The 230,686-nt window shown below is 47.3% G+C and carries 191 protein-coding genes, 1 tRNA gene and 1 pseudogene (1 of these 193 cut by a window edge); 82 read left to right on the forward strand and 111 right to left on the reverse strand.

The window, feature by feature from the left end:
- Positions 1-261: 261 nt before the first annotated feature.
- From ACQY6I_RS13160 to ACQY6I_RS13185, 6 genes are read right to left on the reverse strand one after another with little or no spacing between them, the layout of a single operon-like run.
- Complete coding sequence (locus ACQY6I_RS13160; protein WP_428241951.1) at positions 262-1,770, reverse strand: ABC transporter substrate-binding protein; 1,509 nt, start codon at positions 1,768-1,770, stop codon at positions 262-264.
- Positions 1,771-1,795: 25 nt separating this feature from the next.
- Positions 1,796-2,773 (reverse strand): ABC transporter ATP-binding protein, encoded by a 978-nt coding sequence (locus tag ACQY6I_RS13165; protein ID WP_428241952.1) that lies wholly within the window; start codon positions 2,771-2,773, stop codon positions 1,796-1,798.
- Positions 2,763-3,755, reverse strand: a complete 993-nt coding sequence (locus ACQY6I_RS13170; RefSeq protein ID WP_428241953.1) for an ABC transporter ATP-binding protein — start codon at positions 3,753-3,755, stop codon at positions 2,763-2,765. Before ACQY6I_RS13170 ends, ACQY6I_RS13165 begins: the two co-directional genes overlap by 11 nt.
- Position 3,756: 1 nt before the next feature.
- The gene (locus tag ACQY6I_RS13175) at positions 3,757-4,638 is read right to left on the reverse strand and encodes an ABC transporter permease (protein ID WP_428241954.1); all 882 of its coding nucleotides are present in this window, start codon (positions 4,636-4,638) and stop codon (positions 3,757-3,759) included.
- Positions 4,635-5,573, reverse strand: a complete 939-nt coding sequence (locus ACQY6I_RS13180) for an ABC transporter permease (protein ID WP_428241955.1) — start codon at positions 5,571-5,573, stop codon at positions 4,635-4,637. Before ACQY6I_RS13180 ends, ACQY6I_RS13175 begins: the two co-directional genes overlap by 4 nt.
- Positions 5,574-5,611: 38 nt before the next feature.
- On the reverse strand, positions 5,612-6,520 hold the full coding sequence (locus ACQY6I_RS13185) for a proline iminopeptidase-family hydrolase (RefSeq protein WP_428241956.1): 909 nt from the start codon (positions 6,518-6,520) through the stop codon (positions 5,612-5,614).
- A gap of 291 nt (positions 6,521-6,811) precedes the next feature.
- Between ACQY6I_RS13185 and ACQY6I_RS13190 the strand changes: the two genes are divergently transcribed.
- Together ACQY6I_RS13190 and ACQY6I_RS13195 are read left to right on the forward strand one after the other, a co-directional pair.
- Positions 6,812-7,540, forward strand: coding sequence for a helix-turn-helix transcriptional regulator (locus ACQY6I_RS13190; RefSeq protein WP_428241957.1), 729 nt, complete (start codon positions 6,812-6,814; stop codon positions 7,538-7,540).
- Between the two features lie 94 nt (positions 7,541-7,634).
- Entirely contained in the window at positions 7,635-8,534 is a 900-nt protein-coding gene (locus tag ACQY6I_RS13195) for a proline iminopeptidase-family hydrolase (RefSeq protein WP_428241958.1), read from the forward strand.
- Positions 8,535-8,561: 27 nt separating this feature from the next.
- Here ACQY6I_RS13195 and zapE read toward each other — a convergent pair whose 3' ends face one another.
- Positions 8,562-9,650 carry a cell division protein ZapE gene (zapE, locus tag ACQY6I_RS13200; protein ID WP_428241959.1) on the reverse strand — a complete coding sequence of 363 codons (1,089 nt, stop codon included), beginning with the start codon at positions 9,648-9,650 and terminating at the stop codon, positions 8,562-8,564.
- Positions 9,651-9,788: 138 nt separating this feature from the next.
- Here zapE and ACQY6I_RS13205 point away from each other — a divergent pair, with 138 nt between their 5' ends.
- The 3 genes from ACQY6I_RS13205 to cysN all read left to right on the forward strand — a co-directional run bounded on the left by ACQY6I_RS13205 (position 9,789) and on the right by cysN (position 12,870).
- Positions 9,789-10,232 carry a YhcB family protein gene (locus tag ACQY6I_RS13205; RefSeq protein ID WP_428241960.1) on the forward strand — a complete coding sequence of 148 codons (444 nt, stop codon included), beginning with the start codon at positions 9,789-9,791 and terminating at the stop codon, positions 10,230-10,232.
- Between the two features lie 129 nt (positions 10,233-10,361).
- On the forward strand, positions 10,362-11,270 hold the full coding sequence (gene cysD, locus ACQY6I_RS13210; RefSeq protein ID WP_428241961.1) for a sulfate adenylyltransferase subunit CysD: 909 nt from the start codon (positions 10,362-10,364) through the stop codon (positions 11,268-11,270).
- Position 11,271: 1 nt separating this feature from the next.
- Complete coding sequence (gene cysN, locus ACQY6I_RS13215; protein ID WP_428241962.1) at positions 11,272-12,870, forward strand: sulfate adenylyltransferase subunit CysN; 1,599 nt, start codon at positions 11,272-11,274, stop codon at positions 12,868-12,870.
- A 63-nt stretch (positions 12,871-12,933) separates the two neighbouring features.
- On the opposite strand, the gene ACQY6I_RS13220 is transcribed toward cysN, so the two are convergent.
- On the reverse strand, positions 12,934-13,692 hold the full coding sequence (locus ACQY6I_RS13220; RefSeq protein WP_428241963.1) for a Nif3-like dinuclear metal center hexameric protein: 759 nt from the start codon (positions 13,690-13,692) through the stop codon (positions 12,934-12,936).
- Positions 13,693-13,770: 78 nt separating this feature from the next.
- Between ACQY6I_RS13220 and ACQY6I_RS13225 the strand changes: the two genes are divergently transcribed.
- The gene (locus ACQY6I_RS13225; RefSeq protein WP_428241964.1) at positions 13,771-14,877 is read left to right on the forward strand and encodes a S1C family serine protease; all 1,107 of its coding nucleotides are present in this window, start codon (positions 13,771-13,773) and stop codon (positions 14,875-14,877) included.
- A gap of 20 nt (positions 14,878-14,897) precedes the next feature.
- On the opposite strand, the gene hisC is transcribed toward ACQY6I_RS13225, so the two are convergent.
- The 5 genes from hisC to ACQY6I_RS13250 all read right to left on the reverse strand — a co-directional run bounded on the left by hisC (position 14,898) and on the right by ACQY6I_RS13250 (position 20,192).
- Positions 14,898-16,001: a histidinol-phosphate transaminase gene (hisC, locus tag ACQY6I_RS13230; protein ID WP_428241965.1), complete on the reverse strand. Its 1,104-nt coding sequence runs from the start codon at positions 15,999-16,001 to the stop codon at positions 14,898-14,900.
- Positions 15,991-17,316 (reverse strand): histidinol dehydrogenase, encoded by a 1,326-nt coding sequence (gene hisD, locus ACQY6I_RS13235; protein WP_428241966.1) that lies wholly within the window; start codon positions 17,314-17,316, stop codon positions 15,991-15,993. Before hisD ends, hisC begins: the two co-directional genes overlap by 11 nt.
- A gap of 17 nt (positions 17,317-17,333) precedes the next feature.
- On the reverse strand, positions 17,334-17,978 hold the full coding sequence (gene hisG / locus ACQY6I_RS13240) for an ATP phosphoribosyltransferase (protein WP_428241967.1): 645 nt from the start codon (positions 17,976-17,978) through the stop codon (positions 17,334-17,336).
- A gap of 15 nt (positions 17,979-17,993) precedes the next feature.
- Positions 17,994-19,256, reverse strand: coding sequence for a UDP-N-acetylglucosamine 1-carboxyvinyltransferase (murA, locus tag ACQY6I_RS13245; RefSeq protein WP_428241968.1), 1,263 nt, complete (start codon positions 19,254-19,256; stop codon positions 17,994-17,996).
- A gap of 234 nt (positions 19,257-19,490) precedes the next feature.
- Positions 19,491-20,192, reverse strand: coding sequence for an MlaC/ttg2D family ABC transporter substrate-binding protein (locus ACQY6I_RS13250; RefSeq protein ID WP_428241969.1), 702 nt, complete (start codon positions 20,190-20,192; stop codon positions 19,491-19,493).
- Positions 20,193-20,380: 188 nt separating this feature from the next.
- Between ACQY6I_RS13250 and ACQY6I_RS13255 the strand changes: the two genes are divergently transcribed.
- The 11 genes from ACQY6I_RS13255 (at position 20,381) to yjgA (ending at position 28,921) form a co-directional block, all read left to right on the forward strand.
- Positions 20,381-21,337 carry a calcium/sodium antiporter gene (locus tag ACQY6I_RS13255; RefSeq protein ID WP_428241970.1) on the forward strand — a complete coding sequence of 319 codons (957 nt, stop codon included), beginning with the start codon at positions 20,381-20,383 and terminating at the stop codon, positions 21,335-21,337.
- 13 nt (positions 21,338-21,350) lie between these two features.
- Complete coding sequence (gene lptC, locus ACQY6I_RS13260; RefSeq protein WP_428241971.1) at positions 21,351-21,914, forward strand: LPS export ABC transporter periplasmic protein LptC; 564 nt, start codon at positions 21,351-21,353, stop codon at positions 21,912-21,914.
- Positions 21,898-22,398 (forward strand): lipopolysaccharide transport periplasmic protein LptA, encoded by a 501-nt coding sequence (gene lptA, locus ACQY6I_RS13265; protein ID WP_428241972.1) that lies wholly within the window; start codon positions 21,898-21,900, stop codon positions 22,396-22,398. The genes lptC and lptA overlap by 17 nt, the downstream gene beginning before the upstream one ends.
- Positions 22,395-23,120, forward strand: a complete 726-nt coding sequence (gene lptB, locus ACQY6I_RS13270; protein WP_428241973.1) for an LPS export ABC transporter ATP-binding protein — start codon at positions 22,395-22,397, stop codon at positions 23,118-23,120. Before lptA ends, lptB begins: the two co-directional genes overlap by 4 nt.
- Positions 23,121-23,149: 29 nt before the next feature.
- The gene (locus ACQY6I_RS13275) at positions 23,150-24,685 is read left to right on the forward strand and encodes an RNA polymerase factor sigma-54 (protein WP_428241974.1); all 1,536 of its coding nucleotides are present in this window, start codon (positions 23,150-23,152) and stop codon (positions 24,683-24,685) included.
- A 189-nt stretch (positions 24,686-24,874) separates the two neighbouring features.
- Positions 24,875-25,174, forward strand: coding sequence for a ribosome hibernation-promoting factor, HPF/YfiA family (gene hpf, locus ACQY6I_RS13280; RefSeq protein WP_428241975.1), 300 nt, complete (start codon positions 24,875-24,877; stop codon positions 25,172-25,174).
- Between the two features lie 26 nt (positions 25,175-25,200).
- Complete coding sequence (gene ptsN, locus ACQY6I_RS13285; protein ID WP_428241976.1) at positions 25,201-25,644, forward strand: PTS IIA-like nitrogen regulatory protein PtsN; 444 nt, start codon at positions 25,201-25,203, stop codon at positions 25,642-25,644.
- A 137-nt stretch (positions 25,645-25,781) separates the two neighbouring features.
- A complete protein-coding gene (gene rapZ / locus ACQY6I_RS13290) occupies positions 25,782-26,642 on the forward strand; it encodes an RNase adapter RapZ (protein ID WP_428241977.1) in 861 nt (286 codons plus the stop codon).
- A gap of 19 nt (positions 26,643-26,661) precedes the next feature.
- A complete protein-coding gene (locus ACQY6I_RS13295) occupies positions 26,662-26,931 on the forward strand; it encodes an HPr family phosphocarrier protein (protein WP_428241978.1) in 270 nt (89 codons plus the stop codon).
- 89 nt (positions 26,932-27,020) lie between these two features.
- Positions 27,021-28,382 carry a magnesium transporter gene (mgtE, locus tag ACQY6I_RS13300; RefSeq protein ID WP_428241979.1) on the forward strand — a complete coding sequence of 454 codons (1,362 nt, stop codon included), beginning with the start codon at positions 27,021-27,023 and terminating at the stop codon, positions 28,380-28,382.
- An 11-nt stretch (positions 28,383-28,393) separates the two neighbouring features.
- Positions 28,394-28,921 carry a ribosome biogenesis factor YjgA gene (gene yjgA / locus ACQY6I_RS13305; RefSeq protein ID WP_428241980.1) on the forward strand — a complete coding sequence of 176 codons (528 nt, stop codon included), beginning with the start codon at positions 28,394-28,396 and terminating at the stop codon, positions 28,919-28,921.
- 9 nt (positions 28,922-28,930) lie between these two features.
- On the opposite strand, the gene ACQY6I_RS13310 is transcribed toward yjgA, so the two are convergent.
- The 18 genes from ACQY6I_RS13310 to ACQY6I_RS13395 form a co-directional block, all read right to left on the reverse strand.
- Positions 28,931-29,284: a hypothetical protein gene (locus ACQY6I_RS13310; protein WP_428241981.1), complete on the reverse strand. Its 354-nt coding sequence runs from the start codon at positions 29,282-29,284 to the stop codon at positions 28,931-28,933.
- Between the two features lie 133 nt (positions 29,285-29,417).
- A complete protein-coding gene (locus ACQY6I_RS13315) occupies positions 29,418-31,010 on the reverse strand; it encodes an ABC transporter ATP-binding protein (RefSeq protein ID WP_428241982.1) in 1,593 nt (530 codons plus the stop codon).
- Positions 31,010-32,026 carry an ABC transporter permease gene (locus ACQY6I_RS13320; RefSeq protein WP_428241983.1) on the reverse strand — a complete coding sequence of 339 codons (1,017 nt, stop codon included), beginning with the start codon at positions 32,024-32,026 and terminating at the stop codon, positions 31,010-31,012. The genes ACQY6I_RS13315 and ACQY6I_RS13320 overlap by 1 nt, the downstream gene beginning before the upstream one ends.
- Positions 32,023-33,114, reverse strand: coding sequence for a microcin C ABC transporter permease YejB (locus ACQY6I_RS13325; RefSeq protein ID WP_428241984.1), 1,092 nt, complete (start codon positions 33,112-33,114; stop codon positions 32,023-32,025). Before ACQY6I_RS13325 ends, ACQY6I_RS13320 begins: the two co-directional genes overlap by 4 nt.
- A gap of 12 nt (positions 33,115-33,126) precedes the next feature.
- Positions 33,127-34,932 carry an extracellular solute-binding protein gene (locus tag ACQY6I_RS13330; RefSeq protein ID WP_428241985.1) on the reverse strand — a complete coding sequence of 602 codons (1,806 nt, stop codon included), beginning with the start codon at positions 34,930-34,932 and terminating at the stop codon, positions 33,127-33,129.
- Between the two features lie 100 nt (positions 34,933-35,032).
- The gene (locus ACQY6I_RS13335; protein ID WP_428241986.1) at positions 35,033-35,782 is read right to left on the reverse strand and encodes a class I SAM-dependent methyltransferase; all 750 of its coding nucleotides are present in this window, start codon (positions 35,780-35,782) and stop codon (positions 35,033-35,035) included.
- Between the two features lie 25 nt (positions 35,783-35,807).
- Positions 35,808-36,077 (reverse strand): hypothetical protein, encoded by a 270-nt coding sequence (locus tag ACQY6I_RS13340; protein WP_428241987.1) that lies wholly within the window; start codon positions 36,075-36,077, stop codon positions 35,808-35,810.
- A 75-nt stretch (positions 36,078-36,152) separates the two neighbouring features.
- Entirely contained in the window at positions 36,153-36,962 is an 810-nt protein-coding gene (locus ACQY6I_RS13345) for an undecaprenyl-diphosphate phosphatase (RefSeq protein ID WP_428241988.1), read from the reverse strand.
- 10 nt (positions 36,963-36,972) lie between these two features.
- Positions 36,973-37,671 carry a tRNA (adenosine(37)-N6)-threonylcarbamoyltransferase complex dimerization subunit type 1 TsaB gene (gene tsaB, locus ACQY6I_RS13350; RefSeq protein WP_428241989.1) on the reverse strand — a complete coding sequence of 233 codons (699 nt, stop codon included), beginning with the start codon at positions 37,669-37,671 and terminating at the stop codon, positions 36,973-36,975.
- 87 nt (positions 37,672-37,758) lie between these two features.
- Entirely contained in the window at positions 37,759-38,460 is a 702-nt protein-coding gene (locus tag ACQY6I_RS13355; RefSeq protein WP_428241990.1) for a hypothetical protein, read from the reverse strand.
- Between the two features lie 1,480 nt (positions 38,461-39,940).
- Positions 39,941-40,594: an adenylate kinase gene (gene adk, locus ACQY6I_RS13360; RefSeq protein ID WP_428241991.1), complete on the reverse strand. Its 654-nt coding sequence runs from the start codon at positions 40,592-40,594 to the stop codon at positions 39,941-39,943.
- A gap of 266 nt (positions 40,595-40,860) precedes the next feature.
- Positions 40,861-42,738, reverse strand: a complete 1,878-nt coding sequence (gene gspD, locus ACQY6I_RS13365) for a type II secretion system secretin GspD (protein ID WP_428241992.1) — start codon at positions 42,736-42,738, stop codon at positions 40,861-40,863.
- A gap of 38 nt (positions 42,739-42,776) precedes the next feature.
- Positions 42,777-43,655: a type II secretion system protein N gene (locus tag ACQY6I_RS13370; RefSeq protein WP_428241993.1), complete on the reverse strand. Its 879-nt coding sequence runs from the start codon at positions 43,653-43,655 to the stop codon at positions 42,777-42,779.
- A 3-nt stretch (positions 43,656-43,658) separates the two neighbouring features.
- Positions 43,659-44,393 carry a type II secretion system protein N gene (gene gspN, locus ACQY6I_RS13375; RefSeq protein ID WP_428241994.1) on the reverse strand — a complete coding sequence of 245 codons (735 nt, stop codon included), beginning with the start codon at positions 44,391-44,393 and terminating at the stop codon, positions 43,659-43,661.
- A 193-nt stretch (positions 44,394-44,586) separates the two neighbouring features.
- Positions 44,587-46,242: a chaperonin GroEL gene (gene groL / locus ACQY6I_RS13380; RefSeq protein WP_428241995.1), complete on the reverse strand. Its 1,656-nt coding sequence runs from the start codon at positions 46,240-46,242 to the stop codon at positions 44,587-44,589.
- Between the two features lie 59 nt (positions 46,243-46,301).
- Positions 46,302-46,592: a co-chaperone GroES gene (gene groES / locus ACQY6I_RS13385; protein ID WP_044618524.1), complete on the reverse strand. Its 291-nt coding sequence runs from the start codon at positions 46,590-46,592 to the stop codon at positions 46,302-46,304.
- A 132-nt stretch (positions 46,593-46,724) separates the two neighbouring features.
- Positions 46,725-47,174 carry an FxsA family protein gene (locus tag ACQY6I_RS13390; protein ID WP_428241996.1) on the reverse strand — a complete coding sequence of 150 codons (450 nt, stop codon included), beginning with the start codon at positions 47,172-47,174 and terminating at the stop codon, positions 46,725-46,727.
- Positions 47,175-47,260: 86 nt separating this feature from the next.
- Positions 47,261-47,743 carry a YajQ family cyclic di-GMP-binding protein gene (locus ACQY6I_RS13395; protein WP_428241997.1) on the reverse strand — a complete coding sequence of 161 codons (483 nt, stop codon included), beginning with the start codon at positions 47,741-47,743 and terminating at the stop codon, positions 47,261-47,263.
- 93 nt (positions 47,744-47,836) lie between these two features.
- On the opposite strand from ACQY6I_RS13395, the gene ACQY6I_RS13400 reads away from it, so the two are divergent.
- From ACQY6I_RS13400 to ACQY6I_RS13410, 3 genes are all read left to right on the forward strand, one after another.
- Positions 47,837-48,832, forward strand: a complete 996-nt coding sequence (locus ACQY6I_RS13400) for a response regulator (protein WP_428241998.1) — start codon at positions 47,837-47,839, stop codon at positions 48,830-48,832.
- A gap of 111 nt (positions 48,833-48,943) precedes the next feature.
- The gene (locus tag ACQY6I_RS13405; protein WP_428241999.1) at positions 48,944-49,801 is read left to right on the forward strand and encodes a ketopantoate reductase family protein; all 858 of its coding nucleotides are present in this window, start codon (positions 48,944-48,946) and stop codon (positions 49,799-49,801) included.
- Positions 49,802-49,810: 9 nt separating this feature from the next.
- Positions 49,811-51,811 carry a sensor histidine kinase gene (locus tag ACQY6I_RS13410; RefSeq protein WP_428242000.1) on the forward strand — a complete coding sequence of 667 codons (2,001 nt, stop codon included), beginning with the start codon at positions 49,811-49,813 and terminating at the stop codon, positions 51,809-51,811.
- On the opposite strand, the gene murI is transcribed toward ACQY6I_RS13410, so the two are convergent.
- Positions 51,786-52,604, reverse strand: a complete 819-nt coding sequence (murI, locus tag ACQY6I_RS13415) for a glutamate racemase (protein ID WP_428242001.1) — start codon at positions 52,602-52,604, stop codon at positions 51,786-51,788. The genes ACQY6I_RS13410 and murI overlap by 26 nt on opposite strands.
- Before the next feature lie 628 nt (positions 52,605-53,232).
- Here murI and ACQY6I_RS13420 point away from each other — a divergent pair.
- The 12 genes from ACQY6I_RS13420 to argG all read left to right on the forward strand — a co-directional run bounded on the left by ACQY6I_RS13420 (position 53,233) and on the right by argG (position 71,332).
- Positions 53,233-53,439, forward strand: a complete 207-nt coding sequence (locus ACQY6I_RS13420) for a hypothetical protein (RefSeq protein WP_428242002.1) — start codon at positions 53,233-53,235, stop codon at positions 53,437-53,439.
- A 142-nt stretch (positions 53,440-53,581) separates the two neighbouring features.
- A complete protein-coding gene (gcvT, locus tag ACQY6I_RS13425) occupies positions 53,582-54,676 on the forward strand; it encodes a glycine cleavage system aminomethyltransferase GcvT (RefSeq protein WP_428242003.1) in 1,095 nt (364 codons plus the stop codon).
- A gap of 112 nt (positions 54,677-54,788) precedes the next feature.
- Positions 54,789-55,175, forward strand: coding sequence for a glycine cleavage system protein GcvH (gene gcvH / locus ACQY6I_RS13430; RefSeq protein ID WP_428242004.1), 387 nt, complete (start codon positions 54,789-54,791; stop codon positions 55,173-55,175).
- Between the two features lie 108 nt (positions 55,176-55,283).
- Positions 55,284-58,178 carry an aminomethyl-transferring glycine dehydrogenase gene (gcvP, locus tag ACQY6I_RS13435; RefSeq protein WP_428242005.1) on the forward strand — a complete coding sequence of 965 codons (2,895 nt, stop codon included), beginning with the start codon at positions 55,284-55,286 and terminating at the stop codon, positions 58,176-58,178.
- On the forward strand, positions 58,178-58,687 hold the full coding sequence (locus ACQY6I_RS13440) for a glycine cleavage system protein R (RefSeq protein WP_428242006.1): 510 nt from the start codon (positions 58,178-58,180) through the stop codon (positions 58,685-58,687). The genes gcvP and ACQY6I_RS13440 overlap by 1 nt, the downstream gene beginning before the upstream one ends.
- A gap of 194 nt (positions 58,688-58,881) precedes the next feature.
- Entirely contained in the window at positions 58,882-60,879 is a 1,998-nt protein-coding gene (asnB, locus tag ACQY6I_RS13445) for an asparagine synthase (glutamine-hydrolyzing) (RefSeq protein ID WP_428242007.1), read from the forward strand.
- Positions 60,880-60,892: 13 nt separating this feature from the next.
- On the forward strand, positions 60,893-61,144 hold the full coding sequence (locus tag ACQY6I_RS13450; protein WP_044618537.1) for an acyl carrier protein: 252 nt from the start codon (positions 60,893-60,895) through the stop codon (positions 61,142-61,144).
- On the forward strand, positions 61,141-62,193 hold the full coding sequence (locus ACQY6I_RS13455; RefSeq protein ID WP_428242008.1) for a hypothetical protein: 1,053 nt from the start codon (positions 61,141-61,143) through the stop codon (positions 62,191-62,193). The genes ACQY6I_RS13450 and ACQY6I_RS13455 overlap by 4 nt, the downstream gene beginning before the upstream one ends.
- A complete protein-coding gene (locus tag ACQY6I_RS13460) occupies positions 62,180-65,359 on the forward strand; it encodes a non-ribosomal peptide synthetase (RefSeq protein ID WP_428242009.1) in 3,180 nt (1,059 codons plus the stop codon). The genes ACQY6I_RS13455 and ACQY6I_RS13460 overlap by 14 nt, the downstream gene beginning before the upstream one ends.
- Positions 65,356-66,165, forward strand: coding sequence for an alpha/beta hydrolase-fold protein (locus ACQY6I_RS13465; protein WP_428242010.1), 810 nt, complete (start codon positions 65,356-65,358; stop codon positions 66,163-66,165). Before ACQY6I_RS13460 ends, ACQY6I_RS13465 begins: the two co-directional genes overlap by 4 nt.
- Before the next feature lie 18 nt (positions 66,166-66,183).
- On the forward strand, positions 66,184-69,867 hold the full coding sequence (locus ACQY6I_RS13470; protein WP_428242011.1) for a type I polyketide synthase: 3,684 nt from the start codon (positions 66,184-66,186) through the stop codon (positions 69,865-69,867).
- Between the two features lie 127 nt (positions 69,868-69,994).
- A complete protein-coding gene (gene argG, locus ACQY6I_RS13475; protein WP_428242012.1) occupies positions 69,995-71,332 on the forward strand; it encodes an argininosuccinate synthase in 1,338 nt (445 codons plus the stop codon).
- A 110-nt stretch (positions 71,333-71,442) separates the two neighbouring features.
- Here argG and dapA read toward each other — a convergent pair whose 3' ends face one another.
- Together dapA and ACQY6I_RS13485 are read right to left on the reverse strand one after the other, a co-directional pair.
- On the reverse strand, positions 71,443-72,315 hold the full coding sequence (dapA, locus tag ACQY6I_RS13480) for a 4-hydroxy-tetrahydrodipicolinate synthase (RefSeq protein ID WP_428242013.1): 873 nt from the start codon (positions 72,313-72,315) through the stop codon (positions 71,443-71,445).
- A 410-nt stretch (positions 72,316-72,725) separates the two neighbouring features.
- Positions 72,726-73,835: an ATP-NAD kinase family protein gene (locus ACQY6I_RS13485; protein WP_428242014.1), complete on the reverse strand. Its 1,110-nt coding sequence runs from the start codon at positions 73,833-73,835 to the stop codon at positions 72,726-72,728.
- A 229-nt stretch (positions 73,836-74,064) separates the two neighbouring features.
- On the opposite strand from ACQY6I_RS13485, the gene ACQY6I_RS13490 reads away from it, so the two are divergent.
- Positions 74,065-75,213 carry a glycerate kinase gene (locus ACQY6I_RS13490; RefSeq protein ID WP_428242015.1) on the forward strand — a complete coding sequence of 383 codons (1,149 nt, stop codon included), beginning with the start codon at positions 74,065-74,067 and terminating at the stop codon, positions 75,211-75,213.
- A gap of 2 nt (positions 75,214-75,215) precedes the next feature.
- Entirely contained in the window at positions 75,216-76,928 is a 1,713-nt protein-coding gene (locus tag ACQY6I_RS13495; RefSeq protein ID WP_428242016.1) for a sugar phosphorylase, read from the forward strand.
- A 122-nt stretch (positions 76,929-77,050) separates the two neighbouring features.
- On the opposite strand, the gene ACQY6I_RS13500 is transcribed toward ACQY6I_RS13495, so the two are convergent.
- The 6 genes from ACQY6I_RS13500 to ACQY6I_RS13525 form a co-directional block, all read right to left on the reverse strand.
- Positions 77,051-77,593, reverse strand: a complete 543-nt coding sequence (locus ACQY6I_RS13500) for a GNAT family N-acetyltransferase (protein ID WP_428242017.1) — start codon at positions 77,591-77,593, stop codon at positions 77,051-77,053.
- A gap of 221 nt (positions 77,594-77,814) precedes the next feature.
- Positions 77,815-78,336 carry an endonuclease V gene (locus tag ACQY6I_RS13505; protein ID WP_428242018.1) on the reverse strand — a complete coding sequence of 174 codons (522 nt, stop codon included), beginning with the start codon at positions 78,334-78,336 and terminating at the stop codon, positions 77,815-77,817.
- Positions 78,337-78,409: 73 nt separating this feature from the next.
- Positions 78,410-78,631, reverse strand: a complete 222-nt coding sequence (locus tag ACQY6I_RS13510) for a hypothetical protein (protein WP_428242019.1) — start codon at positions 78,629-78,631, stop codon at positions 78,410-78,412.
- Positions 78,632-78,962: 331 nt separating this feature from the next.
- Positions 78,963-79,247 carry a hypothetical protein gene (locus ACQY6I_RS13515; protein ID WP_428242020.1) on the reverse strand — a complete coding sequence of 95 codons (285 nt, stop codon included), beginning with the start codon at positions 79,245-79,247 and terminating at the stop codon, positions 78,963-78,965.
- Between the two features lie 96 nt (positions 79,248-79,343).
- Entirely contained in the window at positions 79,344-79,847 is a 504-nt protein-coding gene (locus ACQY6I_RS13520; RefSeq protein WP_428242021.1) for a GNAT family N-acetyltransferase, read from the reverse strand.
- An 85-nt stretch (positions 79,848-79,932) separates the two neighbouring features.
- Entirely contained in the window at positions 79,933-80,409 is a 477-nt protein-coding gene (locus ACQY6I_RS13525) for a macro domain-containing protein (RefSeq protein ID WP_428242022.1), read from the reverse strand.
- 191 nt (positions 80,410-80,600) lie between these two features.
- Between ACQY6I_RS13525 and ACQY6I_RS13530 the strand changes: the two genes are divergently transcribed.
- The gene (locus ACQY6I_RS13530) at positions 80,601-81,257 is read left to right on the forward strand and encodes a class I SAM-dependent methyltransferase (protein ID WP_428242023.1); all 657 of its coding nucleotides are present in this window, start codon (positions 80,601-80,603) and stop codon (positions 81,255-81,257) included.
- Between the two features lie 338 nt (positions 81,258-81,595).
- On the opposite strand, the gene ACQY6I_RS13535 is transcribed toward ACQY6I_RS13530, so the two are convergent.
- On the reverse strand, positions 81,596-81,916 hold the full coding sequence (locus ACQY6I_RS13535) for a hypothetical protein (RefSeq protein WP_428242024.1): 321 nt from the start codon (positions 81,914-81,916) through the stop codon (positions 81,596-81,598).
- Positions 81,917-82,151: 235 nt separating this feature from the next.
- Positions 82,152-83,474, reverse strand: a complete 1,323-nt coding sequence (locus tag ACQY6I_RS13540; protein ID WP_428242025.1) for a methyl-accepting chemotaxis protein — start codon at positions 83,472-83,474, stop codon at positions 82,152-82,154.
- Positions 83,475-84,520: 1,046 nt separating this feature from the next.
- Here ACQY6I_RS13540 and ACQY6I_RS13545 point away from each other — a divergent pair.
- The 4 genes from ACQY6I_RS13545 (at position 84,521) to ACQY6I_RS13560 (ending at position 87,772) form a co-directional block, all read left to right on the forward strand.
- On the forward strand, positions 84,521-85,207 hold the full coding sequence (locus ACQY6I_RS13545) for a hypothetical protein (RefSeq protein WP_428242026.1): 687 nt from the start codon (positions 84,521-84,523) through the stop codon (positions 85,205-85,207).
- Positions 85,208-85,614: 407 nt separating this feature from the next.
- Entirely contained in the window at positions 85,615-86,187 is a 573-nt protein-coding gene (locus ACQY6I_RS13550; RefSeq protein WP_428242027.1) for a YceI family protein, read from the forward strand.
- 100 nt (positions 86,188-86,287) lie between these two features.
- Positions 86,288-87,397 (forward strand): FAD-dependent oxidoreductase, encoded by a 1,110-nt coding sequence (locus ACQY6I_RS13555; protein ID WP_428242028.1) that lies wholly within the window; start codon positions 86,288-86,290, stop codon positions 87,395-87,397.
- Positions 87,398-87,490: 93 nt separating this feature from the next.
- Complete coding sequence (locus ACQY6I_RS13560; protein WP_428242029.1) at positions 87,491-87,772, forward strand: pyrimidine/purine nucleoside phosphorylase; 282 nt, start codon at positions 87,491-87,493, stop codon at positions 87,770-87,772.
- A 33-nt stretch (positions 87,773-87,805) separates the two neighbouring features.
- Here ACQY6I_RS13560 and ACQY6I_RS13565 read toward each other — a convergent pair whose 3' ends face one another.
- On the reverse strand, positions 87,806-88,621 hold the full coding sequence (locus tag ACQY6I_RS13565; protein WP_428242030.1) for a mechanosensitive ion channel family protein: 816 nt from the start codon (positions 88,619-88,621) through the stop codon (positions 87,806-87,808).
- A gap of 261 nt (positions 88,622-88,882) precedes the next feature.
- Here ACQY6I_RS13565 and ACQY6I_RS13570 point away from each other — a divergent pair, with 261 nt between their 5' ends.
- Positions 88,883-89,425 carry a YcbK family protein gene (locus ACQY6I_RS13570; RefSeq protein ID WP_428242031.1) on the forward strand — a complete coding sequence of 181 codons (543 nt, stop codon included), beginning with the start codon at positions 88,883-88,885 and terminating at the stop codon, positions 89,423-89,425.
- Between the two features lie 877 nt (positions 89,426-90,302).
- Here ACQY6I_RS13570 and ACQY6I_RS13575 read toward each other — a convergent pair.
- The 3 genes and pseudogenes from ACQY6I_RS13575 to ACQY6I_RS13585 form a co-directional block, all read right to left on the reverse strand.
- A pseudogene (locus tag ACQY6I_RS13575) lies at positions 90,303-91,594 on the reverse strand (ISNCY family transposase).
- 145 nt (positions 91,595-91,739) lie between these two features.
- Positions 91,740-92,480, reverse strand: coding sequence for a substrate-binding periplasmic protein (locus tag ACQY6I_RS13580; RefSeq protein ID WP_428242032.1), 741 nt, complete (start codon positions 92,478-92,480; stop codon positions 91,740-91,742).
- A gap of 875 nt (positions 92,481-93,355) precedes the next feature.
- Entirely contained in the window at positions 93,356-93,568 is a 213-nt protein-coding gene (locus ACQY6I_RS13585; RefSeq protein ID WP_428242033.1) for a hypothetical protein, read from the reverse strand.
- A 1,057-nt stretch (positions 93,569-94,625) separates the two neighbouring features.
- Here ACQY6I_RS13585 and ACQY6I_RS13590 point away from each other — a divergent pair.
- Together ACQY6I_RS13590 and ACQY6I_RS13595 are read left to right on the forward strand one after the other, a co-directional pair.
- The gene (locus tag ACQY6I_RS13590) at positions 94,626-95,237 is read left to right on the forward strand and encodes a sigma-70 family RNA polymerase sigma factor (RefSeq protein WP_428242034.1); all 612 of its coding nucleotides are present in this window, start codon (positions 94,626-94,628) and stop codon (positions 95,235-95,237) included.
- Complete coding sequence (locus ACQY6I_RS13595) at positions 95,222-95,944, forward strand: hypothetical protein (protein WP_428242035.1); 723 nt, start codon at positions 95,222-95,224, stop codon at positions 95,942-95,944. The genes ACQY6I_RS13590 and ACQY6I_RS13595 overlap by 16 nt, the downstream gene beginning before the upstream one ends.
- Before the next feature lie 162 nt (positions 95,945-96,106).
- On the opposite strand, the gene ACQY6I_RS13600 is transcribed toward ACQY6I_RS13595, so the two are convergent.
- From ACQY6I_RS13600 to ACQY6I_RS13630, 7 genes are all read right to left on the reverse strand, one after another.
- Positions 96,107-97,513 (reverse strand): FGGY-family carbohydrate kinase, encoded by a 1,407-nt coding sequence (locus tag ACQY6I_RS13600; RefSeq protein ID WP_428242036.1) that lies wholly within the window; start codon positions 97,511-97,513, stop codon positions 96,107-96,109.
- Entirely contained in the window at positions 97,510-97,836 is a 327-nt protein-coding gene (locus ACQY6I_RS13605) for an L-rhamnose mutarotase (protein WP_428242037.1), read from the reverse strand. The genes ACQY6I_RS13600 and ACQY6I_RS13605 overlap by 4 nt, the downstream gene beginning before the upstream one ends.
- Before the next feature lie 4 nt (positions 97,837-97,840).
- On the reverse strand, positions 97,841-98,845 hold the full coding sequence (locus ACQY6I_RS13610) for an ABC transporter permease (protein WP_428242038.1): 1,005 nt from the start codon (positions 98,843-98,845) through the stop codon (positions 97,841-97,843).
- Positions 98,846-98,851: 6 nt separating this feature from the next.
- Complete coding sequence (locus ACQY6I_RS13615; protein ID WP_428242039.1) at positions 98,852-99,847, reverse strand: ABC transporter permease; 996 nt, start codon at positions 99,845-99,847, stop codon at positions 98,852-98,854.
- On the reverse strand, positions 99,844-101,349 hold the full coding sequence (locus tag ACQY6I_RS13620) for a sugar ABC transporter ATP-binding protein (RefSeq protein ID WP_428242040.1): 1,506 nt from the start codon (positions 101,347-101,349) through the stop codon (positions 99,844-99,846). Before ACQY6I_RS13620 ends, ACQY6I_RS13615 begins: the two co-directional genes overlap by 4 nt.
- A gap of 136 nt (positions 101,350-101,485) precedes the next feature.
- Positions 101,486-102,478 carry a rhamnose ABC transporter substrate-binding protein gene (rhaS, locus tag ACQY6I_RS13625; RefSeq protein WP_428242041.1) on the reverse strand — a complete coding sequence of 331 codons (993 nt, stop codon included), beginning with the start codon at positions 102,476-102,478 and terminating at the stop codon, positions 101,486-101,488.
- 120 nt (positions 102,479-102,598) lie between these two features.
- On the reverse strand, positions 102,599-103,399 hold the full coding sequence (locus ACQY6I_RS13630; RefSeq protein ID WP_428242042.1) for a DeoR/GlpR family DNA-binding transcription regulator: 801 nt from the start codon (positions 103,397-103,399) through the stop codon (positions 102,599-102,601).
- Between the two features lie 337 nt (positions 103,400-103,736).
- On the opposite strand from ACQY6I_RS13630, the gene ACQY6I_RS13635 reads away from it, so the two are divergent.
- The 6 genes from ACQY6I_RS13635 (at position 103,737) to ACQY6I_RS13660 (ending at position 111,372) form a co-directional block, all read left to right on the forward strand.
- Positions 103,737-105,836 carry a bifunctional rhamnulose-1-phosphate aldolase/short-chain dehydrogenase gene (locus ACQY6I_RS13635; RefSeq protein WP_428242043.1) on the forward strand — a complete coding sequence of 700 codons (2,100 nt, stop codon included), beginning with the start codon at positions 103,737-103,739 and terminating at the stop codon, positions 105,834-105,836.
- Between the two features lie 19 nt (positions 105,837-105,855).
- Entirely contained in the window at positions 105,856-107,151 is a 1,296-nt protein-coding gene (rhaI, locus tag ACQY6I_RS13640) for an L-rhamnose catabolism isomerase (protein ID WP_428242044.1), read from the forward strand.
- Positions 107,152-107,359: 208 nt separating this feature from the next.
- Positions 107,360-109,084: a BNR repeat-containing protein gene (locus ACQY6I_RS13645; protein WP_428242045.1), complete on the forward strand. Its 1,725-nt coding sequence runs from the start codon at positions 107,360-107,362 to the stop codon at positions 109,082-109,084.
- A 254-nt stretch (positions 109,085-109,338) separates the two neighbouring features.
- Positions 109,339-109,599: a hypothetical protein gene (locus tag ACQY6I_RS13650; protein ID WP_428242046.1), complete on the forward strand. Its 261-nt coding sequence runs from the start codon at positions 109,339-109,341 to the stop codon at positions 109,597-109,599.
- A 113-nt stretch (positions 109,600-109,712) separates the two neighbouring features.
- A complete protein-coding gene (locus ACQY6I_RS13655) occupies positions 109,713-110,558 on the forward strand; it encodes a DUF692 domain-containing protein (protein ID WP_428242047.1) in 846 nt (281 codons plus the stop codon).
- 4 nt (positions 110,559-110,562) lie between these two features.
- A complete protein-coding gene (locus ACQY6I_RS13660) occupies positions 110,563-111,372 on the forward strand; it encodes a putative DNA-binding domain-containing protein (RefSeq protein ID WP_428242048.1) in 810 nt (269 codons plus the stop codon).
- On the opposite strand, the gene ACQY6I_RS13665 is transcribed toward ACQY6I_RS13660, so the two are convergent.
- Together ACQY6I_RS13665 and ACQY6I_RS13670 are read right to left on the reverse strand one after the other, a co-directional pair.
- Complete coding sequence (locus tag ACQY6I_RS13665) at positions 111,345-113,015, reverse strand: methyl-accepting chemotaxis protein (RefSeq protein ID WP_428242049.1); 1,671 nt, start codon at positions 113,013-113,015, stop codon at positions 111,345-111,347. The two genes, ACQY6I_RS13660 and ACQY6I_RS13665, sit on opposite strands and share 28 nt — an antisense overlap.
- A 90-nt stretch (positions 113,016-113,105) precedes the next feature.
- Complete coding sequence (locus ACQY6I_RS13670) at positions 113,106-114,218, reverse strand: AAA family ATPase (protein WP_428242050.1); 1,113 nt, start codon at positions 114,216-114,218, stop codon at positions 113,106-113,108.
- A 219-nt stretch (positions 114,219-114,437) separates the two neighbouring features.
- Between ACQY6I_RS13670 and ACQY6I_RS13675 the strand changes: the two genes are divergently transcribed.
- From ACQY6I_RS13675 to ACQY6I_RS13690, 4 genes are all read left to right on the forward strand, one after another.
- Positions 114,438-115,184 carry a bifunctional transcriptional activator/DNA repair enzyme AdaA gene (locus ACQY6I_RS13675; protein WP_428242051.1) on the forward strand — a complete coding sequence of 249 codons (747 nt, stop codon included), beginning with the start codon at positions 114,438-114,440 and terminating at the stop codon, positions 115,182-115,184.
- Complete coding sequence (locus tag ACQY6I_RS13680; protein WP_428242052.1) at positions 115,181-115,879, forward strand: 2OG-Fe(II) oxygenase; 699 nt, start codon at positions 115,181-115,183, stop codon at positions 115,877-115,879. The genes ACQY6I_RS13675 and ACQY6I_RS13680 overlap by 4 nt, the downstream gene beginning before the upstream one ends.
- Positions 115,869-116,771: a DNA-3-methyladenine glycosylase 2 gene (locus tag ACQY6I_RS13685; RefSeq protein ID WP_428242053.1), complete on the forward strand. Its 903-nt coding sequence runs from the start codon at positions 115,869-115,871 to the stop codon at positions 116,769-116,771. The genes ACQY6I_RS13680 and ACQY6I_RS13685 overlap by 11 nt, the downstream gene beginning before the upstream one ends.
- 342 nt (positions 116,772-117,113) lie before the next feature.
- Positions 117,114-118,700 carry a GLUG motif-containing protein gene (locus tag ACQY6I_RS13690; RefSeq protein ID WP_428242054.1) on the forward strand — a complete coding sequence of 529 codons (1,587 nt, stop codon included), beginning with the start codon at positions 117,114-117,116 and terminating at the stop codon, positions 118,698-118,700.
- 76 nt (positions 118,701-118,776) lie between these two features.
- Here ACQY6I_RS13690 and ACQY6I_RS13695 read toward each other — a convergent pair whose 3' ends face one another.
- Both ACQY6I_RS13695 and ACQY6I_RS13700 read right to left on the reverse strand, forming a co-directional pair.
- Positions 118,777-119,343: a GNAT family N-acetyltransferase gene (locus ACQY6I_RS13695; protein WP_428242055.1), complete on the reverse strand. Its 567-nt coding sequence runs from the start codon at positions 119,341-119,343 to the stop codon at positions 118,777-118,779.
- Positions 119,344-119,772: 429 nt separating this feature from the next.
- A complete protein-coding gene (locus tag ACQY6I_RS13700; protein WP_428242056.1) occupies positions 119,773-119,955 on the reverse strand; it encodes a hypothetical protein in 183 nt (60 codons plus the stop codon).
- Between the two features lie 174 nt (positions 119,956-120,129).
- Between ACQY6I_RS13700 and ACQY6I_RS13705 the strand changes: the two genes are divergently transcribed.
- Entirely contained in the window at positions 120,130-120,609 is a 480-nt protein-coding gene (locus ACQY6I_RS13705) for an AAA family ATPase (RefSeq protein ID WP_428242057.1), read from the forward strand.
- 454 nt (positions 120,610-121,063) lie between these two features.
- Here the strand turns inward: ACQY6I_RS13705 and ACQY6I_RS13710 are convergent, their stop codons facing one another.
- From ACQY6I_RS13710 to ACQY6I_RS13720, 3 genes are read right to left on the reverse strand one after another with little or no spacing between them, the layout of a single operon-like run.
- The gene (locus tag ACQY6I_RS13710; RefSeq protein WP_428242058.1) at positions 121,064-124,708 is read right to left on the reverse strand and encodes an ATP-binding protein; all 3,645 of its coding nucleotides are present in this window, start codon (positions 124,706-124,708) and stop codon (positions 121,064-121,066) included.
- Positions 124,709-124,711: 3 nt separating this feature from the next.
- A complete protein-coding gene (locus ACQY6I_RS13715; RefSeq protein WP_428242059.1) occupies positions 124,712-125,452 on the reverse strand; it encodes a DUF4194 domain-containing protein in 741 nt (246 codons plus the stop codon).
- Positions 125,453-125,458: 6 nt separating this feature from the next.
- Positions 125,459-126,904: a Wadjet anti-phage system protein JetA family protein gene (locus tag ACQY6I_RS13720; RefSeq protein ID WP_428242060.1), complete on the reverse strand. Its 1,446-nt coding sequence runs from the start codon at positions 126,902-126,904 to the stop codon at positions 125,459-125,461.
- Positions 126,905-127,055: 151 nt separating this feature from the next.
- Here ACQY6I_RS13720 and ACQY6I_RS13725 point away from each other — a divergent pair, with 151 nt between their 5' ends.
- Positions 127,056-127,997: a 2-hydroxyacid dehydrogenase gene (locus tag ACQY6I_RS13725; protein ID WP_428242061.1), complete on the forward strand. Its 942-nt coding sequence runs from the start codon at positions 127,056-127,058 to the stop codon at positions 127,995-127,997.
- 39 nt (positions 127,998-128,036) lie between these two features.
- Here ACQY6I_RS13725 and ACQY6I_RS13730 read toward each other — a convergent pair whose 3' ends face one another.
- Both ACQY6I_RS13730 and ACQY6I_RS13735 read right to left on the reverse strand, forming a co-directional pair.
- Positions 128,037-128,723, reverse strand: coding sequence for a glutathione S-transferase N-terminal domain-containing protein (locus ACQY6I_RS13730; RefSeq protein ID WP_428242062.1), 687 nt, complete (start codon positions 128,721-128,723; stop codon positions 128,037-128,039).
- An 81-nt stretch (positions 128,724-128,804) separates the two neighbouring features.
- Positions 128,805-129,113: a rhodanese-like domain-containing protein gene (locus ACQY6I_RS13735; protein WP_428242063.1), complete on the reverse strand. Its 309-nt coding sequence runs from the start codon at positions 129,111-129,113 to the stop codon at positions 128,805-128,807.
- Between the two features lie 165 nt (positions 129,114-129,278).
- Between ACQY6I_RS13735 and bcp the strand changes: the two genes are divergently transcribed.
- The 4 genes from bcp (at position 129,279) to ACQY6I_RS13755 (ending at position 134,249) form a co-directional block, all read left to right on the forward strand.
- Positions 129,279-129,755 (forward strand): thioredoxin-dependent thiol peroxidase, encoded by a 477-nt coding sequence (bcp, locus tag ACQY6I_RS13740; RefSeq protein WP_428242064.1) that lies wholly within the window; start codon positions 129,279-129,281, stop codon positions 129,753-129,755.
- Between the two features lie 20 nt (positions 129,756-129,775).
- Complete coding sequence (gene folE / locus ACQY6I_RS13745) at positions 129,776-130,339, forward strand: GTP cyclohydrolase I FolE (RefSeq protein ID WP_044618591.1); 564 nt, start codon at positions 129,776-129,778, stop codon at positions 130,337-130,339.
- Positions 130,336-130,695 (forward strand): dihydroneopterin triphosphate 2'-epimerase, encoded by a 360-nt coding sequence (folX, locus tag ACQY6I_RS13750; RefSeq protein WP_428242065.1) that lies wholly within the window; start codon positions 130,336-130,338, stop codon positions 130,693-130,695. The genes folE and folX overlap by 4 nt, the downstream gene beginning before the upstream one ends.
- Positions 130,696-131,006: 311 nt before the next feature.
- On the forward strand, positions 131,007-134,249 hold the full coding sequence (locus ACQY6I_RS13755; protein ID WP_428242066.1) for a carboxypeptidase regulatory-like domain-containing protein: 3,243 nt from the start codon (positions 131,007-131,009) through the stop codon (positions 134,247-134,249).
- Between the two features lie 110 nt (positions 134,250-134,359).
- Here the strand turns inward: ACQY6I_RS13755 and ACQY6I_RS13760 are convergent, their stop codons facing one another.
- From ACQY6I_RS13760 to ACQY6I_RS13770, 3 genes are all read right to left on the reverse strand, one after another.
- Positions 134,360-135,340 (reverse strand): GNAT family N-acetyltransferase, encoded by a 981-nt coding sequence (locus ACQY6I_RS13760; RefSeq protein WP_428242067.1) that lies wholly within the window; start codon positions 135,338-135,340, stop codon positions 134,360-134,362.
- Positions 135,341-135,687: 347 nt separating this feature from the next.
- Entirely contained in the window at positions 135,688-135,879 is a 192-nt protein-coding gene (locus ACQY6I_RS13765) for a hypothetical protein (protein WP_428242068.1), read from the reverse strand.
- A 349-nt stretch (positions 135,880-136,228) separates the two neighbouring features.
- Complete coding sequence (locus tag ACQY6I_RS13770) at positions 136,229-136,663, reverse strand: hypothetical protein (protein WP_428242069.1); 435 nt, start codon at positions 136,661-136,663, stop codon at positions 136,229-136,231.
- 592 nt (positions 136,664-137,255) lie between these two features.
- Between ACQY6I_RS13770 and ACQY6I_RS13775 the strand changes: the two genes are divergently transcribed.
- Both ACQY6I_RS13775 and ACQY6I_RS13780 read left to right on the forward strand, forming a co-directional pair.
- Entirely contained in the window at positions 137,256-138,245 is a 990-nt protein-coding gene (locus tag ACQY6I_RS13775) for a methyltransferase (protein WP_428242070.1), read from the forward strand.
- Positions 138,246-138,250: 5 nt separating this feature from the next.
- Positions 138,251-139,165: a LysR family transcriptional regulator gene (locus ACQY6I_RS13780; RefSeq protein WP_428242071.1), complete on the forward strand. Its 915-nt coding sequence runs from the start codon at positions 138,251-138,253 to the stop codon at positions 139,163-139,165.
- Between the two features lie 24 nt (positions 139,166-139,189).
- Here ACQY6I_RS13780 and ACQY6I_RS13785 read toward each other — a convergent pair whose 3' ends face one another.
- Entirely contained in the window at positions 139,190-140,044 is an 855-nt protein-coding gene (locus ACQY6I_RS13785; protein ID WP_428242072.1) for a tetratricopeptide repeat protein, read from the reverse strand.
- 152 nt (positions 140,045-140,196) lie between these two features.
- Between ACQY6I_RS13785 and ACQY6I_RS13790 the strand changes: the two genes are divergently transcribed.
- On the forward strand, positions 140,197-143,109 hold the full coding sequence (locus tag ACQY6I_RS13790) for an insulinase family protein (protein ID WP_428242073.1): 2,913 nt from the start codon (positions 140,197-140,199) through the stop codon (positions 143,107-143,109).
- A gap of 157 nt (positions 143,110-143,266) precedes the next feature.
- Here the strand turns inward: ACQY6I_RS13790 and ACQY6I_RS13795 are convergent, their stop codons facing one another.
- On the reverse strand, positions 143,267-144,274 hold the full coding sequence (locus tag ACQY6I_RS13795; RefSeq protein WP_428242074.1) for a hypothetical protein: 1,008 nt from the start codon (positions 144,272-144,274) through the stop codon (positions 143,267-143,269).
- 177 nt (positions 144,275-144,451) lie between these two features.
- Entirely contained in the window at positions 144,452-145,960 is a 1,509-nt protein-coding gene (locus ACQY6I_RS13800) for a fumarate hydratase (protein ID WP_428242075.1), read from the reverse strand.
- A 366-nt stretch (positions 145,961-146,326) separates the two neighbouring features.
- Between ACQY6I_RS13800 and ACQY6I_RS13805 the strand changes: the two genes are divergently transcribed.
- The gene (locus ACQY6I_RS13805) at positions 146,327-147,073 is read left to right on the forward strand and encodes an enoyl-CoA hydratase (RefSeq protein ID WP_428242076.1); all 747 of its coding nucleotides are present in this window, start codon (positions 146,327-146,329) and stop codon (positions 147,071-147,073) included.
- A 77-nt stretch (positions 147,074-147,150) separates the two neighbouring features.
- Here ACQY6I_RS13805 and sbcB read toward each other — a convergent pair whose 3' ends face one another.
- Positions 147,151-148,587, reverse strand: a complete 1,437-nt coding sequence (sbcB, locus tag ACQY6I_RS13810; RefSeq protein ID WP_428242077.1) for an exodeoxyribonuclease I — start codon at positions 148,585-148,587, stop codon at positions 147,151-147,153.
- Between the two features lie 248 nt (positions 148,588-148,835).
- Between sbcB and ACQY6I_RS13815 the strand changes: the two genes are divergently transcribed.
- The 4 genes from ACQY6I_RS13815 to ACQY6I_RS13830 all read left to right on the forward strand — a co-directional run bounded on the left by ACQY6I_RS13815 (position 148,836) and on the right by ACQY6I_RS13830 (position 152,326).
- The gene (locus ACQY6I_RS13815; RefSeq protein ID WP_428242078.1) at positions 148,836-151,547 is read left to right on the forward strand and encodes a DUF349 domain-containing protein; all 2,712 of its coding nucleotides are present in this window, start codon (positions 148,836-148,838) and stop codon (positions 151,545-151,547) included.
- A gap of 90 nt (positions 151,548-151,637) precedes the next feature.
- Positions 151,638-151,714 (forward strand) — tRNA-Met (locus ACQY6I_RS13820).
- Positions 151,715-151,757: 43 nt separating this feature from the next.
- Positions 151,758-152,039, forward strand: coding sequence for a hypothetical protein (locus ACQY6I_RS13825; protein ID WP_428242079.1), 282 nt, complete (start codon positions 151,758-151,760; stop codon positions 152,037-152,039).
- A gap of 35 nt (positions 152,040-152,074) precedes the next feature.
- Positions 152,075-152,326 (forward strand): hypothetical protein, encoded by a 252-nt coding sequence (locus ACQY6I_RS13830; protein ID WP_428242080.1) that lies wholly within the window; start codon positions 152,075-152,077, stop codon positions 152,324-152,326.
- Between the two features lie 740 nt (positions 152,327-153,066).
- Here the strand turns inward: ACQY6I_RS13830 and ACQY6I_RS13835 are convergent.
- Positions 153,067-153,954 (reverse strand): SDR family oxidoreductase, encoded by an 888-nt coding sequence (locus ACQY6I_RS13835; protein WP_428242081.1) that lies wholly within the window; start codon positions 153,952-153,954, stop codon positions 153,067-153,069.
- Positions 153,955-154,052: 98 nt separating this feature from the next.
- On the opposite strand from ACQY6I_RS13835, the gene ACQY6I_RS13840 reads away from it, so the two are divergent.
- Positions 154,053-154,871 carry a helix-turn-helix transcriptional regulator gene (locus ACQY6I_RS13840; RefSeq protein WP_428242082.1) on the forward strand — a complete coding sequence of 273 codons (819 nt, stop codon included), beginning with the start codon at positions 154,053-154,055 and terminating at the stop codon, positions 154,869-154,871.
- 147 nt (positions 154,872-155,018) lie between these two features.
- Here the strand turns inward: ACQY6I_RS13840 and ACQY6I_RS13845 are convergent, their stop codons facing one another.
- From ACQY6I_RS13845 to ACQY6I_RS13855, 3 genes are all read right to left on the reverse strand, one after another.
- Entirely contained in the window at positions 155,019-155,693 is a 675-nt protein-coding gene (locus tag ACQY6I_RS13845; protein ID WP_428242083.1) for a DUF2931 family protein, read from the reverse strand.
- 122 nt (positions 155,694-155,815) lie between these two features.
- Complete coding sequence (locus tag ACQY6I_RS13850) at positions 155,816-156,436, reverse strand: DUF2931 family protein (protein WP_428242084.1); 621 nt, start codon at positions 156,434-156,436, stop codon at positions 155,816-155,818.
- Positions 156,423-158,705, reverse strand: coding sequence for a T6SS phospholipase effector Tle1-like catalytic domain-containing protein (locus tag ACQY6I_RS13855; protein WP_428242085.1), 2,283 nt, complete (start codon positions 158,703-158,705; stop codon positions 156,423-156,425). Before ACQY6I_RS13855 ends, ACQY6I_RS13850 begins: the two co-directional genes overlap by 14 nt.
- 660 nt (positions 158,706-159,365) lie before the next feature.
- On the opposite strand from ACQY6I_RS13855, the gene ACQY6I_RS13860 reads away from it, so the two are divergent.
- From ACQY6I_RS13860 to ACQY6I_RS13895, 8 genes are all read left to right on the forward strand, one after another.
- Positions 159,366-160,871, forward strand: coding sequence for an alpha-N-arabinofuranosidase (locus ACQY6I_RS13860; RefSeq protein WP_428242086.1), 1,506 nt, complete (start codon positions 159,366-159,368; stop codon positions 160,869-160,871).
- 643 nt (positions 160,872-161,514) lie between these two features.
- Complete coding sequence (locus ACQY6I_RS13865) at positions 161,515-163,944, forward strand: aminotransferase class I/II-fold pyridoxal phosphate-dependent enzyme (RefSeq protein WP_428242087.1); 2,430 nt, start codon at positions 161,515-161,517, stop codon at positions 163,942-163,944.
- Positions 163,945-164,531: 587 nt separating this feature from the next.
- A complete protein-coding gene (locus ACQY6I_RS13870; protein ID WP_428242088.1) occupies positions 164,532-165,806 on the forward strand; it encodes an ATP-binding protein in 1,275 nt (424 codons plus the stop codon).
- A 184-nt stretch (positions 165,807-165,990) separates the two neighbouring features.
- Positions 165,991-166,926 carry an aminotransferase class IV gene (locus ACQY6I_RS13875; protein WP_428242089.1) on the forward strand — a complete coding sequence of 312 codons (936 nt, stop codon included), beginning with the start codon at positions 165,991-165,993 and terminating at the stop codon, positions 166,924-166,926.
- Positions 166,923-167,642, forward strand: coding sequence for a hypothetical protein (locus tag ACQY6I_RS13880; RefSeq protein WP_428242090.1), 720 nt, complete (start codon positions 166,923-166,925; stop codon positions 167,640-167,642). Before ACQY6I_RS13875 ends, ACQY6I_RS13880 begins: the two co-directional genes overlap by 4 nt.
- Positions 167,643-167,748: 106 nt before the next feature.
- A complete protein-coding gene (locus ACQY6I_RS13885; protein WP_428242091.1) occupies positions 167,749-168,573 on the forward strand; it encodes a helix-turn-helix domain-containing protein in 825 nt (274 codons plus the stop codon).
- A complete protein-coding gene (locus tag ACQY6I_RS13890) occupies positions 168,570-169,286 on the forward strand; it encodes an AzlC family ABC transporter permease (RefSeq protein ID WP_428242092.1) in 717 nt (238 codons plus the stop codon). The genes ACQY6I_RS13885 and ACQY6I_RS13890 overlap by 4 nt, the downstream gene beginning before the upstream one ends.
- The gene (locus ACQY6I_RS13895; RefSeq protein WP_428242093.1) at positions 169,279-169,593 is read left to right on the forward strand and encodes an AzlD domain-containing protein; all 315 of its coding nucleotides are present in this window, start codon (positions 169,279-169,281) and stop codon (positions 169,591-169,593) included. Before ACQY6I_RS13890 ends, ACQY6I_RS13895 begins: the two co-directional genes overlap by 8 nt.
- A 130-nt stretch (positions 169,594-169,723) precedes the next feature.
- Here ACQY6I_RS13895 and katG read toward each other — a convergent pair whose 3' ends face one another.
- The 4 genes from katG to ACQY6I_RS13915 form a co-directional block, all read right to left on the reverse strand.
- A complete protein-coding gene (gene katG, locus ACQY6I_RS13900; RefSeq protein ID WP_428242094.1) occupies positions 169,724-171,898 on the reverse strand; it encodes a catalase/peroxidase HPI in 2,175 nt (724 codons plus the stop codon).
- Between the two features lie 360 nt (positions 171,899-172,258).
- Positions 172,259-172,954 carry a class I SAM-dependent methyltransferase gene (locus tag ACQY6I_RS13905; protein WP_428242095.1) on the reverse strand — a complete coding sequence of 232 codons (696 nt, stop codon included), beginning with the start codon at positions 172,952-172,954 and terminating at the stop codon, positions 172,259-172,261.
- A gap of 972 nt (positions 172,955-173,926) precedes the next feature.
- Positions 173,927-174,136, reverse strand: a complete 210-nt coding sequence (locus tag ACQY6I_RS13910; protein WP_044618614.1) for a cold-shock protein — start codon at positions 174,134-174,136, stop codon at positions 173,927-173,929.
- Positions 174,137-174,947: 811 nt separating this feature from the next.
- Positions 174,948-176,069, reverse strand: a complete 1,122-nt coding sequence (locus ACQY6I_RS13915; RefSeq protein WP_428242096.1) for an FG-GAP repeat domain-containing protein — start codon at positions 176,067-176,069, stop codon at positions 174,948-174,950.
- Positions 176,070-176,798: 729 nt separating this feature from the next.
- Between ACQY6I_RS13915 and ACQY6I_RS13920 the strand changes: the two genes are divergently transcribed.
- Genes ACQY6I_RS13920 through ACQY6I_RS13935 form a run of 4 tightly spaced genes read left to right on the forward strand, consistent with a single transcriptional unit; the run spans position 176,799 to position 191,441 of the window.
- On the forward strand, positions 176,799-182,795 hold the full coding sequence (locus ACQY6I_RS13920) for an SDR family NAD(P)-dependent oxidoreductase (RefSeq protein ID WP_428242097.1): 5,997 nt from the start codon (positions 176,799-176,801) through the stop codon (positions 182,793-182,795).
- 22 nt (positions 182,796-182,817) lie between these two features.
- The gene (locus tag ACQY6I_RS13925; protein WP_428242098.1) at positions 182,818-188,409 is read left to right on the forward strand and encodes a beta-ketoacyl synthase N-terminal-like domain-containing protein; all 5,592 of its coding nucleotides are present in this window, start codon (positions 182,818-182,820) and stop codon (positions 188,407-188,409) included.
- Positions 188,400-190,037 (forward strand): PfaD family polyunsaturated fatty acid/polyketide biosynthesis protein, encoded by a 1,638-nt coding sequence (locus ACQY6I_RS13930; protein ID WP_428242099.1) that lies wholly within the window; start codon positions 188,400-188,402, stop codon positions 190,035-190,037. The genes ACQY6I_RS13925 and ACQY6I_RS13930 overlap by 10 nt, the downstream gene beginning before the upstream one ends.
- Positions 190,038-190,046: 9 nt before the next feature.
- Positions 190,047-191,441, forward strand: coding sequence for an alpha-amylase family glycosyl hydrolase (locus ACQY6I_RS13935; protein WP_428242100.1), 1,395 nt, complete (start codon positions 190,047-190,049; stop codon positions 191,439-191,441).
- A 65-nt stretch (positions 191,442-191,506) separates the two neighbouring features.
- Here the strand turns inward: ACQY6I_RS13935 and ACQY6I_RS13940 are convergent, their stop codons facing one another.
- The 18 genes from ACQY6I_RS13940 to ACQY6I_RS14025 all read right to left on the reverse strand — a co-directional run bounded on the left by ACQY6I_RS13940 (position 191,507) and on the right by ACQY6I_RS14025 (position 209,001).
- Positions 191,507-191,773 (reverse strand): DksA/TraR family C4-type zinc finger protein, encoded by a 267-nt coding sequence (locus tag ACQY6I_RS13940; protein ID WP_428242101.1) that lies wholly within the window; start codon positions 191,771-191,773, stop codon positions 191,507-191,509.
- A 59-nt stretch (positions 191,774-191,832) separates the two neighbouring features.
- Positions 191,833-193,005: a PilT/PilU family type 4a pilus ATPase gene (locus tag ACQY6I_RS13945; protein ID WP_428242102.1), complete on the reverse strand. Its 1,173-nt coding sequence runs from the start codon at positions 193,003-193,005 to the stop codon at positions 191,833-191,835.
- A 165-nt stretch (positions 193,006-193,170) separates the two neighbouring features.
- Positions 193,171-194,838 carry a PAS domain S-box protein gene (locus ACQY6I_RS13950; protein ID WP_428242103.1) on the reverse strand — a complete coding sequence of 556 codons (1,668 nt, stop codon included), beginning with the start codon at positions 194,836-194,838 and terminating at the stop codon, positions 193,171-193,173.
- A gap of 411 nt (positions 194,839-195,249) precedes the next feature.
- On the reverse strand, positions 195,250-195,657 hold the full coding sequence (locus ACQY6I_RS13955; RefSeq protein WP_428242104.1) for a GFA family protein: 408 nt from the start codon (positions 195,655-195,657) through the stop codon (positions 195,250-195,252).
- A 167-nt stretch (positions 195,658-195,824) separates the two neighbouring features.
- Positions 195,825-196,406 carry a HupE/UreJ family protein gene (locus tag ACQY6I_RS13960; protein ID WP_428242105.1) on the reverse strand — a complete coding sequence of 194 codons (582 nt, stop codon included), beginning with the start codon at positions 196,404-196,406 and terminating at the stop codon, positions 195,825-195,827.
- Between the two features lie 15 nt (positions 196,407-196,421).
- Positions 196,422-197,063 carry an urease accessory protein UreG gene (gene ureG, locus ACQY6I_RS13965; RefSeq protein ID WP_428242106.1) on the reverse strand — a complete coding sequence of 214 codons (642 nt, stop codon included), beginning with the start codon at positions 197,061-197,063 and terminating at the stop codon, positions 196,422-196,424.
- An 11-nt stretch (positions 197,064-197,074) separates the two neighbouring features.
- Complete coding sequence (locus ACQY6I_RS13970; protein ID WP_428242107.1) at positions 197,075-197,758, reverse strand: urease accessory protein UreF; 684 nt, start codon at positions 197,756-197,758, stop codon at positions 197,075-197,077.
- Positions 197,739-198,182, reverse strand: a complete 444-nt coding sequence (locus tag ACQY6I_RS13975) for an urease accessory protein UreE (protein ID WP_428242108.1) — start codon at positions 198,180-198,182, stop codon at positions 197,739-197,741. Before ACQY6I_RS13975 ends, ACQY6I_RS13970 begins: the two co-directional genes overlap by 20 nt.
- 10 nt (positions 198,183-198,192) lie before the next feature.
- A complete protein-coding gene (gene ureC / locus ACQY6I_RS13980; RefSeq protein ID WP_428242109.1) occupies positions 198,193-199,902 on the reverse strand; it encodes an urease subunit alpha in 1,710 nt (569 codons plus the stop codon).
- On the reverse strand, positions 199,899-200,222 hold the full coding sequence (locus ACQY6I_RS13985) for an urease subunit beta (protein ID WP_428242110.1): 324 nt from the start codon (positions 200,220-200,222) through the stop codon (positions 199,899-199,901). Before ACQY6I_RS13985 ends, ureC begins: the two co-directional genes overlap by 4 nt.
- Positions 200,223-200,231: 9 nt before the next feature.
- Positions 200,232-200,534, reverse strand: a complete 303-nt coding sequence (locus tag ACQY6I_RS13990; protein ID WP_428242111.1) for an urease subunit gamma — start codon at positions 200,532-200,534, stop codon at positions 200,232-200,234.
- A gap of 16 nt (positions 200,535-200,550) precedes the next feature.
- Positions 200,551-201,429 (reverse strand): urease accessory protein UreD, encoded by an 879-nt coding sequence (locus ACQY6I_RS13995; protein ID WP_428242112.1) that lies wholly within the window; start codon positions 201,427-201,429, stop codon positions 200,551-200,553.
- 8 nt (positions 201,430-201,437) lie between these two features.
- Complete coding sequence (gene urtE, locus ACQY6I_RS14000; protein WP_428242113.1) at positions 201,438-202,133, reverse strand: urea ABC transporter ATP-binding subunit UrtE; 696 nt, start codon at positions 202,131-202,133, stop codon at positions 201,438-201,440.
- Positions 202,130-202,942, reverse strand: coding sequence for an urea ABC transporter ATP-binding protein UrtD (gene urtD, locus ACQY6I_RS14005; protein ID WP_428242114.1), 813 nt, complete (start codon positions 202,940-202,942; stop codon positions 202,130-202,132). Before urtD ends, urtE begins: the two co-directional genes overlap by 4 nt.
- On the reverse strand, positions 202,939-204,081 hold the full coding sequence (gene urtC / locus ACQY6I_RS14010) for an urea ABC transporter permease subunit UrtC (RefSeq protein ID WP_428242115.1): 1,143 nt from the start codon (positions 204,079-204,081) through the stop codon (positions 202,939-202,941). Before urtC ends, urtD begins: the two co-directional genes overlap by 4 nt.
- Positions 204,078-205,667, reverse strand: coding sequence for an urea ABC transporter permease subunit UrtB (urtB, locus tag ACQY6I_RS14015; RefSeq protein WP_428242402.1), 1,590 nt, complete (start codon positions 205,665-205,667; stop codon positions 204,078-204,080). Before urtB ends, urtC begins: the two co-directional genes overlap by 4 nt.
- A 113-nt stretch (positions 205,668-205,780) precedes the next feature.
- The gene (gene urtA / locus ACQY6I_RS14020) at positions 205,781-207,073 is read right to left on the reverse strand and encodes an urea ABC transporter substrate-binding protein (protein ID WP_428242116.1); all 1,293 of its coding nucleotides are present in this window, start codon (positions 207,071-207,073) and stop codon (positions 205,781-205,783) included.
- Positions 207,074-207,405: 332 nt separating this feature from the next.
- Positions 207,406-209,001: a hypothetical protein gene (locus ACQY6I_RS14025; RefSeq protein WP_428242117.1), complete on the reverse strand. Its 1,596-nt coding sequence runs from the start codon at positions 208,999-209,001 to the stop codon at positions 207,406-207,408.
- Positions 209,002-209,320: 319 nt separating this feature from the next.
- Here ACQY6I_RS14025 and ACQY6I_RS14030 point away from each other — a divergent pair, with 319 nt between their 5' ends.
- On the forward strand, positions 209,321-209,875 hold the full coding sequence (locus ACQY6I_RS14030; protein ID WP_428242118.1) for a DedA family protein: 555 nt from the start codon (positions 209,321-209,323) through the stop codon (positions 209,873-209,875).
- A 49-nt stretch (positions 209,876-209,924) separates the two neighbouring features.
- On the opposite strand, the gene ACQY6I_RS14035 is transcribed toward ACQY6I_RS14030, so the two are convergent.
- The 8 genes from ACQY6I_RS14035 to ACQY6I_RS14070 all read right to left on the reverse strand — a co-directional run bounded on the left by ACQY6I_RS14035 (position 209,925) and on the right by ACQY6I_RS14070 (position 220,548).
- Positions 209,925-211,499: a hypothetical protein gene (locus ACQY6I_RS14035; RefSeq protein ID WP_428242119.1), complete on the reverse strand. Its 1,575-nt coding sequence runs from the start codon at positions 211,497-211,499 to the stop codon at positions 209,925-209,927.
- A 293-nt stretch (positions 211,500-211,792) separates the two neighbouring features.
- Positions 211,793-212,710 carry a response regulator transcription factor gene (locus ACQY6I_RS14040; protein WP_428242120.1) on the reverse strand — a complete coding sequence of 306 codons (918 nt, stop codon included), beginning with the start codon at positions 212,708-212,710 and terminating at the stop codon, positions 211,793-211,795.
- 3 nt (positions 212,711-212,713) lie between these two features.
- Positions 212,714-216,145 (reverse strand): ATP-binding protein, encoded by a 3,432-nt coding sequence (locus ACQY6I_RS14045; RefSeq protein ID WP_428242121.1) that lies wholly within the window; start codon positions 216,143-216,145, stop codon positions 212,714-212,716.
- 186 nt (positions 216,146-216,331) lie between these two features.
- Entirely contained in the window at positions 216,332-216,943 is a 612-nt protein-coding gene (locus ACQY6I_RS14050) for a DNA-3-methyladenine glycosylase I (protein ID WP_428242122.1), read from the reverse strand.
- Positions 216,944-217,173: 230 nt separating this feature from the next.
- A complete protein-coding gene (locus tag ACQY6I_RS14055) occupies positions 217,174-217,794 on the reverse strand; it encodes a hypothetical protein (RefSeq protein ID WP_428242123.1) in 621 nt (206 codons plus the stop codon).
- 347 nt (positions 217,795-218,141) lie between these two features.
- On the reverse strand, positions 218,142-218,624 hold the full coding sequence (locus tag ACQY6I_RS14060; RefSeq protein ID WP_428242124.1) for an ankyrin repeat domain-containing protein: 483 nt from the start codon (positions 218,622-218,624) through the stop codon (positions 218,142-218,144).
- Positions 218,625-219,022: 398 nt separating this feature from the next.
- Entirely contained in the window at positions 219,023-219,847 is an 825-nt protein-coding gene (locus ACQY6I_RS14065) for a 23S rRNA (adenine(2030)-N(6))-methyltransferase RlmJ (RefSeq protein ID WP_428242125.1), read from the reverse strand.
- Positions 219,841-220,548: a TetR/AcrR family transcriptional regulator gene (locus tag ACQY6I_RS14070; RefSeq protein WP_428242126.1), complete on the reverse strand. Its 708-nt coding sequence runs from the start codon at positions 220,546-220,548 to the stop codon at positions 219,841-219,843. Before ACQY6I_RS14070 ends, ACQY6I_RS14065 begins: the two co-directional genes overlap by 7 nt.
- Positions 220,549-220,853: 305 nt before the next feature.
- Here ACQY6I_RS14070 and ACQY6I_RS14075 point away from each other — a divergent pair, with 305 nt between their 5' ends.
- Complete coding sequence (locus ACQY6I_RS14075) at positions 220,854-222,311, forward strand: ATP-binding cassette domain-containing protein (protein ID WP_428242127.1); 1,458 nt, start codon at positions 220,854-220,856, stop codon at positions 222,309-222,311.
- 58 nt (positions 222,312-222,369) lie between these two features.
- Here ACQY6I_RS14075 and ACQY6I_RS14080 read toward each other — a convergent pair whose 3' ends face one another.
- The 7 genes from ACQY6I_RS14080 to ACQY6I_RS14110 all read right to left on the reverse strand — a co-directional run bounded on the left by ACQY6I_RS14080 (position 222,370) and on the right by ACQY6I_RS14110 (position 229,514).
- On the reverse strand, positions 222,370-223,473 hold the full coding sequence (locus ACQY6I_RS14080; RefSeq protein ID WP_428242128.1) for a glycerophosphodiester phosphodiesterase family protein: 1,104 nt from the start codon (positions 223,471-223,473) through the stop codon (positions 222,370-222,372).
- 246 nt (positions 223,474-223,719) lie between these two features.
- Entirely contained in the window at positions 223,720-224,208 is a 489-nt protein-coding gene (locus tag ACQY6I_RS14085) for an FKBP-type peptidyl-prolyl cis-trans isomerase (RefSeq protein WP_428242129.1), read from the reverse strand.
- 29 nt (positions 224,209-224,237) lie between these two features.
- The gene (locus ACQY6I_RS14090) at positions 224,238-225,086 is read right to left on the reverse strand and encodes an RluA family pseudouridine synthase (protein WP_428242130.1); all 849 of its coding nucleotides are present in this window, start codon (positions 225,084-225,086) and stop codon (positions 224,238-224,240) included.
- Positions 225,087-225,101: 15 nt separating this feature from the next.
- Positions 225,102-226,946, reverse strand: a complete 1,845-nt coding sequence (locus tag ACQY6I_RS14095; RefSeq protein ID WP_428242131.1) for a TIGR03545 family protein — start codon at positions 226,944-226,946, stop codon at positions 225,102-225,104.
- Between the two features lie 11 nt (positions 226,947-226,957).
- Positions 226,958-227,464, reverse strand: coding sequence for a TIGR03546 family protein (locus ACQY6I_RS14100; RefSeq protein WP_428242132.1), 507 nt, complete (start codon positions 227,462-227,464; stop codon positions 226,958-226,960).
- A 12-nt stretch (positions 227,465-227,476) separates the two neighbouring features.
- Entirely contained in the window at positions 227,477-228,298 is an 822-nt protein-coding gene (tcdA, locus tag ACQY6I_RS14105; protein ID WP_428242133.1) for a tRNA cyclic N6-threonylcarbamoyladenosine(37) synthase TcdA, read from the reverse strand.
- 358 nt (positions 228,299-228,656) lie between these two features.
- Positions 228,657-229,514, reverse strand: coding sequence for an HDOD domain-containing protein (locus ACQY6I_RS14110; RefSeq protein ID WP_428242134.1), 858 nt, complete (start codon positions 229,512-229,514; stop codon positions 228,657-228,659).
- A 265-nt stretch (positions 229,515-229,779) separates the two neighbouring features.
- Between ACQY6I_RS14110 and ACQY6I_RS14115 the strand changes: the two genes are divergently transcribed.
- Complete coding sequence (locus tag ACQY6I_RS14115; RefSeq protein WP_428242135.1) at positions 229,780-230,172, forward strand: hypothetical protein; 393 nt, start codon at positions 229,780-229,782, stop codon at positions 230,170-230,172.
- On the opposite strand, the gene ACQY6I_RS14120 is transcribed toward ACQY6I_RS14115, so the two are convergent.
- Positions 230,153-230,686 carry the 3' portion of a hypothetical protein gene (locus ACQY6I_RS14120; RefSeq protein WP_428242136.1) on the reverse strand. 183 nt of this gene lie beyond the right edge of the window, so only the last 534 of its 717 coding nucleotides appear in the window; its start codon lies off the right edge, out of view — the gene reads right to left on this strand; the stop codon is at positions 230,153-230,155. The two genes, ACQY6I_RS14115 and ACQY6I_RS14120, sit on opposite strands and share 20 nt — an antisense overlap.

Here is a 230,686-nt window from a genome sequence, read left to right on the forward strand (position 1 = left end):
CGAGGCGCGCATTCTACTCTTTCGCACCTCCCTGTCAACCTTTTTTTGAAGATTTTTTTGTTGAAATTCAATCACTTACCTTCGAATCTCAACTTATCTTCAAGCCGTCTTTATTTGACGTCTCGGTAACAAGGAGCGCGCATTCTATAGAGTTTTTTTTTGCCGTCAACCGTCGAAAATCATTTTTTTAATTTTTTTCTGCCGACGACGATTTAAGCAGGGCTCTTTTATCGCAAGAGCCCTGTTTCTGATAAACAAAAGTTACTTTTTCACTGTGTCCTCAAGGAAAAAACGTCCCAGAGGGTTTTGATAAAAGTCCGTTATATTTTTCCGGGTCACGTTACGATAAGGGCTGTAATACAGATCAACCCAGTTAACGTCTTCTTTAGCAATTTTCTGCAACTCCGTATAGATAACCTCCCGTTTAGCGGGATCGGTTTCCAATCGCCCCTGCTCTACCAGTTTGGTTACCTTGGAATTGTTGTAGCGGGTCATGTAATTCATATTGGCATCGTTACCGAGAACGAATGTGGTTTTCTGATCGGGATCGAGGATGTCATTGGTCCAGTACATAACAGAAATGTCGTAATCACCATCTACCAGCATGTCCCAACTCTGACTAGGATCGACTTTGGTAAGGTTTGCCCTGACACCAATCTGAGCCAGCTGTTGTTGTAGCAATATGGCAATCTGCTCGTCCACTTCATCTCCAGCATTCACAATATAGTTCAGCGCTAAATCATGAACACCGGCTTCTTTCAACAGAGCCTTGGCTTTATCCGGATTATAGGTACGAGACAGATTCTGATCATAGTGATACAGCGCGCCCATGGGGATGTAGGAATTGGCAATTGTCCCATAGCCAAAGGTCACTATATCAATGATGGATTGTTTGTTGATGCCATAATCCAAAGCCTGACGAACCCGCACATCATTAAGTGGCGCATGCTCATGGTTAATGAGCAGATGATCTTCTCTGGTAGATGGATCGAGGTGAACCGTCAGATCGGGATCGGCCAGCAGCGAACTGATCCGGGAAAACGGGACATTGATCGCAGCGTCGATTTCTCCAGCCTGAATCTTCAGCATCCGGGTATTACTGTCTGGAATTGTCAGCCAGGTCACACCATCCAGGTTAACCGTTCCCGATTCCCAGTAGTATGGGTTTTTGGCCAGAACAACACTCTCGCCGCGGTCCCACTTGGTCAGCATGAAAGCTCCGGAGCCAATGGGCTTTTCAGCAAATACGACTTCACCAACCCGTTCAAAATATTGTTTTGGCAATATTGATGCATTGGGCAGTGCCAATTGCGAAAGAAATGGAACCGACGCTGCAGACAAGTGAATTTCGAGGGTTTTGTCATCCACGGCTTCGACACTGTCCATAACCTGATAGGAATCAGCCCACAAAGATTTTTCATCATTGCGGATACGCAGCAGACTGAACGCCGCATCTTCTGCAGTCACTTTGGTGCCATCTGAGAACACGGCATCGCGCATTTTCAGAACATATGTTTTTCCGTCATCAGAAATCGTCCAGCTTTCCGCCAATCCCGGAATCAGCTTGGTTCCGGTTTTATCGATACGAATCAGTGGATCAAAAATATTGGAGAATACCCAGTTATCGGCATTTTGAGTCGAATTAATGGGATCAAAGGTTGTACTGTCTTCACTTCGACCAATAGTCAACACTTCCGCATGGGCCAGGCTGCCTACCAGAGACAGAGCCATTCCTGTGGTCAGAAATGCGAGCTTTATGTTTTTGAGCATATCATTTTCCTCATCTGATCATTCGTCAAGACACCTGCATCCAAGGACGTAAGCAGGCAAAAGAGTGGTCGTTTTCCTGGCACAGCTCCGGGGCCTCACCATGACAGCAAATCTCCCCGGCGTAGGAGCATCTGGCATGAAACGCACAACCGGGAGGTAATTCCAGCGGACTCGGCGGTTCACCATTCAAGGGATTATCCGGTAGCGGGTTATCCGGGTTGATATCCGGCACAGCCTGTAGCAGTGCTTCGGTATAAGGATGTCGTGGCGAAGAAAATACGGATTCGACGGTGCCCTCTTCGACAATCCGACCGAGATACATCACAGCTACCCGATCACAGAGATGGCGCACAATCGACAGGTCATGCGCAATGAACAAGATAGTGAGCCCCATCTTTCGATTCAGCTCCAGCAGCAGGTTAATGATCTGGGCCTGAATCGATACGTCCAAAGCCGCAACGCATTCATCCGCCACAACCAGTCTGGGTTCCAGTGCCAACGCTCTGGCGATAACGGCGCGCTGGCATTGTCCGCCACTGAGTTGATGCGGATAGCGTTGTGTGTGCTCTGCACTAAGTCCAGTCAGTTGTAATAGCTCAATAATCCGATCTGGAATATGCTCCCTGGGCCGTTTTCGATGTACTGTTAGCACTTCGGCAATCGCGTCACCAATCGTCATTCTTGGGTTGAGAGCAGAGAACGGATCCTGAAAAATCAACGCAGTCTGCTGTCGCAAGTGGCGAATATCTGCCTGGGTTGCCTGTTCGAGATCCAGACCGTCGAAATCGACATGTCCTGCACGAATGGGTTCAAGACATAACAAAGCTCTTCCCAATGTACTTTTACCACTGCCAGATTCACCAACCAGTCCAACAATGGTTCCCTGTTTGATTGTCAGGCTGACGTCATTGACAGCTTTCAAAGTCCGTTGCCGAAACCACCCTGATGAAACATTGAATGCTACACTCAGATTTTTAGTACTGATCAGAACATCATCTGTCATAGCACACCTCACCTGGATTTTCTGTGTCCGGGAAATAACAACTGATTTCCCGCTCGTTGAATACTTCACGGACTGGCGGTTTGGCTCGGCAAAGGTCAGTGGCTTTGTGACAGCGAGGATGAAAACGACACCCCATTGCCATCGTCTTTGCTGTCGGCGGCTGACCAGGGATGGTATTAAGTACTCGTAGTCCTGACTCACCGGTTAGAGGCTGACACTCAATCAATCCGCGGGTATAGGGATGTTTGGGATGACGCAACAGATCACCCGCCATGGCAACCTCACAGATGCGTCCTCCATACATGACTGCCACACGATCACAGGTCTGGGCAACGACACCTAAGTCATGGGTGATCAAAATAATGGCCAGCCCATACTCCCTGCGCAGTTGATCCAAAAGCTTGAGAATCTGTGCCTGTACGGTCACATCCAAAGCCGTCGTGGGCTCGTCTGCAATCAGAATTTTAGGCGAAGCAGCCAATGAAATTGCAATCATGGCACGCTGTCGCATACCACCAGAGAACTCATGGGCATATGCATTCAAACGCTGCCGTGGAGACGGAATGCCAACCTGCGCCAGAATTGCCTCCGCTTTTGCCCTGGCAGCTTTGGCAGAGAGCCGCTCGTACAGACGCAGGCTTTCTATCATATGCTGCCCAATGGTCATCAATGGGTTCAAATGCGCACTGGGGTTCTGAAAGATCATACCGATACCCCGTCCCCTCAATTGCCGCAGCTGAGTCTCTGTCATGTTTAGTACATCCTGTCCGGCATACAGAACCTCACCCGCCCGAACCTCTAGAACGCCTTTCGGTAATAACTGCATCAAGGAACGACAGGTTAAGGTTTTGCCAGATCCACTTTCGCCAACCAGACCGAGAATCTCACCTTCATGCAAAACAAAGGAAACATCATCCACCAGGCAGGCCTGTTCGGGCGAAGCGATGGTGAGACCGTTGACCTGCAAAAGAATATTCGCCATTTCACCCTCCTCTGGTCGTACCGTGTTTTTCGCCCAGGCCATCGGCAATAAAACTGAAGCCCATAGCGAGCAGCACAATCGCTAGTCCTGGAAAAGCAGTGATCCACCAGGCGGTCGTGATAAACCCCTGCCCCTCTGTAACCATCACCCCCCATTCTGCTAAGGGAGGCTGCACACCCAATCCCAGATAGCTGATGGCTGCGCCATTCAACAGCACCAATACCGCATCAGACATGGAGAACACCAGGGCATCGGTAATGACATTTGGCAGTAGATGACGCAACAGAATACGGCTGCGACTGAAACCCAGACTTTGTGCGGCGAGAATAAAATCACTTTGCTTCAATATCAGCACACGAGAACGCACCAGTCGGGCATAGGAGACCCAACCCACAAGAGTCATGGCTATAAAAAAACCCGTCAGCCCAGGTCCAACGATGGTGATAATGGCCAGCATCAGCACCAAAAATGGAAATGCCAGAATGATATCGATCACTCGCATCACAACAGCATCCAACCAACCACCCGCATAGCCACTCAGGGCTCCGATAATGGTTCCAGCAAGGAAAGGGAACAGTACCCCCAGCACACAAATCTGTAGATCGATTCGGGCTCCCCAGATGATTCTGGCAAGAATATCCCGGCCAAAGTTATCGGTGCCCAACGGGTGAGAGAAACTGGCCGGCGCAAGTCGGGCACCCAGGTCCTGATACATGGGGTCATATGGGGAAATCCAGGGTGCCAGCAATGCGATCAGCAACCATGTCAAGACAAGCGCCAGACCGATCTTCAATGTGGTTTGTCCCCTCAGTCCCTGGGATAATCGATTGAATAAATATCGGGGATGCCATTTTCCGGGGTGCAGTGTCATCGTTCGGGTCATAACTTTATCCTCGGATCGATAAACACAGACAACAAATCAGCCAGCAAATTCACCACGACAGTGGCGAGCGCAAAAAACAGCACCACCCCCTGTACCACCATATAATCCCGGCTGAAAATAGCTTTGATCAGCAGCTGTCCCAAACCCGGAACACCAAAAACTGATTCAATCACCACGGAACCACCAATCAGCCAACTGATATTGACCGCCAGTAAATTGATCACCGGAACAATGGAGTTTGGTAGTACGTGACGCCAGAAAATACGCCTCTCAGATTGACCACGGGCACTGGCAGCCGTCACATAACCAGACTGCAATTCACGCATTATCGCCGCCCGCAGACTGCGAATCAGTACCGCAGACAGGGATAATGCAGCCGTCAAACAGGGAATAAACAGATGATAAAAACGATCACCATAGGTCGCACCGTAGCCGGACACCGGGAACAAATGCCAGGTAATACTCAGCAGAATAATCAACATGATGCCCAGCCAGAACGGTGGTAATCCCAAACCCATGGTGGAAAACACCCTGATCAGATGATCGGCCAGACCACCTGGCCTACGGGCCGCTACCGACGCAAGAGGCACAGATATCGCTATCGCCAAGAAGACGCTGCCGAGGACAAAAAGCAGGGTCGGTTCAAAACGCGACAGAATGACTTTGAGGGTTTCCGTTTTATATATGATCGATTTGCCCAGCTCACCTGCAACCAAGTGTTTCAGGAACAACACATACTGGACAACCAGTGGCCGATCGAGTCCATATTCAGCATGAATTCGGGCAATTGCCTCTGGAGTACTTCGGGTACCCAACAACACTCTGGCCGGGTCGCCGGGAATCGCCCTTATCAGCATAAAAGTGATGATGCTGATACCAAACAATACAGGGATCATTTGTATCGGGCGCATAATTAAAAATCGATATCGGGACATCAGCTCTCGTCTCTATTTTGCAATAACAACGCCTCAGTTCAGAGCGTGCCAGAATAGCGCTTCAGGAAATTAGTCAGCACCGGATAGTAAGCTTCCGGTTCTTCGTAAAAAGGCATATGACTGCTATTAGGAAAAACATGCAGTTCTGCGTGGGGTAATCCTTCCCGCATCCTGATGGCACAGGCAGGTGTCAATTCATCGTATTGCCCAGTGGTAATCAGCGCGGGTAAGGTCAGACGCTTAAGTTCTTCCACTCTGCACCAGTCTCGCAAATTACCGTTGTAGAGAAACTCATGTGGTCCCTGCATGGTCTGGTAAGGCCCCATATTCCAGTCATCAATTGAACGCTGAAGGGGTGCTGGCCAATCATCCAGCCGACAGACGTGACGATAATTCAACAACGTGATGGCCGCCTGATAAGCTGGATGATCGAGTTGGTCCATGGCTTCAAAGCGATTCATCATCGCAACCGTCTCAGAACCCAAAGCCTGACGCAGACGGTCCAGTTCACGGGACAAATGTGGAATGTCCGCCACCGTGTCCTCCAGAATCAATGTTTTCAGCCGTTGCGGATAGGCCAGTGCAAACTCGATTGCCAACCAGCCACCCCAGGAATGTCCGAGCAAATGCACCTGGGTGCACGCCAACGCATCCATCACTGTCAGCACTTCGGTCACATAACGTTCGATAGTCCACAACGAAGGGTTAACGGGTCGGTCAGAAGCCCCCGTACCCAGTTGATCAAATGCAATGACCCGAAATCCTTCGTCCTTCAAACTGGAGTGCGCTTCACGCAGATAATCGCAAGGCAACCCCGGTCCCCCATTCAGACACAATATAGTTTCAGCCCCAATGCCTTGTGCGGGTATGAATTCGTAGGCCACTACCGTATAGCCATCTACGGAAATCCGATGCTGGATATCTGGTGCCAATTCTTCTGAGATCATCGTTTCACATCCAAACCGTATTTGATGAGGAAACGATACAAAGGCAGGTCAAACTCTGTAAGTAGTAAATTTTATAGGTTTTAAGCACTGCCCTTGATAGAGAAGTCTCTTTTTAGTGCGCCTCGACCGGGTCCATTTTAATTTGGTGCAATCACTCTCAGGTCTCCAATTCTATATGCATGAAAACGCATGAGGACTGGGAAAAACCACACTTTTCAGCGGGTGGCTCAGTATTTGCTGAACTCTGAGTTATCACCCTTTCAGCCATGATGTAACGGCCGGACGATCGATATGACACAATTCCATCTGCCTGACGCTTTAAATGAAGACTTTCACTGTATGTCCCAACAAGGTCTCAGCTTGGGTTTTGAAGCATTGATATATGATTACACACCCGTGCCAAGGTCTCTCGACGGTGATTTGATCACCCCTTCCCTGCTGTACATGGATGATGTTCCCAACGATATGCAGGATCTCTGGTGTAAGGCTGGCTACTATCAGATAGATCCGGTTCAACATCATGCTTTGAAGACCTCCGTACCATTTGTCTGGTCTTACAGGCATCCAGAACAAACAAATCTACCGGAAATGTTCCAAATTGATCCCCGCGTTCAGGAATACATGAACGACAACAATATTGCCTGTGGACTCACTGTTCCCATTCATCAGCCGGATGGCGGTTTTGCTAGCCTCACAGGAATGGTCAGCGGCCATGACCGACTACAGGACCTGAATGAAGTCATGGCCCGTTTCGCATTAATGGCACACCAGTTTCACGAAAACATTTATCCCAAATTCGGCTCTGATGTCCGCAGCTGTCGTTTTATTGAACTGAGCAAGCGAGAGAAAGAATGCCTTGCCTACTCCGCCGAGGGGCTGACTGCCAAAGAAATCGCCCGCCACATTCATCGCTCAATTCCCACCGTTAATATGCACTTGAACTCGGCAATCCAGAAACTAGGAGCTTCCAACCGTGTACAGGCCGTTGTTCGGGCCATGCACTACCGTTTGATTGACTGACTTTGCGAGTTGCATTTCTATTAATTTTACTAGGTCATTCTGATCACCACTTCCGCTACGCTGCATGGATGTTTCTAAGTTTGCGGAGATTTCCATGGTCGATAGTCAACAAGGCAAAGTTCCATTCAGAGAGTATCAAACCTGGTACAGAATGATTGGTCATCCTGAGCATTCACCTCTGACCCCGTTGGTCGTGGTACACGGCGGGCCGGGGTGTACCCATGATTATATTGATGCTTTTCAGGATCTGGCGGCAAACGGTCGGCCGGTCATTCACTATGATCAACTTGGCAACGGCCTATCAACCCATCTACCCGAAAAAGGAGAGGAGTTCTGGACCATCGACCTGTTTCTGGAAGAACTGGATAACCTGTTAAACCATCTTGGTATTCAGCATCGCTACATGCTGCTGGGCCAATCCTGGGGTGGAATACTCAGTGCCGAGCATGCCGTGAGAAGGCCAACAGGTCTCAAAGGACTGGTGATCGCCAACTCCCCAGCTTCTATGGAACTGTGGCTAAAAGCAGCCTTTGAACTGAGATCAGAGCTGCCACAGGATGTCCAGAATACATTGCTGGCCCACGAACAGGCAGGAACCATTGATTCTCCAGAGTACAAGGCAGCATCTGATGTGTTTTACCAGCGGCACGTTTGCCGTCTGCAGCCCTGGCCTGACGAAGTTAAGCGGACATTTGCCGCCATTGATGATGATCCAACGGTATACCACACCATGAATGGCCCGACAGAATTTCATGTTATTGGGCCAATGAAAGACTGGACAATCATCGACCGGCTGGAGCACATCAATGTACCAACACTGGTTATTTCCGGATACTACGATGAAGCCAAACCTGAATGTGTAAAGCCCTACGCTGAGCGGATTGCCGGAGCCGAGTGGGAAATTTTCCCCAACTCCAGCCATATGCCTCATGTCGAGGAACGGAGCGACTGTATGACCCGGATAGAACGTTTTTTGGAAAAAAAAGGTCTGTAGGTTCACCGGGCAACACACCGGCCTGCATTAATCCAGCCGGTGTGGCAGCGCGAGATATTCCTCACTTTGCATTTCAATCAACCGGCTCAACGTACGCTGAAATTCAAACGCCAGCCGCTTACCCTGATAAAGCGCTTCCATTGAGATCTGAGCCCGGATAATAAGCTTCACACCGCGATCATAAAATTCATCGACCAGATTGATGAAACGTCTCGCGGTATCCTCGGTGCTCGTGGTCATCAGATGCACATGATCCAACATAACGGTATGAAACAGCTTACCCAGTTCGATATAGTCATTTTGACTGCGCGGACCTTCGCATAACTCCGAAAAATCGATCCATAACACGCCATTACAAACCCGTACCGACTGAATTGGCCGCCCCAGGATTTCCACCACTTCCTGCTCCTGAACCAAATGCGCATCGGAAATCAACGTATCAAACAATTTGGCCAGATGTTCCCCAGTATTCTCCAGCGGTGAAAAATATAAAGTGGCCTGCGTCAGCGCCCGTAATCGATAATCCGTACCTGCATCCAGGTTGTACACCTGAAAATGCTCAAGAATTCCTTTTATGGCCGGCACAAAACGATCACGCTGAAGACCGTTTGCGTATAAGCCCTCAGGGTATATGTTTGACGTTGTCACAATGACAATCCGATTCTCATAACAGGCGTTCAATACATTAGCCAGAATCATGGCGTCACCGATATCCGATACGAAAAACTCATCCAGACACAAAATCTGAACCTCTTCGGCAAACCGGCCGATGATCTGATCAATCGGATTTTTTTCATGCTTCAACTCCGCCAGACGCTGATGAATCATCTGCATGAAGCGATGAAAATGCATACGTTGCTTTCCATTAACATCCAGTGTTTCAAAAAACAGATCCATCAGAAAAGTTTTTCCGCGCCCGACACCGCCCCAGAAATATACTGACTGTGGCAAATCGGGGCGTTTGAATAAACGTTTGAAAGGATTGGCATTACTTTGCTGAAACTGCTGCAGCTGTATCCCCAGAGTGTCCAGCATGGACAATGCTTCAAGTTGATAAGGATCTTCCTGGTAGCCGCGAAGATTAAGCTCCTCACGATAACGACGAATCAATGGCATAAGCACTTCTTGGTAAAAATTAAAATTACGGCAAAACTGAACACATTTTCATTTAAGCCAATTAATATTAGCAACCTGCCGAGCATGGCATATACTTGCTATAAATTGTAACGAAGAACGTAATCACAAGGATTCAATATGGATTTACTTATTATTCTGGGCGCGTTTGTTGCGGGCATCGTGGTTGGCTTTATTCTGTTAAAGGTCACCAGTGGCGATAATGATGCTCAAGCACTACGAAAAAAGCTTGAGGAACTTCAGGCCGAGCACCAGGGCTACCAGAGCAGCGTCAATGAGCATTTCACCCGCACGGCAGATCTCATTGAAACCATGAACAAGAATTACAGTGAAATACAGTCTCATCTGATGCAGGGTGCCGAATTGCTGGTCAGCTCGGAATATCGCCTTGAGTCTGAACAAATGACTCAGTTGAACCCGGATGCAGACGACAATCTCGAAGTTCCAAAAGACTGGGCTCCCAAAAAAGCTGATCAAAAAGGAACACTATCGGAAGGGTTTGGCCTCAATCCTGAGACGGAAGAAGCTGAAACCACTCAGGATTCATCGCAGGTACGGTCCTGAACAAACAACAAATGTATATTGTTATTTCAAAATCGTCTTAAATCCCTCCTTATTATAATTTCTACACATTGATATAGTTGCCAACCTGAACATTTCGGGTGGCAACTTACTATCAATCGGTCTGGATATATGAACGCCTATAATCTAACTCATCTTAAACAGCTTGAAGCTGAGAGCATTCACATCATCAGGGAAGTCGCAGCAGAATTCGACAATCCGGTGATGCTTTACTCAATCGGAAAAGATTCAGCAGTTATGCTGCATCTGGCCATGAAAGCTTTTTTCCCCAGCAAGCCACCCTTTCCATTGATGCACGTGGATACCAACTGGAAATTCAAAGAGATGATCGAGTTTCGGGACAGCCATACCCAAAAGCTCGGCCTGGATCTGATCGTCTACAAGAATCAAGAAGGCCTGGATATGGACATCAGTCCGTTTGTCCATGGTAGCGCCAAACATACGGACATCATGAAAACCCAGGCACTCAAAAAAGCGCTGACACAATACGGCTTCGATGCTGCATTCGGCGGTGCCCGTCGTGATGAAGAGAAATCCCGGGCCAAAGAACGCGTCTATTCGTTTCGTGACAACAACCACCGTTGGGACCCCAAAAACCAGCGCCCGGAACTCTGGAATCTGTATAACGGTAAAGTCAACAAAGGTGAAAGCATCCGGGTATTTCCGTTAAGCAACTGGACCGAACTGGATATCTGGCAATACATCTATCTCGAGAGCATTCCGATTGTGCCACTGTACTTTGCTGCCAAACGCCCGGTTGTCAAACGCGATGGTACTTATATCAATGTCAATGATGAGCGTATGACACTTAAGCCAGGTGAAGCGGTCGAAGAAAAAATGGTACGTTTCAGAACCCTGGGATGCTATCCATTGACGGGTGCAGTGGAATCTGATGCCACCACATTACCGGAAATTATTCAGGAAATGTTGTTAACCACCACATCAGAAAGACAGGGTCGGGTGATTGATCACGACAGTGCCGGCTCAATGGAAAAGAAAAAACAAGAGGGGTATTTTTAAGATGTCTCATCAGTCTGAACTCATCGCCAGTGACATCCTGGAATATCTGAAGCAGCACGAAAACAAAGAACTGTTAAGACTGCTGACCTGTGGTAGCGTTGACGATGGCAAAAGCACCCTTATTGGCCGGCTATTACATGACTCCAAGATGATTTATGAAGATCAGCTGGCGGCAGTCACAAATGATTCTAAAAAGGTAGGAACAACCGGTGACAAACCGGATTTGGCATTACTGGTTGATGGACTCCAGGCCGAACGTGAGCAGGGAATCACCATTGATGTAGCTTACCGGTATTTCTCCACCTCAAAACGCAAGTTCATTATCGCCGACACCCCCGGACATGAACAATACACTCGCAACATGGCGACCGGTGCTTCAACCTGTGATCTGGCAATCATTCTGATTGATGCCCGTCATGGGGTTCTGACGCAAACCCGACGTCACAGTTTTATTGCTTCGTTATTGGGTATTCAACACATTGTTGTAGCCATCAATAAAATGGATTTGGCAGAGTACAGCGAAACCCGCTTCGAAGAAATCAAACAACAGTACCTGGAGTTTTCCAAACAACTGAACCTCAAGGATATTCGCTTCGTTCCTATATCCGCCCTGGAAGGCGATAATGTTGTCAACCGCAGCGAACATATGTCCTGGTATCAGGGCGAAACGTTGATGGAACTGATGGAAAACGTGCAGATTTCGGCTGATAAAAACCTTCAGGATTTCCGCATGCCGGTTCAGTGGGTTAACCGTCCAAATCTGAACTTCCGCGGATTCAGCGGTACAATTTCATCAGGTATTGTCAATGTTGGCGATCAGGTCATCGCACTGCCTTCGGGCAAAAGCAGCACAGTGAAATCCATTGTCACTTACGACGGAGAACTGGAAAGCGCATTTATCGGCCAGGCCGTCACACTGACACTGAACGATGAAATTGATATTTCCAGGGGTGACCTGCTGGTCAAGAAAGAGCATCAGCCTCTCAGTGGTCATGGTTTCTCAGCGAATCTGGTCTGGATGACCGAATCACCAATGGAACCAGGTAAACAATATGATATTAAGCTGGGAACCAGCTATACATCCGGGGTCATTCAAAGCGTTCAATACAAGACCGATGTCAATACGCTTGACCAACAACCAGCCCAGCGATTGGAACTCAACGAAATCGGCACCTGTGATGTTGTCCTCAGCAAAGCGGTCAGTTTTGACCCCTATAGTAAAAACCGCCACACGGGCGCATTTATTGTGATTGATCGCCTGACCAACGTAACTGTTGGCGCCGGCATGATCATTGGGAAGTCATCATCCACCAACCAGAGTCCAGTCGGGCTGGATGAACGGCTGCGCCGTTTTGGACAGAAGTCCGGAATTATAAAAGTCGTCAATGCCAAGCTGGCCTATCAGCTGGATCGACATTTATTTGATACGGGTCACTTCTCCGTCGTGGCAGAGAACATCGATCAACAGAATGCCACGCTGGCATTGCAGGCAGGAGTGTTGATTCTGACGCCAGACACTGACAGTTTTGATTTGGAAATTGTTGACGAGACCCTTGATGCAGCACTAATTGCACTACAGCAAAACGGCTACATTCGCTGATATTTCTGCAATCACATTTCAATCCGGTGACGAGCTCGCCGGATTGAAAACATCTGCCAACAATCAGACTGGAATTGGCAAATCCACAAACTCAACCGCAACATCAAACTGTGCCGCCAAATGCTCTCCCAATGCTTTGACACCATATCGCTCAGTCGCATGATGGCCAGCAGCAAAATAGTGTATCCCCTGCTCTTCAGCAGCATGTACCGTTGGTTCTGATATTTCTCCAGACAAATAAGCATCCACACCAAGAGCGGCAACTTCATCTATAAAACCTTGTGCTGCACCAGTACATAAAGCCAGAGTCTTAATAGGTTTTGACTGCTCCACATGAATCACCGGAAAACTGAGCAGATCCTCCAGCCATTGACGAACCTCTGCCCCGGGTCGTGGTCGTTCAAACTCGGTTACCAAACCAATCGCATTGCTACAAAGATCACCAAGGCTGGCAACAGCATTCACACCCATCAGCTGAGCCAGCTGAATGTTATTCCCAAATTGAGGATGCACATCCAAAGGCAAATGATAAGCGAACAAGTTGATCTCGTGGGTCATAAGCGCTTGAATACGCTTACGCTTCATTCCCACAATTGGCGCACTTTCACTTTTCCAAAAATAACCATGGTGAACGATAATCGCATCAGCCTGCAATTCAATGGCACGATCGATCAGCTTTTGGCTGGCTGTTACACCTGTTACTATTTTTTGAATGACATTACGACCTTCAACCTGTAAGCCATTGGGACAATAGTCACGAATGTCCGCCACATTTAACAATTTATCCAGATAACGCTGTAAATCAGTTCTTTGCACTGACATGTCTTGAGTTTACTCCGTTCGTGCATCACATTACTGCCACAAAACTACCTGCCCAACTGTTTAAGGTAAACCATTGAGATGAAAAATTTCCTAAAGCCGTTTGTCTTTCCAACACTCATTGGTTTGGTCAGTGGCATGGCAATCTTATGGCTAATGAGCGATAACAGTGCTGCGCAACTGGTCAGTAACCCAGCACCTGCCAGCTATGCCAGCACTATCTCCAGAGCCAGCCCATCGGTCGTCAATATCTATTCAAGCAAACCCGTACATCCACAGGAAGTCAAACCGTCAGAATGGCTGAGTGACCCATATCTGAAGCAGTTTTTTAACGATCAGACCCAGCCGGAAATGGAACGCCTGCAATCCAGTCTCGGATCTGGCGTCATCATCACTCAGGATGGCCAAATCGTTACGAATTACCATGTGATTGCCGGTGCAAGTAATATTCTAGTGGCCACTTCCACTGGCAAAGTCGCTCAAGCCAATGTCATCGGTACAGATCCTCTGACTGACCTGGCATTATTGAAAATCAATCTTGATCATTTACAGCCCATCAGCTTTTCCAAATCCATACTGAACATCGGTGATGTTGTCTTTGCCATCGGCAACCCATTTGGCATCGGTCAAACGGCTTCCATGGGAGTAGTCAGTGCCACTGGCCGTCACAATGTCGAAGCCGGTCTGTTGGCCAATTTCATCCAGACAGATGCGGCAATCAACCCCGGGAACTCCGGTGGAGCGCTGGTTAATACACGAGGAGAACTGGTGGGGATCAGCACGTCAATTTTCAGAGTAAATGGCAATTTTGTTGGAATTGGATTTGCGATACCACTGGAACAGGTACTGGAAGTAACCATGTCTCTGGCACAACACGGCCGAGTCATTAGGGGATATCTGGGTGCGGAAATGCATGAAGTGCCGGTGCAGGCGCTCATGGATCAACATATACCGGAACATTTTGGCCTTCAAATATCCAGTATTGATGAACGAGGCCCGGCGCAACTGGCCGGCCTGAAAGCTGGCGATATTCTCATCAGTTTTGACCAGAAGCCATTACTCAGTGCCAGACAGGCACGAATGGAAGTTATTGACCGTAAACCGGGAGAAACACTGAACGTCGGGTTTTACAGGATGGGTCAACACCACGATACTGAGATTATTTTAGGCTCCCGGCCCACTCAATAGCAGGCCGGCGCTGAAGCTCTCTACTTTGCAGGCAACAGCTTGCTCAACGCAGACAACAATGCCGTATTCTCTGGCTCAGAGGACACGTTTATTCTCAGGCAATTCTCCAGCAACGGATGAACTCCATCCAACAGCTTAACCAGAATGCCATGTTCTTTCAGCTGTGAATGTAATGCCGCAGCGGATTGCTGTTTAACTCTTACCAGCAGAAAATTGGCTTCACTGGGCCATACTTTCAGCTGTTCGAACTGAGTCAGCGCTTGAAACAGATGAGACCGGTGTTGACGCAGCAGATCGGTCTGCTGGCTCAGAACATCATAATGTTGTAGAGCAAACACGGCACTTACCTGACTCAGCACACTGATATTGTAAGGCAGCCTGACCTTGTTGAACTGTTCTGCCCATTCCTTCTGAGCGATCAAAATGCCCAAACGCAAACCTGCCAACCCTACTTTTGAAAGCGTCCGCATAATCACCAGATTATCGTAATCATCGAGCAAATGAAGGAGGTCACTCTCGGTAAACGCCAGGTACGCTTCGTCCAATACAACCAGCCCAGAACAGTTTTCAATAATCCGACGAACCTTTTCCTCTCCAAATAAGTTTCCGGTAGGATTGTTTGGCTGTGCCAAAAACACGACGGCTGGGTTTTCAATCTCAATTTTGTTTAACAACGCTTCAAGATCGAGCTCAAAATTCTCAGTCAAATCAACACCGACATAAGGAATGCCCAGCACCTGTGCAATCAACTGATACATCACAAAACTGGGCTCCACTGCCAGGATACCGCGCTTCGTTCCTGCAACAGCCATCGCAATTATCTGGATCAGTTCATCTGATCCATTGCCTAATACCAGTTGATAATGGTCCTGAACACCCATAACCCGGCGTAACTGCTGCTTAAGCTCTTCCGCTTCTGGCGATGGATAGCGATTCAATTCTACGTTTTGCAGGATGGTCAGCCATTCCTCAACCATACCTTGCGGCCAGTGATAGGGATTCTCCATAGCATCCAACTTGATCAGATTTTCTGCGTCCTGGACTTTATAAGCACTCAGTCCCCTGATTTCGGGCCTGACCAATGTGTCGACCCGATTTGAAATAGATTCCTGATTATTTGGCATTGTGTCCCACTCGATAAGATGCGCTCAAAGCATGCGCCTGCAACCCTTCTCCATAGGCCAGTTTCGCAGCCACTTTACCCTGTTCACGGGCACCTTCAGCACTGAAATAAATAATGGAGGATTTTTTCTGAAAATCGTATACCCCCAGAGGCGAAAAAAATCTCGCCGTACCCGACGTCGGCAGAACATGATTCGGACCGGCACAATAATCCCCTAATGCTTCGGCAGAATAACGACCCATAAACACTGCACCTGCGTGACGAATATGCTTTAACAAAGCTTCGGGGTCTTCAACGGACAACTCAAGGTGTTCAGGGGCAATGCGATTGCTAAGCTCAGCAGCCTCTTCAAGACTGTTGACATGAATAAACGCACCACGCCCTTCTATTGAAGCCCGGACGATGTCTGAGCGAGGCAATTCATCCAGCAGACGATTGGCAGCGGCTTCAACCTGATCTAAAAAATCCGCACTCGGTGAAATCAGAATGGATTGCGCAATCCGATCGTGTTCAGCTTGCGAAAACAAATCCATCGCAATCCATTCCGGGTCGGTCTTGCCATCACAAATCACCAGGATTTCAGACGGACCCGCAATCATATCGATACCAACTTTGCCAAATACCTGACTTTTGGCCGTCGCCACCCAGGTATTACCGGGACCGACAATCTTATCGACGGCCGGTACTGTCTCGGTCCCGTACGCCAATGCGGCTACCGCCTGCGCACCACCAATACAGATGACCTGATCAACTCCAGCAATTGCAGCGGCTGCCAACACCAGAGGATTCTTCTCACCTCCCGGCGTAGGCGACACCATGATAATTTTTTCAACTCCAGCCACTGACGCCGGGATCACATTCATCAAAACCGAAGAAGGATAAGCGGCCAGACCGCCCGGAACATATACACCGACCCGATCAAGTGCTGTAACCTGTTGTCCAAGTACTGTTCCATCCTCTTCCTCGAACCGCCAGGAGCTTTGTTTCTGTCGTTCGTGAAAACGCCTTACCCGGACAGCCGCCAGCTCCAGAGCTTCTTTCTGATCAGTGGGAATGGACTCCAGTGCCTGGTGTAACTCATCCTCCCGAATGACCAGTACTGCGGCATCAGATACGGACATCCGATCGAAACGATTGGTATATTCGACCAGAGCAGCGTCTCCCTCGATTCGAACACGCTGTATGATCTCCGCAACCGTCGCCTGCACACCTGGATCAGATACACTTTCCCAGGCTAACAAATGATTGAGGTGATGATCAAAATCTGCCTGAGACCTGTTGAGTCGGCGAATGTTAAGGTCACGGTTATTACTCATCACAACTTTCCTCTTGATCATTTTTTACGTTGTTTAACAGCTTCCGCCATCTGGTCGATAATGGGTTGCAGGGTATTTTGCTTCAACTTAAGCGCAGCTCTGTTCACTACCAGACGGCTGGATACATCAGCGATATGGGCCATAGGTTGCAGACCATTGGCGCGCAGCGTATTACCGGTGTCGACGATATCGACAATACAATCTGCCAATCCCATAATCGGAGCCAGCTCCTGTGCCCCATACAATTTGATCACATCCACCTGACGGCCCTGCTGAGCAAAATACTGTTTGGTGACACCGACAAACTTGGTGGCCACTTTGAGGCGTCGGGATAACGGTTCCTTACGATCCGGAAAACCAGCTGTCATCAGTCGACATTTGGCAATTTCCAGATCCAGTACTTCGATGATTTCCTGGGCACCAAACTCCATCAACACATCTTTTCCGGCAATCCCCATGTCCGCAGCACCATATTCCACATATGTTGGAACATCCGTGGCACGGACCTTAATGAACTTAATGTGATCGTGGTTGGTGTCAAAAATAAGCTTGCGACTTTTTTCCAGATCTTCAGTTGGCTCAATACCAACATCAGCGAGCAACGGCAAAGTGTCGTCAAGAATACGACCTTTGGACAAAGCAATGATTACCGGTTTATTCATGAAGCAGATACCATATCAAATATTGACGCGCTGAATGGAAGCGCCCAGATTCTGAAGTTTTTCTTCAATGCACTCATAACCACGATCAATATGATATACGCGGTCAACCATGGTCTGACCTTCTGCAACCAGCCCCGCCAGCACCAGACTTGCAGATGCACGCAGATCCGTGGCCATAACCGGCGCTCCGGTCAGCACTTTTTTACCTTTAATAACGACTGTATTGCCTGATACCTGGCAATCTGCTCCCAAACGGGTGAGTTCCTGAATGTGCATAAAACGGTTCTCAAATACAGTTTCAATCACCGTGCCTGTACCTTCGGCAACCGCATTCAAAACAGTAAACTGAGCCTGCATGTCGGTGGGGAAAGCCGGATAGGGAGCCGTCAGCACATCAACAGCTTTAGGGCGTTGTCCCTGCATATCCAAACTGATCCAGTCCTCCCCGGTTTCTATGTGAGCGCCGGATTCGCGCAATTTGATTAACACTGCGTCCAGCAGAGACGGATCTGTATTTTTAAGCTTAACGCACCCTCCAGTCACTGCGGCTGCAACCAGATAGGTTCCGGTTTCAATCCGGTCCGGCAAAATGGCATATTCACACCCCTTCAATGCCTCAACACCGTGAACCACAATTCTATCGGTGCCGACGCCTTCTATATTTGCTCCCATGGCGATCAGACACTTGGCCAGATCAACCACTTCCGGTTCTTTGGCAGCATTTTCCAGAACCGTGGTGCCTTCGGCCAGAGTCGCCGCCATTAACAGGTTTTCTGTCCCGGTTACGGTGACGGTATCAAAGAAGATCTTTGCACCTTTCAAGCGTCCATTGGTGCGGGCATTAATATAACCATCCTCTACCCTGATCTCAGCACCCATCGCTTCCAAACCTTTAATATGCAGGTCAACCGGCCGGCTACCAATCGCACAACCGCCCGGTAGAGATACCCGGGCCTGCCCAAAATGAGCCACCAATGGACCCAACACAAGAATGGAGGCCCTCATGGTTTTTACCAAACTGTAAGGAGCAGTAAAATCGTTGATCTGACCAGCACAGATTTCAACACTCATGTCTTCGCCAATAATTGCCTGGATGCCCATGCAACCCAGCAATTCCAACATCGTGGTAATATCCTGAAGATGGGGCAGGTTTCGAATCGTCTGAAATTCTTTGGTCAGTAAAGCCGATGCGATAATCGGTAAAGCAGCATTCTTTGCACCGGATATTCGGATTTCTCCGCCTAACCTGGCACCACCATTGATCAGTAGTTTATCCATTAATGTTTAAAGCCTATATTTGCCTGTCTGCTGATACTACCACTGCTGGCCCGGATAAATCAGAGACTATAAAAGTGTTTTAAGAACTTCTGGCCATTCAAATACCGAATAAGAGCCGACATACAAAAATATGCCAGGGGCAGCATCTGCGGAACCAAAACGAATATCTATCAGAGGAAGGGTATATCCCGCCCCGAAAAGGGCGGGCATTATAAATAAGAAAGCGAGAAATGGCTAAATATCTGAATCGTTATCCTGAGAATCCTCTAGCAACTCTTTGCTTGGATTGACGTAAGCCTTCTCATCCCAGCTTTGCTGGACTGTTTCAGTCCACATATCAATGGCTTTATCCATATCCCCGCCAGCTTCTTTCATGAGCCGATCAAACCGATTACGAAACGTTACGCCGATATTCACACCGTTAAATGTTACATTCTGCATGGCCCAGCCATTGCGTTTTTTCGAATAGTACATGGACTGAACCACTGGATAGTGAGTTCCGGATTTATCCACTACCTCGAGGTAAACCCGAGTGTTTTTGAATGTATCTTTTTTATCATCTTTGGAAGGTACAATTTCAAAACTCAACCCTTTAAAGCTTTTGATACCCAAAGCATAAGTACTCAGGAGACTGGTTTTAAAGACTTTAAGAAATCGTCGTTTTTGCTCTATGGTTGCTGATGACAGGTATTTTCCCATCACCCGACCGGCAATCAGTTCATATCCCACCACGGGTTCCAGCAATGTCTGCATATTCTGCAAATACTCTGCTGAATTGTCCTGATCTCCATATTTTTCGATTAGAACCAGTATTTGATCCAGGCTTTCTTTAACAGTCTCTTTGGCTGTCTTATCCGGCGTCAATGCATAAACCGAATTGGAAATCAAAAACAGAAAGCTGATCAGCACAAACCGTGTTAACGCAACTACTCTCATGTTAGCTTTAACCCATTGCCACTAATAACAGGCGGGACTCTAACACCGCAGATGGCAGCGAATACAGTATAAACGTGGAGTGGTTGTGACAATATTCAGTAAACATTCATATCACCACAAAATGTTTTGCAATTAGTCTGCCAAGCGATTTTAATTGGCCGCCACTACTTATCAGTTAAGGAAACAATATGCTTCTATGGCCCTGTATCGCTTTAGCAGCGGGCTTGATCCTCTTAGTTTGGAGTTCGGACAAATTCGTCGCTGGCGCAGCAGCCATTGCCCATAATCTGGGTATGTCACATATTCTGATTGGTGTCACAATTGTTTCCATGGGAACGTCTGCACCAGAAATACTGGTTTCAACCAACGCAGCTCTGGACAACGCTCTTAATCTATCCCTGGGGAATGCCCTGGGCTCCAATATTGCCAATATTGGCCTCGTTCTGGGAATTACTGCACTGATTGCCCCAATACCCGTTTCTGCCCGGGTCATGAAAATTGAGAACCTGATCGTACTATTAGTTTCGCTGGCGACCGGTTTTATTTTTTATGACTCATTTCTGAGTCGCGGAGAGGGTGTCATTCTGCTTGTGGGGCTCGTCTTGTTTTTATTGTGGGTGTTTTATGACCATAAGAAGTCTCAGGACGATGACTTTGAAGACGAAATCCCAACCGGGATGAATACCAGCAAAGCCGCAATGTGGTTCATTATTGGCCTGAGTGTATTGATGTTTAGTTCCAAAATACTGGTGTGGGGTGCCACCCAAATTGCAATATCACTAAAAATCAGCGAACTCGTCATCGGTGCAACTATTGTCGCAATTGGCACCAGCCTCCCGGAACTGGCGGCCAGTGTGGCCAGTGCCCGCAAAGGCCATCACGATATCGCGATTGGGAATGTGCTTGGATCAAACCTGTTCAATCTTTTGGCTGTTATCGGCATACCAGCGATACTCGCTCCGAATACATTTGCAGCAGACGTATTCTGGCGCGATTATCTTGTCATGATTTTTATGACGGCATTTCTGTCAATCAACCTGGTAATCAAGGGCTCCAGCGGCAAATCTTTAGGGCGAATTTTTGCATTAATGGCATTAATTGCATACGGTGGTTATTTATTTCTCAACTATCAGTCTCTGACCTGACCAGGGCTAAATAATGGCAGCCAAAAAGTCGCATCGACCAGTGTTGCTGGTCCCACTACTTATCGCCACAGTTGGCTATTTCTGGGTATCCCAAAAAGACATTAGCATCACTGAAGACACAGTCTCGGGCACGCCTGTGCAATTATTTGCCAATGATCTGCACAGTCGAAATTTTGATAGCTCAGGACACCTGATTCACGAAATCACGACTCCAGAGCTGGTCATGCCGGGTAAAAATAACGTGATCCTGATCAGTACCCCCAATATCGAAGTATTCAACAAAAACGGTCCGGTAAGCCACATCCAAAGCCTTAATGCAATCATTCGCAGTGACGATGACAGTATTGAATTGAATGGTCAGGTTGAAGTCAGACAGATTGGCGGACCGAACTTAGCAGTATTACTTACAAACCAACTTATATACAATTATCAGACCAAATATGCCTACACTGAAGAGCCTGTTACAATGAAAGATCAATTCGGAGTAATGACAGCAGTGGGAATGGAAATAGACGTACAACAAGAAACGGTCAGATTCAATTCAGATGTTGAAGCACAATATGAAGTCATTCACTAATACCTGTACCTTTCTAATCATGCTAGTGAGCCTGGGAATTTGTACTCCAGCCGTTGCCCTGCCAGACGACACCAAACAACCCATCAAAGTCAAAGCCAAACAAAGCGAATACAACAATATCAAAGGTGTTATGACCTACTCAGGACAGGTGGAATTTCAGCAGGGCTCCATCAGACTTTATGCTGACGAGGTGTTTATCTATCTCGTTGATGGCAGTGTTACAAAAATGACGGCTAACGGCAAACCAGCACACTTCAGCCAGCTACTGAAAGCTGAGGACAAACAACCACTGGAAGCTCAGGGCAATTATCTGGAATATAACGTCAATAACGGTGAAATCCTTATAGACGGGGATGCAAAGTTGAACCGCACTGGGAACAATATGTCTGGTGGCAAGATCCGCTACAACGTCAAAGACGGCAGTGGACAGGCAAATGGCGGAGTTGAAATGACGCTTCAGCCAGATGCTCTGGGGGATCAATGACCATTCTATCAGCTAAAAATCTCGCCAAATCCTACGGTCCACGGGAAATCGTGAAAGACGTGTCCCTGGATGTGGGGATAGGCGAAGTTGTCGGCCTGCTTGGCCCCAATGGAGCTGGTAAAACAACCTGTTTTTATATGATTGTCGGCCTGGTACCTGCAGATCGGGGGCAGGTATATGTCGATCAACAAAATATTACCGGCCTGCCAATGCACGGCAGAGCCAAAAAAGGTATCGGTTATCTGCCTCAGGAAGCCAGTGTATTCAGAAAGCTTAGCGTGGAACATAACCTGATGGCCATTCTGGAGATCCGAAAGGAGCTATCCGGTCAACAACGCAGGCAGGAACTCGAAAAACTGTTGAACGAATTCAATATTCAACATGTTCGCAAAAGTCTCGGAATGGCTTTATCTGGGGGAGAGCGTCGCCGAGTGGAAATCGCCAGAGCTCTGGCTATGGAACCCAAATTCATATTACTGGATGAACCATTTGCCGGGGTTGATCCAATTTCTGTCAGTGACATCAAGGAAATAGTGACACACTTGAAAAATCGCGGTATCGGCGTATTGATTACAGACCATAACGTACGCGAGACATTGGATATCTGTGAACGTGCCTACATAGTAGGTAATGGACATATTATTGCCGAAGGCAACGCAGAACAGATACTAGCCAATCAGAAAGTACGTGAAACCTATCTGGGCGATAATTTCCGCCTGTAAGATATGCAAATTTGAGAACCAATGAGTATATGAAGACTTCTCTACAACTCAAAATGGGTCAACATCTGACCATGACCCCCCAGTTGCAACAGGCCATTAAGCTGTTACAACTGTCCACATTGGATCTGCAACAGGAGATTCAGCAGGCATTGGATTCCAATCCCATGCTCGAAGTTGAAGAGGATAGCGAAGGACATCAGGATAATCATGAAAACGGTGTGTTAAAACACGATACAGCCAAAGAAAACGGCGCAACCGATTTCAGCGAAGCCCCCAAAGAAAACAACGGTAATAATGAAACCGAAGTCCGGGAAATAGACCAGGAATGGGGTGAAAATATCCCTGACGACCTTGCTGTGGACAGCTCCTGGGATGATGTCTATCAACATGCCCCAACGGGTCTGTCAGCTCCTGCATCCGATGATGACAATTTTTACGAAAATCAGAATTCAACCACTGACAGCCTGGAAGAACATTTGCGCTGGCAGCTGAATCTGACACCAATGTCTGACCGGGATCGCGCCATCGCATTTGCCATTCTTGACTGTATCAACGCTGATGGCTATTTAAATACGGATTGGCAAGAGCTGGTCGACTCACTGCAACAGGATATCGGCACAGAGGAAGATCCTCTGGATGTGGAAGAAGTGGATGCAGTATTACACAGACTGCAAATGTTTGATCCGGTAGGAGTATGCAGCCGTGACCTGCGCGACTGTCTGCTGGCACAACTAAAACAGCTACCGGAAACGACCCCGGCACTCAAAGAAACCATTCAACTGGTTGACCAGTATCTCAACCTGCTCGGTAGTAAGGACTACGCTACGATCATGCGTCGTATGAAAATCAAGGAAGATCAACTTAAAGATGTGATTGGCTTGATTCAGCAGCTGAACCCACGTCCGGGGGAACAAATTGCCCCGCTACAACCAGAGTATGTCATTCCTGACGTCATTGTGAGCAAAGACATAGAAAACCAGCGCTGGAAGGTAGAACTAAACCCGGAAATTGCACCCCGCTTAAGAGTCAATGCCAGCTATGCCTCCATGGTTAAGCGCGCAGATAGCAGCGATGACAACACTTACCTTCGTGACAACCTTCAGGAAGCAAGGTGGTTCATCAAGAGCCTGCAAAGCCGTAACGAAACCCTTCTGAAGGTGGCCACCAAAATCGTCGAACACCAACTTGGTTTTTTTGAATATGGTGAAGAAGCCATGAAGCCATTGGTACTGCATGATATTGCCGAAGCTGTGGATATGCATGAGTCCACCATTTCCAGGGTGACTACTCAGAAATATATGCATACTCCGAGAGGCATCTTTGAGCTGAAGTTCTTCTTTTCCAGCCACGTCAGTACCAGCTCAGGGGGAGAGTGCTCCTCTACCGCAATCCGTGCAATCATCAAAAAGCTGGTTGCATCAGAGAACCCTAAAAAGCCGTTGAGTGACAGTAAAATCGCTACGATGCTGGGAGATCAGGGAATTCAGGTAGCACGTAGAACAATCGCAAAATATCGGGAGGCGTTAAATATTCCCCCCTCAAATGAACGTAAACAACTGGTTTAGCTAAACAAGAATACATGTCAATCAGACTGTAAAAAAAAATGTAATGAGTGGTAAGGTCTAGGGAAATTCACTACCCAGATCAAGCATTTATCTACAACACAAGCTATTCTTAACAATAAGCCGGAACGCAGTTCCGGCCCCATAAAGATAAGTGGATGCCAAACATCCAAATAAACTGAGGAGAAGCCTATGCAAATCAATATCAGTGGCCATCACCTGGAAATCACCGATCCTCTCAAAGATTACGTCAAAAACCGTATAGAAAAACTGGAAAAACATCACGATCAGATCAGTAATGTTCAAGTTACCTTGTCTGTCGAAAAGTCCCGACAAAAAGCGGAGGCGCAAATTAATATACCAGGCACACAAATCCATGCAGATGCCACCCATGATGACCTCTACGCTGCTATTGATCTGATGCACGACAAACTTGACCGACAATTGCTGAAACATAAGGAAAAACATGTTAACCGGCAACATGGCCACTAATTTAAAAGCAGGTTTCTTTAATACTCATGCTTAAACAAATCCTACAACCCGGCTACATCTTTACAGATGTGGCCGCTACCAGTAAAAAGAAAGCATTACAGGATATCGCCGAGATGATCAGCCAGCTTGTGCCGGAACTGACATCTGACTATATTTTCGACAACCTGATCGCAAGAGAGCGGCTCGGCAGTACAGGTTTTGGTAATGGTGTTGCCATCCCGCACTGTCGAATCAGTGATTACGACAAAATCATTGGTGCTTTTTTCAGGTTGAAAGATCCAATTGATTTTGACGCTGTTGATAAACGTCCGGTGAATCTTCTGTTTGTGTTATTGGTTCCAGAGGAAGAAAAAACAGCTCACCTTGAGGTCTTGTCTCTGTTATCAGAAAAATTCAGTAATGAAACCATACGCAATAAACTGGCAACAATGAGCAAGGAAGATATCTACCAGTTATTCATCAATTCGTAACAGAACCAAAATTCCAGGGAAATAACTTCTCTCATGCGGAAGTCGCGTCCGGAGAGTTTGCGCGGGAGTTCTGTTGTTAATTGATGCTATCTTGAGAAGATGGATGTTGCACTCCCCCGATTGACATTGGAATGACTATGAAACTAATCATAATCAGCGGCAGATCTGGCTCTGGTAAAACCACCGTGCTGCAGTGCCTCGAAGACAATGGCTATAATTGTATCGATAACATGCCTGTCGCCCTGCTGCCTGAACTGACTCGACTGCTGTATTCTGAACATCAGGAATCCCGAGTCGCGGTTTGTATTGACGCACGCAATGCGCCATCGTCAATTAAATCCTTTCCAAGAATTGTCGAACAACTGAACTCCAAAGATATTCAGTGTGAAATTGTCTTTCTGGATGCGAATGATGACACACTACTACAGCGTTATTCCGCCACTCGTCGCAAACACCCTTTGAGCGGCGAAACCTTATCTCTGGCAGAAGCGATTGACAGGGAAAAACAAATTCTTGATCCAATTGCCAACCTCGCTGACCTGGCCATTGACTCGACAACAATGTCCCTGCAAGAGCTTCGCTCACTGATAAAACAAAGAGTGGCGGGCAGGCAACAACAGCATCTTGGATTGATGTTTACCTCTTTCGGCTATAAACATGGCGTTCCGACCGACGCTGACTTTGTATTCGATGTCCGTTGTCTTCCCAACCCCTATTGGGACCCATCACTCAGGCAATACACTGGGATTGATCAGGAGATTATTGAATTTCTCAAAAAAGAACCTGAAGTCAATTTAATGTTTGAGGATATCTATCGTTTACTGGATCGCTGGATTGCCTCATTTGAAGCAAATAATCGTAGCTATCTGACGGTTGCAATTGGCTGCACTGGAGGTCAACATAGATCAGTTTTTCTAGTGGAACAATTAGCATCTGCCTTTCGCAGCAGAAACCACAGCACTCAGATAAGGCACCGGGAACTAAAGCTTAATCATTAACAATTTACAAGGCGCATGAATGGTCGAAGAATCCGTCACTATCATCAATAAACTTGGACTGCACGCTCGTGCCGCAGCTAAATTTGTCAATGTAGCCAGTCAGTTTGGCGCTCAGATTCGAGTGATTAAAGGTGCCAAGGAAGTGGATGGCAAAAGCATAATGTCTGTTATGATGCTAGCTGCCGCCCAAGGGACAGAGCTTTCACTCAGAATTGATGGTAAAGACGAACAAGCAGCACTAACTGCTATAAAAGAGTTAATTGCCAACCGCTTTGATGAAGCTGAATAGTTTTTCCGCCATCCAATACTAAGTTCAGCTTTGTTCCACTAGATTAAGTCTACAATTTAACTCCCAGCCCAGTAAAAATAAGGATTCGGATGCCAGTCCATGTTGAGCATGAACAGTTCCAGCAAATCGGTGAGCGCTTACTGAATGCAATGGACGCCAATAACACCGAACGCGTACAGGAAATTCTGAATCAGGATTTATCCGCTGTTGATATCGCTCACCTCATTGAGTCGACTCCCTCAAAGCGTCGTGCCGACATCTGGAAATTTCTGTCTGAGAGCCAAAAAGGTGAGGTCATCAGTCACCTGGGTGATGACCTTCAACTTCATTACCTTACCAAAATGAGCCCTGAACAAGTCCTGGAAACAATTCAGGATCTTGATTCAGATGATTTTGCCGATGTCCTGCAGCAGTTGCCGGAGCCAAATCGAATTGCGGTACTTCACTCCATGGAACCGGAGGATCGACGTGAAGTCGAGGTACTGTTGGCCTATCCGGAAGATACTGCTGGCGGCCTGATGAATCCGGAAGTACTGACAATCCGGGCAAACGTAACGCTTGATGTCGTGTTGCGATATCTAAGAAGGCAATCGGACCTGCCGGATCAGTTTGACTCTCTTTACGTCGTTAACCGAAATGATCAGCTGGTTGGGACCTTACCTTTGCATGCATTGTTACTGGGTGATCCTGACACGACGGTTCGTGAGGTTATGAACAGCGATATCGAGGGAATTCCAGCTACCAGCCGGGACCGTGATGTTGCCAAGTTATTTGCCAATCACGACTGGATATCTGCACCTGTGGTCGATGAAAAAGGTAAACTGCTCGGACAAATCACCATTGACGACATTGTCGATGTGATCCGTGAAGAAGCGGATCACGCGGTTATGTCCATGGCGGGCCTGGATGAAGATGAAGACGCTTTTGCACCGGTTTGGAGCAGCGCTAAAGGCAGAGCGGTATGGCTGGGACTAAACCTTTTAACAGCCTTTATTGCAGCGTTGGTGATTCTTAACTTTGAGGACGCAATTGCCATGATTACGGCTCTGGCCGTCATGAACCCCGTTGTTGCAAGTATGGGAGGTGTTGCCGGCAGTCAGACACTGACGTTAGTAATACGTGCCCAGGCCACCGGGAAAATTAATACCAGCAACTATTTATGGTTGCTGGGCCGGGAGTTTGGTGTAGGGCTGATTAATGGCTTTCTGTGGGCGGTTATCACGGCATTCATCTGCTGGTTACTGTTCAGCAATGTTCAGCTTGCAATCGTATCTGGTATTGCGATTCTGGCGAACATCACCATTGCCAAAATATCCGGTGCCCTGTTACCGGTAATACTGGAAAAACTAAAGATCGACCCTGCTCTGTCTGGCAGTGTCATATTAACAACCGTGACAGATGCCGTTGGGTTCTTTACTCTTCTGGGTCTGGCTACCTGGTACTTACTCTGATCAATACTACTATGAACAAAGAAAACGATTGGCAAGACTCGTCGGAAGACGATATCGAATGGGTCTCCAAGACCCGTATGAAAAAAGAAATGCATGAGCTTCAGGAAATAGGTATGAAGCTCATGGAACTTAACCAGAGTCAGCTCGATACAATTCCTTTGACGGATGAGTTGATTGCTGCGATTACTGAGTCAAAACGCATTACCAGTCGTGAAGCAAGACGCCGACATTCACAGTTTGTTGGTCGCCTGATGCGAAAGGCTGACTATGACGCCATAGTACACGGGATTGAGCTGCTGGATCCGGCATCTGATGCCTATGCCAGGCTGCATCAACAAAGTGAACGCTGGCGTGACAGACTGCTGACAGGCGATAACGATGAACTAGTGGCTTGGTTCGATCAGTATCCTGACTGTGACCGGCAACAATTGCGCAACCTTTTACGTAATAGTCTTAAGGAAATTGAGCAAAAACCCGATAGTTGGCTGGCCAGAAAAAAGCTGTATCAGTTTATCAAGGCCGAAGTACAGCAAATCTGAATAGACTCATTACCTGACATAAATCTGGGAAAAATATAGCGCCGTCGTGGCGACAATCAAAATAAACATCGTCCAGAGATGAAATTGTCCGGCGTCTGTACGGCGCCGGGCCCTGAAGGGTCGAATAATAAACTCAATCAACGTCAATAAAGCACAAACTACCAATAATATCGGGATCCATTCAACCGTAGGGGTCTGCCATTCTTCTCTGATAGGTAAATGCTTGTAGCGTATGGCTCCAGTGCTCATTTCCGGACGGGTAATCCAGACAATACACTGGAGAACGAATAATGACACCCATGATGCAACAGCCACGGTTCTTGAAAGCAGAATCCAGAAATCCGGTTTTTTTCGTCTCTCCATACCCGGCCTTATTGTGTAATAGAGGCTCAGATCATATCCCATTTCCAAAAGCTGTAAACCTTTAGGGCAACCCCAGAAACCAACAGCATTTACAGCACGTAAGCACTAAACGTTCATTTAATGCCTCTATAGGTCAATCAATAGTGGGAATGGAAGCGATCAGGTTTCGAGTATATGGATGCCGGGGTTCATTGAAGACAGCGTCAGTATCCCCCTGCTCCACCACAACTCCCTGGTTCATAACGATTACTCTATGACTGATAGCCTTGACCACTTCAAGGTCGTGGCTAATAAACAAATAAGATAACCGATGCTGCTTTTGCAGAGCCTGTAACAACTCTAAAACCTGAACCTGTACTGTTCGGTCCAGGGAAGAAGTTGGTTCATCCAGAATGATGAGCTTGGGTTTTAAAATCAATACTCTCGCGATAGCAATGCGCTGTCTCTGACCACCGGAAAATTCATTTGGGTAACGGAAACGACTTTCAGGATCAAGACCAACTTCTTTCATCACAGCCACAACCTGCTGCTCCCGCTCAGGAACAGTACCAATGCCATGAATATCCAAGCCCTCACTGATAATTTCCGCGACAGACATTCTCGGACTTAGACTGCCATAAGGGTCCTGAAACACGACCTGCAGAGATCGTCTTAGCGGACGTAGTTGCTTACGATCCAACCGCTGGAGCTCTGTCTGGTCAAACATAATTTTTCCCTCGCTTGGCTCCAGCTTTAACACCGCTCTGGCAAGCGTGGATTTGCCCGACCCACTTTCACCGACCACTCCCAGAGTTTCACCGGGATATAGTTCCAGACTGATATCATCAACGGCTTTTATATGGTCGACCGTTCGCTTGAAAATACCACGCTTAATTGGAAACCATACTCGTAACTGCTCAACCTTAAGTAAAGGCGTTTTTCGGTCCACATCTGATAAAGACTGACGTGGCCGGGCAGCCAAAAGCTTTCGGGTATAAGGATGACGGGGGGCTGCAAAAAGGTTCTGCGTCTCTGCGGTCTCAACGATTTTCCCCTGCTCCATCACAATCACTCGATGGGTAATTCCTTTAACCACAGCAAGATCATGGGTAATGAACAATATCGACATCCCAATTTCCCGTTGCAACTCCATCAACAGATCCAGTATCTGTCGCTGCACAGTAACATCCAACGCAGTCGTCGGTTCATCAGCAATCAATAATTTGGGGCGATTCACCAGAGCCATGGCAATCATAATCCGCTGACGCTCCCCGCCTGACAACTGATGAGGAAACGCGGATATCTTTTTTTCCGCTTCACGAATACCGACCTTAACCATCCATTCAAGACTAATTCTGAATGCCTCTGCCTTGGTAACCAGTTCGTGTAATAACACCATTTCACTAAGCTGACGACCAACTGTATGAAGTGGGTTCAGAGAGGTCATTGGCTCCTGAAAAATAACGCTGATATCCTGCCCTCTGAGTTCTCTCATTCTTTGATCAGAAACAGTAATCAGGTCCTCCTTCTCATTCCAGATTATACGGCCGCCCATAAAGACAAGAGGAGGGCTATCTAGTAACCGCAGAATACTGAGAGAAGTAACGCTTTTCCCCGATCCGCTTTCTCCAACCAGCGCCAGGACCTCACCTTCTGCAATGCTGAAACTCACATCATCTACGACCTGACGAAACTGATCCCCTAACTTAAAACCCAAGCTCAAGTGCGCTATCGAAATCATTGGCATTACCCAGACCTCCTGGGATCAAATGCATCACGAACACCTTCACCAACAAATACCAACAGCGTCAGAATCAGGGCCAGTACAGAAAATGATGCCAGGCCAAGCCAAGGAGCCTGCAAGTTGGCTTTACCCTGGGCCAACAGTTCCCCCAAAGATGGGGATCCGGGCGGTAGACCGAAACCCAGGAAATCAAGAGAAGTCAGAATAGTAACCGACCCTGCCAAGGTAAACGGCATAAAAGTCATGGTCGCAATCATTGCATTCGGCAATATATGTTTGAACATCAGGCGTCGGTCATTCATCCCCATTGCCTTAGCAGCCAGGACATATTCGAATCCCCTACTACGCAAAAATTCTGCTCGCACTACACCCACAAACCCCATCCAGCTAAAAAGCAACGTAAAACCGGCTAACCACCATACATTTGGCTTCACCACACTCATCAAAATAATGAGCATAAACAGGGTTGGCATACTGCTCCACACCTCAATAAAACGCTGAAAAAACAAATCCAGTCGCCCCCCGTAATATCCTTGCACTGCTCCGGCGGACACTCCTAAGACTGCAGACAGGATGGTAATGGAAAATCCAAACAGCACACTGATACGCAGTCCATATAAAATACAGGCCAGCAGATCTCGTCCTCTATCATCTGTTCCCAGCCAGTTTTCTTTACTCGGAGGACTTGGAGGAGGAGAAGGCAGATCATAATTGATCGTTCGATACGAGAATGGTATTAGAGGCCATAGCAACCAACCTTTTTCAGCAATCAGGTTCTGGATATAACTATCCCGATAGTCAGCCTCCAATTCAATGTCCCCTCCGAAAGTGGTTTCGGGGTAGCCTTTTAAAAACGGAAAATACCAGTGCGAGTTATATGACACGATCAGCGGTTTATCATTCGCGATAAGCTCTGAAAACAGTGATACTCCGAATACAAAAGAAAAAATCCACAGACTGTACCAGGCTCGACGATTGTTTCTGAACTTGTTCCAGCGGAGTTGATTAATTGGCTTCATAACTGATCAAAATTAATCCTGGGGTCGACAATTGTATACATCACATCGCTGATAACTCCCATGACCAGACCGATCAAACCAAACACATAAAGTGTGGCAAACATGACCGGAAAATCACGCTGCAAAGTGGTTTCGTATCCCAACAAGCCAAGTCCATCCAAAGAAAAAACCACCTCAATCAACAGCGAGGAGGTGAAAAAAATACTGATAAACGCAGCGGGAAAACCTGCAATGATCAACAACATGGCATTCCTGAATACATGCTTATACAGAATTGCCTTGTCTGTCAGACCTTTGGCTCGTGCGGTAACAACGTATTGCTTATGAATCTCATCGAGAAATGAATTTTTGGTTAACATGGTCAAACCTGCAAAACCACCAATGGTCATCGCAATAACCGGTAGCACCATATGCCAGAAGTAATCAGTAATGCGGGCACCCCAGCTTAGTTCTGACCAATTATTGCTGACCATCCCGCGAATCGGAAACCAATCAAAAAAATTCCCGCCGGCAAAAAAGATAATCAGTATGACAGCAAACAGAAACTGGGGAATCGCATGCGCAGCGATAATGATTGAGGAAGTCCAGACATCAAAACGACTACCATGTTTTATGGCTTTACGAATTCCCAAAGGAATCGAAACCAGATAGACAATTAAAGTCGTCCAGATACCAAGAGAAATGGATATAGGTAATCGCTTAACGATAAGATCAACCACAGTCGAACCACGAAATAAGCTTTCACCAAAATCAAAATGCAAATAATCCCACAACATATGTCCATAGCGGACATAAATGGGCTGATCAAAACCAAAACGTTTTTTTATGGCCTCAACATCTTCTTCAGTCAACCCACGGGCACCGGTATAACTGCTGTCGGAGTTCCTATTAGACGAGGACTGATCGAGGGTATCTGCTGAAGCGCTGGTTAGACGGTCCAGCATGCTGCCTTTCATCCCCTGCGCATAGGCAATAGCCTGATCTACAGGGCCTCCTGGTGCCAGCTGCACCAGGAAAAAATTGATCGTCACAATAGCCCATAAAGTAGGTATCAACAACAACAGGCGACGAACTATGTATGCCCACATAATACTTATCCGCTAGTTGGGCGCATTACGCTGAGGCAGTTTTTTGGCTTTTTCTGCATCATACCACCAACTTTCCAGCCCAACGCCATACGTGGGCAATACATCCGGGCGGCTGAACTTATCCCAGTAAGCAACCCTGACTTTGTCATTATACCATTGAGGTATAACCAAATATTGCCATACCAACACTCTGTCCAACGCTTTACCATAGGCCCGTAGTTCAGACAGATTGGACTGGTTCTGAACAATTTTTTCCACCAGCTCATCAACTATCGGACTGGTATAACCAGAATTGTTGTACGTACTATCAATATATTTGGAATGGAACTCATACTGCAGCATATTACTTGGATAAACCCCACCTCCCAACGTACCAACGATCATGTCATAATCCCGTTCCCGTAGTCTATTATTAGCCTGTGCGCTATCGATGACCCGGATAGACATATCTATGCCCGCCTTCGCCAAATTCTGCTTAAAAGGGATTGCCACTCGCTCATATGTTGGACTCCATAGCATAAGCTCAAATGCCAGCTGCTGATTATTCTGATCAACGAGCTTACCATTTTTTAGCTGCCATCCAGCCTGCTTAAATAATGACAGTGCCTGTCGCAGTTGTGGTCGGATATTTCCGCTTCCATCGGTTTTGGGCGGATTATATTCTTGAGTAAATACTTCAGACGGCAACTGATCCTTAAACCTGTTTAAAATCTCCAACTCTCGACCTTCCGGCAGACCACGCGCCATATTGTCCGAGTTCTGGAAATAACTGAATTCACGCTTATACAGACCATAAAACAGGTTGGTATTACTCCATTCAAAGTCAAACAGATAACCGATAGCTTCCCTTACTCTCCGGTCACTCAATTGAGGACGTTTTACATTGAATATGAAACCGATCATGGGTTTTGGTACGGAATAAGGTATTTCTTCTTTATGAATGTACCCCTGATCGAGATTTTTACTTTCATAACCAGTTACCCATACCTTGGCAACAGGCTCGGAGCGAAAATCATATTCACCTTTTTTAAACGCTTCGAGCATGACCGCATCATCTTTGTACATGTCGTAACGGACGAAATCGAAATTCAACAACCCCTTCTGGGTTGGATGGTTTAATGCCCAATAATCTTTATTACGCTGATATACGATATACTGCCCCATGGAATAATCTGAGATCGTATATGGACCACTGACCACCGGCACCTCCACAAGTGGTTCGGATAAATCTACATCCTTCCAGTAATGCTTGGGAAATATGCTCAGCGCAGCCATTTGTAAGGTTGTCGATTTATCTTTCTGGGGAGTGGTAAATTTTACGGTCAGATCATCTATTTTGGTAACTGTAATACCTGCCCAAAGCCTCGCAAGAGTCTCTATGCCCTGTGTCATAAATTTATTGAATGAAAAAACTACGTCATCTGCGGTTATAGGCACACCATCAGATGCACGAGCACGGGGATCAAGGTGAAAGATTACCCAAGAATAGTCATCCGGATATTCTATAGTTTGAGCAATAAGTCCATAGAGAACATTGTCTTCATCTTCATTTGAGGTCATCAGGGAATCAATCATAGATTCAGCAAGAGGTGCAGAAGTTCCTCTGCGTGCAAAACGGTTAAAATTATCGAAACTCCCACGAGCCCCATAAGTAATATAGCCCCCTCTTGGAGCATTGGGATTAACATACTTCCAATGCTCAAAGCCCTCTGCATATTTTGGCTCACCTCTCAGAGCAATCGCATGGCTGACAATAATATTGGCCGAATAGCCAGAAACGGAAAGAATCATCAGCAAGATAACGAGTATTTGACGCATCAAGTTCACCTTTCAAATCACGACATAGAAGAGATACAACCACAGATTAGATAATTCGGCAATCTGCAAACCCGGCCAGCCTTAACTGAGCATTCAGTTTTTAGAAACCGGCAATCACATAAACGTCAAAGCGGTTGGATTTTCCAGTTAACTCATAGGATGGTTTAACTCCGGCCAAATATGGAGCTATTCGAGGTCGCTTAACAACAACTCTGTTTCTGGCCGTTTTCAGTGCCCAGGGTAACAATTCATCGGCATCCTGATCCTGCTGGACCAGCTTATGAAAAAGTTGCATGTCTTTTTTGGGCTTGGCTGATTTTTTTGAAGGGGGAAACATTGGATCCAGATATATCACTTCCGGGCGACTGGCCTCATTAACAGAAGCCGTTCCTGCACATAATTCCATTCGAGCCACTATTTCAGTTGTCTCAGAATGTGCTTCAGCCCTTCGTAATCCATCTGCCAATAATGCGTGCACGACAGGGTTGCGTTCCCAAAGCTGGACACTACAACCCAGTGAAGCCAACACGAATGCATCACGTCCCAAACCGGCAGTTGCATCAAGAACCTTTATGTCAGCAGCCTTATTGAGACCGACAGCTTTGGCCAGATCCTGTCCTTTGCCACCACCATAGAGGCGCCGATGACCCATAGCACCGCCGACAAAATCAACATATAAAGGAGTACCGTAATCGTATTCAGGCGAGCGTACACTTAGATAATCGCTCTGTAGGATTAGTTCCCATAACGTATCAGGTGGAGTTTCCTCACAAACTGGCCAGCCGTAGATATCAGATACTGTGTGCGCATAAGCTAAGTGACTCTGATCAAGACAACGAATGACAATCACATCAATACCTATACATACCTGCTCATTAAACTGTGATATCCAGCATCACAATTTCACCATCACTGCCACCAAAGGATTCAATTCTCTGATAGGTCTTCATACTTTTCGATATTGATGAATCTTCTGCAATAAGTCTGAAACTTTCACCTGCCTGTTGCTGTTGCATCTGTTTAGTAGGTGGAGAAATCATTTCAGATTTTATCTTAGCATTAACTGGCTCTTCCACCTTATTAGAGGGATTGCGGCTGTGATCAATACCTGAAGGAGCAACTACTGAAGTGGAAACGATTCGCATTTTAGTGCTCAAATCTACCGAGGATCATATATCGATGTGATCAACGTGGATATCATCACATTCGCCCAGAAACCTTTAGTTTAGTACCCAAAACAAAAACAGCACTCCGCCCAGGAACAAGCGATACAACACAAATGGCATGAACCCAATTCGGTTAATTAGTTTAAGAAAGAGAAAAATACAAAGATAAGCAGATAAGAATGAGAGTAGTGCTCCAAGTCCCACTTCGTCCCAGATTCCAACCATAGGTGTCTTTGACAACTCTACGGTCTTCAACAAGCCAGCGGCTAATATTAATGGAATCGACAATAAAAATGAAAACCTCGATGCAGTCACTCGATCCAGCCCAAGAAACAACGCTGCAGTCATAGTAATACCAGACCGGGACGTGCCCGGAATCAGCGCTACAGCCTGGGCAACACCAATAATCATCGTATCTTTCCAGGTCATTAAAGACTCACTACGAAGCTGCTGGTGTTTTTTTCGATCTCCCAACCCTAACAATATTCCGAATACAACTGTCGTCGTAGCAATCACAAGTACCGACCGAAAATTGTCTTCGATGAAACCCTCAAATAAAAATCCGGCCAACCCTGCTGGTATTGTGGCAACAATAATAAACCAGGCCATCTTCACCTGTTGTGGGTTCGTATGCTTGTTTACCAAACTAAGAAACCATTGTTGCGCAAGCGCGATGAGATCCTTACGAAAATAAATCACAACTGCCAACAATGACCCGACATGAACTGAAACATCAAATGCCAGCCCCTGATCCGGCCAACCCAACACCTGGGATGGAAGAATCAAATGCGCTGAACTGGATATTGGCAAAAATTCAGTGAATCCTTGAATCAACGAAAGAAATAATATGTGAAAAAAATCCATGATACTTCCTTTACACACTGCCAACCGGGGGCTTATTGTCCCAGGTAACTTTATCACGTAAATAAACAGGTTCAATCATATCAGCACTGATTGCCGGTGGATTAACCGCGAGGACCCATTTAATCATACATTCAGCAGTTACCGATATATCCGGATATATGGCAGCAGCATTACTTTTCACAAAATCGGAAAATCTTTCCAGGTACTGCCAACCGGAACCTACACCGACAAAACTGCGAGCTTCGGAAATCATTTGCAAATCTTCTGGAACGATTACTTTTTCTGTTTCTGCAGGTACAGGTATTCCAAATTCATCCACCTGATGCAAACAGCAATAGACCTCACCCATCCTCGCATCAATACACGGCATCACCCATGTTTCTCTGACTTCCGATAACTGCAGAGCCAGCGCAGTCAAATTAGACACTGGATATACAGGGATGTTCAGGCCAAGCGCCAAACCTTCTGCCACACTTGCACCAATCCTGATTCCAGTAAATGAACCAGGTCCCCGACCAAATACAATACCGGTTAATTGCTTAAGTGTTGTTTGATGAGAAGACAACAAGTGATCAATGATCGGCAAAAGCTTTTGTGTATGCTGCCTAGATAAACTTTCATGATGAGAGAAAAAACGGCCATCTCTATATAAACAAACAGAACAATAATCAGAAGAAGTGTCTATACCTAATATTATTTCCACATTCATGAACCTCGCTTCCAGTATGTGGCGAATATTATCACACTCAAAAAAAAAGCCCTCGTACGAGGGCTTTTTTTGCAACAAATACAGTACTTATGAAGAAGCTTTGGGCTTACGACCACGAGGACTTTTCTTGCGAGCCGGAGTTCCTACAGCTTTCTTGGCCATAATTTTTGCCTTGGCCTCTGCTTTTTTAGCCGCAGTCTTAGCTTTGACATCAAGCTTTTTCATGACTTTTTTGATTTTTGCCGCATCGGCTTTTTTTCTCTGACTGACCCATTTCGCTTCAAATGTAGCCAGTGCTTTTTTCAGATCAGCATCCGCTTTTTCTTTCAGTTTTGCCTCCATGGCCTCTGCTTTAGCTTTAATTGCTTCAGCAGCAGCTTTACCCTTGGCTTCAGTTGTTGCAATTTTTACTTCAACTTTGGCAGCTTTAAGGGCATCTTTTGCGTCTTTCAGCTTCGCGGCAGTGACCTTAACCTTTGCACGAGCAGCCTTGGCCGCATTTTTCACAGTGACTGATTTACTACCAGATGCTTTCTTCGCCGCAGCAGCAGCTTTTTCTTTTGCTGCTTCTGCCGCTATAGTCTCCTTGGCAACTACTTTTTCCATTTTTTCAACCAGTGCTTCTGCTTTTTTAACCGCTCCATCTGTTAACACAGGTGAAGTGGCTGCACTGACGGTGGTAGTTGCTTTAGGTTTACGACCACGTTTGGCTCCAGGTTTAGGGCCACGCTTTACAGCGGTTTTTTTCGCAGTAGTTTTAGTTGCTGCTTTTTTCTTGGCTGCTGGCATTATTAATTCCTCTTAAAAACATTTTCTTAGCACATAACAATTTAGCACAAAAAAACCCGACGAAAAATAATTTCCCAGTATTTTTATAGTTTTCGCGTTACTATTTCAAAATTCCATTACCAAAATTGTAGTTTCAATTGAGTGAATTTTAAATACTCCAACTAAAATACTATAATAGAACTCATATTCCGAAGCGGTTTTCACCCAAGCTATGATCAACGAACATAGGCTAGCCAAATTAGACAGAATTATTCCACACGTCATTTAGATAAAAATTTTTCAAAGCCACTTACGTCACAACATAGCCAAGGCACAATATCGGCTTTGAGTCATTGAAATAAAAAACAGCGATCTTTCTCAACCAACAAATAGCATCATTTTATTCTACAGTAAAAATTCATGCCTTCCGCCAAGATGCGACATACTGAGCGTCACATTATTATATCGTTCAAAACAATAGCATTTAGCAAGGAAGTATCTCATACAGCTATCGTCGACTATAAAACAGCTCCACTATTGAGATATAAAAACAATACCCAAAAGTAAATTTGGAGCCAAAATAGAGTACAGATATATTACAGTGGCTAACAAACTCGAAAATCAGCGCCATCACATTTGCACCTGAATATAGAAAAGTTGCTTCTGTTACATTGCTGCAGCTGTAGACAAACCATAAAAATAGCTTAGTAACCATTTTAGAATGGTCCAGTTCGGCCAAATGATCAATGAATGTAAATTATCAATACCCAAACAATTACAAGCCATCAAATCAAATTAGAGAGAGCAAATTACGAAAAAACTTTCTAGACTCTATTACAAAATAACCTGAGATCTTCCCAAATCCATCATCGTCAAAGAAACGTATACTCTGAAAAAACCTCAGGTAGATATAACTACAGCTTAAATGCTGAACCATTCTTCACATTACATACATGAACATATACTTAGAGGTGTCTTTAAAAAAATAGGAATCGTTTGATGCGCACCAGGAAGCACCTTTCGCAAAATTATGGTTTGTTGGCGCAAATGAAGATTACATCGGATAGGCAGACAACACCCTTTGCGGAAACAGGCTATTTTTCAGAGGACTTTTAGATTAGAACAAAAGATACGATTTTCAATCCCCCTACCTGCTTTACCCCTCTTTATAACTAATCAGCTGCCTTCATGGTGAAAGCACACAACATAACAGCCAGGAAATCTGATAAATTCAAAAAAAACACCAACCCAAAAAATAGATCGTCTTCCCAGGTAGGAACGAAAAATACAATGTTGCGCAAAACGTTTCTTGATACAGCCTTTATTTGATGACTGAGTTAAGTACCCGTGAAGCGAATAGAGTGGGATTAAAATTAATAGAACAGAATACACAGAACGGGCTTTGACAACACTTTCAAAGATTACCCATAGATCAATATTAAACTCAAAAAAATAGAGAGTTTAAAAACTCTCTATTTAGAAACAATAGATAAAAAGCTGATTATTTTAAGCAGCCAAGTACTTTGCTCTCAATTTCTTTGACATCACCAACACCCTCAATATAACAATATTTAGGCGCATTCTCCGTATCAGCCTCAGCCCAGGATTTATAATAGGAAACTAACGGCTTTGTCTGTTCATGATACACAGAGAGTCTTTTCTTCACAGTTTCCTCTGTATCATCGGGGCGCTGTATAAGTGATTCCCCCGTTTCATCGTCTTTTCCTTCCACTTTTGGGGGATTGTGTGAAATATGATAAACCCGTCCTGAAGGCTCATGGATACGACGACCACTCAAACGTTCAACAATGACATTGTCAGGAACATCAATTTCAACCACGTAATCAATAGATACACCATTCTCTTTCAGGGCATCTGCCTGCGGAATAGTTCTTGGAAAACCATCAAACAAAAAACCATTTTGACAGTCTTGTTCCTGAATTCGCTCTTTTATCAGGTCGATAATGATGTCATCCGATACCAGTCCTCCACTGGTGATTATTTCCTTCACCTTCAAACCAGTTTCAGATTCTGCCTTTACAGCCGCCCTCAACATATCTCCGGTTGAGATCTGAGGAATATTAAATGTCTGGCAAATAGCTTGTGCCTGTGTGCCCTTACCTGCGCCAGGCGCACCCAATAGAATCACTCTCATGAGGAGATTTCTCCTTAGCATTAATTAAAAAAAACAGTGGAAAAGGTATCCAGACGGTATCCGTTAGATATTTAGAAAATATTCTATATTCTTAATTATTTTAAAGGTTTATAGGTAAAGATACCTTCCAATCGGACCATTAACAAGGCTACAAAGGTCGAAAACCGTCAGAACCTTTATTATTGGGGCTTAAAAACAAAAGGAGATGTGAGGAACTCACATCTCCTTTTGAAGATCATTGGCAAGCACTAAATTCCAATAACTACTTACTGCTCGGGCATTGAAAACAGCCTTTCAAATGACGGCGGGGAATTACTTTCTTTATCATACCCTATTCTCATCTCCCACAAACCTCTCAGTTTGGACTCGGAGATCTCGGTAACCTTCTCAGATACAATAGTGGGACGGATGAAGACCAGTAAGTTTGTCTTCGTAACAGAACTCGACTTGGAGCGAAACAGAACTCCCAGCCCTGGAATATCACCTAGAAACGGGATTTTCTGAGCCGATATATTAGTGTCTTCCTGAATCAAACCACCTAATACAATAGTTTGTTGGTCCTGCACGATAACAGACGTTGTAATCTGTCGTTTATTGGTTTGTTTATCTGTAGTGCCGCTCGACGAATTGTCTATAACCGATTCCGTCTGCTGGTCTATTTCCATTCTTACATTACCATCATTCTGAACATGCGGAGTTACAGTCAATGATGTACCCACATCTTCACGGGTAATAGTTTTGTAGGGAGTTGAATTGGATGTGGTTTGCACAGTTGATTCAAATGGAACCGTCTGGCCAACAAGAATATAGGCCTCACTGTTATCCAGAGTCATAACACTCGGTGTCGAGAGTAGATTCGCCTTGGAATCCGTCTGAATAGCTTTCAGAATAGCTCCCAGATTTAAATCCGGAGTGTAAGCTGCAACATTTAAACCATTACTAAGTGTTGGCAGTCCGGTACTCGCGACATTCGCCGCAATACTTGAGATTGTCGAATCACCATCACCAAACTGGCTAGCCACAAACGGTGTACCGTTCTCAAGCTCCTGATAGTCACTAACTAACTGAATACCAAGCTCAAATGCATTGCTACTGGATACCTCAACGATTGCTGCCTCAATTAACACCTGGGCCCTGGGCACATCAAGTTCATTGATGATTCCCTCCAATTCAGCGAGTACAAAAGGCTCTGCACGTATCACCAAAGCATTCAAATCTTCATTAGCAAGAATAGCAGTTTCCGTAATTGGCTGAGCAGAGTCCGGAGAACCTTTCTGTGACTGTTCAACCGAACCAGAAAAGCCTGTCAACAGTTCAGCCATAGAGGTAGCGTTAGCATTATTCAAGAATATAACTTTCGAGCTGGCACTCTGCGTGGTGGGCTTATCCAAACTCTTAATCAGTTTCTTAATTCGATCACGATAAGCGGCTTCCCCTTTCAGAATAATAGAGTTGCTACGCTCATCTGCCACTACCCTTATTCTGCCAGAAACGGCACGCTTATCATTTGCCGCTGCCACTTCCTCTGGTACCAGGCTCTCTAACAGCCCAACAATATTTCCGACCCATGCTTCTTCCAGAGGAACAACCTCAATCTCTTCACTATTTAGAATATCAAGAGACTGAATAATAGTTTCTATTCGTTCGATGTTGTACGCAGTATCGCTGATAATGATCGCGTTAGCTGAGCTGACAGCCGCCAAATGACCATACTTGGCAACCATAGGACGTAAAATAGGTACAAGCTCAGTGGCTAGCCGGTTTTGGACAAAAATCACTCTTGTTACAATCTTTTGCCCCTTGGCAAGATCTTTCAGGTCAACATCTAGCCCAATGGACTTAACATCAGCCTGTTTCACAATTTTGACAATGCCATCCTGCTGAACAGCTGAATATCCATGAATATCCAGAATGGAAAGAAATACTTCATATATTCCTTTTTTCCCAAGCTTCTCATTGGATATAACAGTAATTCTGCCTTTGACTGTAGGATCAACAACGAAGGTTTTACCAGTTATTTCTGCCACTTGCTCGACAAACGTACGAATGTCAGCATCTTTCAAATTGATGGTCCAGGAATCTTCCGCAACCACATATGCAGACATGAACCATAACAGCAATATAAGTAGTTTTTTCTTTAACACTGAATATCCCTCATCCTTCTACTAAAAGGAGATCCTCATTAAAATCTTGGAATTGAATGATAAATGGTAAACCTTCGGCTACCACGTTGAATCTCGATTTTTACATCGCCACCAGCAATCACCTGGTCAACCATCGATTGGTCCTGGCTAATATTACCGACAGGATTGTCATTTACAGCAACTACAACATCACCAGCTCTCAATCCAAGAGCCATCAGTTGCCTGGCTCTCCTGGTTACCCGGTAACCATCATTAGTCACCTCAAGCCCCATTCGATTTACCAGTCCCTGTGGGTCATTCATGGCCTCATCCCTAATAGATGACACCATATGTTCTACCGCTTGTTCCATTGGAGACGAGTTATTATTTTCAAATTGATCAACAATATCATTGTTCATCCTGCCAGCACTGACAAATGTCTGATCACTCGGACGATCTTCAAACCGTAACGTTTCATGCTGGCGATTCCTTTCAAGTATGACTCGGTCCTCAAAAACCTGAACCAACTTCGCTTGCCCGAAAATGTCATCATTAACATGAAAATATTCACCATCAGCTTTTTTCTTGGCAATCACTGCCGTTCCAAGCATCGGATCCTCGGTAGCAAATACACCCTGAAGCTCTAGACTTAAACGCGTGTCAGGCGCATCTTCTATGACGGCAGTTTCCAACGGTGCCTCTTCCTTAGCTTCACCGAATAGGTGGGCGCTGGGTAAACGACTACCAACTTCATTAACGGTATTTGAAGCCCTCATAGAACCTTCTGTTTTTAATACAGGAACAAGCACCTCTGGCGGAGGTGAAATAAACGCCCATGTTGCCAGCGCACCCCATCTAGCCACTAATACTACAACCACCATTATCAACCAGGGCATCAATTTCGATGAAATGGTTAACACCAGTTTAGAAGACACCATGCACTAAAATACCTTTTGTTTAGAGCTGAATATGACATCCTGATTGCCGGTCGGCCATGCCTCCTTGGCAACCTCCACTATATGCTTGTGTATATTCACGATCATCCAGCCATCAGCCTGTAGTTCACCTGAAACAATAGGCTTAGCCTCTTTATCCCGAATTGAGAATGTCGTTTTATCAGCTACTGGTGTTGCAATTATGTCCATAGCAGGAATATCACGTGTATGCATATCCCGGCCAACTGGATATCGTACATCACCACCAGTCCAGTTCGCTTTTGCATCGATGTCAGACACAACACCAGTGTAAGTTCCCTGGAATGAAACCGTTTCCACCCAAAGGCGCCCGGACACACTCAACTTATATCCACTCAAATAAGGATTTACTAACTTATCTTCCAGATAACCATGCAAATCGCGCACTTTAAACCCGGAGAATTCGGCAGAAAAGTGACCACTTACATCAGCAACGGGATTGGTAATTGTTATATCACCTGCAACGCTGGCCATTAGCAGACTTGCCGGATTTATGTGCCATTTAACCGTCGCCATTTCTCGGTTGAAAGAGATATTGCCACTACCTTGCCACAAAGTCCCATTTAAATTACTTATCTTTATATTCCGGACCTGCAAGTGAGGAGAAACCTGTTCCCATATAAAAATCACAGGTGTATTAACCAGCGCAAACAGCAGGTATAAAACAAAAAACAGGGGAATCCATATCCGGGCTTTCAACATTTAGTAATAATCTTTTGTAGACAATAGTTCAAGATAATCAACAAGATACCACATTTATTTAAAAACAAGTGTATTTCCTCGCAATGGTTTACCAAAATAAGATTCACTTCGCACTGCTAGAAAACTTATTACACTACCCACATAAAAAAAGCCCGCAGACATGCGGGCTTTTTGGGTTAACTGAGCCAGTGGATTACATCATTCCACCCATTCCGCCCATTCCGCCCATACCACCCATTCCGCCCATATCAGCACCGGCGGCTGGTTGCTCTTCAGGTAAGTCAGTAACCATCGCTTCAGTGGTAATCATCAGACCAGCCACAGAAGATGCAGCTTGCAAAGCAGTACGGGTTACTTTGGCTGGGTCAATAATACCCATTTCAACCATATCACCATACTCTCCGCTACCGGCATTGTAACCAAAGTTACCTGAACCGTCTTTCACTTTAGACAGAACAACAGCGGCTTCTTCACCTGCATTGTCAACAATTTGACGTAAAGGAGCTTCCATCGCACGCAGAGCCAGATTAATACCAACATTCTGGTCTTCATTATCGCCAACCAACTCTGACACCATAGAAGTTGCACGAACAAGTGCCACACCGCCACCAGGAACAACACCTTCTTCAACCGCTGCACGGGTAGCATGCAATGCATCATCAACGCGAGCTTTCTTCTCTTTCATTTCAACTTCAGTGGCTGCGCCGACTTTAATAACAGCTACACCACCAGCCAGTTTAGCAACACGCTCCTGAAGCTTTTCTTTATCGTAGTCTGAAGTAGACTGTTCGATTTCTGCACGAATCTGTTCTACACGTGCTTTGATATCGGCTTCAGATCCCGCTCCATCAACCACTGTAGTATTTTCTTTGGTCAGAGCAATGCGTTTTGCTGACCCCAGGTGCTCAAGAGTAGTACTTTCGAGACTCAGACCGACTTCTTCAGAAATTACGGTACCACCAGTCAGGATAGCCAGATCTTGCAGCATAGCCTTACGACGATCACCAAATCCAGGAGCCTTTGCAGCAGCAACTTTAACAATACCGCGCATATTGTTCACGACCAAAGTCGCCAAGGCCTCACCCTCAACATCTTCAGCAATGATCATCAACGGACGACTTGCTTTAGCCACACCTTCCAACACAGGGATCAGATCGCGAATATTGGAAATTTTCTTATCAACCAAAAGGATGTAAGGGTTTTCCAGCTCTGCAGTCATGGACTCCTGATTAGTAATGAAATATGGAGACAGGTAACCGCGGTCAAACTGCATACCTTCCACAACGTCCAGCTCATCAGCGAAACCACTGCCTTCTTCAACAGTAATGACACCTTCCTGACCAACCCTTTCCATCGCTTTGGCAATCAAATCACCAATTGTCGCATCAGAATTGGCAGAAATAGTGCCAACCTGAGCAATCGCTTTGGAATCAGTACATGGCACAGAAATTTTCTTTAATTCTTCAACAACTGCCGCAGATGCTTTGTCGATACCTCTTTTGAGGTCCATCGGGTTCATGCCTGCTGCTACTGCTTTAAGACCTTCAGTTACAAAAGCCTGAGCAAGAACGGTTGCCGTAGTCGTACCATCACCGGCTTCATCATTGGCTTTGGATGCAACTTCTTTAACCATCTGCGCACCCATGTTTTCGAACTTGTCTTTCAGCTCGATCTCTTTCGCAACAGAAACACCGTCTTTAGTTACCGCTGGAGCACCAAACGACTTGTCCAGGACAACGTTACGGCCTTTAGGTCCCAAGGTCACTTTAACTGCATCTGCCAGCAGGTTTACACCTGTTAACATTTTTGCACGAGCAGAATTACCGAACTTAACGTCTTTAGCTGCCATTATTTTTTTCCTTTCAAAGAATTCAATTAACCAATTAACTTTACACTAGGAGCAGAGCTTTACTTTTCCAACACACCAAAAATGTCGGACTCGCTCATCATTAGAAGCTCTTCGCCGTCAATTTTTACAACCTGCCCGGCATACTGGCCAAATACCACTGTGTCACCCACTTTTACATCCAGAGGTCTCACCTCTCCATTTTCCAGTATGCGACCATTACCCACTGCAAGAACTTCCCCCTGCTGTGGTTTTTCCTTGGCGGACCCTGGTAGTACAATGCCGCCAGCTGTAGTGGTTTCTTCTTCCATACGGCGTACCACAACGCGATCATGCAAAGGACGGATATTCATTGACCGTTTCTCCTGTCAAATATGATTTGTAATAAAGTTATTTAAGAGACTCTCTACAGAGAGTCATGTTGATTTTGACTTCCCCGAAGTTGGGGATCAGGTTCAGGATTTCAATAGCTAAAAGATTTATTTTTATTCTTTTTTTTCCAGATCGGTGTACTCACCTTCGATAATACTCCCTCTCTGACTGGAGTGGTTGCCATTGCCGGCAGGACCTCTGAAATAAGTCTTACGGGCAATAGCCTTGCCAATAGTCGTTTTCGCCAGATGAGCCCTCAACGGAGGGATCAAAAGCATGAACCCCATAAAGTCAGAGATAAAGCCTGGCGTAAACAACAAAACTGCTGCGACGAACAACAACAATGCCTCCACCAACTCAAGTGCTGGAACCTTTCCTTCCTGCGACAACACCTGAGCACGCTGCAATACAGCAAAACCCTGTCTGAAAATAATTGCTATGCCTATTATCGCCGTCAAAAACACCAGTAGCACGGTATTAATTGCTCCAATAAGTGCCCCTACTTTAATCAAAACAGTTAATTCAATGATAAAAGCAAGCAACAAAACAAATATTAACGGCATTCATATCACTCTATACGAAAAGGATAACCTACTATATTGTCATGGTTCTGGCATATTCAACCGTGTAACAAAAACCAGATTAACGGCTAATCCCGAAAATTATTAAACTGAAGAGGTAACTCAAGCTCAGACTCCCTCAGTAAAGACATAACCTGCTGCAAATCGTCTCGTTTCTTTCCAGTCACCCTGACTTGATCCCCCTGAATGGCTGCCTGCACCTTTATCTTGGAATCCTTAATCAACTTAACGATTTTCTTACCAAGCTCTTTATCTATTCCTTGCTTAATGGTAGCAACAAGCCGTATACGCTGCCCTGACACTGCAGGATCTGCCCAGTCCAGGCATTTCATCTCAATTCCTCGTTTAATGAATGCCTGCTCTATAATTTCCTTCATCTGTCGGATCTGGATGTCGGCTTCACTAATCAGAATTACTTGTCCATCTTGTAATTCAAACTCAGCTTCCACCCCCTTAAAGTCAAAACGGGTCTCTACAACTCTTCTGGCCTGGTCTACAGCATTGGTCAATTCATGTTTATCTACTTCAGAAACGACATCAAAAGATGGCATTATTAGCTCCTTTATATGCGAACAAATACTGATAACTCATAGAATAATGGGGTACAATGTGGCAATTTCCCGGGCCAGTCAAGGAAGGCTCTTTTGAAAAAGTCAGATATATCGATTGTTATCGTCGACGATGCCAAGTTCAGTAGCGCATTGATCAAGAAAGTGCTGTTATCTGCAAGTTACACGGATATTCGTGTGACCTCCTCGGCTTTTGAAGCGATTGAGGCACTAAAAGCCCGCCCAGCCCATATTCTGATGGCTGACTGGATTATGCCAGAAATTGACGGCCTTAAACTGACCAGAGCCGTCCGCAAACTGAACCAGGAGCAAGGATTCTTCACCTACGTTATGCTTTTGACTGCGAAGGACTCGAACGATGCCATAGAGGAAGCATTCAACAAAGGCGTTGACGATTTCATCAGCAAAACCGACATAAAACAACAACTATTGCCCAGAACCCTCGCTGCTACCCGCTCTTCAGTACAACAGAATAACGCGATCATACGCCACAAAGCCCTTGAAAATCAGGTTCTACAGCTGCGCAAAAACACTTTGTGGGATACCGAAAGCGGAATTGGAACACCTGCTTTGTTATTGAGCCAGGTATCCAAAGGTTCCAAACAGATCGCCCAGCGCGGTGGAGCAATAGGACTGTTAACGGTAAGAGTGGAAAATGCGCATGATATTCAGACAACACATGGCCACCACATATATAGGGAATTGCAAAAGATTGTTGCGGAACGCCTTCGTCAATTCGTCCGACCCATGGATCTAACAGCCAGAGTCAATGGAAATACTCTGGCAGTATTGTTAATGCTGCAAGATGGAGAGACCTGCAACCCCCACTCCTTCAAGCGCGTTTATGAGGGTATGGAAAAACGCAGTTACCTTACTTCAGCAGGATATCTGACGATTGATCTCAGTGTGTCATTTATTCAGGTTAACCATAACCACCCTATTCAGGACCCGAAAGAACTGATTCAGAAAGGCATTAATTTATTGGCCAAATCGAAAGAATCTAAACGGGTTGAAAGCTGGTTTGACAGCAAAGGGTCACACGGATCGACAGAAATTACTATTGTGCAATAAATAACGTTAATCCGTCTTCTCCCTTGCCCATCTGTCGGACTCACTTCCAGATTGCGCCAATCCTGGCGTTTCTACACAATACCCTGATATCCAGTCAATTTGGTGCATATTTTGGTATTTCACATATTAGGAGCAGGAGCCATTGGCACATTATTAGCCACTCTGCTCGCAGACGATAATCATCAAACCATTCTGATCGACCGGACTCATAAGCGGAAGTTCAATGTCACAAGGAATGGACATGACACCGTGACGCATTATCATTTTCAGGGCTTAGACGAAAACAAACCGGCTTCGCACTTACTGCTTTGTACCAAAGCTCAACATATCATCACGGCCACCCGCTCAATCGAACATCTGATTAATAGCGATACCCTAATCATTGATTTGGCCAATGGAATGGGCCACCAACAGGAATTATCTACAATCTACCCCTACAACCGAGTTCTCTATGGTTCAATCAGTCATGGCGCCTATTGGACTAACGGACAGCTGATATATGCAGGACAAGGCGAAATTCACGTCGGCTCACCTAATGGCAGACAGCCCGAATCTATTCCCGCCCTGCCAGAGTGTTTTTCCTGGTCAGAAAACATCATCGTGAAACTATGGCTGAAACTGGCGGTAAACTGCGCGATAAATCCTCTGACGGTGATAAACAATTGCAAAAATGGCGAACTACTCAATTATTCCGATACACTAACTATCATGGAATCAATTTGTTCTGAAGTTGAACAAATCGCACGTAGACAAGGCATATCCTTGCCTGACACACGTCAGGTAGTTCATCAGGTGCTGAAAAACACTGCCAACAACAGCTCCTCGACACGACAGGACTACCTGAATGGTAAAAGTCTGGAGCTTGAATATATCAATGGCTACATTGTCTCTGAGGGAGCACGACTTGGAGTGGCGACGCCTGCCAATCGCCAGATGCTGACAGCGGTGTCAAAACTGATACAACAATAAAGAACGCTTATGTTTATAAAACAATGGTATTCAGGACTGCCTATTCGCAGAAAAATACTGTTTTTGGCATTTTCGATAATGACCATGCTCAGTCTTCTTGCACTGATCACTTTGATCAGCATTACCTATAACCTCTCAAGCGACCTAATTACCTCAGAATCACTCTCCTCAGTCGCACACCTGCTGAATACCGACCCATATCTCACCAGGATTCTGGACTCAAAAGAACAGGCAACATCCGCACTTGCCTGGATTGATGAATTTCCATTGATCAGTGCTGCAGCCATCTATCGTGATGGCGTGTTATATGCCCAATACCCGGCCGGGTACGCCTTTTCCGGCACTGACATCCACGCGATTGAGTCAATTTTCCATATTGACCAGCAGTTGTCATTCTCAATACTTAACAGTCAGGAACATATATTTGAACTGGCTCTGGTGGGCCAGGACCGCCTATTGAAGGATATTTTTCTGACCGGACTGGCGACGTTTTGCCTGGTTCAACTTGTCGCTATCGTCCTAACATTTATTGGCACCACTGTTGTTCAAAGAAGCATTACCAACCCCATCGCCCACTTAATGAAGATTTCACATATCGTATATTCCAAGGAAGACTTTCACGTTCGGGCCCAAAAAATAAACAACGATGAAATTGGTGCATTGGTGGATGCATTCAATGGCATGCTCAGCCGTATCGAGGTCCGGGACCTGCAACTGCATGAAGAAAAAGAAAAAGCTGAACTCAGTGAACTGAATGCACAAAAGCTGGCCACCGAAACCAAAGAAGCCAATCGCAAGCTGGAGTTTGAAGTACATGTCAGAAGCAAAATCGAACGAAAACTCACCGAATTTCAAACATATCTGAACTCCATTATTAACTCCATGCCCTCTGCATTGATTGCAATGGATGACCATTTTTTTGTCGCCCTGTGGAATACAGAAGCAACCAACCTTAGTGGCACATCCCTGGAAACAGCGCTGGGTGATAGCCTGGAGCAGGCTTTCCCATTGCTGGCAAATTATATGGACGATATCAGCCATGCCTTGATCGAGAGGGAGACACGAGTAATCGAAAAAGTCAGCTTCAAACACCACAGTGGCAAGCAGTTACTACTGAACCTGACGATTTACCCACTGATACAATCTGATACCAGCGGATCTGTGATTCGAATAGACGATGTCACCGAAAAAATGCAGCTCCAGGAAGTGATTGTGCAAACGGAAAAAATGATGTCTGTAGGCGGACTGGCCGCAGGCATGGCGCACGAAATCAACAACCCACTAAGTGCTATCATCCAGGGTGCCCAAAATATTAGGAGACGATTGGATCCCTTGATGGAAAAAAACCGTGAAGTTGCCGAGCAATTGTCGGTCGATATCGTAGCCATGCGACAATATTTGGAACAACGAAATATCCTTACCTTTATCGATAACATCTATGATGCTGGAGACAGGGCCGCCCACATCGTCACCAATATGTTGCAGTTCAGTCGCAAGTCCGGGCGCGACCTAAGCCCTCAAGATGTCTACGCCATCGTAACCGAAGCTCTGGAGATTGCCAGCAGTGACTTTGATCTCAAACAAGGCTTTGAATCACAACAAATTTCCATTCTGAATACCTGTGAAGCAAATCGACATATCATCTCTTGTGCCAAACAGGAAATTGAGCAAGTGATTATTAATCTTTTGAAGAATGCAGCCCAAACCATTAAGGAAAAATACGACACTCATCCGGACAATTATCAGGGCCAGATATCTATTGGTTGTCATGACGATGGTAACTGCTGTGTCATCGAAATTCAGGATAATGGCCTGGGGATGGAGGAAGATACGCGCAAACGAATTTTTGAACCATTTTTTACCACCAAAGACATTGGCGTAGGAACCGGTCTTGGACTATCAGTCTCTTATTTTATTATCACCTCTCATCATCACGGCACCATGGAGGCAAAATCAACTCTCGGTGCCGGCACAACATTCGTTCTCAAACTACCAATGGCATATCAATAACAACATACTGCTTTGCAGGCCAATAGTCGCAGCACTCCATGTAGGATTGCATGTGATCCTCTCGGGTAAAAATCACTTTCGCCAATGGTGCGGGATCATGGTCTTTCCGGCCGGATAAAGGTTGACGTTGAATGAGGCTCAGCACCCGGCGGGCGATTGCCTCTCCAGAATCGACACAAATAATACCTTCGCCCAAAATCTGCTGAATCTCTTCACGCAGCAAAGGGAAATGAGTACAAGCCAGCACCATACGATCCATTTCCGGAAAATTGCTGAACGGTGACAGAATGTCAGAAATTTCGGCAAGGTCGACCGTTTCCGCACGCAACTTTTTTTCAGCAATCTCCACCAATCTGGAGCTGCCGACCATGCGCAACTCACAATGAGGGGCAAAATCATGGATCAATTTTTGAGTATAGGGCCTGGCAATTGTAGCGGGCGTGGCCAACAATCCTATTTTACCTGTCTGCGACTGTTCAGCTGCCGGTTTGATAGCCGGAACCACCCCAACGACGGGGACATCAAAATGAGCTCTAAGCATACCAAGAGCCGCAGTACTAGCGGTATTACAAGCTACAACAATTATATCGGCATGGCAGTACAACTGTAATTGCGTCATAACCTGTTGAATACGTGACACCAGAAAACTTTCTTCCCGGATGCCATAAGGAAACGCTGCATTATCCGCCGCAAAGAAAACATCCACTCCTGAGACCAGTTTTTTTATCTCTGCAAAGATAGATAAACCACCAACACCGGAATCAAATACTAAAACTCTGACGGGTACACTCATATATATAGATACTTAAATAAAACTGGCCGGATTATAACAGCTCTGCGTTATTGTCGAAGCCACTCACAGATAAAACGGTAACGGCTTGGTCTGACGATCTGTACCTGGGCCCGGAATTTTTCATGGAATGAACAGTTTCCAGAATCAAATTAAGAAAACAATTTTTCCTCTGGGGCCAAATTCCAGTAACCCGACAATTCGGAATGACTCTTCGTGACTGACCTCAATCACATTTACCATCGATACCTTTCCCGCCTCTTAACTGGTGAGCCCGATAACGATTTTATATGCATAAGAACCAGACGAAAACACCACTGCGGAGCCCTCTGTCGCCATTACCCTTCGACCTCAATATCGAACACTTCAGAGGGTATTTCATATATCAGGTAATGCAGATTGGTTTCAGCATTCAAAGCAATAAACACCATCCTCTCACACAGATTATCAGCAGGCGCAGTAAAATAATGGCTATCTTTTTTGATTCTATTATAGTCAGCAATATGGCACTGTTTTCGTGCTAGCAAACACGAGTCTCAGCCTGCAAATTTTGGTAGCTGATAGCATTTTTTAGTTTAGAAACTTATCAACACGCCGATAACAACAGTATTCGTCACTGAAGGAAGTTACTATGAATCAAGTTATACTCGGTAAGCGATTGTTGTCCGATACTGAAATCATCTGGTACTGCCGCGGCCCAGAAAATGTCAGTCAGTTATCGCTATCAGAATTGCAAAAAATAGCGACAGACGCCGCCTTGCTCAGCTCTCTGATCATGATCAGACTGTGCAAACAGGACACTCACCCATATCCTTTTAAAAACCTTAACCGGCATTAACCTGGTTAAATTTCATACACCTTAGTTTTTCTAATGGGATGCCATAGAATAATTCGAATCAGCCCAGATTCACATACGCAAAGGAATCGATTAACCTGCCCCGCCCAATGATTGATTCAAATCCTAAGCGAGGCCAGAACTAATGTCATTGACTCTGAAACGTACGCCTTTGTACTCATCCCACATCGACAGTCAGGCCAAAATGGTCGATTTCGGTGGCTGGGAAATGCCCATTCATTACGGTTCGCAAGTGAAAGAACACGAAGCCGTACGGGTTGGTGCAGGTATGTTCGATGTCTCACACATGACGGTTGTAGACGTTGAAGGCAAAGACAGCAAGGCATTCCTGCAAAAACTGCTGGCCAATGACGTCGATAAACTGAAAATCGAGGGAAAAGCGCTCTATTCCGGAATGTTGAATCCGCAAGGAGGGGTCATCGATGATCTTATCTGTTACCTCACCGATTACGGCTACCGACTGGTGGTCAATTGTGCTACCCGCGAGAAAGATCTGAACTGGATCAATCAGCAAGCCGCCGACTATTCCGTGACCATTACTGAACGCTCTCAACTGGCAATGATTGCCATACAAGGCCCCCAAGCCATTGAAAAATGCTGTTCAATTGCCCCTGAAATAGCTGACACCATAAAATCTCTCGCCATTTTTCAAGGGAAATTCTGCCAAGACTGGTACATTTCCAGAACCGGTTATACCGGTGAAGACGGCCTGGAAATCATGTTACCCGATACACAAGCAGCAGAATTCTGGTCAAAACTTAAAAATGCTGAAGTCCGCCCCTGCGGCCTGGGCGCACGTGATACCCTTAGGTTGGAAGCTGGCATGAATCTCTATGGCAATGACATGGATGAATCCGTTTCCCCGCTAGAAAGTGGCATGGGATGGACCATCGCCTGGGAACCTGCCGAGCGTGATTTCATTGGCCGAAGCGCATTGGAACAGCAACGACAGACGGGTGTATCTTATAAACTGACTGGACTGGTGCTGGAAGAGAGAGGCATTATGCGCCCTCATCAAACCATTCACTTTAGTCATACCGAGGTAACCGGTGAAATTACATCCGGGTCATTTTCTCCCACTCTGGGCATTTCCATCGCCTTTGCCCGGATACCTGTTGATGCTGCCGGAACATGCCATGTTGACATCCGTGGCAAACGCCTTAAGGCCCGCATCATCAAACCGCCGTTTGTAAGAGCAGGCAAAAAAGTATTTGAGTAGCCAGATCGAATCAATATCATAGGCTCTGCCTGTAAACTCAACAGCACTTATTCGGGATTTCAGTCGGCCACCGACTGAAATCCAAATAGCAACGCAACTAGGATTACTAAAGATGAGCAACATTCCCGGTGATTTGAAATATACCTCGTCTCACGAATGGGTCCGTGAAGAATCAGAGAATATCATTACGATTGGGATCACAGACTTTGCCCAGGAACAACTGGGGGATGTCGTTTTCGTCGATCTGCCTGAAGAAGGCACCGAGGTGACCGCCGGAGACTCCATCGCTGTGGTTGAATCTGTGAAAGCAGCTTCTGATATCTATGCACCTGCAACCGGAACTGTTATCAATATCAACGATACCCTGGTTGATTCACCTGAACTGGTAAATGAAGATCCGTATGAAAACGGCTGGTTCTTCAAAATACAGCTGGCTGAAGGCGAAGCTGCCGAAGACCTGATGGATGCTGAATCTTATCAGGATCAGTGCTCAGACTGATCTTCAACCCGGGGATGCCGGCCCAAACCGGCCCCCGGAACCCAATCTATAATTCCGCCTGCCCACCACAGGCCAGTCTCCTAATATATTCGTCCTTTCAGGTGTCCCATGACCACAGGCTCAAAAACGTTAACGCAACTGCAAAATCATGATGAATTTCTGTATCGCCATATCGGCTCTAAAAAAGCAGATATCGAGGCGATGCTGACGACTTCAGGTGCTGATTCCCTGGAAGACCTGGTCCACCAGATCGTACCGGATTCAATCAGCCTTAAAGAGGAACTGGCTTTGGCTGATGGTGTTCCGGAGAGTGTCGCTCTGGATGAATTACATACCATGGCCCGGCAGAACATCATCTGTAAAAACTACATTGGTATGGGATATCACGACACTAAGGTTCCCCATGTCATTCTTAGAAATGTACTGGAGAATCCAGGCTGGTACACCGCTTATACCCCCTATCAGCCGGAAATTGCCCAGGGTCGCCTGGAAGCTCTGCTCAACTTCCAGCAGATGATCATCGACCTGACCGGTATGGAGCTGGCCAACGCTTCCCTACTCGACGAAGCCACCGCTGCAGCAGAAGCCATGGCAATGGCCAAGCGTTCCGTTCGGAAAAACAAGAGCCAGTTGTTCTTTGTGGATGAAAATGTGCTACCACAGACGCTGGACGTGGTGAAAACACGAGCAGAATTCTTCGGCTTTGATATTGTCTGTGGCCCACTGGCAGAATTACACCAGCACGATGTATTTGGTGCATTGTTTCAATATCCAGGACTGAATGGCGAAGTTCCGGATCTGAGCCCCTATATCCAACAACTGCATGAGCGTGATGCAATTGCGATCGTCGCGGCAGATCTACTGTCTCTGACACTACTCAAATCACCCGGGGAAATGGGGGCGGATATTGTCTTGGGTAATGCCCAGCGCTTTGGCGTGCCAATGGGATTTGGCGGCCCCCATGCCGCCTTTTTTGCCACGTTGGACAAATACAAGCGCTCAATCCCAGGTAGAATTATCGGTGTTTCCATCGACAGTCGTGGCAATCGTGCACTCCGGATGGCATTACAGACACGGGAACAGCATATCCGTCGCGAAAAAGCCAACTCCAACATATGTACCGCACAGGTTTTGCTCGCCAACATGGCTGTCTTTTACGGCATTTATCACGGACCGGATGGTCTAAAAGACATTGCCACCCGAATCCACCGCCTGACAACCTTGCTGGCAGCCAAATTACAGACTTCGGGCCTAACTGTTCTAAACCAGTCCAGTTTTGATACCCTGACAATTCAAATAGACGCTACGTTCGAAGCAATTGTAGAGCGTGCCAAGGCTGCTCAAATCAATTTCCGTATTGATCCGTCGAAACAACAAATTGGTATTTCTCTGCACGAAAAAACCACTGCAGAAGATGTAAAAGAAATCGTCACCGTTCTCACCAATGACTCAAACGACTGGGATATTTACCAGTCAGATCAGTCTGTTGCGGCAAATTTGATACCTGAGGCAATGGTACGAACATCCTCATTCATGACCCATCCCGTATTCAACAGCCATCATTCTGAAACAGAAATGATGCGCTACCTGAGGTTGCTGGAAGGCAAAGATCTGGCTCTCAACCAGGCCATGATCAGCCTTGGCTCCTGTACCATGAAACTGAACGCCGCAGCAGAAATGATGCCCGTTAGCTGGCCCGAATTTGCCGATATTCATCCGTTCGCCCCGCCAGAACAAACGCAAGGCTATTTAGCCATGATTACCAGCCTGGAAGATATGCTCAAGGCCATTACCGGTTTTGATGCCGTTAGCATACAGCCTAATTCAGGTGCTCAGGGTGAATACACTGGGCTGCTGGCCATTCAGAAATATCACCAGAGCCGAGGAGATTCCCATCGAAACATCTGCCTGATACCAAGCTCTGCCCACGGTACCAATCCAGCTTCTGCACAAATGGCCGGTCTCAAAGTGGTCGTGGTTAAATGCGATGAGAATGGAAACGTCGACCGCGCAGACCTGGAACAAAAAGTGGATCAACTCAAAGACCAAATCAGCTGCCTGATGATGACTTATCCATCAACACATGGAGTTTATGAGGACGGCGTCAAAGAAATTTGCGAACTGATCCATTCTGTCGGCGCCCAGGTTTATATGGATGGTGCCAACCTCAATGCTCAAGTGGGTCTGACCCGACCAGCAGATATCGGTGCTGATGTTTCCCACATGAACCTGCACAAAACCTTTGCCATTCCACATGGCGGTGGCGGTCCGGGTATGGGGCCGATTGGAGTACGTGCTCATCTGGCCACTTTTTTGCCAGGTCACAGTATCAATCCGGTTCATAACATTGAGACCCATAACGGAGCAGTTTCAGCAGCACCTTATGGCAGCGCCAGTATTCTGCCAATCAGTTGGATGTATATCAAAATGCTGGGGAAACAGGGATTAAAAGTCTCCACTCAAATGGCATTGCTAAATGCCAACTACCTCAAAGACAGACTGAAAGAACACTACCCTATTCTTTACACCGGTCGCAATGATCGGGTTGCCCACGAATGTATCGTTGATCTGCGACCATTGAAGAGCAAAACCGGTATTACTGAAGTAGACATCGCAAAACGGTTGATGGACTATGGTTTTCACGCCCCGACAATGAGCTTTCCCGTCGCCGGAACCTTCATGATTGAACCGACAGAAAGTGAATCTAAGAAGGAAATTGACCGCTTTGCCGATGCCATGATTGCAATAAAGAAAGAGATCAATCAGGTGAAGAACGGAGTTTGGACCCTGGTAGATAATCCGCTGGTCAACGCACCACACAGCCAAGCAGACTTGATGGATCAAAACTGGTCCCATAGCTATAGCCGAGAGCAGGCTGCCTTTCCAAGTGCGCACAGCAAGGCCTTCAAATTTTGGCCAAGTGTAAACCGTATCGACGATGTCTATGGCGATAGAAATCTGATCTGTACCTGTCCACCCGTTTCTGACTATGAGGAAGCCTGATGAGCACACAACTGATTCTGACAGTCATGGCTGATGACCAACCCGGAATTGTCAAAAAACTTTCCGAATGCGTTGCCATGCATGACGGAAACTGGCTTGAAAGCAGGATGACGAGAATGGCCGGCAAATTTGCAGGCATCATTCGTATTGAATGTCATGATGACAAACTGAAATCACTGCACACTCAACTGGATAAGCTGATCAGTACCGGAATCAGAGTCATCATCGACTACAGTGATATTGCCGAAACCTCTCCCAGCGAACACTTTCGTTTTAAAGTGACAGCCAATGATCGCACGGGAATTGTTAAAGAGGTATCCAATGTACTGGCCGGTCTTGGTGTGAATATGGAAGACCTTGAGACCTTAGTCGAAAGTGCTCCAATGTTTTCCGGCCCGGTTTTCGCCGCGGAAATTGTTTCCACCCTCCCAGAATCGATGGAAATACAAACCGTTATAGACGCTCTGGAACAGTTATCTGACGACCTGATTGTTGACATTCTGGAGTAATTCCGTACAAAAAAGCCAGACAAATGTCTGGCTTTTTTCTCATTTAAGCCTCTGCTAATTTTTTGCTAAAAGCTGCTCCAACTCAATAGGCAGACCCGTTCCAAAACGCTATACTGAAGTTCGGTACCGCCTGAATATAAATCCCATAACTCCAGGCGCGTTAAGGCTATGCTGACGGAACAAAGGATGAGGGCATGTGTGGCATTTTTGGAGTCTTCGGAAATCGGTTTGACCAATCTCATAAACGTGAAATTGCTCTCAGAGCAGTCGCCCAACTCGACCATCGAGGCCCGGATGCGTGGGGTATTTATAACGCTCCGTTAGTCACTTTAGGACATACCCGATTGTCCATTGTCGACGTTACTTACGGCCACCAGCCCATGACAACCGACCGCACTGTTATTTCTTATAATGGGGAAATCTATAACCATATAGAATTACGTGAAGAATTACAGAGCCAAGGTGTTCAATTCAATACACGTTGCGACACTGAAGTCATTTTACGGCTGTATGAACACAAGGGTACGGCCGCCTTCGCGCAACTGAACGGCCAATTCAGTATTATTCTTTGGGATAAACAACAGCAGAAGCTCGTAGTCGCACGTGACCGCCTGGGCATTCGCCCCCTGTATGTCCTGTCATGGCAGGATACATTATTTATCAGTTCAGAAATGAAAGCATTTGATGGAATAGACGGCTTTACCAGACAGTTATCTCCATCACAATTATTTGAACATGCATTATTATGGAACACACTTTCCAGCGGTACGATATACGAATCCATTCGCAGTGTGGAATCAGGGACATTTGAAGAATACTTTCCTGATGGCCGGCAACATATTCAGCGCTACTACCAGATTGGCGAACAATGGCAGAGTCAGTTTCGTCACACAGATTTCGACAATGCCAAACAGGACTTTCAGGAATTGCTGGCCGATTCAGTCAGGCTCCGACTGCGTAGTGATGTACCCGTAGGAGCCTATCTCAGTGGCGGTATTGACTCGACAGTCATTGCTCACATCGTTCAACAGCAGACCGGACATGAATTCAGCACCTTCTCCGTCGCATTTGCTGATGATGAACTTGATGAATCCTACTATCAGCAACTGGCCAGCCGGGAAATCGGTTCCAGTCATAAAGCCATACAGGTTACCCGCGCCGACATAGATGCCAATCTGGCAAAAACGATACAACATACAGAAAGGCCGATTTTCAGAACGGCACCAGTTCCTTTGCACCTGCTTTCCAAAACTGTGCAGCAAAACAACATCAAAGTAGTGCTGACCGGCGAAGGCGCCGATGAAATTCTATTTGGCTACGATACTTTCAAAGAATTAAAAATACTCGACCAATGGCGTCGCACAGGCGATTCCGGACAGGCCGCTCAACATATCAAAGAACTGTATCCTCACTTGGCTCATTATGCCGACCCCAAACAGTTCGGTCTGATGAAAATGTATTACGAAGGCTTCTTGACCGAATACGATAATGAGCTCGTTGGCCTTAACATTCGATTGAACAATAACAAAATCATCGCCAACTATTTTAATAAAGACTGGCAGTTGAGTTTCGACAAAGAAACGCTGTTGGAAAAACTAAAAAGCACCTTACCGGCTGACTACGATAACTGGAGTTTGTTGCAGAAGAACTCATTCCTGGAAATCAAAACGTTGCTACAAGGCTATTTGTTGTCATCTCAGGGTGACCGCATGGCCATGAGTCATAGTATTGAAGGTCGTTTCCCTTTTCTGGACCATCGCGTTGTTGAGATGGCGTTTGCTTTACCTGACGAATTCAAATTGAACGGTTTTGATCAGAAACATCTGCTTAAGGAATGCTACAAACATAATATTCCAGAAGAAATCACCCGTCGTCCGAAAAGACCGTATATGGCACCGGACCTCATTGCATTTTTTGACTCGAATGGTCATCTGACCGAAATGGCTGAGTCGTTGCTATCGCCTCAAACCGTTTCAGAATATGGTCTGTTCGATCCGACCATGGTCAGTCGCTTCCTGCGGAAATTCAGTAAGGGTGTTCCAGAAAATACTGGATACCGTGACAATATGATTTTTATTTTCATGCTGACATCGCAGTTATGTCAGTACTGGATCAAGCACACAGAAACCGTATATCCGGATTATCAAAAATGCACGGTCGATATTACGGATGATGGTAACGCCCTTCGCTAATGGAGAGAAGAATATGGAAAAGACACACAGCATCGAAAAACTGGTGACATTCATTACCGAGAATTACATGGTAGAACGTGATGAGGTACCACTGGATCGCTCACTGATTGACGAAGGGATTATTGACTCCTTTGGTCTTATTGAAATAGCCGGATTCCTGGAGTCCACTTTCGGTATTCAGATCAAAGACGAAGACATGATTCGGGAAAATTTTGGTTCGGTCATAAAAATGATCGACTTTGCAGAGAGGAAACAACAGTCATGACCGCCGAAATTCAACGCTGCACACATTGTATTCTCTCTGCCAACTTCCCCAAGATTAAATTCGATGAACAGGGCGTTTGTAATTTCTGCCGCAAAGAAGATAAAGACAGTTATCAAAACGACCAATTCATTGCCGAAGCACGGCAACGTATCGAAACATTATTTAGCGAACGCCCACGCAACAGCGAATATGATGCCATTGTCTGCTACAGCGGAGGTAAAGACAGCACCTATACACTGCAACTGGCAGTGGAGAAATACGGCCTCAAAGTACTTGCCTTCACTCTGGATAACGGATTTATCTCGCGGGTTGCGTTTAAGAATATCAATAAAGTAGTAGACGCACTCAATGTCGACCATTGGGTTTTCAGGCCTGGTCGAAACAATTTCAATGCCATTACCCGGGCCAGTATTACCCAGGCAGTTTATCCAAAGCATTCACTGGCACGTATTTCAGCTGGATGTAACAGCTGTATCTCTATCGTCAATACAACAGCACTGAAACTCGCACTGGAAAAAAATGTTCCCTTTATCCTGGCGGGATTCACACTTGGGCAAATCCCTATCAATGGCATTATCTACAAAAACCATTACCAGTTCCTGGCCGAATCCAGACAACAAAGTACAGATAAACTGAGACAAGCCGCAGGCAGCTCTGTGGATGAATACCTCGGCCTGAATGAATCATTACTACAACGCACGGACAATTATCCCCATAACGTTAACATTTTGTGTGTTGAAGACCTGAATGAACAACAGATCAAAGATGCCATCGCACCGCTGGGATGGGTAGCACCCAAGGATGTAGACGGCTGTTCATCAAACTGTCGCCTCAATACTTTCAACAATTATGCTCATGAAAGCATTTTTGGTTTCAATCCTTATGAAATGGAACTGAGTCATTTGATTCGAAAAGGCCTGATGACCCGCCAAGAAGCACTGGACAAAATTGCAGAACGACCAGAAGGCCAGATTATTCCCTTAATGAATGAGTTAAGCATTACCGAAGACGACTTACTGCAGGCCAGAGAAAAGTATGCCGACAAATAACAATACGCCGGCCTCAATCACAGAACAGCAGTTCTGGCTACTGGATCAACAGGGGGCTAGATCTGCATATAATGTCATTTCTGCGTTCCGGTTCCGTCACCTTGACCGCCAGAAGCTGCAATCAGTGATTGAACACATCATGTTGGCAACTCCTATTTTGCGCTCTGTGTATCGAATGCAGGATGGTGAATTATGGCGAATCGAAACAACTCAGCCGGCAGAAGTGATCGCAACATCTTTTTCTGATGCGGATATGGATACCCAGGCGCTGGCATGGTTAACCACGCAATCATCCAGACCTTTTAATCTGGCAGAGGGCCCACTGGTCCGGCTGTTGTTTGCAGAAGAAAGTGACGGATGCACACTGATGTCCCTCTGTATCCATCACATTGTTATCGACCTTAAATCCAAAGACATCATTGCCCGACTGATTTCTGCACTATATGAATCACCCGATAATAACGAGGTGCTTGATCAGCCAGAGCTGTTTCGTTATCCGGAATTCACCGCACAACAACGAGACTGGATTGCGTCCTCAGATTCGCAGACCGCCAAAGAATACTGGCTTAGCAGTACGCAGGCAGCCTCCCGGAATGTCCGCATTGCCAGCCAACCAACTCAACCAGAAAGCAAAGCCGGTTATCTGCCCGTCAACCTGGACGGGTCACTGCAATCAGCACTACACCAGCTGGCTCAGCAACAACGCTCCACCTTGTATCTCATTCTGTTGAGTGCCTACTACTACACGTTGCATAAATTCAGTGGTGTTAATAATTTCTGTCTGGCCATCCCCCTGTCTAACCGCAAAGCGGAGCTGTTTGACCAAACCCTGGGTTGCTTTGTGAATACTCTGCCCCTGTGCGTCGACTGCCAGTCGGAAGACAGCTTTGTTACGCTGCTCGGAAAGATTCGAAAATCATTTCTGTTGACTCACCGGCATCAGCAACTGCCCTCGGTGACAATTCTGAATCTGGCCCGTAGTCAGAATGGACCACTTTATCGTCAGGGTTTTACCTTTGAACACCCCATGAGCCTCACTCTGCCGGGAGTCGAAACCAAGATCCTCAACATTCATCCCGATCAACCTCAGTTGGATCTGTTTCTCCGTGGCTGGCTCGATGACGAGGGTCATTTCAAAGGTCAGCTGGAGTACCACCAACAAGTACTCAGTCATTCGGTTGCCCGGCGTTTCCACGACTCCTTGATTCTGCTGCTGCAACAGATTGCCCAACACCCGGATCTACCACTCTCGTCGCATGCAATAACACCTGCTGAAGACCTACAGCAACTTGCCGTATTCAATCAAACCAGCAGGCAATATAACGAACCGCATACCTTAAAAGCACAGTTCGAACGTCAGGCCAGCAAGACGCCAGATCAAGTGGCATTGCTCACAGAAACCGGTCAACTCAGCTATCAGCAGTTTAACGCGCGCTGCAATCAACTGGCCCACCACCTGTTACTCAACGGCAACGTGACGGGAACAGTTGTCGCGGTCGCCATCGAACGATCGATAGACATGATGGTGGCTATCTACGCCGCTATCAAAGCCGGCGCAGCCTATCTGCCACTGGATACCACGCTGCCTGCCACACGCATTGAACTGATGCTGTCTCAGGCCGGTGTCAACACCGTGCTGACCACAACCCAAACTGCTGCTGAACCATGGCTATCGCAGCGCACACGAATCGATGTAGATAGCAGCGAATACCAACACCAATCCGTTGAAAACCCGAAAACAATCATTGACGAGGACAATACTGCATATGTGATTTTCACATCCGGATCGACCGGCACGCCCAAAGGCGTCATGAACAGTCACAAAGGTATATGCAACCGCCTGCTATGGATGCAGGAACAGTTTCATTTAACCCAACAGGATGTGGTATTGCAGAAAACCGTTTACAGTTTCGATGTCTCAGTCTGGGAGCTGTTCTGGCCGCTGCAGGTTGGAGCAACACTCGCGCTGGCCGCTGCTGGCAGCCACAAAGACCCTTATCAGCTGGACAGACAAATTCAGCACTTCAATGTCTCGCTGATACATTTTGTGCCATCTATGTTGTCAGCGTATCTGGCTATCAAACCGCAAAGCAGCAAAACACTACGAACAGTCGTGTGCAGTGGTGAAGAGCTTCTTGTTTCTCATCAACAGGATTTTTTCCATCAGTTTCCTGATACAGCACTCTACAACCTTTATGGTCCTACCGAAGCCGCTGTCGATGTTACCTGCTGGAAATGCCGACCGGACCATTTGTCCGCGCCAACCCCCATCGGTGCCCCTATCGCCAATACCCAGCTTTATGTCGTCGACGATCAGAACAGGCAACAACCTATCGGAGTTATGGGAGAACTGCTTATTGGCGGCGTGCAGGTGGCGCAGGGATATATTCAACAACCAGAGCTGACCGCCCGACAGTTCACCGCCAATCCCTTTGCCGATGGCATGGTTTATCGTACCGGAGACTATGCCCGTTGGAACGAACAGGGGCAATTGGAATACCTGGGGCGAAAAGATTTTCAGGTCAAACTCAACGGCGTACGCATGGAGCTGGCGGAAATCGAAAATGCCCTGGCCGCTTACGAAGCCATTGATCTTTGTGCAGTCAGCGTTGGCCACGATCATCAGGGCCACGCATTTTTATATGCCTGTTACAGCACTCGTGATGGTCAGGCTGAAATCGATAAATCTGTATTGATCCAACATCTGAAAACCCGTTTGCCACAATATATGATCCCGGCCCGCTTTCAGTGGCTGAAACAATTTGCCCTGACAACCAGCGGCAAACTGGACCGCAAACAACTGCCAACGGTAAAACTGCAACATGAACCCGTAGCAGTCACCCAGCTGCAGAATCTGGATGAAACACAGGCTCAGGTCATGGCTGCCTGGAGCCAGGTGTTGGGAACCGGCAATATCGGTCTGGACGAGAGCTTTTTTGACGCCGGAGGCGATTCTTTTCAGCTGTTAAAAGTCTTTAATATTCTGAAAGACCAACAGCAACGGCCCTTGGAAAGCGTGGATATGTTTACCTATCCAACCATACGCACCCTGGCCCGTTTTCTCGCCAACGAAACACAACAGGCACGCAGCGATACACGCTCACGGGCTGCCGCCATGCAACGTGCAGTAAAAGCCAGACCCAACCTGAACCGGCGTCGCTCATGAGTAAAGCTGCCATGATTACCAGTGCAGTTCTGGCAAGCTTTATAGTGCTGGCGTTAGTGGCAGGGATAACCTTCGTGAAAATGAAAGGTTGGTCACGCACCTCGGTCTTGCTGACGTTAAAAATGGACGCCGATCAGATCAGAGATGACGATCATGTTTTGCCTTATCGGTTGTATCAACCCAATACCAATTCTCAGCAGTCGTTGCCACTGATACTCGTGCTACATGGTGCTGGAGAACGTGGAACGGATAATATCCGGCAACTGAATTACACCATCAAACAACTGGTATCGACTGAATTTCAAAGCATACAACCGGCCTTCATTCTGGCACCACAGTGCCCACCCGGGCAGGAATGGACGAATAATCAGGTAACTTCCTTGCCAGCCCTCAACTATGATATGCATTCATCAAAACCAAGCTGGTCACAGCACTTACTGGTGCAACTGATTCAGCAGCTAACCGTTGAATATCCCATTGATACGACACGAATCTATTTAACTGGTTTTTCCATGGGAGCAACTGGCAGTTGGGAAATGCTGTATCACTATCCACAGATTTTTTCCGCCGCCGCGATCCTGAATGGACGGTCCGACCCGGCCATTGCAGATACGCTTAAAGACATACCAATTGCCATCTTTCATGGCAAACAGGACAAAACAGCTCCTATCGAAAATTCTTATGCCATGTACCAGGCGCTGAAGCCAATTAACCCACTGGTAACACTCAATGTCCTCGAAGCCGGACATAACATCAGTGGCCTGAGTTACACGACTGACCTGTATCGTTGGTTAGTGAATCACTGAAAATAAGGAAGCATACTCATGAACCTGCCTGAAGGATTCGATCAAAATGATATTGCCATTGTCGGTATGTCCGGTGCGTTTCCTGGTGCCGAAAATATTGACGAGTTCTGGAATATGCTACTTAACGGTGGCTGCGGAATCAGGGATCTGAGTGACGATGAATTGCAACAGGCTGGTATCAGCAAAGAACTCTATCAGCAACCGAACTATGTTAAACGAGCAGCGCCAATGGCTGGCGCAAAATATTTTGATCCTGCCTTTTTCGGTTACTCCGATGCCGAAGCAGAACTCATGGACCCGCAACACCGGGTATTTATGCAACATGTCTGGTGGGCACTGGAAAATGCCGGTTACATTCCTGATCAAATTGAAGAAGCCGTGGGCATTTACGCAGGCTGTTCGCTAAACCGCTATATGTTAAACAGCCTGGATATCAACACAGAAGCCTTTGATGTCGCTGAATTTCAGAAAATGCTGGCCAGTGAAAAAGACTATCTGACTACCCGGGTGGCTTACAAATTAAATCTTCGGGGTCCGGCCATCAACGTACAATCCGCCTGCTCCACTTCATTAGTCGCGACACAACTGGCCGCCCTGTCACTGCAAACTTATCAGTGTGATGTTGCTATCTGTGGAGGTGTGACCATTCATGTCCCGCATGCGGCGGGTTATCTGTACTGTGACGGCTTGATCTACTCTCCGGACGGCCGTTGCCGTCCATTTGGCGCGGATGCCAACGGTACCATGTTTGGGGATGGTGTGGGCGTCGTGGTATTAAAACGCCTTGAAGATGCCCTGGCCACCAATGATCGCATCTGGGCGGTTATTAAAGGTGCCGCGGTCAATAACGACGGCCGCGATAAAGTAGGATTCACTGCGCCAAGCGCCGGTGGTCAAGCGGAAGTAATCAGTCTAGCAACGGAACTGGCCGGCATTCAGCCACAACAGCTTCATTTTATTGAAACCCATGGTACCGGCACCAAAATGGGCGATCCGATTGAGCTGGCGGGGCTGAATACAGCCTTCAGTGACGCCCTTGAACATGAACAGCCATTCTGTGCACTCGGCGCATTAAAATCCAATATCGGACATCTCGATTCTGCTGCCGGTATCGCCGCACTGATCAAAACCATATTGGTCGTTCATCATCGGCAAATTCCACCCTCTGTCTGCCGGGAAAATGCTACTCCCAGTATTGAAGGCAAAAATTCGCCATTCTTTTTCAACCACGAGGTGATCAACCACCAGCCGGACCAAATCCTATACGCCGGTGTCAGCTCTTTTGGTGTCGGCGGTACCAATGCTCACGTAGTGTTGTCCAGCCCACCATCGCAACCGCAGCCTCCAGCCACCCAAGCGACCGACCTGACTCTGTTGCTTCACAGCGCCCGATCCACCGACGCATTGATTGAAGGCTGCAACAAGATTCAGGCATTCGCGGCACAGTATCCAGAACAGCAGACCAATATGGCGTTCACCCTCTTGCGTCACAAAGCTCATTATCTGCACCGGACATTTTCCCTGTTTGAAAAAGGTATAGCCCTGCAGGAGCGTGATCAGGATTCGGTGCAAACTGACGGCAAACTCGCGTTCGCGTTTCCAGGCCAGGGTGTTCAATACCCTGGCATGTTGGTGGAATTATATCAGCGCCAAAATGACTGTCGGACCGCATTTGACCATTGCATATCGATCCTGCAAAAACTCACCGACCGCGATTTCAAAGCAGTTATTTTTGGCAATCAGGACATCACCGATACTGCCGACGTGCAGGTGACCCTGTTCGTGGCTGAATACGTTCTGGCCCGTACACTCATGGCACTGGGTATTCAGCCTGACTGCATGATTGGCCACAGCCTTGGAGAATACGCCGCTGCCTGTATCGCCGGTGTTATGAGTCTGGAAGATACCCTGGCCATGGTAGTCACACGTGGCCGGGCGATGGCCAGTGCGGCACCCGGTGCCATGGTAATCGCCCTGACGGACCGTACAACGTTAAATAAGCTGTTAACCGGCTCTCTGACCGTCGCCGTCGAAAATACAGCCAGCAACTATGTAGTATCCGGTACTGAAGCGGATATCACCGCGCTAATCAATCAGCTGGAACAGAACCAAATCAAATGCATCCGGCTAACGAATCAGCATGCATTTCATTCTGCCGCGATGGACAGTGTGTTGGAGCAGTTCAGAACAGGCATAGAACACGTGCATTTCAATGCACCTACTATTTCCCTGATCTCAGCGACCAACGGCTTTGAAGGTGAACCATTTACCTCTGCAGACTACTGGGTATACCACCTACGCAATACAGTACACTTTTATGATGTCATCCAGCAGCTCCACGATCAAAACACCCGCACGGTGCTGGAAGTAGGCCCGGGTAGCAGTATTGCCTCCCTGATCAAACAATCTGAATTTAATGGCACTATGACAGCCATTACGACCGTCCCACCAGAAAAACACCAGCAACAAAGCTGGCCCCACTTTGCCAGGGCACTGGCCAGACTCTGGTGCCGTGGGCAGGAGGTGGATTTTCAGGCCACCGGACTGATCACTGCCGGTCATAAAATCTCCTTACCCGGTTACGCATTTGAACAACGGGAATTCTGGAAAACCAAAACCATCGTTCGACGCATTCAGGCAAGTACACAGACAGAAGCCCAAACCACTCAACATGGATTGATGCCAAGAGATGCCCGTAACGACCTGGATCACAGCATTGTCGCGGTATGGGAAAAAGTGCTGGGCAAACAACAGATTTCTATTGATGACGACTTTTTCAATCTTGGCGGCGATTCGGTTTCGGCACTGCTGTTAATCGATCAGATGACTCGGGCCACCGGCCTGGAGTTTCGACACTCAGCCATTTTTGAACATCACACCATTCGTCATCTGGTGGACCATTTGGGCGAAAAAGCCGAGCACAATGCAATTGTGGTCAGGTTAAATCAGACAGAAACCGGAACACCGGTGTTCTGTCTTGGGGGCGTTAAATATTATCAGCCTTTGGCCGACAGTCTCAGCGGTCGCCATCCGGTTTACGCCATATTCACCCACAAGGAAATTGCTGTGGTGCATCATAAGCACCCCATCGATTTCACCTTGCAAACGCTGATAGATGCCTACGCCGGAGCGATTCAAAGGCAAACCAACCGTACCGACATTATCATTGCTGGCCTGTCATTCGGAGGGCTGATGGCCCTGGATGTAGCCAATCAGCTGAATCAGAATGGTTTCGATATCCGTAAAGTCATTATGTTTGATTCCTTTATTGACTCCAGCCACCAGCTATCAGTCCGAAAATTCCTGCTTGATTATCTGGACAGAATCCAACAGCACGGTTTTTTCAGTTACTCCACCCAAAAACTGCTGGAACTCTGGAAGCAATATCGCAGACATCTGAAAACTGCAGTCGGAACTCCTGCTGCCAGTGGGTCCCAGCAACAGGTCAAAGCATTCAGCCAGCTAGCTGAGCTGTACCATATCAATGGCAAACACTACCCTTTCGAAGTGTTATTATTCAGGGCCCTGAACCGTTATATCCGTTTCGGTAAAGTTGCCAAACCTGACTACGGTTTTGGCGAAGTGGTAGAGGGCAAGCTGTCAGTGGTGGACATCCCGGCAGATCATCTTGAGCTGATTAATGACCATCACATTGGTCTGGTACAGGAAGCCATCGACCGTTTTTTGGGCGACAGATATTGATCCGCCGACGTCTTTGGGTGATTGGCAACTGCCGTCACCCCTGCCCTTTCACCATTTCTGCACCACTGGTAGAATCCAAACCACAAAGTTCCTGAAGCATTCATTTCTCACTACGGATTAAGAGTCAATGACAACCATTCTAAAAGATCTGCCCATCGGCGAGCGGGTCGGCATCGCCTTCTCTGGCGGCCTGGACACCAGTGCTGCACTTCACTGGATGCGTCAAAAAGGCGCGGTACCATATGCCTATACCGCTAACCTCGGTCAACCCGACGAACCTGACTACGACGTGATTCCCAAGAAAGCCAAAGAGTATGGCGCAGAAGGCGCCCGCCTGGTTGATTGCCGTTCACAACTGGTTGCCGAAGGCATTGCCGCTCTGCAATGTGGTGCTTTTCACGTGACTACTGCCGGGATGACCTATTTCAACACCACCCCTATTGGCCGCGCTGTAACCGGTACAATGCTGGTCACCGCCATGCGCGAAGATGGCATCAACATCTGGGGGGATGGCAGTACTTATAAAGGTAATGACATTGAACGCTTCTACCGTTATGGCCTGCTCGCCAATCCAGACCTGAAAATCTATAAACCCTGGCTGGATGCGACGTTTATCGACGAGCTTGGCGGCCGGGCAGAAATGTCCGAGTTCATGAACAAAGCCGGCTTTGCTTACAAAATGTCTGCAGAAAAAGCGTACTCCACCGATTCCAATATGCTAGGAGCCACGCACGAAGCCAAAGACCTGGAAGAACTGTCCACCGGCATCAAAATCGTCAATCCGATCATGGGCGTAAAATTCTGGGATGAAAGTGTAGAAATCAAACCGGAAGTGGTCACCATTCGGTTTGAAGAAGGCCGCCCAGTAGCACTGAATGGCCAGACATTCAGTGACGAAGTAGCCCTGATTCTTGAAGCCAACCGCATTGGTGGCCGTCATGGCCTGGGCATGTGCGATCAAATCGAAAACCGTATCATCGAAGCCAAGAGCCGTGGCATCTATGAGGCACCGGGAATGGCATTACTGTTCATTGCCTATGAGCGCCTGGTCACCGGCATTCACAACGAAGACACCATCGAACAATACCGTATCAATGGCTTGCGCCTCGGTCGGTTACTGTATCAGGGCCGCTGGTTTGACCCGCAGGCATTGATGCTGCGTGAATCCACCCAGCGCTGGATTGCCAGTGCCGTAACCGGTGAGGTCACCGTGGAGTTGCGTCGGGGTAACGATTACTCGCTTCTCAATACCGAGTCCCCCAACCTGACCTATGAAGCAGAGCGCCTGACCATGGAAAAAGGCGATTCCATGTTCACCGCCAACGACCGTATCGGTCAATTGACCATGCGCAACCTGGATATCACCGATACCCGTGGCAAACTTGGTTTATATTCCAAAAGTGGACTGCTTTCCAAAACCGTCACCAATGCACTGCCTCAGACCAAAGAAGACCATCAGGACTGATCCAGCCAGTCCCCGTATTTCTGCGGGGACTTCCATCTCCCTTCAAACTACATCCCCCTAAGCACTCAAGGGCACATAATGTCGAATAACCATATTCACTGATAATCTGTCTACTGATCCAATAGAGTCTCCATCGCAGCCGTGATAGCCGTTTTACTGGCAGAACTCAGAGGCATGATCGGCAAACGGCATTCTTCTGTACATAGATCCAATAACGAACAGGCATATTTGACACCTGCCGGACTGGGCTCACTCATGAGCGCCTGCATCAACGGTAACAGTTGCTGCTGGATTTCACCGGCGCGATGAAAGTCATTGGCAGCACAAGCATCTTGCTGGGAGCGGCCCAGAGCCGGTAAAACATTGGCGACCACACTGATCACTCCCATGCCCCCGACTGCGTTATAGGCCGGAGCAGAGAAATCATCACCAGACAGCCAGGCAAATGGCCGATCAATCAAATTCCTCTCGGCCAGTGGTCGCAGCATTTGTCCTGTCGCATCTTTTACTCCAACAACCCGTTCCAGTTCTGCCAGTCGAGCCATGGTCTCCGGCTGCACATCGACAATCGTTCTGGCTGGAATATTGTAGATAATGATTGGCAGTGAACTGTGTTCATGAAGGTAGTGAAAGTGCCGATACAGACCATCCTGATTTGGTCGGTTGTAATAGCCGGCGGCACACAATACAGCATCCGCACCGGCTGCTTCAGCAATGCCGATCAGACCGGCTGCTTCTACCGGATTATAGGAAGTGGCACCGGCAATAACGGGTATTCGGCCTTTGACGTAAGCACACACCACATGCAACAGTTTCCGGTACTCATACTTAGATAATGTTGGCGCTTCGCCGGTTGTACCAGCAATCACCAGCCCCTGAGTGCGGTGCTGCAGATGCAGATCCAGGCATCGATGAACGGCCGGATAATCAATCTCGCCATTTTGGAATGGGGTAATCATGGCAACCAATGAACCAGTAAACATTATTTCTCTCCACTAAAGGTTGGGAGGCCACCGGTTTTAGTCTGTTACCGCTAATACACCTGTATTTCGCGGAATGGAGTCTGTCCATAAACAAAAAACCCGGTGGCGTTTCCGCGACCGGGTTTCTAAAAATTCGATTATTTCAAAGATTTTTCAGATACGCCCAGGCCCGGAATGCCATCCGTTTATATGCCTTGCGTTTATAAGAAAAACCAGTAAATGTCATAACTTTTGCAAATCAGTTCTTGAAGTTTCGAAACCATAGCACCGGTTTACTGGTAGTTCAATCCCCTTTTTCTGCTCTCACTTCCATACGAATTGTAATTGTTCTATTGACCTGGCAGGCATTTATGCCGGGTCAGTAGCAAGGAATCAAATTCACAACTGAACCCCATTACCCCGAAGTCAGACTAATAGGTCTCGACTGGATACCAGGCATAATCATCGTAACCGGTAAGAACTTCCCATTGCCCCTGTAGTGATAGATCCAGTACACGGTTACCCGTATCTACGACAAGAGGCCGATGCTGCAAATTCTTCAATTTGGTTTTCGTGGCAATGACCTGAATATTGGCCTTACCCAACTGCCGGATCACCTGCTCACTCAGTTGCTGATTGCCCCGACCCAGAATATGCCCCTGTCCGCCAATAACACTGATGACCACACGTACCGGATATTGCCGGCACAAGCTCAGAATATCCTGCTCCGTCAGATCAGACCGCAGCAACTGCCGATCCAGCACCGCGTCTATTCCCAACAAAGTATTGGGCAAACCCAAGCAATCCATGATGAAGGCCGTCGACTTACCCGAACCGATCAAATAAACCGTTTCCGGTTCCATTTGCTCAACCACAAACTCAGCAATTTCCTGTAGCACCAGATCTTCTACTTCCACACCACCACTCTTGGTGTGCTGGATAAACTGGCCTAATTGGGGAACTTTCATATCACCGTAATGGCGGGCCCTGACACGATTGTCGCGGAATGCGACTTCATCAATGTCCCGTACCTCCTGCTCACGAATGTCAATCAATCCGCCTTCAGTCACTGCCATCAACACTTCTCCAGCCGCATGGGGGGTAACGGCATACACCGAAGAATGAATCTTGACCCCGGCCGGAATGCCCAGCACCGGAACCTGTTGTTCAACCACGGCACAAATGTCGCGCGCAGTACCATCACCACCCGCAAAAACAATCAACTCGGCCCCCTGCTGCAATGCCAGCCTGGCAGCTTCCCGGGTATCTTCAGCAGTACTGGGATCAGCAACATCCAACGCCAGCATGTCAGCCTCAATCCCGAGACTTGCAAGTACGGCAGCTCCCATATTTCCCGGACACGTCATCCACTGATGTTGCCGTAACACAGCCAGATGATCCTGCAATGCCAGTTTTACCCGTTCAGCCACTTTTGAAACTGCCCCCAGCTCCACAGCCTGCTGGGCAACACCATCGCTGCCTTTCAATGCAACCGAACCACCCAGGCCCGCAAACGGGTTCAAAATAAGCGCTATCTTCATATACGATCAATCATCTTTGGCCAGAAACAAAACAGGCGGAACCTTAACCCGCCTGCTCTCACCATTATGGTCAAATTAATTTAACGGTTGCAAGCCAACTGCCGGTGCGTATCAAGCTGCTGCAGTCATCCGGAAAAATCATTCGCCTGATCAGACCGGTTTTTCATTCAGGTCTGGTAGTTGCTAGACTCTATATTGAGCAAGTGAAGAGACTCAACAGGTTCTGACCATGAAAATAGCGATAGCCCCCGATTCATTCAAAGAAAGCATGACCGCTGGCGAAGCCTGTGCCACCTTTGCTGAAGGCTGGCTAAGCCAGCGAAGCCAGGATGAATTTATCTTTTTACCACTGGCCGACGGTGGAGAAGGCACCACTGTCGCCATCTGTAATGCCGTCAATGGTGTCATTCAGCATAAAAAAGTTCGCGGCCCACTGGATCAGGAGGTCAATGGTTTCATCGGTCTCTGGAACAACAGACACAATGCCGTCATTGAAATAGCCGCAGCCAGCGGCCTGGATCTGCTCAAACGGGATGAACGTAACCCACTTCTGGCCACCAGTTATGGCACCGGAGAGTTGATCCGTTACGCCCTGGACCAAGGAATAAAAGAACTGGTCATCGGTCTCGGCGGCAGTGCCACCAACGATGGCGGTGCAGGTTTATTACAAGCCCTTGGTGTTCAGCTGCTGGACAAAAATGATCAACAGCTGCCACCCGGTGGAATACATTTACGTGATCTGGCCCGTATCGACCTTTCTACCCTTGACCCGAGAATTCACGATATTCGCATCCAGGTGGCCAGCGATGTCACCAATCCATTACTGGGTCAAAACGGTGCAAGTGCTGTATTTGGCCCACAAAAAGGAGCCACACCAGAACAGGTTGTCATGCTGGATCAGGCATTGGAACACTACGTGATGGTTCTGGAACAAACAACAGGCCAGCAAATCCGTCACCTGCCAGGAACCGGTGCTGCCGGAGGTACCGGTACAGCAATGCTCAGTGTATTAAACGCCGAGTTTAAAGCCGGTATCGATTTGATTTTGGATCTGATGGAGTTTGACCGGAAAATCAGTGACTGTGATCTGGTTGTGACCGGCGAAGGTAGCCTGGATTATCAGTCGCTTATGGGTAAAACCCCACAAGGTGTATTACGAAGATCAGTTGCCGCCAATATTCCGGTTATCGCTGTAGCCGGTTCTGTTACCAACAACCTCGATCCTCTTTATGATGCAGGCTTTACGGCGGTCTTCGGTATCACCCAAGCAGTCCAGTCCCTTGAAAAAGCCATGCAGGATGGCAAAACCAATATGATCAACTGCGCCAAAAATCTCGCCCGCTGGTGGACTCTGGCACACGACACAGGAAAACCATAATTATGCGTAACCCCTTGGCCGAACAGCTTCATCCTCTGGTCAAGCTGCTGTACCCCAACCGGGCGGAAGAAGTCTGCCAGGCAATTATCAATCTCATCGTCAGCTACCAGTCTCGTCATTTGCCTACACAGCGCTGGGTCAATCAGCGTGATGCCGTCTTGATTACCTATGGTGATACATTGCTGCGGGAAGGTCAGAAACCACTACGGACCCTGTATTATTTTTTAACTGAATTTATGGGGGACATTATCAACTCAGTGCACATTCTGCCTTGTTTTCCGTACACCTCTGACGATGGATTCTCAGTCGCTGACTATAAACAGATCAACCCGGAGCTGGGTGATTGGGACGACATTGCCGTACTGGCCAGTGAATATGATCTGATGTTCGATGCCGTCATCAACCATATTTCACGCTGGAGTTACTGGTTTCGTCGGTATGTGGCCGGAGATCCGGATTATCAGGACTTCTTCATCGAAGCCGATCCGAAACAGGATTATTCCAGTGTCACCCGGCCACGGGCACTGCCATTATTAACCCCCGTAGATACCAGCAACGGTATCAGACACTTGTGGACCACCTTCAGCGACGACCAGATTGACCTGAACTACCGTAACCCCAAAGTCATGCTGGCCATACTCGATGTGCTCTGCCTCTATGCCGAACAGGGGGCCCGTTTTATCCGCCTGGACGCTATCGGTTTCCTATGGAAAGAACTCAGCACTACCTGCATGCATTTGCCAGAAACCCATGCTGCCATCCAGCTAATGCGCGTGGTAATGGACAACATTGCACCCGGCACGATACTGATCACCGAAACCAATGTCCCTCACAAAGACAACATCAGTTACTTTGGTAACGGCTATAACGAAGCCAAGATGGTATACCAATTTCCGCTGCCACCATTGGTCATGCATTCTTTTCTGACCCGTAATTCTGATGTCCTGAGTCGTTGGGCCGGCAGTTTATCCCCTATTTCCAAAGCCACCACCTTTTTCAACTTCCTCGCCTCTCACGATGGCATTGGCATGCGCCCAGTGGAGGGACTACTCAACCAGGAACAGATCAATGGTCTGGTGGATCACTGTATTGAGCAGAATGGTCGGGTGTCGTATCGCGATAATGGTGATGGCACCCGCAGCCCCTACGAACTAAACATCACGTATTTTGATGCGCTTGGATTGGAAGGTGAAACTGAACAACAGAAAGCCCAAAAACTCATTACCGCACATTTTATTCTACTGAGTCTGGCTGGGGTTCCGGGTATCTACATACACAGCCTGTTTGGTACCGCCAACGATGTCAAAGCAGTGGAGGCCACAGGGATTAACCGACGGATCAACCGCAGCAAACTGAACACCCAAACTCTGAAAGAAGAACTGAGCAACCCCGAGAGCATCCGCAGCCAGATTTTCAAAGGCATTACCCAGTTGATACAAAAACGCAAACGTATGTCAGCCCTGGCACCACAAGCTGACCAGAAAATCCTGCTAATAGACCCAAGGATCTTTGCGGTAGAACGCTACAACTCCCAAACCGGAGGACACGTATTATGTCTGTGCAATCTGTCCAATGACGTGATTGAACTAACCGTTGATTTTGTCGGTCGCGACATGATCTCCGGTAAACGGGTCAACTTTCATACTCGGCTGGAAAGCTACGGATGCCAATGGATTAAATCCCCAAATGAGATTCAACATCGTACAGTATGGTGATGAAAAAGATCGACAAGTAACGCCGAAATGCTAAGAACAGAAACGGCTGCTGCAAACCATGGGCAGCCAAGAACCATATGCTAATTCAGAGAACTTTTGTAACCTACCGATATCTGGATGTATCAATGATTCCTCTCTTTCAGAATTTTCATCAAATACTCCATTTCAAATTCATCCTGAAGCTGAATTGTTTTCCAGTAGCTGAAACCAGCTTTTTCATAGGCATGAATGGCAGAGGTATTCTTCGGTTCAGGACCAATAATACAGGTGTCTATCCCTGGAATCCGGAAAACAACTTCATGTAGGAATTGACGAATGACATGACTTCCATAACCACGATGGAGAAAAGCTGTCTCGCCTATAAACAGATCGATTCCAACAGCATGCTCATCAGCCCCGACAGAGCGATTATATTCCGGATAATCACAAATTTTATAACTCTGAATATATCCAATATCTTGTGAATGACAGCGAATAATAAAAGCGCGTATCTTGCTTTCAGGTCGAGTTCGTGGGAGATATTTGGCCAGGACATTTTCATACTGCTGAAAACCCTCTCCTTGCCCATACCAGACAGAGACGGAAGGCATATTTAACCAGATAAACATCTGCTTAAGATGAGCTTCTTGTAATGGCGTGAAATTGAAATGCATAGCATGACTCATCGGTATGCTCCCAAACTACCTTAATATCTCCATAGCCAAAAATATTTTCCATGTCGACATGGGGTTTGGAAACTTGCCAGTTGTTTAAACTATTGTTTAAACAACTGGATAGATACACCCTCAGAAGGTATCAGTCCATATGCCTTAACAACATACCGTTCCAATGACATCTCCTATCTATTTCTCTGCGGAATCCTATAACACCTTAAACATCGCCGCATTTACTCTATCTGCATGTTTTGATTTTTAGCTTCTTCTCGACAAAGCTGATCTGCTCGTTTTAACAGTACAGGAATTCTATTTTTCCCATACATGTTGTTAATTGACGCCTTTGCCAGCTCCAAATCTCCCGTTGTAGTAATGTACAAAGGTTTTTTGCTTTCACCTCTAAAAATCTCGTGGCCAGACTCAAGGCCTGCATATGATTTCTTTGCAACACCAATTACTTCTGCTTTACCGACCAAGGCATCATATAGTCGTTTGCCTAGCCCAGGCTTATCTTTTCCGTCTAAATAAACATAACCATCTATTACTATCACACTTGGCTTAAGCGAAAACTCTTCAACAAGGGCCAGAATACAAGGAAGCTCTCGTTTGTAAAAAGATCCAGGCTCATAGGGCTCGACCTTTCTGACAAAGGAGGTGTATTCTTTCTGAACGTCTTCATCTTCCCAAGAATTGAAAGAAATACCAGCTACATAAGCTGATTCATTTAAGTATTGTACATCGATAGCAAGAATCACTAGCAAAGCCCCTCAAGAACCCACTCGCCGACTTAATTTTTTTCAAAGAATACTCCGTATTCGGCATTCAATTTTACTCCAAAAAAATGAAGTTCATTTCCTCTTTTGAAACCTCAATCCAGGCTAAATCTGCTTCTTTTCTATCTAAACAGTCTTTAGCTTCAAGTAACTGCAACCACTCTGGAAGACGTGCTAAAGCAGCTTTTGAGTCTTCGATAAAATTCCTGGGTATAACTCTATCAAAGCGAGGCATGGTCAGAGTGATGCCATAGCCCTCATAGTTAATTATTATCAAGCCATGTTCAGGCTCTTCTTGCTTAAATAAAACTAATTCGCCTGCATCTCGGGACTCTACTTTTACAGCACCTCCTTTTCCATAATCGTAGAAACCTTCTTCTCTAAACGGGATAACTTTTATTTTCTCTTCTCGAAACTGTTCTAAGTATTCGTTTATATGTCAAATATCTGGTAAAACAAACACCGTGGGCAAAAAACGAGCGATTTCGTGAGTCCAGTAGCACGAAGTGCTACGATTTTGACTTGTAAGACATAGTGTTTCTACCCATCACCAAACGCAAGTGTATCGACGGGAAAAACTGGAACATAATTTTCCCTAGCAACACGAGTCAAACACGAACAATGTCCACCCCTGAAGCAACTGAGGTTCTGAACATTTTTGCAAACTCAATGACATCACTCTCAGTTTCGCCTGAATGGCTTGTTGTCGTGATATATCGTGGATAATTTCCGTCACCGACAGCTAACTCATCCATGATTGCTTCCCACAACTCACAATCCACACCGACCGAACAAAACAGCTCGTACCCTTTATCAAGAATGGAGAGTAAGAGGTCATCATGTTTCTGGTCATAGCCAGTATCGGATACGAGTACAAGTTTTCTATTCTTCATAGTATTTAACACCCAAACAACGGGCTAAGTAACGTTGGCTAAAATAGTGAAGAACAAACGCGGCCAGCTGTTAACTGTCCCGCGATTATTTGCTTGTTAGACTGGTTTTGGAATAGTGAAAATATCACGACTCAAGCCGTCAGGAAATTCACTTCGCCTTGACTTAATACCACCTAACCGTTCAACCAAAGCCCTAGCGGAATGATTTGAATCACGCATATATGTTTCGACTTCAGACCAACCAAATTTATTATATGCATGAGCGACAACTGCAATTGAAGCTTCTTTGGCATAACCTTTACTCCTTGACTCTGGGAGTAACCACCAAGTAAGTTCTCTTGGCCATCTCAACCCCTGCCAAAATCCACATGTGCCTACTATTTTTTCTGATCCTTTTTCTTTGATAGCCCATACTCCAAAACCATCAAGATACCAACCTCCGAGATCTTCTTTTAGACGAGCCCAAGCCTTACCACTCGAAATTGGACCTCCATAAGCTTTAGATGCATCACAATCGGTATAAAACTCGTCGTAGGCATCAAAGCACTGAATACTTGGAGAAATCAATAACAACCTTTCGGTTTCAATTTGTGGAACCATATTTACTCAATTCTAAACCTAACGCCTCAAAAACGGATCGACCAGGCAGGTGTAGGAGATCCAGCCGAAGGTGTTCATTCATCGATTAGAAGCTTGTACCAACCAAAATTACTTTAAATGTACCAGCTTTACCATATGGGTAATATTCCTCTTTTAGAATATTAATAAACTCTGACTCTTTCATGCTACCATAACCACAACCCAACGCACTGAGTGCTATAGTGTTTATTGAATAGTCGATTTCACACACCTCGAAACATTCTCTTAATATAGAACGAACAATCTTTGAGTCTGTTTCATAATCTAAATCTGTCGCAACAACATGGAAAATTCGCTTCCAGGGTACTTGAGAAATACCTCCCTCTATAATTGTCCCAACAGGAACTTCGTCGAGGTTAAGCTCTCTCAATTTTCTATCTAGCAATGACTGGATTCCGATTCCATATTCTCGAACCAAGGATTTCCCTACACCGCCACTTAGATTAAAATTTTGGTTTGTAGAATAAATCAAAGCATCAGCTTCAAATTTGCTGATATCTGAATTTTCGAACTCTATTTCCATCGAAATTCCTAGATTGCCTAATGCCTAAAAACGGATCGAGCGGAGCGAGACATAAGAGATTCAGCCATAGCGCTCATCCTATAATTTGTTAAATACATTGATTTTCTAGCTAATCACTATACCCTGTAGACTCTTCGTTTTGTCATTTATCTCTGATAGCTGGCTGAGCGCTCAATCATTGAGACGGCTAAATGACAAATATTCGCTTATGCTACCAAACTGTTGAGTTTGGAAAAATAGATATCCACCTTTGTACTCTTCGGAATAAACAAGAATTTCACGACCCGGAAGGGACTGCTGAAGAGCTAGGAATTTCTTCTGCTGCTTGGCCCATTTTCGGAATTGTTTGGCCATCCAGCTTGGTACTGGCTCATCATATTTATAACTATGATATTGGCTCCAAAAGAGTTCTAGAAATTGGATGCGGCATTGCCCTCAGTAGTTTACTGCTAAATAAGTTGCACGTAGATATCACGGCAACCGACTATCACCCGGAAGTCAAGACTTTTTTAGATAGAAATTCTGAACTTAACGGAGACGCACTCATTCCTTATGAAAGAACCGGATGGGCGGATAATAATGATAGTTTAGGACGCTTTGATGTGATCATTGGTAGTGACCTATTGTATGAAGATGAGCATATAGGCTTACTCTCTGACTTTATTCAAGAGCATTCAAATCCAAAATGCGAAGTAATCATTGTCGACCCTGGTCGAGGGAGGAAAAACAAGTTTGCAAAACAACTACTAAAGCTTGGCTATACATCTTCGTACTCAAAACCTGGAAATTCAGATTATCTAGACAATGACTTTAAAGGCTATATTCTAGAGTTTGTGCGAGCCGAATAAGCATTCGGCGCCAAAAATAAAGAGCGACTGGTACGCAACCTAAGGAGGTCCAGCGGAACGAAGTGGCGTGATTTTTGGTGTGTTTGTTATGCATTTCAACTTAAGCCGACTGAAGTGACGTATCGGGATATTGATTTTTTTCTCTTTGAATGTTTAGAACCTTAACGAGAGCATCTCGGTAAAAATGCTCGGAATTGTTACCTTTCATTGAGTATAGAAGAGCTGTGTCTTCAGTTGCTTTATTGATACGAAACCATTCTTTCACCAGCCCTATCTTCAATTCCCCGCCCGTTTTAAAACGAAGGGCGCTCATGAATCGGTTGTTATAGCCACCGCTCCTAGTAGCTGCTAGCCACGCAGCTTCGCGCCATCTGGATTGCATGCGCCCTCGTCTGTGCGATTAGGGTAGTATTTTTTTTATATTCGAGATCATAAAATAAAGTACCGTGAATCCCCCTAACCTCAACCTTAGGGACGCGCCTCTTCCAGATCTCCGTGAAAACTGGATTTAAAATGCTTTCACTTTCTTTTTCGTATACTTCATCGATGAAAGCGATATCGCTACCCTTTGGAAAAATCAGATCAAACTCTTTTTCAGTCGCGCTAAAAATGTCATAAACGCAATTCTCTGCACCATCAATTATCTGAATATTCTTCATATCAAATTGTCAGTTTTCCGAATAGTTATAAAAACCTCGATTAAAGGCTAAAACAGATCACTTTGTAAAGTGGGTAACTCGTACAGTCACTGCTAACCAGCTAATCCCTGCGAGTTCGATATACTCTCTGGGCATATTGACCCTTTTTCTTAGTGATCTGAAACAGCAACCATAATTACTGTCTTTTTCATTTTTTCTCTTAGCCAATACTCGTATATTTTAGGATTTTTTTATGTTATGACACATTTTTGACCTCAATAATGGCAGCGTCTTTGTTGGCAGCATTATCGATTAATCCGTCAATTTTTTTCATGTGTTCGAGCTGGGCCTGGAGTTTCGATGAAAGCTCACTCAACTCAGTGGCAGAGAGGGAAGTTTCTTCCGCAGATGTTGCCGTAGAGTGAACCACCTTATCAATTTCTGACATCCCCTGATTTACCTGGCTCAATCCCATCGCCTGACTTTTCGATGCATTATCTATTTCTTCGGTGGTGTTAGAGATAGTTGTCACATGCTTAACAATCTCGCTCAATGCACTCACACATTTTTGCGATATTGCATTTCCCTTTTCGACATTTTCTACCGATGTCTGAATATACTGCGCTGATTCGCTAGCAGCTGTTGTGCTACGTTCAGCAAGCTTTCTTACTTCATCTGCTACCACAGCAAAACCGCGCCCCATTTCGCCCGCCCGAGCAGCCTCAATAGAAGCATTAAGTGCAAGTAAGTTAGTCTGAGATGCTATATCATCAATAACATTGATAATGTCTCGAATCGCATCACTGGAGCGATTAATTACCTGCATCGCTTGTTCAAGTTCTTTTATTTCATCAGATGCCATGGTCGCAGCACGCTGTGCCTCAGACGAAACTGCACTGGCCTTTGATGCACGCTCAGCATTGTCATTAGCCTGAGCCAGAATCTCAGTGAGTGAGCTACCGACTTGGGTAATAGAGGCCGCTTGCTGAGTTGACCCTACTGTCAGAGCATGGCTGGCATCATTCAGTTTGTTGGCCCCTGTTGTGAGGTTTTCACTGATGGTATCCATATCTTTGTACACGGCTTTTAGCGCAACCTTTTCTGATACTTCCTGCACATATTCAACATGGCCCATCTTGTTGCCATCCAATCCATTGATGTAAAAAGAATCTACACGAAAATCTTTCCCCCACTGGTAAAAGAAAGTGATCGGTTTACCTTTTCTTAAACAATTCACACCACAGTCTTCGGTGTTGCAGATGTTTGCTCCCCAATTTGAACAATGCTGTCCGAGTACGTCTTTACGTTTTACCCCCAGTGGATCGGTAGCAGCTCGATTGACAAACGTCCACTTCATATCCATGTCAGTGACAGAGAGTGGGTTTGGGATAACATCAAGAATCTGTTCATAAAAGTTGAATTTCTCTTTTGCCAAACGCTCCATTTTTATCACACAACCTAATAAACCCGCCATCGCCACAACTAAAATCATCAAGCTTGTGTTTTCTATTGCGAATAGCAATGCAACTAATATAGATACAGTATTGATACCTAATACCAGACGGTAATACTTGTTCATGTCTTTTCCTCTATCGCCTAATCTCACAATAGTCATAGAATTAATAGTAGGCGACATTTACGATAACTAGTAACAATTAGATAAATCGATCAGTCTTTACTAGACATTTAATTGATATGTAATTGAATGTTCCAGCGAGAAGCAATAAATCAACGATTTACTGAAGAATTCAAGATCCAAACTGTCAAACAAGTGACAGAGCAATAGTACTCCGTTACAAACGTAAGGGAGCGCTTAAGGATGTCCGCGATTCTTCCTGAGCAGCACGTATCCTCACCAGGCATTGTATCGGCAAGTGGTTGAAAACCTAGCGCTAGGATAACGTTCAAGGAGTGCTGCACCAGCATAAGGATCAACTCTGGGGGTTTCACCCATAAAACAGATTGGGTGTCGAAAATTGCCGGTATCTTATTCATATTTTGGATTTAATGACATATTCGGGTTAGGGGGCCTCCGAAAAATTGGAATAGTTTTGATGCAGGCGAGTAAGCACCACTCACAACACTGAAATTTACTGGCGTAAATGAGGATGTGAGACTGGGGCTGACAACGTCCTGCGCGAAAATAGGCCATTTTTCAGAGCTGCCCTAGAAAATTCTAACGAAGAAATTCGGTTAGCAGTCCCTCTAACCAGTATCGAATCGGTCATGTACGATGTTACCTTTTACCCTTCCGCATGTGCAGCAAGGTAACAGACATATACTTATATGTCAGACATGTCCTGTAACAATCAAGAAAACACTGAAAAATTTCTTCATTCCGTGTCACATGGTCATTCTTTCAATGACAAAAACACACCAAAATAAACACTATTATATAGAAATGATTAACCTGAAAACCATGTTTAAAATTTGAAAAACACGACAGCCACAGCGTTTGAAAACATAATAATATCTTTTCATAACACCTCGCTAAAATATGAAAAACACTTCTTTGCTTGAAACCCGTCAGAGCTATAGAGTCTCACCGTCCATATAAGCTATCTGGACAATGATGTACCTGGAAGTAAATCAACAACAATTAACATACTAATGGAAGACATAATTATGGAGATTTTTAAAGCATTAAAATATCTGATCCCTCTGACTCTTTCTGCACTTCTAGCCTCACAGGCCTCAGCACTTTCTGTTGCTGAAGAGAATTATAAACTGCAAAACTGCGCAATCACTCCCGATCACGATGAACTGGTTAAATTGGCACTTGAGTTCAACAATACAGATAAACTCAATAGTTATCTGATTGAAAAATACGGCTGCCCGATGACCACGATCAAGGATGCATATCTTGATGAAATCATATCTAAGTATCCATACAAACAGGTCATCATCAATACTGGTAATACCCGCTACGAAGGATTGGAATCCTGCGCTTACCACCCTCAACGGGAAGAGTTTGTTTGCTCCGTCTCTGTTCGCCAGCGCTTTGGTTTTTCCGGTTATCCTGCAATTGGTGCAGGCTCCAATGAATGGGTGACTATCTGTGTCGACTACGGCGGGGGTATGGAACCGGTGGATACAGCCTCAGTCCACGTACACAACGAGCAATATGGTAATTCACCCTATTGGTATTACGGAGTGGTGATTCAGGGTAATGAAAAACTACAGCGTCAGGTACAAAAAGGGCAAACCCTGAAAGCGAGGGCACTATTGTCATGGGCGACACCGGCCACACACTGCAGGTATCGCCCGGTATGGGGAAATCAAGCGGACTTCCAGATCAAACTGGATCCTTAGTTAACCAGCACGCCTAGGGTAAAATAAAAAATTGTTCCAAAATTCAGGGGTCATACAAATGTATGACCCCTGGTATTGAAATACTGGCTCGATTTATTCTTAAAGTAGTTATCAAAGTAATTTTGATTGGACTCACACACCTCCTATGCCTGTGTTACACCTGTGTAAAGCGGCAGTCGATCACAAAATACGCAACCAGCACCATCGCATCAGTTATTACAGCATGACATTTCCATATAATGACCGACTGCTGAGGAGTTGTGGATACAACGGCATTATCGAACCCCTTCAATAACAGACATCCGCAATTCTCATTTTCAGCAAAGACCTTGTGCACCATGCGGGAATTATTGTCAGTCAGACAAATAGATGTGCAGAGACCATCAAATCATTATGGAGAATACGGAGTGAATTTAATTAATAAACTATGCTTGGCAACAGGCCTGCTGATGAGTACCACCACGTTTGCAGCAGAATCATGGATGCTCGATAAGGAGCTTTCCACTATTTCATTTCAAAGCACCAAAAACGGCGCAGTGGTTGAAAACCATACATTAAAACCCAGCAACGGCAGTATCTCAGACACTGGAAAAGTGACCGTTAACATTGCCCTGGACAGCGTGCAGACTGGTATTGATATTCGTAATGAAAGGCTCCGGGAAATCCTGTTTCAAACAGCGAAGTTCCCACTGGCCAGCATTCAGAAAACCATTAACTTAAGCGACTACCCAGAGGGAACCGTCACTATAAAGACCATGGATGCTCAACTGTCACTCCATGGTATGGAAAAGACTATTTCTCTGAAACTAGCGGTATTGAAAACCGGCAAGACCATTCAGGTAAGCTCGGTCGAGCCAGTATTACTGAACGCCGCAGACTTTGGTCTGGACGGTGGGATCAATCAGCTCAAAGACATTGCCAAACTCAACAGCATTGCTCAGATGGTCCCGGTTTCCGTCACACTGGTATTTGAACAATAAGCCACCTTTTGGGCAGGTCAGCCTGCCCAAACATCCTTTCTCTTCCCTGATTCAAAAAAAATCCGCATGATTGTCACTGGATAATTTGGCAGGATTTGACATGAGCAACAGCCAGAAACTGATATTGATGGGAGGCGGACACACCCACGCACTGGTGTTAAAACACTGGATGGCACACCCCATCGCCAATGTACAAATTACATTGATTTCACCTCTTTGCCATAGCCCCTATTCAGGTATGCTTCCAGGGCTTCTGGCAGGTCATTACACATTTTCCCAGACCCATATTGACCTGCAGCGGTTGGCCAGCGACGCCAACATCGAATTTGTTCAACAGCCCGTCACCGCTATTGATCACTTGCGCCAGCGCATTTATCTGGCCAATGGTCAGCAACATCATTATGACATTGCCTCAATCAATGTCGGCTCTACACCCAATCCCGAAATTCCCGGCAGCCAACAACATGCCACACCAGTGAAACCGATTGCTGAGTTTCTGCAACACTGGCAACGCCTGGAAACGGACATCCGGCAACACCCCAATCAGCACATAGCCATTATCGGTGGTGGTGCCGGTAGCATCGAAGTAGCGCTGGCCATGGCCCATGCCCTCAAAACCTGGGACCCTCAGATCAGTCTGATCACCCGTGCCCGGGACATCCTCTCAGAATACCCTCACAAAGCACGGCAGTTAACCAATGAACGATTGGCACTTTACGGTATCACGGTGCTTACCAATATGGGCGTGGATGAAATTTATGCAGATGGCCTGAGTAGCAGCGGACAGAAATACCCATACGACCATATTTTTCTCTGCACTCAGGCTTCTGCTGCCAACTGGTTTAGACAATCCGGCCTGGCCACCAATCAACATGGCTTTGTCACCGTTAACAATTACCTGCAAACGACCACCGCCGGAAACCTGTTTGCTGCCGGCGACTGTGCCCACTTCCAGCCGGAACCATTACCTAAAGCCGGAGTTTATGCAGTCAGAGAAGCTGATATCCTGTTTCACAATTTGCAGGCTACCTGTCAGGGCACTCACGCACTGAAACCCTATCAGCCGCAGCGTGACTTTCTGAGCCTGCTGGCTATGGGTGATCGCTATGCCATTGGTTGCAAATTCGGTCTTACCGTTTCCGGTCAGTGGGTATGGCGATGGAAAGATCATATAGACCGACGTTTTATGGCTCGCTTCAACGCTGGTTGATCGCTGAAATTCCATGATTTTCAACAACCTGCTAAGCTTGCCGCATCGTCCGTATTACCGGCAAAGTCTAATCCCCCTACCTGAGGAGTCAGCATGCTTGAAGTAAACAGCTATTTTGATGGCAACGTAAAATCCATTTCGCTACAGACTCGAACACTACCCGCGACCATCGGCGTAATGACGATTGGAGAATATGAATTTTCCACCAGCAAAAAAGAAACCATCACGGTTGTCAGTGGCGAACTGCTGGTCAAACTACCAGATACAGAGGAATGGGGCACCTATACTAATGGCGCTAAGTTTATGGTGGATGCGAACAAGGTTTTCCAGCTCAAGGTCAATGAGGAAACCGCATACTTTTGTACCTACGAATAAAAAAGGCTCCAGAAGGAGCCTTTTTTATCACCATCACTGTGCAACCTGATTGATATGCACATCCATTTGTGGAAACGGAATACCAATACCTTGTTCATCAAATTTAAGCTTGATCGTTTCCGTCAGCTCAAACCGAACTGTCCAGTAATCTGCCGACAATACCCATGGCCGAACCACCAGATTCACCGCCGAATCCGCCAGCTCCAAAACTGCTACGGTATACGCAGGATCCTTCAACACTTTCTCGTGATTAGTCAAAATTTCTTCTAAAATTTTCTTGGCCTTCAGCAAATCACTACCGTAGGAAATGCCGACCACCATATCCACCCGACGAGTAGGCTCAGAAGAATAATTCGTCATGGTGTTACCAAACACAGAAGCATTCGGTACCGTTACCATTTTTGAATCCGGTGTTTTTAATCGCGTACTGAAAATAGTAATCTCAGAAACCGAACCGGCAACACCCGCCACCTCGACAAAATCACCGACCTTAAACGGACGAAATAAAATCAACATAACGCCGGCAGCAAAATGCCCCAGAGAATCTTTCAGTGCCAGGCCAACTGCCAGACCGGCAGCACCTAATAAGGCTACCAATGAGGTGGTATCCACACCCAGCTGGGACATGGAAACAATGATAACCAACAACATCAAGGCGGCATGGCTGACCGCTGAGAGAAAGTTAATCAGAATCTGATCAATCTTTCCTACTTTCATCATCCGGACCAACCCGGCCATCACTAAACTCACCAAAATACGACCAACGATAAACACCAGAATCGCCAACGCAATATTGGTGCCCCATGGCAGGATATAAGTATTCCAGATTTGTTCCATATTGAAATTCATTCGATTGCTCCTCATGAGAATGGGTCAACAGACTTATTGTTCTGATGCGAACATAATATGCCGGTAATGTACGTTTAAATCCCCAATAACATCAGCCAGAATATCAACATAGATTAACAATTCAATGACATTTTTTTGCAATAAAGAACAATTGACTTGCCAGACTCGGCTGACTGTTCACAACTGGCGAAAATCACTTCACTGCGGATACACCTCACTCATATCTGCCAACAACCTGACATTTTTTTAATAGTGAACTCTATGAATTCCGTAGTAACCCGACGTAACCTGTTAAAACTTGGAGTAATGGCCAGTACCAGCCTGATGGCACCTCGGCTGCTCGCTCAGCCACAGACAAGCACTCAGGAAATCTTTCTAACCAACCTACACACCGGAGAGACTGAGCGGGTACTATTTTATGATCAAGGTTACTACCTTCCCGATGGGCTTGACCGGCTTGCCTGGCTGCTTAGAGACCACCGTCGCAACGAAGTGGGCGGCATGGATCCCAAGCTCTACCACCTGTTGTTCTCCGTGCAACAACGTTACGGCCAACAAAAGCCCATCCAGATTATCTCTGGTTATCGCAGTCAGGCAACCAACCAATGGTTACAAAAACATAGCGACGGTGTTGCCAAAGTTAGCCAGCATACATTCGGCCAGGCAGTGGACTTTCGCATTCCCAAAGTGGATACCCAGGAGCTGTTCGACATATGCTGCAGCTACCGTCAGGGAGGTGTTGGCCGTTATCTCAGCAGCCGTTTTGTACATATCGATACCGCCCGGGTCAGGTATTGGGGGTAGCCAAACAGAAAGACCATGGTCGGTTATCTCATTGTAGTGCATGGTGGTTTTCTTTCATTTATCCGAATAGCCTCCTGAACCGGCTTGTTCTCTCCACAAAATCCAATTTATACATATGGTGCGAAAATATCGATGGAGCTATGACGTGCAGGTCAGTGTCAATATCAGTCATCAGGTTATTGGCCCAGCAATCAAGTTAAGAACCCCCCTTTGATGATTGGCTCATACAATCCCATATTCATACTAACCAGACAAAAAAAATACCCCAGAACAGCAAGAGCAACACTGAGTTCATGAAAAAAGTCTGGTGGGTTGGGTATTACTACTTTCTTCGAATATCGTACTCTGCATAACCAATTCAATAAAAACATACGGATAGGAGAGCTCAGCGAAATTACGTATTGTCTGATTCAATGTCCCATAAGTTAGGATTGGCCATCAAGGCTGTTGTTGATATTACTCCAATCAGGCTTAGCTCTGTTTCTCTGGTTTTATATAACCCTCTCGTACACTTGCTATACAGGTATAGCCTGTATTTAGTCACTGATTCGGTTTGCATATATTTTCTGATTTTATTGATTTAACCAGCCAAACTCGATCCGTTGACCGAAACAAACTTTCAGCGGGTGGGACATAAAAACCCAGCACTAGCGACAAAAAACATTCCAAAATAGCTAGTGCCCATCCATAAACCGAGGTTTTTGATTTTTTTTATGATGCAATAGGATTCGATAACAGGTAGCCCTATTGCTTCATCTCTCTTTACACCACTTATCGTTTAAATTTTGGACCAGACACTTAAATGTTGTCGATTCTCAGGCATGCCAACGATACATCCTGTCGATGCATCATCGCGCTATGTCGACCTGGGGGCATGTCATTGCTGCAAACGCAGTAACCGGATTAAGTTGTAGGTCAGTATCGATGACCAGACAAATGCCTGAAAACCTTCTTTGCCTTTCCACCGAGCCACCGAACAACCAAATCGACGCTCGAGTTCCGAGATATTACTCTCAATCCCTATTCTAACGTTGGCCAACTTTTTGAGCGTTTTTTGTGTTAATCCCAACTGGCTCAACGTTCACCCCACGGGTTTTTGGAAGGCAACCGCTTGAACACCCAGTTGACGACCCTCGATCACATTCGCCTGGCTCGCATAGCCGCCATCCGCAATGGTTCGCTTGGGCAGACGTTGATAATCGCTCTGATGCGCTCTCAATACTGGTAAGAAGAGATCCTTATCACTGGTATTGCCTTCCTCAATGCAGCAGTAGGTTAAAAAACCTGACGCATCCGATGATAAATTCACTTTGTGGCCAAACTGTATGTCTCGAACACCTTTGATAATAATGTTGGTATGCGCTTCGAAAAGACTCACGATCTTTTCGGATGCAGGAACCTGTTGCTGATCAATCGCGCGCACCTGCAGATCACGAGAGTGAATGAGGCGCTCACGCCAATCAGGTGCCGAGGTGATTCGGTTCAAGGCTCGATCAAGTTGTTTCAACATTCGCTCTGCAATACGCAACAACTGAGAATACAGATGATCTTTCTCGCCGTCTTGGCATTGAAGATGCGAAACGCCAAGGGTTTTGACGCCTTACGCTGATCGGTAAACCGAAAACGAATGCCGGTGTCATCTTTGCTTTTTGCCAGTAGTCGGCTGAGCATACGAACACCATCATCCAATAACTGACCATCACTGGGCGAAGCAATATGACTCTTGATCACGGTACTGTCGATACGCAAGTGTTCAATATTGACAATGCCCTCGTTAAGCCTGTGTCTAATCAGTTTGGCATTAAGCGTCTGCAGCGTCATGGGCTGAATCGTACGGATACCACTTTGCAAGCTTGAACGACTGGGAAAGGCTCCCATGGGCAAGCGAGCAAAGGCACGATAAGTGGCAGAATCGGACAAATGAAACGCCATCTGTTCATAGCTGAATGGGAACAGCTGTTTGATGAGCAGGCATCGAAGCACACTCTCAGACGTTAACCCTTTACTGCCGGTTGCCTGCGGATGATGTTGAGTGAGCTCCGTATGCGCTCAATCGACCAACTCTGGATATTAATCAAGCACCCTGGAGAGATGTTTGAGCGGCTGCCCGGTCTCGTGTTTAGAGAATGATATAGTTAAACCTAGCTGAGCATGACGTGCTTCTCGCATGTGAAATCCTTTTGGTTTGGTCGTGTTTTTTTGTGGTGATTAAACGCTATCAAATACCAAAAGGATTTATTATGCCTGTCAGAAATCTTTATCTACAATATCAATGGGTTATGTGTTTATGGATGGATACTAACTAGTGTCAGCACTATTTCATGTACTTCTGCATAACAGCCTGAATATCTATCTTCTTCAGCCCTTCGTTCAGAATACCCTGCCACTTGCGACCGTTAGCATCGTTCTTAAATGCAACAAACAGATCTTTTTCAATCAACTGCCGGCTATTCATCTGCACAGCAGCTGAGACGGATTTCAGTTTTGGATCATTGTCCAACAGATATTTGAACACGTTGCTGTCAATGACTGCGAGGTCGACCCGATTATTGGCAACTTTGAGAATATTCTGACTATCAGATGTCACCGCGGATGATTTGAGTTCACCTTTGGCAATCATGTCATCCAGCTCTGCTGTATTGACATAATCCTGGACAACTCCAATGGTATAAGGAGTCAAATCCTGCAGCGTGTTCCAACTGATAGGCTTTGCCTTGGCTTCGACAAAGCCAAGGGGGCCCTTACCCATTGGGTCTGAAAAGACAAATTCATCCGAATCGTAATAGTACTCAGGAAAATAACCAGTATATTTACCGCCATCTTTTACCTGTGCGACGGCCCGTGTCCATGGATAGAAATCCACCACTAAAGTATGACCCATGGCTTTGAATGCGGCTTTGGCTACCGCAACAGACGCACCTTGATCAGGCAAACCATTGCTGGAATAAGGCGGCCATTCCAGAGAGGTCAAATAAATGGTTTCACTATAAGAGATGCTTGGTAAGGCTAAAAAAAATAATCCAAATGCGATCATGGAGTTACGTACTTTTTTCATGGCTTCGCTCTGTTTTACAAGTAAGGTACTCCTAAGAGTAGCAAACAAAATAGATTCGGAAGGGCCGCCCCAAACAATTTATGATAAATGATAAAAAAACCTGAATAGAAAAACTGGACACTGCACATTAAGAACCTGGTATTTGAATGATTCGTTTATGCAGGACCATCATTCCCTAAACAGCGATTGTCCAGATGAAAATGATTCCAGGTATGGGCAGGCATTATTCAATCTGCTGTGACTGAAACAGAGGCTATTGAGTTACTCGGAAAATCCGATAAGGCACATAAGACAGGCAGATTGCAATTCGGACTCGCTGCATTTAGAGCTATCATTTTAAACAGAAAACGAAAATCATTTGGGCTGAATTGAAGCTCACAACTCCGAGTCATTGCTTGATAAGCGGAAACTGATAGATTTACGTCAGAAAGAGGTTTTGATTTTCGTTGATGAGTTTTTGAAAGAACCGGGAAAAATCGAAGACAACAGTACATTTTCATCCGTCTCATATGAAGTAAACAGTCTACCAGTGATGTTCAGACAACCAGAAAAAATCTATCCAATTCATCTAGTTACCATGATCATTTAAACAATTCCCCAAATACTTATTCAGCCGAAACCATTATCATTTCATGTACTGCTGCATAACAGCCTGAACACCTGTCTTTTTCAGCTCTTCATTTAGAATGCTCTGCCATTTACGACCATTTTCATCATTCCTGAATGCAACAAACAGGTTTTTTTCGATGAGTAATTGACTATTGGACACTACTAGCAACGGACTAAAGTTTAGGGCTGCTATTTATCAGGTATTGGAAGACATTACTGTCAATGACCACGAGATCAATTCGGCCAGACGCAAGTTTAAGGAAGTTCTAACTGTCAGATGTCACTGCAGATGCTTTGATGTCACCTTTAGCAATCATGTCGTCCAACTCTTTGGTATTGGCATAGTCCTGAACAACACCAACAGTATACGGCATTAAATCTGTTAAGCTGCTCCAACTGATAGGCTTTACTTTGGCTTCAGCAAAAGCCAGTGCGCGTTTACCTATGGAATCAGAAAAAAAGTTTCGATGAATCCACATAGTAGTTAGAAAAGTAACCTGAGTATTTACCATTTTCCTCGACCTTCACCACAGCCCTTCTCCAGGGGTAGAGTTCCACCACCGGCGTATGATCCATTACCTCAACCGAAGGTATTCCGCGTCCATATCCCTTATGTAAACACACAAACGCATAACGACCTCTGACAGAGGCTTGCTTTAATTTCTATGGTTTCAGTCAGCTTTAAAATGAAATAAAAAATTCCTTCTGAATACGCCAACTTCTTTTTTACAAACAGTCTCCATCGGGGCAATTTACAATTCGAACCTCCCAACAGATCCTGTTGATGCTCAAGGGTTTCAACTCTTTGAAAGCATGGTACATATTTAAATGAGTGAATGTTCATGAGTTTCATGATGGTTTTTATATTCATGCAGCAATGGGGAACCACTGAAAAATATCCGTAACATGTCGATGCCATATCTCATTCACACGCAACGAGCACGTCGCACTCACAGGTTTATTTATAGTTATGTGATCAAGTACGCACTGGCTGTTACAGTCTTCCCATTAATGACTTTATCAGCCGCCATGATATGTATCCGTGGTTGTACAACCTCTATATTGAACCTGAGCACAGATCACGACGGCTTTTATAAAAAGTTGGGGTGGCTGCAAATAGAAGAGGGTTATAGCATTAATTGGAACGGGTGCGGGATTTGTTATCTGAGCATCCATCAGCTTATTGTTTCTGATTCACCTGATCATTGCTCATCTTTATAGTATAAACAACACTCAAAAAATACTGATACATCAATGCCATCATTGGAAGGGTGCAGCACACCAGACCCGTTTCGGCCGGAGAGTTAAATGGTATTGGAGTTATCACCGTTCAGGTTACGATGGTAACCCAGTACTCCCCCCCCAAAGCAGGCATACGTCAACTAGCTCGAAAGGTATATTTCCTGACATTTGTCGGGTTGCTCCGCATGTAACACCGGTCTCATAATTTTGGCTCCCCTATGGCCGCCTATATTGATATACAGGAATCTACGGTCAGCAATATATTAATACTGGAAATGCAGGACAGATATCACTATGGTAGCACCGGTCACCATCCCCCCCCTTTCTGAGAGTAATACGCCGAACATGGAGAGTCTTAGTTTAAGCACATTGGACATAGAACGGAATGTGGAGTTCCTGCTTGGACAGATTCAGCTCAACCACAGACCTGCCTTTGAAAAGCTGTATCGTACAACAAGCTCGCGCTTATATGCTCTGATACTGAGAATTGTGTCCGATCAGGATGAGGCTTCGGATGTATTGCAGGAAACTTATCTGAAAGTATGGCGCCATACGAATCAGTATCGGGCGGATCTCGGTAGTGCTTGGGGATGGCTATGCCAAATTGCCCGCAACACTGCATTGGACCGGGTTCGTAAAACACAGCGCTCTATTGAGGTGGATCTGGAAGAATTTGACGGTGTGTTGAATACCCTTGAAGCCGATCTACCTGATCTGGTGGACGTATCAGACTTGACCCGGTGTTTGAGAAGGATCAAGCAGGATACTCAAAAAGCGCTGATTCTGTCTTACGTATATGGATTGAGTCATAGTGAGTTAACCCAACACATGGAAGCGCCACTGGGGACGCTGAAAGCATGGGTTCGAAGAGGGTTATTGGAGTTGCGCAAATGCATGAAAGTTTAAGATATCGTCATCCTGTTGTTCGACGTCATCTGGCCAGTCAATACGTTCTGGGTTCTCAGTCAGCCCTGGTACGCAGACGCTTTGAACGGCTAATGAAGGAAGATAGAGATCTGCTGGCTGAAGTATATAAATGGCAAGAGGTATTGACAGGTCTGGCAAGTACTATCCCTCCCCAACAAGCCCCCGAGCAGGTATGGAAAAATCTCGCTGCGCAAATCGATCCGGCACCGGCTCCACGGTCATCATCACAAACCAAGCGCTGGTCCGGATTATTTTCCATCTGGCAACTTACCACCGCGCTACTGGTGGTTCTGGTGGCAACGTTGTTATATATCGAACCTGCCGAAGTCCAGGTGAGTGCCGATTATATTGCCCTGATGGATTCCAATGATGCTGACCTTAATCCAGAGTTATTGATCAGCGCGTACCTTAGCAACGGTAAGCAAGCTTCACGTCTTCAATTCGAATGGAATGACCGGACTCCAAGGGCCGATATCGAGGGACTGACACTGTTCGCTATTGATAAAGACAATGGAACCATCACTAACCTCGGCCGGATTGGTGATATTTACCACCCCATGGTAATGGAAAAATCCCAGTGGGCTGCGCTTAAGAACAGTTCTGAGTTGATCATCGCGACGGGCAATGACCCGAGCCAGGGTCAGATATTCAGAGGCCCGTGCGTACAAATCGCCAAATCAGGCTGATATGAGGGAAATACACCAACATACCAATCCACCTTCTATAACGCCTTCTATAAAAAGGGCTGCTGTCATTGTCGAGGCAGAATATCTGCAGCTGACAATCTGAGGCCTTCACGTGAATCTGTGACGATGAACGGGAACACAGTACGGTTCCGGCCTAAAGCCTTACAACACGGAATTCGCGGACACTTGTCTGTCAGTCAGGCCTTCACAGCGTTGCCACCATTGATGCCGATATGCCTGTAACATGCTGTACAACTCTTGATGCATGACCACCTGCTGGTAGTTGATCCGCCAGGGATTCTGCTGATAGGCCAGCATAGCCGTACCGATGGTCGTGCCGGTTTCATCCCGACTGAAAAAGACCGCCTGTTGATGGCGTAATGTCGCCAGTATCTGCAGGTACAGCTCGTTTCCGGCAAACGCCCCTTCAATAATCAGGTCCCCCTTCTGCCGCTGTAAAGTCAGACACTCATCGCTCATCAACGCCACATACAGCGTAGCCAACGCAGTCTTTTGCGCTGCAGTCAATTGCTCATACGGTCCGCAAATATAGCCCTGGTGATGCTGAAAAGGCCCACCCTGGTTCGAAAATGCAGGGATCGCATATACCTGCTGCGCCAGCACTTCCCGCACATCATTCTGTGTGGCCGGCTGATCAGTGGCCAGCAGTTGCCACTCCCGTCCACCCATAAAACGAATCGAGGGAACCGGTTGAGCAAACACGGAGACATTCGCCAGCATATCCATTTGTTCATTTAAACCCGATAGCGGTGCGCCAACTGCGGTAATAATCGTCCAGGTCCCACTGGAAATGACACCAAACGGCGCTGACCGATGCAGTAAATGCGGCACCAGCGACGCATTACTGTCATGGATTCCGTTAAATACCCTACAATCCTCAGCCAACCCCAGTTCCTGTGCCAGTTCCGGCAGGATCGTCGCCAGAGGTTCGCCGGCGGCCCGCAGGGGTGGAAATAACTTTCGCCAGTTTTGCTGGTCTACCAGGGTCGAAAAATCGTCTTTGTCCGGGGCCCATAAATCGGTATGGCATCCCAGTGATGTTCTTTCCGATGCCTTTACACCAGTCAGACGCCAACCCCAGTACTGAGGATACGTCAGCAACGTAGTCACACGCGCAAACTGTTCAGGAAAACAGTACTGCTGCCAGAATAACTGCGCTCCAAGGTTGAGTCCGGCTGATAATTCCGGGCTATAGCTCTGTTCAAATGCCGGTCGCAATGGCCGATACAAGGACCGGGTCTGCGCAAAGCCATCGTATTCATAATCGGCAATCGGCAGCACCAGGTCGATATCATCCATGCAGGCAATAGTGGCTCCATGAGTCGTCACGGCAATGGATTGAATATCAAACCGCGTCGCCAGAGCCTTCAGCGTGGCTTTCAGCCAGGCCCAGATGACATCAGTCTCCACATGAGGGTAAAGACCATCCTGGCGAACAGCATTGGTGGTTCGCTGTAAGGCCAATAACGTTCCGACCTGAAGGTCCACAGCAGACAGTTTGATATGGGTTTTACCGATATCGAAGACAGCAATAACCGCAGTTTTCATGCTCGACTCCCGGCCAGATAAAACATTTCTGTCAATGGTCTGGCCAGGGGTTCATTGGAATCTGTCCGGGTTTCCATAATGTCCGCCATGTGGTTCCACCAGCGTTGCATGACCGGGTGACTGCGAACACGCTCCGGATCAAAATCATCGCCCGCTTCAAAAATCGCAAACAACTGCAGACTGTCAGGCTCCAGAAAGATGTAATAATCTGAAATACCGCACTGGTCCAGGTGTTCAGCCAGTTCCGGCCAGAGTTCATCATGGCGGCGGCGATATTCGGCTTCGCAGCCGGGAAACAGCTGCATTACTGAAGCAAATTTCATCGCTTTACCTCACCTTTCGACGCTGTTTCAGTTTATTCAATACGACCGGAACACTGATCACACTGATTAACATGGCACCAATAATGATGGTCATCACTATGCCAGGTACATTCAACAACCCCAAACCAAAAGTGACCAGTCCCATCAGCAACACCGCGAGCACCACCCCAGTCATGCTGCCAGCCCCACCTGCGATACTGACACCCCCCAACACAACCATGGTCACAATGCTCAGCTCCCAGCCGATGGCAATGGAAGGACGGGTACTGCCCAGTCGCGACGTCAGCAAAATGGACGCCAGACCCGATAACATGCCGACCAGCATAAACAGGATCAGTTTGTGACGATTCACCTGTATGCCAGAGTAGAGCGCCGCCACTGGATTATGACCAATCGCATAGGTGCGACGCCCAAAATTGGTATGATGCAGCAACACATAAAATACCAGCGCCAGCCCCAAAAACAGGATAAATTCAAACGAAAACACCCAGACCACATAGCCCTGACCAAAGTATTCAAAACCGTCCGGATATTCTGTAAACGCGCTGTCTCCCAAAATGACATACGTGATACCCCGGTAAAGACTCATCGTGCCAATGGTGACAACGATCGATGGAATACCGAACCCGGTAACGACCAAGCCATTAAACAAACCGCAAAGCAAACCAACCAGCAACGCAATACCAACCAGCGTTTCGGTACCAAAACCGGCCTGTGCCGCCAGCCCCATACAGACCGATGCCAGCGCCATCGTCGATGCCACCGACAGGTCAATTTCGCGACAGATAATCAACATGGCCATGGGCAATGCGATCAACGCTTTTTCAGTAAAGTTAAACGTGGCATCCGACAGATTCCACGGATCAAGAAAGTAAGGTGATGCCAGGCTATTCAGGATAAATACCATGGCAATGACCAATAGCAGGAAAATTTCCCAACGAAACAGATAACGACGTACCGGTGTAGACAAACTGTCGGGAACGGGATGATGTTTCATAACCTGATCCATATCTGATTATCCTCTGGCCGTGTTTAAGGTTGGAGTCCGTAAAATCACCCGGCCTTTACTACGCTCAGCTCTAGAGTTGGCGATCACGGCGACAATAATCACCGCGCCGGATATGGCCATCTGCCAGAACGGTGACACGCCTATGACGGGCAAGGCATTATTGATGACCCCAAGAAACAGAGCCCCGAGTACACAACCGACAACAGTTCCGATTCCTCCCATAATACTGACTCCCCCAATCACACAGGCCGCGACGACCTGAAGCTCAAAGCCGTTGGCCACATCGACATAGGCAACCGCATAACGGGACACCCACAGGTAACCACACAGCCCGGCCAGCAGACCGGAGATGACAAAGGCCCGAAACTGCACCCGGCCAACATCGATACCGGTATAAAACGCCGCGGTCGGGTTACCGCCGGCACTGAAAAAATCACGCCCGAAGCGCCAATAACGGGTGAGCAGGAAAAACACCAGAACCACCGTCAGCGCAATCCAACTCATCACTGGCAACCAGGCGATAGTGGTGCGTGGAAACTCAATAAATCCGGCACTCATCTGATGGGCATTCACCCAGGCTCCATGAGAGAGCAGAAATACAGCCCCCCGATAAATACTCATGGTGCCCAGAGTCACGACAATTGCCGGGACTCCCAAACGCCAGACCAACAAGCCGTTGATCATTCCCAGTACTGCCCCCAAAGTCATTGCCAGCAGCAACAGCCACGGTACGGCAATAAACGGATAACTGGCATTCAGCATGGCAACCACCATGCCCGTCAGGGCCACATTGGCAGCAACGGACAAATCAATGCAGCGGGTGACGATCACCAGCATTTGCCCCAATGCCAGAATGATCAGAATAGACGTATCATTAAAGGCTCCGAGCAGGCTTCCGGCCGATAAAAACTCTGGGGTAATCAACCCTACTGCCAGAATCAATACCAGGATAACGACTCCCAGAAAGCTTTCACGACGACGTATCAGCGATAACGGTTTCATGCGGCTTTCCCTCCCGTTGCGGCGCTGACAATTTTCTGTGCGCTTGCTTCACTTCGGTGAAAATGTTTCACCATGACACCTTCATGCATGACAATGATCCGGTCCGCCATACCGAGAATTTCAGGTAATTCAGAACTGACCATAATCACCGCCAGTCCTTCGGCAACCAGTTCAGACATAAACCGATGCACCGCTGCCTTGGAGGCGATATCGATACCCTTGGTCGGTTCATCGAGGATGATGACTTTCGGTTGAGTGGCCAGCCATTTGCCGATAACCACCTTTTGCTGATTGCCGCCGGAAAGATTACCCACCTCCTGACTCCAGCTCGCGGCTTTAACATTTAAGCGCTCGCCATATTCCCGGGCCAATTCATATTCAGACTGCTCATTCAAAAAGCCCCAGCGGTTCAAACGACTCAATTGCGGCAGACTGATATTCTGAAAAATCGGCAAATTCAACACCACACCCTGCTGCTGTCGTTCTTCCGGCACATATACCAGTCCAGCCGCTATGGCTTCTGCGGGTGAACGAAACCGGGTTTGACTGCCGTCAATCATAATCTGCCCAGTAGCGGCTTTGGAAAGGCCATATAAAGCCTGCATCACTTCAGTACGACCCGAGCCGACCAGTCCGTAGAAACCAAGAATTTCTCCGGCGTGAACGTCAAAGCTGATATTGGTAAATTCACTTGGATGACAGAAATTTTCCACCTGCATGATCGGCGCACCGATGTCGACGGTTTGCTTGGGATAAGCATCTTTGATACTGCGGGCCACCATCATTTCCACCAGTTCTTCCTCACGGACGTTACTGATCAACCCTTCACCCACAAAACTACCGTCGCGGTAAACCACATAACGATCAGCCACGGCAAAAATTTCATCGAATTTATGGGTGATAAACATGACCGCCTTGGAAGATTGCTTCAGGCGTTCAATGATGCGATACAGCTCTTCAATTTCGTGATAAGACAATGCGGCCGTGGGCTCATCCAGAATCACCACTCGGGCATCCACGGACAAGGCCCGGGCAATGGCCACCATATGTTTCTGGGCGATACTCAGTTCTTTAAGTGGCGTTTGCGGATCAATCGGCGCATCGATCTGGGCCAGAATTTCACGACTACGCTGATACATCTGCGGCCAGTCAAGGCGTTTCAGCAGACCCTTGGTCAGATAATTTCCGGCAAAAATGTTTTCAGCAACATTTAATTCATCGAACAACACGGTTTCCTGATGGATCACCGTAATGCCCAGTTGCCGGGCCTGTTCGGGTGTTTGGATCACAACCGGTTGACCGCAAACGTAGATATCGCCGCCATCGGGTTGATAAATTCCGGTAATGGTCTTCACCAGAGTGGACTTGCCGGCACCGTTTTCACCGACCAGCGCGGTCACCTCACCAGGATATAAATCCAGTTTGACACCATCCAGGGCTTTGACCCCCGGAAAAGTTTTGGTGAGATTCCGCAGTGACAAAACTGCCTGATCTCGTTGCATAAGTCGTTGTTTTTATTGTTGTTGGTTTGTGAATCGGAGCCATCGCTCTGACCCGCCCGCTTTCGAGTCGTTGTTATGATCACAACATCGTGACAGAAGACTGCTGCTCCAACACAGCAGCCTTCAAAATACCGGATCAAAAAATCGACGCAAATTCCTTCACATTAGTCGCATCATATACAAAAGGGTCTGACATGGCGGCGTTGCCATCTTTGTCCAGTTTGGCAGTACCCATGCGCCCCATACCCACTTCGCTGTTAGTCGCCTTACCCTTGACCAGATTGTAGGCGATATAGGTAGCAGAATAACCAAGATCGATCGGATTCCATATGGCGAAACTGTGAATGGCACCAGACTCAACGTGCCCAGCCAGTTCTGATGGCAGTCCTAATCCGGTGACATAGACTTTGCCAATCAGATTCTGATCACTGACCGCTTGAGCCGCTGCCAGAATACCAACGGTCGTTGGCGCGACAATCACATCCAGATCCGGATGATTACGGATCAAAGCCACTGCCTCACGATAACTTTTATCGGCCAGGTCATCACCATAAACCGTATCCACCAGCGTCAATTGTGGAAATTCCGGCGCAGCTTTTTTCATTTCTTCAATCCAGATATTCTGATTGGTCGCCGTCGGCGAGGCACTGAGAATGGCCCACTCGCCCTTGCTTTCGCCTTTGGCTTTTAACGCATCGGCCGCCAGCTTCACATTCATACGGCCGATGAGTTCATTGCTGGACGGGTTAAGATGAATTGAACGACCGGCCGGAGCCACACCTGAATCCCAGGAAATGACTTTAATACCGCGTTTTTGTGCCCGCTGAAGAATGGGTACCAGTGCATCCTGGTCATTGGCTGATACCGCAATGGCATCAACTTTCTGGGCAATCAGAGAACTGATCACTTCAATCTGGCCTTCGGCCGTCGTGGATGTCGGGCCAGTATAAATCACCTCTACATCGCCGAGTTCTTTGGCAGCCTCCTGTGCCCCCTTATTGGCGGCTTCAAAGAAGCCGATCCCCAGAGCTTTGACCACCAGGGCAATACGGACATTTTCGGCATGCGCCGGGCTTACCAGCAACAAAGACAGAACAGTCAGCAAGACTGACAACAGGTTAATTCGCATTGTACTCTCCGATTTTTATTTTTGTTTTATTAGCCTGCCAATAAACAGTTCTTGGGTTTATCAGCAGGTTACGGTTGCCCCCGGCCGGCCAGGCGTTGCACCCGCGACGACCGGCATTGCTTAACCAGCGGGCTCAACACTATCAACATCATTTTTTGCGATCATCAGCTGGCTTCCCGCCGCCTCGATCATTTTTCGGCTTTTCGCATCGATACCGTCATCAGTAATGACGATATCTATTTTGGTCAGTGGACATACCAGCAGATTACTGCGGTTTTGAAATTTACTGCTATCCACCAACAACACCCGGCACTCGGCCTGATCCATCAGTTTCATGACCGCCTGCACGATTTGAGGATCCGCTTCCATAACGCCCTGAGGCCCCACACCATGAGCGCCAATAAACAGCAGAGAAGCATAATATCGACTGGAAATATCATCCGGGAATGGACTCAAAATGATGTTCTGATCCCGGTAGATACTGCCACCCGGCAGCGTCACCACACATTTACTGCGCTTGACCAGCTGCTCGGCAATGACAAACGAATTGGTCAATACTTGCAGCTTGCGCGTACGCATGAACTCTGACATGAAGTAGGTGGTGGTCCCACCGCTGATGGAAATGGACATGCCATCCTCCAGCAATTCCACCGCTGCCTGGGCAATTTGCCGTTTGGCTCTGGCGTTAATTGTCTGGTTAACGGAATATGGCCTTCCAACCAGGCTGACATTGGTCGGTGGATGCAGGGCTTCTGCCCCTCCCCTCACCTTTTTTAACTTTCCTTTTTTATGTAAATCATTGATATCACGCCGAATGGTCGCTTCCGATGCACCGAGCAGATCCACCAGATAACTTAATGTGGCAATCGGTTTTTCTTCCACTTCCGCCAGAATGATTCGATGACGTTCAACTTCATGCATTAGGCATCCTCTTGCGTCACTATATTTCACAATCTTTCATTTGCAAGCATTTTTTGCAATGTTATGATCGATATTGACAATAAAAATAATTAAACCAATAATTTTCAATCACTATCGATCATCCCGGCTATTCTAACGGCTGTTTTGTGCTAACACACGCGTCAAAACGGTCATCTCCGGTCAAGGTCGAGACTGATGAAACAATAAATATAACAACGATCATTTCCATTCAATTCCAGAAACCCCGACAACGCGGTCTTTGGAGGAAAGTAACCATGAACAACGGTCCGTCAGCGGGATTGCAAATGACGCGGGCTGTGTCAAACCGAGGTGCCGAATGCCAACAAACAATAACAATCAAATTCCCAACCTATGGGATGACACCAGAGCCGCCTCTCTGTCAGAAGCGGAATTGCTGCTATATCGTTCAAACCTGCTGGGTAGCGATAAACGGGTAACCAACTATGGCGGGGGCAATACCTCTGCCAAAATCCAGCAGTCAGATCCGCTCAGCGGTGAAACCGTGACCGTACTCTGGGTTAAAGGCTCCGGTGGGGATATCGGCAGCATGGGCCTGGATGGTTTCGCCACCTTATACCTGGACAAACTCAACACCCTGAAAACACTTTACCGGGGCGAAGAGTACGAGGATGAAATGGTTGGTTATCTGCCCCATTGCACCTTCAACCTGAACAACCGGGCGGCCAGTATCGATACACCATTACACGCCTATGTACCGTTCACCCATGTGGACCACCTGCATCCGGATGCGGTGATTGCTGTCGCAGCCTCCCAAAACAGCCGGGAACTGACCGAAGTGATTTTTGGTCAGGATATCGGCTGGTTACCCTGGCGTCGGCCAGGCTTTCAACTGGGACTGGAACTGGAACAGATTGCCCGTGAAAACCCACACCTGAAAGGCGTCGTGCTGGAGGCCCATGGTCTGTTCACTTGGGCGAACGATGCCAAAAGCTGTTATGAAACATCACTGGCCATGATCAACCGGGCGCAGCAATGGCTCGATCAGAAGCTGCAGAATCAACCGGCCTTCAACGGTCAGCGCCACGAGAGTCTGAGTGCCACCAAACGACAGCAGATTGCCAGTCAGCTGATGCCGATTATTCGTGGCAAAACCAGCCATCATCAGCGTCAGATAGGTCATTTCAATGATGCGCCGGAAGTGCTGGAATTTGTGAATTCCCAGGCCCTGATCTCACTGGCAGAACTGGGCACTTCCTGTCCGGATCACTTCCTGCGAACCAAAATCAAACCACTGGTGCTGGAGTACAACCCAGAGCAGGACAATCTCGCCCAGGTCATAGACAGTCTGGACGCCCAGCTGCAAGCCTATAATCAGGATTATGCCGCCTATTACGAACGCTGTAAGCACCCAAACAGCCCGGCCATGCGCGACTCCAATCCAGTCATTTATCTGGTGCCAGGAGTCGGCATGTTGTCGTTTGCCAAAGATAAGGCGACCGCCCGCATTGCCGGCGAATTCTATCTGAATGCCATCAACGTTATGCGTGGTGCAGCGGGCGTGAGTGACTATATGGGGTTACCGGAACAGCAGGCGTTCAACATTGAATACTGGCTACTGGAGGAAGCCAAATTACAGCGCCAGCCCAAACCCAAATCCCTTGCTGGCAGAGTTGCTGTGGTAACCGGTGGTGCCGGTGGTATCGGTCAGGCGACGGCCGCACGGTTGATCCGCGAAGGTGCCTGCGTGTTATTGCTGGACATAGATGCTGAAGGCCTGGCACGCACCGAATCTCACTTTCGCGACACTTTCGGCGCGGACAATATCAGCAGCTTCACCATGGATGTGACTCAGGAGCAGGAAGTGGCAGCCGCCCTCCAACATTGCTGCCTGACGTTCGGCGGGGTAGACATTCTCGTTTCCAATGCCGGTATCGCCTCTTCAGCACCACTGGACGAAACCACGCTGGAGCTATGGCAGCGAAATCAGGATATTCTGTCGACTGGCTACTTTCTGGTGACCAGGGAAACTTTTAAAGTCATGAAACAACAGAATATAGCCGGCAACATTATTTTCGTATCAAGCAAAAATGGTCTGGTGGCTTCGGCCAATGCCAGCGCTTACTGCACCGCCAAAGCCGCGGAAATTCAATTGGCCCGCAGTGTTGCTCTGGAAGGTGCGCCTCTGGGCATCCGTGCCAATGTGGTAAACCCGGACGCAGTCTTGCGGGGATCCAAAATATGGACCGGAAAATGGCGGGAGGAACGCGCCAGTGCCTATAACATGTCTGTTGACGAACTCGAAGAGCATTATCGTCAGCGTAGTCTGTTGAGGTTGAATGTGTTGCCCGAGGACATCGCCGAGGCCATTTACTTTTTCGCCTCGGATGCCTCAGCCAAATCCACTGGCAACATTTTGAATGTTGATGCGGGCCATGCCCCATCGTTTACCCGCTAACCAATTGGAGGAAGGACTGATGACAACCACAAAAATCTCAACAGATCTTATCCAGCAGGAAAACCATCGTCGCCAGGACTGGCTGCAACAGGATTATCAGGCGCTGGCGGAAAAACTGCAGCGCCAGCATATCGATATTACAACAGTGACCGCTCAGGCGCAGACGCTGCAGGTAGCGTTACCGTCCTGGGGAGTGGGCACCGGCGGCACCCGCTTTGCCCGTTTCCCCGGTATCGGAGAACCACGCAATATTTTTGAAAAACTGGACGATTGTTCGGTGATTCAGCAGCTGGGACGCATGACTCCCAATATTTCTTTGCATATTCCCTGGGATAAACCCGATGATCCCAGGGAATTAAAACAATATGCCGAAGCTCTGGGTCTGGGATTCGATGCCATGAATTCCAATACCTTTCAGGATCAGGCCAACCAGGATCTGTCGTACAAATACGGCAGCCTGACGCATACCCGCGCTGAGGTTCGGCAACTGGCGATTGCTCACAATATCGAAGTGATTGAACTGGGCCAGCAGCTCGGTTCCAAAGCATTAACGGTATGGATTGGTGATGGTTCCAATTTCCCCGGTCAACAGCATTTCAGTCTCGCCTTTGGTCGCTACCTGGAAAGCGCCAGACAGATTTATCAGGCGCTGCCATCCGACTGGAATATGCTGCTGGAACACAAAATGTTTGAGCCGGCTTTTTATTCCACCGTCATTCAGGACTGGGGCAGCAGCTACCTCGCAGCCAAAGAAACCGGCGAACGTTGCCTGTGTCTTGTCGATCTCGGCCATCATGCTCCCAATGTCAATATCGAGATGATTGTTTCCCGTCTGGCGCAGTTTGGCAAACTGGGTGGTTTTCATTTCAATGACAGCAAATATGGCGATGATGATCTCGACAGCGGTTCGATTAATCCTTATCAACTGTTTCTGGTCTTTAATGAATTGGTTGATATTCAAGGCAATATGCCGTCATTTTCGCCGTTCTACATGCTCGATCAATCCCACAATGTGACCGACCCGATTGAAAGCCTGATCTACAGTGCCGCTGAAGTACAACGAGCCTACATCAAGGCACTACTGGTGGACCGCACAGCGTTATCGCAGCACCAGGACAATAATGATCCCCTCATGGCACAGGCAACACTGAAAGCGGCCTATAATCTGGATGTCGAACCGATCTTACAAATGGCCCGCATGCAAAGCGGCGGCGCGATTGACCCGATTGCCTGTTATCGGGCCAGTGCCTACCGACAGCAATGTGCCCAACAACGACCAACCGACAAACAGCCTTCCGGTTCCGGAATCATTTAGCCGTCAAGCCCATCATGTCTGCCTGCTGGCTACGGGCAGACGGTATACTGTCAGTAACACAAGAATAACAATATCTCCCTGCTGTACCACATCTCCCTGATCTGGAGGAGTTTTATTGTGTGCGATTCACCCGGTATCGATTGCCGGGTCGTTAATCATGCCAGTCCCTCTGGCACAACAATAACCTACAATCAGAGTCATCAATATCATGAAAATATTTGTCTCAATTCCAGCCCTGCTGATCCCCCTCTCAACGCCCCTGGTGACCATGCCGGCACATTCCGCTCCCAGTGTCAGTAAAACCGAAGAATCCATCATGACCACCGATGCCACAACCTGGTGGGATGATCGCTATGGTGATGGTTATCTGAGTAGTATGTCCTACTCTCAGGATTCCGTGATCAGTTACGGTGGATGGCAATATGCTGCGTATTACAACCACAACCGCCAGGTGGAGATCAGGCGTCGACAGCTTCCTGGCGGCAACTGGGATAGCCTGACTCTGAGTGATTACACACAGACCGAAAATGATAACCATAACAACATTTCCCTGGGCATATCACCTCGGGATGGTCGTATTCATGTGTCTTTTGATCATCATGACAGCGACCTGCACTATCGTCTGTCAGTGGCCGGAGTCGCCAATTACCCAACTAGCTACAGCTGGAACAGTGCCTTGTTTTCCAGTGTTCAGAGTCACCTGGATAACGGCACCGTCAACCCATTAACCTACCCACGTTTTATCACCGCCAGCGATGGCACCACGATATTTGAAGGCCGTATTGGCCAGAGCGGCAATGGCGAAAGCTGGTTGTGGCGCTATAACAATGACGGCCATTGGACAGAACTGGGCAAGTTTATCGAAAACAGCTACAACGGTGGTGATGCCAATGCCTACTTTTTTGGCATTCAGTTTGATACCCACAACCGTTTGCATGCTGCCTGGGTGTGGCGGGAAAATTTTGGCGGCAATTCCAACCATGACATCATGTACGCCTACAGCGATGATTATGGTCGGACCTGGCGTAATAATGCCGGAAGACTGGTTGCAGTCACGGGGCAGTCTTTTATCACCCGGGATTCTGACGTGAAAATATGGACCATTCCCACCAATTCCGGACTGATAAACCAGGAAGCCATGGTAGTGGATCTGCAGGGGCGCGTACACGTTTTGGCCCGCAGAGATATCGACGGCAGCAACAGACAAGTTCATTACTGGCGCGACACCCAAGGTCAATGGTCGCAAATGGACACCGGCATCAAAACCAAGATCTGGGATAACCGCTCCAAACTTGCTTATGATAAAGATGGCAACCTCTATGCCATCATGCCTAATATTCAAATCGCCTCTGCCTCGGCAGACAAGCATTATACTGACTGGACCGTCGTCAACCTGGATGACAACAGCCGCTATACCCACTCCGAACCTTTAATCGATTTTTATGGCCTCAAACAAGGTCGGGATGAATTATATGTGTATGCCCAGAAAGGCACCGTCAAACAGACATCCGGCGACATTGCCATTCTCAAATATCAGCTCAATGGCCGTCCATTCCAAGGTTGGTCTCTGTGTGCCAATGAAGGTCAGCAATGTGAATTCAGCGGTACCCGTGAGGTTCGCTATGGTTATGATGGAGCCTATAACAGCGGTACGTTTACGGATGTTGCAGAATGTAGCAACCGTGTATTTGGAGATCCGATTTACGGAGTTGAAAAAACCTGCGAAATCCAGCTAAACCAGGATGAAAGTGCACGACCATGGATGTATTGTGCTGGTGAGAACCAAACCTGTCAGTTTCAGGGTATCCGTACAGTTCGTTACGGTGCTAATGGCCACTATTTTTATGGTCAGCACAGTGATGGTATCAGCTGCAGCAACAGCGCCTTTGGCGATCCTGTCAGTGGTGTGTGGAAGTCCTGTTACTATAAATAAATAGGAAAAACAGCTTCACTTCAGAAAGACCTGCAGATCCCCGGAGACATTATCCCCGGGGATTTCCCTTGTCAGTCACCCGTTTGTTTCCATCATTCCAGAAACGGGACCTCATATCACCCAGCGCCAGTATCGGTTAAAAAAAAATTATATTTTCGGGAACTTTCAGATTACCCCACAGTCAAAGTTACTGTTACCACATCAGTGGAACGAACAATAACTGACTCCATCGTTAACATATTAAGGATTTAAACATGAACAAGTCTCGTAACAAACTGACCGGTGCTGCTCTAGCGATTGCTGCTGCTTCTCTGTTTACAACAACTGCCCTGACATCTGGCCTGGTTTCAGCCAAAAGCGCTGAAGTACAGTGCTGGGGAGTAAACGCGTGTAAAGGTCATAACGACTGCAAAACAGCCAATAATGACTGTAAAGGCATGGGAAGCTGCAAAGGTCAGGGTTTCCTGAAAATGGATAAGGATCTTTGTAAAAACCTTGGCGGAACGGTTAAATAAAGAAAGGCTTACGGCAGTTTAACGTGCCATGAACGCATTCATGTCCGGTTGTAATGAGAGTCATGAATGCGCCATGTTCATATCATGTCAACAAATATCAAGAGTACGACATCATGCATGAACGTCCAGATTTCGCGGGTTATGGTCTTGGTTTGCGCCCGGATTATTATTCCGAAATACTCGACACCCGTCCACCGGTCGACTGGTTTGAAGTCATCAGCGAAAACTTTATGGTGGAAGGTGGTAAACCATTACACTTTCTGGATCGCATCAGAGAGTTTTATCCGATTGCGATGCATGGTGTTTCTCTTTCCATCGCCTCCACGGCTCCATTGAATTACGACTATCTGGCCAGACTGCAAACCTTGATTGAACGGGTCAACCCGTTATGGGTATCAGACCATTTGTGCTGGACCGGACTCAATGCCCACAACACCCATGATCTGCTGCCTATTCCCTATAACGAAGAAAGCGTTCGTCACGTGGCAAACCGGGTTCGTCAGGTACAGGAGGTTCTGGGCCGTCGGATACTGCTGGAAAATTTATCCAGTTATGTCAATTTTAAAACCTCAGATATGGAAGAATGGGAATTTGTGGCCGCTGTCGCCAAAGAGGCTGACTGCTGGTTGCTGCTCGATGTGAACAACGTTTATGTCAGCGCCCGTAATCACGGATTTGATCCGATGGATTATCTCAATGGCATTCCTATTGATCGGGTTGTGCAGTTTCATGTGGCCGGTCATTCTGACTACGGCGATTACGTGATCGATACCCATGACGCGCCGGTGACCGATCCGGTCTGGCAACTTTATCATCAGGCTGTTCAACGATTCGGTAAAGTCTCCGCCATGATAGAGCGGGACGACAATATGCCTCCTCTGGAGGAACTGATGAGCGAGCTGAGCACCCTTCGGGAGATCGGCGAAAATGCGTCAAAACCGTTCACCAAAGCAGGCTGATCCCATGTCTTCAACCCTTGCATCCCTGCAACAGAATTTTCTGAGCGCGATCAGCGCGCCACAGAGTAGACCAATTGACGCCGTACTGGACACGGAAACCTTGAGTGCCGCCCAGCGAATGGCGATTTATCATAATGCATATTTTCAGCGGTTGCAGGAAGTGCTGCAGCAGGACTATCCAACGGTGCATGGCCTGATTGGTGACGATATGTTCAGTCAGCTGGCCAAGGAATACATTTTGTCGCATCCATCCAGTCATACCTCAATTCGCTGGTTCGGGGAACAATTACCCGCCTTTATTCGGCAGACAGAGCCGTATCAACAGCATGGTATTCTGGCAGAACTTAGCGACTGGGAAAGATATCTGCGGGCAGCGTTTGACGGTGCCGATGCAACGCCACTGCAATCCGATGCACTACAAACGGTAGCAGCTGAACATTGGCCCTGGTTAGGGTTCGTATTTGTCCCAACATTCAGGCTTTGCGAGCACAGATTTAATACCGTCGCGGTATGGCAGGCACTGAAGGAAGATAACCCACCTCCTGATATTCAGGCTCTGACCGACAGTGAGTACTGGCTTATCTGGCGTTCCGGGTTACAAACCGCTTATCAGTCCGTCAGCTCTGAGGAGGCAGAAATGATCCAACAGGTTCAGCAGGGTAATCACTTTGCCGGGCTGTGTGAACGACTATCAGATCAGTATGGTGAACAAACCGCTCAGGTTGCCATCGGCCTGCTGCAGAAGTGGATTCAGGCAGAAATGCTGCAAAGTCTTCATCTGACAACTCAGGATTTTGACGCTGCAGATTTGTAGCCTACCCTGAAGCCGCCCCAGTGACGACCATTGATGTAAATCGGTACCGACAGATCATGCATGATTTCCCCGGTGTCTCGTTTATACGTCTGCAACAGGAACGGTTGGGTATGGCTGCCACAGCGTAAGCCGGTACGATCATCGAAAATACGTTTGGTGCGGTTGTGCACCAGATCCCGCTTATAATCTCCCGTCAACGGCTGCGAATACACTTTGTTATGGGTTGGAAAATAGCCGTTGTTGTCCACTGCACCGGCATACAATACTTCCGGATTGCGTTGAAGAAGCGCCTCCTGGATATCAGGCAGGCAACGGTCGGTAAATGTATCAAATCGGGTGCTGAATTTTTGTGGGTTGGTATTTTTAATCGGTTGATAATGGCGGTCAAACAGGTCCTGTTCGCTGATTTCTCGCCCGGCTATCGCTTGTTCGAACAGTTGTCCAACCGCGACTGCGGCGGCACTTGCTTCAGCCCGGATATCATCATGAATGGAACCGATCTTCACTTTGGCGAACGCGCTGTAGATGTCCTCCGAGGTATCGGATAATGATAACGCCTGAGAGGAAATACTACTGATATCCTGCTCAGTATGGGCCAACCGATCGCGAGTGGATTGAATAATATTGATGATCCGGTGCAGGTTATCGCGATTACTCTGCAGGCTGCCATCAATCTGTTCGATTTCACTCCCCACCTGTTCGGAATAATCCGCCATGGCCTGTAACTGTTCACCAATAAGGTTCGTCTGGCTCACACTCTCATCGATCGATTTCATGAGCAAATGGGTATTGCCAACAGATTCTTTAACGGCCTGATTGATTTCGTTCACCGTGGTGGTAATTTGCGCTGTTGCACTACTGGTCTTATGGGCCAGGTTTCTGACTTCATCTGCCACGACAGCAAAACCGCGTCCCTGTTCGCCAGCTCGCGCTGCTTCAATGGCAGCATTCAGAGCCAACAGATTGGTCTGTTCCGCAACTTCCCGAATCATATCGGTGACCTGAAAAATCTCCGCTCCTTTTTTTTCCAGATTCGCAATCATCTCAGCATTTTGTGAAACCTGATCACGCGTGGCGTGCATTTGCGGCACGATTTTTTGAACAGACTGGTAGCCAACCTCATTGACTTCTTTTGCGTTTGAAGCACTGGCAACCGCCTGGCGGGTACGCTCGACAATGTCATCCAATGTAGCTTCAATATCTTTGGAATTTCCGGCAATCTCGGTGATATCCTCGGCTTCGTGGTGGAACTTCCGCGATAGCGTATCTGCCGCATAGGATACCTCCGCTGCGGAAATAGCAATCACGCCACCTTTTTCTGCCACTTTCCGGGTCATGTCATGGTACATTTTCAACTGTTCAACTGCATGCCGGAACTGCGGTGTATGCATGTTCTCTGCAAGATCACCATGACTCTCGGGTCCGTTCTCCATCATTTCTTCATAATGGAGAACATCCTCATGTATCGGTGCCAGGATTCGAAAATAGCTGATCCAAAAGGTCAGTACAACGCTGCAAACAGCTGTCAACGATGCCAGCAACCACCCCTGAGAAACAACTGCCGACAATAACGCCGCACAGACAACAGCCCCTGCAAGCGCGGGGATTAAAACCTGAAGATTGTTTTTATTTTTAATGTTCACCGCCGCCTCCGCTAGCCGACTACTTTATCGGTGCAGCCATATTTTCATATTCGACACACCAATAAAACCGGTCATTTTCGCAATTAGAGTTTATAACCCGCCCAACGACTTTACGATCCACAAATGAAAATGCACGTCAGATACCACATACGTATCGTCTTCCTGCTTCTGTAAGTCACCAACATCTATCAGTTTTGTCAGTACCTGATTAAGAGATTGCTTAGTAATATCGAAACGTTCCAGACTTTCTTTAGTAAACAAATTTCTGCCATTGAACGTTCCGACCATTTTCAACACTTTTCGCTGTAAGGCGGAGTAGCTGCTGAACAATAGCCGAAACTCTTCATCTTTCTCCGCAATGATCAGATCAATCACCTGATTGACCGATTCAAAAGTCAATGCCAGCTGATTGGCATACAACCAATACCCCGTTTGCAGAATTAATTTGGTCTGGCCGCGGGTACGCTCGTACAAATGTTCAAACACCCCCGGCTCAAACTCTGTCTCAAGGCGTTGCTCGCAATACTGTTTAAATTCCCCCATCTCAATACCGGAAATCGATATGGATGAAGACATGCCATAGAGTGGTTTTTGCCGATTGATAAACAGATTACTGAGAATACTTTTTTTGGAGCCGGAGAAGACAAACGAAATATATTTCAGTTTTTGCAGATGGGTTCTGAGCACCGCATCAATACGTTTGTCTTTGATTTCTGCCACCTGTTGAAATTCATCCAAAGCGATGACCAGAGATTTATTATGCTTCTCACAGATACGTTCCGCGCCCAACAAAGCATCTTCTATTAATTCATCAAAATCGCGACTCAATGGTTTGGGGGAAAACTTCAAAGAACCGCTGGAAGTCGGCTGCATTTCAAAGCTCAATCGCTTAAATGCTGACATCAATTCTTTGGTTTTGCGTTCGATGGAAAACGGCAGTGCTTTGTAAACGGCTTTATACATGGCAACTGCCACATCATAAGATTCAACACAGGAAAACAAATCCGCAAAGGCATGCAGCTTAGTGTCCGGCAAAGACTGGAAGACATGATAGATCAGGCTGGTCTTACCATAGCGTCGATCACCGAACAGCAACACATTCTTACCATCCAGAATGAGTTGCCGAAGCCTTTCTGCTTCCTGTTCACGGCCAAAAAAATTCTCTGGAGAGGGCAGTTTTTCAAACTGAAATGGGTTTTCCATGACCATTACTCCTGGTAAATAAAAAACATATACTTGGGGTATATGCCATTATGTTGACATCACCAAGATACCACAAGTAAATATTTGTCATTTACTAATAGCCACTATTGAATATAGCCAATCAATATCCATTATTTGAATTCAAGCGCAATATACGAAGTGTTTTCCCCGGTCACTGCATTACATTGGTACCTATCGCCATCAACTGGAAGTCTGACTATGAATACTCATCCTCTTGTGACAACGGATGATCCCCGCTGGGCACAGGTAGTGACCAGGGATTCCCACGCCGACGGACAGTTTGTCTACAGCGTTCGCACCACCGGTATCTACTGTCGCCCCTCATGTCCTTCAAGACGTGCCAAACCGGAAAATGTGACATTTTATAGCAGCCCGGAAGCCGCAGAACAGGCTGGCTATCGTCCCTGTAAGCGCTGCCGGCCGGATCAATGGACGACACCTCAGACAACTGCCAGGCTCAGCTTCAGCATCGATCAATGCAGTCTTGGTCAGGTTCTGGTGGCCAAAAGCACCGTAGGTTTACGCGCCATTCTGATGGGCGATACCCCCGAAACACTGGTGCGAGAGCTGCACGATCGTTTTCCAAATATACAACCTACCCGGGCCGATCAAACACTTGAACAGACTGTCGCCCAGGTGATCAACCTGATTGAGCATCCCGCAGCTCAGTGTCATTTGACACTGGATATACGCGGCAGTTCATTCCAGCAACAGGTATGGCAGGCACTGCAGGATATTCCAGCAGGACAAACGCAGAGTTATACCGAGGTCGCCGCCCGCATCAACGCCCCAAAAGCCGCTCGGGCAGTGGCTCGGGCCTGTGCAACCAATGCCCTGGCAGTGGTCATTCCCTGCCATCGGGTGGTTCGCAGTAACGGTAGCCTCTCCGGCTACCGCTGGGGCATTGAGCGCAAACAGGCTTTACTGGCCAGGGAGCAGCTATGATGACCCTGCCACTGCTGGACAGCCGCCTGATTCAACAATCATTGGCGCAATTCGGATATGCCCGAATTAACAGCGTACTGACCCCGGAACAGTGTCAGCACCTCTGTACTAGCTATGAACAGGCATCGCTATTTCGCAGTCGTATCGTGATGCAGCGTTACAATTTCGGAGCCGGTGAATATCAGTATTTTGACTACCCACTACCCGCACCGGTAGATCAGTTGCGGCAATGGGGCTACGCGGCTTTGTCGCCAATTGCCAATGACTGGGCCGACAGATTACAACTCGACCAACATTTTCCAGAGCAGCTGGATGATTTTCTGCAGCGCTGCCATCAACATGGTCAGGTTCGCCCCACTCCTTTGTTGCTGCGTTATCAGGCAGGTGATTACAACTGCCTGCATCAGGACCTTTATGGCGAGCATGTATTTCCGCTGCAAATGGCTATTATGCTGTCACGACCCGGTACTGATTTTCAGGGCGGTGAATTTGCTCTGACCGAACAACGACCGCGCATGCAATCGCGTATCGAAGTCGTGCCGTTGGCTCAAGGGGATGCAGTCGTATTTCCGGTACAATATCGTCCGGCCCAGGGGTCAAGAGGTTATCACCGTGTGCAGATGCGTCATGGCGTCAGCCGTATTCATTCTGGACAACGTTACATGCTGGGAATTATTTTTCACGATGCCAACTGAATATCACCAACAGCTTACTCTCGAACTGCCAGACCATTTTCGGATTCAGGATTTTCTGGATTTTCATCGTCGTGACCAGGAAGCGGTGGCCGAGCGCGTCGGTACCGACAGCCTGACTAAAGGACTTATGTTGTCGGGCATTCCCTGTCAGCTAGAGATCGGATTCAGTGCACATCAGATCAACGTGCAACTGACAGCCGCCAAAGAACCCGACCCGCAAAGCAATTCATTGTCGACACTGGCAACCCATATGCTGGGTCTGTCTCAACCGATCCAGCAGTTTGAACAGATGTTTGGCGACCACCCGCAAGTTGGTACTTTGTTACGCCAGAATAAAGGGCTCAGAATTCCCCAGGCCGCCTCTGCTTACGAAGCCCTGGTTTGGGCAATTATTGGTCAGCAAATCAGCCTGACAGCCGCTATCGCAATTCGCCGCCGGTTTATTCAGGCCGCGGGTCAGTGCACCCTCAACGACTTATACTGTTTCCCCGACCCCAACGTTGTCAGCCGGATGGATCAGGCAGACATTAAAGGCTGCGGTTTTTCGAACACCAAAATTCAGGCATTGATGGGGCTGACCGAATGGATTCAGGCAATACCAATACTACCCAATACATTGACAACAGAAACCGCCAACCAACTCAGTGAACAACTTCTGAGCATCAAAGGTATCGGTCCGTGGACCGTGAGTTATGCGTTATTAAGAGGGTTTAACTGGCTGGATGGATCGCTGCATGGAGATGTCGCCGTCCGTCGCAACCTGCAACACCTGCTCAATATGGAAACACCTGTGGATGCACGTTATACCGAACAATGGCTGCAACAGTTCTCTCCTTGGCGAGCGCTGATGGCCGCTCATTTATGGGCACAGCAGAGCACTTCGGGTTACTGAAAAAATAAAACTCTTGCGTCCTTGTACCTTCGCTAAAAGAACATGGTCGGACTCATACGCACAATGAACCGTCAGATGATTTCCTCCATCGTCTTCAGGCTAAGCCTGACAATGTTCAAAATACTTATGATAGCAAACGGTCTGACCAATCCACCCCAAAAATCTTCATATCGCCATCAAGTTAATATGCAAACTTAGCATTTAACATATACCTCTATATGCTCTACATTAACTGACAAGAAAAAGGACCTGTTTTCGCATTCTCTTGCCATCTTCTTTGGCGGTCTTTGAAGTTTTCTTACCAATGAAAACAATAAAGGTATTCGTACCAAGGAGATTTCCATGAAAGTATTTCAGCAATTTCTTCAATTCCTAACAACGCTACTACCATTATCAAGCATACTATTGTCTCTGATACTCACACCTGTATTTGCCGGGGCAGCCAACTCTGGAGATGTGGATCTCGACAATGACGGTCTGATCGAAATCGAAACCTTAGAAGAACTCAATCAGATGCGCTACAACCTTTTCGGCACCAGCCTGACTGATGAATATGGCGACAGCAACAGCGAAGGCTGCCCGGCCTCCGGTTGTTTTGGTTATGAACTAGTGAACGATCTGGACTTCGATACCAATGGCAACGGAACGTTATCTGATGAACTGTCTTGGAATAATGGTAGTGGCTGGGTGCCCATTGGTACTGGGAGAAATTCGTTTTCTGCGGTTTTCGAAGGCAATGGACATACCATCAAAAACCTTTATATCCGACGCAGTGAAGACAATAATGTGGGTTTCTTTTCGGTCCTGGTAAATGCCACAGTCCGTAACCTTTCCCTGACCGGCACACTTGCTAAAGTATATGGCAATAACGATACCGGTAGTCTGGTGGGCCAGATAGGAAACCGTAATTTTCAGGACTCCACCGTTATCAAAAATGTCTACAGCACGATAAGTGTGATCGGAAAATCTGACGTAGGCGGTCTGATTGGCAACATTACGCTATGGGGATCAAATACATATGTTCTCAACAATCGAGTTGAGGCTGTTGTACAGGGTTCCTGGTATGTCGGTGGGCTAGTCGGTTACGTTTACAGCGCGATGGAAGACTCCTTCATTTCCATAGAACACAACAGCAGCAATAGTTTTGTATATGGCCAAGATAATGTAGGTGGACTGGCGGGTGCCCTGCTTGGTCAGCATGGCGGCTATGTCAAACTGACTTATGGCGAGACAGAGGGACGAGTCACTGGAAACTCAAAAGTGGGAGGTCTTATCGGCAGACTCTATACCCGCGGATATACCGAACTTAACGCATTAGATGTATCCAATTCCCATGCGAATACAAGAGTGATAGGGAGAGGTAATAATATTGGCGGGTTAATCGGTATGGTCGAAATGTATGGAGAGGATGGAATTGTGTTTATTAAGATCGTTAAAAGTTATGCATCTAGCATCGTAGAAGGGGTCAACAATGTCGGGGGTTTAATCGGCCAAGTACGCGATGATGATGACTCTTTTACGATAGAGGATTCTTATGCAACCGGCAAGGTCAGTGGCAGTGACAATGTCGCTGGACTGATAGGGTATTTTTATATTACCAAATTCTCTACCGTGCGCGTTGCCCGGACCTACGCTTTGGGATCTGTCAGAGGCAGTTATCAGACAGGTGGACTGGTCAGTAAGATTACATACCACTCATCAAGTCTTCCAAGCTGGTACACCGATGGCTACTTTAGAAATATAGCAAGCTACTGGAATATCGAAACAACCCGACAAACCAGCAGCGCAACCGGCACAGGCTACACCAGCGAAGAACTTAAGTGCCCGCGTTTCCCGGGAGATTCAACCTGCATGGCCAGACTGTATTACGGCTGGAGTTCCAGCATTTGGAATTTCGGTACACCTACTGAATATCCAACATTACGATAATGTCGCAACTTGGGTTAAGTCTTCCTTACCATGGCAGGGCTTAACCCGGCTCGTTCTTCGGTCATAACCGGGCCGCTTATGCCGACTCAGCAACACTATGGGTCAGAGTCAGCGGTTCTCTTTCCAGCTCATGCTGATTAACACTGAAAATCACGACCGGTATGCCATTGATAATATCCCGATGGCTATAGCGCTCACCAATACGCTGGGCAACCCGTTTGGAACGTTCATTATTGGGCTGGATAATGCTCACCAGATGCCCAAGCCTGGCAATGTTAAACGCCCAGTCACGTGCCGCCAGCGCAGCTTCTGTGGCATACCCCTGCCCCCAGGCATCCGGGTGAAAAGCCCAGGCGAGCTCTATCCCCGGCCAACCTTCGGGATAAAACAACCCGGTACGACCAATCAACTCACCGGTCGCTTTCAGTTCCACCGCCCATACCCCAAAACCGCGCAACTGCCAGTGACCGATTAACGTTGCCATCAACCGCCAGGACTCGGTACGAGTCAGCGGTCGGCCATCACCGATAAACCGGCTAAAACGTGGATCAGCATTCATGTCGGCAAAAGTGTCTACATCCCGTTCATCAAAACCTCTCAGGACCAGACGCTCAGTTTCCAATACAGGGATAAAGTTTGGCATCGAACAGGACTCAGCTTACGTTGAAACAGCCGTCGATCATACAAGCTAAACAACGGACAATTAAGTTCCAGTTACACGAACATGGGAGCTATATCGCAAATTAAATACCTATCATCCATTTGTAGGATTGACCCCTAAAAGCGGATTTCAGTGTTCTCCAAACCAAATACGGCAACAAATTGGACCTTCAAAGCTCGAAACTGCTCCAGTGGTAAAACCAGGGTATGTCTACCCTAGTTCTGAGGTCATATGTTCGATTGATCCATATCTTGGGGAGCAATCTATAGCGCTTTCATAGTGCAGTATAAATAGACATACATAAGCCGAAGTTACCGGTTAATCCGATGTGTTTTACACAAAAGACCACTGCAAATGTCATATCCAGATAATCGGCAGATTAGTGATCATCCGAACCGTTTTCCCTATCAGTCAGGCTGTTTTGTAATACCCGGCCAACCAGTCAAACATCAGAGACATTGAAGAAAAGCCCAAGCAAAGAGAATTCCAGACAACGGCTCCGAATACCTTATCGTGCCAAGGTATATCCATACGATAGTTGTTATCAATTTTGAGACGCAGCTTCACCCAGGCATTTTCGAGTTCGTTTTTCATCAGCTTATTGAAGACAAACTGGATTTATCGGCCTTTCATAACGCCTATAAAATGACAACGGCGGCAACTATCTTGATGCAGAGAGAAGGTATAATATAAAAAATTATTTTGTCCGCTATGCTCACTTTGTATTTTGCCCAACAAAAACCAATATTGACTTTCTGAGGTATAAACTTGAATAAGGGTTGCGCTTACTTATTAACTGGCAAGGTAGCCAGTGGAAAAACCACTTATGCTCGTAAAATGGAAGCAGAAAAAAAGGCTGTTTTTCTTTCAATAGATGAATTGCAGCTCAGTATATTTGGTAGTTCACCTACACGTGAACAGCTTGATAATTCATATGAGGGAGCCCGTGCATATCAATTCAAAGAAGCTTTAAAGTTTTTGGAAAATGGAATCGATGTCCTTTTTGATTGGGGCCTCTGGAAAAAAACCGAACGTCAGAAATACAAGGAAGAACTCCAAAAACACGGATTTGAGGTGGTTATTATCTATTTTAAGGTATCAGATGAAGTACGTTTGGAGTGGAATTCGAAAAGAAACTCTGGAAGCGATGAAACATCTTTCAAAATAGAGTCTCATGATGTTGCACTATTTGATTCTATGTATGAAGAGCCAACAGATGAAGAGTACAACCGGCTGGTGACATATTGACAGTTAATGAGCGGCTGAGATAAAAAATAACACCCGTTTAGTTAATTTTCCCTTTCGCCACGCACATGCCCAGACCAGATAAAGAGTGGGTGTCTCCATGATAGATTTAGGGAACCTCTGAAAAATGGCCGATTTTTCAGAGGCCCCTTAGTTGCCGTAGCGAGATGAAAAGGGCTTCCATTTCACATAACAATCAGACATATCTTCTGTTTCGATATTTTCTTAACGCAGCGGGGGAGCAGCTGATAAACAGCTGATCGTGATGACCAAGATCGTTTAAATATTTAAAGAAAAGTCTGAGTTGATCATTACCAAGGTATTTGACGCAGCTCCTTTCACTGAACCTTATGTATAAGCCGCTTGTTTCCCTTGAGATGTTTGCTGACCGTCCCTTTAAACAAACAGGATAATGCCGCTTCAATCGGTTTTGAAAACCGGGGAAGCGGCAGCGCCATCAGGCGAATTCTTCCATGAAGTCCAACTCACCCTGGTGCATCACAATACGGCGATGGTTGGCCCATAATTCTCTGATTTTATCCTGATTGCATTTTTGCCGATCAACCAGCACTCGGGTAGCCAGTTCACCGGTTTTCTGCCCCGCCGGCAGCGGTACTTTGGTAAATACGAACTGATTAGAAATCAGGTCCATAAATGGTCCGGATTTACTCGTTGGCATAATAAATAAAAGCTGCAATCCAAGTGTTTCGGTCAGATAGTTAATAACTTCTTTGGAGCGGGTTTCGTCCATCTTCGAGAATGCTTCGTCAACCAGCACCATACGCAGATGACTATCCCCTTCACTGAAACGGAACGCACTGGTAATTGCTGCGCTGCGAATAATGTAGGCAGGTGTTTCCAGCTGACCTCCGGAGCCGGTACCGTATTGGCTCAGCGCGATAGGTTCTTTGCCTTCGGGCTGTTTGTAGATTTCATAATTACGGTAGTTACGGTAATCGGAAATCCGCTCCAGTTCACGCATGGCTTTTTGCTCGTCTTCATCAAGCAACATGGACATCAGCTGATCACGGATCTTTTTGGATTTATCCGAGAGACTGCTACTGAACAGGGTATTGCTCTCACCCAGGCTCGGGTCATTGATGATCTCTTTGAAGAAGGTCCAGTATTCCTTGTATTCCGGTACCCATTCCCAGCCAAACCGATAACTTTCGCGGTCGGCCCCGAAACGATGATGTTCGAGTTCTTTATTCAGATTTTCCAGAATCCGCTTACCGTCATTAATTGACTGATAAATGGAGTGACACAAGTTGGTCACGAAAGCGTTGTTGAAATCCTCTTTCAGCCCAACAAGCTTATCGAGCTTATCAACCAGAATATTATTTTTCAGGCGATTGTGGACCTGGTCGGCTTCACGGCGCACCATGCAAATGCCTTTGAAGAAAGTCTGATTATGGCCCAGAGCATAGTCAGGCTGATAGACAATAGCATCACCCGGAGTACACCGTTGATTGTGTTCGAGAATGTTTCGCTCAATTTCGTGGGCTTTACTGTTCAGTTCCGCCGCAATGGCCAGTACCTGGTTATCGACAAATTCCTGGGTAACATCTTTGGCTTCTTCATCCGCGGAGATTAACCGGGCATCGGCATCAAACTCAGGCCAGACGGTTTTGATATTACGCAGATCCTCTTCCCGGGTTTCCACCACAGTCAATGTTTCGTCCTGCTGGTCAGCAAGATCTTCACAACGCCGGCTAATGGTTTTCAGGCGGTTTTCCTGTTCGCCAGTCTCTTTGTCCAATGAGGAAATGGACTGATCCAGTTCCTGTTGCTGCTGTCGTAACCGGTTGAACTCGATTTCAAGCGACTCGAAATCAGATAGATCCAGCATTTCCAATGCCTGCTCGCCGGTTTGAATACTGCGATGGCATTCCAGCATGGACTGCATGTAATCCGCAAAAACAAGATGCGGTAGCTGATTGATGGCACTCAACAGATCACGGGCTTCAATGATACTCTGATCCGCCTCATTGGCCTGCACGGCCAGTTGATTCAACTCTGCTTTTTTGGCCGCCAGCGCACGCTCGCGCGCACCTTTACCAAATACCAGCTCCGAATCAGGCAGGTCACAACGAAACATGGAATAACCGCCACTGCCCATGCCGGCAGCCGTTACGCCACGTCGGGTCTGGGTCAGAGCCTGAGCATCACGCACCTGCTCGACACTGCCATAGGTGGCGGTAATGTAGCCTTTGACGACTGCATGGTTGAATTCCATCAGATGGACGATCGAGTTGGCTGGGACTTTCATTCGCTCAGCATCACTACGGGCTTTAGATCCCTGAACCACACGTGCACGATTATCACGCCCAGGCATACTGCGGACGATGCGAATGGCTTCGGCCTCAAATTCAGGTTCGACAATGATCGAAAAACGCGCACCACCAATATACCCTTCCAGCGCTGACTGCCAGTCCGGGTCAATGACCTCGATATAGTCACACAAGACTCTCGGGTCTGCCTGTGGACATTCCCGCCGAATCGCTTCAATCGCCGCACGGGTATATGCCGGATAATTCACCTGCATGGTCGACAGACTATCGATATCCGCCTGCTTCACGGCAACCTGACGCCGGATCCCCTGCAGCTTCTGATCACGTTGTTCCACCAACCGTGCAACCTGATCCCGCAAACTCATCCCCGTACGGCTCTGCTCATGATTGAACCATGTGTCGCGCCACTGATTCAGCTGCTTCTGACTGACCAGAGCAGTGTCCAGATGATCTTCAAGTGCTGCCAGACCTGCCAGATCCTTGCCCAGCAAACGGGGAAAATCGATCTGCTCCTGTTCTGATTTGGCGATCACAGCCTTGACCTGAGTTAACAGTGACCGCTGCCCCAGCTCGGGGATATCCGCCGACAGTGAGGATTGCGACAGCAGTTGCTGAATAGACCGATTGGCCTGGGCCGCACCTTCGAGGCTTTTGACCTGTTCCAGCAACTTCGGCACCAGCGCATGCAACTTATCGGTATTACTGCGGATCTGTTTTTCGTACTCATCTTTGGCCTGTAACGCACCGATACCTTTACGTTGGGCTTCGATATTTACCAATTGCTCATGTAACTGATCACGCCGACGGGCAGCCAGTTCTCGATCTTTTCTGGACTGATCGATGGCTTCGCGAATATTTTTCTGTTGTTCTTTGGTATCCAGATAAGCTTTTTGCTCTTTGAGATAACGACTTCTGGCAGCAAGATATTCCAATACATGATGCTCAATCCATTGTTCGATATAGGCATCGGATTTGGCCCGGGTACTTTCCAGAATACCTGCAGTTTCCTTCAATCGGGTGGCTTCACTCTCCATCGCATATATGGTTTTCATCAGCTCTGAAATACTGCGAATGGCTTCACCAAGGTTTTTGGGTTCCAGGATTTCATGAGCCACAAAACCATTGATACTCTTGACCGGCTTGTAAGCCATAAAACGACTGAAAGCACGAGCTGCATTCAGCGCCTCTGCTTCCGTAACACCATCCCGACGCCCACGTAGAGCACCATAAAGACGCCGCAGGTACTGCCGTTTGGTATCGTATTTTTCTATCGCATCCACCCCGCAGCGTTTACGCACCTGCTTGGTGAGTGCATCCATGGACACAACCTGTTTGCCACCGGTGGCATCGGTTTTTACCAGATCATCCAGCGCCAGCTCCTCTGCCGGACAGATAAAAAACTGCATATCATTCTGGCGTGCCACAACCTGAGTACCAGCACGGTCGAGGGATGCAGACACTCCGATCAGAGCGGTGAAAGGTGATGCGGTTTCGCCCTCGGTCGGATAAAACACCGCCCCCAGATAGCCCACTGCACCTTCTGGCCTGGCATAACTGCCATCGTCACACCCCAGCACATAACTGGCCAGGGTTCTGACCTGTTTGTTGCGACCACGCTGGGTGGCTTCGTCCTGACCAGGGTTAAACATGAACAAGGTATCATGCGCAGCGGTCATGATGGTTTGAATAGCATCCGCAGCCGTCGTTTTACCAGAGCCATTGCCGCCACTGAGCAGATTAATGGGGCCGAAATCAAATTCCAAAGCCGGAATATTACCCCAGTTGACATAAAGAAATTTTTTCAGATACATGGCTTACTCCGCCTCGTCCTGATCAAAAACAGACGCGTGCTGATTAACAATCAACTCTTCCTCTTCTTCACCGGTATCCGGTTCAGCTATCGGTTCGCCCCCAGCGGCGGCTTCATGATCCATCCCCTCAACCAGAGAAGCAAGAACGTCACCACTGACATAGCTCATAATCATTGGACGAATACGCAACCACAACTCAGTATCTTCAAATGATGCTTCAGGATTCAGACTGATCAGTCGCAGCTGACGGGTACGACGAAACAAAGTTTTACGTTCGGTCACATTTTCCGGCAGAGTTCGCTTAAGCAGATTTTTCATGGCAATGTTTATATTTTCCAGAGAGGCAACAACGTTACCATGTTCATCAACCTGTCCTTCTCTGAGGGCTTTGTCGTACAGACTCCGCAATACCAGTACCAAGGCAACTTCGTGTTGATTCAGGCGAACCCGAAAACCACCATTGAATGGAGTGTCTTCCTCTGCGTCCATACCCGGTACTTCTGCTCCTGGCGGAAACAAACGCACAAACTGAAATTTCCGGTCATGCTGCATACGAATACTGAGTACCGCCAGATAATCCTCGACCAGACTTTCCAAACGCATAAAACGGTCATACAGGACCTGTTCAACCTGGCTTTCATCGCGACAAATCACACCATAATCCATCAGCCGGATCATCAGTTCAGTAAAGTCACGTAACTGCAGGCCCTGTTTTTCAAGCTGGTTTTCCAGTGCATTCAACATAAAAATTTATTCCTGATTATTCGTAACCAGACAGATTTCAAACACATCCTGTCTGGCAAAATATTCATTCTCGTGGGTTTCGTTTTTGACCGGTGTTACCTGGAATCGGAATTCCCTGGATAAATTGCTGGCAGCACCAACCTCAATAGCGTGGGAAACAGACAGCAGATCCCTGGCGGTTTCTACTGGTAATTGTCGGGTATCCACTTTTTGTCCGGCTAACAAATTTCGATACAGATAATCACGGATGGTCTGATCGCTGATGAAAAAGGCCTGATCCAGTAATTGCTGAACATAAATGTCTTTGCGAGCCTCGACATCAAAACTCTCGCTGCTGTCTATATCCATCGCCAGCACCAGACGTCTGCGCGGTGGTGCCAGACGTACCTGTTGAGGGTCGACGTATCCCAGTCTTGGCACCGCCATGATTTCACCAGCATGCAACAACGCTTGCCCTTGTTCCTGCGTCGACAGTTCGGATAACCGCTTACAGATACTCACTAAATCATTATGTTGTTGGCTGGACAGATAACTCATTTGCCGGATGATGATGTCAGCCCGTTTGGTGAAACTCTGCAATGCCCGTCGCACCTGAGGCACCATCACATCACTTGCGGCTCGGATGCGATATTCAATACCGTCCAGCAGTGACCATAATAACGACTGCCCGGCCACAATCTGATCGGGTAGTAATTCCCGCAGCCGCTGTTCGGTACGGGTCTTGAACGCCCGGTCTTTTTTGCGGATTTTCTGAATCAGAGTCTCAATACGATCACGAAACTTTTCGACACTGTCCGCGGATAAGCGAATGGAGAGGTCCGGCTGGAAACGCTTTTCCATGAAATCGAAGAATTCATCACTGGCTTTCTGCACCAGTAGCTGGGTTTCCATGTCCTTCACCAGTTCCCGACGCCGGTCGTCGAGTTCTGTAATCACATCGGTAAAGTCTGCAATGATGCGTTCAGAGTATTCAAAAGCATCCAGCAGATCATAGACTTCGCCGTTGTTCAAAAACGCACTCAGGGAGTTATAGGTACCACGGGTATTACGATGGCGGGTTCGGGCACTGCGTTCAGAAGCAATAAACGGCTCAGTAAACTGACGGCCGAAACGACTGAAAGCATAGGTACTTTGTAAAGTGGCTTCATCCACCTGACGCTCAAGCCAACCATATTCAAGCAGATTGTTTAAGATCCAGCCGGCCTGTTCTCGGCTGTTACGAAAACGCTGTTCACCGGAGGCTTCATCAGAGTCATCGGCCAGCACCGGGGCTCGTTCCAGTGCCTCCTGGAAAATTTCTATCAGATTGTCGCGCTGCAATGCCTGACCGTAGTCTGCATGGCTGGCACTGTAAAGGCGTAAGTACAGTTCTCTGAGGCATTCAACCACCTGTTCACGATATTTGCTGGTCAAAGGTTTGAAAAACTGCGCTCTCGGTTGTTCGAAAAACATCCAGTCAGATCCGAAAAGATTTGAAAATCAAGGATTTAGAGAAAATTAAAAGATCGCCTACTTTAGCTGATTGAAAGCCGGCTAGCCAGTGTTGTTAAGTAACCCTTAAAGGTCGAAAATGGTCACTAAACTTAACCAGACGATACAAGACATGTCCATGATCCCTTTTATTGCCAACATCAGTCCGCAGGAGAAGAATCATTGGCTGGAACGATTGAATCATGTTCTGCCAGAAATATCTGTCATTGCCTCTGACGAACTGGATGACGACCAATGCGAAACGGCCCGCGTGGCCATCGTTGCTAATCCTGACCCGACAGAATTACAACGTTTCACCCAACTAATCTGGGTTCAGAGCCTATGGGCTGGGGTCGAACAAATGATCGAACTGCCGGCACTCCAAGATGTCACCATCGTTAAAATGGCTGATCCGGAGCTGGCAACCACCATGGCCGAGGCTGTGCTGACCTGGACGCTCTATTTGCACCGAAACATCCCGTTATACCAACAGCTACAGCAGCAACATGTCTGGCGACCGTTGGAATATGTTTCTGCCCAGGACCGGACTGTTAGTGTTTTGGGTACGGGTGCACTTGGAACAGCAGCCATTCACCGTCTGCAGGTTATGGGATTTAAAGTATTGGCCTGGAGTCGCAGTGCAAAAAATATCGCCGGTATTCACCACTTTCATGGCGTTGGGCAATTGCCCGAGCTGCTGGCCCAGACAGATATTCTTGTCAGCCTGCTGCCACTGACACCTTCCACCTCCGGCCTCATGAATGAGGACAGGTTGTCACAATTAAAAACTGGAGCCAGCGTGATTAACTTTTCCCGTTCGCGGATCTTTGATTATCAGGCACTGATGTTATTGTTGGACCAGCGTCATCTGCAGCATGCAGTGCTTGATGTCTTTGACCAGGAACCACTGAATACGGACGATCCGCTGTGGGAGCATCCCAATATTACTGTGCTCCCACACATCTCAGGCCCAACCAGCCCCGACACAGCAAGCCTGATCGTGCAAACGAACATACGTAATTATCTGGCCGATGGCACGATTCCAAAGGGGGTTAACAAACATACCGGCTACTGAATCAACCTGTTATTGCTGGCCCATTCGTCAATAAAGACATCAAATGCTGCAGACCGCTGCACCTTTTTTCACATTAGGCCGAGCATAGAATTGATCACGATAACGGACCACGTGAGCAAAGGATTCAGTTCCCAAGGTTTCATGCCCCTCATAAAAGTCCAGCGCCTTAACCCAGGGTGCAATAGCAATATCGGCAATAGTCATCTCATCACCCATAATCCATTCCCTTGCCTGTAAACGCTGATCCAGGACTGCCAGTATCCGTTTCGCTTCAGCGGTATAGCGTTCGAGCGCATAACTGTCGGTGGTTTTTTCGCGGGCAAATTTAAAGAAGTGACCAAACTGTCCAAACATAGGACCGACATGAGCCACCTGCAGAAACAGCCATTGAATGGTTTCCCAGCGCTCCGCAGGATCAGACGGCAGTAAATGCCCCGCTTTTTCCGCCAGGTACATCAGTATCGCACCCGACTCCATAAATGTGATCGGTTGACCACCGGGGCCATTCGGATCGATCAGAGCAGGTATTTTTGAATTAGGATTCAACTTTTTAAATTCATCATCAAACTGATCACCGGCCATGATATCGATCTTATGGGCCTCATATTCCAACCCCGTCTCCTCCAGCATTATGCCGACTTTTTGGCCATTGGGAGTGGCCAGTGAGTATAACTGGATAATATCAGGCCGGGTGGCCGGCCAGCGGCTGGGAAATAATATGCTCATTAGGAACCTCCTATTGTGGAATCTTCCTAGATGAGGATTTAGTTTCCTAAAACAACCATTTGAGAATCAGGTATCGATAAATTACTCAACACCCAAATGTATCAATCCGTTAATACCACCAGCATTCATAACCTCTTTAAAACCAGCACGTATCAAGACCGTTTTAGCCATTCCCGCCCTGGGTCCATTGGCGCAATAAACGACATAATGCTTACTGGCGTCCGGCTTCTGTTTGTCCAGAATTTCCGTCAATTGATCCAAAGGCCAGTTTACCGCACCGATAATATGACCATTCCGGAACTCCATAGGTGACCGGACATCGATCAATACCGCCCCTTCGGGCAACTGCAAAGGTTCGCGTTGCGATGATAGCCAGCTAAACATACTCATAAGTCACCTCAACTCATTATTGATATTTTTGAATATTACATTAGATTTTTCTAATTTAAAAATACATTTATTCCTGGCAGACAAATCGGACAGCATGGGTGACAGCGGGGGTTGGATAATTGAGAATGCCCCCTATTATGACAAATCGGTTTCAAGCGAGGTCTTATGAGCACACTAAATCTAGCTAAAGTCGGAAGCAAAGCGCCTGCATTCACGACAGAAAACCAACATGGCGAAAAGGTTTCCCTGAAAGATTTCAAGGGCAAGAAAGTGGTTCTTTATTTTTATCCAAAGGCCATGACACCAGGCTGTACCACTCAAGCCTGTGGTATTCGTGATCATCAGAAAGAATTCCAGCAGCTGAATACCGTTGTTCTGGGCATTTCACCTGATGCACCCAAACGGCTTATTAAATTTATCGAAAAAGAATCGTTGAACTTTGACCTGCTTAGCGATGAAGACCACAGCATCGCAGAAAAATATGGCGTCTGGGGCCTGAAAAAATTTATGGGCCGTGAATATGACGGTATCCATCGTATCACCTACATTATTGATGAAGATGGCAAAGTCGCTGCCGTCATGCCCAAAGTAAAAACCAAAACCCACCACGATGATGTATTGGCCGTCATCAGAAGCTTATAAGTCATAAACAGGAACATCGAATGATCGACAAACTTACCGAAAATTATCGGGATATCATCGTCCAACTGGGTGAAAACCCTGACAGAGAAGGGCTTCTGGATACTCCTCAGCGAGCAGCAAAAGCTATGGCTTTTTTGACTGAAGGATACAATCAGTCTCTGGAAGAAATTGTTAATGGTGCCATTTTTGAAAGTGAAATGGATGAAATGGTCGTCGTAGAAGGTATTGAGTTTTACTCTTTATGTGAACACCATTTGCTACCATTCATCGGTACCGCCAGTATTGCTTACATCCCCGATGGCAAAGTGCTCGGACTAAGTAAGTTCGCTCGTATTGTCGATATGTTTGCCCGTCGCCTGCAAATTCAAGAAAACCTGACCAGACAGATTGCGCATGCAATTAGTGATATTACCCAATGCAAAGGCGTTGGCGTCGTACTCGAAGCAAAACACATGTGTATGATGATGCGCGGCGTGCAAAAGCAGAACTCGGTAATGAGTACGTCCATGATGCTGGGTTCTTTCCGCAAGTCACAGGCCACTCGAAGCGAGTTTCTGACTCTGATTGGACAACGCAAACCATGAATACCGAAGCAAGGATCAGAATCAAAAATCTGCGCCTGAGAACGTTTATCGGAATTAAAGATGAGGAAATCAGGAACAGACAGGATATTGTCCTTAATGTCGTTATCCTGTTCGATGCCACTCAGGCCATCTGTTCAACTGACATCGAAACGACTCTGAACTATCGGACCATTACCAAGGAAATCATCAGCTTTGTTGAAAACAATCACTTCGCTCTGCTGGAGAAACTGACCAATGATGTCCTTGAGATGGTCATGAAATATTCTGAAGTGAAGCATGCAGAAGTTGAGATCGATAAACCACATGCACTCAGATTTGCAGATTCAGTTTCGGTTTCCCTGTCGCGGTCACGTTGACGCGATAAATTCAAAATATTACCTCACTCTACTGTCTGTTTAATTAACAACCAAACCATTTTTTTAACATAGAAAAGCAGCTTATCTGTTGCTTTTCTGACCAACAAAATGTGACACAAAACACATTCATAAAAAAAACCATCACCAAAACTTGATTAAACAATTTGTAAACGAATAGAATGATTAGCGTACTAGGGAATGTACGAAAGTTTGAAAGGATTCATGCACATCGCTTCTATTCATCAACTTATCTCACGGCATTCTCTAGCACCTATCTAATCTCAAAAAAAGTAGTTATAGGAAGAGAAAGCATGCCAAATTTACCATACAGGAAAACACTTCTGGCCGTATCCATTGCTTCCGCAGCATTGGCTATATCAGGATGTAACAGTGAAGATAGTTCAGACGGTTCATCTGCTCTCAGCTACGACAGCAGCAATACAGTTTCCAGCTCATCAGGTAACTTCGTTAATGTCACTGCCCCAAAAGGGACTATTACCGGTACAGTGATGGATACCAGAGGCAACTTCCTCTCTGGTGTCACAGTTGCAGTCGCAGGTCAATCCACGACTACAGATAGCAACGGTCAATATGTCTTCACCGACATTCCCGTCACCCAAACCGTCGAACTGGATGAAGAAAATATTTACAGCCAGGCTCTGAGCATTTCTATTTCTGCCGGATCTAACTATTTAAGCGCTACAGTTACCGTATTACCTACTGCACAGATTCTCGAAACTACCAGCAATGATGATGCTGACGACACTACCTCTACAACGACATTCGTGGATGGCTATATGGCTCAGGCTGGTACTGCGGTTCTGCCAGCACTAACCGTTGAAGCACCAGGCTTTTTGCGTCACTCTGAAACTGGCAGCCAAATTGCTGCAGCCACCGTTGGCGCCAGAGTCACTGCAGTTAACGGCATCGCCACAGAACAACCACAGAATGGTGTATCCACTTCTTATTCTTCCAATTTGATTACTACTCAAACAGGCACCGATGGAGAGTTTACCCTCTCAAACCTGCCTGAAGATTCAGAACTTAAATTGGTTGTCAGTGGTTATGATATTGACACCAGCATGTCTGACTCAATGCTAGACACCAACAACTACAACGACTCGCTTGATCTGCCTTCCAGAAACCTCTACGTCACCAAAGCGGATACCTCTGACACGATTGCACCATTCGTCACTAAAGTCGCTGAAGTTGTTGCGCAGTCTGCATCAACCGGTATGTTGAATGACGATGTGACCAATGTATTGACCATCAAATTCAGCGAAGCAATTGATAGCAACTATTTCGATACTGCTGACAACTCCATTGTCGTTCGCAATGTCAACGATGCTGCATATGTTGCTGTAACTTCCACTGAACTTTCAGGTGATGTATTAACAGTCACCCTGGCCGAAGATGTCATCGCAGGCAACACTTATAATGTCCTGCTGTTAAAAGCCGATCTACTTGACCTGGCAGGTAATGCGATTAAAACCGGCAGCGACATTGGCTATGACTCTGACAGCACCACAGCGACCGGATCTGAATATCTGAAACTGGTCATGAAGGCATATGACGAAGCCAATCAAAATGCCACTGCCCCTGATCTCAGCCAGCCGACAAAGGACAACAATGGTATCGATGATCTGGAACTGGTACAGGCAAAATCTCCAGCATTTGCTGACATCGATGACAGCAATCCTGGTATCCAGCAATTGAATGATACTTCTGACGATAACAATAACGGCAGTTACGATACCGCCGAACGCTTGAGTAACTTGGTTGCTACTCTGGCAGCAACCGCTGGATTAAATGAAACAGCCTCAGTAACGACCAACGTTGCCAGAGTGGAATTTACCGCGACAAACGCCAGCTACTACACTGTTGCTGTCGCTGGTGCCAACGGCGCTGACAAAACATCATCCGTCACATTCAACGTGTTGGACAATGCAACCTGGGGTACTGGAACTGAATTTACTGCTGACCAAGAAAATGGCGATATAGCCATGGTAGTCACCGGAGTAGTACCAGGAGACGTAGTCACCATTACACCGTATGACGACTTTGGTTATGCAGGTACGGCAAAATCCCTTGAGCTGGCAGATAACGTACCGCCAACAACCATTCTCCAGACAGCCTACGGTACTGGCAATGCAGACAGCGGCCAAGTGGTCAGCCTGCAATACGGTGACGGTGGTGAACAGTCCTCTCTGGATGATGCAGTTGTCGGTCTGCCATATTTTGATCTGACGCCACGTTTGCTGGGTGAAGTGAACGGCACTGGTACAGGTGATTATGAAGATAACCTGGCGCGCCTGTATGAATTCAATGCTACCAACAACCTGACCACCAACAACAGCGAAGTTGCTGCTGGTGAATACTTCATTGAACCCGATACTAACGTTTATGACGCCACTGCCTATACAGATTTTGCGGGCGGGTATAATTTCAATCGTAAAGTCGGTGTCGCTTTTTCTGAAGATGTTACATTGTTGGCAGAACCAGCATTCTCCGGCACAACAAGTCTGAGCAACTTCACAGCCAACAACGATGTTGTCATTGACGACAACGGCAGCTCTGTCAACGCTGACCTGGTTCAGTTTGAAATTGGCGACATTTACACTTTCGCTCTGACTGAGAATGGTTCACAACTCGACTTTAGCAGTGCAGTTAGTGACAGCAGCAGCAATGTTGCGGCCTCAGCGACAGATAACGGTGGAACAGTGATCGGTAGCCCATCAGTTATATTCCGTGATGAGATCCCTGCTCTGGTTACTTCTGCCATTTATAACGGTCGTGAATTTGTTATCACCTTCGATAAAGCCATCGACCTGTCTCAGGTAGAAGATCTTTCTAATGCCATGGAGTTGAACGGCGTTGCCATCGACCTGTCATCTGAAGACAACTATGAATGGGACGGCACCACCAACACCCTGACAGTTAAACTGGACGCCTACGGTCAGTTTTCCATTGCTACCGTTTTCGACCTGAAAAAATACAATGATGTGACTCCAAACTTGAGTGCATCTGTCAGCGGCGACGGCAGCAAATACCGTCATGGTGAACTGGATTTCAGCAACATCACCAACGCCAATGGTGCATCATGGGCTTACTACAATGACCTGGGCAGCAGCAATGAGGGTTATTTCGAACAACCAACCTTCGCCGCCGTCAACATTGTGGAAGACTTCGAAGATACTACTGGGTCTACTCTGTCAGCTGCTGGGAATACCAGTATCAGCGTAACCTATTCGTTTACACACGAACTGGATCTATCAAACGTTGACTACAACGCCAACACTGGCACCATTGATGAAACAGATATCCTGAACAATATGGTTACCTGGACAACATCTGGTACTGGAGACATTACGGATGCGGCATTCTCTGAGAACAAACTGAGCAATGGTGGGGTTGAATACACCTTCACATTTACTCTGGATGCAGCAGCTGTTGCAGGTGATACGTTAGTAGTTGATTTCTCTGGTGGTAGCAATACCAACACCAGTGATTATACCGGTGCAACTCTGACACCTAAAACCATTACTATCAACTAAGATAGAGATGACAACAAAAAAGCCCTTGAGCATGCTCAAGGGCTTTTTTTTTACGAAATACCTTGTCAATAAGTCTGCAAAACATACATCCAACCGGACTTGTTGACGAACTACTCTCCCAGATAGCGTTTGCGTTTATTCTCTTTTAATGCAGACAAATCCACCACAACAAAGCCATCCAGACAATATCCAAAATCAACATCTATATTAAATGCACAAAAAGTAACGCCACCTATTTCTGCTACTTCTGCATACTGTTTGTATAACGTAGGTACAGTTAATCCCATGCGCTTCAAACGCTCCTGAAGCTCCTTGAACTCCCCTCGATAATCTGCACCAAAGTGACATATTTCACGATATTTTTTGGGGATCTTGTAAGCGTTTTTAGGGGATACCCAGTTTTGACCATTATTAAAGTGACTGGCATAAAATGAAGCTATCAGCGCTTTAGCCCTTCCGGGTAATTGCCCACTGATTGATACAGGACCATACAAATAACGAATTTCGGGATGATATTTCAGGTATGCGCCAATACCATACCATAAATAATCAAGGCTGCGGTTACCCCAATATTTGGGCTGGACAAAACTGCGCCCAAGCTCCAAGCCTGAAGACAAAACCTCATCAAATGACGGATTAAATTGAAATAAAGTCTCAGTATAAAGGCTGGTACACTCTGATCTCTGACGTATTTTTTGTACATTACCCAGCCGATACGCCCCGACTATTTCCCGATTTCGCTCATCCCATAAAATGAGATGTTCATAATAAAAATCAAACTGATCAATATCGTAGGGCTTGCCTGAACCCTCTCCAACCGCACGAAAAGCAATTTCCCGCAAACGCCCCAATTCTTTGAGTAATGCAGTTTGTGAAGAGAACTGGCAGAGATAAATCTGTTTCCCATCACGTGTTTTTCCCAAACAGGGAAAACTACTGATTTCACCAGCAATTACGTCATTGGACTGAGGTTCAATAAGTTTTTGCAAAAATCTGAGCTGAATAACCTTTCCCTTACGGAAAAGCTGAACTCTGGGTAGGGATATTTTCCGGGGTTTTAGCTGAAATCCACTGAGTTTAAGTTGAGCCATATAATCATTACATATCTGTGACGACAACTTTCACTATATTTGGGATATGTAACACTCACATGACAAAAAGATAACAGAATTGTTTCCACAAACCACAGGTACCCGAATAGCTTACCGAAAAACAGCTTGTGACAGTCTCGAGCAACCAGGAGAGAAATGACGATCCTGCGAGTACTGCGCCATTAAAACACATATCAGAAACGTCTTTTGTTATGAATTCTTCAGCCGATTAGCCATCATTGCCTGTGGTTAATGGTGATTCTTCCCTGAATTACGTGACTAGCCCAACATAAATACACGTCGGATTAATATATCCATACAAAAATCAAGAATTATGTATAACCGAGTTATACGATACCGGTAACGACCATCCAGCAGGCACCAAACAACACTAGCGCCCAAAACATAGTTGAAACAATCCATTGATTCATATGAACATAACTGCCGTCGGATGATTTGTGGACCTGTCCGGTAAATAAAATATAAACCGCATGCAGGTAATACCCAGGCTTAAACAAAAATTTCAAGATGACTTCCATTGGATTCTCCTCGCTCAAAGGTTATTTTTTTATTGTTGTTATTATTAAAGTAGTTATAAGCTGCAATGTTTACAGCCTTAGTGCAAGGGAAATATGTGAGAATAATTAAATAATATAAGTCAACGTGTAGTAATAAAATTTAGAATTAAAAATAGCGAAACATACTAAACAATCGTATCGTGCTCTCATTATTTTGGAAAGAATCTCTAAATTAATATCAGCGAGGGAGACAAGATAATGTTCTGTAAGTATTTCACAGAGAACAGATATGAACTGCTCTGCAGGTCAGCGACAGGGACTCCCGCAGATAGCGGACCAAAAGCACGTGTTTAATAAGACATAAAGGTTCCTAAAATTTCACCTCGTCAATCACCCAGTTCTGGTTGCTATATTTCATTGAAAACTCAGCATGATAACCCTTCTTTAAATTTTCGCGCATGTGTAAGGCATCCAGATAATGATCAAACGCCGGCGCCCAGATCCACTCTGGTACGGATGCATATCGATACCGAAAAACACCATTTACCGTCCGTATATCTCCATCTACAGGCCAGGTTATCTGCTCCAGTTTTACAAAGCGTAATTCCGCAACAGCAAAACCAAGATCCCGATCAAATACATCCTTACCTTTAACGGCTAAATTAAATTCATATGCAGGAACGACCTGATATTCCGGCGTTGTAATTTCCAGAGACTTACCCGTGCGGATCAAAAACCCTTCCTGATATAAAACATCCAGCTTTTCCAACAGCTGAAATCTTCGGGTATCAACTGTGACCGGCATAGAAATTGGCAACCAGTAACGAACTTGAGAATTTATCCTTGCCCTCAATCTGTTTTGTGAAATTAGCCACATTTTCTGATGCTGAGCAGTCGTCACAAGTGGCCGGTTGTCCTGGGCCAGGACATGAGTGCAGTAGATAATTGAGATCAGTATCGAAAAAAAAAGTAAATTCCTTGCATGCCAAGCTTTTGCTCGTATTACTCGCATTCTATAACCTACTGATAGTTAAGCCATTTTCAAATGGGGATATAACTAAGCATATATATATGAAAAAAAAATAGTAGTGGCCGCCCCAGTCAATTACTGCAAATGCTATATTAGTAACACTGTTGATCGTAGCAGCAACAGATGGTGACTACTCCCATGTAGGCAAAAGCCACATGACCTTGCCGGACTCTCCCCCGATTCCGGCTTTTTTTTGTCTACAGCATTATGGTCATGGAAACACTCATTGCCCCTACTAAACCAATGTCTTTCCCCCAGCTAATCGGGTTTATTCACCTCCAACACTCCGCAACATCCATTATTGAAGATGAAAAAGCACACTACAAACCATAGAATAGCGCCGATTCTTCGTTAGGACATGCCCGTTTTGCACGCAACCAACCATTTACTCGACCGACACCGCGATCAGATTTCTGCCAACATTTGGTATCTCGCCATCCCCAAAGGCGCAGGTCCATTGCAGGATCTACCATTCAAATTTGCCAGCAGCGACAATGCGGCTGTCATCCATCAGTATCCCGATGGGACCATTCAAGCCGGGATAATCGCACCGGACACTCCAGTCGAACACATCATTCTCTACTATCCCAAATCTAAATCGGAGGCCGATATCCTGACCCGGCTGGCCTTATCAAAACTGGCACCTGGTGGCAGATTGTGGCTGACAGGAGAAAACAAGGGCGGTATTAAAACGGTTCCAAAATATTTCACCGCATTGGGCCTGACTGCCCGTAAAATTGATGCTGCACGCCACTGTTCACTGTTTGAGGTGATCAACGATGCGACCTTACCGGAAACCACACCGGAGATTCCGGTCAGTCATGTACAGACCGACAACGGCCTGACTATCTGCAGCTTTCCAGGTGTATTTGGACATTCCAAACTGGACCAAGGCAGCTTGTTGTTGCTGGAAAGTCTGCCGAGGTTGAGTGGCAAAGTTTTGGATTTCGGCTGTGGCAGTGGTCTGATCAGTGCCACTTTGCTGCAACGTCACCCCAACATCAACATGCATGCCAGTGATATCTCCTATAACGCTCTTCAGGCCACAGCATTGACACTGAAAACCAATGACCTGCCGAATGCGACATTATGGCATTCGGACGGTTTCAACCAGCTAGATCAGCGTTTTAATCACATTGTCTCAAACCCACCCTTCCATGAGGGTACCAAAACCGAGTATTCGGTCACCGAAACGTTTATCAAACAGGCCAAAACACGGCTGGCCAACGGCGGCTCACTTACCATCGTTGCCAATGGCTTTCTGAAGTATGAACCAGTGTTCGAGCAGACTTTTGGTCATTGCAATACACTGGCTCAGGCCAAAGGTTTTAAAATTCTTCAGGCATTTAACAGATAACTGCGATGGATATAAAACACCTGAAAACGCTGCGGGCCATACGGGATACCGGCAGCCTGGTAGAAGCAGCTGAGCGTATTTATCTGACTCAATCTGCCGTATCGCATCAAGTTCGGGAACTTGAAAACAGGCTCAATACAACCATCCTAAACCGCAAATCACGCCCGGTCAGCTTTACCCCTGCCGGTCAAAAGCTGTTGGCACTGGCAGATGAAATCCTACCGCGAATCAGTAATACGCTTGATGAAATACAGCAAATGGTGGGAGGAACTGCTGGTCGTCTGCACATAGCCATTGAGTGTCACAGCTGTTTTCAATGGTTGATTCCAAGTATCAATCAATATCGTGAAAGCTGGCCTGAGGTTGAACTGGACTTCTCCAGTGGCTTCAACTTTGAACCACTGCCTGCTTTGCAACAGAGTATGCTCGATCTGGTGGTCACCTCTGATCCCATCCCTTTGGAAGGGGTAAGTTACGAACCATTATTCCAGTACGAAAACAAACTGGCGGTTTCCATTCGTCACCCTTTGGCAAGTCAATCCCAGGTCTGGCCCGAACAACTAATGGAAGAGACCCTGATAACCTATCCCGTGGAAAAGGGGCGTTTGGATATCTATCGTGAGTTTTTGCTGCCAGCCGGAGTCAAACCCAAAGCCACGCGAACTGCAGAGCTCACTGTAATGATGATCCAGCTGGTTGCCAGCGGACGCGGCGTCTGCTGTCTGCCCAATTGGGCTCTGGCAGAATATCTAAACAAAGACCTGATTCACGCACTGAATCTGGGAGATGGGGTTTGGACAACTTTATATGCTGCCATCAGAACAGAGCAACTGAGCAGCAGCTACGTACAGGACTTTATCAGCAGTGCCCGGGAAAACTGTATGGAAAATCTGGACGGCATTGTTATCCAGGAAACATGAGTTCCCGGATAACATGGTCATTGGCTAGTACAACAGAGTGAACAGCTTACGTTGATATTCAACGGCCAGGGAGTCGCCTTTTCCAAGCGACTGGATAATCTCGATCATACTGGTTTTGGCAGCACCATCACGAAACCCTTTGTTTTTCAGCAGTATCTGATAAAGGTGTTCCAATGCTTCCCGGATACGACCATCGGAGTGATACTGCAAAGCCAGCTCATATTTCAAATCCTGATTATCCGGATCGCCATCCAGCTTATTCTGTAATTCTTTGATCTCCGGTGTCTCACTGGCCTTCTCAGCCAGATCCAGCAACCCCTTCAGTCGACGGTAGTCATCATCCTGGAACTGGAATGGAATCGCTTCTAGCAATACTGTCGCCTCTTCCAATCGCTTAGCCCGGATGTACACCTCAATCAACAGCCGTTCGATATCTGCTTCATGATCAGACATTTCATAGGCAGATTTCAACAGTGGCAGGGCCTCCAGATAATTCTCTTCCGCCATCAGGTTCTTAGCCAGATTGACATCTTCATCCCAGGCTTTGGGTAAATGACGATCCAGAAACTGGCGGACTTCTGATTCCGGCAAGGCTCCGGAAAACGCATCCACCCCCTGCCCATCTTTAAATAATGCAACGGTTGGCAGATTACGCACCCCAAACTGGGCCGCCAACTGGGGCTCTGCCTCAGTATCCAGTTTTGCCAGTAGAAACTGTCCACCGTATTCAGCCGCGAGGCGTTCCAGCACCGGCATCAATGCCTTACAGGGCGCACACCAGTCGGCCCAGAAATCTACCAGAACCGGACGCGCAAACGATTCTTCCCCTAAAATTTGCTGAATATTTTCACCCGTCAGATGAATCACATGTTCGTTCATATAAATGCCTGAGATTGTCGTTTATCAATAAGCTGACGCTGAATCTGGGGGCAGATCAAGAGATTACAACGCAGCTCGCCAAATTTGTGGCACACAGATACACTACCGGTTGGTATTTTGCTTTTCTGGAACAAATAAGGTTTTTATAGTTAATGCGACTCTCTCGAAAATTCCTATGGTCTGTCAGCACGGTTATCGTGTTGACACTCGCCGCAGGCAGTCTGGCCTGGGCAAAACTCGAAAAAGCTGACACAAACTCCGGTATTACAAAACCTGTCACCGATAACCGGGAGTATCAATGGCTACAACTGGATAATGGGCTAACCATTTTGGTTGTCTCGGATCCCAATGTTGAGTCAGCTGCAGCCGTTATGAACGTCGCAACAGGATCCTGGGCTAATCCCGACGACCGTCCCGGACTGGCACATTTTCTCGAGCACATGTTATTTCTGGGTACAGAAAAGTACCCGGAAGCTGATGAGTTCAGTGAATTCATCAGCGGCAATGGCGGCAGCCAGAACGCCATGACCATGTCAGAAAACACCATATATTTCTTTGATATCAATGCCGACCAGTTCCAACCGGCACTGGATCGTTTCGCCCAGTTTTTTACCGCGCCACTGTTTAATGAAGCGTATGTAGAGCGTGAACGCAATGCGGTTGATGCTGAATTTCACACCGGGCTGCTGGATGACAATCGACGTTACTTCGACGCATTAAGAGAGTCCGTCAATCCCCATCACCCCGCCAGCAAGTTCGCGGTCGGAAGCCTGGACACCTTGAAGCCTGAAGGCCTGCGTCAGGATCTGATCAACTTTTATCAGCAGCATTATTCAGCTGATCTCATGTCGCTGGTCATATACAGTCCTGCTCCAGTCCAACAGAGCGCAAAACTGGCCAGGGAATTGTTTTCATTGGTGCCACAACATCACACCATAGATACCGAACCAAAATTACCGTACTTCACCGATGCCCAGCTGCCACTACAGTTAAATGTCAAAACCATTAAGCAAACACACAAACTGATTTTGTCCTTTCCAGTCCCCGGCCCCAAAACCGATTTGAATACCCGGGCTCCATTTTTCATCAGCTGGCTGTTGAATCGCGATGCCAAGGGCAGTCTCAGTGACGTACTGAAATCCAGGGGATTGATAGAAAACCTCGGTGTCAACTTTGCTGACAACCGTGATGACCCGACTCTGCTCAACGTGAATATCCAGCTGACTCAGTTGGGGCTGAAACAAACCGATGAGGTTATTAGCCTGGTATTTGACGAACTACAACTGATTAAAGATCAGCAGGTAAAACCCTGGTTATACGAGGAAATGCAAAAGCTGCAGGAACTTCGTTTCCGCTTTCAGGAAAGCTACCGGCCAATTTCCTATGCCATGAGTCTGTCTAACAATCTCAAATATTATCCTGAAACACAGGTCCTCAGTGGTCCATACCGTTTTGGCGAATTCAACGAAAATGCCATCCAGCAATGGCTGCAATATCTCAAACCGGAAAACCTGGCACTCAGTCTGATGACTCCGGACATAAAAACCACTCGTAAGTCATCTTATTACAAGACCCCATATTCTCTGACCAAAATAAGCGATGACCGGATTAAGCGTTGGAGTAATCCCAGCATTGATAAAGATCTCGCTAACCCCGAACCAAATGCCTTTATTCCGACTGACCTGAATATTCTGCCTGGTGCCAAATCCACAAGTATACTGTATGACTTTGCACCGGACCTGTATATCGATAAGCCAGGGCAAACACTGTGGTTCCTGCAAAGCAACAAGTTCAACACCCCCAAAGTGGATTTAAGAGCCAGACTGCAAAATACCTGGTTCAGCGCCAATGCCAGCAATCAGATCAAAACACTGTTATATCTGGAGCTGGTTAAGGATTCGCTGTTGGATATCGCCGATGAAGCCTCACTCGCAGGGCTGGGATATAAGTTATGGCAGGAACAACAGGGTGTCTCGATTCGGGTCTATGGCTACAACGACAAGTTACCTTTATTTGTGGATAACATCATCAACGAACTGGTTACGCTGAAAATCAGGCCAGACCGTTTTGAAGCACTCAAAGCCGAACTACTCAGAAAATTTGATAATCAGAAAAAAGAACGTCTGCTCAATCAGTTGTACCTGCAGGTATATGATCTGATGGACCCCAACTTTCTGACCAGTGAAGAGATTATTCCGGAACTCAAGAAACTGACACCGAAAGATCTGGAAGTGGTACGTGAACAATTCAGCGGCAAAACCAAACTGCTGGATCTGATTCATGGCAACATGACAGAAAACCAGGCGATAAGTCTCAGCAATCGTATCGCCGCCAACTTCCAGACAGTGGCCGCCGAAACCAATGCCGACGAAGTTATCAAACTCAATAGCGAGACTTCTTATCTGGATGTGGACTCTGATGATTCGGACTCTGCCATCATGATTTACTATCAGGGCGAAGACAGCGATTATCGTGATCTGGCCATGTTCATGTTGCTCAACCAGCTGTTACAAAATCAGTTTTTCACTCAATTGAGAACGGAAAAACAACTGGGTTATGCGGTATATACCCGTAACTTGAATTTTGAGAAAGTGCCAGGCCTTGCGTTTGTCATTCAGTCTCCGGAAACGGATCCCGGCCTGTTGCAACTGCATATTGAAAAGTTCCTGAATGAAGCGCCACAATGGCTTCAAAAACTCTCTGAAGATGAGTTCAACAAGAATAAACAAGGGTTAATCAGCAACCTGACTGAGCCGGACAAAAACCTGCTTGAAGCCGGCACCCGCTATTGGCACAACCTGCATTACGACAATTATAACTTCAATGAACAACGTCGTATCGCTCGGGAAATGAATGCCATTACGCTGGATGGCGTGTTGAAATTTATGGAAATCAGTATCCTGAATGACAATGCCAAGCGACTGGTTGTGTACCACATCGGCAAAGGACATGAAGAGGACTACAGACAGCACCGGGTCATTCATGCCGGAGAAAAAATCATTAGTTCAACGGAAGGTTTCCAGAAAGGCAAGGGAACTTTCAGTTTTGCCGATGGCAAACTGTAAACAATCAATATCAGATTAAAATGGATTCAGCAGTCCTTAAACGACCGGCTTGAATCCATTTTCAAAGCATTATTCCTGGTACACATGATTATCAGGCATCATATTCGACATAGTGCGGACGATCAGTCCGCTCTGCCTGCCACTCGATTCAATTGACTCAGTAAACATCTTCCGACCGCTGATCAGAAGTTTCGGACAACAATGGCAGCAACACCAGAAACTCAAACTGCCCGCCATCCCGAATCTCATGTGTGATCTGTCCACCCATTGACTTGACCAGTGCCTGAACAATCACAGGTGACAGACCTGGGCTGATATCCCTACCATCAGAGTCCTGGAGCTGCAAATACTGCATGAATAATTGCTGAAGCTGAGAAGCATCCAGCTCTCGACTGTTCATCACCAGTTGTATCCGCACCACTTCACTCATTTCGGCATCATGATAGGAAATCAAGTGAATATTGATTTGCGTGCCGGCACTGATCCGTATTGCCGTTTCCAATAAACGGTGTGTAAAGTTTTCAAGCTGATCACGGTGAGCATAAACATTGATTTGCTCTTCTTCATTTTCAACCACGACCGTTACCCCAAACGTTTGAGACAATGGTTCAAGGCGGACAATTTCTTTCTCTAGCAGATGCTCAAAGCGAACAGACTCCTTAGGACCTTTAAGCTCATTGAGATGAAACAATCCCAGCACCCCAAGATCTTTCGCGTACTTACTGAGAAGCTCAGTCCGGTTCACAAATTCATCACTGACCACTCCGGCCAACTGTGCAACCTCCTGCTGCTGCTCATCCATAGCGGCCTCAAGAATTTCGGCCATACGCACCAGCAGACGATCTTTATTCTCCACCTCTTTCATCATCATACGGCGCTGGGCAATCGCTGTGGACGCGTCATATTCGAGCTTTTCGGCAGTCAGGTGATTTTCTTCCAGAATCCGTTTCAGACGAGTCTGTTCTTTACGCAGCTGATCCCCTAACGTCCGGCTGCCAGCCGCTGCCATCAGTCCAGACAACAGGACCAATACCAGAATGGCCAAAGTGATTGCCACCAGAACACTATTCTGACGAGTCAACAACGTGGTGTAAAAGACGATCAGCCCCAGCAACAATACACCCGAAAACGCAAAACACAGTCTCACCCAATGCTGTCTGGACATGGCATTCCTTATTTATTATCAAACAAAATTAATTTGGTAGCGTGCTTAAGAGTAGCCCAGTAAACAGACTCAGGATAGCAGAGAATGTGAAATTAAAAGGGTTTCCAGAACAGAAACAACCTCTGTAGAAAGCAGAAAACCCGATGATCAGATCACCGGGTTAGTCATCACTGACAATCAGATACTTTTGGCCTGAATTCGAGCAGACCACTCCTGAGGTCCGGTTTTATGTACGGATGTTCCCTGGGAATCCACCGCCACCGTTACCGGCATATCTTTCACCTCAAACTCATAAATCGCTTCCATGCCGAGATCTTCAAACGCAACCACTTTGGCTTTCTTAATGGCTTTGGAAACCAGATATGCGGCTCCACCTACAGCCATGAGATAGACTGATTTGTGCTTCTTAATGGCATCAATGGCAATGTCACCACGCTCAGCTTTACCAATCATCCCGATCAGACCGGTTTTCGCCAACACGGTTTCCGTAAACTTGTCCATCCTGGTTGCCGTTGTCGGACCAGCCGGCCCCACCACTTCATCAGCGACCGGATCAACCGGTCCGACGTAGTAGATCAGCTTGTTGGTGAAATCCACCGGTAATTCTTCGCCCTTGGAAATCATATCCACCAGACGTTTATGTGCCGCATCACGTCCCGTCAGGATAGTGCCATTCAGCAGCAGCGTCTGTCCGGGTTTGAATTCAGCCACTTTTTCAGGCGTCAGCTCATCGACATTCACAGTCAATGCCGTTGGACCCGCATCCCAGGTGATGTTGGGCCAATCATCCAGATTCGGAGGCGTCAACTCTGCCACACCGGAACCATCCAATGTGAAGTGCACATGCCGTGTCGCTGCGCAGTTTGGAATAATAGCCACCGGTTTATTGGCCGCATGGGTCGGACAATCCATGACTTTAACGTCCAGCACAGTTGTCAATCCACCCAACCCCTGAGCTCCAACTCCCAGTTGATTCACTTTTTCATACAGCTCAATGCGCAACTCTTCAGCACGAGTACTCGGACCTCTGGCAATCAGCTCCTGGATATCAATCGGCTCCAGCAACGCCTCTTTGGCCATCAGCATGGCTTTCTCTGCTGTCCCACCAATACCGATACCGAGCATACCTGGTGGACACCAGCCGGCACCCATCTGCGGGATCATTTTCAATACCCAATCCACAACCGAGTCAGATGGATTCAGCATGGCAAATTTGGATTTGGCTTCACTGCCACCACCTTTGGCGGCCACATGAACCTCCAGCTTATCGCCAGGAACAATTTCGGTATGGATCACCGCGGGTGTATTGTCTCTGGTGTTTTTACGGGCTCCGTCAGGATCAGCCAGGACAGATGCACGCAATACATTATCTGGTAGCAAATATGCCCTGCGGACACCTTCATTCACCATATCTGCCAGACTCATATCCCCTTCAAAACGAACATTCATACCGACTTTCAGGAATACCGTTACAATTCCGGTATCCTGACAGATCGGCCGATGCCCTTCTGCACACATACGTGAGTTGATCAGAATCTGTGCCATAGCATCCTTGGCCGCTTGAGATTCCTCTCGCTCATAGGCCTGATGAACAGCCTGAATAAAATCTTTTGGGTGATAGTAGGAAATAAATTGCAAAGCATCGCAGACGCTTTGCATCAAATCATCCTGCTGAATAGTGGTCATGGATAACTCCTGTCTGGAAGTGCCAATATTGGACATTGCCGGTTGCCTGGGCCTGATAAATCGGGGGAGGACCAGTTTCAGTCGAGGTGTCCCGGAAAACCATGCAACGGTAGCAAATTCGAGGCTAGTATAAACCGCCATACATCAATAGCACAGGCAACTACATTAAAGATTGTCATCAAAGAATGTGCAGACATGGAGAGTTTTGCCTCCACCATTAACAACACATCAATAATCAAAAAAGCTACTGGTTCCACCGATCTGGCTCATTTAATTTTATCAGCTGAACGCGCATGCTATAACAACATCATGCTCCGGGGGCGTTCATTCCCCCGAATCCACAATAATAAACGGGAGCCATTAGCGATGAACCACATTCATATTACCCGACAGGACACTCTGCTTGAGATTGAACTGAACCGTCCGGAGAAGCGTAATGCGCTGACGACTGCCATGTATCAGCAGTTGACCGATACCCTGATTGAAGCCAGAAAGGACGACGGAATCCACGTGGTACTGCTTAATGGCCAGCCATTCTGCTTTACCGCAGGGAATGACCTAACCGATTTCCTGGAGCAATCTGACCTGAACACCAATGCCCCAGTGTTTCAGTTCCTGAGAACGGTGGCGGAATTTCCCAAACCGTTTATCTGCGCAGTTAATGGCCCTGCAGTCGGCATTGGCACGACCATCTGTCTGCATGCAGATCTGGTTTATTGCGGTGAAAGCGCCGAGTTTCAGCTACCGTTTGTCAAACTGGGCCTGGTGCCGGAGTTCGCTTCCACCTATCTGCTACCGGCAATGCTAGGGCATGCAAAAGCGTTTGAGTTACTGGTTTTGGGAGAAATATTTGACGCAGAAACCGCCAAACAACTCGGCATTGCCAATGCAGTATTCGGCGACGAACACTATCTGACAGCCGCTAAACAAAAAGCCATGAAGCTGGCCAAACTGCCGGTCGAAGCCGTCAAGCAGAGCAAAGCACTGCTGAAGCACCACTCTATCCATACGGCACTTGAAACCATCGAACGTGAAGGGGAAGTATTCGGCCGGCGGCTACAAAGCGAAGAAGTCCGCCAGATACTCGCCGGCTTTTTTACTCAGAAATCATAATCAGGACCCTACGGAAGTTCTGAAAAACAGGAATATTTTTGATGCAGGCTAGGGCCTGCGCAAAAATAGGCCATTTTTCAGAGGTTCCCTAGCAGTGCCTGTCGCTGTAACAGCAGGTGCTGCTCAATCTCACTCCACAGAACTTCATCTTCCGGACTTTCGAGGCGATATTGCTGCAACTGATCCAAAGCCTGTTCACCCGTACGCGGACAACCACTGGTCTGCTGAGTAAACACTTCCCGACACCGTTCAAGCCAGCGCTGTTTTTCTTCTCCCTGCAACGTATTGGGATAGTTTCTGGCCCGCAGGCGAAACGCCAGCGTATTCAACCGGGCATCGCTGAAATGTCCGCTAAACTCCGCCATCTGCTCTGGAGCAAGGCTGCGAAACGTAGACATCAGACTTTTGTCGGCATCGTTAATAAACCCGGCATATAAAGCCTCATCCGGATCGACTTCGGGCAGTGGTTCACGGCTGTAAATCTCAGCGATTTTCTGATCCATATGCGGTATCTGCTGTAACTTGGCCGCATGCTGGCGCAAACGATCAAGATCAAAACCAAAGCGCTGAGCGACATCCTGATCCAGCATTTTTACCGGAACCACCATCGGACTCTTATTGGTATGAATACTCTTCAGACCAATACGCTCAACCCCTTCCGGCAAATCTGCCGTAGCAGTAAACAAACGTTGGCTGATTTCTTCAGCGCTTAACTGCAGCAACAGTTCCGGATCCTGATCCAGGTTAAAACAGATGATTTCATTACGATTGAGCGGATGAACACCAATGGGTGCAACCACCGCCATACACCCCTGCTCCACCGGAAACATTCCAGAGATATGCAGCACCGGCTTGCGGTGAATAAAATCAAACTGTTCCTGTACTGTTTGTTTCTGCCTTAACGAAAAAGCAAAATCGAACAATCTGGGCTGTACCGACCGGATCAGACGGGCAAATGCAATCGTTGCCTTCACATCGCTTACAGCATCATGCGCCGACTCGTGCTGAATACCATTAGCCTGGGTCAACAACTCCAGGCGAAAGCTGGTTTTGCCATCCAGTCCCGTAGGCCACTGAATACCCTGAGGGCGCAACGCATAAGTCAGGCGCGCAACATCCAGTAAATCCCAGCGTGAATTGCCATGCTTCCATTCGCGTTCATAGGGATCGAGTAAATTCCGGTAAAACAAAAATCGGGTCAGCTCATCATCGAAACGAATACTGTTATAACCCAGCGTACAGGTTTGCGGCTGACTCATCTGCGCTTGAATCACATTGGCAAACTCCAGTTCACTCATCCCCTGCGCCAGTGCGGTTTTGGGCGAGATATGCGTAATCTGACAGGCCCCGGGATCAATCACCGTATCCAGAGCAGGCTTGCATAATATGTCAATCGGCTCACCTATCTGATTCAACTCCATATCGGTACGCACAGCCGCAAACTGAGCGGCCCGGTCCCGCCTGGGATCGCTTCCCCAGGTCTCATAGTCATACCAAAGCAAAGTTGCGCTCAATCGGGTACTCCTTTCTTCAAACAGTCGTTGTACACTATGCCACAGATTAACGGCTGGCATCCAAATCTGTGCTTAGCGGACTATTGCAAAATAAGCGCACTATCGCCAGGATCTCCTTCGACAAACCATAACAAGAATCACAAATAACATGGAAACAGCCATAAACCGGATTCACAAACAAATCATCAACCCAAACTAACCAACTCCAGAAATACCTTTATTTCTTGGGACACACGGAGCATAACAGCATGGTAATCAGCAAGTTTTTTAAGAAACAAAAAAAACAGACCCAGCCTGAAATAAAACCTTCTCAGCCAGCCCCATCCTCGACGGATACTCTCATTGCAAAGATAAAGACAGTCACCGATCCGTCAGAACTGTTAACCACAGCCCAGCAGTCTGACGAAGCTTTGCAGAAAGCCGCCAAGAACCGTTTCGCGGCGTTGATTGACGAAGGACAGCTGACTCCGGAACAACTGTCTGCGCTAACCGTAGACACTGGCCTGATCCTCAGTATCCTTGCCTTTTCCAAACAAAAGAACCTATTGGAGCAACAGCTGGCCAGCCTCAGCCAGCAGCAATTGTGTGAACAGGCCATAAAAGGCGGTACTGCAGAGCTTCGTAAAACCGCCGCCGGACTATTGACTGAAGCAGATATTCTGGAACAACTGATCAAAGCCACCAAAGGCAAAGATAAAACCGTTTACCGGATTGCCAAAGACAAGCTCAACGAAATTCAGGAGCATCAGGCCGCCGAAACCGCTCGCCGGGCGGCACTCCAACAGCTGCTCGACACTGCCGAAAAACTCGCAAATACGCCGTTTGATCCACTGCTCAATGGCAAAATCAAAAACCTGCAACTCCAATGGCAGGAACTCGACATCGAGCCCACTGAAGCCCAACAACAACAGTTTGACGACGCTTTAACCAGCGCTCAGAAAACCTATGACGAGCACATGGAACAGCAGGCTGCCGAGGAAGAACTTGCCAAAACACCGGTTGAGCCGGAACCCGTGGAAGAAGCTCCAACACCGGTTGTTGAACCCGGCCGCTTCATCGAAATCCGTAAAACATTGCACCAGGTGTTAACTGATCAGATTCTCGCCATGATTGAAAGCGAGGAAATTACCGAGGCAATGCTAAATCATGCAGATGAAGTATTAACCGAAAGTCAAAATGAATGGCGCACGACCGAAGAAGAACAAAAAGCCAGTAAAGAAGAATTCCGTGCTTTCAGCCATCTCTGTACCGAATACGAACAGCTGCTGCTGGCATTCCGCAGTCTGGACAGTTTTGCCGACCTGGTGGACCAATGCGAGCAGGATCCAGAATCTTCAGCCGTGGAAGTACTGGATCAAATACTCCATCACCTCGATTTTCTGGCATCAGATAATCAACCGGTCGTGGTACAGCACGCGCAAACCGTTCTTAAAGGTATCGAAGCAAGACAAGAACAATACAAGAAAGAACAGCACCAACAGATCGGTCATATTCGTGGTCTCATTCGCAAAGGTCACTGGGCCATTAATCAGGGACATCTGCGCCAAGCCGCCGGTATCACTCATGCCATCGAAGAAAAAGCAGGTCATCTGGATCGCATTCCTCAGTCTTTGAAACAACAGATCACCCAGCTGAGCGAAGATCTGGAAAAACTGCTGGACTGGCAGGATTTCGCAGTATTGCCGAAGAAAAAAAATCTGTTGGATAAAATGCAGGCTCTGGTGGGGTCAGATCAACACCCGGAAGCCATCGCCAATCTGATCAAACGCTTCCAGGATGAATGGAAACTACTTAGTAAAGGCAGTCAGGGGCATCATCAGGAGTTATGGGAAAAGTTCCATGCCGCTGCCCAGGAAGCTTATCAACCCTGCAAAAAATGGTTCGAAGAACAGGCTGAAATGCGGCGCCGGAACCTGGCATCAAGACAAAAACTGGTCTCGGAACTTAACACCTTTTTTCAGGCCATACCGGAACAACCCGACTTCAGTGCCATCGAAAAAGCCATTAATGTCGCCAAACAACAATGGCGTACTTACTCGCCCGTAGAGCGGCAGGCCAACAAGCCAGTACAACAGGCGTTCGATAAGGTCATGAGCGATATACAGGGAACATTGAATCAACAATACCAGGCAGTGAAAGAGCAGAAAAAAGACATTGTTGAAAAAGCCCGTGAATTGCTGGAGCTGGACAACTTTAAAGCGGCAACCAATAAAGCCAAAGAGCTGCAAAAAGAATGGCAGGAAGCCGGTAAGACCTGGCGTAAAGAAGAACAGAAGTTGTGGAAAGAATTCCGTGCAGTCTGCGACGAGCTGTTCGGCCGCCGTGACGAACACAACCGCCAGATGCAGGCAGAGTTCGACAAAGCCGGCGAACAGGCACAGGCGTTGATACAACAGGCAGAACAGTTACTGAGCAACGACCAACTCTCGGTTCAGGAATTGAAACAGCAAATCAATCACCTTTCCCACGAGTTTACGGCACTGGGTCGCCTGCCGCGCCAGAATCAGTCATCACTGCAGAAAAGCTGGGAGACTGCTGAACAAGCAGTGCAACACCTGATTAGCAGCAAAGACAAAAGCGTGCGTGTGGATGAGTGGTCACTGTTCGATCAGCTTATACAGAGCGATGAAGCAATCGACCAAGTAAGCGCACACACCTGGCGTCATGTCCCCGACTCAGTGGTAAAAGCGGTTTCCAACCGCCAGGCTGCCGATGCCAAAACCACGCAATCATTGTTGATACTGATGGAAATCATGGCTGGACTAGACTCTCCTGAGAGTGATGCCAGTCTAAGAATGCAAATACAGGTGGAACGTCTGCAGCAGGGTATGACGCAAAATCACCACAACCAGGAAGACTTTTCTAAATTGTTGACTCAATGGTATGCCATGCACCCCATTGATCCGGCTTTTCAGGAGAGATTTTTGGCTGCTCGTAACACTTACTTAAAAATCGAATAAAAAATTCTTTTTTTTCAATAGGTTAGTGTTGACAAGATCCAACCCGATCCGTATAGTTCGCAGCCGTTGCCAAGACAGCAACAACGATGATGCGGGGTGGAGCAGCCTGGTAGCTCGTCGGGCTCATAACCCGAAGGTCGTCAGTTCAAATCTGGCCCCCGCTACCACATTTTAAAAAGTCGCTTTTTATAGCGGCTTTTTTTATGCCTGATGAAAACAGAAACGTTGAGCTTAATTCATACAGAACAGTCGGGCTCAACTCTTCATCCGGCGCAGCCGCTGAAGGTCGTCAGTTCAAAGCTGGCCGCGAAACGCTACCACATTTTAAAAAGTCGCTTTTTACAGCGGCTTTTTTTATACCTGACTAAAACGGAAACGTTGGGCTTACTTCATACAGAACAGTCGGGCTCAACTCTTCATCCGGCGCAGCCGCTGAAGGTTGTCAGTTCAAATCTGGCCGCGAAACGTCGCACCGCCGCTACCACATTTTAAAAAGTCGCTTTTTATAGCGGCTTTTTTTATGCCTGATGAAAATAGAAAACGTTGGGCTTAATTCACACAGAACAGCCGGGCTCAACTCTTCATCCGGCGCAGCCGCTGAAGGTCGTCAGTTCAAAGCTGGCCGCGAAACGCTACCACATTTTAAAAAGTCGCTTTTTATAGCGGCTTTTTTTATGCCTGATGAAAACAGAAGCGCTGGGCTTAATTCACACAGAACAGTCGGGCTCAACTCTTTATCCGGCGCAGCCGCTGAAGGGCTGCGGCTCAAATCTGGCTGATCAAATCAATCCTTAGCAGGATTCGATATCATGCAAAGAATTATTCAAAACCTTCATTTAAAAAAATGATCAATAACATTTGGCCAGACCAAATGCACAAGCACCAATTTTTAATGAACCCCATAAGTGCAGATCAATGAGGTTAATGCTTTTCAAAAAAACAGCAAATATGCACCATCTATAGATATTTTTTATATCACCTTATTGAACTCAAAAAAAACATAAATGACTCGTTCATGACCCTAATAAATTATGGATAACCAGAACCGGTTGAAAAGTTCGAATATGCGTCAAAAAGGCTAATTGGAATCAAGGTGATATATTTTTTTGTTTTCAGTAATCAACAATACAATATATGAACAAATTCAAATTGTTTGATCAAATTACATTTTTATGATCAAGACTCATGTTTTCTGTTTAGATTGTCAGCCATCAATCCGTTTTATAAAAACCTCTAAGGGGCCTCTGGAAAATAGGAATAGTTTTGATGCAGGCAGGGAGGCACCACGCGCAACACCGCAATTTACCGGCGTAAATGAGAATGTGAGACTGGGGCTGACAATGTCCTGCGCGAAAATAGGCCATTTTTCAGAAGCTCCCTAAAACACTTATTACAGAGGAGCTTAGAGAAATGAGGTATTCCTTAAAAAAGAGCCTGGAAAGTTTAGCTCATGGAAAATTACGTCAAAATAAGGTTTACAGCTGTTTCCATTGTGTCATTGTTTTTTCACCCTGAACGGTCACGACAATACTGCCTTGGCCAAATCGTCAAACAGATCTGGTCCACTGGGCGTCCAGCCCAATTGCTGCCTGGTTTGCAACGCGGATGCATTTAGATCTGCCTGAACTAAATGCGCGAGCCATTGGAAATGTGCCTCAGCCTGTTGTGGCGAGATAGCCGTAACCGGAAGTGACAAACGATCTCCCACTGCTTGGGCGACGCGGTAAAGGGAAATATTTTCTTCCGCAGCAGCAATGTATTTTTCCCCCTGCACACCGCGTTCCAGCACCAGTCGATACAGCGTCGCCGCATCACTCAGATGCACTCCCGCCCAAAGGTTATCACTAGGGTCTACATAGGCAGACATAGAAGTTTGTTTCGCAATATCAAACAGATAACTAATCAGCCCAAAGCGGTGGCGATTATGCACCTGGGTTAATCCCACAACCATTGCTTTAACTCCCTGCTCGGCACAGAGCCATGCACTTTCATCCGAAAGTGCTCTTGGGAATGTGGTTGTACTTTCCAGAGCATGCTCCACTGGTGTATTTCTTTCCCGTCCGGTGAAAAACGCACCCGAAGTCACCAACAAAGGACGATCAGAGCCTTTTAATAACTGCCCCAACGTCTGAATCAGTTGATAGTCATCCTGGCAATTTTCCAAAAACGTCGAAAAATCATGATTAAAAGCTGTGTGAATAACTGCATCCGCCCTGGAAACAGCAGATTCCCATGACGCAGTTTCATGGATATCTCCAAAACAGGCTTCAACCCCCAGCGCTCTGAGCTGTTGAACACCTGCTTCTGAGCGGGTTAATCCGATCACCTTATAACCATGATGCACCAACTCCTGCGCCACAGCCTGACCTATAAAACCACTCGCTCCCGTCATAAAAACCGTCTTCATTTTTTATCCTCGATTACACATTCAGTAACGGATTGTAGAAGGAACAAGAGTTCATTAAAGTAGTGTCTTTATCATGGTATAGCCACTAACAGGATCAAATGAGTTCCACAAAAGATAGTCACTTCAGCCGGTTTTTAATGGAAAAACGTCAGCAGATTGATCCTAAATCACTTGGTTATTCGGTGGTCAGGCGTCGTACACCTGGACTAAGACGGGAAGAAGTGGCGCAAAGGGCTAACATCAGCGTAACCTGGTACACCTGGCTTGAACAGGGACGGGGAGGAATTCCTTCAGCTGCGGTGCTTGATCGTATTGCCCGGGCATTAATGCTGACCGCTTCAGAAACAGAGTATTTGTTTCTTACAACATTGGGGCGTTTACCAGAAACAGACTACACCCACACCTCCACCATAGAGCCTCAATTGCAGCTGATTCTCGATGCCTTGAATCCCAATCCAGCCATTATTCGCAACCTGACCTGGGATGTACTGGCATGGAATAAGGCCGCCACCATCATCTTGACCGATTACCAACAAGTGCCAGTGGATCAACGCAACATCCTGCGCCTGTTTTTCCTGCACAAACCAGCGCGACGGAATAATCCAGGCTGGCAAAACACCGCCAGACTCATCGTCAGCGCATTTCGCGCCGACATTGCAAGGTTGGGAGAGAATGATCGTACTCGTTTGCTGATTAACGAGTTATGTCAGCGTAGTACAGACTTTTCAGAATTCTGGCACTCCCACGAAGTGGGCAATATCAATGACGGCATAAAACAGATGAATAACCCACTCGCCGGGGAGATTTCGTTTAACTACTCTTCATTTGCCGTATCTGCCAGTCCGGAGCTGAGTCTGATTGTCTATACACCACACACTCCCTCGGACAATGAAAAAATCCTCGATTTAATTAAATAATCAGAACAACACAGCAACACATCTCCACCAATAACTGCTCCCTGTTACAGTGAAAGTCCCCAAGCTGCATAGCACTTCATAATGCTTCCAGGTGTTATAACCAACCGCGGGATGACTGAAAAAATTCTGCCCATCACAACAGTTTCTTTAATGTCCGCTCTGCTGTTTTAGCGGACTCTGCCCAAGCGGTCCATCAGTGGTTGGCGGTAGGGGAATCAAATCCAATACCTCTGGTGGCAGATTGCCCATTTCCACCTCCTGTTCGGTACCTGCACTGTGAATGCGTGCATCCCCCTCGGCGACGGTCGCCTGAATGCGGGGGGCCAGTTCAAAGTAATTTCGCTCATACTTTGGACAGCCAGCAAGAGAGTTAACACAAACTGCAAGCCACCATGCCTGCATAGTCCCTTCACCACTGATACCCGTCACCAGGTTATGTAGGTATCCCTTTCTGGGATATCGCTCGAACCATTCCTTAATCTGTGCCCGTTTTTCTTCGGAGATATCGAGAGTCGCCTCATAAAACGTTTGCGTACGATAGGAAAACCAGCGGGCTCGTATGGTTTGTGGTAACGGGACATGGCCCGCTCCTGCAGCCTTACCACCCGGGAGGCGCTTAGATGTATCGGATACACCACCCGATAGCGCACCAACGGGAACCCCCCAGGACTCGTTAAACACCAGTTCTTCCACCCAGATGGGCCAGCCTTTTCCGCCATAGCCACCAGTATCAAAACTATAATTATAAGTATCATCTGCCCTACAAGCGCTGAGCATCAGTGACAATGAGATCAGCCAACATAAGTTTTTAATTATGTTCATGATGCTTCCTTGATGTTACGGCCAGCCTGAAAAATGTAAGGCCACTCTATGAATTCCATATCAGAAACTTGCAGGCTGATCATTTTTTAATGGTTACGCATGCTCAACCTGTGCAACGAGTTTCAAGAATCAGGAGGAATCAGATCCAATACCTCTGGCGGCAGATTACCCATTTCCACCTCCTGTTCGGTACCTGCACTGTGGATGCGTGCATCCCCCTCGGCGACGGTCGCCTGAATGCGGGGGGCCAGTTCAAAATAGTGAGATTCATATTCCTCAGGGCACCCAAAGTTTACGCAGCCTACAAACCACCACGCCTGCATGGTGCCTTCACCACTGATACCGGTCACCAGATTATGGACGAATTTCTTTCTGGGATACCGGTCAAACCATTCTTTGATCTGCGTACGTTTTTCTTCCGATATCTCCAGAGTCGCCTCATAAAATGTTTGTGTCCGATAGGAGAACCAACGGGCCCGTATGGTTTGCGGTAACGGAACATAGCCCATTACAGCGGACGCTCCACCAGGAAGACGTGCAGAAGTATCTGGCTTGCCACCAGACAGTGCCCCCACAGGAGCCCCCCAGGACTCGTTAAACACAAGTTTTTCAACCCAGATGGGCCAGCCTCTACCACCGTAACCCCCAGTATCAAAACCATAATTATAAGTATCATCTGCCCGACAGGCACTGAGTAGCAGTGACAGTAAGATCAACCAACAGAAATCTTTAAGCATTTTCATGGCGTTTCCTTGGGGTTATGGCCAGCCTTGGCCGATTGGAGAAAACCTGCCGGCTTTTAAACAGAATACCCGGTGTATTAACAATACTGAGACCACGCTCAGAGGTATGAATATAATCTTCGAGATAGATTTTGGCGTTATCGAGTTCAGCACCGTTGTTTTGCCAGTTCTGATAGCACCAGGCCAGATCCTCCGGGATCATATAGGCGGTTTCGTTGGGCTTGATTTCCCGTAGTGGTAAACCAGCCGTTTTGGCTATATCGTACATTTGTCGTAACGGATAGATGGATAACTCCTTATGGATGGGAATCAGCTCATATACCTGAGTCCCCTGCATCATTACAGTATGGCCTCGTCGTTCAATATCCCGCTGTAACTGCCGCACTCTGAATTCCTCCCAGCCGGCATCGTACACCTTTTTAACCCGATAAAAGTCCCGCCAGTCATCAAAACTGGTGGCGGCACCGGGCGTTGGATTTTCATACCCGCCGCCCACATCGGCATGGACACCGGGAACAATGGTCTCAGTAAAGTTTGCCGGCAAGCGACCCTTGGCGTCGCTAATTCGGGTGGATGGAAAGTTATGACGAACCTCATGGGCAGCCACCAGATGCACCACCTGTTCAGCGCTGGACTCATTCAGATTCAAATTGAATTCACCCTGTTTATCGTTACCAGGCCAATAGAAACTGCCCACGGTATCCCAGAGTCCGACAAAAGCAACTCTGCCACTGAGCTGCTGCGGAAATGCTTTCACTGCAGTTAGGACACCATAAGGCCGATATTCAGCTGTCCATTGGTTGATCATATTTATAAAGTGCCGAGCCAAGGCTGCACCGCGACTAAAACCAAACACATCAAACACAAGCTCATCATATTGGTCTTTTTTGATTCTTATCTGGATCTGCTGCAATGCTTCAGCAATACGCGCCTGACCACCCTCCTTACCAACACCAAATCCCAGCCCGATCATATCCTCCTTGACCTTATAACCGTTTAAGATTTGTACTCCTGTAATGGTACCAACCCCCGAAATATATATTTTTCGCGTAGTAACAATTTCATAGGCCCGATCAATGGTCTGTTCCAGATACAAATCCTGCATCTTCGCCACATTGGAAATATCCCGATCCGGTAGTTGGGCATCGTTGTAGCGGTTCTGATTGGTGCCATCAAAAAACACTCCCAATCTTAAAATACGTTTGGGTCTGGAACGGTTGACCGGTGCTGTGTAACACCACAGTGATCCCAATTGAGGAACTTTGAGGATTTTCTGCAGCGAGTAATTATGCTGTTCTGTCTGGGTGAACACTTTATCTTGTTGGCGCAGCTGTTCGGCGAGTCGATAGAGCTGTTTGCCGATGTTGCCAAGGGAATCAAAATATGGCGATTGATTCCCAGGGCGGCTTTCCGGTCTTGGCCGGCCACGATGACTGATGAGCGCCACCAATGCCACCTCTTTGGCCCAGGCTTCCGGATCCTCGGCACTGAACTCCCCGGCCATTGTTTTGAGTGGCTGAAGTTCACACTCGTGATCCAGCAGATAGATCAGATCCACCAGGCACAGACCAACGCTCGGCACATCCGGGGCAAGTACCCCGAAACTCTGCCCCAATTGGCTGGACAATGTTTTGCTGTCTGCTTTCCATTGCTGGCTTAAACGACGGGCAAAGATATCCGGGCGCTGGTATCCGCAATCCCAGATCTCCTGAGCAGTTGAAAACAGCGATACCAACGGAGCACCCTGATCGTTAAACAAGGCAGCATCCATCTGTTTGGGATCACCCGGAAGCAGTACTTCGGTATGGAGTAAATGCAGAGGTTGAATCGTTGCAGGCCAGCTTTCGAGAGGAGTTGCATGACGGCGTTGTTCGCTCAGCTCATCACAGGCCTGTTGCAAAGCCTCGCGAGTTTGCTGCCATTGTTCGGCAGTGACCGGTGTGCCGATGTCATAACAGATCTGCTCCGGGCCGGATAGCGATAACTGGCCAGTGGAGCCATTCAGCTTGCCTTGAAATGTCTGTGTATCGGTAGTGATCCGATAATCTGTCAATACACCGGTCTTTTGATCCGGATAGCTGTATTGCAACCAGGCAAAGTAATCAGGATTATCAAACACCTCGACTCCGGGTATACCTTCAGGCAGGGTGTCGGTGATGCTGTCGGTCCAGATCGGAACCGGTTTGTCGAGATTGATTCTGGGTTGGGCCGGCCTTGGTGCACCACGAACTTCTCGTGGTCCTAATTCATAAACAGTGCCTCGCCTCAAAGGCTCATGCTGTCGAAGCAGTGACAGTTGCCCACTGCTCTCCAGTACAAACAGATGTCGCGTGGTCTGTTCCGGGATAAATGCCTTAGCGTCGTCGGGGTATTGATTAAGTGGCGACCCAACATAAGGGGTTCAGGGAATAACCCTGGCGTTGAATAAAGTCTTTAATGGTCTGCGGCAGGGTGCTGATGTCCTGAGATATGAGATAACGGTCCTTGTTCTGTGGTGACTCCCAAGTAGACTCTCTGCCTACTCTGCAACTGTAAAAATATGAAAAGGCTTATCTCAATAAACCCACTATCCGTCAAATATAGAAGAAGTGTTTTATGATGAAATTCACACGTTCTTTTGTACCTGTTTCGCTGCCCCACCCCCACTTCCTTAACATCGCAATAGCGGATTTACGTCAGAAAGTACGTCTTAAAAAAATCCATATACTCCTGAACGGCCAGGTAAAACGCTCACTCCACAGAATGCGCTGATGACTGTGCGGTCATTCCTATACCGCTCAAGGAGATGAATTTCCATTTATCGGGTTATTGTTATCCGGCTTTTTATATGTCAAAAACCTTTGTGATCGCGTCTGGTGTCTGGTCAGTTCCTATCATGAATGCCACCATTGTTATTCTTCGTAGTCTCCAATAATAAGAGGATAACCTCATGCATGTGAAAGCGACTCTGCATCGCGATTTTACCATCGCCAATATCGATGACCGACTCTACTCCGCCTTTATCGAACACATGGGTCGAGCCATCTACACCGGCATTTACGAACCCGGCCACCCATCAGCCGACGCCAGAGGCTTTCGCCAGGATGTACTCGAACTGGTACGAGATCTAAAGATTCCTGCCATTCGTTATCCAGGTGGTAATTTTGTCTCCGCTTATGATTGGAAAGACGGTATTGGCCCTAAAGAAGACCGTCCTGTTCGGTTGGATCTGGCCTGGCGCTCAAAAGAGACCAATCAGGTCGGCATCAACGAGTTCGCCTGGTGGTCTGAGCAGGCAGGCCTGGAGATGATCCTGGCCGTGAACCTGGGTTCCGGCAACTTGCAGGATGCCAGAGAATTTGCAGAGTATGTCAATCACACATCGGGGACTTACTGGTCAGATCTGCGCCGAAGTCATGGTGTCGAGGACCCCTATAACGTAAAAATGTGGTGTCTTGGAAACGAAATGGATGGCCCCTGGCAGATCGGGCACAAAGACGCCAGAGAATATGGTCGGCTGGCAGATGAAACCTCTAAAGCTCTTAAAGGCCTGGACCCAAGCATCGAAACCATTGTCTGCGGCAGCTCCAGCGACGAGATGCCAACCTATCCTGAATGGGAACGGGAAGTTTTAGATGCCTGTTATGAAAACGTCGACTACATATCCCTGCACAAATATTTTGGCAATAGTTCCAATAACAGCTTGAACTTTTTCGCCAAAACCGAAGCCACTGGACGCTACATTCAGGCGGTCAGTTCCATTATTGACTTCACTAAAGCCAAGAAACGGGCCCGCAATGATGTCTATATCTGTTTTGATGAATGGAATGTCTGGTATCACCGGCGCTCTGAAGACGACGCCAAAATACGCCAGTGGGACTGGCCGGAGGCTCCGGAACTACTGGAAGAAACCTATAACTTTGAAGACGCACTATTTGTAGGATGCCTGCTCAACGAATTTATTCGTCGGTCTGATCGGGTCAAAATCGCCTGTATTGCTCAGCTGGTCAATGTCATTGCACCCATCCGGGCGGACAAAGGTGGCCCCGCATGGCGACAAACCATCTACTGGCCATATCAATTCGCTTCACTCTATGGTCGTGGACAGGCTCTGCAAGTGGTCACCAGTGGCCCCACCTATGACTGCGAAGTCGCGGATGATGTGCCATACCTGGACATTGCCGCAACCCGTGACAACGACACTATCACCATATTTGCCGTTAACCGTCACCCGACTGAAACTATGGAGTTGGATGTCGCATTAACAGGGTATGCGGTTGACCGGATCCTGCTGCATCAATGCCTTGAAGGCCACGACCTGAAAGCCACCAACAGCGGTGCCACGCCTGACAATGTCTCGCCTTCTGCCGGCAAGCATCTTGGCATCGAAGATGACCACCTGAAAGGACAATTGCATCCTCTCTCTTACCACGTCATTCGAATGGCTGTGCGCTAATGACTTTTCCTCTCCCGGTATATCCCTATCGGGAGAGTTTCAGAACCCACAATTGAAAACGATTTCAGATTCTACAGGTCATGTTTGAACGCACCCGTTTAGGCAGCACCAATAAATCGCCGCCCAACAATGATAAACACCTGATTAACCCTGCCCTCTTAGTCAGTAAACACCGCTTCGCTCATATCCTCATATTCCACACAATAAATAGTGTTGAATGAAATTTTTTCATCGCATTCTCTTATAAGATGTAAGGGCTGATGGCAGGAAAAGTGCCTAATATTAGAGACAACGTGACTCTAGTATCCAAAATATCGCAATAAACACTTCTCACAAAAAAGCCTCAGTAACAAAATGTTAAATCCACATTTACCACATATTCTCATACTAAGGTAGCAGGCTCATTGGATACCGACTATAGTCGGATATCCTATACTGATGTTCGATGGCATAGGGAGATATAAACATCATTAAATATTCACAATAAACGCACCAGATAAAGCTTCATTAAATGAATAAGATAAGCATGAAATACTGCAAAACACATCAAAAAGCATTCATCTCACCCAGAAACCATACTCATATAAATAATAACTAATACATTTACCCATGTAACAGACAAGCTGTAGAGGATTTAGTTATCATGGCAAAGCAAAGTGTGACAGACCTTACCGATCAAATTCTTACCCTGGCAAAAGAAAAAGGAATTCTTCAACTAAGCATTGAGGATAATCAGCTAGATGGCAGACTAATACACATAAACCATAAAGAAATGATTAACTTCGGATCCTGCTCCTATCTGGGCCTTGAGCGAGATGAAAGAGTTATTCAGGGTTGTGTAGATGCTACTTATCAATATGGCACACAATTTTCATCATCAAGAGCTTATTTGTCTTCTGCACAATATACAGAATTGGAAACATTGCTCAGCCAACTGTTCTCTGCCCCGGTGATCGTAACGGCCACTACAACTCTCGCACATATATCAGCACTTCCGGTGATTATTAAGCCAGGAGACCTTATAGTTCTTGACCACCAGGTACATGCATCTGTACAGAGTGCTTGTAAATTACTAAAAGCCCAGGGCGAACGAATAGAAATGATTCGCCATAACGACCTGGATCACTTAGAGCGACTTATAAGAAAACACCGCCAGACAAGAGGAAAAATTTGGTATTGCATAGATGGGGTTTACAGCATGTATGGTGATTTGGCCCCGATCGACGAACTATACGAGTTGATGGACAAATACCCTGAGTTTTACTTGTATGCAGATGATGCCCATGGCATGAGCTGGTGTGGACAAGGTGGTAAGGGGAGCATCAGAGGGCATCGTGAACATCACCCCCAAATGGTATTAACCGTTAGTCTCAACAAAGCCTTTGGATGCGCTGGAGGGTTGCTGATTCTGCCCAATCGGGAAATGCAACGAAAAATACGTACCTGTGGTGGAAGCCTGTTATTCTCCGGGCCAATACAACCCCCCCTACTCGGCGCAGCAATTGCTTCTGCAAAAATTCATCTGTCGAGTGATATTAACGAACTTCAGGATAACCTCAGAGAAAGAATAAGTTACTGTCGACAACTGCTTCAAAAAAGCAACCTTCCGGATGTTGCCAACTCAGATGCCCCTGTCTTTTATATCGGAGTTGGCGAGCCCAATGCAGGGTTCAATCTGGTTAAAAGACTTCATAATGACGGGTTTTACGTCAATATTGGTCTCTTTCCCGCTGTTCCTCTTTCAAATACTGGTGTACGGTTTACCATTACCAACCATATAACATATGGTGATATTGAAAGGCTTGTCAGCAGAATCACCCACCATTATCCACTGGCTTTGGCCGAGGAAAATGTCACCAGTGAAGCCGTCTCCAATGCCTTCAAACTGCCAGAACCAAGAAAGAGCGAGTTTATTAAAAGCTATCCCTATATTCAGGAGTCAAAATTACAGTTCAATGTTGCCTACAGCATTCAGGACATTAAAGAAAAGTGGGAAAAGATACCCGTGTTCAAAGGCACTACAGGGGTTAGCAACTTGACGTTATTGGAAAATGTTTTTTCTGTCACCAAACAACAGGATATCGACCATAACCATTGGCTTTTTCAATATATAACAATTAAAGACAATCAGGGACATACCATACTATTGGCGTTTATGACCGTTTGCGATATAAAAACTGACATGTTTGCTCGACCAGAATTAAGTGAACTTGCCAATCGCCAAAGGCAAGAGGACCCAAGCACCTTTATCAGCCGTTGCCTGATGCTGGGTTCACCGATTACCGAAGGTACGCATATGTATCTCGATGAAAATCACTTGCAGCAAAAAGAGGCATTAAATCTGTTTCTGAAGCAAATCAAATATATGCAGATGAAATTTAGGGCAGAAATATTAACCTTAAGAGATTTTCCTAAGGATTCGTGGATAGTTAAACATATCGCGAACACAGGTTTTCTTGTCGAGAAACTGCCTGACACTCACTATCTGGAGAATATAGATGATTTTGCAACAACCGAATATTTGTCTTCTTTAAAACGAGACTATAGAAAGCACTGGAAAAAAAACATTCTTCCCTATTTAAATGACTACTCTCTTTATGAGATACCCAAAATAGAGCAAAGCAAACTAGATTTATTTTTTGATATGTATTTAGAGCAACAGCAAAATGCAAAAGAGATCTCTAGCTTTACACTACCACGAGAATTATTATCAGCCTCGGTGAACGAAGGATATTGGAGTTGCCTGGAGTTAAGATATAAAAACAATCCAGCTGCATGTATGTTTGTTCAGGCCTCGGGTGAGGAGCTGTTTTGTATATTACTAGGTGTAAGATCAAAATACAGAGAAACCGGAGCATTTCGAGCTTGCTTGTATTTCTCAGCTAAACATGCACAAAATATGGGTCTGAAAAAAGTACACTATGGGCTCACCGCCTCCTTAGAAAAAAAGAGAATGGGAGCTGTCGCTGTACCTATTGTTGCACTTTTCCGAACAACCAGTAACTACCAGATGGAAACACTAGAGTCTCTTTCAAAAAGTAATTTTACTCACTCAGGAACAGCAACGTGTTAGAGAGCAAAGAAGTATCATGCCAAATGATAACTCCAATTTTAAGAATCGCCCAAAATGATAAGTTGGAGACATCAAAGCTACTTCAAGGCACTGACCTGAACATAGAAACTTTGAAAAATACTCAGAACCGCATCTCATGGGACCAACTATCGATTATTATGAATAACCTGACGGATTGGCTTGGGTATTCAAAGACAGATTTAATCCATATGGGTGAACAAATAAAAGATACACCTCAATATAAACCGTTGTTCTTGCTGTTTCGATTTTTATTTACTCTACCTGAATTTTATGAATGGATGCATCGCCCTTCAAGTGAAAGCCCGACCAGACAAGCGATAAGTTGTATCTCTTATGAAATCAGCTCAGATGCTGATAATAACTACAGGTTAAAGTTCAAATTAGCTGAGGGATATAAACCAATTTGGCAATTCTATTATACAAGCATGGGGGTAATCAGAATTTTACCAACAATATATGGCTTACCCCCTGTAGATGTTAATATTTTTGAACAGGAAGATGGATGCCTCTATCACTTTCAGGTTCCCAAAACAGGTGGCTGGCTTTCCGGGATTCGAAAACTAATCATGTCACCATTTGTAGCAAAGTCAGCCGCAAGATCACTTACTCTGGTGAATGCAGAATTATTTGACACGAATGTTAAATTGCAGGAAGAGAATAAACGCTTGATAGAAACCCAGGCCGCACTGGAGGTTTCCAGGCAACAAGCAGAAGAAGCCTCCAAAGCCAAATCTCAGTTTCTGGCGAATATTTCTCATGAACTCAGAACACCACTGAATGGCATTATCGGTTCAATGAGCCTTTTGATTGAAGATGAAAAAAATAAAGAACGACTGGAATCACTTAAAATAGTCAATGAATCATCTGAGTTACTTCTGAATATGCTTAATGAAGTCTTGGATTTCTCAAAGATCGAATCCGGCAATTTCAATATTAATTCTGCCCCCTTTAACCCCAGCGAAATTCAGTCAGAGATATTTGGTTCGTTTTTGCCCATTGCCAATAAAAAGAACATTACACTCAACTCGACCTGCCATATTGATCCCCAAAACTATCTACTGGGAGATGCATTAAAAATTAAACAGATTCTGAACAATCTGATTTCAAATGCCATCAAGTTTTGTGATCAAGGAGATGTTGCCATTACCAGTTACTGGCAGGCTGATAAAAATATGCTGGTTTTAACGGTGTCGGATTCCGGCATTGGCATACCGGAAGATAAGCAGAGCCTGATATTCAGTGAGTTCGTACAACTGGACAGTTCTCTCAAACGCAAGCATGAAGGTGCCGGTCTGGGACTGGCGATTACAAACAGACTGATTAATAAAATGGACGGGTCCATTGAGGTGGCCAGCAAAGTAGGCGAAGGATCCACATTTACAGTTACCATTCCGCTCCAGCCGGCTCAGGCTCCGAAGGTTGTTTTAGAAAATGAACCGGAAGAATCCGATACTACCCTCAACATTCTGCTGGTCGAAGATAACAAAACCAATCAATTGGTAATTACCCGGCTAATAAAAAAAACCGGACACCAACCTGTTCTGGCCGAAAACGGCCTTGAATGCCTTGAGAAAATCAAACATGATCAGTTTGATCTGATTCTGATGGATATCATGATGCCGGAAATGGATGGTATTGAGGCAACCCGTGAGATCCGCAAAACTTTTTCAAAAAATACACTGCCAATTCTTGCTTTAAGTGCGAATACCGAGGCAGTGAATATTGAAGAATGTCTCGCAGTCGGCATGAATGAATATCTCCACAAGCCCATTCGGATGCAGGAACTGAAATCGATTCTGAATCGTTACGCACCCAAACTGACTGCTGCGGAAAGTTCATAAGCGTTTATTCAACCGCCTGAACCCGTGGCTCTATGTTGAGAGCCAGTTGCCCTTCCCTGATTTCCTGTAAATACCTCTTTTCTACGTTCACAAACAATCGCTCATGTCGTCTGACTCCCTTTATTTGCCTAGCATCTACAAGCTGTTTATGCTGGCCTGATGTTCAGCCAAGGATAAAATCAATATGACGTATTCAGACGATCAGCAAGCAATAACGGCACATGACTCAGAAGAAGATATCCGTAACCGGGATATCAAAATATTCATCAACGGAGAGATTGTTCATCGTGACCAGGCCAAAATCTCTGTATATGACTCTGGCTTTTTACTGGGCGATGGAATGTGGGAGGGTATGCGCCTGTATAACGGCAAATGGGCTTTCTTCGAGGAACACATGGACCGGTTGTTCGACAGTTGCAAGGCCGTCTCCCTGGATATTGGCATGAGCCGCGCAGATGTACTGGATGCATTAACCAAAACCGCTGAAGCCAACCAAATGACCACCGATGTCCACTGTCGCCTGATGGTCACCCGTGGTACGAAAGTAAAACCATTTCAGCATCCCAGCCTGTCACGCACCGGCCCGACTGTGGTTATTATTCTGGAACATTCCAAACCCTCAACCAAACTATTGGACCGGGGTATCAAACTTGCCACGGTGCCGCAGGTAAGAGGACTCCCGATGTCGCAGGATGCCAAATACAATTCGCACTCAAAACTGAATTGTGTACTTGCCTGCCTGCAGGCGGAACAGGCCGGTGCAGATGAGGGACTGATGCTTGACCCTCATGGCTTTGTGAACACGACCAACTCCTGCAATTTTTTTATCGTTCGCAAAGGCGAGGTCTGGACATCCACCGGGGACTATTGCATGAACGGCGTCACTCGCGCCAAAGTCATTGATGTGTGCCAGAGTCATGGTATTTCAGTCTATCAAAGAAATTTTTCACTGTTCGAAACCTATGGCGCAGACGAAGCATTCTTGACCGGCACCTTTGGAGCGCAAACCCCAGTTTCCCTCATCGATGGCAAACAGATTGGTAACGGTCAGGCTGGACCAATGACCCGTAAAATCCGCGAGCTTTATCAAGGGCTTATTGAACAGGAGTGTCAATCGTGAGAATCGCCATGTGGTCGGGCCCACGCAACCTCTCAACGGCCATGATGTATTCATTTGCTGCACGGGCAGACTGTGCCGTCTGGGATGAACCATTTTATGCCCCGTTTTTAAAACAAAGCGGACGCCAGGATCCGATGCTGGCAGAAATCTTTGCCCAGGAGGAAACCAACCCGGATATCGTCGCTGCTCGTTGTCTGGGGGAGATTCCGCAAGGTAAAACCGTGTTTTATCAAAAACACATGCCCCACCACATGATCGCAACCATGCCCAGAGCCTGGATCACCGACGTGGTCAACGTATTCCTGATTCGCCACCCAGCACGGGTCATTGCCAGCTATGCTAAAAAACGTGAAAACCCGACCCTCGAAGACATTGGTATTGAAATGCAGGCCAGTCTGTTTGAAGAAATCAGCACTCTCCAGGGTCACTCCCCTGTCGTCATTGACTCCAGCGATATTCGTCGTGATCCAGCCGGCATGCTTAAGAAACTCTGCCGTGCAATCAATCTACCGTATGATCCAGCCATGCTAACTTGGCCTGCTGGTGGACATGCCAGTGATGGGGCCTGGGCACCTCACTGGTATCCGGAAGTATGGAAAAGCACAGGCTTTGCGCCACCGGAAGAGGAGCTGCCAATACTGCCCGCCAACCTGCAGCCAATCCTCCAACCAGCCCTGCCCTACTATGAACACCTGGCGGCTCATGCCCTGAAATAGCATATCGTTGCCAGAGCCTTGAATGGTCTGGCAACAGGTCAATTTTGTTCAAAACACCTGCATATTGCCATGCTATGATTCAGTGCAAGTGACAATGGGTGTTTATATGCAAGAAGCGGAAGTAGCCAGCTATCAGGTCGCCACAGATCTTCACAATACCGAAATACTGACCGCCCGGTTCCATCGGCAGCGCTTTAATCGCCATGTCCATGAAGGTTATTGCATCGGCGTAATTGAACAGGGAGCACAGCGATTCTGGCGCTCTGGCAGCAACCATATTGCCGCCAGGAACAGTATTATTCTGGTGAATGCTGATCAGGTACATGACGGCCACCGGGCATCCGAAAATGGTTGGGCATATCAGGCCTGTTATCCGACAGTTGATGTGTTTTCCGCTCTTAGTCAGGAGTTCGCCGGCCCGGAAAACGCACCATGGTTTGAACATGCCGTTGAGCACGATAACCACATGGCTGAACTGCTCAGAAAGATGTTTAATACGCTTCGGGAATCCACTAACACGCTACAGCGGGAAACAGCGTTTTACATCACCATGACCCAGCTGCTGCGAAACTTCGGCAAACGTCGCCCTGAGCTTACCCATTTACAACACCAGCCGGTGGCCGTGCGTTTTGTCGCCGATTATCTGCAACAACACTTTGCCGACAATATTTCACTAGAGCATCTGGCGGCCCTGGTACATCTGAATCCGTTCTATCTGGTCCGGTTGTTTACCCGCACCACGGGACTGCCCCCACACCGATATCAGATTCAGGTTCGCATTCAGCGCGCCAAAGCCATGTTAAGACAGAAAAAGCCGCTCAAAACCATCGCACTTGATTGTGGCTTCAGCGATCAGAGCCATCTTAATCGCCATTTTAAATTTGTAACCGGTATTACGCCGGGTCAATATCAACACAGCATTACCTTATGAACCATAAAGTCCGTTTATCTCTTGCTCTGTCCGGAGCCAGAGACACTATTCCGTTAGTCATCGCCGCCATGCCTTTCGGCCTGGTATTTGGTGCACTGGCCATTAGTTCAGGCTTTTCTGCCACCTTTACTATGGCCATGTCAATATTTGTATTCGCCGGTGCATCACAGTTTATCGCCATATCCCTGCTCGCTTCTGCAGCAGCATTTCCTATCGTGCTAATTACCGTGTTCATCGTTAATTTACGACACCTGCTGTATTCGGCGTCACTGATGAACGATATGCACACACTGGCTGGATGGGCAAAACCGATACTATCATTCTGGATGACGGACGAAACCTTTGCCGTGGTTACCAATCGTCGACTAAAGTACCCCAAATCTCCGGGCTTATTCTGGTACTACCTTGGATCCGCCCTCTTTATGTATCTCAACTGGCAACTCTTTACCTGGGTGGGCATTCATGCCGGAGAACGGATTCCGGATATAAATAAATGGGGGCTGGATGTCGCCATGGTCGTGGCATTTATAGGCATTGTCACGCCGTTACTGAAAACCAAAAGCCACTGGGCCTGTGCACTGACTGCTGCCGTCAGTGCTGGACTAACCATTCACTGGCCATATCAACTAGGATTTTTATTCAGCTGCGCATTGGCAATTATCGTAGGTGTCACAATCAACTCGAAAACTCGAACGGAAGTGCAACATGTATGAGGTATTATTGATCGCCGGCATGATGGCACTGACCTTCGGTCCGCGCTACCTGCCTTTCGCTCTCGCCGGCCGGATTCAGTTGCCGCCGCTGGTCACACAAGCACTGGAATTCGTACCAGTGGCCGTACTCACCGCCATCATCATACAGGCAACCCTTTATCGGGATGGGATACTTGCCATCAACCTGGAAAACCACTACCTGGTTGCCGCCCTGTGTGCTTTCGCAACATCACTGCTGACCAAACATATGTTTCTGACCATTCTGGTTGGGCTGGTAACTTATGGAATCAGTCTTTGGCTGGGATAATATTCTGAGAAATTCTTGCAGATTACGTGGATGTCTCATTGAACTTACATCGACACCCACCTAAACAATGTGGATGCCTTACTCTGAAAGAATAAGGACATCCACACATTCCAAGGGACAGTGTTTTGGTTTAACGCAGATCGAAACGATCCAGCTCCATCACTTTGGTCCAGGCCGCTACAAAATCGTTCACAAATTTCTCCTGTGCGTCAGCAGTCGCATACACTTCTGCGAGAGCCCGCAACTGGGAATTTGAGCCGAATAGCAGATCAACACGTGTAGCAGTCCACTGCATCACACCCGTCTTGCGGTCGGTGCCTTCAAATACATCCTCTTCTTTGGATATCGGTTTCCAGGTCGTATTCATATCCAACAGATTAACAAAGAAGTCATTACTTAATACTCCGGGACGATCTGTGAAAACGCCATGCACACTCTGCCCGACATTAGTGTTCAACGCCCGAAGACCACCAACCAACACCGTCATTTCAGGTGCTGTCAGAGTTAACAGCTGGGCACGATCCACCAGCAACTCCTCAGCCGATACGGTAAACCGGGCTTTCTGATAGTTCCGAAAACCATCGGCAACGGGCTCAAGGTGGGCAAAAGACTCTACATCTGTCTGCTCAGCCGAGGCATCCATACGACCCGCCCTAAACGGAACGGTAACGTTCTGACCAACAGCTTTGGCAGCCTGTTCAACCGCAGCACCTCCGGCAAGCACGATCAAATCCGCCAGGGAGATTTTTTTACCACCGGTCTGGGCATCGTTAAACTCACTCTGTATGCCTTCCAGCACACTCAATACCCTGGCCAATTGATCAGGTTGATTGGCCTCCCAGTCTTTCTGCGGAGCCAGGCGTATACGGGCACCATTCGCCCCTCCACGCATATCAGATCCACGGAATGTGGATGCCGAAGCCCAGGCAGTAGAGACCAGTTCTGAAACGGATAATCCTGATGCCAGTACTTTGGCTTTCAATGCCGCAACATCGCTATCGTTTACCAGTTCATGGTCAACCGCTGGAATTGGATCCTGCCAAATCAACTCTTCTGCTGGGACTTCTTCACCCAGGTAACGAGCACGCGGTCCCATATCACGGTGAGTCAGCTTGAACCATGCCCGGGCAAAAGCATCAGCAAACTGTTCCGGGTTTTCATAAAAACGCCGAGAGATCTTTTCGTAAGCAGGATCGAAACGCAAAGAAAGATCCGTCGTCAGCATGGTAGGCCGGTGATTTTTTGAACGGTCATGAGCATCCGGAACTGTTTTATCACTATCTTTCGCCACCCATTGATGTGCGCCAGCCGGACTCTTGGTCAATTCCCATTCATAGCCAAACAGGTTTTCGAAGAAGTTATTACTCCATTGTGTCGGTGTGGTGGTCCAGGTCACTTCCAGGCCACTGGTGATGGTGTCACCGCCCTTACCACTACCATAGCTGCTCTTCCAGCCCAAACCCTGCTCTTCAATACTGGCGGCTTCAGGATCAGCCCCCACCAGCGCCGCATCGCCGGCACCATGGGTTTTACCGAAGGTATGTCCACCCGCAATCAGAGCGACAGTTTCTTCATCATTCATCGCCATGCGGGCAAAGGTTTCACGGATATCGTGGGCAGCCGCCAGAGGATCAGGGTTACCATTCGGGCCTTCCGGATTCACGTAGATAAGCCCCATCTGCACCGCGGCCAAAGGATCTTCCAGGTCCCGGTCACCGGAATAACGCTTGTCATCCAACCAGGATTTTTCGTTACCCCAGTAAATATCTTCTTCAGGTTCCCAGATATCCACACGACCACCAGCAAACCCAAACGTTTTAAAGCCCATGGACTCCAATGCCACGTTACCGGTCAAAATCATCAGATCTGCCCAGGAAATTTTGTCGCCATACTTTTGTTTGACGGGCCACAACAAGCGACGGGCTTTATCGAGGTTAACGTTATCCGGCCAACTGTTCAGGGGCGCGAAGCGCTGCGAGCCGGTACCACCACCACCGCGACCATCACTGGTACGATAAGTACCGGCACTGTGCCAGGCCATGCGGATAAACAGCGGGCCATAATGACCAAAATCAGCTGGCCACCAATCCTGAGAGTCCGTCATCAAAACTTCAAGATCTCTCTTAACTGCAGCCAGATCAAGCTTGGCAAACTCTTCAGCATAATTAAAACCATCACCCATCGGATTAGATTTAGTCGTGTGCTGATGGAGAATGGATAAGCGTAATTGATTAGGCCACCAGTCGCGGTTTGAGGTGCCGCCGCCAGCTGAATGATTAAATGGACATTTGCTCGTATCTGTCATAAGGACTCTCCGGTTATATTTTTCGATTTTTCTGCTTTGTGGTTATATTTATAGTCGTTATGCTGGTCTGTGACTAACCCAAATAATCGTAGATAACGATAGATTTTATTGACGATAGGAAATGGAAAAGATTGGGCAAAGGGATAGGAATATTTTCACTCGCACAAAAGGCATGCCATATTCCCCAGTGAAAATAGAAAAGAAAGCGTCTTCAAGTACTGACAATCACACCAAAATGTCATTACAACTCACTACCCACGACATATTCATTCATGCAAGTGATCTGTTGAAGGCCAGCCTTTTCATGTGGCTTCAACTGGATACTCAGGAATAAGCCAAACCAGTTGAAAATACTACGACCTATATGCGTTTAGATAGCCAGGCACGAATCAATCCAGCTTGAAAAAACTGAACCGGAGACTCAAATCCACCTGATTTGATGATCTGCTCTACTTTCTGTGCTGCCAGGACGGCCACATCGTTAGCATAGGCATGACGTACTCGCTCCAGATTTTCAGAGGTTATATCGACGGAAGATATCATATCCATCCAGAATGGCAGCAAAGTCGCATACTCAGACGACTCAATATCGGAAGACAGATCCGAACTCGCAAGCAGCGCTCCGGGTTTCAGTCGGTCCGCGATCTCTTGAAAAAAAGCTGATCTTGCCGTCGGTTCGAGAATAAACTGAGAGACCAGAAAACACGTCGCCGCATCATGAGAGTTCGATACCGAAAGCGATTCCAGAAATCCTTCATGAAAATGGCAACGATCCCGAAAACCTTTTTTCTCTACCCGTTCACGACAAACATCCAGCATCGCACTGGAAGGTTCGACCAGGGTAAACTGCCATTGGGGATGCTGTTCCGCGAGCCCCATCAGCTCTACACCGGTACCCACGCCAACACACAGAACCCGAGCATCAACAGGTAGTCCGGCAAACATCGATTGCAACAATAAATGCAAACAATTCTGAATCGGCGATGTTTTCGCCCATTGAGTATCATAACCTTTAGCCTGCTGATCAAACAGTTCTTTGATTTCATCTTGATTCATAATAACTCCTAAATCACCTTAAGCCTGAACCACACGATATCGGACAAAAATACCACCTTTTGTTCTGTTGGCAGATTATCTTATCCGTTACTGTATAAAAACACTCAGGGGCCTCTAAAAAACAGTAATAATCTGATGCAGGACACATCGAGGTGTCGAACCACACGATTGCCACAGCCAATGCGAGTCCTGGGTAATCCGGATGTTCCATGCGATATCATCAGATATCTCTGGACAACAATTAAAAAGATCATAACGATCTATCTGATGACCGGATCAATAGAAAGTACTGCTGGCAAAACCGTCGTTTACCAGGGCCTGTCTCCATTAGTTTCATCGGCCTCCTGAGAGCCAGTTTCACTCAAATCCAGGCGCGAGGAGTGATATTGTAAAGCTCATCCATGAGCTTTATCCCTTCGGGGTTACACGCTAAAACGCTCCTGACGTTTTAGTAGCAGGCCTAAATGAGTGACGAGCAACGTCGAGTTGAGTGACACTGGCCTCAGCCCGAAGGGTTATGGCTAAAAAGGACGCACTTTGCGTTGATCAACGTTCGCTTAGAATGACTAGGCTTCACGTTAATCGTCGGAATGCCGCATCACTTAATTGCAGTCTTTTTAGCCAATAACAGGTTCGACGAAATGAGTGTAGACAGGCCCTAGCGTGAATGAGGATTAAAGAGGACGGAGTTGACAATGTCCTGCACTAAAACAGGCCACTTTTCAGAGATTCTTTAGAGAAAACCACCAGCCTCAACAAGGGCATGGAAAACCCGGGAGCCATTGCCAATAAAATAACTGACTACTGAAACAGTATACGGAGCACCAGTGGCTATGCTTATATATTGAGATAACTATATACGGATGCGTAGACTGTAGAAAACAGGAAGGCGGTATTGACCGGAGTAGATTATTCCAGGCACAAAAAAGGCAAGCCGTGATGGCTTGCCTTCGTCAGAAATAGGTAGAGCTATTAAATAGCTACAATATTCTCTGCTTGAGGACCTTTAGGGCCTTGAGTCACTGTGAACTGAACCGCTTGCCCTTCAGCAAGGGTTTTGAAACCAGAACTTACGATTGCGCTAAAGTGTGCAAAAACGTCTGGTCCGGATTTTTGTTCAATAAAACCAAAACCCTTAGACTCGTTGAACCATTTTACGGTACCAGTAGTTGAATTAGACATAATGATTATCCTGTATATAGATATATGGTAGCCCTTTAAGAGGCTGGTGTAGCGGGAAAAACAGACAAAAATTTAAAACTACAGGACGAAGATTTATGACAATGCAACGAAATGGAGAATATAAAAATGAGGCTTACTTTCTTGCTGGGGACAATCTATGCCCTATCCAGAGCAAAGTCAACCGAATTTTTTAATGGATCACTAAGGGTTTTCAGAACAGCAACGCTCGACAATATATTGCACTATATACAAACTGCACAACCGCACTGAGCACCAGGAATTTCTGAACACGTACTGGCGTCGCAAACATATGAGTGACACATCTATTCCAACTGGTCGCACCAACCGCCCTTACCCATATCCTTAATGATGCATAGGCGTGTAGCTCTCCATTTTTCCGGACATCAAACAGACAATTGCGGCTTTAGCCTGTCGAAGAGAGTTAAGATATACATTTCTGTCTATTGGCTTTCCCGCTGTTACTGAAATATCACCTAAAGTAAGCATGTCTAGGGGCCTCTGAAAAATAGGCCATTTTTCAGATGGTTCCCTAGGTCTAGATATTCGTCCATTTATAATTTATCCAACGGACATTCATTAAAGGGTTTTATATCCCATTAATGATGTCTAAAAAGACCATCGTCATAATGTAAGTTGTACTCAGGCCTGATGGGTCCAACTGATTCCAATCGTTCAGATCACCGGTCCCCAAAAAAGCTGCGACAAATTATGCATCTGCCACAGCTATAGGACCGTTGGTATGACAGATATTTATAAGACTATCACCCCAACCTCAGCACTGGCCTTTAGCTCAGTTATTAATCAATACATCTCCTACAATTCCCCATTGACGGCTGAAGGAACTGTTCCAGGAAGAACTGGAAGTTTTGACGTACCAGGTGCCATCACTTGGGCGCCACACCGCCATATCTGCCTTGTTATCTCCATCAAAGTCAGTGTTTGCCAGAGGCACATCATTGACCAGTCCCCATTGTCGGCTGAAGCTGTCTTTCCAGCCAGAGGATGAGGTTTTTACATACCAGGTACCATTGGATGGACGCCAGACGGCCATATCATCAATTCCGTCGCCATCAAAATCAGTGTTAACGATCGGTGTGTCACCATATAAGCCCCATTGAACACTGAAACTGCTATTCCAGTCGGAGGTGGAGGTTCTGACATACCAGGTTCCGTTACTCGGACGCCATACCGCAATGTCGGCTTTTCCATCACCATCAAAGTCACTGTCCATCAATGGAGTATCCCCTATCAGCCCCCACTGGCGAGTGAAACCGGATCCCCAGCCGGAAGATGACGTCCGAACCAACCAGTTACCGTCACTAGGGCGCCAAACAGCCATATCATCAATGCCATCACCATCAAAATCAGTTTGTATAATCGGAATGTCACCTGCTGTCCCGTGTGCTACAGCCGTATTGGCACTCCAGTTTGACGAAGAGGTTTTGATGTACCAGGTGCCATTCGTAGGCCGCCAAACGCCCATATCACTGCGACCATCGCCATCGAAGTCGGAATTCCCCAAAGTAATATCTCCAACCTGTCCCCACTGCACGGAAAAAGAGTCATTCCAGTTCGAAGCAGAGGTTCGGGTATACCAGGTACCGTTGGAGGGGCGCCATACCGTCATATCACTAGCACCATCACCATCAAAATCAGCATTCATAATGGGAACATCGTTGATGAGTCCCCATTGACGACTGAACGAGTTGGTCCAGACAGAAGAAGATGTCTGTACATACCAGGTACCATCGCTGGGCCGCCAAACAACCATATCTGTCTTGGCATCGTGATCAAAATCATTTTCAGCCATCGTATTTACGGCCAACAACGATACAGCTGCGACACCCGTTGTGAGCAGAAGCTGGTGGAAAAAGGAACGTGAAAACGACGGTGCGAGTAGATCTGAGGGCATAGACTTCTCCTTTGAGCGCTCATTGGTTTTGAATATTATTCTGACATATCGAGAAACGATATGAGTGGCCGACTACTTTACTACATGAGGAGACAGGCTGAATTTCAGTCATTAGTCGGAAAACCGCACAATTCTGGAACACTCATTCAATCCAATGTTCCAACCGTCGGTTCAAAAAAACATCAAGGAGACTATCGGGCCATTTTTGATACCTAGAATACCTCTCTAAAAGAACACACTTACCTCACCATTAATACAAACAACAAGTGTTTTTTAGGCTCAAAAAAAACAAGGTACGGAATCTCGAGTTTTTTAATCAGAAAAAACAAAAAACATCATCATAAAATCATAAATCAGCATTTTCGATTCCACATAGAAACTTAGACTCACTCAATTTATGTCTAACAATACGATTCAGATCAATCATTCATAAAAAACACCAGCCTCTACTGAATGATTCTGATTATCATGTTTTTTTCAAACCTGGCTTGTAATTTTTATAAATCAGTCATTTTTTATTGCTCCACAGCAGTGCAGATTTTTTTCCATTGAAAAAGCAATGCCCCTATCCAGATCAAGTTTTGAACACATAGATGATTAGTTACGCAACAGTTTAGGGCACCCTAAAAATTCATACTAAAGGGGGAGTTCTTTTCGCCGAATTTTTGACACATAGTGGAGATATGGTTTAGCTCACTTTGTCGTTATACAAATTTATGTGAGGGCACGATGAAAAAAGATATTGCGGTCATTGGCATTGGTTCCTTTTTTCCGGACGCGCCCGATACCCGACATTTCTGGTCAAACATCCTAAACAAAAAAGACAGCATCATAGACATCCCCGAGCTCTACTGGGAGCTGGAGGATTTTTACGACCCTGATCCCTCTGCGCGCGATAAAACCTACGGCAAAAAAGCAGGCGTTGTTGACGCTGTTGAATTCGACTCACTGGAATTTGGCATTCCACCAAAACTCATGGAGTCCATTTCCGTCGATCAGCTGTTTGCACTTCTGGTCGCCAGACAGGCATTGATGGATGCTAATCTGTTAGGTAGCCAAGCAAAACCCTTCAACCGGGATAAAGCAGGTGTCATTCTGGGCGCTGCAATTGGTAAAACTGCTTTTAGTTTAAGTCATCGCCTGCAAACCCCGAGACTAAGGAAAATCATCCTCAACAGTGGCGTTCCGGAAGCCGTTGCCAACCACATCGTAGAACGCATTCAAGACTCTGAACTTGATTGGAGCGAAGCCTCGAACCCTGGTTATCTTGCCAACATTGTCGCAGGCAGAATCGCCAACCGGTTTGATTTTGGTGGTACCAACTCAACCGTGGATGCCGCCTGTGCCAGCAGTCTCTCAGCGATCAAATACGCGGCCCAGGAACTCATTACCGGTGAGTGCGATATTGTATTGACGGGTGGTGTAAACCTGGACTGTTCCGATTTCTCTTTTGTGTCTTTCAGCAAAACACCAGCCATTTCCAAATCCAACCATTGTCGCCCGTTTGACGCCAATTCCGATGGCATGCTACTGGGGGATGGTATCGGCATGATGGTGTTAAAACGTCTTGATGATGCTGAACACGACAATGACCGGATCTATGCCGTGATTAAAGGTATCGGGTCATCCAGTGACGGCAAAGTCATGAGCATTTACGCCCCCAACACCCAAGGTCAGTTGAAGGCACTGAATCGGGCTTATGAAAACGCGCAGGTTGAACCTTGTTCCATCGGGTTGATCGAAGCACACGGTACCGGAACACCCGCGGGCGACAAATGTGAAGTTGAAACGTTGACTCGTTTTTTCTCCACCCATGATACGCCGGCCAAACAGATTGCTCTGGGCAGTGTGAAAAGTCAGATCGGCCATGCCCGTCTGGCTGCAGGTGCCGCAGGAATGATCAAAACCATCCTGGCATTGCATCATAAAATTCTGCCACCGATGATTAACGTGACACAACCGGGAGAAAAACTGGCGCAGGATAATTCACCTCTTTACGTGATCTCCGAAAGCCGCCCATGGATCATTAATCAGCGTACTCCTGCACGCCGGGCTGGAGTCAGCGCATTTGGTTTTGGTGGTACCAATTTTCATATCGTGTTAGAGGAATATCAAAAGGACCATAAAGCTGCATACCGGTTGTCCGAACTTCCCAGGGAAGTCCTGTTATCCGCCGAGACCAAAACAGACCTAATGGCGCTGATCGGAACCGGATTGAAAGCTGACACAGATGACACTTCCTTCGCACGATGGCTCGATGATTTATCCTCTACCGCACCGACCAATCACGATTCACCCCGTTTGGGATTTGTGGCAGAACACCTTCAACAGGCAAAAGATCTGTTGGCCCAAGCACTCAGACAACTGGAACAACGTACCACCAACGAGTGGGAAACACCGGACGGTATTTATTTCCGCGCAGCATCATATTTGCATCGAGACAAGGTTGTAGCACTGTTTCCGGGTCAAGGCTCGCAGTATCCACACATGCTAAAATCCGTTGTAGAAAACTACCCGGAACTACGATCCTTTTTGGAACTGGCAGACAATCTTAACCTGAGCCAACAACGGCCGGCACTGTCCGACATTTTATATCCCATATCACTGTATGATCCATCCAGAGAACAGGCATGGTCGTCCTCCATTCACCAAACCGAAAACACCCAACCGGCCTTGGGAGCACTTTCGGCCGGCCTGTTTTCCATATGCCGGAAACGCGGCCTGAATCCAACCTTTTTTATTGGCCATAGCTTTGGGGAACTGACAGCGCTTTGGGCTGCAGGTGCGCTTACAGATCGCGACTTCCTGGAAATTGCCGGTAAACGCGGAGAACTCATGCAGCAGGCAGGTGGGACCCCCGGAGCCATGTTGGCAGTGATCGCGGATAAAAGCAGCATCGAAGATATCGTGGCAACCATCCCGGATCTTCATATCGCTAATATAAACTCACCCCAACAGACAGTGTTGTCCGGCTCGATAGCCGCCATTGAGCAAGCCGAACAGCAATTAAAGGCATTTGCGACCAGTCGGTTGCCGGTATCTGCAGCTTTCCATTCACCGGCAATGAAACCGGCGCAAACAGCAATGGAACATTTTCTGGCGGACAGGAAATTTCATCCATTAACCGCTCAAGTATTTGCCAACGCCAATGCTCAGCCCTACCCAAAACACATACAGGAAGCCAAAGCTCGTTTCGCGTCCCAGATAACATCACCGGTCGAATTTATCAGCACCATCGAAAACGTCTATCAAGCCGGCGGCCGGCTGTTTGTGGAGATCGGCCCAAAACGAGTACTCGCCACACTGGTGGAAAAAATACTGGGCGACCGAGAGTTTGAAACGGTCAGTCTGAATCCCTCTCCCAAAATTTCCGCAGAACTTCAACTACGACAGGCGTTAGTGAAATTAAAAGTACTGGGCGTGGTTCTATCAGATGATCCATATACTCTTAAAACAACAACCGCACCCGCAAAAAAACAGAGCCCGGCCGTTTTTACGGTTGATCCCACAGTCTTTTTTACCAAAGAGACCCGTGCAAGGATCACCGAAGCCGTCGAGAAAAAAGATGACCTTGTGTTAATGACTGCGGCAGACATCCCGCCGAAAGAAAACCGGGAGCATCGGCATCTTCACCCGGAACCCAACCATGTGGCCAACATCAAGGAGTTTTCTGTGGATAAACCACACACATCATCCGATTTAGCCGTCATTGACAGTATCCAGCAGCTCAACGGCAAAGTACTTCAGCAATTTCTGAAAAATCAGGGCGAACAGATTGATATATTGAAAATTCTGGCCAACAAAGCCACTGATCCGATACTTGAAAAACAACTGGGTCTGATGGAAAGTTTCCAGCAAAACAGTTTTCAGGCTTACAGTGCATTCTTCAATGAACAAAGCAGACTGATAAACTCACCAGACCGACATTCCTCATTACAAAACACCACCACGCTGCCATCAAACCTGCCTCATCATACCGCTGACAACAGCTACAAACCCGATACCCGTGTAGCGCCGATCAACCACCCGCCTACAGAAGAAAACGTGCCGCCATCGGTCACCAACGGCACAACAACCTCAACGTATCGAGCAGCTGAGCCGGCGGCCAGTACCATCCCCCCTGTACCTGTTAGCACTGCGCCATCAGCAGCTGACAACAGTGTCCTCAGCAAGTTGTTGTTTAGTATTATCAGCGATAAAACCGGATACCCGGAAGATATGCTCGAGGCAGATATGAATCTGGAATCGGACCTGGGCATTGATTCAATCAAGCGGGTGGAAATTTTTTCCGCTTTAAATGAAGCACTGGAAGGAGGCATTCATAAGGCAGATGTTGAGGCCCTGGCCAGTCTGAGCACCATTCTGGACATTACTGGTTATCTGACTAATCGAAATAATGCACACGCTATTGAGCACGCACCACCTGTGCCACAGACTACTGATGACTCAGTATCACCTCCTTCCAGCGGTCAGCTCAACTACCGGAAAATACTCTTTAACATTATTAGCGACAAAACCGGCTATCCAGAAGACATGCTTGAAACCGATATGAATCTGGAAGCGGATCTCGGCATCGATTCGATTAAACGGGTAGAAATATTTTCCGCCCTCAATGACGCCCTGGCCTCTGGTATCCATAAAGAAGACGTAGAAGCGTTGGCAAACTTAACGACAATTGAAGAGATTGTTGGGTATCTGGCTCAGTCTGGCGACATCCAATCTCCCACTGCTGTCTCTGCCAACTCAACAGCCACCTCAATACCCATCGCGCCTGTAGAATCGGCACAAGTGTCACCTGACACCAACCATCTGAAAACACTGTTTATGCAAATCATCAGTGACAAAACCGGTTATCCGGGTGACATGCTGAGTGTTGATATGGATCTTGAATCGGATCTGGGTATCGACTCCATCAAGCGAGTGGAAATTTTTTCCGCGCTCAACGAACAACTGCCTTCAGGGTTATCGCGTGAAGACGTGGAAGCACTGAGTGGTATTTCCGATATCAATGGCATTATCAGCTATCTAGCTCAGGGAACCTCGACTGACAGTCACCAACCGTTGCCACAGGAACGTTATATAAAACGCTACGAAGTGGTTCCAGCGGAGCTACCATTGACCGGCACCGCAATCTCGCGCATCAAACCAGAATCAACCATCATCCTGTTTTCTGAGGACTCAGAACTCACTGAAATACTTGCCAGAGAACTGCTGAAACTCGGCAGTAAACCCATCATCATCACCTGGAAAGAACAGACCTTTGACTTTCAAAACATTAATGAGTCCTGTGCAGTTATAGAGCTTGGCGGCAGCCACGAAACGCACTTTGAAGAGGTGTTCAAAATCGTCAGCGGACTGACCACCGAGATACATGGAATACTGTATCTGATGCCTGTTCACAATAAGGAAAATCACTGGGAATCAGCTTGGGATCACCAAATTACCGCGATGGTCCGAGGCGCGTTCTTTGCCGCTAAATATTTTTATCATACCGCGCTGTCAAACCTACCACCTGAACAGCATCACTCAAGATTCTTCATGGCATTGACGCGAATCGATGGAAAGCTTGGCACCGGTGACCAGTTCTGTGGACGCTTCACTCAAGGTGGTCTGTTCGGTCTGATGAAATCAATAAAACAAGAGTGGGATCAGGTCTTTTGCCATGCTGTCGATATTGATCCGGATTGTTCCGCAATTAATGCGGCAGATATTTTATTCAAAGAATTAGCCGCTCCAGATAGCGACACTCATGAAACCGGCTGGAAAAACGGACAACGAATTACCCTGACACTGAAGGAACACTATCGCCATCAACCCAGCACTCTGTCACCGACAGGAACAGACTTCTTTTTTGTGCCCGGTGGAGGCAGAGGTATTACCGCTGAATGCGTCAAAGAGATGGCCCGGACGTTCAAATGCCGCTTCCTGCTCATGGGCCGGACAAAGTTGAGCACAACGTTACCGGCATGGGCCCAGAACAGCAGTGACAAAACCGTGATGCGCCAGAAACTATTGACGGAATACAAGGAGCGCGGTGAGTCTGTTAAACCAGCCGAACTGGACATCATGATTACAGATGTTCTCAATCAGCAGGAAATTAAAAACACATTGCAGTTCATCAAACATATCGGCGGTGATGCCATGTACTTCAGTGGCGACATTACCGATGAAACTCAGGTCAAATCAATTCTCACCAAAGCTCAGACGAGCTGGGGTCCAGTTACCGGCTTTATCCATGGCGCTGGCGTACTGGCGGATAAAAAGATCCAACGTAAAACAGAATTGGATTACGAAGGTGTTTTCAATACCAAGGTCGTTGGTCTGAAAACAGTCCTGCAATCTCTTGACCCGGTAAAACTCCGGTTTTTAATGTTCTTCAGCTCTATCGCCGGCTTCTTTGGCAGCGGTGGACAATGCGACTACTCCATGGCCAACGAAGTGCTCAACAAATTCGCCTTCGCATTTCAACGACAATATCCGGACAGTGCCGTGTGCTCAATTAACTGGGGACCGTGGGCCGGTGGCATGGTCAGCGATACACTCAAACTGATTCTCGAAACCAGTGGCGTTCATATTTTACCAATCGATACCGGCGTGCAATATCTACTCGACGAACTGACCATGAATGGCGGTACCCAGGTCAATGAAATCGTGATCAACGGAACCGACACCATGCGGCCGACGCAGGCAGAAGTCAAAACTCAGGCAAAAGCCGATATGGTTTAACGGCATCAAGGGTGTAAAAGATATGGAAAAGATTGCGATACTGGGCATTGGCTGCCTGTTCCCGGGCAACACCGACAAGGATGCATTCTGGCAGAGCCTACTTGAAAACCAGACATTAACCGGCACCGACAGTTATGCAGACCGGATCATCGAACGGGGTCAACTCAAACCTTATCAGGGCGATTTTGACGATTGTCATATCGACCCGACAGAACTGAATACACTGGGCGAAATATACAAATGGAATCTCGCCGTAGCCCGTGACGCTCTGAAAGACTGTGGTTATTTGAATAACCAAAACGTACTGCAAAAAACCGGTATGGTGATGGGTACACTGAGCATGCCGGTGAAAGAAGATGCCGATATGATTGCAGACATCATATCTGCCAGCACCCGCATCCAAATGGAAGGCCTGGTTGAAAACAGCCACATCCCCTTAGCGCTGAGCAGTAAATCCGGCGTCATCGATCCAACTCCCGGTTTCTCTGACAGCGATCCACCGAGCGTGACAGCCAAAGCACTTGGGCTTGGCGGTCCGGTGTTTTCCTTTAACGCCGCCTGCGCCACACCTTTGTACAGTTTTAAACTGGCATCCTATTACCTGCAGAATCGACTTGCCGATGTCATGATTGCCGGCTCCCATTGTTATAACGAGCTGGTCATTGGCAATTGCGGTTTATTCGATCTACTCGGGGTATTGTGTGAAAACGGCGAAAGTCGCCCTCTCGATAAATCATCAAAAGGATTGATTGCCGGTTCCGGGGCCGGGGCTTTTGTGTTGAAACGGCTGGATGATGCAATCCGTGATAACGATCCTATTCTTGCAGTCGTCGAGTCTATCGGCTGGTCAAATGACGGAGGCAGCAAAGCCATCCTTGCGCCCTCCAGAGAAGGCCAGACCTGGGCTTTTCAGGACGCCTATCGCGACGGTGTTACGAATGACATAGATTATATCGAGTGTCACGCGACTGGAACACGAGCTGGCGACCTGGAAGAACTGGAATCCATCGCCGCTTTTTTTAACAGCGATCCTCCCCTGATCGGTGCGACCAAAGGCACAACAGGTCACTTCTTTACCGGTTCCGCCAATGCATCAATCACCAAAATCATTCTGGCCATGAAACACGGGATCATACCGGCTGCATTACGCATCGATGATCCGGTTATTCCAGGCAGCGGTACTTTGACCGCCCAGCATTATGTGCGCAGCAACACTCCATGGCCAGCAAAAGAGCGTGCCAAAAGAGCCGGCGTTAACGCTTTTGGCTTTGGTGGCATTAATGCCCATTTGGTACTGCGGGAGTTTATTCCTGCTGAGCACAACCACACCACCGGTCATGAACCTCCCGAACCGCAGAGACTGGCCATCACTGGCCTGGGACTCCGGGTCGGGTCAATCACATCGACTAAAGCGTTTTTTTATGCCCTGGCCGCTGGTCGGCCGGCCTTTACCCCGGTAGATGAAAAACGTTGGCGCAGCCTGGAACAAGATTCAGGCTTTTTACAACAGATCAATTTTACCGAGCTTCCAAAAGGTGCTTATGTCAATGAATTCGATTTTGATTTCTTAAAATTTAAACTGCCCCCTAAAGACAACCCCTATCTTATAAGACGTGATTTGTTATTGCTTGATGTGGCAGCTCAGGCACTGGAAAGTGCGCAAATAGACGTTGGTCAAGAACCGCGAACAGCTGTCATTGTCAACTGTACCCATGATTTTTCGGACTGTCATTTTATGGGTGTGGAAGAAAACCGCGCAGATCTTCTCCATGCCCTGGACCAGGGCACACCCGCATTGACCGAGGCCCAGAAAAATGAGTTTCTGCGCGTACTTCGCGAGATAGAGCTCGATCGTGAAACGCCCAATACGGTACCGGGTATCATCCCCAATATCAGAGCCAATCGCATTTCTGCCCACTGGAAATTTCAGGGTCCGTCTTTCATCGTCATAGACCGCGAAAATGGTTTTACCAGAGCAACAGAGTTAGCACGCTTTCTATTGGCTGAAAAAACAATGGATGCAGTGGTCATTGGCACCGTGGATTTTGCCGGCGAACTCGAACACCTCTATGTGCAAAAATCGAGAGGCAATTTGCCGCGCATGTTGAACTCGGGCGTTGGCGAAGGGGCCACTGCTGTCGTTTTAAGACGGCCAGAAGACGCGATAAAACGCGGTGATAAAATCTATGCATTTATTGATGGCATGGCAACCACATCCGGAACCCGCTTTGCAGATGCCCATAGTGCCGAACAGGCGGCTGAAGACTGCCTGCAACAGGCTGTTTCGGAAGCGGATATTGGCAACGGGGAAATTGGCTACCTGGAAGCACCCCTGCATTATTCACCCGACAGTGCAAAACGGGTTGAGCAGCACTATACATCACAACACCCGGAGCTGATCTCCTCGACAGATTTTGAGACTGGCAGTCTCGATCAGATCACCGGTTACACCTTTACATTATCGATGCCACTGGCATTGATCAAGAATGCTCTACAGCTTTTTTATCGGGTTAAATTTCCGGCCAATAATACAACAACGCTGAGACCCTGGATTTCAGGAGGACAAAAACGAGTCGCAGCGATGAGTGCATTCCGTGATGATGGCAACATGTCCCACCTGCTACTGTCGGAAGCACCGGTAGCAACCATGAGCCATCAACACCGGCTGGGGAATTTCAACCGCTATTTACTCACAGTCACCGGGATTGATGAACAAACCATCCACGACGGACTGACACGACTGCACAAACAACTGTCTGATAGCCAAACCATTCCTGCCTATGGCGACTCAGAAAAACAGCAACTGACTGAGGAAATGGCTTCAAAGAATACAGCTATCGCCGTTTTATGCGGCAACAGTTACCAACAGTTTATCTCTGAAATTGAACAGCTTAAGGCACAGCTTCCGGTTATCTTTCAAACCCGTCAGGACTGGCAATCCAAAGCTGGAAGCTATTTTTCGCCTGCACCGTTCGGCCCCAAAGTTAAAAGTGCCTGGATGAGCCCTCCGGGGCGGATGATCAATCACCAATTCAGTTGCGACCTTTTATACCACTTTCCGTTTTTACGGAAGATCAGCGAGGCCACCGCCGAATTAATGGACACGGAAGCCGGCGACAAAACCCAGTTCACCCGATCAGTACTGAACAGCTCTTTCAGAGACTATTTCTTTGAATTTGAACTATCGAAAATGACTGTGTCGGTTCTGAAGTCCATGTCTCTGAAACCCGATCTCATCATTGGCGCCAGCGTGGGTGAACTGGTGCTGCCAAATGCCCTGGACGGTTTTGTCGTTGATGCACCAAAGTCATCAATCCTGATTAGTGAGCTGCCGTTTCTGTCACAGCTCGACAGTTATACCCACATGCTTAAGCAACCATCGAGCCTGGAACGTTATTTCCATGAACCAATGACCAAATGGGAAAGCTGGTATGTGAAAGCACCACTCGAACAGGTACAGGCGCAAGTTGATCAACATCACAAGGTATTTATCAGCATCATTGGCTCGCCGAAAGATGTCATCATTGCCGGCGAAAGTGCAAGCTGCCAACAAGTAATAGAACAGATCGACGGTTTCGCGTTGCCACTGGATGAAGACGCCTTTGTTCACACCCCTGTGGCGGAACAATTCCGTGATCAGATCCTGGCGATGGAAGCTGACTCAAACATCAAGGTCAACCCAGATAATGATTTTGACATTTTCAACAGTTTTGATGGTCAGCCCCTGGGGCCAAAACCTGCAGACTTTCAAAGCTACTTTGCTAACATTCTGACGCGTCGGGTGGATTTTAGACAGGTCACCGAAAATGCCTATCAAAACGGTGCCCGTATTTTTATCAACGTCGGTACTAATGAGTTATGCGCTCGTTGGGCAAGTGAAACGCTTAAAAACAAAGATGCACTGGTGCTTTCATTTACGGTTAATAACGAACCACTCGAAAAATCTCTGTTCAAGATGGCGGCAGCGCTGATTTCACACAAGCAAGAGATTAACTTCGGGGAATTTTTCGCTGATACTCCCGTCACCCATCAACCGACACTGATACGCAAAATCACGACCGGTCTGCCACCGTATGGCAAAGCTTTTTGGTCACCCGAAAATCGCCAGCGTATCCTGCACACCGGCGCATCGTTGTCTCCCAAGGCCACCCCCACAACGACTCTGCCACCAGCCGAGAAGCCGCCGGTTCAGGACGAATTCTCCCCCGGTTATCCAATCACCCACACCCGCCAGCCAACGCCGCCAGCCTCCGAACAATTGGCTTTTAAAAGCAGCCGGTCAGCAAGCGAATACCCGGATACCCTGGAGCGATTTATCACTACCGCACTGGTGCAGAATGCCGAAGCCAGTCTGCTGTATCAAAAATCTGAGGCAAGTCTGTTGGCGATCTTCAAACAGACAGTACTGAATGAAACCTCTACGGCACCCGCTGGCAAAACACCGCAATTTTATCTGTGGGATTACGAGCAAATTGTCGAGATGACTGATGGCAGCATGTCGAAGGTACTCGGCCCACTGTATGAACCAGTAGATGCTTATCCCGTTCGGGCGCGCATGCCGTCACCACCATTTTTGTTTGTTACGCGGGTGCTCAACACCAATGTGGAATTTGGTCGTTATCAGCCTTGTCAAATCGAGTTTGAGTTCGACTTGAACCATGACAACCTTTTTCGCATCGGTGATGAAATGGCATCCATTGTGTTTACGGAATCTGGTCAGATCGGCATTTTTCTGGTTGGGCTAATCGGCATAGATATCACCTCGAACGGAAAATTGCGTTATCGGGTTGCGGATACCATGACCACCTTCATCGACCGGCCGCCCAAAATCGGTGAGACCATGCGCGGTGTTTATAAAATCACGTCATTTGCGCGTAATGGAGACACTACCCTGCTGTTTTCAGATTTCGATTGTTACCATGAAGACAGGCTATTCCTGCGGATCAAGTCTGTCGGCGGATTCTTCACCAAAGAGGACATAGAAAATTCCAAAGGCCTCGCACCCGGCGTAAGCAACCCATCCAGATCCAGATCCCGGTCCAAACTGCCGTGTTACACCAGTGAGAAGTCAGCATTTACAGACACCGATATGACGTCTTTCTATACCGGAAACCTGGTGGGCTGTTTTGGCAATTCATCCTTCTCGATACCCGCATTCAGCCAGGCGCTCCCCAATCCGGCAACCTGGATGCTGGACCGAATTCTGACCAGTCGTTTTGAAGGCGGTCAGTACGGCCTTGGCGAAATTATTGCGGAAAAGGATCTACCGACAGATCACTGGGCGTTTGATGCTCACTTTAAAAATGATTCTGTCTTTCCAGGCAGCATGATGATTCTGGGTATCAATCAGCTGTTTTTATTTCTCGCAATTCACTCAGGGCTTTACCCCAAATACCAACATCTGGCTCTTCAGACCGTCTACCATCAGGAAGTGAAAACATCCTTCAGAGGACAGATCAAACGCATGCCTTCGACCATCAAATATCATATGCATATTAAGGACGTCGAAGACAATGACGGTTTCACCCTAACGGTGGACACCGACATCATCTGCAACGGCAAAATCATTTTGCGAGCCGAAAACTACACTTTAACCTCGGGCCAATGCGAGTAACCATTCATGAATATCAGAGAAGCAAAAAAAAAACCTTTGCGAAAGCAGCAACCCTGTTCTGGACAGGTTATCCCAATCAGCTCATTGCTGATCAGGATGAACAAACGGTTCTAACCGAAAATATCGAACCGTTGTTCGTCATCGATAAAAAGGGCGAGTTGGTACTTGCCAATGGCGGTACTGTTTCAACCACTGAGAGTACCGACAGTCAGCCATGTCAGGGAATGATTCCTGCTGTCCATGCTGAAGACCTCGGTGACACCGACTTCAAACGCTGTTATGACACTCACTTGGCCTACATGGGTGGAGCCATGGCCAATGGAATTTCCAGCGCGGCGATGGTCATTGCGCTGACACGGGCCGGCGCTCTGGGGTCTTATGGGTCCGGTGGTGTGTCAATGACCACTATCGAAGAGTCGATCAAAGACATTCAACAGGCGATAGGAGACAAACCGTTTGCGGTTAATCTGCTACATCAGCCAGGCCGTCCGGACAATGAGCTAGCACTGGTAGAGCTGCTATTAAAATACGGTGTCGTGGCTCTTGAGGCTTCGGCATTTCTGACACTATCACCAGCCATTATTTATTATCGCCTGTCTGGACTGAGCACTTCGCCAGAGGGTACGACAAGGGTCAAAAACAGGATCATTGCCAAAATATCTCGACCAGAACTGGCAACCCTGTTTATGCAGCCGGCAGATCCCAAAATCGTTGCCGAACTGCTCGCCAGCGGTCGTATCAGCCACGAACAGGCGCAACTGGCAAAACATGTTCCGGTAGCCGATGACATCACCGTTGAAGCAGACTCCGGCGGTCATACCGACAACCGGCCGATGATTGCTCTACTACCGGCCATTATTGCATTACGAGACCGGTTGCAGACACAGTACGGCTATCAGCAAACGATCCGCATTGGCGCCGGTGGCGGAATCAGCACTCCACAAGCAGCCCTGGCGGCTTTTCAAATGGGTGCCGCCTACATTGTTACAGGTTCAATCAATCAGGCTTGTGTGGAATCAGGTACCAGCCAACGGGTCCGCCAGTTGCTGGCACAAGCAGATATGGCTGATGTGGTTATGGCACCCAGTGCCGACATGTTTGAAATGGGGGTCAAGGTGCAGGTGCTCAAGAAAGGCACCATGTTTCCGATGAATGCCCAGAAGCTATATGAACTGTATCGGACTTATACCTCCCTCGATGCCATTCCGGCAGACGAACGATTAAAGCTGGAGAAACGGATCCTTCGCAAAACCTGTGATGAGGTGTGGGATGATGTACAGGTGTTTTTTGGCCGCCTTGACCCCCAACAGTTACAGAAAGCAGCTCTGGATCCAAAACATAAAATGGCGTTGATCTTCCGCTGGTACCTTGGCAAATCCTCCGGCTGGGCAATCGGTAATGTTCCCGACCGCAATATGGATATGCAAATATGGTGTGGCCCCGCCATGGGTGCATTTAATGCCTGGGTCAAAGACAGTTACCTCGAGTTACCCGAAAATCGCCAGGTTGCCGATGTCGCCCGACATATTGTCGATGGTGCGGCCTATCTTTATCGGATAAACCTGTTAAGGCAGACAGGTTTTAAAATGACCAACATCCGCGAAAACTACGTTCCACAACCACGTTAAGGACTCATAATGCAGGAAAACCTTGTTCAGACCGCACCTCACTCAGAATGGTGGATGGATTCGGTGTTTTATCATATTTACCCGCTAGGATTTTGTGACGCTCCAGAGGCCAATAACTTTACCGACACGCCAGTCCATCGCATCGAAAAAGTGTATGAGTGGCTGGATCATTTACAGGAACTGGGTATCACCGCAATTTATTTTGGCCCTCTTTTCGAATCCAGTTATCACGGCTACGACACCGCTGATTTTTTTCAGATTGATCGGCGTCTGGGAGATTTCGAATCCTTGGCTGCGTTGTTCCGGGAAATGCATAAGCGTCATATCAAAGTGGTTCTGGATGGTGTCTTCAATCATGTCGGGCGTGATTTCTGGGCATTTCAGGATCTACAAAAAAACCTGCAAAATTCCGCTTATAAAGACTGGTTTGTGAATGTCGACTTTTCTGGAACGAGTCCCTACGGTGATTCGTTTTGCTACGAAGGCTGGGAAGGACACTATAATCTGGTCAAGCTTAATCTGCACAACGACGCTGTCTGTGAGCATCTGTTCACGGCAATTAAAACCTGGGTTGATAAGCTGGATATTGATGGCCTCAGGCTTGATGTGGCCTATTGCCTGGATAAGCAGTTTCTGAAAAAAATCCGTCACTTCGCTACCACATTGAAAACAGATTTTTGGCTAATGGGTGAAATGATTCATGGTGATTACAATCAATGGGTCAATCAGGACATGCTTCATTCCGGCACCAATTATGAGTGTTTCAAAGGACTGTATTCCAGCCACAATGACATTAACTATTTTGAAATAGCGTATTCTCTGAATCGTTTATTCGGCAGCGAGGGCATTTACAAAGAGCTCTCCCTGTTTAATTTTGTCGACAACCATGATGTCAATCGAGTCGCATCGTTGTTGAAAAAGACCGAACATCTGTATCCTTTATATTGTCTGTTGTTCACCATTCCCGGAATACCGTCCATTTATTATGGCAGCGAATGGGGGATATATGGAGAAAAGACCGATAACAGCGATGCCGCGTTGCGACCTAACCTGGATTTAAATTTCATCCGGGAAAATGCCCGGAATAAAGACCTGAGTCAGACCATTGGCACTCTGGCCGCCATCCGAAAATCATCACAAGCGCTAAAACGCGGGGATTATTTGCAACTGACACTCACGCATGAACAGTTTTCATTCCGGCGAAATTTCTTTGGAGATGAAATGGTGGTATTGGTGAACAGTGCCGCACATGCAGCTGGATTCGATATTTCCCTACCCGATCACAGCAGTCGCCAATATGTAGATCTGCTGAACGGCGGTGATGTCTTTCAGGCCGATAACGGTCGCCTTCATGTCCCTGAAGTCCATCCCCATTGGTGCAGAATTCTGCACGCCCGTGATTGATTCGTTGCTTCCAGATTGGGTTATCAAGCCGGTCATACGATAACCGGCTTATACGGAGACAGGCATTAACGCAATTGACTGTCCTTGCTGCCACGACGATTAAAGGTCGTTGCCGAAGTCTGCTGGTTCTCAAGCTCCGCCTGACACGCCACACAATAACGAATTCCGGGCATGGCCTTACGCCGCGCTTCTGGTATTTCACAATCGCATTCTTCACAATGCGTCAGACTTTCACCCTGATGCAAACGACTGCGAGCCAGATTGACTGCGTCTTCAACACTGGCATCAATCTGGTCCTGAACTGCTCCGTCTTTCGCCCAACCAACCGCCATTATTCTCTCCCGTCTATTTCCGCCAGACTTGGTATTACGGTATCGGAATATGCGACACGTTACAGACCCTCTTCATCTTCATCATCCAGCACTTCCAGTTTTAACTCCCCGAATCCCGAACTGATCGGTTCTGCCGTTTTTTCCTCACTTTCCGGCGATTGGTTTTGTTCGCTCGCAAGTTTGATTTTCAACCGCAGGTTATTGGGCGAATCGGCGTTGGCCAGTGCTTCGGTCAGGTTGATTTTACCTTCTTGATAAAGCTTGAAAATAGCCGCATCGAATGTCTGCATTCCAAGATTTGCGGATTTTTCCATGATTTCTTTAATGTCTTCCAGCCGGGCTTTCAGAATCAATTCCTGAATGGTTTTAGTGCCCAGCAATACTTCGACAGCCGCGCAACGCTTGCCATCCACGGTGGGAATCAACCGCTGTGACACAATCGCACGAATGTTCTGAGACAACCCCAGCAGCAACTGCGGCCGGCGCTCCTCCGGAAACATATTGATGATACGCTCCAGCGCCTGATTAGCATTATTAGCATGCAAAGTAGAAATGGCGAGATGACCGGTTTCGGCAAACTCCAGGGCATGTTCCATGGTTTCCCGATCACGAATCTCACCAATCAGAATCACGTCCGGTGCCTGTCGCAACGTGTTTTTCAAGGCGTTACGAAAACTACGGGTATCAACACCCACTTCACGTTGATTGATGATGCTTTTTTTGTGTTTGTGGACAAACTCAACCGGGTCCTCAATGGTAATGATATGACCGCCAGAGTTGGAGTTTCGATGATCGATCAATGCCGCCAGAGAAGTGGATTTGCCAGACCCGGTTCCACCGACAAACAACACCAGTCCGCGTTTGGTCATTACCACATCCTTGAGTACTACAGGCAATCCCAAATGATCGAAACGGGGAATTTCGGTATTGATATTCCGGGCAACGATAGACACTTCATTACGCTGTTTAAAAATATTAATACGAAAACGGCCAATGCCTGAGATGGAGATAGCCAGATTCATTTCCAGTTCCTGGGCAAATTCCCGGCGCTGTTCTTCATCCATGATCTGATTGGCAATATTTTCAATTTCACCTGGTTTCAGGGATGTCTGTGAGACCGGCTTCAGGGAACCCTGAAACTTCGCACAGGGTGGCGCGCCAGTACTCAAATACAGATCAGATCCGTCTTTTGTCGCCAACAACTTCAAATACTGGTCAATAGGTGTGGCCATAAATGAATCCTACACATTCGCTTAAAATATCAGTTTAGTCTATGTCATAGCCCGTATCGATCAGTGAAAAGACGGACTCTTACTGTGATACAACCGGTGTTCACCATCCACTTAAAGTGTGTATGGATATTGTCTGGCAACTCGTACAGACAGGGGTTCTACATCTTATTTCTCATTGTGTGTAGCACCCGGGCTAATCGGTAGGGAAATATAAAAAGTACTACCATGTCCAATGCTACTATTGACCCGAATATCACCCTGATGGTTTTTGACAATACTGTAAGAGACCGATAGACCCAGTCCAGTCCCCTCGCCTACCGAGCGAGTAGTAAAAAAAGGATCAAAAATCCGCAATAGATCTCTCTCAGCAATACCAACACCGTCATCACTTATCTCAACCCATACAAAGTCACCTTCATGGCCGGTACGAATGGTAATTTTCCCACTGTCCAGAATTGCCTGCGCTGCGTTAATCAGCAGGTTCATGAACACCTGATTCAGTTGTGAAGGAATACAGTGAATCTTCGGCAATGGTCCAAATTGCCGGTCAATCTCCACTTTCTGTTTCAGGCTGCTATCCAACACATTCAAAGTGCTATCAATGCATTTGTTTAAATCGGCCAGTTGCCATTCGGAGCTTCCCACTTTGGAAAAATCCCGCAGGTTTGAAACGATGTGCCGAACCCGTTCAATACCTTCGAGGGATTCATACAGCAGTTTAGGCGCATCTTCATTGATGAAATCAAAGCCGATGGACTTCTCCACGGCACTGACCCTTTCTCTGGCTGGGCTGTCGTCAGCGATACAGTCATCCAGTACCTCTTTATGCGTGGAAATCAATTGCAACAGATCAGTGACATAGTTTTTCAGGGTTTTGATATTGGACTTGACGTATCCCACTGGATTATTGATTTCGTGGGCAACCCCAGCGGCCAGCACACCAACCGCTGACATTTTCTCCGCCTGCCATATCTGCATCTGTGCCTCCTGAAGTCGCTTGTAAAGCGACTCAAGTGCTTTCAGCTGTTCTTTGGCTTCCAGTTCCATAGTTTTACGGCGGGTAATATCCTCAATGATGAACCAGACATAATGACGATGGTCAGCCCCCACAATTCGTACACCAAAAGCCTGTACCGGCACATGTTTGCCATCCTCACGATTCATGCCCAGCTCAATGGCCCCATAACGCCCCTCAGTTTCCAGGGCTTTACGCATGGCAGCCACTTCCGTGGCAAATTCTGTTGCAATACAGGACCACATATCGGTGTTCTTTAACGTCGCTTCGGAGCTGTCCAACAGTTGCTGATAAGCGTGATTGTATTCAAGATGACGCCCTTCCATATCGACCAGTGCAATACCGAGGGGAGAGTGCTCGAACAGGGCACTGAGTTTGGCATCTGCGGCAGCTTCGGATAGCTTACGGGCAGTAATATCCAGAGCGACACCAATCACCGCGGGCATGCCCTCGAATTCCATGGCACGACCGTGAACCTCCAGATCTATAAATCGGCCATCGTGCCGAACTCCAACAAAGCAATAACGCATTTCCGGTACGTCACCTTCGGAGCGGCGGCGAACATTCTCAATCACCTTATCGCGGTCTTGCGGAGCGATAAATTCCAGAACGGGAACTTTATCAATAATTTCATCAGGAGATTGAAAACCAAAAATCCGTGCGAACTCCTGATTCACGTAACGGAAAAAACCATTCTGAATCAGGTAAATACCTGCCAGGGATTGTTCCAGCAGCGCAAGATGCCACTCACCCGACATCTGTATGTCAACAGCTTCTCTTGGGGTACCTGATTTTGGTGTTTCATTTCGATCACTCATGCTCTACCCCGGCACAGTCATAGAACAGCAACTGTATCGACCAATACACCATCTGATTAAACTCCTCAGGCAACATAAGTTAAATTTTTGTTTGCAGCAGTGCATAGGCCACTGGTACAACGCTGATGTTTATGATGTACACCCATTAACTATAGATGAGTTTGACCGGGTTACCATGGTTAAACGGCTATTCGATTGAGCAGTATTTGGTACATACAGGCGTCTGGGAGCCTGAACCGATAGCGGCAGCACGACATTTATAGTCACTGCATTTTTGGATAGCCGCCGATTTAACGATTGATCAGTGTTCCTGGCTGTCGTTGTTACACAAACCAACATTTATTGACATATCATAACCGCGGGCGACTCGGCGTTAAGCGTGCCCCCCGGATCATCACTACCGGATAATACTTAACCCGGTAACCGCTCCAGTTGGGGCAGATTTTCTAGATCACTGTCCCAATCGGCTTTACTGGAGACAAAAATATGCGCATTGGGCGTCATCGCCAACTCACCATTCAGACTGCCAGCCGGAACCACCAGCAGCTTGCCCTCCATATGCAAATTGGGCAGAGCCGAGCCACAATCGGTACAGAAACTTTTTACATGTTGTGTGGGAAAAAGGTTGAACGTCTTGACCTTATCCTCACCGACGATCCATTTCAAACAAGCCGATGACGAAAACAGATTAGCGGAATGTGCAGAACCAGTATCTTTACGACAATGCTCACAGTGGCACAAATAAAACTGATCAAACTCCCCTTCAATTTCAAACCGGACCTTGCCGCATAAACAGGAACCATAGTATTTGTTTTTCATATTATCCTCAGGTTGGTCACTGGATCTTCATCATAAAATATTAGCAGGCTTATTAATGATATGTCGATGGAACTGCAGATCGTGGTAGGCGCTGGGAAATGAAGCAATATTCTATGGCAGGGCATTGCGGCGATCCGGCTCATTCATGCCAGATCGCCACGTACTCATCAAGCGATGGAGAGATAAACCCCAACCATGGCGATGGCACCACCAGCCACGCGACTAAGAAGATCATGACGGGTTTTGTGAATCAACAAACCACTGGCAATGCCGGCCAGATGAAGCAGCGCTGTGGCCGCGACAAAACCGCTAACATAGGATATAGCGCCTGCGGTCATAGGCATTTCCGCACCATGAGCATGGCCGTGGAACAAGGCAAACACACCCACCAGCGCCGCACTGACCAGTACCGGCAAACGAAAGGCACCTGCGATCAGAACGCCCAACAGCAGCACTGAAACCGCAATTCCCTGTTCAACCCATGGCAACGCCACACCGGTAAATCCGAGTACCCCACCGGCGATCATGACCAACACGAATGAACATGGCACCGCCCAGATTGCCCGGCCTCCCATTTGTGCCGCCCATAACCCTACCGCCAACATTGCCAGCAGATGGTCAAGCCCGCCCAGCGGATGGCCAAACCCGTGACTCAGTCCACTGGCGGTGGATACTCCGGTATGTGCGGACGCAAATACCGGCAATGCCAGCAGCAGAGTTGTCATGACCGTTTTCAATGTGAATTTCATGTTCGTTATCCTCGTTCATACGACTGCGGTAACCGGTGGCAAAACCTTCGGTTCCAGCATGCCTTCAGTAATTATAAATTCGATGATCTGTTCCAGACCTTCGGCTTTTTTCAGATTGGAAAATACAAATGGACGGTTTCCTCGCATCAGATGGGCATCATGATCCATCACAGTCAGCGATGCCCCCACCATCGGTGCGAGATCGGTTTTATTAATGACCAGAAGATCTGAGCGGGTGATACCCGGCCCTCCCTTGCGTGGAATTTTATCGCCGGCGGAAACATCGATGACATAAATCGTCAAATCCGATAACTCCGGGCTGAATGTCGCGCTGAGATTATCCCCACCACTCTCAACAAATACAACATCCAGATCAGGGTGCCTTTTTGCCAGTTCATCAATGGCGGCGAGATTCATGGAGGCATCTTCCCGAATGGCCGTATGTGGACAGCCACCGGTTTCCACACCGATGATACGGTCAGCCGAAAGAGCCTGATGGTGGGTCAGAAACTGAGCATCTTCCTGAGTGTAAATATCGTTGGTCACCACGGCAATATTGTAGTGTTCGCGCATGGCACTGCACAGGGAGCGTAACAGTGCAGTTTTGCCGGATCCTACCGGCCCACCAACCCCCACACGTAAAGTTTGTTTATTCATATGCTTGCTTCCTATGATCGAAATAAACGGCTGTATTGCACTTCGTGCCGGGCGCTGGCAATGGCCAGGGCTGGCAAGGATGATCCTATTTCTGTCGCTGATATCTGTTCTGATTGTGTCACTGCGGCGGCGATCAACGGTTGCAGTTGCAGCAGCAGTTGCTGCGCCTGGGACTGCCCAAGCGGCACCAGTTTGGTGGCAGCAACCACTTGGTTTTCCAGCCAGGACCAGCTCATCCCGAGCGCCGCTGTCGGCCAGTCAATCTGCCAGTACACCGCCACCCAGGCATAGAGGGTGATAAATGTGACTGTCTCGCATGTGTCCGGCAAGGGAATCTGTAATTGTTTCAACAAGCGTACCAGCGCTTCGCCGGTCGCGGTATCCATGAGCCGCAGTTCAGCGCTCTCACGACTGGCCAGTAACAACTCGCCGGTCTGTTGCCAGGCTTTCAGATCAGACCGTTGTGCAGCTTCCATGGCCAGCCGCAATACCGGCAGCTCCAACGCTGGAAGGGCATATGCGAGCTGTTGCGACAACCACTCGCGGGTATCGTTCTGATTACCAATCCAGCCCAGTTCCACCGCGCTTTCCAGCCCCTGGGAAAAAGCAAATGCGCCTACCGGCAGGCCGGCACTATTCAGTTGCAACAGTCGCAACAGTCGCAACAGCCCGGTATCAGTGAGCGTGATGGCCATGGTAGGCTCCGTTTTCCGGCATGAATACCGCACGTTCGCGACACACCTGCAACCCTTGTTGTATCAGCATGGCTTCGAGCACATGATCGGGGGGCATGCGCAGCCAGCGCTCTCCCACCTGTACTTTGACATGACGATTACCCAGGTGATAGCAGGCTCTGGCAAAGGTGCCCCAGTCTTCGCACGTTGCCCGGACAAGGGTTTCTTCAGCTCCTTGAATCTGCACAATGCGACCACAACGACTTTTCAGATATTCTCCAACCAATAACGGACGCCCGCGTTCCTGCATGATCAGATGTACTTCTTCGCCACCCTCGGTGTGCAGGCGCTGACGGTTTTTGTGCCGTTGTTCATGCGTCAGTATCACGGTCGCCGTTACCGGTTCATGGCAGTGCAGTCCTAATCGTTCGTGTATTTCCAACATGATGAATTCCTCAAAACAGACAGTATCGCTGCGCCAGTGGCAGCTCGGTGGCCGGTTCACAGGTCAGTAGTTCACCATCGGCCCTCACTTCATAGGTTTGCGGGTCCACACTGATATCCGGCAACCAATCATTCAGGCGCATATCCTGTTTACTCAGGTTGCGGGTACCACGACAGGCGACCAGCGAACGGCGCAGACCAAGCGCCTGAGCAAGGTTATTTTGCATGGCAGCTGCCGCGACAAAAGTAACGGATGTGGCCGCTGACGCTGCACCAAAGCCACCAAACATCATGCGATAGTGAACCGGTTGCGGAGTAGGAATGGAGGCATTGGGATCCCCCATCGGAGCCGCCGCGATCATGCCGCCTTTGATGATCAGTGATGGTTTAATGCCGAAAAACGCTGGCTTCCAGAGCACCAGATCAGCAAGTTTACCGACCTCAATGGAACCTACTTCATGAGCAATACCATGGGTAATGGCCGGGTTGATGGTGTATTTGGCGATATAGCGTCTAACCCGGAAATTATCCGCTCCCAGGGTCTGATCCTCAGGCAGCAGGCCGAACTGACTCTTCATTTTATGGGCAGTCTGCCAGGTCCGGGTGATTACCTCACCAACCCGTCCCATGGCCTGTGAATCCGAAGCAATCATACTGAACGCACCACGATCATGAAGAATGTCTTCAGCGGCAATGGTTTCCTTGCGTATACGCGAATCGGCAAATGCGACATCTTCCGGAATACTGCTGTCGAGATGATGACAGACCATCAGCATGTCGAGATGTTCATCCACGGTATTGCCGGTGTAGGGTCGGGTGGGATTGGTGGAGGAGGGCAAAACATTGGCATGAGCACAGGCACGGATAATGTCCGGCGCATGACCACCGCCGGCGCCTTCAGTGTGATAGGTATGAATGACCCGCTGCTTAAATGCGGCAAGCGTATCATCCACAAAACCGGACTCATTCAGAGTGTCAGTATGTATCGCTACCTGCACATCATATTGTTCGGCCACACTCAGACAATTATCGATGGAGGCCGGCGTGGTCCCCCAGTCTTCATGCAGTTTCAAACCGCAGGCCCCAGCCTGCAACTGCGCAACCAAAGCGTCCGGCAAACTGGCGTTGCCTTTACCGAGGAAGCCAAAATTCATGGGCAGATCATCGGTGGCCTGCATCATTTTGCCAAGATACCAGGGTCCGGGGGTACAGGTGGTTGCATTGGTGCCCGTAGCCGGACCAGTACCACCACCAATCATGGTGGTCACCCCGGACATTAATGCCTCTTCCACTTGTTGAGGGCAAATAAAGTGAATATGGGCATCCACCGCCCCAGCCGTCAGGATCGACCCCTCACCGGCCACCACTTCGGTACCGGGACCAATGATCAGGTCCACCGCGTCCTGAATATCCGGATTACCGGCTTTGCCGATGCCAGCAATACGCCCCTGTTTGATACCAACATCAGCCTTAACGATGCCCCAGTGATCAATAATAACGGCGTTGGTGATGACTAGATCCATGGTGTCATCATCCAATCGCTGGCTTTGCCCCATACCATCACGAATCACCTTACCGCCACCGAATTTCACTTCGTCGCCGTAGTGAGTAAAATCCTTTTCGATTTCTATCCATAACCCGGTATCGGCCAAGCGCATCCGATCGCCGACGGTTGGCCCGAACATTTGTGCATAACTTTGTCTGTCTATGGTTCGGCTCATGACGATGCTCCACCGTCAAGTGCACCCATAATCTGTGCGCGGAAACCAAATACTCTGCGGCTGCCGGCATAGGGCACCAACTCCACTTCACGCCCCTGCCCAGGTTCAAAACGAACTGCCGTGCCAGACGGAATATTCAAGTGGAAACCACGGGTCCGGTCGCGCTCAAAACGCAGTCCTGGATTGGTTTCATAAAAGTGGTAATGGGAACCGACCTGGATCGGCCGGTCAGCCGTATTTTCGACATACACCGTGACGGTCTGGCGTTGTTCATTCAGAACAATGTCATCGCCTCTCGTCTGTATTTCACCCGGAATCATATGATCTCCTCAAACAATCGGTTCATGGACGGTAACGAGCTTGGTGCCATCAGCGAACGTGGCCTCGACCTGCACCTCTGCAATCATCTCCGCGACCCCTTCCATAACCTGATCCGCTGTCAGCAGTGTCTTGCCATAACCCATAAGCTCGGCCACCGTGCGGCCATCGCGGGCTCCTTCAACAATCTCCATGGTCAGATACGCCACCGCTTCGGGGTAGTTGAGTTTCAAGCCGCGCTTCAGTCGCCGTTCGGCCAGTAACGCGGCAGTGAATACCAATAGCTTGTCTTTCTCTCTGGGAAGTAGTTCCATTCAACACCTCATCAAGTCAGGTTGCCCAAATTCTGGGCATACAGGCGTCACGACCGGTCAATAGCGGCCGGATATGACACCATAGTTGGGTCAGCAGCCGGCGCGCCCTTTCGGTACTCCAGCCGCAAAATCGAATACTGAGAAAATCGCCACAGCGGCTAATGGCGGCCAAATCCGCATCATTTATTTGAGTGCAGCAATGTCGCAGTTGCTGCATAACGGCATCATCGATATCGTCCGCAAAAGGTCCGGCCAGCATCAGTGCATATACTGGCGCGCCACGAAATCCGACATTGGCGTCCAACAGAGGCAAGGTCTGATCATTGATCAGTAGACGTTCATTAATGACCAGCCTGGAAGACTGATAAATACGCAAACGCTGATCCAGTTCACCGCTGTCAAAGGATTGTTTATTAGCTGGCAAACCAAAGCTGATGATGTCCCACAGCAAACAACGAGCACCGGCTTGAAGATGGACTTCGGTATTTAAATGTACCCGTGCCGCCGGGAATAAGATGGTTTCCAACGGCAACCATTCCAGGATGGCACCGTCCGCTACCTGGACGGATATATGCTGCCGCTGCAGGGAGGCATCATCACGAGCGCGATAGACCCGGCCAGCACCCGGCGTGGTCAGCAATGCCTGAGCCTCAGTATCAAGAGCAACATAAACATGCAATCGATCGCCGGATACCAGGCCACCAGGTGGATGTAGTAAATAGATATGGGCGCACTCCTGTCCTTCCGGATAGAAAGGTTTTTGCACATACAGCGGACCGCGATGTTCGTTTCGGAGCAAACGGGTACCGCGCCCGGTGGCCGTCAGCTGCAGGCGAATATCCGCTTCCCAACGGCCAGTCGTGGATATAGGCGATACCTCAATACGTTGATTCAAGCACCCTCCTATACCGCCAGATGCTGGCGTATCAGTTCGTCGCTCAGGTTTTCCATGTGGTCACTGGCGACAATGCGTCCCTTTTCCATGAGGTGAAATTGCTTGCCAACACGACGGGCAAAACCCAGTTTCTGTTCCACCAGAATAACTGTCAGGCCATCTTCTTCATTCAGCCGCAAAATGACATCGCCGATCTGTTGCACGATGTTGGGCTGGATTCCTTCATTCGGTTCATCGAGTATCAATACCGATGGTTCAATGACCAGCGCCCGGCCGATGGCCAGTTGTTGCTGCTGACCACCGGAAAGATCACCACCACGGCGATGCAGCATATCTGCCAGCACGGGAAACAATTCGAAAATCCGTTCGGGAATGTGTTTCCGTTTGTCTTTGCGTATTGGCAAGCCGATGCGTAGATTTTCTTCCACTGTCAGCAGGGGGAAGATTTCCCGTCCCTGTGGGACATAACCAATGCCTGCTGGTGCTCTTTTTTCTGCCGGGCGATGATGTAACGGCTGATCATTGACACGAATTTCTCCACCGCTGACCGGCAGTAACCCCATCAGACACTTCAGCAGTGTGGTTTTGCCAACCCCATTGCGCCCCATGATGCAGGCACACGATCCCTGCGTAATAGTGAGATCAACCCCCCACAGAATCTGACTGCCACCATAGTGCTGGGTCACCTGTTTAAGTTCGATCATGCACTTTCTCCAAGATAAACATCGATGACATCCGGATTATTCTGCACCTCATCCATGCTGCCTTCGGCCAATACCGAGCCCTGATGCAAAACGGTCACAGTTCGGGCGATGCTACGGACAAATTCCATATCATGCTCGACTACCACGACCGTGTGCTGACCAGCCAGCGAGGTCAGTAGTTCGGCGGTACGGTCGGTTTCCTGCGCGGTCATGCCGGCAACCGGCTCATCGATCAGCAATAACCGTGGTTCTGCCACCAGCAGCATGCCGATTTCCAGCCACTGCTTCTGGCCATGAGACAGTGCCCCAGCCAGCATATGTCGGTGTTGCTGCAGGCCGATGATTTCCATCACCTCATCGATGCGTTCTCGTTGTCTGGCTGACAAGTGCGCCACCAATGCCGGCAAAATGCCTTTATGAGTGTTCAGCGCCAGCTCAAGGTTGTCAGACACGGTATGTGCCTCAAACACGGTAGGCTTTTGAAACTTTCGACCAATGCCGAGCCGGGCAATATCCGCCTCGCGCTTTTCCAGTAGATTATGGGTCTGGCCAAACCAGACCGAACCACTGTCACAGCGGGTTTTACCGGTCATAACATCCATCAGTGTGGTCTTGCCAGCGCCGTTGGCACCGATCAGACAGCGCAGCTCCCCATCGTTGATATACAGGTTCAGATTGTTCAGGGCTTTAAAGCCATCGAAGCTGACGCTCAAATCTTCAATGTAGAGAATGACCTGATGGGAAACATCAACATTAATCTGCCGGGGTGCCAAAAACGGCCAAACCTGATCCCGTCGCAATATACTCATGGCTCTGACCTCTGACCAAGTGAATAAGACGACAACTTTCCGGTGGTGGCGCGGAGTTGTGCTGTGAGTCCGACCAGACCTTTGGGTAGAAACAGTGTCACCAGAACAAACAGACCACCCAGGGCAAATAACCAGGCATCGGGCAGCAATGCGGTAAAACGGGTCTTGGCGTAGTTGATCAACAACGCGCCGATAACTGCACCGACCAACGTACCGCGACCACCAACGGCTACCCAGATTACGATCTCAATGGAATTGATAGGTGCAAACTCACCAGGATTAATGATGCCAACCTGAGGCACATACAAAGCACCGGCCACAGCCGCAACCACAGCGGAATACACGAACAGCCAGACCTTGTAACGTTCGGTCTGGTATCCGAGAAACCGGGCCCTGGCCTCACCATCACGGATGGCGATGATGACCTTGCCAAAACGTGAACGCAGAATTGCCTGACTCAACCACAGAGCGATGATCAATAACACCGCAGACAGCAGTAGCAACACCACGCGCGTGGTATCGGCTTGTAAGTTGAAACCGAGGAGATCCTTAAAATCAGTCAGACCGTTATTACCGCCAAACCCCATTTCGTTGCGAAAAAAACTCAGCATAAAGGCATACGTCAACGCCTGGGTCATGATGGACAGATAGACACCCGTCACCCGGGAACGAAACGCCAGCCAGCCAAACAGAAACGCCAGACCACCCGGTATCAGCATCACCATCAACAGTGCAAACCAGAAGTGATCCATGCCAAGCCAGTACCATGGCAGCTCCTTCCAGTTCAGAAATACCATGAAATCCGGCAACAGGGCATTGCCATAAACACCACGGTCACCGATCTGACGCATCAGATACATGCCCATGGCATAACCGCCAAGGGCAAAAAAGACACCATGACCAAGACTCAGGATACCGCAGTAACCCCAGACCACATCAACAGCCAGTGCCAGCATGGCATAGCACAGATATTTACCAAGTAATGTAACGGTGTAGGTACTCACATGCAGTGCTGAAGATTCCGGCAACAACAGATTTCCCAGCGCTGCCAGCAGTGCCATAGCAAATACCGCCACAACAACCGGCCAGGTCGCAGTGGCCCTGGCTTCATGCTGACGCCATAAACTGAACCGACTCATTCAGCAGCCCTCCCTTTTTGCGGAAACAATCCCTTCGGCCGTTTCTGGATAAACAAAATGATGAATACCAATACCAGAATACTTGCGAGTACCGCACCGGTGACCGGCTCCAGAAATTTATTGGCAATTCCAAGCGTAAACGCCGCAACCAATGTACCTAACAAATTGCCCACACCACCAAACACCACCACCATGAAGGAATCAATGATGTAACTCTGTCCCAGGTTGGGACCAACATTGGTCAACTGGCTCAGGGCCACACCCGCAATGCCAGCGATACCAGAGCCCAAGCCAAACGTCAGGGCGTCCACCCGCTCGGTATGCACACCCATGGCCCTGGCCATATCGCGATTCTGTGACACAGCCCGGACATTCAGACCCAATGAGGTTTTTTTCAGAATCAGCAACAGTAAAGCAAACACCAGCAATGCAAATACGAAGATGTATAGCCGGTTCAGGGTCAGGGATAACACCGGATTGAGTTCGATTGAACCACTCATCCATGAGGGTGTGGACACTTGCCGATTCAAGGGTGAAAAAACCGTCCGTACCAGCTGCTGCAAAATCAGACTAACCCCAAAGGTCGCCAATAAGGTTTCTAGCGGCCGACCATGCAAAAATCGAATAATGCCTCGTTCGATCAATATACCGGTCATACCCGATACCAAAAAAGCAGCCGGCACAGCGACCCATAGTGAATAGTCAATGGCATTGGGCATCAGCAGTTGTACGACATAGGTGGTGTAAGCCCCCAGCATTATCATTTCGCCGTGCGCCATGTTGATCACCCCCATGACCCCAAATGTGATGGCCAGCCCGATGGCCGCCAGCAATAGCACCGACCCGAGACTGAGACCAAAAAACAGCTGATCCAACCGACCATACCAGGCCACGCGTTGCTCGATATTAGCCACCGCCCGTTTTGCCGCGATCTGGACGTTTGGCTTGGTATCATCCTTGGCCAATCGGTTCAAAGCGTTGCGAACATCGGCTTCAAGACTGTTGCCAAGCTGACCAATGGCCGCCACTCTGTCATTATCATCCTGAGCGGATTCAGCATTATATAAGGCGATAGCAGTCGTCATGATCGCTTTAACCTGTTGGTCCTGCTCGCTCGGATACAGTGAGCGAATAGTGGCAATGGTGTCGCGATCCAATTCGGACAACAGTGACCGAACCGCGCTGTAACGCAGATCCGGTTGACGGGCATTGAGTTGCAACCGGGCAATGATCTGTCGTAGCTGACCGCGCAGAGTGTTATTTACTCTGACTTTTTTAATTTGTTGCTTAGATAACGAATCGATGCTGCGGCCGGTGAGCATTTCTCGATATTGATTGGCCCCATTAACGGGAGTCACCGAAACCAGCCTATGGTCAGACTTCCGGTAATAGAGGTCACCCGCCAGCATGGTACGAAATAACGGCAATAATACTTCTCCGCCTTCGACTTCCAGCTGTTCAAGAATAGGTGCCATATCTTTTAAGCGTGCTTCTGTCAGTTGCTGCAGTAACCGGTCAACAGCGGTCTGTTGGTTCTGCGCCCAAGCCGGCCATGCCTGACAGATACACAGGACACAAAAAAACATTAGTTTTTTCACCCTACACTCCAGCGTATTGATATTTAAATGGATTAATAATTACGGCAGTGACGAATACCGGCGATCCACACAACCATGGACCACCGGTTCAGATACCTATCTTATGAGCCGTAGTTTTGCCCGGAGCAGGTTTTTGTCTGGGTGTTGTAATTGCCGCACTTGATGGGAGCAGTCCAGTCAGAAATCAGATCTTTCGAACCGGGCAAAAAGTCTGACCAGGCATCGCCAGCCACCAGACCATCGGTTTCCCAGACCACTTCAAACTGGCCGTCATCCTGTATTTCACCGATTAATACCGGTTTGCTCAAATGGTGATTTTTGTTCATGACCGCCATGCCGCCAGTCAGATTGGGCGTCTGTATACCAATCATGGCCTGCTCAACGTTATCGACATCGGTGCTGCCAGCTTTCTCAACGGCTTTCACCCACATATTGAAACCGATATAGGTGGCTTCCATCGGGTCATTGGTGACTCTGGCGTCATTGTGAATAAACTGATGCCACTGTTTGATGAATGCCTGGTTTTCGGGTGTGTCCACACTTTCAAAATAGTTCCAGGCAGCCAGGTGGCCAACCAGTGGTGTGGTATCAATACCGGACAACTCCTCCTCCCCAACAGAAAATGCGACAACGGGAATATCTTCCGCAGAAACGCCCTGGTTACCGAGTTCTTTATAGAAAGGTACGTTGGCATCACCATTGATCGTGGAAACCACTGCAGTCTTTTTGCCTTCGTTACCGAACTTTTTGATATCAGAAACGATGGACTGCCAGTCAGAGTGCCCAAAAGGGGTGTAGTTGATCATGATATCGGTATCTGCGACGCCTTTGGCTTTGAGGTAGGCTTCCAGAATTTTGTTGGTCGTGCGTGGATACACGTAATCGGTTCCTGCCAGTACCCAGCGTTTGACGCCGAGATCGTTCATCAGGTAATCCACTGCGGGAATAGCTTGTTGGTTCGGTGCAGCACCGGTGTAAAACACATTTTTGGAGGACTCTTCGCCTTCATACTGCACCGGATAAAACAGTAGTCCGTTCAGCTCCTCGATCACGGGCAGAACAGATTTGCGGGAAACGGATGTCCAGCAGCCAAAAATGACGTCAACTTGGTCCTTGGTCAATAATTCCCGGGTTTTTTCCGCAAACAACGGCCAATTGGAGGCTGGATCAACCACTACGGCTTCCAGTTTTTTACCCAACAGCCCGCCTTTTTTGTTTTGCTCGTCCACCATCATCAGAACGGTGTCTTTCAAAGTGGTTTCACTAATGGCCATTGTTCCCGACAGCGAATGCAATACGCCTACTTTAATGGTATCAGCCGCCAATGCACTCATGGTCAACAAACCAGCCGTCACACCGAGTGCCAGCCCTTTCAATAATTTAACAGGTTTCATGATTCCCGGTTCCCCCAGAATTTGGTTAATGCGTAAGACAACAATGAAACAAAGCGTTCCAGAGCATTATTCAGTGGGAAGCATCGTTTAGGTATGCGCTGATTGACTCATAAACCTACGTCATTTGACGTATTAGTGAGATGTTGAAAATGAGTAATCCTCGTTTCAGGCCGTGTACAGTACGAATGCCATGTACGAGCCTATAGAAGTATTGTGACAGGGGCTTAGGGGTTGTATTCATTTTACTTCACCAGCCGTATCAACAGGGTTAACTGTCGGTCGATTAAGCAAAAAAAAGCAGCCATCGGGCTGCTTTTTTACATGAAAATTGATTATTTCAAGGTTGGATAATCATTTTCAGAACCGAAGTCCCAGACTTTGCTACTCCACCCCTTATATATTGGCAATTCACAACGATTGTCACCGCTTTTTTTCGGGCACTTCAGCTCAGCACTAGTAGCCCCTTCTCCTTTGGCACTTTTTTTCAGACCTGTGGTATTGGTATCCCAGTAACTGCCGGTAACATTTACCTGTTCCCAGGAAAGTTCACCGTCCAGGGCTTCACCAACCAATCCACCGATATTGGTCTGCCCAATTACCGGACCGGTTGCGTATGTATTGGAAATATCAAAATAAGCCTCATAACTGTACAGCTTTGTAACACCGATCAACCCTCCAACCTGGTCGTTACCGTGGACACCCGCCCGGGCATAAGCATCACTAATCGACATCCCGGCATATCCAGATACTGCGTAACCAATGAGACCGCCCACCGTTTGCTGACCTTGGGTGTATCCCCTTGCAGATACAGAAGACACTCCAACATAGGCATAATCACCCGCTTCCAATTGGCCAATGAGACCACCGGCGTTCTCCTCTCTGCCGATCACTATACCGTTTGCCTTGCTACTCGAAATTGTCAAAGTGTTTTCAAAACCATTACCAATGGCTCTGCCGACCAGACCACCAACATCAGTGTCTCCGCTAATGATAACGTCTGCCTGACTCTCTGCCAGATGGACCGCAGAGCTGATACCCGGACCACCACTATTATCGCTGGCCAGATTACCTACTAGGCCACCCACTTTTGAATTTCCACTCGCCTGGCCAGTGACGTGATTATCTGTCAGATTCACCCTTGTCTGAGCATCAACAGAACCAGTACCAGCACCGCTATAGCCCACCATCCCTCCGGTGTAATCTGCTCCTATAACCAAAATCTTCGAGACGTTGTTAAATAACTGTACCTGTGCGCCCGAGCTGGCAAGGAGATACCCTACCAATCCTCCCACATACGTTTCACCAGAAACCACACCATTGACCGTACACCCTGACAGAGTTACGTCTTCATTTTCATAGGCGTTTTCAATAGCCCCGACAATTCCACCCACTTTATTATTGCCAAACACAATGACTCGCTGCAGTTCCAGGTTAATAACGCCTGCTCCCTTGTATGGCTGACTGCTGATCACACCAAACAAACCAACGTGATCTTCTTCCACGCGATCGATAAACAGATTACTGATGGTATGACCATTACCATTAAACACTGCGGCAAATGGATCGAGTTCGCTACCGATGGGCTCCCAGCCATAACCGTCATTCCAGAAGTCCCCTTCGCCATATAGTAGGCCAGCGCCGTTGCTACCAAAGTCGAGATCACTGACCAGCTCATAGCCAATACAACCTGAGACCGGACAACCGTTATCGATACTATTACCATCAGCATCTATGAAGCTACTGCCAATGAGATTGTAACGAATCTGATTAAGCTCTTCGATCGTGGAGATCTCGATCAGGCCGTTGTCATTGATATCCACATCAGCAAGATTAACTGCTTCGGTCAGGGGGGCCAACAGCAAAGAACTTAACAACACAGCCATCCCAGGTAATTGTTTTATGAGAATATTTATCAGAGTAGATTTCATGTTTACTTTCCTTGCTTTATTTATGATTAAATACGAGCTGTTTGAGCCATCCTTCGACTGCATTTTCTGAATTTGGCTGGTTAAAAAACCAAATAGTATTCTGTAACTCTTTTATTTTTATTCCTCCATTAGTGTTAAAGTTCGATTAATTACCAGTGGATTATCTTATTACCCGACACTCACATCTGCCAAATATCTTCGTTGCCTATGTCGGTCACTATCATAACCACCATGATTTTCATCATGCTTTCATTCTTTTCCGGCTACCATTATTTATAATTCACCAATCCCAATTACATCCTATAGAGCAGTACTGCATATGTTGGAAAACCTGGTCACTCATTACGGCTACCTGGCCTTGTTGCTGGGAACCTTTCTCGAAGGGGAAGCAATTTTAGTCATTGGCGGACTGATGGCTCATCAGGGATATCTGTCTCTTCCGTGGGTTATGACAGTTGCCCTAATTGGGTCATTTGCCGGTGACCAGTTTTACTTCTACCTGGGGCGAAAAAAAGGTCGTTCACTGATTAAATCACCCTCCATGCAATCAAAATTGGAAAAAGTATTCAGATTGATTCAGAAACATGAAAACTGGCTTATAGTGGGTTTTCGCTTTATATACGGCATCCGAACCATTACACCGATTGCTCTCGGGTTATCGAGGGTGTCCTATCTTAAGTACTCGTTATTGAACTTCCTGGGAGCGCTGGTCTGGTCGATAACAATTACCCTGGTCGGTTACAGTTTCGGGCATCTGGCTGAAGGCTTAATGGGCGATCTGAAAAAATATGAAGAGATCATCTTGATCATTGTCATTGCCGTTTTTATAGGTGGATTACTGATTCACTGGCAACTGAAACGCCGCAGCCGTTAATTTCCCTGGCAGCCACAGAACATACTGCGGCTGCCCTTATAACAAGGCTCTACTTTAACGTTGGGTACGCTTCGTCAGAACCAAAATCCCAGGTACTGGTGCTCCAACCACTATAAACAGCGGTGGCGCAATTGCTGTCTCCCGGTGTCTGTGGGCACTGCATTTCAGCGGTACTTAGACCAGTACCCCCCGAACTGACTAGTTGCCCGGTTGTACTGTTGTCCCAGTAACTTTTAGAAACATTAACCTGATTGGTATACATATCGTTGGGATCATAACTGTCCTGACTCAAACCAATCAGACCTCCGGTACTGGCGACACCAGATACCGTTCCACTGGAGTATGTTTTGGAAATATTAATGTACGCAACCTCGCCCTCGGCATAAGCGAAACCAATCAATCCACCAACCTGAGCCAATCCAACCACACCACCCTGAGCATATGAATCACGAACGACAAGATTGACCCAGTCTTTGGCATGTGTGTAGCCTATCAATCCACCGACATTATAGGCTCCATCAACACTGCCTGTGGCAGAAACTTTGGATACCTTGGTAATGGTTTCGTTATCGGCAAAAACTTTTCCAACCAGCCCACCAACGTTGCCATTGAGCGCAGATACATCGCCATTGGCCTGGGTTTTTTCAAGAGTCAGGGAACTCTCAAAACCATAACCATCAGTCGCACCTACTGCGCCACCAATATAATCATCTCCAGACACACTGGTATCTGCTGAATTACCGGAAACGATAATACTTCCGCTATAGTTCTTATACTGAATTTTGCCTACCAGCCCGCCAACATAAATATCTCCGCTGGACTGCCCCTGGGCATAGCTGTTATACACGCCAATTGCTCCCAGCGCGGCAACGTCAGCGTAGCCAATAACTCCGCCAACATAGTTCTCCCCGTTAACAACAGCATTGGTATAACTATCACCAATATCGACATAGCCGTCCATCGACGCACTTACCCGGCCAAGCAGTCCACCAACGTATTTTTCACCCTGAACAGAACCGCTCACAGAGCAGTCATCAATCAACACCGTGGTATAACTGGTTAGCTGTATACGTCCTAATAATCCACCTACCCGGTCAGCACCGGTTATGGAAGTCAAGGCACCGTTAAAATGGACGCTTTTTATTTTGGCACTGCCTTTTACCACCCCAAAAAAACCGACATCATTTTCATAGGGACGATTGATATATAGATTCTTAATGGAATAACTATTACCGTCGAAATTAGCGCCGAATGGGGCGCTGTCAGTACCGATGGGGATCCAGCCTTCACCTAAGTTCCAAAAGCCGGTTTCGTCGTGTAATACACCGTCAGCATCGGTATCAAAATCCAGGTCGTTAGCCAACTCATAGCCTTTACAGCCGGTGCTTGGGCAACCAGTGTCATTGGTGCTACCACTGGCATCCGTAAAACCGGTTCCATTCAGGTTATAGCGCATTTGATCCAGTTCTGCGAGCGTTTCAATCTCAATCAGACCATCGTCGTCCAGGTCGACATCAGCAGCATTGACGGCTTGTGCAGTGGATACTGTGAACGCAGATGTAACTGCACAGATAGCAATAAGGTGAATACGGGTGATTGGGGTCTTTGACAAGACGCGTTTCATGATTACTCTCCTTCCTTAGCAAATCGGATGTATCAATAATTATTTTAAGCCATCCTTCGACTTCGAAACCTGAAATTGGCCAATTGCAAACCAGAAAGCATAATTCCTCGACATCTTGCGAACTGAACTATAAAGCTGATCAAGCGAAAAAGTAAATCCCTGATAATTGGTTTGCTTGGAAACCGCTATAAAAAAGACAAATTTTTACGAACAGTGTTAATTTTTCCGACAAGTTCAATAAACAAATTGAAAGTTATCATGACCCCGATATGCATGGATGTTCTAACCCTTATTTATGCATCACCTTCTGCCGCCAATAACCGCCATGCCACACCTGCGGCAGATGTACGATTTTCCACTCCAAGTTTGGGAAAAATCTGTTCCAGATGTTTATTGACAGTACGAGGGCTAATGGTCAGAATTTCACCGGTCTCCCGATTAGTCTTACCGTTCGCAATCCAGTACAACACTTCTGCTTCCCGAAGAGTCAGGTTAAGGGTTTTCTTCAACAGTTCAGCTCCCCCAGGACGCTTGCCATCCAACAGTTTTAACAGCCACAATCCGTTACTCTGGCGGCCAATTATGCGTACCAGTAATGGGTAATCTATCCTCTGCACAGATAATTGCAAACCAACTTGTGGCTCATGTTCCAGCCAGTTCCTTAGTTGTCCGGAAAACTCCTGCTGTTGCCGGGATTCGGTGATGGCGGCTTTAGCCAGCAATGCATAAGATTCAGGAGTCGCCCAATGGATTTGTCCCTGGGTGGTAGCTGTTAACAGGTGCTGACCGGTGCTGTCCAGAGCGTGATGGGCGCTGTTGGTCAGTCGTGCATTGTTAAGATGCACTTTCATACGGGCAATCAATTCGTTGGGTTCAATAGGTTTTACAAGATAATCAACACCACCGCATTCGAGCCCTTTGACAATGTCATCGGTGTCTGAAAGACCGGTCATAAACAATACTGGAACCGATGCCAATGACGCATCCGATTTCAATTGACGACAGGTCTCAAAGCCATCCATATTCGGCATAACAGCGTCCATCAGAATGATATCCGGTTTGATTCGTTGTGCTATTTTGATGGCCTGCCTGCCCTCCAATGCCACCAAAATGTCCATATTTAGAGGTTCGAGCGCGTCGTTGATCAGACTCAGGGCATCAGCAGAGTCGTCAACGACCAGCACAACATCATTACGGGTAACTTCATTCATACATTACTCCAGAATTCTGATCAGCTGTTCAAACTGAAAATGCGCACTCAATTGCTCCAGGCGACGTTGTAATTCGACAGGAACAAGCTCATTTTCAGCCATTTCGGCCAAGACCTGATTGACCCCCCTTGGGTAACCCATCTCAGCGTAGGACCTAAGCTGGCGGATCAGTTCACTATCCGGAATCACTATCCCGTCAGGAACGGTGGCGGTGGCGGTGGCGGTGGCGGTGGCGGTGGCGGAAATTTTCTCCTCGATTCCGGTTTGGTATATCCACTCCAATGCCAGACACCCGGCAATTTTGTCCAGCAGTTCTGTGGTCCCGACGGGTTTAACCAGATAGGCATTATAGAGATGATTACCGGTTTCAAGTACCGAAGGTATCCTGGCGTTGGCGGATAACATAATGATGGGCGCCTCAACACCATTATTGCGAAGTATGCCAGCCAGCTCCAGTCCATCGATAACTGGCATAGAAACATCGAGAATAAACAAATCCGGAATCAACTGCTCCAGCATGGTTAAACAAGTACCGGCATTGTGTGCCTCCAGGATGGTAAAACCGAAAGGCATCAACAAATCAGACAAAAAGCCTCGCACAACCGGATCATCATCCACCAGACAGATGCATTGTCGCCGACCAAGATAACCCTTAATAACACGCCGCACCGGTTCCACTGTCTGGACATTGATCCACGGCAGCATCAAGCTGACCTTAAAGCAGCTGCCCCTACCGGGTTCACTGTCAAGCTGGATATCCCCACCCATGATATCGGTCAGCAGTTTTACTATGGTCAAACCCAGTCCGGTACCCGGAATATTAGGGGTTTCTATATTCCGTATACGCTCGAACGGCTCAAATATTCGCTGCTGCTGTTCCAGCGAAATACCAGGGCCGCTGTCAGTAATGGCAAATTCCGCTACCTGATTTCGGTAGTGGATATCGAATGTAACCTGCCCGTAAGTGGTGTATTTGATAGCATTGGATAACAGATTGATTAGAATCTGGCGGAGACGTTTTTCATCGGTTTTAACCACGGATGGCAGTGGGTTATGAACCCGGCAGACAAAACTGATATGTTTACTGTTTGCCTGCATCGCAAACATATGCTCCAGCTGTTCTATCAGCTCCGGCAGTGCCACCTGCGACATATTCAGTTCCAGCCGTCCAGCCTCAATTTTGGAGATATCCAACAGGCCTTCAATCAAGTCTGCCAGGTAACGACCACTGCGTTGAATGATTTTAAGCCCCTGCTCATGCCCCGGTGGAGTATCTTTCTTGTCAGCCAATAATTGCGCGTATCCCAGAATAGACTGTAACGGTGTTCGCAATTCATGGCTAATACCGGTCAGGTAGCGGCTTTTCGCCAGGTTAGCCTGCTCTGCCAGCTCCTTGGCCTGCTGCAGAGCGCGATCTGTTTTTTCATGGGCCTGAACTTCACGGGTAAGTTTTCGGGTCTGGCGATTGGACTCCTGCTGGGCAACGAGACGACTTTCATGAGCCAATAAAAACAGCCAGCTGACGACACCGGTCACGATCATCATCACCACAAACAATATCCAGATCATTTGCTGTAGTAACTCTGCGGCCTGAGGAGTATCGGGCTGCATGTGTCGGTAAATGACGGCTAGTACAGAAATGTTCAGCAGGTTTACGACGATTAGCAAACCGCCAAAACGCCCTAACCGGGAGTTTAGCCATCGTACTGCGGTTGGCGGCAAAAACAGCTCCAGAAAATCCACTATTTGATGGGAGATCCGTGCGTGCGGTTTGCAGTTATCCAAACAACGAACATCCAAAGAGCAACATAACGAACAGATGGGTTGCGCATAGACGGAACAAAAACTCATGTCTTCAGATTCAAATTCGTTCTGACAGATACCACAGGTGATAACACTGCCGGTATCGGATTCGTCATGCGATGCTGTTGATCCGATAATCGCTATCAACTCCGGAGACTGACGCGCCAGATAGTAGCGCCCTTGTGTCAACCAGGCGATTAATGGAACACAGATAAAGCACACTCCGAGACTGACAAAATGACATAACTGCTTAGCAACCTCACCAAAAACTCCGAGGTAGCAAATCATGCCGATCAGAGTTGCCAGGAACATCGAGCCAGTCCCAACAGGATTAATATCGTATAAGTGCGCTCGCTTGAACTCGACCATCGCCGGACTCAGCCCGAGGGGTTTGTTGATCAACAGGTCTGCAGACAGTGATCCCAACCAGCTGACCGCAACAATGGCAAACACGCCCAGAATAGCTTCCAATGCCCGATACATACCCAGCTCCATCAACAGCAGTGACAACGCAACGTTGAATACCAGCCAAACGACCCGACCAGGATGGCTATGAGTCAGACGGGAAAAAAAATTGGACCAGGCGATTGAGCCGGCGTAGGCATTGGTCAAGTTGATCTTCAATTGTGAAATGATCACCATCAGCGCCGCCATTGCCAGTGCACCGTATTCGGAGTGGATCAGATATCCAAAAACCTGCTGATACATGCGGGTTGGATCGGTGGCTTCGGCCAATGTTGCTCCCTGGTTTACAGCCAGATAAGCCAAAAATGATCCCAGCAACATTTTTATCATACCCACCAATACCCAGCCGGGACCGGCCAGGATTAACCAGAACCACCAGCGCCTGCGGTTCTGCCGGGTTTTGGTTGGCATGAATCGTAGATAATCCACCTGCTCACCTATCTGTGCAACCATGGCAAAAAATACTGAAGCCGCTGCCCCGAACAGCAGAATATCGAAATGATCACTGCCAGCAGTCTGCACTGGTGCATAAGCAGCCCAGTCATCCAGACTGTTCCAATCGTATATCACCGTGACCAATAGCGCGGAACATTGCAATGCCAGCCACAATCCCTGAGTACCAATCTGAAACCGACTGATTGCCGAAATGCCTTTTATTACGATGGGAATCACCGCCACCGCGCAGAGAAAATAACCGACGGCCAATGGAATACCGAACAACGCCTGTAGTGCAGAGGCAAGTATGGCGGCCTCAATGGCAAAAAAGATAAAGGTGAAAGAGGCATAGATCAGCGATGTGATTGTCGACCCCAGATAACCAAACCCCGCCCCACGGGTCAACAGATCGATATCCAGACCATGTTTGGCCGAATAATAGGTAATCGGAAAGCCGGTGATGAAAAACAGCAGACAGACCACTACCATGGCTATCACAGTGTTGATAAATCCGTAATTCAGGGTGACCGTAGCAGCAATACCTTCAAGCGCCAGAAACGCAGTAGCACCCAACGCGGTGCTACCCACCCGTTCGATACTCATGTGCCGACCTTTACGAGCGGTGAAACGAAGGGCAAAATCTTCCAGAGTCTGATTGGCGACCCACTGATTATAGTGACGTCGTACTTTCAGAATTTTTTGTGAAGGTAGAGAGTGTTTTTCAGTAGTCATCAATGGTTGCCATATCACCAAATTAGTGCATACCAGCCTCCAAGCCCATGGGAAGAACGCACACCGATGAGGCGACCATCCCTCAAGCGCCTCCTTGATCAGAGATATGACCTTACAGCAGTGTTTGTGCCATTCCAGCGGTATGAACTTGGATGGATTTCGGCAAACCGTTTGTTGAATCCGATATTACGTCGGACGGATGAATTTTTTCCGTGCCTGATCGACGAGTGCCCGGCTTAAACAACCTCTAGCATGATCGTTGATCAATCCCATGGCTTGCATAAACGAATAAACAGTTGTCGGGCCAACAAACTTCCAGCCCATTTTTTTCAGAGTCTTTGACAACGCCTCAGACTCAGGAGATTGAGACACTGACTGTGACTCAGGCAGATCATTCTCTTCGGGTTCATGGCGCCAGAAAAAGGCCGCCAGTGATCCTTCCTGCTGGGCCATTTGCCGCGCACACTGGGCATTATTGATAACAGCTTCGATTTTTCCACGATGACGGACTATGCCTTTATCCTGCAACAATCGATCAATGTCTTTTTCCGTAAAGTGGGCCACTTTATTAAAGTCAAACCCGGAGAAGGCCCGACGGAAATTTTCCCGTTTTGCAAGGATTGTTCGCCAACTCAGTCCTGACTGAAAACTCTCCAGGCACAATTTCTCAAACAACCGCTGATCATCCGCAACGGGAAATCCCCATTCCTGATCATGATATGGCAGAAATTCATCTGGTGCGGCACTGCACCAACGACAACGTTTGTGGCCATCCGGCCCGATAAACAATTCACTCATAATATTTGACTCATCAGAATTGGCTGACGTCAGGAGCACACTTCTCAGACTTGATACACTCATCCTGCCCCCCCTCATCAGGTCATTGTGACAAAACAGACCCGAAAAAACACGGCTTTTAAAACTATGTCTGACTATGATTGCGGGCCATTGTCACCATTAACACGATAAAAATTGATTGGTTCATGTCCATTTCTGAATCAAGGCGTTACATCAACAGGTGTCAGTCACTACAAAGAGGTATATTTGATGTCTATTACCTTATCAGGATACAGAGCCTGATTGATGCTGCAATAAAACCGCTCGGCGGATGGCGTGGTGGAAAAAGCCAGTAGCGGTGCCAAACTCATATAGTCGTATCGAACATAAACCCCAATGCTATGAAGAAATTCGTCAGGTAAAGGCTCTCCTGGTATTACGAATGTAAACCGCTTATTACGATAGTTTCTTCGTAAAACAATGCCTTTTAATTTGGTTGGTTGAATAGGCTTAGAATTAATAGAAATCGTTTTGGTATTCAGATTAATCGCGATCTTTCGTGAGGCTTCATATGCGAAACCCACCGAAAGCAGTGATATTATGCCCAAACATATAAAAGTGGCTACCAACACCGAGAACAAACCAAAGCTCCTCAAGTTTAAGATGAAATAACACACCAAAATTAATAGCAGAGTGAAAATTGTTAAAACGATACTGTGTTGTTTTGTACGGCTGTAATGATCAACTGCAGACTGGCTAAATGAGAACTCAAACGTTTGTGTATCCTCATCTACCGAATATTTGCAAGAGGCCAAGATATCGTGTTCCAGATCTTTGATGACATTTAAAACATCCAAAACTTTATTGTTCATTAGCAGACTGCTCGAAAAGAAATCCAATTGTTCTGTTATCTTTTTTATTGACAGCAATAGTATGCATAAATCGGAATCTTTCAATGGCCAGATTCTCAGAACCTGACACGTCACTGGACAATGTGCGTAATGATTCAGAAAGGCTGTCTCTTGAGGCGTGGCTTGTACGGGAGATAACACAAATTCAGAGCTCTGACCCTTTATGAGAAATGGTCGAGATCAACGCAGTAACAAGCAGTGTGGTCGACAGCGTACAACGAAAAACGGCCGAAAAACGGCCGACAACCGGCCATAAACAACCCTCTGAATAATAACTCACATTGCCAATGATTCAGAGAAGCTTTTGATTATCGAATCAGATGAGTCGCCTGCTGTCGGTTAAGTTCCTGAAGCAGTTCTTCACGGGCAAAAATACCTGCGTAGATCTTGTCATCCTCTTCTTGGGTATTGGTACAACCATATCCCAGCAGTTTATATGCAACTCCGAGATCTCCGCGGGAAATCGCAGCCTTAAACGCATTATGGCCATGCACATCACGGATATTTGGATCTGAGCCGGCATCCAGCAAAACCTGAACTGCTTCCTCACTACCGTAATACACCGCAATCATTAGTGCGGTATGGCCCTCCTTATCGACATCATTGATCGGATATCCGTAATCAATAAATGTCCAAAGCATTTCCACATCGTTGTCACGAGCCGCAATGAAAAAATACTGCTGTAACTTCTGGTCAGCATTAAACATTGTCTGCATTTCGTCTGACATCAGCCCTTCTGCCCGGATCAATCCACTGGCTAACAATACGACGCTGAGTATTATATATTTCATAACATGACCTTTGCGCGCTATCACAGCAGGCAGGTAAAGTTTTCTTTCATGGTTCCTGCCAGCATGGTTGTAAATAACTGGATGATAATTTTCTCCCTAAATCTGAACGCCAGGCAGATATATCGGAATACACCCAAAAGTATGGATGATTACCACCGTTCAGTACATTTTAAAAAACTGAACATCAGTTTCTATTTTTTCAAAGGGGTCTCTGAAGAATAGGAATAGTTTTGATGCAGGCGAGGAAGCACCACTCGGAAAACTGCAGTTTACGGGCGTAAATGAGGATTTGCGAGGGTGCTGTTAACAATATCCTGCGTAACAACAGGCCATTTTTCAGAGGCTTTTTACAGGTTTAGGTGCCAGTCATGGCACTCGCCACCAAACAATGTCAGCCATCAAAATGCTTTCAACTGCCATGATCCGGATGTCTGCGCAAGGGTGGATGCCAACCAGGGAAGCAGGGTCTGCAATTGTTGCTCTAGTACATATGGCGGGTTAAGTATAATCATGCCACTACCGGTCATACCATAGCCGGATTGATCAGCTTCAATACTCAATTCGGCGCAGAGTCCAGGCACGCCCATATGGCTAATTTTTTCATGCAATACATCGACGCGCTGACGATCAACAATTGGATACCAAAGTAGATAAACTCCACTGTTAAAACGCTTACAGGCTTTTTCCAGTGTACTGCACACCAGATCATAGTCCCGCTTGATCTCATAGGGCGGATCTATAAGAACCAGCGCCCGCCGTTCTTTTGGGGGCACGATGGAAATCAGCCCCTGATAACCATCTGCACCAAATACACGGGTGCGCCGGTCACCTTGCATCAGTTGTTTTAGCTGATGCAGATCGGTTGGATGCAGTTCGTGGAGCATCATCCGCTGACCCGACGTGAGCATCGCCTGCGCAATCATAGGCGAACCGGGATACAAGTACTCATGCTGATCATTCACCGACCGTATCAGAGCCACAAAATCACTGATCATCGGCGGCAGAGTTTCTGCATCGTACAGCTTCTGAATACCGGTGAGGTATTCTTTGTTCTGCTGCGAATGTGTCTGGTTCAGCTGATACATACCCGCACCGGCATGCGTATCAATATAAACCAGCGGCTTGTCTTTTTGGGTCAGATACTCGGCAACCAGATACAACGTCAGATGTTTGAGAATGTCGGCATGATTTCCAGCATGAAAGGAATGTCGATAACTTAACACTCGGGCTCCCGTTTTTTAATCAGTGTGTTATTCAAAACGTGACTGGTTTCGATGCCGCATCCCGACAGGATAATTTCAATCATCATCTCGGTCGCCAGTTCAAATTCTGTCTGATCCATCTCATGTCCCAGTACTTTGCTGGTCTGGGCTGAAAAATCTGCATAATGCTGTGTCGCCCCCCAAATCAGAAACAACAGGTGGTGAGGATCGATGGCTTTCATTCGTCCCTGATCAATCCAGTTCTGGATCACCTTTGCCCGCTGATTGGTCCAGTCAGCATGGGTCTGTTTTAAATATTGGGACAAATATGGAGCACCGTGAATGATCTCGCTGGCATAAATTTTAGAAGCTTTTGGATAAAGGCGGGAAAGCTCCATTTTGGACCGGATATAATTGGCAATGGCTTCGGCTGGATCATCATCCGCAGTCACGTGGTCGAAGGATGAATTCCAAAGATCAAGAATACCAGCCAGTACTTCATAGTAGAGATCTGCTTTCCGTTTGAAATAGTACAGCACATTGGCTTTCGGCAATCCGGCCTTATCCGCAACTGCCTGTATCGTCGCGCCTTTGTAGCCGTGAGATACAAATTCATCTTCTGCGGCACGGATGATGGCCTCTATATTCTGACGCCGGATCCGGCTGTCTTTCTTACTTTTTGTGTTTGCGTTTAGTGCAACCCCATCTTGCTTTTTTATCATAGGTTTCTTATCCACCTCAGAGGTATGATGCCTGCGCTCTTGATGGTCATTGTGACAATAATTCCAAAAAGGGAATCATCCAAAGCTGTCCCTGGTTATCCGCTGATCAGGCCATTCTCCAGGCAACTCTGGTAACACGATGCAGGTCAGGTCGGTGACTGGTATACATTCCCAGGTACTGAACCCGGTTTGCAGATGATCCGATGTTTATGAGTAAGCCTTCAGCGTGAAAACAGTTTGATGCTCAGTGATTCCGTAACCAGCCGACAGCATACTGACAAATAACCAAGATGCACAGAGAAGACATGAAAAACATAGACATACAGAATTTGCGCGGTGATCAGCTGCACATCAGTCAATGGCATATTGAATCCAGTCAGCACTGGTGTCTGTTGGGGACAACCGGTTCCGGCAAAAGCCAGCTGGCACGAATCCTCGAACAGGACGATGCGATAGAGTTTCAGGCAGATGCATTGCAGCTACCGGAATCCTGCGTGTGTGTCGGCTTTGAAGCACAAATGGCACAGTTGGAAGCCGAGCTGTACGATGACGATACTGACTTTATGGAGCAACTGGATTACGGTCACACCGGTCGTGAGATTCTGGCGGGCACCGGGGCCGATGAACGCGATATTGAGACGCTGATACATCAGTTTGGTATCGAGTATCTGATGAACCGTGGTTTTCGGATATTGTCTTCAGGAGAAACCCGCAAACTGCTGATCGCCAGAGCCATGCTGACAAAACCCCAGCTGCTCATTCTGGATGAGCCATTTGAAGGCCTGGATCGCCAATCCTGCGCGCAATTGACGGAATTTCTTTCCATCCTGAAAGACCGGCAGGCCATCATGATTTTTGCCAGTCAGCTGCAGGATATTCAAGCATGGCATACTCATGTGGCAGTACTCCATCAGGGGCATCTGCTGTTACAGGGCAAAAAACCATCGGTACTGGCCGATGATACAATTCAGCGATTGTTCCATTTTGATTCCAGCCAATTGCCTGAGCTACCGCCGGCACTGACACCGGCAGCTCATTTTGACCCGATACTCAGCATGGAAAACAGTCGTGTTCAATATGGCGATACTGTCCAGTTTGAGCATTTGAACTGGTGCCTGCGCCCCGGTCATCACACTCTGGTTTCTGGTCCGAATGGCGCGGGAAAATCCACGCTGCTGCAACTGATTACCGGTGATCATCCGCAATGTTTTAACAATGGCCTGACGGTCTTCGGTTATCGTCGCGGCAGTGGTGAAAGCATCTGGGATATCAAGAAACATATTGGCCTGGTATCCGGCTCACTGCATCAGGACTACCGTGTTCCCGGCAATGCCATCAGCGTCACTGCATCCGGATTCCACGACAGCATTGGTCTGTATCGGCCGGTGTCTGCCAAAGAAAAGGATATTTCCATAAAGTGGCTCTCCATTGTCGGATTGGCAGACAGAGCCAATCACCCGTTCCGCAGTCTATCCTGGGGTGAACAACGGTTGGTATTAATCGCCCGCGCACTGGTCAAACATCCGCCGCTGTTGATTCTGGATGAGCCCACCCTGGGTCTTGATGATCAGAACCGTTTTATGGTTTTGGCCTGTCTGGAGCGTATTGCTCAGCTGAACACCTCTACGATTCTGTTTGTCAGTCACCGTCAGGACGAACAATTACCCGTATTCAATTCCCATCTACAATTTGCCGCCCATGATGGCCCTGCGCTGTATCACATCGTACAGAGCCATCCCAACGACAATCCTGCGGACGTATAACCAACTCGGTGAATACCATTTGTCCGCATCATACTGGCCGGGCTGGCCAATGCTGTTTTTACTTCAGCCCCATACAATTAGTGTAATAACTAACAGTGGCCGGCCAGTCGGAAAAGACACCAACCACCCCCACCTGCTGAGCCAGTACATCCAGCAACTCATAGGCCATCCCATCTGCGCTGGTAATATCGGTAATAGACTGATAATACCAGCCACCGCCACGACCCAACGGACCAGAACGTTCTAAAGTCCAGGTGATAATCTTAAGGCCAGCTGCTCGGGCTTCTTTGGCATAGGCTGATGGCACGATCCGTCCATGCTCGGAAGTTACCAGCATCCATAATGGCGGGGCAATGTAATTAACCCCCATGTCCTTCAATGCCGGCATTGATGGGTGTAGGGTGTCTGGATTCATCGGATCAAATCCTTCCTCACTATCCCGGCCATCCAGATAGACAGCCTGTTTACCAAACTCCGGTTCGTTTTTTATCCAGTAAAGAATGTCATCAAGATTGAATGACTGAGCAAAGACATCCTCGGGTGGCACACCGGCGTCTTTGTATTCGTCGATCATTTTCTGAGCATACTGCTGCTGGGTGAAACCGTTGAACGGCATGTCTACCGATGGTGCTTTCAGTTCAGGTGTAAATTTCACCCCAAGGGTTTTAAACAAATGAATGGATTCAGCATGAGTCATCAGGGTTCCGGTACTGGCGGCATACAGATCTGTACGCCAGTTCGGGGTAGCACTCATATATTGTTCCAGACCTGTGGCAGTGGCATCTGCTGCATCCATCTTGCCTTTAAGAGATTTAAATTCTGCCAGCGTAATGTCACTGGTACGACATTCAGCACTGGCTTTTTTACCCTCACCCGCCGGCGAAAAAGGTTGTGTACATTTGGCCGCCAAATCAGTTGCCAGAATATTGGTGGTGGTATGCAGGTCCGCCTGACTGTGACGGCAAACCAATTCCTGATCCGCAGTGAAGGTAACATCGCATTCAATGATCCCCGCTCCCATTCTCGCAGCAGCCAGATAGGACTCACGCGTATGCTCAGGAAACATCATCGCAGCACCACGATGACCAATAGAAAACAGGGTTGGCTTGAAGTCGCGATCAGAACAGGACAGCAGTTTTTCCTTCAACGGGCTGTTATGCATTTGCTGTATCAAAAAATAAGCCGGGGTCCGAGTTCGACGACGGCAGCAACGGTTTGTCCGGCAACTATCGAAACGGCTGTTAACCATAACGTCCTGGATAAAAATTTCATGGCTGATCCTTTGTCAGTTTTGAGTCGGAAGCCATAGAGTTAACGGAAATTGATTGCAGTATCGTGAAACAGATATCAGGAAGAAATAAGCGAAGAAACGATACCGGCCCCAAACGGGGCCGGCAGAATAAACCATTTAGTGATGATGATGACCACCCGGTCCATGAGCATGGCCATGGTGTATTTCTTCATCAGTAGCATCACGCACTTCTGTCACCTCAACATCGAAGTTCATTTTCTTCCCGGCATAGGGGTGATTGGCGTCCAGATCCACAGTCTTTAAACCGACTTTCAGTACCGTCACATCACGCAGGCCGTCCCGGGTATTCAGTTCAACGACCATCCCCGGCACCAGTTTGCCTTTGGTGGCGATATGCTTGCGCGGCACTCTAACCGGATCTGCCTGCTGAATTTCACCGAATGCTTCTGCCGGTTCCAGCTCAACACTGAACTGATCACCGGTTTCACGACCTTCCAGCGCTTTTTCCAGGCCGATCAATAACTGACCATATCCGTGCAGGTACAACAATGCTTCAGACTCACGGGTATCTTCCAATACTTCATCACGCCCCACTTCCGTCATTTTGAAGTGAAATGACACAACTTTATTTTTTTCTACTTTCATATGAACCTCTGTCGATGACACAGTCCGACTCATGGGGACCTCACAGTGTCATACAGTGAAATGCGCCGGGTTTGATGCTGCACCGGGCATGGAAATTCCAGTGCCACGGCCGACAGTTTCATCCCTTCGCGGTTTTTATTGCCTTTGCCATATTTGGGATCACCCATGACCGGATACCCATAATCGGCAAAATGGCGTCTAATCTGATGTTTGCGCCCGGTCTCTATCCAGACATCGACCTTACTGGAATTGTTTTCTGGCGTATATTTAACGAATTTGAATCGGGTCAGCGCATCTTTTCCATCAATCTGAGCGCTGATGGTGCCTTCCGTAGTTTTTTGGCTGAGATCTCCCAGAACTTCAATACGATACTGTTTATGGATCAGGGAATCCTGAAACAATCGATTGAAATATGTCGCTGCTTTGCGGTTATGAGCAATGATGATCAGGCCACTCGCCTCACGGTCAAGACGATGAACGAGATACACTTCCCGTTTTGGGTTAAACGCCAGTTCAACCTTGCGCAGCAGCGAGGTGTGATCGCCCCATTCATTTCCCTGGCTGAGCATGCCGGCCGGCTTATGCCATACGGTGTATTGAACCTCATCGCGCATCAACGCGGGTTTGGGAGGCCGAATCGAGAGCAGTTGTTCGTCATAATACAGCTCCAGAATATCGCCAACTTTCAGGTCGCTCATGGCTCTGCGTAAACGTTTTTTGGGGGCAGAACCTCTCTGTAGCCAGACGGCCCCTTTATTCATTACGTCCTTCAGGCGCGACTTGGAAAGGTTGACATTTTCCACCAGAAATTCGATGGCAATCAGAGGATCACCAAGTTCAACTTCCAGCGCTACATCCAATTTCAATGATTCTTGCATCAATAGACTTCTTTATTAAAAACCTTTAAATGTGTCTTTCAACTTGTCAGCAGCTTTCTGTTTAGCCTTGTCTGCTTTCTTTTTAGCGGCATCCTTGGCTTTCTCTTCTGCTTCCCGTTTTTGCCGGGCGGCGAAGTCTTCCAGTTTCTGCTGTAACAAATCATCCAGTTGACCGGAAACCTGGTTCAAGTCCGTCAGTTGAACATCATATTTGTTCAACTGTTTGTTCACTGGCGCAAGCGCTTTATTGGCCTGTTGCTGCAGGCGGGTTTTCAGATCAGCAGTCAATGCCTGCTGTTGTTCCTTGAGTTGCGCGGTTATGGCCGATCCAATCTGTTCATCCAGACTGGAATCAATTTCGGTTTTCAGGTCATTCAGTTTTCCTTTGCCGGTGACGACCAGATCAAACTGGTGAATACGCGCCAATGCCCGACCCAGCTGTTTATTAACCTGGCCCTTGCCTTCGGTACTGAAGGTCGCTTTGTTAAACTGGCTACTCAGATTCAGATCGATCACCCCGTGAACAACCTTAACCAGACCATCCAGGTTGACCGAATCAGCCTGCAGCCCCAGTGTCATATCGTCGCTGTCCAACAGCTTTTTATCTTTCAGTGCCAGTCCTGACCAATCCACTTGATAGCGCTGCTCCCCCGGAATCATTTCACCGGTTATGGTCATGGCTTTCACACCGGTGTCACGGGTATCCGACATTGCGATGTTCATCGTTGCCGGACGTTGAATCGCACGATACTGACTGCTGAAGTCCTGTAACTGAATATCAAACTTATGAGTTTCCTTCAGAGCTTCCAGACGGGCATGCTGGAGCCAGAACGAGGGATCGGGATTGTTCGAGGGAAATATCACATCACGGCCTTTCAAACGTTCTGGCTTCGTATCAGTGTCTTCTTCGTCTGATTTGGGAATAAACGGCTCAGCACGTTCATACCAACGTTTTGCGGTGTCGAGATACGACAGAATTTGCGGTCCCAGGATAAACTCACTGATGTTGCGCAGATTGAAATTGCCCAGACTGTATTTTTCTGACAGACGATCCAGATCTTCGCCAGGGGCCGCTTTCAGCTCAGCCACTGCACTGTTCAGATTTTTGATACTGCTGTCTACCAGGGCCACCGAACTCTCAACCTTTTTTCGATCCTCCCGAATGGACTTCTGCAACTGCTCAAACTGCTGCCGGCCTTTTTGGAAATCCTCCAGTGTTTTGAAACGGGTATTGGCCAGTTCTTTGATCTGCCTGCTGTACTCAGCCAGTGCCTGCTGATCTGGGATGCTTTTGAGCCCGGTCTCAACATCTTTACGACTCTGATTAGCAACGGTCTGTAACTGTTCAGCCTTTTTCAATGTGATCAGTTGCTGTTTTTCCTGTTCGAGAATCTCTGCCGGAGTCGGTATCGCCTCAACTTTGTCCTGTACTATTTTGCGACCTTTGGTCACCAGACCGGGTTTCTGTTTCGAATCCGGTGCCGTTTTCGTCTTCAGTGGTTGCCATGGCTTTGAACGTGGCTGATCGAATACCATGCCGGAAACAGACAAATCAGAAACCACCACTTTTCCTCGCAGCAGTTTCCAGAACTGTATCTGGGCAAATGCTTTGTCGATGTACACGGCATCCTGATTGAAATCTTTGGCATCCGGCAACTGTAATCCAGAAAAATGAAACCCCAGCGGCTCAATGGAAAATGAAGCATCGGCAACGGTCACTGGTAAACCCGTCAGGGAGCGTCCGGTTGATTCAACCGTCATACGGGCGACGGTACCGGCAAATAAGTACCATCCCCCCACAAACAAAGCCAGCAATACAAAAAAACCAATGAGACCCGGCCAGCGGATAATCTTTTTCATGGCTGGTCCCCTTACTCTGAAACACGTTTATAGGCAGCAAACAGTTTGCTGGCCTTGATGAGCTGAATAACCCTGAGTTTGTTTACCCAGGCCAGTGCATGCACGCGATACTGCACCACCAGAATTCTGATGGCGACCACCACCGGCACAAATGCAATCAGCGCGGTCACCAGTGACCCCATGACCAGGGTGTTGTTAAAACGGGTAAAGCGCCAAAAATCACTCTGGTAAAGTGCAGTCCAAAGAGACTGAAGGCTGCCACGGGTTAGCACGTCCTCACCTACCTGCAACATGGACTGATCAGCCAGATAAGCGATGCCGGAAAAAAACGCAACACTCAACCAGAAGCTGGCCAAATGCGTGCGCAACACCAATGCCAGCAACAGAATAATCAGATTGTGAAAGCTCCAGAAAGGGGTCAACCCAATGATCATGCCCAGACCGATGGCAAATGCAATGGACCACGGGCCGGCGTTGGAGTTCAAAGCCTTAATAAAATCCAGAATTGTGTTAATCATAATAGTTATTCGCTATTTTTCCGTTAACTTATTAACTACATGAGCCGCAGCAACAAAACCAAATGTACCTGTTACCATGGTTGCCGCACCGAAACCCCCGGAGCAATCCAGACGAGTACTACTGTCGGATGGGGACCGAACGGCACAAACGGAGCCGTCAGGTTGAGGATACTTCAAAGCTTCCATAGAAAACACGCATGGCACCCCAAATTTTTTCTTCGGATCACGACTGAAACCGTAGTCTTTACGCAGAATCTGTCTGACCTTCTTGGCCAGTGGATCCTGCAGAGTGCGGGAAAGATCTGTAATCTGTATTTTGAGCGGGTCGATCTGTCCGCCTGCCCCGCCGGTGGTTATGATGGGAATTTTATGGCGAACACAGTAATTGATCAGTGCCGCCTTGGGTTTGACGCTGTCAATGGCATCCACCACAAAGTCCCATTGCGCGGAAACCATCGTGGTCACATTTTCCGGGGTCAGAAAGTCCTCAACAGCGGTGACTTCGCACAGCGGGTTAATGGCTTTGATCCGGGTCGCCATGCTGGCTACTTTCATTTTTCCAATCTCGCTACCCAGTGCATGAATCTGACGATTGGTATTGGTGACACAGATATCATCGAGATCCACCAGCACCAGATGACCGATACCCGTACGGGCCAGCGCTTCCGCCACCCAACTGCCAACACCACCAATACCGATGACAGCAACGGTTGCACCAGCCAGTGCCTGCAAACCACCAGTACCATACAGGCGGCCGGTCCCACCAAAACGATCAAGGTATTCAGGCTGCTGGGAAATCATCTGCGTTGGCTCATTATTCAGATCAGTCGTCATAGCTCACTCGGGCCTGGCCAGCATTTCGTGACAGGCACACCATTAAATGAAAGAGGGATAAGTAAAAACGGCCGCCGATTATACGATGGAGTGAGGTGAAAATCCTATGGAATAAGGTGTGATCAGGGGTCAACCGCGAAAACCGCTCCCCCTGATCCGCAAAAGCCTGCGAACAGAACCCGCAGGTAACTCAACCTGACATATTCAAACAGGCTGAACTTGATGCATTTGAATAGCTTCCCTTAAAAGTCTGCATAATGGTTTGACACTTTTTATGTATCAGGGACTTACTTCAAAGTTGTCGATCAGAAACCTAATGCTGCTAAAACCGGTTAGGCGGACATGAATAACCGTCAGGTTATTCATGACTCAGATAATCCATGATGTCTTCTTCCAGGTCCAATGCATCCGATTCAGTAATACCAAGAAGATCGTATACCTGGAACTTGCACATGGACCATTCCGTTATTTCCTGAAAGCGACGGTTTTTATGGATGATATTCTCGGACAATTTCAAAGCGGCATAATAATACTGATCTGGAGAACCGGTGATTTTGTCCAGAAAATGAACATCGTGATGATGCAAAATCACATGGCATACTTCTTTAGGCAGCCCCCACGCATTAGCCAGATAGTAGCCGACTATCGCATGATTTGAATGATATCTGCGGTTTTCCACTTCCACCAGCAGCTCATGGCTGGAGTTGGCTTCAACCAGAACATCCCGATAATCCGGATAGCGGATGGCAAATGCCGGAATACCGCAATCACAGAAAAGACCGAGAGTGTAGAGGTTATCGATCACTACCCGCTCTTTTAGCAAATCCGAAATATAGTTCATGCTGTTGGCAATATCACCAGCGGTATCCCAGAACCGCTCCATAGAGATACAGGATTTCTGAACATAGGATTGCCGCAGCAGTGCCCCTGTCATAACAGACTTTATCACCCGTATTCCCAAAAGCATAACCGCCTGCCGTATATCTCCAATTGAGGTAGACATGCCATAAAATGGCGAGTTAATGGTCTTGAGAATCAGTGACGACAGACCAACATCAACGGAAATCAGCTTGGCCACATCCGCAACGTTAACTTCGTCTCCAGCCAGGATATTTTCAAGGTTGACGAGAATTTCTGGTTTGGCAGGAATCACAAACCCTTTGGTTGCCATCGTCAGGGCATTTTCTTCAGCAGTTATCATTTCAGCAGTTGCCATGTAAACCTTGTCCTATATACCAGAGTGAAAACATCTTCATCAATATAGAAAAAAAAAAGACTTCCATCACAATATTGATGTTTTATTTTGCAATGCAGCTACTGACAGGTTTGCCTCCAAAATGACGCGTTCTCACAAACTGTGCATCTGCCTTAAGGGCAGCCTGAGTAGGTACCCACTATGAGCTATTGATTACGGGAGCTGTCACGGTTCTGCAAACTAGCCATGCTAGTCTGCCCGTTTTGGAATTCGTCAATCGACAACGATGAACAAGCTTTTTGTCATTCTTTTCGGGATACTGCCCACCCTATTCTGTGCATTCCAGTCCACTGCCAGTACTGATTCTGGTCAGTCTGACCATGGCAGTGATATGGATGGACCCGCGGTACTGAGTCATCATTGTATGACCTGCCATACCCAACATGGTGCGTGGGCTAAGCTGAAGACCGATCAGGACTGGGTGGATAGCGGTTTGATATCCGTGGATGAGCAGGGCAAGGGGGCTCCCGCATTGTCAGAAATTGTAATCAAGAGCCGACAAAACCCGTACAACAATGCGGGAAATATGCCATTGGTGGAAAACGGTTATGGTATCGATGAACTGAATATCGTCATTAAATGGATAGAAAGTATCCAGACTACACCGACAACACCTTGAAATTCAGTTTTTTCAGTGCTGCCGGTACTGCATGGCGCAATTGTCCTGGAGTAATTCGATAACGACTGACGACCAATACGCGATTGAGGTAACCATTCGTTTGCAATTGCAGGAAAAACAGCCTTTCAGCCCGCCACTCGGACATATTACTCAACCATTCACGCATATCTCTGGCCGCCGTGAAGTTCATGATCAGCAATCCATGAGGACTGAGGTGATCCAGCAATTCATTGGACCAGTGCCGGGAATACTCGACGCCTCGTACCGGTTCTCCCTGCAAATGACCGTAGACATCCTCGATCACAATATCCCATTGTTGTGATTGCTGCGGTAACCATTGCAGCGCATCCGCATGATGTAAACGCAGGTTTTCCTTTTCAATTCTGAAAAACTCGCGGGCAACATGGAGATGGCTGGCTTCAATCTCAACGGCATCAATGGATTCCGGTACAAACCAATAGTTCAGAGGATGAACTACTGAGCCGCCTCCCAATCCGAGCAGCAACACCTGATT

The organism is Gynuella sp., assembly GCF_050297175.1.
Classification (GTDB): Bacteria; Pseudomonadota; Gammaproteobacteria; order Pseudomonadales; family Natronospirillaceae; genus Gynuella.

Bases quoted from the DNA above. Each gene is read 5' to 3' on its own strand.
- ACQY6I_RS13865 (WP_428242087.1), top strand. From the start codon at position 161,515: ATGGCAAAGCAAAGTGTGACAGACCTTACCGATCAAATTCTTACCCTG.
- gcvT (WP_428242003.1), top strand. From the start codon at position 53,582: ATGTCATTGACTCTGAAACGTACGCCTTTGTACTCATCCCACATCGAC.
- ACQY6I_RS13935 (WP_428242100.1), top strand. From the start codon at position 190,047: ATGCAGGAAAACCTTGTTCAGACCGCACCTCACTCAGAATGGTGGATG.
- ACQY6I_RS14030 (WP_428242118.1), top strand. From the start codon at position 209,321: ATGTTGGAAAACCTGGTCACTCATTACGGCTACCTGGCCTTGTTGCTG.
- ACQY6I_RS14110 (WP_428242134.1), bottom strand. From the start codon at position 229,514: ATGGCAACTGCTGAAATGATAACTGCTGAAGAAAATGCCCTGACGATG.
- cysD (WP_428241961.1), top strand. From the start codon at position 10,362: ATGAACGCCTATAATCTAACTCATCTTAAACAGCTTGAAGCTGAGAGC.
- urtA (WP_428242116.1), bottom strand. From the start codon at position 207,073: ATGAAACCTGTTAAATTATTGAAAGGGCTGGCACTCGGTGTGACGGCT.
- ACQY6I_RS13895 (WP_428242093.1), top strand. From the start codon at position 169,279: ATGTATGAGGTATTATTGATCGCCGGCATGATGGCACTGACCTTCGGT.
- ACQY6I_RS13675 (WP_428242051.1), top strand. From the start codon at position 114,438: ATGAATACTCATCCTCTTGTGACAACGGATGATCCCCGCTGGGCACAG.
- ACQY6I_RS13715 (WP_428242059.1), bottom strand. From the start codon at position 125,452: ATGTTGAATGCACTGGAAAACCAGCTTGAAAAACAGGGCCTGCAGTTA.
- ACQY6I_RS13800 (WP_428242075.1), bottom strand. From the start codon at position 145,960: ATGACCACTATTCAGCAGGATGATTTGATGCAAAGCGTCTGCGATGCT.
- gcvP (WP_428242005.1), top strand. From the start codon at position 55,284: ATGACCACAGGCTCAAAAACGTTAACGCAACTGCAAAATCATGATGAA.
- rapZ (WP_428241977.1), top strand. From the start codon at position 25,782: ATGAAACTAATCATAATCAGCGGCAGATCTGGCTCTGGTAAAACCACC.
- ACQY6I_RS13645 (WP_428242045.1), top strand. From the start codon at position 107,360: ATGAAAATATTTGTCTCAATTCCAGCCCTGCTGATCCCCCTCTCAACG.
- folX (WP_428242065.1), top strand. From the start codon at position 130,336: ATGAATACCGAAGCAAGGATCAGAATCAAAAATCTGCGCCTGAGAACG.
- ACQY6I_RS13725 (WP_428242061.1), top strand. From the start codon at position 127,056: ATGTCCATGATCCCTTTTATTGCCAACATCAGTCCGCAGGAGAAGAAT.
- ACQY6I_RS13940 (WP_428242101.1), bottom strand. From the start codon at position 191,773: ATGGCGGTTGGTTGGGCGAAAGACGGAGCAGTTCAGGACCAGATTGAT.
- gspN (WP_428241994.1), bottom strand. From the start codon at position 44,393: ATGTTGAAAGCCCGGATATGGATTCCCCTGTTTTTTGTTTTATACCTG.
- dapA (WP_428242013.1), bottom strand. From the start codon at position 72,315: ATGTTTACTGGTTCATTGGTTGCCATGATTACCCCATTCCAAAATGGC.
- ACQY6I_RS13465 (WP_428242010.1), top strand. From the start codon at position 65,356: ATGAGTAAAGCTGCCATGATTACCAGTGCAGTTCTGGCAAGCTTTATA.
- bcp (WP_428242064.1), top strand. From the start codon at position 129,279: ATGAGCACACTAAATCTAGCTAAAGTCGGAAGCAAAGCGCCTGCATTC.
- ACQY6I_RS13520 (WP_428242021.1), bottom strand. From the start codon at position 79,847: ATGGTTCCACAAATTGAAACCGAAAGGTTGTTATTGATTTCTCCAAGT.
- groL (WP_428241995.1), bottom strand. From the start codon at position 46,242: ATGGCAGCTAAAGACGTTAAGTTCGGTAATTCTGCTCGTGCAAAAATG.
- ACQY6I_RS13495 (WP_428242016.1), top strand. From the start codon at position 75,216: ATGCGTAACCCCTTGGCCGAACAGCTTCATCCTCTGGTCAAGCTGCTG.
- ACQY6I_RS13295 (WP_428241978.1), top strand. From the start codon at position 26,662: ATGGTCGAAGAATCCGTCACTATCATCAATAAACTTGGACTGCACGCT.
- ACQY6I_RS13710 (WP_428242058.1), bottom strand. From the start codon at position 124,708: ATGTATCTGAAAAAATTTCTTTATGTCAACTGGGGTAATATTCCGGCT.
- ACQY6I_RS13910 (WP_044618614.1), bottom strand. From the start codon at position 174,136: ATGTCTAATTCAACTACTGGTACCGTAAAATGGTTCAACGAGTCTAAG.
- ACQY6I_RS13760 (WP_428242067.1), bottom strand. From the start codon at position 135,340: ATGGCTCAACTTAAACTCAGTGGATTTCAGCTAAAACCCCGGAAAATA.
- ureC (WP_428242109.1), bottom strand. From the start codon at position 199,902: ATGAGCCGAACCATAGACAGACAAAGTTATGCACAAATGTTCGGGCCA.
- ACQY6I_RS13555 (WP_428242028.1), top strand. From the start codon at position 86,288: ATGAGCAACAGCCAGAAACTGATATTGATGGGAGGCGGACACACCCAC.
- ACQY6I_RS13180 (WP_428241955.1), bottom strand. From the start codon at position 5,573: ATGTCCCGATATCGATTTTTAATTATGCGCCCGATACAAATGATCCCT.
- ACQY6I_RS13450 (WP_044618537.1), top strand. From the start codon at position 60,893: ATGGAAAAGACACACAGCATCGAAAAACTGGTGACATTCATTACCGAG.
- ACQY6I_RS13805 (WP_428242076.1), top strand. From the start codon at position 146,327: ATGAACCACATTCATATTACCCGACAGGACACTCTGCTTGAGATTGAA.
- ACQY6I_RS13345 (WP_428241988.1), bottom strand. From the start codon at position 36,962: ATGGATTTTTTTCACATATTATTTCTTTCGTTGATTCAAGGATTCACT.
- ACQY6I_RS14070 (WP_428242126.1), bottom strand. From the start codon at position 220,548: ATGATAAAAAAGCAAGATGGGGTTGCACTAAACGCAAACACAAAAAGT.
- ACQY6I_RS14045 (WP_428242121.1), bottom strand. From the start codon at position 216,145: ATGACTACTGAAAAACACTCTCTACCTTCACAAAAAATTCTGAAAGTA.
- ACQY6I_RS13470 (WP_428242011.1), top strand. From the start codon at position 66,184: ATGAACCTGCCTGAAGGATTCGATCAAAATGATATTGCCATTGTCGGT.
- ACQY6I_RS13325 (WP_428241984.1), bottom strand. From the start codon at position 33,114: ATGTGGGCATACATAGTTCGTCGCCTGTTGTTGTTGATACCTACTTTA.
- ACQY6I_RS13975 (WP_428242108.1), bottom strand. From the start codon at position 198,182: ATGTTGGAAATACACGAACGATTAGGACTGCACTGCCATGAACCGGTA.
- ACQY6I_RS13875 (WP_428242089.1), top strand. From the start codon at position 165,991: ATGACGTATTCAGACGATCAGCAAGCAATAACGGCACATGACTCAGAA.
- ACQY6I_RS13720 (WP_428242060.1), bottom strand. From the start codon at position 126,904: ATGTTTTTCGAACAACCGAGAGCGCAGTTTTTCAAACCTTTGACCAGC.
- ACQY6I_RS13840 (WP_428242082.1), top strand. From the start codon at position 154,053: ATGAGTTCCACAAAAGATAGTCACTTCAGCCGGTTTTTAATGGAAAAA.
- ACQY6I_RS13925 (WP_428242098.1), top strand. From the start codon at position 182,818: ATGGAAAAGATTGCGATACTGGGCATTGGCTGCCTGTTCCCGGGCAAC.
- murA (WP_428241968.1), bottom strand. From the start codon at position 19,256: ATGGATAAACTACTGATCAATGGTGGTGCCAGGTTAGGCGGAGAAATC.
- ACQY6I_RS13970 (WP_428242107.1), bottom strand. From the start codon at position 197,758: ATGGCCATCACGCTCACTGATACCGGGCTGTTGCGACTGTTGCGACTG.
- hisG (WP_428241967.1), bottom strand. From the start codon at position 17,978: ATGAATAAACCGGTAATCATTGCTTTGTCCAAAGGTCGTATTCTTGAC.
- ACQY6I_RS13595 (WP_428242035.1), top strand. From the start codon at position 95,222: ATGCATGAAAGTTTAAGATATCGTCATCCTGTTGTTCGACGTCATCTG.
- hpf (WP_428241975.1), top strand. From the start codon at position 24,875: ATGCAAATCAATATCAGTGGCCATCACCTGGAAATCACCGATCCTCTC.
- ACQY6I_RS13205 (WP_428241960.1), top strand. From the start codon at position 9,789: ATGGATTTACTTATTATTCTGGGCGCGTTTGTTGCGGGCATCGTGGTT.
- urtD (WP_428242114.1), bottom strand. From the start codon at position 202,942: ATGAGTATATTGCGACGGGATCAGGTTTGGCCGTTTTTGGCACCCCGG.
- ACQY6I_RS13500 (WP_428242017.1), bottom strand. From the start codon at position 77,593: ATGAGTCATGCTATGCATTTCAATTTCACGCCATTACAAGAAGCTCAT.
- lptA (WP_428241972.1), top strand. From the start codon at position 21,898: ATGAAGTCATTCACTAATACCTGTACCTTTCTAATCATGCTAGTGAGC.
- ACQY6I_RS13195 (WP_428241958.1), top strand. From the start codon at position 7,635: ATGGTCGATAGTCAACAAGGCAAAGTTCCATTCAGAGAGTATCAAACC.
- tcdA (WP_428242133.1), bottom strand. From the start codon at position 228,298: ATGACGACTGATCTGAATAATGAGCCAACGCAGATGATTTCCCAGCAG.
- ACQY6I_RS13310 (WP_428241981.1), bottom strand. From the start codon at position 29,284: ATGGAGAGACGAAAAAAACCGGATTTCTGGATTCTGCTTTCAAGAACC.
- hisD (WP_428241966.1), bottom strand. From the start codon at position 17,316: ATGAGTAATAACCGTGACCTTAACATTCGCCGACTCAACAGGTCTCAG.
- ACQY6I_RS13890 (WP_428242092.1), top strand. From the start codon at position 168,570: ATGAACCATAAAGTCCGTTTATCTCTTGCTCTGTCCGGAGCCAGAGAC.
- ACQY6I_RS13915 (WP_428242096.1), bottom strand. From the start codon at position 176,069: ATGCCCTCAGATCTACTCGCACCGTCGTTTTCACGTTCCTTTTTCCAC.
- ACQY6I_RS13390 (WP_428241996.1), bottom strand. From the start codon at position 47,174: ATGCCGTTAATATTTGTTTTGTTGCTTGCTTTTATCATTGAATTAACT.
- ACQY6I_RS13755 (WP_428242066.1), top strand. From the start codon at position 131,007: ATGCCAAATTTACCATACAGGAAAACACTTCTGGCCGTATCCATTGCT.
- murI (WP_428242001.1), bottom strand. From the start codon at position 52,604: ATGAGTGTACCCGTCAGAGTTTTAGTATTTGATTCCGGTGTTGGTGGT.
- ACQY6I_RS13730 (WP_428242062.1), bottom strand. From the start codon at position 128,723: ATGAGCATATTATTTCCCAGCCGCTGGCCGGCCACCCGGCCTGATATT.
- ACQY6I_RS13560 (WP_428242029.1), top strand. From the start codon at position 87,491: ATGCTTGAAGTAAACAGCTATTTTGATGGCAACGTAAAATCCATTTCG.
- ACQY6I_RS13485 (WP_428242014.1), bottom strand. From the start codon at position 73,835: ATGAAGATAGCGCTTATTTTGAACCCGTTTGCGGGCCTGGGTGGTTCG.
- ACQY6I_RS13395 (WP_428241997.1), bottom strand. From the start codon at position 47,743: ATGCCATCTTTTGATGTCGTTTCTGAAGTAGATAAACATGAATTGACC.
- yjgA (WP_428241980.1), top strand. From the start codon at position 28,394: ATGAACAAAGAAAACGATTGGCAAGACTCGTCGGAAGACGATATCGAA.
- lptC (WP_428241971.1), top strand. From the start codon at position 21,351: ATGGCAGCCAAAAAGTCGCATCGACCAGTGTTGCTGGTCCCACTACTT.
- ACQY6I_RS13175 (WP_428241954.1), bottom strand. From the start codon at position 4,638: ATGACCCGAACGATGACACTGCACCCCGGAAAATGGCATCCCCGATAT.
- ACQY6I_RS13795 (WP_428242074.1), bottom strand. From the start codon at position 144,274: ATGTCCAGACAGCATTGGGTGAGACTGTGTTTTGCGTTTTCGGGTGTA.
- ACQY6I_RS13530 (WP_428242023.1), top strand. From the start codon at position 80,601: ATGACAAATATTCGCTTATGCTACCAAACTGTTGAGTTTGGAAAAATA.
- urtC (WP_428242115.1), bottom strand. From the start codon at position 204,081: ATGAGTCGGTTCAGTTTATGGCGTCAGCATGAAGCCAGGGCCACTGCG.
- ACQY6I_RS13920 (WP_428242097.1), top strand. From the start codon at position 176,799: ATGAAAAAAGATATTGCGGTCATTGGCATTGGTTCCTTTTTTCCGGAC.
- ACQY6I_RS14025 (WP_428242117.1), bottom strand. From the start codon at position 209,001: ATGAAATCTACTCTGATAAATATTCTCATAAAACAATTACCTGGGATG.
- ACQY6I_RS13950 (WP_428242103.1), bottom strand. From the start codon at position 194,838: ATGAGTGATCGAAATGAAACACCAAAATCAGGTACCCCAAGAGAAGCT.
- ACQY6I_RS13185 (WP_428241956.1), bottom strand. From the start codon at position 6,520: ATGATCTCAGAAGAATTGGCACCAGATATCCAGCATCGGATTTCCGTA.
- ACQY6I_RS13695 (WP_428242055.1), bottom strand. From the start codon at position 119,343: ATGCCAAACTTTATCCCTGTATTGGAAACTGAGCGTCTGGTCCTGAGA.
- katG (WP_428242094.1), bottom strand. From the start codon at position 171,898: ATGACAGATACGAGCAAATGTCCATTTAATCATTCAGCTGGCGGCGGC.
- ACQY6I_RS13610 (WP_428242038.1), bottom strand. From the start codon at position 98,845: ATGGATCAGGTTATGAAACATCATCCCGTTCCCGACAGTTTGTCTACA.
- ACQY6I_RS13960 (WP_428242105.1), bottom strand. From the start codon at position 196,406: ATGAAATTCACATTGAAAACGGTCATGACAACTCTGCTGCTGGCATTG.
- ACQY6I_RS13320 (WP_428241983.1), bottom strand. From the start codon at position 32,026: ATGAAGCCAATTAATCAACTCCGCTGGAACAAGTTCAGAAACAATCGT.
- ACQY6I_RS13355 (WP_428241990.1), bottom strand. From the start codon at position 38,460: ATGCCAGCAGCCAAGAAAAAAGCAGCAACTAAAACTACTGCGAAAAAA.
- ACQY6I_RS13370 (WP_428241993.1), bottom strand. From the start codon at position 43,655: ATGGTGTCTTCTAAACTGGTGTTAACCATTTCATCGAAATTGATGCCC.
- ACQY6I_RS13825 (WP_428242079.1), top strand. From the start codon at position 151,758: ATGAAAACAGAAACGTTGAGCTTAATTCATACAGAACAGTCGGGCTCA.
- ACQY6I_RS13670 (WP_428242050.1), bottom strand. From the start codon at position 114,218: ATGGAAAACCCATTTCAGTTTGAAAAACTGCCCTCTCCAGAGAATTTT.
- ACQY6I_RS13835 (WP_428242081.1), bottom strand. From the start codon at position 153,954: ATGAAGACGGTTTTTATGACGGGAGCGAGTGGTTTTATAGGTCAGGCT.
- ACQY6I_RS13255 (WP_428241970.1), top strand. From the start codon at position 20,381: ATGCTTCTATGGCCCTGTATCGCTTTAGCAGCGGGCTTGATCCTCTTA.
- groES (WP_044618524.1), bottom strand. From the start codon at position 46,592: ATGAATATCCGTCCTTTGCATGATCGCGTTGTGGTACGCCGTATGGAA.
- ACQY6I_RS13660 (WP_428242048.1), top strand. From the start codon at position 110,563: ATGTCTTCAACCCTTGCATCCCTGCAACAGAATTTTCTGAGCGCGATC.
- ACQY6I_RS13535 (WP_428242024.1), bottom strand. From the start codon at position 81,916: ATGAAGAATATTCAGATAATTGATGGTGCAGAGAATTGCGTTTATGAC.
- ACQY6I_RS13590 (WP_428242034.1), top strand. From the start codon at position 94,626: ATGGTAGCACCGGTCACCATCCCCCCCCTTTCTGAGAGTAATACGCCG.
- ACQY6I_RS13650 (WP_428242046.1), top strand. From the start codon at position 109,339: ATGAACAAGTCTCGTAACAAACTGACCGGTGCTGCTCTAGCGATTGCT.
- ACQY6I_RS13680 (WP_428242052.1), top strand. From the start codon at position 115,181: ATGATGACCCTGCCACTGCTGGACAGCCGCCTGATTCAACAATCATTG.
- ACQY6I_RS13930 (WP_428242099.1), top strand. From the start codon at position 188,400: ATGCGAGTAACCATTCATGAATATCAGAGAAGCAAAAAAAAAACCTTT.
- urtE (WP_428242113.1), bottom strand. From the start codon at position 202,133: ATGATCGAACTTAAACAGGTGACCCAGCACTATGGTGGCAGTCAGATT.
- ACQY6I_RS13845 (WP_428242083.1), bottom strand. From the start codon at position 155,693: ATGAACATAATTAAAAACTTATGTTGGCTGATCTCATTGTCACTGATG.
- ACQY6I_RS13885 (WP_428242091.1), top strand. From the start codon at position 167,749: ATGCAAGAAGCGGAAGTAGCCAGCTATCAGGTCGCCACAGATCTTCAC.
- ACQY6I_RS13420 (WP_428242002.1), top strand. From the start codon at position 53,233: ATGAATCAAGTTATACTCGGTAAGCGATTGTTGTCCGATACTGAAATC.
- ACQY6I_RS13545 (WP_428242026.1), top strand. From the start codon at position 84,521: ATGGAGATTTTTAAAGCATTAAAATATCTGATCCCTCTGACTCTTTCT.
- adk (WP_428241991.1), bottom strand. From the start codon at position 40,594: ATGAGAGTGATTCTATTGGGTGCGCCTGGCGCAGGTAAGGGCACACAG.
- ACQY6I_RS14055 (WP_428242123.1), bottom strand. From the start codon at position 217,794: ATGAACAATAAAGTTTTGGATGTTTTAAATGTCATCAAAGATCTGGAA.
- ACQY6I_RS13765 (WP_428242068.1), bottom strand. From the start codon at position 135,879: ATGGAAGTCATCTTGAAATTTTTGTTTAAGCCTGGGTATTACCTGCAT.
- ACQY6I_RS13735 (WP_428242063.1), bottom strand. From the start codon at position 129,113: ATGAGTATGTTTAGCTGGCTATCATCGCAACGCGAACCTTTGCAGTTG.
- folE (WP_044618591.1), top strand. From the start codon at position 129,776: ATGATCGACAAACTTACCGAAAATTATCGGGATATCATCGTCCAACTG.
- ACQY6I_RS13830 (WP_428242080.1), top strand. From the start codon at position 152,075: ATGAAAATAGAAAACGTTGGGCTTAATTCACACAGAACAGCCGGGCTC.
- asnB (WP_428242007.1), top strand. From the start codon at position 58,882: ATGTGTGGCATTTTTGGAGTCTTCGGAAATCGGTTTGACCAATCTCAT.
- ACQY6I_RS13955 (WP_428242104.1), bottom strand. From the start codon at position 195,657: ATGAAAAACAAATACTATGGTTCCTGTTTATGCGGCAAGGTCCGGTTT.
- ACQY6I_RS13605 (WP_428242037.1), bottom strand. From the start codon at position 97,836: ATGAAATTTGCTTCAGTAATGCAGCTGTTTCCCGGCTGCGAAGCCGAA.
- ACQY6I_RS13870 (WP_428242088.1), top strand. From the start codon at position 164,532: ATGTCACCATTTGTAGCAAAGTCAGCCGCAAGATCACTTACTCTGGTG.
- ACQY6I_RS13525 (WP_428242022.1), bottom strand. From the start codon at position 80,409: ATGGAAATAGAGTTCGAAAATTCAGATATCAGCAAATTTGAAGCTGAT.
- ACQY6I_RS14050 (WP_428242122.1), bottom strand. From the start codon at position 216,943: ATGAGTGAATTGTTTATCGGGCCGGATGGCCACAAACGTTGTCGTTGG.
- zapE (WP_428241959.1), bottom strand. From the start codon at position 9,650: ATGCCATTGATTCGTCGTTATCGTGAGGAGCTTAATCTTCGCGGCTAC.
- ACQY6I_RS13540 (WP_428242025.1), bottom strand. From the start codon at position 83,474: ATGAACAAGTATTACCGTCTGGTATTAGGTATCAATACTGTATCTATA.
- urtB (WP_428242402.1), bottom strand. From the start codon at position 205,667: ATGTTTTTTTGTGTCCTGTGTATCTGTCAGGCATGGCCGGCTTGGGCG.
- ACQY6I_RS13160 (WP_428241951.1), bottom strand. From the start codon at position 1,770: ATGCTCAAAAACATAAAGCTCGCATTTCTGACCACAGGAATGGCTCTG.
- ptsN (WP_428241976.1), top strand. From the start codon at position 25,201: ATGCTTAAACAAATCCTACAACCCGGCTACATCTTTACAGATGTGGCC.
- ACQY6I_RS14085 (WP_428242129.1), bottom strand. From the start codon at position 224,208: ATGAAAGTAGAAAAAAATAAAGTTGTGTCATTTCACTTCAAAATGACG.
- ACQY6I_RS13490 (WP_428242015.1), top strand. From the start codon at position 74,065: ATGAAAATAGCGATAGCCCCCGATTCATTCAAAGAAAGCATGACCGCT.
- ACQY6I_RS13600 (WP_428242036.1), bottom strand. From the start codon at position 97,513: ATGAAAACTGCGGTTATTGCTGTCTTCGATATCGGTAAAACCCATATC.
- ACQY6I_RS13165 (WP_428241952.1), bottom strand. From the start codon at position 2,773: ATGACAGATGATGTTCTGATCAGTACTAAAAATCTGAGTGTAGCATTC.
- ACQY6I_RS14090 (WP_428242130.1), bottom strand. From the start codon at position 225,086: ATGCAAGAATCATTGAAATTGGATGTAGCGCTGGAAGTTGAACTTGGT.
- ACQY6I_RS13170 (WP_428241953.1), bottom strand. From the start codon at position 3,755: ATGGCGAATATTCTTTTGCAGGTCAACGGTCTCACCATCGCTTCGCCC.
- ACQY6I_RS13455 (WP_428242008.1), top strand. From the start codon at position 61,141: ATGACCGCCGAAATTCAACGCTGCACACATTGTATTCTCTCTGCCAAC.
- ACQY6I_RS14075 (WP_428242127.1), top strand. From the start codon at position 220,854: ATGAAAAACATAGACATACAGAATTTGCGCGGTGATCAGCTGCACATC.
- argG (WP_428242012.1), top strand. From the start codon at position 69,995: ATGACAACCATTCTAAAAGATCTGCCCATCGGCGAGCGGGTCGGCATC.
- ACQY6I_RS13250 (WP_428241969.1), bottom strand. From the start codon at position 20,192: ATGAGAGTAGTTGCGTTAACACGGTTTGTGCTGATCAGCTTTCTGTTT.
- ACQY6I_RS13340 (WP_428241987.1), bottom strand. From the start codon at position 36,077: ATGCGAATCGTTTCCACTTCAGTAGTTGCTCCTTCAGGTATTGATCAC.
- ACQY6I_RS13275 (WP_428241974.1), top strand. From the start codon at position 23,150: ATGAAGACTTCTCTACAACTCAAAATGGGTCAACATCTGACCATGACC.
- ACQY6I_RS13440 (WP_428242006.1), top strand. From the start codon at position 58,178: ATGAGCACACAACTGATTCTGACAGTCATGGCTGATGACCAACCCGGA.
- ACQY6I_RS13190 (WP_428241957.1), top strand. From the start codon at position 6,812: ATGACACAATTCCATCTGCCTGACGCTTTAAATGAAGACTTTCACTGT.
- ACQY6I_RS14115 (WP_428242135.1), top strand. From the start codon at position 229,780: ATGAACAAGCTTTTTGTCATTCTTTTCGGGATACTGCCCACCCTATTC.
- ACQY6I_RS13850 (WP_428242084.1), bottom strand. From the start codon at position 156,436: ATGAAAATGCTTAAAGATTTCTGTTGGTTGATCTTACTGTCACTGCTA.
- ACQY6I_RS13700 (WP_428242056.1), bottom strand. From the start codon at position 119,955: ATGAAAAACGAACTCGAAAATGCCTGGGTGAAGCTGCGTCTCAAAATT.
- ACQY6I_RS13685 (WP_428242053.1), top strand. From the start codon at position 115,869: ATGCCAACTGAATATCACCAACAGCTTACTCTCGAACTGCCAGACCAT.
- gcvH (WP_428242004.1), top strand. From the start codon at position 54,789: ATGAGCAACATTCCCGGTGATTTGAAATATACCTCGTCTCACGAATGG.
- rhaI (WP_428242044.1), top strand. From the start codon at position 105,856: ATGACAACCACAAAAATCTCAACAGATCTTATCCAGCAGGAAAACCAT.
- ACQY6I_RS14095 (WP_428242131.1), bottom strand. From the start codon at position 226,946: ATGAAAAAGATTATCCGCTGGCCGGGTCTCATTGGTTTTTTTGTATTG.
- ACQY6I_RS13905 (WP_428242095.1), bottom strand. From the start codon at position 172,954: ATGAATCAAGATGAAATCAAAGAACTGTTTGATCAGCAGGCTAAAGGT.
- tsaB (WP_428241989.1), bottom strand. From the start codon at position 37,671: ATGAATGTGGAAATAATATTAGGTATAGACACTTCTTCTGATTATTGT.
- ureG (WP_428242106.1), bottom strand. From the start codon at position 197,063: ATGAATAAACAAACTTTACGTGTGGGGGTTGGTGGGCCGGTAGGATCC.
- ACQY6I_RS13315 (WP_428241982.1), bottom strand. From the start codon at position 31,010: ATGCCAATGATTTCGATAGCGCACTTGAGCTTGGGTTTTAAGTTAGGG.
- ACQY6I_RS13580 (WP_428242032.1), bottom strand. From the start codon at position 92,480: ATGAAAAAAGTACGTAACTCCATGATCGCATTTGGATTATTTTTTTTA.
- ACQY6I_RS14080 (WP_428242128.1), bottom strand. From the start codon at position 223,473: ATGCATAACAGCCCGTTGAAGGAAAAACTGCTGTCCTGTTCTGATCGC.
- ACQY6I_RS13565 (WP_428242030.1), bottom strand. From the start codon at position 88,621: ATGAATTTCAATATGGAACAAATCTGGAATACTTATATCCTGCCATGG.
- ACQY6I_RS13860 (WP_428242086.1), top strand. From the start codon at position 159,366: ATGCATGTGAAAGCGACTCTGCATCGCGATTTTACCATCGCCAATATC.
- rhaS (WP_428242041.1), bottom strand. From the start codon at position 102,478: ATGCGAATTAACCTGTTGTCAGTCTTGCTGACTGTTCTGTCTTTGTTG.
- ACQY6I_RS13630 (WP_428242042.1), bottom strand. From the start codon at position 103,399: ATGCATGAAGTTGAACGTCATCGAATCATTCTGGCGGAAGTGGAAGAA.
- ACQY6I_RS13690 (WP_428242054.1), top strand. From the start codon at position 117,114: ATGAAAGTATTTCAGCAATTTCTTCAATTCCTAACAACGCTACTACCA.
- ACQY6I_RS13460 (WP_428242009.1), top strand. From the start codon at position 62,180: ATGCCGACAAATAACAATACGCCGGCCTCAATCACAGAACAGCAGTTC.
- mgtE (WP_428241979.1), top strand. From the start codon at position 27,021: ATGCCAGTCCATGTTGAGCATGAACAGTTCCAGCAAATCGGTGAGCGC.
- lptB (WP_428241973.1), top strand. From the start codon at position 22,395: ATGACCATTCTATCAGCTAAAAATCTCGCCAAATCCTACGGTCCACGG.
- ACQY6I_RS13990 (WP_428242111.1), bottom strand. From the start codon at position 200,534: ATGGAACTACTTCCCAGAGAGAAAGACAAGCTATTGGTATTCACTGCC.
- ACQY6I_RS13985 (WP_428242110.1), bottom strand. From the start codon at position 200,222: ATGATTCCGGGTGAAATACAGACGAGAGGCGATGACATTGTTCTGAAT.
- ACQY6I_RS13615 (WP_428242039.1), bottom strand. From the start codon at position 99,847: ATGAAACCGTTATCGCTGATACGTCGTCGTGAAAGCTTTCTGGGAGTC.
- ACQY6I_RS14035 (WP_428242119.1), bottom strand. From the start codon at position 211,499: ATGAAACGCGTCTTGTCAAAGACCCCAATCACCCGTATTCACCTTATT.
- ACQY6I_RS13570 (WP_428242031.1), top strand. From the start codon at position 88,883: ATGAATTCCGTAGTAACCCGACGTAACCTGTTAAAACTTGGAGTAATG.
- ACQY6I_RS13785 (WP_428242072.1), bottom strand. From the start codon at position 140,044: ATGAACGAACATGTGATTCATCTGACGGGTGAAAATATTCAGCAAATT.
- ACQY6I_RS13780 (WP_428242071.1), top strand. From the start codon at position 138,251: ATGGATATAAAACACCTGAAAACGCTGCGGGCCATACGGGATACCGGC.
- ACQY6I_RS13330 (WP_428241985.1), bottom strand. From the start codon at position 34,932: ATGCGTCAAATACTCGTTATCTTGCTGATGATTCTTTCCGTTTCTGGC.
- ACQY6I_RS13225 (WP_428241964.1), top strand. From the start codon at position 13,771: ATGAAAAATTTCCTAAAGCCGTTTGTCTTTCCAACACTCATTGGTTTG.
- cysN (WP_428241962.1), top strand. From the start codon at position 11,272: ATGTCTCATCAGTCTGAACTCATCGCCAGTGACATCCTGGAATATCTG.
- ACQY6I_RS13410 (WP_428242000.1), top strand. From the start codon at position 49,811: ATGTTTATAAAACAATGGTATTCAGGACTGCCTATTCGCAGAAAAATA.
- hisC (WP_428241965.1), bottom strand. From the start codon at position 16,001: ATGCCAAATAATCAGGAATCTATTTCAAATCGGGTCGACACATTGGTC.
- ACQY6I_RS13620 (WP_428242040.1), bottom strand. From the start codon at position 101,349: ATGCAACGAGATCAGGCAGTTTTGTCACTGCGGAATCTCACCAAAACT.
- ACQY6I_RS13220 (WP_428241963.1), bottom strand. From the start codon at position 13,692: ATGTCAGTGCAAAGAACTGATTTACAGCGTTATCTGGATAAATTGTTA.
- ACQY6I_RS13515 (WP_428242020.1), bottom strand. From the start codon at position 79,247: ATGAAGAATAGAAAACTTGTACTCGTATCCGATACTGGCTATGACCAG.
- ACQY6I_RS13945 (WP_428242102.1), bottom strand. From the start codon at position 193,005: ATGGCCACACCTATTGACCAGTATTTGAAGTTGTTGGCGACAAAAGAC.
- ACQY6I_RS14060 (WP_428242124.1), bottom strand. From the start codon at position 218,624: ATGAAATATATAATACTCAGCGTCGTATTGTTAGCCAGTGGATTGATC.
- ACQY6I_RS13790 (WP_428242073.1), top strand. From the start codon at position 140,197: ATGCGACTCTCTCGAAAATTCCTATGGTCTGTCAGCACGGTTATCGTG.
- ACQY6I_RS13585 (WP_428242033.1), bottom strand. From the start codon at position 93,568: ATGTGGATTCATCGAAACTTTTTTTCTGATTCCATAGGTAAACGCGCA.
- ACQY6I_RS14100 (WP_428242132.1), bottom strand. From the start codon at position 227,464: ATGATTAACACAATTCTGGATTTTATTAAGGCTTTGAACTCCAACGCC.
- ACQY6I_RS13815 (WP_428242078.1), top strand. From the start codon at position 148,836: ATGGTAATCAGCAAGTTTTTTAAGAAACAAAAAAAACAGACCCAGCCT.
- ACQY6I_RS14040 (WP_428242120.1), bottom strand. From the start codon at position 212,710: ATGAATGAAGTTACCCGTAATGATGTTGTGCTGGTCGTTGACGACTCT.
- ACQY6I_RS13655 (WP_428242047.1), top strand. From the start codon at position 109,713: ATGCATGAACGTCCAGATTTCGCGGGTTATGGTCTTGGTTTGCGCCCG.
- ACQY6I_RS13770 (WP_428242069.1), bottom strand. From the start codon at position 136,663: ATGCCGGTCACAGTTGATACCCGAAGATTTCAGCTGTTGGAAAAGCTG.
- ACQY6I_RS13635 (WP_428242043.1), top strand. From the start codon at position 103,737: ATGCCAACAAACAATAACAATCAAATTCCCAACCTATGGGATGACACC.